Raw genomic sequence first — 211408 nt, 5'->3', positions numbered from 1 at the left:
ACGTGGCCCCCGCCGGGGGGGGCGGGTTTCGTGGGGGCCCGGGGCCTCCCCCCCCCCCCCCCGCCCGGGGGCGGGCCCCGGGGGGGGGGGGGCCCCCCCCCCGGGGGGGGGGGGCCCCCCCCCGTCCGCGTACCCAAGGCGCTTCGGCCCCTCGCGTCACGCCTCGCGTGAGCCCGCGTACATCTCGTCGATCAGCCCCTGGTACTCCCGCTCGACGACCGGCCGCTTCAGCTTGAGGCTCGGGGTCAGCTCACCGTGCTCGACGTCCAGGTCGCGCGGCAGGAGGCGGAACTTCTTGATGGTCTGCCAGCGCTGGAGGCCCTCGTTGAGGCGCTGTACGTACCCGTCGATGAGCTCGACGGTCTGCGGGGCGGCGACGACGTCCGCGTACTCCTTGCCCTCCAGGCCGTTCTCGGCGGCCCAGTTCAGGATGGTCGGGCCGTCGAGGGCGATGAGCGCGGTGCAGAAGTTACGGTCCGCGCCGTGCACCAGGATGTTGGAGACGAACGGGCAGACCGCCTTGAACTGGCCCTCGACCTCGGCCGGGGCGACGTACTTGCCGCCCGACGTCTTGATCAGGTCCTTCTTGCGGTCGGTGATGCGCAGGTAGCCGTCGGCCGACAGCTCGCCGATGTCACCGGTGTGGAACCAGCCGTCCGACTCCAGGACCTCTTCGGTCTTCTCGGGCAGGTTGTGGTAGCCCTGCATGATGCCGGGGCCGCGCAGCAGGATCTCGCCGTCGTCCGCGATGCGGACCTCGGTGCCGGGGAGCGGCTTGCCGACGGTGCCGGTGCGGTAGGCCTCGCCCGGGTTGACGAAGGAGGCGGCGCTGCTCTCGGTGAGGCCGTAGCCCTCCAGGATGTGGACGCCGGCGCCCGCGAAGAAGAAGCCGATGTCGGGGGCGAGGGCGGCGGAGCCGGAGATGCAGGCGCGCAGCCGGCCGCCGAAGGCGTCGCGGATCTTGGAGAAGACCAGCGTGTCGGCGACCTTGTGCTTGGCGCCGAGCGCGAAGGGGACGGAGGCCTTGCCGGTGCGGCGGTAGTTGTCCTGGGAGACCTTGGCGTACTCGCGGCCGACCCCGGCCGCCCACTGGAAGATCTTGTACTTGGCGCCGCCGCCCGCACGGGCCTTGGAGGCGACCCCGTTGTAGACCTTCTCGAAGATCCGGGGCACGGCCGCCATGTAGGTCGGCTGGACGACCGGCAGGTTCTCGATGATCTTGTCGATGCGGCCGTCGATCGCGGTGACGTGGCCGACCTCGATCTGGCCCGAGGTGAGGACCTTGCCGAAGACGTGGGCGAGCGGCAGCCAGAGGTACTGCACGTCCTCGGCGGTGATCAGGCCGGTCGCCACGGTGGCCTTGGCCATGTACGACCAGTTGTCGTGCGGCAGCCGTACGCCCTTGGGGCGGCCGGTGGTGCCGGAGGTGTAGATGAGGGTGGCGAGCTGGTCGGCGGTGATGGCGGCGACCCGCTCGGTGACCGCGTCCGGGGTCTTGGCGAGCAGCTCGTTGCCCCGGGCCTCCAGATCGTCGAGGGTGATGATCCAGCCATCGGGGTCGCCCTCGGCGGGCTCGACGCCGGCCGGGTCGATGACGACGACATGGGCGAGGTCGGGCAGCTCGGTGCGGCGCTCCCGGGCCTTGGCGAGCTGCTCGGCGTCCTCGGCGATGAGGATGCGGCTCTCGGAGTCGGCCAGGATGAAGGCGGACTCCTCGGCGTTCGTCGAGGGGTAGACCGTGGTGGTCGCGGCGCCCGCGCACATCACGCCGAGGTCGATGAGGACCCACTCGACCCGGGTGGCGGAGGAGAGGGCGACCCGCTGCTCGGGCCGCACGCCGAGCGCGATCAGCCCGGCGGCGATCGCGTAGACCCGCTTCGCGGCCTGTCCCCAGCTCAGCGACTTCCAGTCGTCGGGACCCTCGCCCGAGGCCGACGGCACCGGATAGCGGTAGGCCTCCCCGTCCGGGGTCGCCGCCACGCGGTCGATGAAGAGGGCCGCCACGGAGGGCGGCCGGTTATCGATCAAGGTCTGTGTGTCGCTCACGACGTCCTCCGGGCCTGCGGCATTGCTACGACCGGCTTCTTTGATACGGCGACTTGCTCTGTACGTCCTGCTGCGCAACCTGCTTGTTCGGCTTGTTTAACTGGCGAGTAACCAACGATGCGTGATCAGAGTAGAGGCCACTCGTCCGCCACGTAAGAGGCAACGAGCCGCCGCTTTCATAACGAAAGGGCCCTCGCTCCGCACGTTACTGCGGGGTGAGGGCCCTTCGGCCGACCGTCGGCGGGCGTCGGCCCGGTCGTCGTCAGACGTCGGCCTCGTCGTCGTCAGGCGTCGGCCCGGTCGTCGTCAGACAACGGCCTGGTCGTCGTCAGGCGTCGGCGCGGGAACTACTTCTTGCCCTTGCTCTCCCCGGCGGACTCGTCGGTCGACAGCACCGAGATGAAGGCGTCCTGCGGAACCTCCACGTTGCCGACCATCTTCATCCGCTTCTTGCCCTCCTTCTGCTTCTCCAGCAGCTTCCGCTTACGGGAGATGTCACCGCCGTAGCACTTGGCGAGGACGTCCTTGCGGATGGCGCGGACCGTCTCACGGGCGATGACCCGGGCGCCGATGGCGGCCTGGATCGGCACCTCGAAGTTCTGCCGCGGGATGAGCTTCTGCAGCTTGGCGACGAGCCGTACGCCGTACGCGTACGCCTTGTCCTTGTGCGTGACCGCGGAGAACGCGTCCACCTTGTCACCGTGGAGCAGGATGTCGACCTTGACGAGGTGGGCCGACTGCTCGCCGGTGGGCTCGTAGTCGAGGGAGGCGTAACCGCGGGTCTTGGACTTGAGCTGGTCGAAGAAGTCGAAGACGATCTCGGCGAGCGGCAGGGTGTAGCGGATCTCGACCCGGTCCTCGGAGAGGTAGTCCATGCCGAGCAGGGTGCCGCGCCGGCCCTGGCAGAGCTCCATGATCGCGCCGATGAACTCGCTGGGGGCCAGCACCGTGGCGCGGACGACCGGCTCGTGCACCTTGTCGATCTTGCCCTCGGGGAACTCGCTCGGGTTGGTGACGACGTGCTCGGTGCCGTCCTCCATCTCGACCCGGTAGACCACGTTGGGCGCGGTGGCGATGAGGTCGAGGCCGAACTCGCGCTCCAGCCGCTCGCGGACCACGTCCAGGTGGAGCAGGCCGAGGAAGCCGACGCGGAAGCCGAAGCCGAGCGCGGCGGAGGTCTCCGGCTCGTAGACCAGGGCGGCGTCGTTGAGCTGGAGCTTGTCCAGCGCCTCGCGCAGGTCCGGGTAGTCCGATCCGTCGAGCGGATACAGCCCCGAGAAGACCATCGGCTTCGGGTCCTTGTAACCGCCGAGCGCCTCGGTCGCCCCGTTGTTGAGGGAGGTGATCGTGTCACCGACCTTGGACTGCCGGACGTCCTTCACACCGGTGATGATGTAGCCGACCTCGCCCACGCCGATGCCGTCGGCCGGGGTCATCTCCGGGGAGGACACCCCGATCTCCAGCAGCTCGTGAGTGGCGCCGGTCGACATCATCCTGATGCGCTCGCGCTTGTTGAGCTGTCCGTCGACGACACGGACGTAGGTGACGACACCCCGGTACGAGTCGTAGACCGAGTCGAAGATCATCGCGCGGGCGGGGGCGTCCGCGACGCCGACCGGGGCGGGAACGTCCCGCACGACCCGGTCGAGCAGCGCGTCCACGCCGACACCGGTCTTGGCGGAGACCTTCAGCACGTCCTCCGGCTGGCAACCGATGAGGTTGGCCAGCTCCTCGGAGAACTTCTCCGGCTGCGCGGCGGGCAGGTCGATCTTGTTGAGCACCGGGACGATGGTGAGGTCGTTCTCCATCGCCAGGTAGAGGTTGGCCAGCGTCTGGGCCTCGATGCCCTGCGCGGCGTCGACCAGCAGGACCGTGCCCTCGCAGGCCGCGAGCGAACGCGAGACCTCGTAGGTGAAGTCCACGTGGCCCGGGGTGTCGATCATGTTGAGGATGTGGGTGGTCCCCGTGTCCTCGCCCGTGTTGGGCGCCCAGGGAAGTCGGACCGCCTGGGACTTGATGGTGATGCCGCGCTCGCGCTCGATGTCCATCCGGTCGAGGTACTGAGCACGCATCTGCCGCTGGTCGACCACACCGGTCAGCTGGAGCATCCGGTCGGCAAGGGTCGACTTGCCGTGGTCGATGTGCGCGATGATGCAGAAATTGCGGATCAGCGCCGGGTCGGTACGGCTCGGCTCGGGCACGTTGGAAGGAGTCGCGGGCACGCAGGGTCCTGATTCTTGAGACGCCGAACGCCGTGTCTCGGGTCGATGTCGGGTCGGTCGGATCGTCGGTCGGATCGATACGTAGGCTCCATCGTCCCACGCCTGCGGGACAGTGACCGGTTTGGGCTGGTCGGAGGGTGACTGCTACCGTGGACAGCTGTGCCTCGTGGCTCTCGCGAGCGGCGTGGCTCACCTGGTAGATCCAATCGAACCTGAAAAGGCTCTTTCGTGGCGAACATCAAGTCCCAGATCAAGCGGAACAAGACCAACGAGAAGGCGCGCCTGCGCAACAAGGCCGTCAAGTCGTCGCTCAAGACCGCGATCCGCAAGGCCCGCGAGGCCGTCGTTGCCGGTGACGCCGAGAAGGCCACCACGGCCGTCCGCGACGCTTCCCGTCAGCTCGACAAGGCTGTCTCGAAGGGTGTCATCCACAAGAACGCCGCCGCCAACAAGAAGTCGGCGCTGGCGTCCAAGGTCGCCTCCCTGCAGGCCTGAGCTTCTTCCCGAAGCTCACTGATGTGACCGCCGGAACGGACTCGACGGGCCCTCTCTCCCGTCCCTGACCGGCACCCCGCGCCGCACACCGAACCTGCGTTCGCCACGCGGGTGCGGCGCACCAAGAGCGTGACCCGGAAGCCCCGGACGCCGATCTCCCCAGATCAGCGCTCCGGGGCTTTCGCATGTCAGCCCGTCCGGGGCATTTACGGCGTGCTGTATCCAGCCCGTCCGGGGCATTCCCTCCCAGCCCGTCCGGCGTTTGAGGACGGAACCGGTCACGACAGGGCCCCGCACCCAGCGGTGAACCGTGAGGGAACGGCTACCGCCCAGACCTGGCGGCCCGCGCCACCGCGACAACGGCCTTCTCCAGGGCGTACTCCGGGTCGTCCCCCCCACCCTTCACCCCCGCGTCCGCCGCAGCCACGGCCCGCAGGGCCGAGGCCACCCCGTCCGGCGTCCACCCCCGCATCTGCTGCCGCACCCGGTCGATCTTCCACGGCGGCATCCCCAGCTCCCGGGCGAGGTCCGCCGGCCGCCCGCCCCGCGCGGAGGACAGCTTCCCGATCGCCCGCACCCCCTGCGCCAGCGCACTGGTGATCAGCACGGGCGCGACCCCGGTCGACAGCGACCACCGCAGCGCCTCAAGCGCCTCCGCCGCCCGCCCCTCGACCGCCCGGTCGGCGACCGTGAACGACGACGCCTCCGCCCGCCCCGTGTAGTAGCGCCCGACGACCGCCTCGTCGATCGTCCCCTCGACATCCGCGATCAGCTGCGACACCGCACTGGCCAGCTCCCGCAGATCGCTGCCGATGGAGTCGACCAGCGCCTGGCACGCCTCCGGCGTCGCGGACCGCCCATGGGTCCGGAACTCCGACCGTACGAAGGAGAGCCGCTCGGCCGGCTTGGTGGTCTTCGGGCAGGCGACCTCCCGGGCCCCGGCCTTGCGCGCCGCGTCCAGGAGCCCCTTGCCCTTGGCTCCGCCCGCGTGCAGCAGGACGAGCGTGATCTCCTCGACCGGCGCCCCGAGATACGCCTTGACGTCCTTGACCGTGTCGGCCGCGAGGTCCTGCGCGTTGCGCACGATCACGACCTTGCGCTCGGCGAAGAGCGAGGGGCTGGTGAGCTCGGCGAGCGTGCCGGGCTGCACCTGGTCGGACGTCAGATCACGGACATCCGTATCGGCGTCGGCAGCGCGGGCCGCCGCCACCACCTGCTGCACCGCACGGTCCAGGAGGAGGTCCTCCTGGCCCACGGCGAGGGTGAGGGGGGCGAGCGGATCGTCGGTGGAATTCTTCCTGGTGGCCATCGCGATCCAGCATCCCATGGCCCACTGACAGCCCGGATCCCCCGCCGTCCCAGGGTGCGGGGCACGGCTGCCCGTACCGGAGAATGTCCGGGTGAGCGATGAGAGACATGTACTGGTGCTGCCCGACCGCGACGCCGCGGAGGAGGTGGCCGGGGAGCTGGCGGACCGTTTCGGGGTCGCCGAGGAACCCCAGCTCGTACGGGACGCCCTGGCCGGCGAGGACGACGCCGAGGACGCCCAGTGGCTGGTGGTCGTGGAGGACCCGGCCGGTCGCCTGGACCCGGCCGCGCTGGACGAGTTCGCGGCGGAGTACGAGGGGTGGCTGGAGAAGCCGTAGCACCTCGGGGCGCCTCGGGCCCGAACGGGGCGAAAGACCTAGGTCCGGCGGCCGACGCGCACCGTCCCGGACGGCGGTTAGCGTGACGGCCATGACCACCACCCCACACCCTCCGCGCAGCCGCGAACAGCGCCTACGGGACACGCTCGACCGCCTCCGTGACGACGTGGACGCGTGGGTGGCGACCGCTTCCCCGGACGGCACCCCCTGCCTGGTGCCGCTGTCGTTCGTCTGGCACGGGGACACCTTGCTGATGGCGACGCGGAGGACCAACCCGACGGCGGTCAACGTGACCCCCACCGGCCCGATCAGGCTCACCCTCGGCCCCACCCGCGACGTGGTGCTCATCGAGGGAGAGGCCGAGATCATTGAGGGAACGGCCCTCCCCACCGCCTCCGGGGACGCGTTCGCGGCGAAGCTCACGTGGGACCCGCGGAAGAACGCGCCGTGGGTGTACCTGCGCGTCACTCCGCACACCGTCCGGGCCTGGCGGGAGGTGAACGAGCTGGCCGACCGCGACCTGATGCTCGCCGGTGCCTGGCTGGTCCCGCCTTCCTCCCTCGACCGGTCACCCCTCCCCTCCTGAACGGGCCACCGCCCGCAGCTCCTTGCCCGCCCCCGTCACCGCGATGGCGCCGTCGGTGTCGGTCCGCAGGACCCGCGCCCCGGCGGCCCTGAGCGCGTCGAGGGTACGGGGTGCCGGGTGGCCGTACGGGTTGTCCGCACCGCAGGAGATGAGCGCCAGCCTCGGCCGCGTACGGTCGAGCAGCCCCGCGTCCTGGAAGCCCGAGCCGTGGTGGGCCACCTTGAGGACGTCCACCCGGGGCAGTCCCGCCGGGCTGTGCAGCAACCCCCGCTGGGCCGGTGGTTCGAGGTCGCCGAGGAGCAGCAGCGTCAGTCCGCCCGCGGCCCGTACGTGCAGGGTCACGCTGGAGTCGTTCGGCCCGCCCGCCCCCTTCACCGCTCCGGCTCGCCCGGCTCCCCCGGGCCCGTCGCGCGGCCAGAGGACCCGCCAGTCCAGCGGCCCCGCCCGGCGTCGCTCGCCGGGTACCGCCCGCACCGTCGCGACCCGGGCCGTCGCCGCCGTACGCCGGACGAACGCGGCCTGCTCGGGCGGCTCGTCGAGGCTCGTCGTCTGGACCGCGCCCACCGCCCTGCCCCGCAGCACGCCGGGCAGCCCCCTCACATGGTCGGCGTGGAAGTGGGTGAGGATCACGAGCGGGACGCGGGTGACCCCGAGATCGCGCAGGCAGCGGTCGACCGAGCGGGGGTCGGGTCCGGCGTCGACGACCACCCCCGTCCCCTCCCCGGCCGCGAGCACCATCGCATCGCCCTGCCCGACGTCGCACAGCGCGAACGCCCAGCCGGGCGGCGGCCACCCGGTGACGATCCGGGTCAGCGGGGCCGGGCGGAGCACCACCAGGACCAGGAGCAGCGCGGCGGCGAGGCAGAGCCAGGGATGGCGAATCAGCCGAGGGGCGAGCAGCACGGCCAGGACCGTGAGGAGCGCGAGGAGCGCGGCGCCGGCCCACCCCCCGGGCCACGGGGCCTCCGCCCCGGGAAGGCCCGCCCCCGTGCGGGCCACCGAGGCGATCCACCCGGCCGGCCAGCCCGCGACCCACGCCAGCAGTTCGGCCACCGATGGGGCGACCGGGGCGACGGCCAGCGCCGCGAACCCGAACACCGTCGCGGGCGCCACCGCGAACTCCGCCAGCAGGTTGCACGGAATCGCCACCAGGCTCACCCGCGAGGCCAGGACCACCACCACGGGCGCACACACCGCCTGCGCCGCTGCCGCCGCCGCCAGCACCTCGGCGAACCGGACCGGCATCCCCCGCCGCTGGAGCGCCGCGCTCCACCGCGGCGCGAGCGTCAGCAGGGCCCCGGTGGCCAGGACCGACAGCAGGAACCCGTAACTCCGGGCCAGCCAGGGGTCGTACAGCACCAGGAGCACCACGGCCGCCGCCAGGGCGGGGATCAGTGACCTGCGGCGGCCGGTCCCGATGGCGAGCAGGGTGATCAGACCGCAGGCCGCCGCGCGCAGGACGCTCGGCTCGGGACGGCAGACGACGATGAAGACGAGCGTCAGCGCGCCGCCGATCAGCGCGGTCCCCCGCAGGGAGATGCCCAACTTCGGCGCCAGACCTCGCCTTTCACTGTTCAGCGCCGATCCGGGCGGGCCGATGAGGAGGAAGAGCAAGATCGACAGGTTTGCCCCGGACACCGCTAACAGGTGCGTCAGGTCGGTGGCCTTGAAGGCGTCGTGGAGCTCCGGCGGGACCCTGGAGGTGTCTCCCACCACCAGCCCCGGCAGCAGCGCCCGCGCGTCGGCATCGAGACCGTCCGTCGCCTCCCGCAGTCCGGAGCGCAGTTTCCCGGCCACGCGCTGGACGGCCGTCGGGGGCCCGGTGATCCGGGGTGGCCCTTCGGCATCCACCCGCAGGACGGCGGCCAGGCGTTCACCCTGGTGGGCGGGGGGTGAGAGGCGGCCGCCGACGCGCAGCCGGGTGGACGGCAGGAGCTCCTGCCACCGCGCCCGGTCGTCCCCGGGCGAGACCATGAGGAGCACGGGTGTCCGGACCCGGGTGCGGTGGCCGTCGGGGGCGGTCACCTCGGTGATGTCCGCGTCGAGCAGGAGCATGGCGGGGGTGCTGTGGCTGCCCCGCACGCCGGGGCGGGTCGGCCGGGGGTCCGAGGTGATCCGCACCTCGGCGTCGACCCGCGCATGCTCCTGCGCCAGCCCGGGGACGGGGCCTCGCCGCACGTCGGCGCCGTGCAGTCCCGCCGTGGCCCCGCCCGCCGCCGCGCAGAGCAGCACGGCTCCCGCCGCGACGGCCCGTTTGCGCCCCGTAGGTGCGGCAGCCCGCTTGCGCCCAGTAGATGCGGCGCCCCGCCTTCCGCCGGCCGGTGCGACGGCGGGTCCGCCCCCGGCCGGGGCTGCGGCCCGCCTGTCTCCGGAGGGCATGGCGGCACGCCTGCTTCCGGCGGCGGACGCGGCCGCCAGGAGCACGAGCGCCACGCCGGCACAGACCGCCACCCCCGCGGCCACCCAGCGCCCCGGCAGCCCCAGCGCGAGCGCCGCGGCCGCCCAGACCGCCAGCGCCGGCGGGACGAGCCGCAGATCCGTCGGACCCTCCTCCCGGGCCCCGGCTGTCCCCGGCACACCGCTCGGGGTGGCGGTCGCGTCCCGGTCGGCCACACCCGCCTCGGGGCCGTTCACGGCTGCACGAGCGGTCGGAGGTCGGCGAACCGGCGGTCACCGATGCCGTTGACCTGCCGGAGCTCGTCGACGGACCGGAATCCGCCGTTCTCCGTGCGATGGTCGATGATGTGCTGCGCCAGCACGGGCCCGACCCCCGGCAGGGTTTCGAGCTGCTCCTTGGTCGCCCCGCTCAAGCTCAGCGGTGCCGCCGGACCGGGCGAACCCGGGGCGCCGGTCACGCCGCCCGCCGCCCCGCCGGTCGCGCCGGTCGCGCCGAGGGCAGCCGGGGCCTGGGGCACCCCCACCGCCACCTGCTCGCCGTCCATGAGCACGCGGGCCCGGTTGAGCCCCGTCACATCGGTCCCGGCGCGCACTCCGCCCGCCGCCCGGAGCGCGTCCGCCACCCTGGAACCGGCCGGCAGGCGCTGGACGCCTGGGCGGTGCACCTTGCCGCTGACATCCACGACGATCTCCCGGGCCGGTTCGGGAGGAGGGGAAGGCGGCGCGCCCGCAACCGGCCGGGGCACCGGGTCCGCGCCGGTGGCCCGTAACGGATCGTCGGCCACCGCCGCGGCCCCCGCCTCCACCGTCTCGGGCGCACGCACCCCTTGCGGACGCACGGACCAGAAGTGGAAGGCGGCGAGGCCGACGGCCGCCACCAGCACCAGGGCCAGCGCCGCGAGCGTCCGAGGTGCCAGCCCCCACCTGATTCGCACCCACAAGGGCACCCGGTCCCAGAGCCCCGACACCACACGCCCCACCTGTGAGGGTCCAACTGTCCGGGGGTGGGCGCACTCCCCCGCGCGCTCCCCCACGCCGTCGTCAAGCAGCGGGTACGTGCTGGAACCGGGCTCAGGAACCACACCCGGACCGGGATCAGGAACCACACCGAGGCCCGGCTCAGCACCCACACCCGAGCTCGACTCAGCAGCCGCACCCGGCCCCGGCCCACCCGCCATCAGCGCGTCCGCCCGGCGCCTCGCGGCCGCCGCCGCCAGGGCGGCACGGCCGCGCGCGGACCCGGGCCTGCCAGGGCGGGCGCCGGGCCGGGCACCGGGACGGACCCCCGCCCGGCCGCTCGGGCGGCTACCGGGACCGCGCCGCACCCGGCGCCCGCCCGCCGGAGCACGTTCGGTGGCGGCCGCCACTCCGGCAGCCGGACCACCGGGAGCCGGTACCGAAGCCGGGATCGGAGACGGGATCGGAGACGGGACGGGAGACGAGAGGGGAGACGGCGCCCGAGACGGCGAGACCGGGGGCGGGGCGGCGGCAGACGCGTAGTCAGCGGCAGCGGACAGGGCGTCGGGGATCGACATCCGAGAAGTTCGAAGGGCCATGCCTCACGACGTTAGGCACACCCGCCCGAACCCGCTGAGCAGCCCCGATTCCTGTGGACAACCGGCCAGTTGTGGATATCCCGGTCACCCGTCCGAGGGTTGCACCACCTCGCCAGGCACCCCGTCACCGCCAGGACATCACCGGCACCCGCCATCACGGAGAGATCACCACGGAGAGATCACCGCCGATAGATCACCGCGGCGAGATCACCGCGCCGAGCAGCCCCGGCCCCGTGTGCGCCCCGATCACCGCACCCACCTCGCTGACATGGAGGTCGGCCAGCCCCGGCACCCGTTCCCGCAGCCGATCGGCCAGGCGCTCCGCGCGCTCCGGCGCCGCGAGGTGGTGGACGGCGATGTCCACCGCGGCCTGACCGGCCCGCTCGGCGACGATCTCCTCCAGGCGGGCGATGGCCTTGGACGCCGTCCGTACCTTCTCCAGCATCTCGATCCGGCCGCCGTCGAGCTGGAGGATCGGCTTCACCGCGAGCGCGGATCCCAGCAGCGCCTGGGCCGTGCCGATACGGCCGCCCCTGCGGAGGTAGTCCAGGGTGTCGACATAGAAATACGCGGATGTCGCGGCGGCCCGCTTCTCCGCCGCCACCACGACCTCGTCCGGACTGCCGCCCGCCTCCGCGCTCTCCGCGGCCGCGAGCGCGCAGAAGCCCAGGGCCATGGCGACCATGCCGGTGTCCACCACGCGTACCGGGATCGGGGCGTCCTTGGCCGCGAGCAGCGCGGCATCGTACGTGCCCGAGAACTCCGCCGACAGGTGCAGGGAGACGACGGCGTCGGCCCCGCCGTCGGCGGCCGCCCGGTAGGTCGCGGCGAAGACCTCGGGGCTGGGGCGCGAGGTGGTCACGGAGTGGCGTTTCTGCAGGGCCAGGGCGAGCGAGCGGGCCGAGATCTCCGTGCCCTCCTCCAGCGCCTGATCGCCCAGGACGACGGTCAGCGGCACCGCGGTGATGCCGTGCCGTTCCATCGTCCGGCGCGGCAGGTAGGCCGTTGAATCAGTGACGATAGCGACATGGCGGGACATGAGCCGGAGGTTACCTGCCGAGGTGGGAGTGCGGGAGCCCGGCCCCGGCCCCGCGATCATTCGCGGTCACTTCGGAACGCGTCCTGTCACCGCGCAACCGTCAGTTGGTCGTCTCCGGCCTGGGCGCCTTCTGCCACGGGTACTTCGTCCGCAGGTGCGGGTCCGGCGCGGTGATCGCCTGCGGGGCCTCCTCGCGGGCCGGTCCGCCCCAGGACTCCTCCGCCGTACTGCTGTTGCCGCCCCCGGTGGCCGGCTCGGGCCAGTCCACCCCCGCGTCGCGCCCCCGCGTCGCCCCGGCCTCCGGCCCTTGCGAGGTCCCAGGCCGCTCCTCCACGGTCCAGTGCCGCAGGGCCCCCGCCTCGATGTCGATCTGCGCGTTCAGCGCGTCCAGGTCGTCGTCGGCGAACTGCCGCGCGCGGTCCCGGGCCGCCCAGCGCAGCGAGTCCGCCGAGTGGGTGATCCGCTCGGTGCGCTCCCTCAGCTGCGGCAGCAGGCCGGCGACCGTCGCCCGGTCCGGCTCGCGCTCCAGCCGCTTCAGCTCCTCGTCCAGCTCCAGGCCGTGGGCGCTCAGCCGCCGGAAGAGGCCGACCGACTCCGCGAGTGAGGAGTCCTCCGCCACCCCGGCGTGCAGGGCGTCCTGGGTGGCGCGCATCGAGGTGCGCAGGGCGAGCCGGAGCTGGGCCAGCTCCCCCGCGACACCGGTCTGGCCGAAGCTCTTGGCCCGGAGCGTGGTGTCCTCCACCGTGCGGCGGGCCTGGGTGATCGTGCGGTCCACGCCTCGCTTGGCCACGCCGACAGCCTTCACGGTCGCATAGACGCCCAGCGCGATGAACGCGACCAAGAGCAGCGCCAGGATCGTGATCGCGGCTTCCATGAATGCCCCTCGGTGTCTCGATGCGGCTGCCGGTAGCGGTCGCTCCCCTCCACCGTAAACGGAGCGGGCAGGCCGAGGGTTCCTTCGGAACCCCCAACCTGCCCGTAGGGGATGGCCCTAACAACGTACGAAAAGGGTCACGCGGGGACGATGTTCACCAGCTTCGGCGCGCGCACGATCACCTTGCGGATCCCGGCGCCGCCCAGCGCCGCGACGACCGCCGCGTCCGCCAGGGCCAGTGCCTCCAGCTCCTCGTCCGTGATGGCGGGCGAGATCTCCAGGCGGGCCCGGACCTTGCCCTTGATCTGGACGACACAGGTGACGGTCTCGTCCACGACGTACGCCGGGTCGGCCACCGGGAAGTCCTGGTGGACGACGGACTCGGTGTGGCCCAGCCGGCGCCACAGCTCCTCCGCGATGTGCGGGGCCAGCGGGGCGATCAGCAGGACCAGCCGGTCGGCCACGGACCGCGACAGCGGGCCGCCCGCCTTCGTCAGGTGGTTGTTCAGCTCGGTGATCTTGGCGATGGCGGTGTTGAACCGCATCCCCTCCAGGTCCTGGCCGACCCCGTCGATGGCCTTGTGCAGGGCCCGCAGGGTCTCCTCACCGGGCTCGGTGTCGACGACGGTGACCTCGCCGGTCTCCTCGTCGACCACGTTGCGCCACAGCCGCTGCAGCAGCCGGTACTGGCCGACCACGGCCCGCGTGTCCCAGGGGCGCGACACGTCCAGCGGGCCCATCGCCATCTCGTACAGGCGCAGTGTGTCCGCGCCGTACTCGGCGCAGATCTCGTCCGGCGTGACCGCGTTCTTCAGGGACTTGCCCATCTTCCCCAGGACGCGGCTGACCTTTTCGCCCTCGTAGTAGAAGGCGCCGTCGCGCTCCTCCACCTCGGCGGCGGGGACGGCGATGCCCCGGGCGTCGCGGTAGACGAAGGCCTGGATCATGCCCTGGTTGTACAGCTTGTGGAACGGCTCGGCGGACGAGATGTGGCCCAGGTCGTGCAGCACCTTGGACCAGAAGCGCGCGTACAGCAGGTGCAGTACGGCGTGCTCGGCGCCGCCGACGTACAGGTCGACGCCGCCGGTCGGCTGCCCCTCGCGCGGGCCCATCCAGTACTGCTCGATCGACGGGTCGACCAGCTGCCGGTCGTTGGTCGGGTCCAGGTAGCGCAGCTCGTACCAGCAGGAACCGGCCCAGTTGGGCATGGTGTTGGTCTCACGGCGGTACTTCCGCGGACCGGCGCCGTCGCCCAGGTCCAGCGTGACGTTGACCCAGTCCGCGTTGCGCGACAGCGGGGTCTCCGGCTGGGTGTCGGCGTCCTCCGGGTCGAAGGTGCGCGGCGAGTAGTCCTCGACCTCCGGCAGCTCCAGCGGCAGCATCGACTCGGGCAGCGGGTGGGCGATGCCTTCCTCGTCGTACACGATCGGGAAGGGCTCGCCCCAGTACCGCTGGCGGCTGAACAGCCAGTCGCGCAGCCGGAAGTTGACGGTGCCTTCACCGACGCCGTGCTCCTGCAGCCACTCGGTGATCCTCGCCTTGGCCTCGACGACGCCCAGGCCGTCCAGCGAGATCTCGTCGTTGGCGGAGTTGACCAGCTTCGCGTCGTACGAGCCGAAGGCGTCGTCCCACGTGGAGGGGTCGGTGCCGCGGTCGTCGGACGGCTGGACGACACAGCGCATCGGCAGCTCGAAGGCGCGCGCGAAGGCGAAGTCGCGCGCGTCGTGCGCCGGTACGGCCATGATCGCGCCGGTGCCGTACCCCATCAGGACGTAGTCCGCGATGAAGACGGGGACCTTCTCGCCGCTGACCGGGTTGGTCGCGTACGCGCCGGTGAAGACACCGGTCTTGTCCTTGGCCTCGGCCTGCCGCTCGACGTCGGACTTGGCGGCGGCCTGCTTGCGGTACGCGGTGACGGCCTCGGCCGGGCTCGCGTGCCCGCCGGTCCACACCGGGTGGGTGCCCTCGGGCCAGGCGGCCGGGATGATCCGCTCGACCAGCTCGTGCTCGGGCGCCAGCACCATGTAGGTGGCGCCGAACAGGGTGTCCTGACGGGTGGTGAAGACGGTGATGCCGCCGGCGGTGTCGACCGGGAACTCGACGCGGGCGCCCTCGGACCGCCCGATCCAGTTGCGCTGCTGCAGCTTGATGGCCTCGGGCCAGTCCAGCCCGTCCAGGTCGTCCAGCAGCCGGTCGGCGTAGGCGGTGATGCGCATGTTCCACTGGCGCAGCTTGGCCTTGAAGACGGGGAAGTTGCCGCGCTCGGAGCGGCCGTCGGCGGTGACCTCCTCGTTGGCCAGGACGGTGCCCAGGCCGGGCGACCAGTTGACGGGTGCGTCGGAGGCGTACGCCAGGCGGTACCGGCCCAGCAGGTCGGCGCGCTCGGCGGCGGTCAGCGCGCTCCACTCACGGCCGTCGGGGGTCGCCCGGGTGCCGTTCTCGAACTGCTCGACCAGCTCGGCGATCGGGCGGGCCCGGTCGGCCTCGGTGTCGTACCAGGAGTTGAAGATCTGCAGGAAGATCCACTGCGTCCACTTGTAGTACTCGGCCTCGATCGTCGCGAACGAGCGACGGTTGTCGTGGCCCAGACCCAGCCGGCGCAGTTGGACCTTCATGTTCTCCATGTTGGCCTCGGTGGAGGCCCGGGGGTGCGTGCCCGTCTGGACGGCGTACTGCTCGGCGGGCAGGCCGAACGCGTCGAAGCCCAGGGTGTGCAGCACGTTGTGGCCGGTCATCCGCTGGTGGCGGGCGTAGACATCGGTGGCGATGTAGCCCAGCGGGTGTCCGACGTGCAGCCCGGCGCCCGAGGGGTACGGGAACATGTCCATGATGAACTTCTTCGGCTTGGCGGCCAGCTCCGGGTCGCCCGCCAGATCACCGGTGGGGTTCGGTGCCTCGTACGTCCCCTCCGCGTCCCAGAAGTCCTGCCAGCGTGCCTCGATGTCGGCGGCCATCGCCGCCGTGTAGCGGTGCGGCGCGGCCGTCTCGGCTGCGGAATTCGTCTCGCTCATGATCCTCAAAGCTCCATCGATCGTCATCTGCCGGGAAACGAAAAATCCCCTCGCACAGGAGGGGACGCCGCGCTGACTCCGACCAGGCGTTCTCACCGGTCGGGACTCTTCAGCGCGGCTCGCTAAGCAGAAGGCGTACGGCACGCATGGCGTCAGGGTACCGCACGGGCCCGGAGGGGAGCGGGCGGCGGCCGGTGGGTGGACACCGCCCGTGTACGCCCGGAAAACGGGCCGGAGAAACAGCCCCGGAGAACGTGGATCGAAGAGGTTACTCGGCGTACCGACCTCTATCGGGGCAACCGAGCAAAGCCCGTACTGGTTGGTATGGGGCGCCCTAGCATGCGGCAACGGGACCGCTTTGCCGAACTATTCGGAGTCGCCCCCATGAACCCTCTGCACTCTCTGAACTCTCATCGCAAGATCCGCGTATCCCCCAGCATGAGCCCCGGAATGAGTCGGCCTGTACAGGGCGGCCTGACTGTCACCGCCCTGGTTTTCGTCCCTCTGCTCGCCGTCGCGGGGAGCGACGGCTTCCGCGCCACCCTCGATTTCACCACCGGCGTGCTGTCGCTGGTGTCGCTCAGCGCGGCCGTCGCCTGGGGCCTGCTGGCCACCGACCGGCTGTTCCTCTCCACCCGGCAGCGGATCATCTGCCAGGGCATCCACCGGGCCACGGCCATCGCCGCGCTCGGCTTCCTGCTGCTGCACGGCACCGTGAAAATCACCCTCGGCCATGTGTCCTTGATCGGCGCCCTCATACCCTTCGGCCTCGGTGTCACGGGTACGGCGGGGCTGATCGGCTTCGGCTCGCTGGCCGGACTGCTCATGGTCGTCACGGCCGCGACCGGCGCCCTGCGCAGCGCGTTCGCCCACCCCTCCCCCGCGGCCACCCGGCTGGGACAGTCACTGGGCTCCCCCAGGGAGGCGGGCGGCATCGCGGGCCGGTGGCGCGCGCTGCACGCCCTGGCCTACCCGGCCTGGTGCGCCGCGCTGGTCCACGGCCTGTACGCGGGGCGGGCGCCCGCCACCTGGGTCGTCGTGATGTACGGCCTCTGCCTCACCGCCGTAGCCGGCGCCCTGTGCCTGCGGCTGCTGCCCCGTCCGACGAAGCGCCGGATCACCGACCGGATCACCGCGCTCATGAGCCCGGACGCGGACTTCGACATGCCGGACCCGGTACTGCGCGGGTCCTCGCGGCCGGGCGCGGAGCGGGGGCCCGGCCGGGACCGCGAGCCGCCTGCCGCGGACCCCGAGGGGTGGAGTGCCCCGGACCGGGAGGTCCGGGGCACTCCGGTGCGCCCGCGCACCCTGTCGGCGCCGCTCCCCCCGCCGATGCCCCCACCCGTACCACTGTCCGGTTCGCTGCACTCGCCGCAGGAGACGCACTCCCTGCACGAGGCGCCGACGGAGCTGCTGTACGGGGTCCAGCCCCCGGCGTACGAACCCCCTCCGTACGAACCGCCGCCCCGTAGCTCCGACCGGCTGGCCGACGGCCCCATGGGCGGGCCGGGGATCGGGACGACGGGTGGGCCGGGGATGGGGCCGGGGATCGGAGCGTCGGGCGGGCCGGGGATATCGGCCGGGTACCGCGCCGTCTCCCAGGCCGGTGGCGCCGCCCGCCCGCCGGGCGCCAGGTGGCCCGCTCCGTCCCCCGCCCCGCCCGCGCAGGCCCAGCACGGCCCGCAGGGAGGCGAGCACACCTACGCGCCCCCGCAGGAACCACCTCTGTACGCGTCGCCGCTCTCCACGACGTCCCCTTACGGCACCCCGGCGTACGGCACAGCTGACGCGACGCCTTCCTTCGACAGCGCTCCGACCGGCAGCGTCCCGATGCCCAGCGCCCCGGCCCCCTCCTACGAAACCTCCTACGAGACCTCCTACGAAGCGTCCTGGGAAACCCCGTACCGGGCGGCGCCGGCGCCCGAGCCCTCCGCCACAGCCGTCCCCACCCCAGCCGTCCCCATCACACCCACCCCCCGCACCGGCGCCGAACCGCCGGCCGGACCGTTCTCCGCGCCCCCGGCCGGCGAACCGTGGCACGCACCCGCAGGAGACCGACCGTGAACGCCCCCCTCCCCGATGTTCCCGAGGTCCGCGTCGTCGGCCTGCCGCAACTGACCATCGGCTTCGACCTGGTGGAGCGGCTCGACCTCGCCATGCACCTGAAGGTGCACGGGCCCCTCGAACCGATGACCGGCGAGCGGCTGGCCGAGCTGGCCGAAGCGATCTCCCTGCGCGGGCGGGGCGGCGCCGGGTTCCCCTTCGGGAAGAAGATGCGGGCCGTGGCGAAGGCGTCCATCCGGCGCGGGGTGCGGCCCGTCGTCGTGATCAACGGGAGCGAGGGCGAGCCCGCCTGCCGCAAGGACACCGTCCTGCTCAACCGCGCCCCGCACCTGATCCTGGACGGCGCCCTGCTGGCCGCCGAGGCGCTCGGCGCGCGCACGCTGGTCGTCGCCGTCACCCGTAACTCCACCGAGGTCTCCGTCCGCGCGGCACTGGCCGAGCGCGGTCTCTCCGACCGGCGCGGCCAGCAGTTGCGCGCCCGCGTGGTGCGCACCCCGGAACGCATGGTCTCCGGCGAGGCGTCCTCGGTGATCCGGGCGGCCAACGGCGGCCCCGCCATGCCTCCGGGCCGGCGTGAGCGGGTGGCCGAGACCGGGGTCGGCGGCTCCCCGACCCTGCTGTCGAACGCGGAGACGTACGCCCAGCTCGCCGTCGCCGCCCGGATCGGCCCCCGCCGCTACGGGCACACCGGGCTGCCGAACGAACCCGGCACCGTCCTGCTCACCGTCTCCGGCGCCGTGGCGCGGCCCATGGTCGTCGAGGTGCCGACCGGGGTGCCGCTGCGGTACGTCCTCCAGCTCGCCGGAGCGCCGCCGCTGCCCCAAGGGGTCCTGACCGGCGGCTACCACGGCAACTGGATCGACGCGGTCGCCTCCCACAACGCGGTGGTATCCCGCGAGTCCCTGGCCACCGTCGGCGGCGCGCTCGGGGCGGGCGCGATCCTGCCGATCGGGCCGGAGACCTGCCCGCTCGGCGAATCACTCCGGATCGCGAACTGGCTGGCCGCCGAGACCGCCGGACAGTGCGGCCCGTGCAAGCTGGGGCTCCCGGCGGCAGCGGGCGGACTGTCCGACGTGCTGAACGGCGGCGGGCCCGCCGCGCTGGAGGCCCTGCGCGAGGTGACCCAGGCCGTGAAGGGCCGGGGCGCGTGCAAGCACCCGGACGGTTCGGCGCGGTTCCTGATGTCGACGCTGTCGGCGTTCACCGACGACCTCGCCGCACATGTCCTGGACGGCGGCTGCGGGCGCGAGACGCTCGGCGTGCTGCCGCTGCCCGCCTCCGGCTACCAGGACCTGGAGGAGTCGATCCCCAGCGGCGAGAAGCTGGCGGTGGACTGGACGCTCTGCCAGGGCCACGGTCTCTGCGCGGACATCGTCCCCGAGCTCATCAGGCTGGGCCCTGACGGCTATCCGGCGGTGGCGGACGCCTCGGTCCCGATGCACCTGCGCGGACGGGCCCAGCGGGCCGTACGGCGCTGCCCCGCGCTGGCGCTGCGGATCGAGCAGCCGGCCCCCGAGCAGCGCCCCGCGCTGCCCGCCGTCAACCGGCGGGCCCTGGGCAGCGGACGCGACTGACCGGGCGTCACGACCAAAAGAAGCGGGCCACCCGGATCGGGTGGCCCCGCTTCTTGATGGGGAACTTGTGGAGCTAAGGAGAATTGAACTCCTGACCTCCTGCATGCCATGCAGGCGCTCTACCAACTGAGCTATAGCCCCGTGCTGTCCGCCGCCCGGTTTCCCTTGGCGACATCGAGAACATTACACGGTCCCCCCGGTGCTTCACCAAATCGTTTCCGGTGCGCACGCATATGCCCGAATTATCCTGTGGGTTGAACCGGCAACCGCAGGTCAGAGGCCTGGACGATCACGCCGTGGCGAAGGAGTAGAAGCGCTTGAGGGTGCAGTGCTCCTCCAGGAGCCGCCCGTAGATCGGCTCCCCCTCCAGCTCCCGGTAGGTCTCGATGGGGTCGCCTTTTATGATCAGCGCCCGGGCGCATTCCTCGCACCAGTACTGGTATTCCGCGTTGATCGGGTCCATGTCCCTGACAATGGGCGTACCGCTGCCGCACCAGTCGCACTTACGCCTGTGTGCACCCATCAGTCAGCTCCAGCTGTGGCCGCAGGCCGTACACACGTAGGAGACCCCTCCGTTGTCGCCCAGGACTTGGGCCACGTGGGACGAACCGCAGGACGGACAGCCGAGCCGGGATCGATCTTCGGACGTTACGGGGCCGGGGGACGAGGCGGCGACAAGGGGCAGGTCGGGGACGTGTTCGCGACTCGCAGGCATCGCACTCCCTCCCGATCGGTCCGTCGCCCCCTCCGGCGCTCCGATTCTGCCATGGCCCCGCAAGGGGGTCAGCCCGCTCGCCGTCTCCCGAGGAAGGTTCGGGCCCGGGAGAACGAGGAAAGCCGGGCGGTTCGTGATCCCTCATCGAGGAAGATCATGAACTGCCCGGCTTCACCTGTTGCGAGTGGAGCTAAGGAGAATTGAACTCCTGACCTCCTGCATGCCATGCAGGCGCTCTACCAACTGAGCTATAGCCCCGCTGTCCGCTGTGTTTCCCTGCGTTTCCGCGCTGCGAACAAGAAGAACTTTAGCGTGTGACCTGCCGGAAAGTGAAATCCGGCCGCGGCCGCCCGGGGACGGCCCTGCGACGGCCTGCGAACAGGGTCCGGGGGTGGCCCTAGTCGTCGTCGCCGAGCACCGGTTCCGGCAGCGTGCCGGCGTTGTGCTCCAGCAGGCGCCAGCCGCGCGCGCCCTCGCCCAGGACGGACCAGCAGCAGTTGCTCAGCCCGCCGAGCCCTTCCCAGTGGTGCGCCTCCAGGCCGAGGAGACGGCCGATCGTCGTCCTGATCGTGCCGCCGTGGCTGACCACGACGAGCGTGCCGTCGACGGGCAGCTTCTCGGCGTGCTCCAGGACGACGGGTGCGGCCCGGTCGGCGACCTCGGTCTCCAGCTCACCGCCGCCCCTGCGCACCGGCTCGCCGCGCTTCCAGGCGGCGTACTGCTCGCCGTACCGCTCGACGATCTCCACGTGCGTCAGGCCCTGCCACTCACCCGCGTACGTCTCACGGAGTGCGGCGTCGTGGGCCACGGTGAGACCGGTGACGGCGGCGAGCTCGGCGGCCGTGGCCGCCGCCCGCCGGAGGTCGGAGGCGACGACGGCGTCGGGCTTCAGCGAGGCGAGCAGCCGGGCGGCCCTGCGGGCCTGCCCGACGCCCTCCTCGGTGAGCTCGATGTCCGTGGAGCCCTGGAAGCGCCGCTCCAGGTTCCACGCGGTCTGGCCGTGACGCCAGAGGACGATTCTGCGGCCCCTGCCGCTGCGGCTGCCGTTCAGCTCTGGTCACCTTCCGTGCTGCCGTTGAGCTGTGCGTGCTCCTCGGCCTTGCCGCGGGTCTTGATCGCGTCCTCGGGGAGGGCGATCTCCGGGCAGTCCTTCCACAGGCGCTCCAGCGCGTAGAAGACGCGCTCCTCGCTGTGCTGGACGTGGATGACGATGTCGACGTAGTCGAGGAGGATCCAGCGGGCGTCGCGGTCGCCCTCACGGCGCACCGGCTTGGCGCCGAGCTGCTTCTGGAGCTGCTCCTCGATCTCGTCGACGATCGACTTGACCTGGCGGTCGTTGGGAGCCGAGGCCAGCAGGAAGGCGTCGGTGATCGACAGCACATCGCTGACGTCGTAGGCGATGATGTCGTGCGCGAGCCGGTCGGCGGCCGCCTGAGCGGCGGCGTTGATGAGCTCGATGGAGCGGTCCGTGGCGGTCACATGCAGGCTTTCGTCGGCGGTCGGATGCAACCTCTAGGGTCTCACGGACCGCCGACAACCCCTCCCGCCGACGATGGGACGATTACTTGCTCTTGTAGTCCTGCCCCAGCACGGCGGACACGTCCGCGTTGGCGGCCGGCTCGCCCTTCTTCACCGCACCGGCGGGCAGCCCCAGGGTCTTGGCGACCTCGGTGGCCTTCTCCTTGTCCCCGGCGCCGCGGTACAGCACCACGGACGCGGCCTCGGTCTCGGCCTTGCCGCTGTCCACGAAGGCGTAACCGCCGTTGACCAGCGTGATCCGGGCGGATTCGCCGGCGTCGGCGTTCCCGGTGGCGTTGCGGACGGCGACCCGCAGGGGCGCGCCCTCCTCGGGAGCCTTCACCGTGCCGCCGAGGATGTCCTTGACGACGCTGCGGGTGGCCGCGTCGGTGAGGGTGCCGTCGTCCTGGACCGGCAGCATCGCCGTCTTGTAGTCGCCGACCTTGGCCCGCGAGGCCAGCTTGGCCAGCGAGGCCCCGAGGTCCTTCTCGGGCAGCGACGGGTCCAGGACCTGCGCCAGCGTCTCCACGGTCACGGTCGCGGCCTTGGGATCCTCCGAGATCTTGCGCAGCACCGCGCGCATGACCTCCCCGAACCGCGTCAACTGCTTGGCCTCGGCCTCCCCGGGCGCGAGGTAGGTGGCGTACGCGACGGCCATCGGGCCGCTGAGCGTCTGCGCCTCCCCCTTCCTCACCAGGGGCGCTGCACCCTTCTTGGCGTCGGGAACATCGATGTCGGTGTCCATCTCGATGTTGCCGACCTGCTCGACGAGGATCTCCAGGTACGGGGTGTCCAGCCGCCAGGTGCCGCTGATCTTGGTACCGAGGAGGGTCTCGACCGACTCCCTGGTGCCGGTCCTGCCGTCGTCGTCGACGGACTTGCCCAGCGTGGTGGTGGCTCCGTCGTCACCGGCGACGGCGAGGGTGTTCGGCAGGAGGACGGTGGTGCCCTGCTTGGTGGTGGCGTTGTCGACGAGGAGAGCTGTCGACGTGCCGCCCTTCTTGGTGTTGTGCAGGTGCACCACGATCACGTCGCGCTGCTGCGCGCCCACGGCGACCGACTTCTTCTCCTCCGTGCCGGAGAGGCCGGGGAGCAGGTCGGCGGACCAGAGGTAGCCGACGCCGCCGACGACCACGAGCACGGCGACGACGATCAGGGCGATCATCCGGTTGCGGCCCTTGCGCCGCGCTTCCTCGCGCCGTTCGCTGCGGCTCTCGGTGAACTTCAGCCAGTCGATGACGTCTTCGGAGTCCTCGTCGGGCTCCTCGATGAACGAGAACTGTTCGGTGCGGTAGTCAGGCGCGGGGGCGCGCTGCCCGGGGACGGCGGGGTCCTGCTCGGCCGCCGACTCCGGCGCGGGGGCCTGCTCAGGCGTGGGCCGCGCGGCCGGCTGCGGGGCGTGCTGCTGCGGTGCCTGCTCCGGTGCGGGGGCGGCGGCCTGCTGCGGGATGTTCCACTGGTCGGTGTCGACGGCCGCGGGCTGCTGCCCGGAGGTGTAGCCGTAGTCGGTGTAGGCCCCGTACCCGTAGCCCTGCCCCTGGTTTTGCGCCTGGCCCTGACTTTGGCCGTATCCCTGGCCGCCCTGGTCCTGCTGGGGGTGCTGCTGGCCCGCGTAGGGGTCGTAGGGCTGACCCTGGGGCTGCTGGGAGTGGCCGTACGGGTCGTATCCGTACCCCGACCCCGCGTCGGGGACCTGCCCCTGGCGCTGTTCCTGCCCCTGGCCCTGCTGGGCGGTGTAGGGGTCGTACTGCTGTCCGCCCTGCTGCCCCTGCTGCTGGTACACCGGCTGCCCGTACTCGTCGTAGCCGATGATCTGCGGCTGCTGGTAGTACGGGTCGTGGCCGTACGGGTTCTGTCGGTCGTTCACCGGTGCCCCTCTCCGTGGCTCAGTCGCCGCGGTACAGCTGGCGCTTGTCGATGTAGCGGACCACGCCGTCCGGCACCAGGTACCAGACCGGCTCCCCCTGCGCGACCCTCTCACGGCAGTCCGTGGACGAGATCGCCAGCGCGGGCACCTCCACGAGGGAGACACCGCCCTCGGGGAGCCCGTCGTCCGTGAGCACGTGACCCGGCCGGGTCACACCGATGAAGTGCGAGAGCGAGAACAGCTCCTCCGCGTCGCGCCAGGTGAGGATCTGGGAGAGCGCGTCGGCGCCGGTGATGAAGAAGAGGTCCGCGTCGCCGTGGACCTCGCGCAGGTCCCGCAGCGTATCGATGGTGTACGTCGGTCCGCCACGGTCGATGTCACTGCGGCTGACCGAGAACTGCGGGTTGGACGCGGTGGCGATGACCGTCATCAGGTAGCGGTCCTCGGCCGGGGAGACCGTCTTGTGGCTCTTCTGCCACGGCTGCCCGGTCGGGACGAACATGACCTCGTCGAGATGGAACTGGGCGGCCACTTCACTGGCCGCCACCAGGTGTCCATGATGAATCGGGTCGAATGTCCCGCCCATGACGCCGATCCGGCGCTTCTCGGGGCCGGTAGGCACTTCCTGCTCTCCCATGCGTGCAGAGCCTACTGGCACAGCTGTACGCCTCTGACTCAGCGGTCGCGGTTGAAGCGGGTGGTGATCCACAGCAGGAACATCAGCGCGAGGAAGGCCAGGCCACCGACGAGGTAGGGGTTGAGGCTCTCGTGGTTGCCGCCGCCCTCACCTCCGGAGGCGAGGGTGACCAGCTCGTGTGCGGTGCTCGTGAGGCTCATCTTCGGCAGGACCTATCGATCGTGAGACGGAAGAACGACGTCGGGCACATCGTATGCGGGGCCTTCGGGCACGCTCACGCCGACTCAGTCGTTGTCGTCGGTGTTGCGGTATCCGCGCAGCAGAATCCAGGCCAGCAGCACCGCTCCGACGATCGAGACCAGCAGCACGATCCGGAGCGTGGCCCCCGGCCCCTGTTCTGCGGAGGCGGCGGCAAGGGTGACGGCGATGTGCGGCATTTCGGGCGCTCCTCAAAGTTATCCACAGCCCCCCGCACACCGTAGCGCCACCGCATACGCTGGGTTTTGTCCGGGGGACGAGCAACGTCTCGTACGAACAGGGGGCCATCCATGACCGACACCAGTCACGAGAACGTGCCGAGCAGGGCGCGCAGGCGATTCCCCGGGATCTCCTCCCGGGCCTACGAGCACCCGGCGGACCGCTCGGCCCTGGTGGCCCTGCGCCGGCTCACCGGTTTCGACACCGTGTTCAAGGCGCTCAGCGGGCTGCTCCCGGAGCGGAGCCTGCGGCTGCTCTTCCTCTCCGACTCCGTCCGGGTGAGCGACGCGCAGTTCGCCCACCTCAACGACAGGCTGCGCGACGCGTGTTACATCCTGGACCTGGAGAAGGTCCCGCCGATGTACGTGAAGCAGGACCCGCAGCCCAACGCCATGTGCATCGGTCTGGACGAGCCGATCATCGTGGTCACCACCGGCCTGGTCGAGCTGCTCGACGAGGAGGAGATGCGGGCGGTGGTGGGCCACGAGGTGGGCCACGCGCTCTCCGGTCACTCGGTGTACCGGACGATACTGCTCTTCCTGACCAACCTGGCCGTGAAGGTCGCCTGGATCCCGCTGGGGAACGTGGCGATCATGGCGATAGTGACGGCGCTGCGCGAGTGGTTCCGCAAGTCGGAGCTCTCCGCCGACCGGGCCGGGCTGCTGGTGGGCCAGGACATCCAGGCCTCGATGCGCGGGCTGATGAAGATCGCCGGTGGCAACCACCTCCACGAGATGAACGTGGACGCCTTCCTCGCCCAGGCCGACGAGTACGAGAAGGGCGGGGACCTGCGGGACTCGGTCCTCAAGATCCTCAATGTGCTGCCCCGGACGCACCCCTTCACCACGGTGCGGGCCGCCGAGCTGAAGAAGTGGTCGGAAACCCGCGACTTCCAGCGGATCATGGACGGCCACTACCCCCGGCGCGACGAGGACAAGGACGCCTCCGTGTCGGACTCCTTCCGGGAGTCGGCCTCGCACTACGCCGACACGGTGCGCACCAGCAAGGACCCGCTGATGAAGCTGGTCGGTGACATCGCCGGGGGCGCCGGGGACCTGGGCGGCAAGCTGCGCGACAAGTTCACCGGAGGTGCCGGTGCCGCCAAGGGCGAGGCGGGCTCGACCGCTACGGACGGGGGCGGAACTCCCGGAGGGACTGCGGGCCCTGAGAGGGCTGGGGGACCTGAGGGTCCTGAGGAGGGGCCCCGGAAGGCGTAGGGGCCGCGGGGGCGGCAGCAGGGGGGCCCAGCGGAGCCAGGGTCCCGCAGAGTGCCGCCGCGGGGCGGCCCGGGGCGTACGGGTCGGTGGCCGCGGGGCCCCGGTCGTCCGCCCGTTCCCCCGCCAGGAGCGGGCGCAGCGTCCCCGTCGCGCCGGTCGAGCAGGACTGCGGCCCGGCCTGTACGTGGGCGGTGCGCAGCTCCAGCCGGTGCAGCCGCAGGTCCTCCCGGTCGAAGCGGAAGGTCAGGTCCCGGCGGACGGTGAAGAGGGAGGCGCCGTCCTCCTTCCGGGGGCCCGCGGAAGGGCGCAGGGCGTAGGTGAAGGTGTGGTCCGCGGCGACCTCCAGGGTGCCCGCGCCGTCCTCCGCGTACGTGAGGGTGCCCTGGACCCGGGCCTGCGTGTCCGCGAGCTCCACCTGGGCCGGGTCGAAGCGCACCAGCCAGCCGGTGGCGGCGTGGAGCCCGTCGTCGGCGGGGCTGCTCATGGACCGTTCGAACTGGCCCCGCTGGTCGGGGTCCAGGAGCTGCTCGACGGGCCGGCGGACCTGGCCGGTGAGGACGTCCGGGTTGAGCGATGACTCCACCAGGTAGTCCTTGACGATGGCGAGGGCTGTGGTGATCTGGCTGTCCGAGAAGTTCTGCGTGCGCCGTACGGAGGGGAAGTTGATGCCCGCCGCGCCGATCCGGAAGCCGGAGACCGGGGCGGACCGGTAGAGCCGCTCGGGTGATCCGGCGGGGACGGAGCCGCGCGGGGCGAGCGGCACCACGGTGGTCCGCAGCTGTTCGGCCCGCCGGGTGACGGGCTGCGGGTAGGGGTTGCGGAAGCCGATGTAGACGGCCGTGGCGAAGGCCAGGGCGATGAGGACGACCAGCACGATGGCGGCCCGGGAGCCGTGGCCGGCCGGGGGCACCGGCTCGGGCAGCGTCCGCACGGCGCGGGCGGGCTCGCCCATCCGCTCCCGGGCCGAGAACTCCTGCATGCGGGCACTGCGGATGAACGATTCGTCGAAGACGAGAGAGCGGTACTCGTCCTCGCCGCCCTCGGGGTTCTCGGGCGGGCCGTTCGGCGGTTCTGAGCGGCCTGTCATGACGTCTCTCCCGCATCTCCGCACCACCGGTCCGTTCGGTGCGCAACGGTCTGCTTCGGCCACCGGGCGTCCGGCAGCGAGAAGCCCCCCGGGAAGCGAGGGGTCACATCTTCAGACTAGGTCGATCGGCGGTGACGTAAACGCGGAGAGCGGCGGGAAAGTGGGGGCCGGCACCACCGCCGTACGGGTGATGACCCGGCCGGTGACCGGTGCGGGGACGCTCAGGGAACGGAGGGTGTGGCGGAGACCGTCGGGCGGGAGTGCTCCACGACGGCCGGCGGGATCGCCCCGGGCTGGTCCACGCCGCTGGTCACGGGCGGCGGCGCCGGGTCCTGGCGGTTGGCCGAGGCGCCCCGGTAGACGGCGGAGAAGGCGAGGGCGACCATCCCGACGCCCATCACCAGGGCCAGCAGCCAGGCGACCGGGCGGTGCCAGCGGGCGGCGCCCCGGTAGCCGCCCGGCCCGTAGGCGCCCGGTTCGGCAGCGTCGTCACCGTCGGGGTCGTAGTCGAGGTCCTGCGGGTCGTGGTGGGCCCTGGAGCGGCCGTAGGAGCCGTATTCGCCGTCCGTGGGGCGGCGGCTGCGGCGGGCCCGGGCGGCCTCCGCCTGCGCGCGGGCCTCGGCGGCGGCCAGGAGCCGCTCCACGGCGGTGGGCTCATGGACGACGGCGGCCCGGACGAAGTCCTCGTCGAACACCACGGAGGCGAAGTCCTTGTCCGCGCCCCCGCGGTCGTCGTCGGGCTCCCAGCCGTCCGGGAACGGCTTGCCCCCCACGTCGTCCGGCACGGATTCAGCGTAGCCGGGCCCAGGCCTTTTGGGCAGGTGCTCCGGAAAGTCGTCCGGTGGGCGAGATGGGGAACATACGGCCGGTCCATGACCCGTGCGCGTATGCCGGGCCCGGCATACGCGCACGGGGCGCCGCTACCGGATGTGGCCGTCGCCCGTGACGATGTACTTCGTCGAGGTCAGCTCCGGCAGCCCCATCGGGCCGCGCGCGTGCAGCTTCTGGGTGGAGATGCCGATCTCGGCGCCGAAGCCGAACTGCCCGCCGTCGGTGAAGCGGGTGGAGGCGTTGACGGCGACCGTGGTCGAGTCGACCAACCGGGTGAACCGGCGGGCGGCCGCCTGCGAGGTGGTCACGATGGCCTCGGTGTGGCCGGAGGACCAGAGGCGGATGTGGGCGACCGCCGCGTCCAGGGAGTCCACGACCGCGGCGGCGATGTCGTACGACAGGTACTCGGTCTCCCAGTCCTCCGTGGTCGCCGCGACCACGGTGGCCTTGGTCCCCTCGGCGTGGGCGAGGACCTGCTCGTCGCCGTGGACGGTCACCCCGGCCTCGGCCAGGGCGTCCAGGGCGAGCGGCAGGAAGGCGTCGGCGACGTCCTTGTGGACGAGGAGGGTCTCGGCGGAGTTGCAGACGCTGGGGCGCTGGGCCTTGGAGTTGATCAGGATGTCGACGGCCATGGACAGGTCCGTCTCCGCGTCGACGTACACATGGCAGTTGCCGGTGCCGGTCTCGATGACGGGGACCGTGGACTCCTCGACGACCGTACGGATCAGGGAGGCGCCCCCGCGCGGGATGAGGACGTCGACCAGGCCGCGGGCCCGCATCAGCTCCCGTACGGAGTCGCGGCTCTCGCCGGGGACGAGCTGCACCGCGTCGGCGGGGAGGCCCGAGCCGCCGACCGCGTCGCGCAGGACGCGGACCAGGGCGGTGTTGGAGGCGTACGCGGAGGAGGAGCCGCGCAGCAGGACCGCGTTGCCGGACTTCAGGCAGAGGGCGGCGGCGTCCACGGTGACGTTGGGGCGGGCCTCGTAGATGATGCCGACCACGCCGAGGGGGACGCGGACCTGGCGGAGGTCGATGCCGTTGGGCAGGGTCGAGCCGCGCACCACCTCGCCGACCGGGTCGGGCAGCGCCGCCACGTCCCGTACGTCGGCGGCGATGGCGCGGATGCGCTCCGGGGTGAGGGTGAGCCGGTCGATGATGCCCTCGCTCGTACCGGCCTCGCGGGCCCGCTCCACGTCCTGCGCGTTGGCCTCGACGATCTCGGCGGTCCGCACTTCGAGGGCGTCGGCGATGGCCAGCAGCGCGTCGTCCTTGGCAGCACGCGGAAGTGGCGCGATATCTGCGGCGGCGGCGCGGGCCCGGTAGGCGGTCTGCGCGACCGGGGAGAGGTTGTCGTAGGGCGAGAGCGTGGTCATGCCCGCAGAGTAATGCGCGCTCTGCGGGCATACGGCACGTATCCCGTGATGCGAGACGGCGGACCCGAGGGGCGGACACCTCGCCCGGGGCCGGTTCCGTACGCGCCCGGGGCCGGTTCGTTCAGTAGGGGTGGACGCCGACCGGAGCGGCGGGCGGCGGGCCGTACCCCTCGGCGATGCGCTGGTGGTAGGTCTCGCGGTCGATGACTTCGAGGCCGACGATCTTCCACGGGGGCAGTTGGGCGCTGGAGCGGTGCTCGCCCCACAGCCGCAGGGCGACCGCGGCCGCGTCGTGGAGGTCGCGGGCCTCTTCCCAGTAGCGGATCTCGGCGTGGTCGCCCGCATAACGGCTGGTCAGCAGGAAGGGGTGGTCGTGTGCGAGCTGTTCCAGGCCGCGTCTGACCTCCGCCAGCGGAATCTCGGTGCCCGAGACGCTGAGGGTGATGTGCCACAGCTTCGACTGCGGGGGGTCCTCCTGTTTCGCCGTCACCGGCTCCTGGTCGGCGGTGCCTCCCAGGGGCGGGGTCCGGTCGACATCAGCCCCCGCTCCGACACTCGTCAGGGCGCGGCTGCCCGTGGATCGGGGCGACGCCCCCGGGCGCGCTCGTCTCACCGGCGGCCTCCTGTGATGTGTTGCTGTGCGGACCCCTGTTTCCCCGCTACAAAGTGGACCAGTCCATGGCCTGGTGTGGGGCGGTTTTGGTAAAGGTCCCTGCCCGATGGCGGGACTTTCAGCCGATTCAGGGGGTGCGGTGTGGCGTGAGGACGACGAGATCGTCCCTGTGTACGACCTCACGTTCGTAAGCGGGTCCGAGTTCACGGGCGAGGTCGCGGGTGGAGCGGCCGAGGAGCTGGGGGATCTCCTTCGCGTCGAAGTTGACGAGTCCGCGGGCGACCGGGGTGCCGCGCAGGTCGCGCAGCTCCACCGGGTCGCCGGCGCTGAACTCGCCCTCGACGGCGGAGATCCCGGCGGGCAGGAGGGAGGTGCGGCGCTCGACGACGGCCCGTACGGCGCCGTCGTCCAGGGTGAGGGCGCCCTGCGGGGTGGAGGCGTGGGCGAGCCAGAGGAGCCGGTCGGCGGAGCGGCGGCCGGTGCGGTGGAAGTACGTACCGGTGTCGCGGCCCGCGAGGGCGTCGGCGGCCCGGCTGGCGGAGGTGAGGACGACGGGGACGCCGGCGGCGGTGGCGATGCGGGCGGCCTCGACCTTGGTGACCATGCCGCCGGTGCCGACGCCCGCCTTGCCGGCGCTGCCGATGGTGACGCCCGCCAGGTCGTCGGGGCCGGTGACCTTGGCGATGCGGGAGGCGCCGGGGGTGCCGGGCGGGCCGTCGTAGAGGCCGTCGACGTCGGAGAGGAGGACGAGGAGGTCGGCGTGGACGAGGTGGGCGACGAGGGCGGCGAGCCGGTCGTTGTCGCCGAAGCGGATCTCGTCGGTGGCGACGGTGTCGTTCTCGTTGACGACGGGGACGGCGCCCATCTCCAGGAGCTGGTCCAGGGTGCTGTAGGCGTTGCGGTAGTGGGCGCGACGGCTGGTGTCGTCGGCGGTGAGGAGCACCTGGCCGACGCGGACGCCGTACCGCGCGAAGGAGGCGGTGTAGCGGGCCACCAGAAGGCCCTGGCCGACGCTGGCGGCGGCCTGCTGGCGGGCCAGGTCCTTGGGCCGGCGGACCAGGCCGAGCGGGGCGAGCCCGGCGGCGATGGCGCCGCTGGAGACGAGGACGACCTCGCGTTCGCCGCCGTCCCTGACCTTGGCCAGGACGTCGACGAGGGCGTCGACCCGGTCGGCGTCGAGGCCGCCGGAGGCGGTGGTGAGCGAGGAGGAGCCGACCTTGACGACGATCCTGCGGGCGCCGGTCACGGCCGCCGCCCGGCCGGACGGCCCGCGCCCCGGCACCGTACGGTCCGAGAGTCCGTGTCCCGACGCCGTGCCGTCCGCCGCCGTACGGTCCGACGGCCTCTGCTCTGCCACGTGCTTCCTCGCTCTGGATCGCCCCGGTGTCCGGTGAGGGGCGTGCGTGCCGCCCCCGGCACGCACAGTACGCGAGCGGCCGCCTCCGCTGCCTGCCGGTTTCGGCCGGTGGACACGGCCTAAGGCGCGTCCCCGATGGCGAGCATCCGGTCCACCACGCGGGCGGCGGCGCGCCCGTCGGAGGGTTCGCAGAAGTCGGCCCGGAACCGGGCGTACTTCTCCTGGTACTCCTCGCTCACCGCGTCGATGTTCGAGATCGCGTCGACCAGGTCCTCGGAGGTCTTGATCAGCGGTCCGGGGGCGCGGGAGGTGAAGTCGAAGTAGAAGCCGCGCAGGGTGTCGCGGTAGTGCTCCAGGTCGTACGTGAAGAAGAGCATCGGCCGCCCGGAGTGCGCGAAGTCGAACAGCACCGAGGAGTAGTCGGTGATCAGCACGTCGGCGATCAGATAGAGGTCGGCGATGTCCGGGTAGTACGTGACGTCGTGGACGAAGCCCTGTCCGGCGCCGGGGATGGAGTCGAGGACCTTGTGGTGCTTGCGGTAGAGCAGCACGTGGTCCTCGCCGAGCTCGCGGCGCGCGGCCTCGACGTCGATCCGGTTGTCCAGCTTGAAGCGGCGGCCGCCGTAGCGCTGGTCGTCGCGCCAGGTGGGCGCGTACAGGACGACCTTCTTGTCGGCGGGGATGCCCAGCTTCTTCCGTACGGCCCCGGCGCGCTCGGCGCGGTCGGGGGCGTGGAAGACGTCGTTGCGCGGGTAGCCCGCCTCCAGCACCTCGCACCGGAGGCGGAAGGCCTCGGTCATGATCGGGGTGGTGAAGGCGTTCGGTGTGATGAACAGGCTGTACTGGCGGGAGCGCTGCGGGAGGCTCGCGATGTAGGCCAGGTTCGCCTTCGGGGTGCCGAGGAGGTCGGCGCCGATGCGCTTGAGCGGGGTGCCGTGCCAGGTCTGGACGACGACCTGGCCCTCGCGGCGGACGAACCACTCGCGGATGCCGCCGTTGGTGACGACGTACCGGCTGCGGGCCAGCGCCTCGTACCACTCCTGGCTGCCCCACTCCACGCCCCGTACGCCGGGCGGCAGGACGACCTGCTGGTCCTGGACCATCGCGATGTGCTCGACCTCGGTGCCGCGGCGCTTGATCTCCTCGTACACCGCGCGGGGCGAGTCGGAGAACTGCTTGCCGCCGAAGCTGTTGTAGAGCACGGCCTCGCGCAGTGGCAGCTTGCGCTGCGCGGGGGTGTGGACGTCGCGCATGAGGCGCTGGCGGTAGCCGCCGCGCAGTTCGGGGCCGAGGACGGGGCCCGACTCGACGAAGATCCGGTCGAAGTCGACGCGCTCCACGGTGTACGTGCGGTGCTCGCCCCGGTGGGAGAGCGGCAGCAGGGAGACGAGGTCGGGGCGGAGCGTGACCGGGAGGTCGCGGGTGTGGTCCCACTCGGTGCGCAGGCGCAGGCGCGGCATCCAGCGTCCGGCGCGCAGCGGCAGGGTGCCGTCGTACGTGGGCATGGTGTCGGGGCGCAGGCGGGCGGTGAAGCGACCGTCGGCGAAGGTGACGGGCAGCGGGCGGTCCTCGTTGCGGCCGGTGTGGCGCAGGACCATCGTCATCCGCTCGGCGGGGCCGGTGTAGGTGCCGGAGAGCAGCAGTTCGCCGTCGGCGCTCCACTCGACGGTGTCGACGACCGGCTGGACGGTGCGTAGGTGGGGGGTGAAGTTCCCGGCGCCGTCGGTGAGGATCGCCAGCTCGCGCCCGTCGGGGAGCGGGTGGACGCCGGTGCGCAGGTTTTCTCCGTTGGTGGCGCGGCGGGTGGTGCCGTCGGCGAAGACGATGAGCGTGCGGTACTTGCGGGAGGTGCCGGGGGCGATGCCGTCGGTGGGGAGGGCGGTGAGGGGCAGTTCGGCGGTGTGGCGGAACCAGCCGTCGTCGCCGGTGCCGGTCCGCTCCAGCGGCAGGTCGGTGGCGAAGCCGCTGGGCTCGTGGTCGATGCGCAGTGCGGTGGGGACCTTGGCGGCGGGGGCGGTCACCCGGGAGCGGAGGGTGACGGTGAGGGTGTCGCCGTGGCACTCCTGGGCGTCGATCTCGGCGGGGACGACGTCCACGGTGAGCTTGAGGCGGTTGCGGTCGAAGCCGGCGACGAGCCGGACGCCGTCGTCCAGGACGCGGGTGAGGCTGTGTCCGGCGGCGCCCGCGCTGTTCTTGGTGATGCTGCCGACGGACATGCCGCCGGGGCGCGGGATGCCGATGCCCAGGCGCCAGGTGCCGGGCTGCCACCGGCCGCGGACCCGGAGCCGGCCCGGGTCGATGCCGAGTTCGAAGCCCGACCAGTCGTAATGGTGGAGCGCGCCCTTGGCCTCGGCCGTGGCGCGGGGCTCCTCGACCGTGCGCAGGCGCAGCGGGAGGGTGGAGCGGCTGCCCTGGCGGCGCAGCACGGCGACGCGCAGGGAGCGTCTGCCGGTGGCGGAGGGGACGTTGGGGATGTAGGCGTAGCCCTTGACGAGGAGCTTGCCGTCCTGCCAGGCGAGGTCGAGGAGTTTGCCGCGTACGGGGAGTTCGCTGCGGTTGAAGTTGCGCACCGAGGACGGCAGCGAGGAGCTCGCGATGCCGGGCAGTTCGATCCGGGCCCGCCGCAGGCCCTTCACGGAGAAGGCACCGGGGTTCTCCCGCTCGTAGTGGAGGAGTTCGGCCAGCTCCTCGCCGCGTCCGCTGGCCGCCAGGTGCCACTTGACCCGGGCCATCGGCGAGAACTGCCGGACGATCTTGGGGGCCACCCGGTCCAGGAAGTCCTTGGCCGCGCTGTGGAAAGCGGGGCGCTCCTCGGCCGGGGTCTCCGGGAAGTACTTCATGAGCCGGCTGAGCTCTTCGGGGATCGCTTCGAGGGACGCCACGCGCGGAGAACCTTTCCGAGGGGGGTCGTACAGAGGGTGAACCCCGGGAAAACGGGGTGCAATTGAGTCACCAACAGCGACCTCATGCTTACACCCGGGCACGGTGTGATGCCAATCACAGAAGCACCCGTACGGGCCCCGCGCGGACGGCCCGGGACCCTCGGAATCCCCGTCCGGTCAGACGCGGTGCGCGCGGGGCGCACGCCGGGCGCCGAGCGCCGTACGGCGGGCCCTGCGGACCACGCGCCGAGCGAGGGACACGCGTGGCTTCGGCTGCGGCGGCTCGATCCGCCGGCCGCCGACCCACTCGGTGACGGTCACCTCGTAGGCGCGCCTGGGGAGCACGGATCGCTTGCCCGCCTTGGCGAAGTGCGGGTAGGCGAGCAGGATCCGGTCACCCTCGCGGACCACCTCGGGCTCCTTCTTGTCGCGCAGGAAGGCCGCGATGTCGAGCAGCAGGTCGAGCCGGCCCCGGGCGAGGGCGGTGAGCCGCAGCCGCTCGTGGACCTTGAGCCGACGGCCGATCTCCGGTGTCCAGTAGGCGTCCATCAGGGGGGCGGCGAGCGCCGCCTTCTCCCGGCGTAGGGCGTCGGACTGATTCACCAGTCCGGGTCCGAACTGGGGCAGCAGCGTGATGACGAACGGACGCACCATCAGTGAATCCCGGCGCGGACCGGGGGGCACCAGGCCGGCGATGAGCCCCATGAGGGCGCGGGCCGAGTCGAAGCGCCGCCGGTGGTCGCCCTTCTTGGTCAACTGGTTGCCGTCCTCGCGGCCCACGAGGTAGTAGCAGGTGTAGTCGGCGACGACGGAGACGCCGTTGCCGCGGAGATACGCCTCCATGGTGAACAGGGCGTCCTCGCCCGTCTTCAGCTTCTCGTCGAAGCGCATGCCGAGCCGTACGAGGAGGTCGCGCCGGAACAGTTTCTGCGCGCTCAGCGTGAACTTGATGTTGGATTCATAGAGGTCGGCGTGGTCGAGCGACTCTTTCCACATCGACTTCGCGGCACCACGGTTGACGCCGACGATCTTTCCGAGCACCACGTCCGTGCCCGCCCGGTCCCCCATGGCGACCATGCGCTCCAGGGCTTCCGCACCGAAGTAGTCGTCGGCGTCGAGGAAGAAGACGTACCGGCCGCGGGCGAGCTTCAGGCCGAGGTTGCGCGGGCCGCTGGGGCCTCCGGAGTTGGGCTGGCGGACGACCCGCATGGGAATCGCGGTCCGGGCGGCGAACTCCTCCAGGCAGGCGCCCGTGCCGTCCGTGGAGCCGTCGTCGACCGCGACGATCTCCATCCGCCCGGCGCCGATCGTCTGCGCCTCCACGGACTCCAGACAGCGGACCAGGTAGGGCATCGCGTCATACGCTCCGATGATCACACTGACATCGGGCTCATGGTTCGTCCTGGGCATGTCGGCCATATGCACCCGTCGATTTCATCATGAAAAAGGACGAATTGCCCGGCTATGCGCCTCCTCTGTGCCGACACGCTGTACCGGCACGCCGAACGACCCGTACATCTCCTCCCCTGGGAGACGTACGGGCCGCTGTCGGGGTTGCACCTTTTTCGGACAGTCCGATCGGATGCGCGGTTCAGCGCGCCGGTGAGGCCCCTTCCGCGACGGCGCTCTCCGCTGCCGCCTCCACCGCTGCCTCCGGCGCCACCGCCGAGACGCCCACCGCGTCCGCGTCCGCCCCCGCCACGGCGGACGCCTCGGCCGGCGCCTCCGGCTCGCCCGTGACGGCGCCGTCGCCGGCGGCCGCCTCCCGGTCCGGGACGGCGATGGCCTGGTCACCGAGCCGCTGGGCGACACCGGCGTTGCGGGCCTCGGCCTTGGCGGCGAGCGCCCGTACGGCGGCGTTGAACTGCTCCATGGAGGTCGGCTCGTCCGGGCCCAGGAGGTACGACTTCAGCTCGCGGCGCGCCCCGGCCAGCGCGTCGGCCGCCGGGTCCGCGACCGCCGCCAGCAGCTCGTCGAGCTCCTCGGCGCCGTTGGAGAGGATGACCGCGGCCCGTACGGCGGTGTTCTGCCGCTTGAACTCCTCGGCCCCGAGCGCCGCCGAGTCGGTGACCGCGTACGGCTTGCCGCTCGCGATGAAGTCGGAGACCACGCTGGAGATGTCCGAGACCATGGCGTCGGACTCGTTGAAGCAGTCGTACAGCTTGGGCTCCGAGCCCACCACCGTACGGTGCTCCCACCAGCCGAAGGAGCGCCAGTAGGCCGCGTTCCAGGCGGCCCGCAACTGCGCCGTCTCCGCCTCGCGGGCCGGGTCGGCGAGCGAGACCCGCGACTCCTCCGCCTCGTCCCCGCCGGCCCGGCCGACGACGGCCAGCTCCGCGAGGCGGGCGTTGATCCGGACCAGCTCGGCCTGGGCGGCGCTCCGCTCGGCGGCCGTCCGCTCGGCCTCCGCCGTCCAACGGGGCTCGGCGGCGCGCTCGGCGGCCGCCTTCTCCAGCGTCGCCCGGATCCTGGCGTCGACGGCCTTGGCCTGGCGGCTGCGGATGCCGGTGAAGGGGTGCGGCTTGTAGATGATCCGGACCGGGTCGTCGGCGGCGAGGAGCCGGCGCACGATGTTCTCGCCCGCCAGCAGCAGGGAGGTGTTGCCGGGGTTGTCGTCCCAGCCCTCCCAGGTGGGGGCGTACAGCACGGTCGGGATGGGGTTGCCGAGCTCGCCCGTCCAGCTCTTGATGGGCTCCAGTTGCGGGCGGCCCACCTCGACGATGTCCTCGTCCCGGACGCCCACGTCGGCCAGCGCGTAGCGGTCGCGGCCGGCCCGGCCGGCCGTCCAGACCTCGTCGTACACCTTGGAGAACGGGTTGACGCTGGCGAGCTTGTCGCTGTCGCCGTGGCCGATGAAGACGTGCTTCATGGTGGGCACGCGCAGGATGTGGATGTTCTTGCCGACGTTGGCCGGATACAGACAGACCCGGGCGGAGGAGAGGTCCAGGTTCATCAGGTGCGTACCCGCCGGGACGCAGAGCACCGGGACGGAGGTCTCGGTCAACTGCGGGACCAGGTTGCGCTCGCGCATGACGATCAGCGGGCGGCCCTCGACGCGGGCCATCGTCTCCAGCCACATGTTGCCCTGGTAGGCGGACTCGTTGGAGCCGGAGAAGTAGAGCACCACGGTCGGCTGGTACTCCCGCAGCCAGGTGTCGACGGCCTTGAGCACGGTGGCGGCCGGCGGCACCAGCCGGCTGCGCCGCACGTACGGGATGAGCGCCACGACGTAGACGAAGCCGAGCAGCAGGGTGATCGCGGCACCGACGAAGCCGACCCGGTCCTCGCCGATCCCGGCGGCGATCAGTATGCCCGCCATCGCCGCGATGTCGAGGTGCAGCATCTTCTCGCCCGCGCGGTGCAGCAGGGCGCTCGGCGGGGCGTCCGGGATGCGTACGGAGTGGAGGTCCACGTTGCGGGTGACGACCGGCATCGTGCGGCGCAGCCGGATCAGGGTCGCCACCGCGCCCTGCGGGGCCTGGAGACCGTAGAAGATCAGGAAGCAGGCGACCGCCGTGTAGAAGAGCGGCTCCTCGGCGAGGCCCATCCGGGCCAGCAGCAGGACGAGCATGAGCTGGCGCAGCAGGAAGCGGATCGACAGTCCGGCCCGCACCTTGCCGAGCCGGTTGATCAGATAGCTCCCCCGCTGGTGCAGATACCAGTCCGCGGCGTACGTGAGCGCCGCGGCCGCCGTGAAGAACCAGATGTTCGGAAGGAGCGCGGCGAGCATGACGCAGGGGTATCCCAGCCCCATCAGCAACGCTGCCGCGAGTTCTGACCTGCTGCCCACACGGGCCAGGCGAATAGCTGTCGAAATCACGAGGAACCTGCTCCAGGGGGGTGCCGGTCGGATTCACGCATGGGGGAAATATGAAGAGAAGACTTCACGAACACGGGCCTCTGTCGTCGCGCTAAGCGAGGACAGAGGCCCGTATACACACAATGGTCAAGAATTATTACACATCCCCTTGACGGTCCAGCGCGTAGGCCAGAGCCTGCTCGAACCCGGAGGACGCCGAGGCCTCGGCGGTCGGGTCCTGCTGCCGTACGTCCACGACGTGACCGGTCATCTCGGAGAGCAGCACGTCCAGCGAGGTGTGCGCCACGGCCTCCGAGGAGAGCAGCGAGCCCTCCGGCTCCTGACCGAACGCCTTGGTGCGCATCGGCGTCGCGGTCCGCTCCGGGTTGACGCAGTTGACCCGGATCCCCTCGCCGGCCCACTCGTCGGCGAGAGCCTGGGTCAGGTTGACCATCGCGGCCTTGGTGGAGGAGTAGAGGCTGTACTCGGCGCGGCCGCGGGTGTAGCTGCTGGAGGTGTAGAGGAGCAGTTGGCCCCGGGTCTCGACGAGGTACTTGTAGGAGGCGCGGGCGATCTGGACGGGGGCCAGGTAGTTGACGTTCAGGGCTTCCTGGATCGTCGCGTTGTCCGTCTCGGCCAGCTTGCCGATGCGCAGGACGCCCGCGGTGTTGATGACGTAGTCGACACGGCCGGTCTCGGCGTGCGCCTTGGCCAGCGCCTCTTCGACGTGGTCCGGGTTCTCCACGTGCGTGCCGGTGGTGGAGCGGCCCAGCGCGTAGACGCTCGCGCCGTGGCGCTCGGCCAGCGCCGCGATGTCGGCACCGATCCCGTACGACCCCCCGAAGACGACGAGGGTCTTCCCGGAGAGCAGCTCACGGTAGGCGGCCTCGCCGGCCTGGCGCGGGGCGGCGGTGGAGGCGAGCTGGAAGAGCTTGTCGGTGATGAAGACGTCGACCGGCTGGGTGACCTTCATGTTGTACTCGTCGCCCGCGACCACGTAGATCGGCACGTCGGGGAGGTACTTGAGGACCACCGAACAGTCGTCGGTCGCCTGGAAGTTGGGGTCCCCCGCCGCGATCTTGTACGCCTTGCGGATCGTGGAGAGCTTGAACGCCTGCGGGGTCTGGCCGCGCCGCAGCCGGGAGCGGTCGGGGACCTCGGTGATGAACTCCCCGTCCCCGCCGTGGGTGCGGGTCACGATGATCGTGTCCGCGGAGGGGATGGCGACGTCGACGGCCTGGTAGCGGTCGAGGGCCTCGACACAGTCCCTGATCACACGCTGTGACAGCAGCGGGCGCACCGCGTCGTGGAAGAGGACGTTGCGGTCCTCGCTCTCGGCCAGGCCCTCACCGAGGGCCGCGATGGCACGCTCGGTCGTCTCGTTGCGGGTGTTGCCGCCCTCGATGATCCGCGTGACCTTGGTGAGCTGGGCCCTGGCGACGATCTTCTCGACGTCGGGTACGAAGCCGGGTGCCATGAGCACGATGACGTCGTCGATGTCCTCGGCGTTCTCGAAGATGGTCAGCGTGTGCTCGATGACCGCCTTGCCGGCGATCTTCAGCAGTTGCTTGGGGATCGACAGTCCCACGCGCTGCCCGGTGCCACCGGCGAGTACGACCGCGGTGGTCCGGGGCTTGGCTTCGTGCGGCTCAGACACAGACGACCTACCTTGCTATGACGAGGGAACAGCGCGATGCTCGCACTCTCCGTGACCGTCTCGCAAGGTGGACGCCCTCCGCCGCACCCCCCGCGGAAACCGGCAGTTCACCCTCTGGCCAGGGAGGTTGGACGGCACGGGTCCGGTACGCGCGTGATCCGATCCACAGAGATGTTGCACAATCTGCACATCTGCGGCCCTTGCGCCACCTCTGAGCGAGTCGCCGGAACGGCCGGACCACCGCATATCGGCCCCGACGCCACCGGACGGCCGGACTCCCTGCGGAGTCGAGCCGTCCGGTCATGGAACAGATGTGCCCGGGGCGGGTCCGGGGCCCCTCCTAGAAGGGGTCGAACTCGTCGTACTCCTTCTCCGCGTCGTCACGCTCGGCGTCGCGGTCCCGGCGGCGCTGCGCGGCCGGGCGCGGCTCCTCCAGGCGGTGGTCCTCGCCGCGGCGGCCGAGCATCTCGGCGCCGGCGCTCACGGTCGGCTCCCAGTCGAAGACGACCGCGTTGTCCTCGGGTCCGATCGCCACCCCGTCGCCGGCCCGGGCGCCCGCCTTCATCAGGGCGTCCTCGACGCCGAGGCGGTTGAGCCGGTCCGCGAGGTAGCCGACGGCCTCGTCGTTGTTGAAGTCGGTCTGGCGCACCCAGCGCTCGGGCTTCTCGCCGCGCACCCGGTAGATGCCCTCGTCGTCCAGGGTGACGGTGAAGCCCGCGTCGTCGACGGCCTTGGGACGGATGACGATACGGGTCGCCTCCTCCTTCGGCTTGGCGGCACGCGCCTCGGCGATGATCCCGGCGAGCGCGAAGCTCAGCTCCTTGAGGCCCTTGTGCGCGATGGCGGAGACCTCGAAGACCTGGTAGCCGCGGGCCTCCAGGTCGGGGCGGATCATGTCGGCGAGGTCCTGGCCGTCGGGGATGTCGACCTTGTTGAGGGCGACGATGCGGGGCCGGTTCTCCAGACCGCCGTACTGGCGCAGCTCCTCCTCGATGATGTCGAGGTCGGAGACGGGGTCGCGGTCGGACTCCAGCGTCGCGGTGTCCAGGACGTGGACGAGGACCGAGCAGCGCTCGACGTGGCGGAGGAACTCCAGGCCGAGGCCCTTGCCCTGGCTGGCGCCGGGGATGAGGCCCGGGACGTCCGCGATGGTGTAGACGGTCGAACCGGCGGTGACGACACCGAGGTTCGGGACGAGCGTGGTGAAGGGGTAGTCCGCGATCTTCGGCTTGGCGGCGGAGAGCACCGAGATCAGCGAGGACTTCCCGGCGCTCGGGTAGCCGACGAGGGCCACGTCGGCGACGGTCTTGAGCTCCAGGACGATGTCCCGGCTCTCCCCCGGCTCGCCGAGCAGCGCGAAGCCGGGCGCCTTGCGGCGGGCGGAGGCGAGCGCCGCGTTGCCGAGGCCGCCGCGGCCGCCCTGGCCGGCGACGAAGGTGGTGCCCTGGCCGACGAGGTCGGCGAGCACGTTCCCGGCCTTGTCGAGGACGACGGTGCCGTCGGGCACGGGCAGGACCAGGTCCTGGCCGTCCTTGCCGGACCGGTTGTCACCGGCCCCGGGTTGGCCGTTGGTGGCCTTGCGGTGCGGGCTGTGGTGGTAGTCCAGCAGCGTGGTCACGGACTGCTCGACGACGAGGATCACATCGCCGCCGCGTCCGCCGTTGCCCCCGTCGGGGCCGCCCAGCGGCTTGAACTTCTCCCGGTGTACGGAGGCGCAGCCGTGGCCTCCGTTACCCGCGGCGGCATGCAGCTCGACGCGGTCCACGAAGGTGGTCATGGTTGGTGCCTCCAGGTACAGCAGGTAAATACGGAATTGTCTCTGTCGTAACACGCCGAGGGCGGACCCGCTTCCCCGGTTGCCGGGAAAGCTGAGATCCGCCCTCGGAAGGTGCTGTGTGCCGTTACGCGCGCGTCGAAAAGATCAGACGGCGAGCGGAACGATGTTCACGACCTTGCGGCCACGGTGCGTACCGAACTCCACCGCACCGGCGGTCAGCGCGAACAGCGTGTCGTCGCCGCCACGGCCGACGCCCGTGCCCGGGTGGAAGTGGGTGCCACGCTGGCGGACCAGGATCTCACCGGCGTTGACGGCCTGACCGCCGAAGCGCTTCACGCCGAGCCGCTGAGCATTGGAATCGCGCCCGTTCCGAGTGGACGATGCGCCCTTCTTGTGTGCCATGTGTTCTCAGTCCCTTACTTCGCAGCCGCGGGGATACCGGTGACCTTGATCGCCGTGTACTGCTGGCGGTGACCCTGGCGACGGCGGTAGCCGGTCTTGTTCTTGTAGCGAAGGATGTCGATCTTCGCGCCCTTGTGGTGGTCCACGATCTCAGCCGTGACCTTGATGCCGTCGAGCACCCACGGGTCGCTGGTGACCGCGTCACCGTCGACAACGAGCAGGGTCGAGAGCTCGACCGTGTCGCCAACCTTGGCAGTGGAAATCTTGTCAACCTCAACGATGTCGCCGACAGCTACCTTGTGCTGGCGACCACCGCTGCGCACGATGGCGTACACGCGGATCTCTCTCTCGCTCGGAACGGATCCCCTGATGCCAGCCGCTCGCACGGGCCGGGGCCCGGGGCGATCCGGAAGGATGAGCGGCCTCTCCTGGCGGACGGCGCGAACACCGACCGTTACCGGGAGGGATGTGCTCAGGGGTAGGCGCGTCAAGTAAACACACCGAGGGTCAAGGTTACGGGGCGGGGGTGTGGGGGTCAAACCGGGTCGGCGGCCCCGTCGCGGCTCCCCCGGAGCCGTGGGCGCCCCTATGCTTTCCGGGCCAGTCAGCTCTCCGGAAGGCACACACCGTGAACTACAGGGTCCAGCCCACCGCCCAGGTCGACGAGAGCGCCGAGGTCGGCGCCGGGAGCAGCATCTGGGAGCTGGCGCAGATCCGTGAGGGCGCGAAACTCGGCGAGGGCTGCGTCGTCGGACGCGGTGCCTACGTCGGCAGCGGCGTACGCATCGGCGACAACGTCAAGCTCCAGAACTTCGCCCTCGTCTACGAGCCCGCCGAGCTCGGCGACGGTGTCTTCGTCGGCCCGGCGGCGGTCCTCACCAACGACCAGTACCCGCGCTCGGTGGACCCCGACGGCAAGCAGAAGCGCGGCGGCGACTGGGAAGCCGTGGGCGTCCAGGTCGCCGAGGGCGCGTCGCTCGGTGCGCGGTCCGTCTGTGTCGCGCCGGTACGGATCGGCCGGTGGGCGATGGTCGCGGCGGGCGCCGTGGTGACCAAGGACGTCCCGGACTTCGCCCTGGTCGTGGGCGTACCGGCCCGGCGGATCGGCTGGGTGGGCCGCAGCGGGGTGCGCCTGGTGGCCCGCGAGGGTGAGCCGGGGGTGTGGGAGTGCCCGGCGCGCGGGGCGGTGTACGAGGAGGAGGACGGGGTCCTCAGGGAGCGCGTCGCGTAACCCCCTCGGGGGGTGCGGGCGGCTCCCTGAGGCCTGCCGCTCAGTCCTCCAGCAGCAGCCGGTCGAAGCCGGGGCTGATCACCGGCCAGTCCCAGGTCGTCAGCGCGTGCTCCGCCGCCTCGGCGCTCGCCTTGCGCCAGGTCTCCTCCGTCGCGGTCAGCGCGAGGATGCGGTCGGCGGCCTCCTTCGGTGAGCCGACCACCCAGTCGGCGGGGAAGAGCGTCCGGGCGCCGTGCTCCTTGCCCGCGAAGAACGGCCAGTCGCGGACCACCGGCAGCGCGCCGCTGGCAGCACCCTCGACCAGGCCGCAGTGGAAGCTCTCGCGCACCGAGCTGCTGAGGATCACCCCGATCCCGGTGAGCGCGCCCGGTACGTCCTCGGTGCGCCCCAGCAGCCGGACCGCCCCGATGGGCTCCAGCTCGGCCAGGTCGCGCCGGAGCAGGTCGTCGTAGGCGCGGGCCGCGGCGCTGGCCTTGCGGTCCAGGCCGTCGCCGATGACGACCAGGCGGTAGCGCTCGTCCCGCTCCCGCAGCAGCCGCACGACCTCGACGGCCCAGCGCGGGTCCTTGGCGACGACGCCCGCCCCGATCAGGCCGACGGTGAAGCGGACGTCGCCGTCGCTCTTCTCCTGCCGGAACCGCTCCAGGTCCATGGCGTTGGCGATGACGTGCAGCGCCGGTGCGCCCGGCTCCCGCAGGCGCGGCAGGCAGTCGGCGACCAGGTCGCGCAGGTGGTCCCCGACGAAGACCAGATCGTCGACCCGGTCCAGGTCCATCAGGTGCGGCCAGAGGGTGAACGCCTCGTAGCTGTGCAGCCGTACGACGATCCGGGTGGTGCCCGGGTCCACCAGCGTGAACAGGGCGGCGGCGTTGGTGCACCAGTCGACGAACACCGTGTCCGCCCAGTCCAGATGAGGGCGGAGCGCCTTCTCCGCCCGTTCGCCGAGGGTGTCCGCGCCGCCGAGCGCGTACTCCATCATCCGCTGGGCGCCACGCGCCAGCGGTCGCAGCGTGTCGTCCTCCTTCACCTCCAGGAAGCGGATCTCGACGCCCGGATGATCGGCGTACCGGTCGCGGATCGGCTGGAGGAAGTTGGCGTTGGAGTACGTCGTGACCAGCAGCCGCAGCGGCCGACCGGCGGGCGGGGCGGCGGCGGGCACCGCACGGCCGCGGGGTGCGGTCATGGCCCGGAAGGCGGTGCTCGCGCGGAACGGTGCCAGATAGCCGGCCGGGTCCTTCGCCAGCGGCGAGGCGAGCGAGTCGAAGTGGACGGCCCGGGGGAAGGCGAGGGTGAGCGCCGAGGAGAGCGAGGCCGCGGCCTTCTTCGCGTCGCCCTTGGCGTACCACCGGTCGGCGGTCGTGAGCGCCGCCTCGTACGCGGAGCGGCGCAGCGCCACGTCGTCGTGGCCGCGCTCCAGGTCCGCCCTGGCCGCCTCGGCGAGCAGGTCCGCGCGCAGGGCCCGGTCGGCGGTGAGCCGTGCGGCGTCCTTCAGGACCAGGGTGGCGCCGGCCTTGCGGCCGCCTTCGGACATGCTCAGGCTGACGCGCCGGGCCAGCTTGGCCCGCAGCCGGTCCGGCACCTTGGGCGCGACCACCGCGCCGCGCCACGACTTGGCGCCGAGAGAGGTGCGCAGGACGGCCGGGGAGGAGGCGCGGCGCAGCGCCCCGCCGGCCACGCGCCGGGCGGCCCGCCGGGTGGTGTGGGCGGCGGTGGCCGGGGTCGGCACGGACCGGGTGACGGCCCGCACCGCGTAGTGCAGCGGCCGCTCGCGGCGGTCCTCGACCGCCTTGAGGGCGGGCACGATACCGAAGACGGCGTGGGCCCTCCGGTTCAGCTGGGCCAGCCGCCACACCGTGTAGACGGCGGTGGCGTCCAGGGCGACCAGGACCTGGGCCCGGCGGCCGGAGCCGCGCACCTGCCGGTCGCGTTCGGCCGAGGCCCAGACTCGGCGCGGGGCGGAGAGCTTGGCGACGCGCTTCTCGAACATCCGGCCGCGTTCGGCGGCGGCCTCCGTCAGGGAGCGCAGCCGGGTCAGTTCGAGGCCGGGGTCGATGTCGTCCGGGGCGAAGAGGCCCGCCAGTTCGACGGTGGCGCCCGCCGCGCGGAACTTCTCCAGCGACGCCTTGAGGACCGCGGGCTGCGGCCGGGTTCCGGCGATCAGCAGTACGTGCGTCATACGGAGAGGTCCTCCACCTCGTGGGTGCCCGGGGTCGCGGACGGCTTCGGGGAGCTGCCGTCTCCGTCGGGGGCCGGGACGGCCTGGCGGATGAGACGGCGGACGGCGGGGCCCAGTTGGGCCGCTCGCGCGTACTGCGCCGCGTGGGCCCGGGCCGCCGCCCGGTCCGTCTCGCTCGCCTCGACCGCGAGCTTCGCGGCGCCGGAGTAGGCGGCGGCCAGCGCTTCCTCGTCGAAGCCGAAGGCTCCCGTCCACAGCGGGTGTCCGGTCATCACGGTGGACGCGTCGTGCTCCACCGCGTGCGCGGACATGACCGGCAGGCCGGTCGCGGCGTACTCGTAGACCTTGCCGGACGTCATGTACTTCCCGCCCATGATCATGAGGAGCAGGACGTCCCAGCTCGCGAAGATGTCCGCCAGCTCGGCCTTGGGGGCGGGCCCCCCGAAGCTCACCGCTTCTCCGCGGGCCTGCGCCTGCCGGATCAGCTCTATGTGGGCGTTGGCCTCGCGGGTGGCGCCGGAGCCGATCTGGCCGCGGATCTCCAGCCGTGAGCGGGCGACGAGCGGGTCCCGCTCGCGGGCGATGCGCCAGCCGTCGAGCACGGCCTTGAGGATGCGGGGCGGTGAGGTGACCACGCCGAGGTGTCCGAACGTCAGCCCCGCCTCGGGGTCGGGGACACGCGTCCGGGCCGGGACGCTGTCCTCGTCGTAGCCGTTGCGCACGACGTGGACGCGGTCGGCCAGATCGGGGTGCCGCTCCCGGTACCACTGGGCGATCGGGTCGTTCACCAGCCACAGGGAGAGCGCCTGGCCGAGCACCTTGCGCTCCCACACACCGGACGGCGAGTCGGCGGTGAACGCCTCGCCGCCGTCGATGACGTCGACGGACCAGCCGTCCCGGAAGTCGATCGCGTACGGAACCTGGTGGGTCTCCCACAGGTGCAGGGCGGCGGCCATGTTCACGTACGGCACGCAGGTCGCCAGGGTCAGGTCGGCGGGCCGCTCCCGGTGGATCCGCTCGACGGCCTTCTCCAGGTCGGCTTTCCAGCCGCCGTAGATCGGCTCGGGGAATTCCTTCATCCCCTTTTTGCGGTACGCGGTCGTCCACTGCGTCGGCCGCAGCGCGCGGTCCTCGGAGAACTTCCGGATGTCGGTTTCCAGGTCCTCGCGCACCAGCGGCAGCTTCACGATGCGAACGCGCGGATCGACCCGCTCGGAGAGCGTGTGGTCGAGGCCGAAGTCCCGCTCCCAGGACTCGTCGGCAATGGTCACCACCGTGACGTCCCAGCCTTGTGAGACGAATTGGTTGGCTGTTTCACGCATCCGGTAGGCGCAGCTCTTCGCAGCGGGGGGAAACCCGATCGCCAGGTAGATCACATGGTGGGGAGCAGGGGTGTTAGACACGTCAAAAACGCTAGCACGGCAGGCCTTCACCCCTGCCCCCGTCGTCTACGGAAGGTCAGCCGCCGATCACCACGCGTCGTACGCCGGCCCACTTCGCCGGGTCCGTCGTGCGGCGGCCGTCCACCAGGACGCGGACGTCCGGCAGGTCGGCGGCGGCGAGCTCGCGGTACTCGGCGTGGTCGGCCTGGAGGATCGCCGCGGTGACGGCCTGGTGGTTGTCGTGCGGGACGAGACCGAGCGCGGTCAGCTCCTCCGGGGTGTACAGCGGGTCCGAGACGAACGGCACCGCGCCCCGCGCCTTGAGGGCCTCCACGACCCCGAAGACACCGGAGAACGCGGTCTCCTTGACGCCGCCCCGGTAGGCGGCGCCCAGCACCAGGACCCCGACGCCGTCCAGGTCGCCGTAGGCGGCGGCCAGCAGGTCGACGGCGTACGAGGGCATGGCGACGTTCGCCTCGCGGGCGGCGCGGACGACGGTGGCGTCCGGGTCGTTCCAGAGGTACATCCGCGGGTAGATCGGGATGCAGTGGCCGCCGACGGCGATGCCGGGCTGGTGGATGTGGCTGTAGGGCTGGCTGTTGCAGGCCTCGATGACCTTCTTGACGTCGATGTCGTTCCGGTCGGCGAACCGCGCGAACTGGTTGGCCAGGCCGATGTTGACGTCCCGGTAGGTGGTCTCGGCGAGCTTCGCCAGCTCGGAGGCCTCCGCCGTGCCGAGGTCCCAGACGCCGTTGGGGCGGGGCAGGTCCGCGCGCTCGTCGAAGTCAAGCACCGCCTCGTAGAAGGCGACGCCCGCGGCTGCCGACGCCTCGTCGATGCCGCCGACGAGCTTGGGGTAGCGGCGCAGGTCGGCGAAGACCCGGCCGGTCAGCACCCGCTCCGGGGAGAAGACCAGGTGGAAGTCCTCGCCCGGGGTGAGGCCGGAGCCCTCGGCCAGCATCGGCGCCCAGCGCGTACGGGTCGTGCCGACGGGCAGCGTGGTCTCGTAGCTGACCAGGGTGCCGGGCTTCAGGCCCGCCGCGATGGCCTTGGTGGCGGCGTCCATCCAGCCGAAGTCCGGGGTGCCCTCGGCGTCCACGAAGAGCGGGACGACGACCACGACGGCGTCGGACGCGGCGACGGCGGCCGTGGTGTCCGTCGTGGCGGAGAGCAGGCCCGCGCCGACGGTCTCCTTGAGCAGGCGGTCGAGGTCGTGCTCGCCGGGGAACGGCTCGGTGGCCGCGTTGACCAGCTCGACGACCTTCTCGTTGACGTCCGCGCCGATGACCCGGTGGCCCTTGGCGGCGAACTGCACGGCGAGCGGAAGCCCGATCTTGCCGAGCGCGACTACACAGATGTTCATCGGGACACTTTCCTCTTCAGCCGGGACAGCTTCCGCTTCAGCCCGGACAGTTTCCTCCTGACCCCGGACCGCGCTCGGCGCATCCGCGTGGCCAGATCGGGCTTCGGTTCCCACAGCAGGGCCGTCGTGATCACGAGCCGGCCCTTGGCGTTCGGGGTCGCCGAGACCCGGTAGGGGGTGGTCCTCCCCCACCGGCGGGCCAGCGGCATCGGCAGGCCCCCGGTGCGGACCGGGATCTCGTACGTGGTGCCCGCGATGTCGACGTAGACGCGTACGCCCCGTTTGGCGCGGATCCGGTCGACCGGGATGCGGGCGCTCAGCAGGGTGCCGGTGCCGTCGGCGGCGGGCTCCCGGGTCAGCTCGCCGACCGCCTCCGGGCGCTCGGCGTCCTTGGGCAGCTTGCGGGCGCCGGGCTTGTCGGCGCTCTTCGGCAGAGCGCCCTGGGCGAGCGCGACGACGGCCGAGGACGTGTCGCCGGTGATACCGACGCGCACCTTCAGGGCGAGGGTGAGCTCCTCCCCGTCCTGCTCCCAGGCGGCCGACTCCAGCTTCGTACCGTCCGCGAGCCTGCCCGAGACCGTCTCGCGTGCCTCGTACCAATGGTCGTCGAGACCGATCGCGGCGTCCCGGAAGCCCGGGTAGGGCGCGAAGGCACGGTCCCCTTCCAGCAGGAAGGGCGGAGCGCCGTGCTCCGCCTCGTCCGCGATGGCGCGGGTGAGCTCCGCCACGGCGCCGCGCTGGGCGAGGCCGAGGCGGACCCGTCTCTTCACGCCGGTCGCGTCGCGCAGGGTGTCGGTGAAGTAGGTGTCCTGGAGGGCGGCCAGCCCGTCGCAGATCTCCTGCCGGGTCTCCAGGGGGAGCCCGGGGAAGTCGTCGAGCATGAGCTTGGACAGCTCCCACTCGAAGTGCCGCTTGAGCACGGCGTCCCGCTCGGGCCCGGCCGGGATGAGTCCGGCGGTGTGGTCCATGATGCGCGCCGTGCACCGGAGCCGGGCCAGGTGGTCCGCCCGGTAGGTGATGTTGCTCGCGTCACCGCGCTTGACGGCGTAGTAGTACGTGTAGTCCGCGAGGACGGAGATCCTGCGGGCCCGGACGCACGCCTCGATGGTGAACGGCTGGTCGCTGCCGACGGGCAGGTCCTCGGGGAAGCGGAGTTTGTGCTTCTCCACCAGCTCACGGCGGAAGAGCTTGGTGTTGGCGAGCGTGAAGGGCAGCGCCGAGTCGTAGAGGCTGACGTCGGGCTGGTTGCCCGAGTACAGCTTCTGGTGGACGTAGCGCCCGTTGGTGCCGACCATCTTGCCGACGACCACATCGGACTCGTTGGCGTCGGCGCAGGCGACCATGCGCGCCAGCGCCTCCTCCCCGAGGTGGTCGTCGGACCCTATGAAGTAGACGTACCGGCCGGTGGCCAGCTCCAGGGCCCGGTTGCTCGGGGCGGCGGGCCCGCCCGAGTTGGGCTGGTGGACCACGGTGAAGACGTCCGGGTACTTCTCCGCGAAGCGGTCCAGTTCGCGGCCGCTGTCGTCGGTCGATCCGTCGTCCACCGCGATGACCTGCAGCCGGTCCTCGCCGATGGTCTGCGCCACGAGGGAGTTCAGGCATTCGGTGAGGTACGGCATGGTGTTGTAGACGGCGACGATGACGCTGACGTCGGGTGTTGCGGTCATCTCGCCGTACCTCGCATCAATCGGGTGTAGACCCCGTCGAGAACCTCGGCCTGGGCTTCCCAGGTCCATTCGTCCAGCCTGCCCTCGACCTCGTAGGCGGCGGTGTAGCGCTTGGGCGCGTCGAGCACGGCCCGGACGGCCCGGACGTAGTCGGTGACGTTCTCGGCCTCGAAGACCTCGCCCTGACCGGTCCGGCGGGTCATTTCGGCCATGGTCTTCACATCGCTGACCACCAGCGGCAGCCGGGCGTGCGAGTACTCGAAGAACTTGGTGATCAGGGCGATCTCGTGGTTCGGCCAGTGGTGGATCGGGATGACGCCGACATCGGCGGTGGACAGGAACGAGACGACCTGCCAGTGCGGGACGTACGGCACGGCGTGCACGCGGTCCTGGACACCGAGCTCCTCGGCCCGCCTCATCAGCGTACGGATGTACGGCAGCTCGGGGTGGCTGGCAACGAACGCGACATGGACGCCGGGCAGCTCGGGAAGGCCGTCCACCATGATGTCCAGGCCGCGCTGGCGGGCGGCGAGACCGCTGTAGACCAGCAGCGGCACATCCGGGCCGATGCCGCACAGGGCGCGCAGGTCGGGGACCGGCAGAGCGGTGAAGCGGGAGGCCTCGGCGGCCTCCGGTGCGTTGAGCACCACGTCCGGGCGCTCGCGCAGCTTGTGGGTCGTCCGCAGCAGGTCGGCCAGGCCTCCGGAGACGGTGACCACCGCGTCGGCGTACTTGGCGTGCTCCCGTTCGTACGCCACCATCGCCGGCAGCTTCCGCTGGTTCACCCAGGAGCGCACGCCGGGCAGGTACTCGTGGGCGTCCCAGACCAGGGAGACCGGCCGGCCGGCCGCGCGGGCGCGGAGCTTGGCGCGGGAGCCGACGCCCAGCATCCGGAAGTCGTTGGCGTGGATGATGTCCGGTTCCAGCGCGTCGATGACGGGCCCGTAACTCAGCTCGAAGTCCCAGACGCTGGGGTCGAGCCGCCGCCACGCGCGGTCACCCATCGTTTTCAGCCAGAAGGCGGTGGCCGCCTTGTCCACGGCGGCGGAGCGGGTCCTGCGGAGGCCGCGCAGCTTCCTGGTGTGGCGCGAGCGCAGCCTCACCCAGCGGCTGGTGGCCTTGGCCGCGCCCCTGCGGGCCGCGAGCCACACCTTGCCGCCGGTGGAGCCGAGCGGGGAGCGGTCCTCGCCGGTCCTGAGCGCGGCGCCACGGACCCGGAGGTCGGCCCGCCAGGCCTTGACCTGCTGCGTACGGAATTCGGCCACGCGCTCGGAGGGGTAGGCCAGGGGCCGGCGGATCGGCGCGCCGCGCAGGTCCTGGGGACGGGTCGACATCTTGGCCTTGACCCCGAGGAGGCGGACCTCGGCGTCACCGAGCTGCCAGGCCCGCACCTCCTCCTTGCCGGAGAACTTGCCCAGCAGGACGACGTCCCAGCCGGCCGCGGCCGCCGAGCTCGCCTGCTTCTGCACGCGGGAGTCGCCGTGCACGCTGTTGTCGACGAGCATGACGACACGACCGCGTGAACCCTTGCGGGGGATCGCGGTGAAGTCGGTGAAATCAGGAATGTCAGGTGCCATGTTCCGTCCGGTCCGGAGCCGTGAGAGTAACGGTGGTGCGGGTGGAGGCGGACTCCAGTACGGCTTCGGCCACCTCGACGGTGAGGAGCCCCTGCCGCAGGGTGCAGACATCCGCCGCCTCCCCGCGCACAGCGTCGCGGAAGAGCTCGTGTTCGACAAGCAGGGGCTCGCGCTTGGGGATCGCGTAGCGGATCATGTCGCCCTCGGACACCCCGCGGAAGGCGCGCAACGCCTCCCACTCGGTGGCGACCGCCGCGTTGGAGTGGAAGGTGAGGTCGGCGGTGAGGGTGTCGGCGATGAAGCAGCCGCGCTCCCCGGTGACCGAGGTGAACCGCTCCTTGAGCGGGCTCAGCCAGTTGACCAGGTGGTTGGCCATCGTGCCGTCGGAGAGCCGGCCGACGGCGGAGACCATGTCCTCGTGCGGGCGGCCCGACTTGGAGACGGTGTGGGCGGCGATCGAGGTGTACGCCTGGCCGGTGACCCAGCCCGTCAGGTCGATGTCGTGCGTGGCGAGGTCCTTGACCACGCCGACGTCGGCGATCCGGTGCGGGAAGGGGCCCTGGCGGCGGGTGACGACCTGGTAGACGTCGCCCAGCTCTCCGGCCTCCAGGCGGGCGCGGAGCGAGAGCAGGGCCGGGTTGCAGCGCTCGATGTGGCCGACGGCCGCGACCAGGTCGCGGGACTCGAACGCCTCGACCAGGCGGCGGGCGCCCTCGACCGTGTCCGCGAGCGGCTTCTCGATCAGGGCGCAGACACCGGCGGCGGCGAGCTGGAGGCCGACCTTCTCGTGCAGGCCGGTGGGGCAGGCCACGACGGCGTAGTCCACACCGCGGGCGAGGAGCTCGTCGACGGTGGACAGGACGGGGGCGCCCTGCGCCCAGCCGTTCCGGTCGCCGGCCGGCTCGACGACCCCGGCCAGCTCGACGCCCTCCAGGCCGGCGAGGATCCGGGCGTGGTTGCGGCCCATGGAGCCCAGGCCGATGAGCCCGGCCTTCAGTACGGCGGTCACAGGTTCTCCCCCAGCGAGTTCACGGCGGTCACGATGCGCTCCAGGTCGTTCCGGGTGAGCGAGGGGTGCACGGGCAGCGAGACGACCTCGGCCGCGGCCTTCTCGGTCTGCGGCAGCTCCCAGATCCGGCCCGCCTTCTGGTCCGGCTCCCAGTAGGGCCTGAGGCGGTGGATCGGCGTCGGGTAGTAGACCGCGTTGCCGACGCCCGCCTCGGTGAGCCGGGCCATCGCGGCGTCCCGGTCGCCCCGGATCCGCACGGTGTACTGGTGGTAGACGTGCCGGGCGCCCTTGGCCACCGGCGGCGTGGTGACGGCCGGGGCGGTGATGTGGGCGTCGAGGTACGCGGCGTTGGCGCGGCGCTGCTCGGTCCACTCCTCGACCTTGCCGAGCTGGACGCGGCCGATCGCGGCGGAGACGTCGGTCATCCGCATGTTGGCGCCGACGATCTCGTTGGCGTACCGCTGCTCCATGCCCTGGTTGCGCAGGAGGCGCAGCGTACGGGCCAGTGCGGCGTCGGCCGTGGTGACCATGCCGCCTTCGAGCGCATGCATGTTCTTGGTGGGGTAGAAGCTGAAGGTGCCGCCCGCGCCGAACGCGCCGACCGGGGTGCCGTTCAGCGCCGCCGCGTGGGCCTGGCAGGCGTCCTCGACCACGGCGATCTTGTGCTTCTCGGCGATCGGCACGATCCGGTCCATCGCCGCCGGGTGGCCGTAGAGGTGGACCGGCATGACCGCGGCGGTGCGCGGGGTGATCGCGGCCTCGACGGCCGCCGGGTCGAGGCCGAAGCCGCCCGGCTCGATGTCGGCGAAGACCACGTCGGCGCCGGTGAGGCGGACCGCGTTGGCGGAGGCCGCGAAGGAGAACGAGGGGACGATCACCTCGTCACCGGGGCCGATCCCCAGGGCCAGGAGCAGCAGCTGGAGGGCCGAGGTGCCCGAGTTGACCGCGATGCAGTGCCGCCCGTCGACGAGGCGCGAGAAGCCCTCCTCGAACGCCGCGACCTCGGGCCCCTGCACGACGCGGCCGCTGCGCAGTACGCGTACGGCGGCCTCGATCTCGTCTTCCCCGATGACGGGACGGGCAGCGGGAATCGGCTGCTCGTTGATGCTCGTCATGGACGTCCTCCTCGACACCGCAAGAGCTCGTTACCGGGCAGAATTCTGGAAGGCGGACACCGGTCACCAAATGTAGTTTCTGCGAAGAACTCTGACAGTCCAACAGCCGCCATCACATTATCAGGGATTTCACAACCCATTTCGGGAACGTTAACTCCCTTTGCGTCAGTTCTGGTACAAAGCCCGTGACCCGCCCCCGAAAGTAACGGGACGGGCCACGGATAATGAACAACCGATTGCGGGGAAACGTCAGCCGGCTGACGCCTCACCGTCGGTGGACGACGCCGAAGCGGTCACGGAAGGCGACGACTGCTCGGCGGCGACGGCCTTCTTCGTCGTCTTCTTCGCGGTCGTCTTCGCCGTCGTCTTCTTCGCGGCGGTCTTCTTGGCGGCCGTCTTCTTGGCCACCGCCTTCTTCGCCGGAGCCTTCTTGGCGGCGGCCTTGCGGGCCGTCTTCTTCGCCACGGGCGCCTCATCCGGCTCACCGGACGCGGGGGCCTCCGCCGCCTCGGCCTCCGGGGCCTCGGCTCCCTTCGGCTCGGGCGCCGACTCGACGACGAGGGCCGCCGCCTCGTCCGCGCCTGTCGGCGAACCCGCCGGGGCGGTGACCTTACGGGTGACCCGGCGACGGGCCCGCGGCGGTGCGGCCTCCTGGGGAGCCTCGGCCACGGGGGCCTGCTCCCGGACGGGGGCCGGGGCCTCGGCGGGCGCCTCGACGATCGGGTCCTCGACGGCGACCGGGTCCGTGGAGGGCTCGGCCGGCTGCACGGACTCCGCCGGCTCGGCCTGCTTCGGCGAACCCGCCGGGGCGGACGCCTTGCGGGTCGCCCGACGGCGCGTACGGCCCTGGGGCGCGGCCTCGGCCACCTCGGGGGCCTCCTGGGCGGCCGGGGCTTCCGGAGCCTTCACCGGCTCGGGCGTGTCGCGGACCGGCTCGGCGACCTGCTCCGCGACCGGCTCCGCCTCGATGACGGGGGCCGGAGCGGGCGCCTCGGTCCTCGGGGCACCGGCCGGGGCCGACGCCTTGCGGGACGCCCGACGGCGGCCACGGCCGCGCGAGGCTGCCGCCTCGGCCTCGGCCGGGCTGCCGTAGAACTCCTCGTCGGCGGCCGGCTCCAGGTCCGCCAGGGACACCGGGGCGGCGACCTCGGCGGCCAGCTCGGCCTCGGACTCGGTCTCCACGGGCTCGGCCGCGTGGTCGTCGTGGCCGTGGTCCTGCTCGTGACCGTGCTCGTGGTCCTGGCCCGCGCCGCCACGGCGCTTCTTGGACTTCTTGGAACCGCCGCCGCCACCGACGGACGTCGGCTGCTCCATGTGGACGATCACACCGCGCCCGTTGCAGTGGACGCAGGTCTCGGAGAAGGACTCCAGCAGACCCTGGCCCACCCGCTTACGGGTCATCTGGACCAGGCCGAGCGAGGTGACCTCGGCGACCTGGTGCTTGGTGCGGTCGCGGCCCAGGCACTCCAGCAGCCGCCGCAGGACGAGGTCCCGGTTGGACTCCAGCACCATGTCGATGAAGTCGACGACGACGATGCCGCCGAGGTCGCGCAGCCGGAGCTGACGCACGATCTCCTCGGCCGCCTCCAGGTTGTTCCTGGTGACGGTCTCCTCCAGGTTGCCGCCCTGGCCGGTGAACTTGCCGGTGTTGACGTCGACGACGATCATCGCCTCGGTCTTGTCGATCACCAGCGAACCACCGCTGGGCAGGTAGACCTTGCGGTCCAGCGCCTTCATCAGCTGCTCGTCGATACGGTACGTCGCGAAGACGTCGACCTCGGAGGTCCAGCGGGAGAGCCGCTCGGTGAGGTCGGGCGCGACGTGCGAGACGTACCCGTGGATGGTCTCCCACGCGTCGTCACCGCTGACGATGACCTTGGAGAAGTCCTCGTTGAAGATGTCGCGGACGACCCGGACGGTCATGTCCGGCTCGCCGTAGAGCAGCGTCGGCGCGTTGGAGCCGCTGGTGCCCTTCGCCTTCTTCTGGATCTCCTCCCACTGCTGCTGGAGCCGCTCGACGTCACGGCGCAGCTCGTCCTCGCTGGCGCCCTCGGCGGCGGTGCGCACGATGACGCCCGCGTCCTCGGGGACGATCTTCTTGAGGATCGTCTTGAGGCGGGAGCGCTCGGTGTCGGGCAGCTTGCGGCTGATCCCGGTCATCGAGCCCTCGGGCACGTAGACCAGGTAGCGGCCGGGCAGCGAGACCTGGCTGGTGAGGCGGGCGCCCTTGTGGCCGATCGGGTCCTTGGTCACCTGGACCAGGACCGACTGGCCGGACTTGAGCGCGGTCTCGATGCGGCGCGGCCCGTGGGCCATGCCGAGCGCCTCGAAGTTGACCTCACCGGCGTACAGGACGGCGTTGCGGCCCTTGCCGATGTCGACGAAGGCGGCCTCCATGGAGGGCAGGACGTTCTGCACCTTGCCCAGGTAGACGTTGCCGACGTAGCTGGTGGCCTGCTCCTTGTTGACGTAGTGCTCGACGAGCACGTTGTCCTCAAGGACACCGATCTGGGTGCGCTCGCCGCTCTGGCGGACGACCATCACGCGCTCGACGGCCTCGCGGCGGGCGAGGAACTCCGCCTCGGTGATGATCGGGACGCGGCGGCGGCCCTGCTCGCGGCCCTCGCGGCGGCGCTGCTTCTTCGCCTCCATCCGGGTCGAGCCCTTGATGGACTGGACCTCGTCGAAGCCGGTGCCCGGCTCGCGCTCCTCCTTCTTGCGGGGCTCGCGGACCTTGACGACCGTACGCTCCGGGTCGTCGGTGCCGTTGTCGGCCTCGGCACCGGCGTCACCGCTGCGGCGACGGCGGCGGCGACGGCGCCGGCTGCTGCTCGAACCGGAGGCGGCGGAGTCGTTGTCGTCCTCCTCCTCGTCGTCGTCGGCTTCCTGGGCCGGGGCCTGGACCTGGTCGCTCTCGGCGCGGGACGACGCGGGCGCCTCGTCGGCGTGCTGCTCGGCCTCGTCCGTGTCGCCGGCCTCACCACGGCGGCGACGGCGGCCACCGCGACGGCGGCGGCGCGAGGGGCGGTCGCCGTACTCGTCGGTGTCCTCGGCGTCGTGCTCGTCCGCCTCGGCCTCGGCCTCGGGGGTCTCCTCGGCGGGCGCCTCCACCGGGGCGGCGGACTGCTCGGGCTGCTCGGCGGCCTCGCCACGGCGGCGGCGACGGCGGCGCGAGCCGCCCTGCGGCGCGGCCTCGGCGGGTGCGGGAGTCTGCTCGACCTCGGCGGTCTGCTGCTCCTCGACCTCGTCGGCCTCGTCGTAGGCGGAGGAGGAACCGGCCGCGGCAGCGGCGGCGGCCGTCTCGGGCGTCTGGAACATCGGCTCGGCGAAGACCGGGGCCTGGAACACGGCGACGGCGGGGCGCGTGGCGCGGCGGCCCTTGCGGGTCGGCTCCTCGGCCTTCGTGGTGAACTCGGGGCGGCCCGCGGCGGCGGTGGCCCGACGGCGCTGGCGTCCGCGCGGGGCGGCCTCCTCGACCTCCTCCACCTCGGCGGCGAGCTCCTCTGCGACGGCGGCGGGCAGGCTCTCGGCGGCCTCGACGGCCTCCACCGGCTCCTCGGCGGCGACGACCGGCTCGGCCGTCCCGGTGACCTGCGGGGCTCCGGCGGGGGAGGTGGCCTTACGGGAGGCACGGCGGCGGCCGCGCGGCGCCGGGGTCTCCTCGGCGGGCGCGGCGGCCTGGGCCGGGGTCGCGGGCTCGTTCGCCACGTCGGCGACGGGTTCGGTGGCGGCGGCCTGCGGGGCACCGGCCGGGGCGGAGGCACGGCGGCGGGTGCGGCCACGCGGGGCCTCGACGGCGGGCGCGGCGGCCTCGGCGGCCGGCTCGGCCACGGGCGCGGCGGGCGCGGCCGGCTCGACCACGACAGCGGCCTCGGCGGCCTGCGGGGCACCGGCGGGCGAGGTGGCCTTACGGGAGGCACGGCGGCGACGCGGGGCGACGGGCTCCGGGGCGGCCTCGGGCGCGACCGCCTCGGCCACCAGCTCCTCGTCCTCCTCCGTCTCCTCCGAGAGCGGCGCGACCGGCTCAACCGGGCTCTCGACGACCTCGACGGCCTCGGCGGCCTGCGGGGCACCGGCCGGAGCCGTCGCCTTGCGGACCGCGCGGCGCCGGGTACGCGGCGCCGGGGCCTCCTCGGCGGGTTCGGCCACCGGGGCCGGGGTCTCGGCCACCGGGGCCGGGGTCTCGACGACCTCGGCGACCACCTCGGCGGTCTCCGGAGCGCCCGCGGGTGCGGTCGCCTTGCGCACGGCGCGACGGCGCGTACGGGCGGGGGGCGCGATCTCATCGGGCGCGGCGGCCGGGGCTTCCACGACGGCGGCTTCGGCGGCCGGTGCGGTCTCCTCGGCGGCGGGCGCCTGGGCCGCGCCGGGCGGTCCTGCCGGGCGGGAAGCGGCGCGGCGCCTGCGGCGCGGCGGCAGCTTGTCCCCGGGGGTGTTCTCTTCGTTGTTCCCGTTGGTCGCGGGTTCGTTCGGCTGAGGCATGCGGGCGGTTCTCCCGTCGCGCTCCCGGGCGCCGCGTCTGATTCCGGTCCGGCACGGTCCGCAGTGGTGCGATACCGCTCGTCCGGGGCGCGGGCGCCGCACGGGAGCTGATGTCTGGCTCGCCGGTTCCGTCCGCGGTGTTGCGGACGGCCTGGCGAAAGTCTTGTTGGGTGGGTCAGTGCGCGGCCCGACCCAGGTGGCTCCCGAGTCGGAGGGCTGCGCTACAACGACCGCCTTACGCGGTACCTGCACCTTCCGGCGCCGTCGCGACGGCTGCTGCGACCGCGGGATGTGCGGTCGGGGCGGCCTCGCGGTCGGGCGCGAGCGGGTCGGTCACCGTGCCGGACTCCTCGTCGAAGAGCCCCTGCGCCAGCCTCGTCACCGCGGCGGGGACGGGCGGCGCCAGGTCGGCCACAGCGCGGAGACCGGACAGGACGTCGTCGGGTCGCACGGCAGGTGTCACGTGCCGAACAACCAGCCGCAGTATCGCACAGGGCCCGTCCCCCGGCCTATCAGCCGGTGGATCAAGAGCCTGCAGGTCGGCGACGGCTGCGCGGGCGTCGAAGGTGCGGATGCCGTTCTTCGCCTTGCGCTGGACCTCGACACTCTCGGCGGCGTTGAACGCGGCGACGGCTCCGCGGGCCTCGTCGGGGTCGACGCCGTCCAGGCGCATCTCCCAGACGGAGGCGGTCAGCCGCTCGGCGAGGCCGGAGGTGCGGGCCTCCACCGCGTCGGTGATGTCGAGACCGTCCGGCAGCGAGCTGTCGAGCAGCTCGCGCAGGAGGTCGGGGTCGCGCGCCTCGGTGAGGGCGATCTCCAGGAACTCGGCCTCGCTGCCCGTGCCGGTGGGGGCGGCATTGGCGTAGGAGACCTTGGGGTGCGGGGTGAAGCCCGCCGAATACGCCATCGGCACCTCGGAGCGGCGCAGTGCCCGCTCGAAGGCCCGCTGGAAGTCGCGGTGACTGGTGAACCGGAGGCGGCCGCGCTTGGTGTAGCGCAAACGGATGCGCTGCACTGCCGGTGCGGGCGGCGGGCCTTCGGGCTGTCGCTTGCCCAGTGGTTCTTCTCCTCGGTGCGGGGCGGGCGCCGTGGAGCGCCGCCCACGAAATACGGGGTGGTCCCCGGGGTGCCGCTCCGGCTCACGCCTGCTTGACGAGTTTTTCGCTCAGCAGGGAGGTCTCGGACGCCTGCGCCGCGCTGGGGACAGTCGTTGTACTACCCAGAGTACGCGCAGGCACCCCTTGCGGTTCCCCGGACCGGGTCCCGGCCGCCCCGCCGACCAGGGCGCGCCAGGCGTCGCGGCGGGCCTGCCGCATGGTTTCGCGGGCGGTGGCCAGCGCGGATCGGGCGGCGCGGCCCGCTTCGAGGGCGGCGCGCCGGGCCGGGGCCCAGAGGGCGTCCCGGACGAAGTGGCCGAGCGGAACGCCCACCGTGCGGTGGGCCCAGGCGACCGGTACGCCGATCAGGTGCCGGAAGAGCCAGGCGATCGACCGGCCCACCGCCCGGGAGAGGTACCCGGCGATCCGCCAGGCGACCTCGGCGGCCTCCGCGATCTCCCGGCCGACCGGGGCGAGGACGCGGCGGTAGAGCCAGGAGGCGGGGGCAACCAGCAGCGTCATGACCAGCCAGGCGACCGCGATCCCCAGCCCGCGCCCGGTGGCGGCGATCCCCTTCCCGACCTCGCCGAGCACCCAGACGATCCCCTGCCACAGCAGCCCCAGCACCCACGCCGTCCCCTGCCACACCGCGTCCAGCACCCACGCCGCGCCCCGGCCGACCGGGGTGAGGACGGCCCCGTACAGCCACACCAGCGGCACCACCACCCCGTACCGCGCCGCCGGGACCAGCACGTACCGCCAGAGGCCGGCGGCAGGGGCGACGAGCAGCGTGGTGAGCAGCCAGGCCACGCCCTGGCCGGCCTTGCCGAGCAGCCAGGCCGTGCCGTGGCCGAGCGGGGTGAGGACGGACCCGTACAGCCACACCAGCGGCACCGCGACCCCATACTTCGCCACCGGCACGACCACGTACCGCCACAGGCCGATCCAGGGCCAGATGAAGAGGGCGGTGGCCAGCCAGGTGACGGCCAGGGCCAGCGGGGTGCGGACGTGGGTGAACAGCCAGGCCAGCGGGGTCAGGACCAAGGTGTCGAGCAGCCAGGCCAGGCCTCGGCCCAGCGGGCGGAGCAGGGTGCGGTCGGCGGCGTGCCAGCCGGCGGCCAGGAGGTCCCAGACCATGCGGACGGGCAGCACCAGGACCAGCACCACGATGCGCACGGGAATCCTGATCAGCCTGGTCAGGGCGGTGTCGGGCGCGTACCGGTCCAGGGCCTGGTGCCTGCTGTCGTCCATGCCCCCGAAGACGCGCAGGCCCGGTCCGGGGTTGCCGGACCGGGCCTGCGGTGTGTCAAGGCCCTGCTACTTGTTCACCACGCTCAACGGGAGCAGCTTCTTGCCCGTCGGGCCGATCTGGATGTCCAGGTCGAGCTGCGGGCAGACGCCGCAGTCGAAGCAGGGGGTCCAGCGGCAGTCCTCGACCTCCGTCTCGTCGAGCGCGTCCTGCCAGTCCTCCCAGAGCCAGTCCTTGTCCAGGCCGGAGTCGAGGTGGTCCCAGGGCAGGACCTCCTCGTAGGTGCGCTCGCGGGTGGTGTACCAGGCGACGTCGACGCCGAAGTCGGGCAGCGTCTTCTCGGCGCAGTTCATCCAGAGGTCGTAGCTGAAGTGCTCGCGCCAGCCGTCGAAGCGGCCGCCCGACTCGTAGACCGCGCGGATGACGGAGCCGACGCGCCGGTCGCCCCGCGAGAGCAGGCCCTCGACGATGCCGGGCTTGCCGTCGTGGTAGCGGAAGCCGATGGAGCGGCCGTACTTCTTGTCGCCGCGGATCTTGTCCCGGAGCTTCTTCAGCCGGGCGTCGGTGTCCTCGGCGGAGAGCTGCGGGGCCCACTGGAAGGGGGTGTGCGGCTTGGGCACGAAGCCGCCGATGGAGACCGTGGCGCGGATGTCGTTCTGGCCGGAGACCTCGCGGCCCTTGGCGATGACGTTGACCGCCATGTCGCCGATCTGGAGGACGTCCTCGTCGGTCTCGGTGGGCAGGCCGCACATGAAGTACAGCTTCACCTGGCGCCAGCCGTTGCCGTACGCGGTGGCCACCGTCCGGATCAGGTCCTCCTCGGAGACCATCTTGTTGATGACCTTGCGCATCCGCTCGGAGCCGCCTTCGGGGGCGAAGGTGAGACCGGAGCGGCGGCCGTTGCGGGTCAGCTCGTTGGCCAGGTCCACGTTGAACGCGTCGACGCGGGTGGAGGGCAGCGAGAGGCCGACCTTGTCCTCGGTGTAGCGGTCGGCGAGGCCCTTGGCGATGTCACCGATCTCGCTGTGGTCCGCGGAGGAGAGGGAGAGCAGGCCGACCTCCTCGAAGCCGGTCGCCTTGAGGCCCTTCTCCACCATTTCGCCGATGCCGGTGATGCTTCGCTCCCGCACGGGGCGCGTGATCATGCCGGCCTGGCAGAAACGGCAGCCGCGGGTGCAGCCGCGGAAGATCTCCACGGACATCCGCTCGTGCACGGTCTCCGCGAGCGGGACGAGGGGCTGCTTGGGGTAGGGCCACTCGTCGAGGTCCATGACGGTGTGCTTGGAGACGCGCCACGGCACGCCGGACCGGTTGGGCACGACACGCCCGATGCGGCCGTCGGGGAGGTACTCGACGTCGTAGAAGCGCGGGACGTAGACGCCGCCGGTCTTCGAGAGCCGGAACAGCACCTCGTCGCGGCCGCCGGGGCGGCCCTCGGCCTTCCAGGCGCGGATGATCTCGGTGATCTCCAGGACGGCCTGCTCGCCGTCGCCGATGACCGCGCAGTCGATGAACTCCGCGATCGGCTCGGGGTTGAACGCGGCGTGGCCGCCCGCGAGGACGATCGGGTGGTCCACCGTGCGGTCCTTGGACTCCAGCGGGATGCCCGCCAGGTCCAGGGCGGTGAGCATGTTGGTGTAGCCGAGCTCGGTGGAGAAGCTCAGCCCGAAGACGTCGAACGCCCCGACGGGACGGTGGCTGTCCACGGTGAACTGCGGCACGTTGTGCTCGCGCATCAGCTCTTCGAGGTCGGGCCAGACGCTGTACGTGCGCTCGGCGAGGACGCCCTCGCGCTCGTTCAGTACCTCGTAGAGGATCATGACGCCCTGGTTGGGCAGCCCGACCTCGTAGGCGTCGGGATACATCAGGGTCCAGCGGACGTCACAGCTGTCCCAGTCCTTGACGGTGGAGTTCAGCTCACCGCCGACGTACTGGATGGGCTTCTGCACATGCGGGAGCAGAGCTTCGAGCTGTGGGAAGACCGATGCGGCAGACATCTCGCGAACCTTCGTGAGCCGGCTGGGGTGACCATCCAGCGTACCCCGCGGCTCAGTGCTTCAGATCCGCCCGCAGTACGGGATCGGAGGCACGGGCCCACACCTCGGGCAGTTCGCGCTCCCGTGCGTCGGCGGTCGCCTCCTCGTGCCCGTACAGAAGTCCCCAGGTGAAGGTGGTCTCGCCGGCCGCGTGCGCCTCGATCGCGAGGGCGCGCAGGGCGTCGCGGGCCACCACGCTGTCCTGGTGGTCGCCGAGGACGGTCTGCACCGCCTTCACCCGCTTGGCGAACCGCCGGGCGGGCTTTCCGAGGGCGGGCCCGGCCGCGTCACCCGCGTACCGGGCACGCTTGGCGGCCTTGCGGGCCTCGTGCATCGCGGCGTCCCGCTCGGGGCCCGGCGGGTGCTCCAGGGCGTGGTCCATGCGGCGCGCGAGCTTCTCGTAGTCCTTGAGCACCGCGCGGGGCAGCTCCTTGGCGGGGGCGCGGGAGGCGGCGGGGCGCAGGGGCGGGTCGGCGCTGAGCGCGTCCAGGGTGTCGAGGAGGGCCAGATACCGCTCCCCGTCCAGTACGTCGGTGATCCTGCGGCGCGATCCGGTGCGGCGGGCGGCCGACCAGACCTTCAGCCGGCTGCCCACCGGGCCGAGGACCAGGGTGGCGGGGAGGGCCTCGGTGCGGTCCCCCAGGCGCTCGTCCAGGACCTCCTGGTCGCGGTCGACGCCCAGCTCACCGGCGAGCCACTTGAGCTCGGCGCCGACGGGGTCGGTGGTCTCGCGGTCCAGGATCCTGCGGTAGGTCTTGAAGGCGCTGCGCAGCCGGCGGGTCGCCACGCGCATCTTGTGCACGGAGTCGGGCAGGTCGCGGCGGACGGCGGGGTCGAGGTCGACGATGGCGCGGATCTGCTCGCCTACGTAGCTGAGGACGTGGTCGCCGGCGGTCTGCGGGTCTTCCGCCTTCCGCTTCTTCTCCTTGCGTACGGGTGCCGTCTCGGCCAGCGCCCTGGTCAGCTTCGACGGCGACGCCGAGGGGCGCACCCCGGCCTTGCGGAGCCGCTTCTCGACCGCGTCCAGGAAGGCGGGGTCGCCGTCGTCGGCCAGCTCGACCTCGATCTCGGTCCAGGTGGCGGTGGTGCCGCCCCCCTCCCCCGCGAGCCGTTCCGCGAGCACCGTGTCGACGCTGACCTCGGCGAGGAGGGTGCCGTCGTCGTCGTTCAGGTGCTGGACGTCACGGGAGGAGAGCAGGCGGACGACGGGGGCCGGTTCGGTGTGGCGGAGGCGGGAGCGGAGCAGGGCGGCGAAGGAGGGCGGCAGGGTGTCGGCGAGCGGCTCGTGGAGCTCGTCCCGGATGCCGGTGGCGACGGGGAACTTGAGGTGCCAGCCCGCGTCGGCTCCGCCGGTCCTGCGGCGCAGGGTGAGGGAGTGGGAGGCGAGGCGGAGGTCGGCGGTGTCGTAGTAGACGGCGTCCAGCTCCGTGACGCCCCGCTTCTCGACCCGGGCGACCCCGGCCACCCGGCTCAGGTCGGGCAGCCGGGTGGCGTCGGTGGCTTCGTACTTCCGCTCGATCTCGCGCTTGGTGTCCGCCATATACGGACACCTACCCCCGTGAGCCGGATTCAGGCGGACATCGGGCGCTGCACCCTGATCGACTGGAGCAGCCCGATCGCCACCCAGACGGCGAACATCGAGGACCCTCCGTAGGAGACGAAGGGCAGCGGCAGACCGGCCACCGGCATGATGCCGAGCGTCATGCCGATGTTCTCGAAGGCCTGGAAGGCGAACCAGGCGATGATGCCGGCGGCGACGATCGTGCCGTACAGCTCGGTCGTCTCGCGGGCGATCCGGCAGGCGCGCCACAGGACGACACCGAGGAGGACGATGATCAGCCCGGCACCGAGGAAGCCCAGCTCCTCACCGGCGACGGTGAAGACGAAGTCGGTCTGCTGCTCGGGGACGAACTGGCCGGTGGTCTGGGTGCCTTCGAAGAGCCCGGTGCCGGTGAGGCCGCCGGAGCCGATCGCGATGCGGGCCTGGTTGGTGTTGTAGCCGACGCCGGCCGGGTCGAGCGCCGGGTTGGCGAAGGCGGCGAACCGGGCGATCTGGTAGTCGTCGAGCAGGCCGAGCTGCCAGACCGACACGGCTCCGGCGGCGCCCGCGCCGAGCAGGCCGAAGACCCAGCGGTTGGAGGCGCCGGAGGCCAGCAGGACGCCGAGGACGATCACGGCCATCACCATCACCGAGCCGAGGTCCGGCATCAGCATGACGATGGCCATCGGGATGACCGCGAGACCCAGCGCCTTGGCGACGGTCCGGTGGTCGGGGTGGGGCTGGTCGCCCGCGTCGACGCGGGCCGCCAGCAGCATCGCCATCACCAGGATGATGGTGATCTTGGTGAACTCGGAGGGCTGGATGGAGAACCCGGCCGGCAGTTTGATCCAGGCGTGGGCGCCGTTGATCGTGGTGCCGAGCGGGGTGAGGACGGCCAGGACCAGCAGCACCGAGATGCCGTAGAGGACCGGGACGGCTCCGCGCAGGGTGCGGTGGCCGAGCCAGATCGTGCCGATCATCAGGGCGACGCCGATGCCGGTGTTCATGGCGTGCCGGAAGAGGAAGAAGTACGGGTCGCCCTGGGTGAGGTGGTCGCGGTTGCGGGTCGCGGACCAGACGAGCACCGCGCCGAGCACGGAGAGCGCGAGCGAGGCCCCGAGCAGCGGCCAGTCCAGCCGCCGGGCCAGGGAGTCGCGGGCGGTCAGCTTGGCCCAGGAACCGCGCTCGGGGCCGTATCCGCCTACGGAGAAGCTTCCAGCCATCAGGGCCGCCTCCCGGTCATCGCGGGTGATCCGGTGAGTCCCGGCTGGCCCGGGGGCTGCGGCACCAGGTTCTCCGGGTCCGCCTCCTGGCCTTCGGGCTGGGTCGGGACGGGGTTGTACGGCTTGATCTTCGGGGCGTAGATCGATCCGTCGGGCTGGACCTTCGGCAGCGCCGTCTGGGGCTTGGGCAGCAGGGCCTTCTTCACATCCTGGTTGCCCTCGGCGTCGAGGCCGTAGAGCGCGTCGTAGATCTTGCGGACGGCGGGCCCGGAGGCGCCGGAGCCGGTGCCGCCCTGGGAGATCGTCATGACGATCGTGAAGTCGTCGGTGTAGGTCGCGAACCACGAGGTGGTCTGCTTGCCGTACACCTGCGCCGTACCGGTCTTGGCGCGCATCGGGATCTTGTCCTGCGGCCAGCCGCCGAACCGCCAGGCCGCCGTGCCGCCGGGCTCGACCACCGAACGCAGGCCCTTGTCGAGGTCCTTGATGGTCTGGGCGTTCACGGGCAGCTTGCCGGTGGACTTGGGCTTGATCTCCTGGACCGACTTGCCGTCGGGGCTGATCACGGCCTTGCCGACGGTCGGGGCGTGGAGGGTGCCGCCGTTGCTGATGGCGGCGTACGCGGTGGCCATCTGGATCGGGGTGACGAGGACGTCACCCTGGCCGATGGCGTAGTTGATGCTGTCGTAGGCCTTGAGCTGGTTGCCTTCGAGGCAGCTCTCGTACGCGATCTGCTGCACGTAGGTGCCGCCCTTCTTGCCTTCCTTGCACCAGGCGGCCTTGTTCGCCTTCCAGAAGTCCTGCTTCCACTGGCGGTCCGGGATGCGGCCCTTGACCTCGTTGGGCAGGTCGATGCCGGTCTCGCCGCCGAGACCGAAGTCGCGGGCGGTGGTGTAGAACCAGTTCTTGGCGTCCTTCTTGGGCTTTATGCCGCCGTCCTTGACCCACTCTTCGTGGCCGAGGCGGTAGAAGACGGTGTTGCAGGAGTACTTGAGCGCGTCCCCGAGGGTGATGGGGCCGTGGCCCTGCGACTCGAAGTTGGCGAAGGTCTGGCTGCCGAGGCTGTAGGAGCTGCTGCAGTTGTAGCGGTCGTTGAAGGCGTGGCCGCCCCGGACTGCGGCGCTCGCGGAGACCACCTTGAAGATGGAGCCGGCCGGCGCCTGGCCCTGGATGCCCCGGTTGAGCAGCGGGTAGTTGGACTTCTTGCTGGTGAGCTTGGCGTACTGCTTGCCGGAGATGCCGCCGACCCAGTCGTTGGGGTCGTAGTCGGGCTGGGAGGCCATGGAGACGATGCGCCCGGTCTTGGACTCCATGACGACGACGGCGCCGGAGTCGGCCTCGTACTTGCGGCCGGTGATCTTGTCGGTCTCCTGGCGGACGGTCTTCATCGCCTGGGCGAGCTCGTACTCGGCGACCGCCTGGACGCGGGCGTCGAGGCTGGTGACGAGGCTGGAGCCGGCCACCGCCGGGTCGTTCTCGGCCTCGCCCATGACGCGGCCGAGGTTGTCGACCTCGTAGCGGGTGACACCGGCCTTGCCGCGCAGCTCCTTGTCGTACGTCCGCTCAAGTCCCGACCGGCCGACCTGGTCCGAGCGCAGGTACGGCGACGGGCCGTCCTGCGCCTTCTGGATCTCCTCGTCGGTGACCGGCGACAGATAGCCGAGCACCTGCGCGGTCCTCGCCTTGCCGGGGGCGGCGTAGCGGCGTACGGCGGTGGGTTCGGCGGTGATGCCGGGGAAGTCCTCGGCGCGCTCGCGGATCTGGAGGGCCTGCTGGGTGGTGGCCTCGTCGGTGACCGGGATCGGCTGGTAGGGCGAGCCGTTCCAGCAGGGCTGGGGGGTCTTGGAGTCGCAGAGGCGGACCTTGTCCCGGACGTCCTGGGCCTTCATGTCCAGGACGTCGGCGAGGCGGGTGAGGACGCCGACGCCGTCGTCCTTCATCTTCAGCAGCTCGGTGCGGCTGGCGGAGACGACGAGGCGGGTCTCGTTGTCGGCGAGCGGGACGCCGCGCGCGTCGAGGATGGAGCCGCGCACGGCGGGCTGGACGACCTGCTGGACGCCGTTGCCCGCGGCTTCGGCGGTGTACTCGTCGCCGTTGCGGATCTGGAGGTACCAGAGGCGGCCGCCGAGGGTGAGGAGCAGCGAGAAGACGAGGACCTGGATGACGATGAGCCGGATCTGGACCCGCTGGGTCCGCCCGGTCTCGGGAATGTTGCTCACTGGGTGCCCCCGGTGGTGGTTCGGCTGGGGGTACGGGGGTCGTCCCCCGGGAGATACAGCCTCACGCGGTGCCCCCGGTGCCCTTCGTCGCGTACGGCTTCACAGTCGCTTGACCCCCTTGATGCGTCCCGCGCGGGCGGCCCGGTTGCGGGCGGCCTTCGCGCGCAGGCCGCCGCGCTGGTTGCCGATGCGCAGCCCGGTGCCGGAGGCGAGCCAGCCCGCGGCGACGTCGTTGCTGCCGCCGGCCGCCTCGGAGAGCGGATCGTTCTCGGTGCGTCTGGCCAGGGCCATGATCAGCGGCACGACGAAGGGTGCCAGCAGCAGGTCGTAGAGCGCGGCGGTGAACAGCAGGCTGCCCAGGCCCACATGGCGGGCGGCCGTGTCACCGACCAGGGCGCCGACGCCCGCGTACATCAGGGTCGAGCCGAGCGCGGCGCCGACCACTGCCGCCATCGGCGCGAAGGCCGACTTGAGCTGGCCGTTCTCCGGCCGGACCAGGCCCGCGAGGTAGCCGATGACGCAGAGCACCAGAGCGTAGCGCCCGGCGGCGTGGTCGGCGGGGGGCGCGAGGTCCGCGAGGAGGCCGGCGCCGAAGCCGATGAACGCGCCGCTGACGGGCCCGTACACGAAGGCGAGTCCGAGGACGGTGAGGAGCAGCAGGTCGGGGACGGCGCCGGGGAGCTGGAGGCGGGCGAGGACGGTCACCTGGACGACGAGGGCGACGACGACCAGGGCGATGGAGAGCAGAGTCCGGTTGATGCGCATGGGGATCAGCCCTGCTCCTGGTCGTTGGCCGTGTTGTCGGGTTGCTGGTTGTCCGGTTGCTGGGCGTTGCCCTGCTGGTTGCCCGCGGCGTCGCCGGCTGCCGCGCCGTCGCCCGCGTTCTCGTTGACGTTGCCGACGACCTTGCCCGAGCCGTCGACGAGGTCGCCGTTGGGCTGGACGGTGACGGTGACCGTGGGGGTCGGCTTGGGCTTCGTCTTCACGGGCTGCTGGGGCAGGACCGTGTCGCGCGGGTCCGAGCGCGGGGCCTGGACGACGACGCCGACGATGTCGAGCTTGGTGAACCCGACGTACGGCTTCACGTAGACGGTCCGGGTCAGCGCGCCGCCCGAGGGGTCGACGCGGACGACCTCGCCGACGGGGACGCCGGGCACGAAGGGCTTGTCCTTGCTGGAGCCGAAGGTGACGAGCCGGTCGCCCGCCTTCACCTTGGCCTTGCCGTTGAGGAACTGGACCGAGAGCGGGCGGGAGCCCTGGCCGGTGGCGAAGCCGAGCTCGTCGGTCTTCTCCATCCGGGTGCCGACGGTGAAGTCGGGGTCGTTGGCGAGCAGGACCGTCGCGGTGCTCGGGCCGACGGTGGTGACCCGCCCGACCAGCCCCTCACCGTTGAGCACGGTCATGTCGCGGCGGATGCCGTCGTCCGACCCGGCGTCGATGGTGATCGTCCAGGAGAAGCCCTGGGCCGCTCCTATGGCGATGACCTCGGCGCCCTTGATGCCGTACTGTCCGGCGCCCGCGTTCTTCAGCATGGCGTCGAGCTGGCGGACGCGGCTGTTGGTGCGGTCGTCGCTGCCGAGCTTCGCCTTCAGCGCGGCGTTCTCCTGCTCCAGGGCGGAGATCCGGTCGTGTCGCTTGCCGGAGTCCCGTACCGCCCCTATGGCGTTGCCCACCGGGTCGACCGCCGTCGCGACGCCGTTCTCGATCGGCCCGAAGACGGAGGCCGCGGCCTGCCGTGCGCCGTCGACCGGTGATCCCTCGCCGCCCCGGATGTCGACCGTGATCAGGGCGAATGCGATGGCGATCAGCAGCACCAGGAGCAGCCGGCTCTCTCGTGTGTCCCTCACGTGCGGCGGCCGTGCCTTCCTCGTCGGAATGTTCGTGCCTGTGTGTACGTGTCCGTACGCGTATCCACGTCAGTGTCTGTCTCTGCGTCAGTACGTGTACAGCAACGATCTATATCAACGATCCGGCGGGCGGAGCCGCAGCGTCCGCGCGCCGGATCGGGTGATGTCTGCGCGGTCCTACCGGCGGGGCTGGGCGTCCAGCACCTGCTGGAGCGCCTCGAACTCCTCGACGCACTTGCCGGAGCCGAGGGCCACGGAGTCCAGCGGGTCCTCGGCGATGTGGATCGGCATGCCCGTCTCGTGGCGCAGCCGCTCGTCCAGACCGCGCAGCAGCGCGCCGCCGCCGGTGAGGACGATGCCGCGGTCCATGATGTCGCCGGAGAGCTCGGGCGGGCACTTGTCGAGCGTCGTCTTCACGGCGTCGACGATCGCGTTGACCGGCTCCTCGATGGCCTTGCGGACCTCGGCGGCCGAGATGACGACCGTCTTGGGCAGCCCGGAGACCAGGTCCCGGCCACGGATCTCGGTGTGCTCGTCCTTCTCCAGGTCGAACGCGGAACCGATCGTGATCTTGATCTGTTCGGCGGTCCGCTCACCGAGGAGGAGCGAGTACTCCTTCTTGATGTGCTGGATGATCGCGTTGTCCAGCTCGTCACCGGCGGTCCGGATCGACTGGGCAGTGACGATTCCGCCGAGCGAGATCACCGCGACCTCGGTGGTGCCGCCACCGATGTCGACGACCATGTTGCCGGTGGCCTCGTGGACCGGCAGGCCGGAGCCGATGGCGGCAGCCATGGGCTCCTCGATGATGTGCACCTGGCGCGCCCCGGCCTGCGTCGACGCCTCGATGACGGCGCGGCGCTCGACCCCGGTGATACCCGAGGGCACGCAGACGACGACCCGGGGGCGGGCCAGGTAGCGGCGCTTGTGGATCTTGAGGATGAAGTAGCGGAGCATCCGCTCCGTGATCTCGAAGTCGGCGATCACGCCGTCCTTCAGGGGCCGCACGGCAACGATGTTGCCCGGCGTGCGCCCGATCATCTTCTTGGCCTCGGAGCCGACCGCCAGGATCCCGCCGGTGTTGGTGTTGATGGCCACGACGGACGGCTCGTTCAGGACGATGCCGCGCCCCCTGACGTACACCAGCGTGTTGGCAGTCCCGAGGTCGATAGCCATGTCACGGCCGATGAACGACATTGAGTTCCCCTTGTTCCCCATGAGGATGCGTCGGGCCTTCCCAGGTAGCGAAGATGGCTTGTTCTGGTAGGCGAGGTTGGCGCTGCGGGCGTGGAAGCTTCCATCGTAGTGCCGTATGCACGGACACAGCGCGAGGGTCCTTCGCCGGTGTGGGCGGAACGGGTGCCCGTTCTACCCATGGTGACGTTACGTCGGAGGGATGCGTTCCCGCGATCCCAAACCCTATGCCGAAGGGCGACCGAATTACTTCGGTCGCCCCAGGCAGGCAGCGCTGTTTGGCCGATCGGGTCAGGAAAGTCCCGGAAAGAAAAGCTTCAGTTCTCGCTCTGCGGACTCCGGCGAGTCCGAGGCGTGGATGAGGTTCTCCCGGGTGATCGTGCCGAAGTCACCACGGATGGAGCCGGGCGCGGCGGCGATCGGGTCGGTGGGACCGGCGAGCACACGGACGCCTTCGATCACCCGCTCACCTTCGGCCACCAGGGCGACGACCGGGCCGGAGGCCATGAACTCCATGAGCGGCTCGTAGAACGGGCGGCCCTTGTGCTCCCCGTAGTGCTGCTCCAGCGTGTCGTGGTCCAGGGTGCGCAGCTCCAGCGCGGTGATCCGCCACTCCGCCTTGCGCTCGATCCGGCCGACGATCTCGCCGATCAGGCCGCGGCGGACCGCGTCGGGCTTGAGGAGGACGAGGGTGCGCTGAGTCATGTGCGGCTCCTTGCAGACACTACGGGTGCGGTGAGGCGAGATTACAGGGATACGGGGAGGGGTCTGCGCCCGGGTTCACTCAGGGTCACCCCCGGACCCGGGCGCCTGGGGTCACCTTCGGACCCCGGGCGCCTGCCGGTCAGGTCAGGCCGTGGCCCCGCCGGCCTCCTGCTGGGCCTGCGCCTCCTGCCGGCCCTGCTGCTCCTGCTGGGCGGCCCGGCGGGCCTTGGCCTCGTCGATCTTGCGGCCGTAGTGGATGGAGGCCCACCACAGTCCGCCGAAGACCAGACCGAGGATGAACATCATCGGGACCACGAAGCCGCTGAGGACCAGCGCGACCTGGAGCGCCCAGCCGAGCTGGACACCGCCGGGCCGGCTGAGCATCCCGCAGAGCAGCAGGGACAGCACCATGCCGGCCCCGCAGACCGTCCAGACCGTGGCCTGGGAGACGTCGTCCAGCTTCATCGCGACGAGTCCGGCGAAGCCGATCACGAAGAACTCACCGAGCAGCGTCGAGGCGCAGAGCGTACGCATCCGGCACTCAGCCCCTTCCCAGAAGCAGCCGGGCCTCGCCGACCGTGATCACCGATCCGGTCACCAGGACCCCGGCGCCCGCGTACTCGTCGTCCTCCTCGGCCAGCGTGATCGCCGCCTCCAGCGCGTCGTCGAGACGCGGTTCGACCTGGACCCGGTCGTCGCCGAAGACCTCGACGGCGATGGCGGCCAACTCGTCCGCGTCCATCGCGCGGTCGGTGGAGTTCTGCGTGACGACGACCTCGGCGAAGATCGGCTCGAAGGCCTCCAGGAGACCGCGCACGTCCTTGTCTCCGCTGGTGCCGACCACGCCGATCAGCCGGGAGAAGCTGAACGCCTCGGAGATCCCGTCCGCCGCGGCCTTGGCGCCCGCCGGGTTGTGCGCGGCGTCCAGGACGACGGTCGGGCTGGAGCGCACGACCTCCAGCCGGCCGGGCGAGATGACCGCCGCGAACGCCTTGCGGATCGCGTCGATGTCGAGCGAGCGGGCCTGCTCGGCGCCGATACCGAAGAACGCCTCGACGGCGGCGAGCGCGACGGCCGCGTTGTGCGCCTGGTGGGCCCCGTAGAGGGGGAGGAAGATCTCCTCGTACTCGCCGCCCAGTCCGCGCAGGGTGACGAGCTGACCGCCGACCGCGACCTCGCGGGAGGTGACACCGAACTCCATGCCCTCGCGGGCCACGGTGGCGTCCGCCTCGACGGCCTTCTTCAGCATCACCTGCGCGGCGTCCACCGGCTGCTGCGCCAGGATGACCGTGGCGCCCTGCTTGATGACACCGGACTTCTCCCCCGCGATCTCGGCGGGCGTGGTGCCGAGGCGGTCGGTGTGGTCCAGCGAGATCGGGGTGACGACGGCGACGGTGGAGTCGATGACGTTGGTGGCGTCCCAGGTGCCGCCCATGCCGACCTCGACGACCGCCACGTCGACGGGGGCGTCGGCGAAGGCCGCGTAGGCCATGCCGGTGAGCACCTCGAAGAAGGAGAGCCGGTAGGGCTGCTGGACGTCGACCATCTCGACGTACGGCTTGATGTCCTCGTACGTCTCGATGAACCGCTCGGGCGCGATCGGGGAGCCGTCGAGGCTGATGCGCTCGGTGATCGACTGGACGTGCGGCGAGGTGTACCGGCCGGTGCGCAGCTCGAACGCGTTGAGCAGGGCCTCGATCATGCGGGCCGTGCTCGTCTTGCCGTTGGTCCCCGTGATGTGGATCGAGGGGTAGGCGCGCTGCGGCTCGCCGAGCACGTCCATCAGGGCGGCGATCCGCGTGACGGAGGGCTCCAGCTTGGTCTCGCCCCAGCGTCCGGCGAGCTCCTGCTCCACCGCGCGGAGCGCCTGGTCGGTCTCGGGGTCGGCGGGCCGGGCGGGGACCGCGTCGGCCTGCGGCGCGCCCCCGTAGGTGCGCAGGGTGCGGCTCCCGGCTTCGATCACCGCCAGGTCGGGGTCGCGCTGGGTCTCTTCGCCGACGATCTCCTCGAAGGTGTCGTCGGGCTGGGACGCGTCGTGCCGGTCTGAAGGGCGGGGCTCACTCACGGGGCCCAGTCTACGGATGGGCACCGACATCGCGCGCAGCGCCCGGCTCACTGCCCGGGCGGTGGTGCGGCGAAGCCCCCGCATCCCCGGGTCGGTCGGGGGTGCGGGGGCTTCGCCGGTCAGCACATCAGCTCTGCGGGAGGGCCGCGAGCTGGGCGGAGATCCGCTCGATGTCGGCCTCGGCCTTGGAGAGGCGGCCGCGGATCTTGTCGACCACGTTGTCCGGGGCCTTGGCGAGGAACGCCTCGTTGCCGAGCTTGCCCTCCGCCTGCGCCTTCTCCTTCCGCGCCGCCTCCAGGTCCTTGGTGAGCCGCTTGCGCTCGGCCGGGACGTCGATCGTGCCGGAGAGGTCCAGGGCGACGGTGACCCCGGCGACCGGGAGGGAGGCGGTGGCGTGGAAGCCGTCGCCGGCGGGCTGGAGGCGGGTGAGCTGGCGCATGGCCGCCTCGTGCGGGGCGAGCGCCGTGCCGGTCAGGGTCAGCTCGGCCGGGACCTTCTGGCCGGGCTGGAGGCCCTGGTCGTTACGGAAGCGGCGGACCTCGGTGACGACCTGCTGGACGAGCTCGATCTCCTTCTCGGCCGCATCGTCGCGGAAGCCGGAGTCGCCCGGCCACTCGGCGATGACGATCGACTCGCGCCCGGTGAGCGCGGTCCACAGCGCCTCCGTGACGAACGGGACGATCGGGTGGAGGAGGCGCAGCATCACGTCGAGGACCTCGCCGAGGACCCGGCCCGAGACCTCGGCCGGACGGCCGCCCGCGAAGAACGTGGTCTTGGAGAGCTCGACGTACCAGTCGAAGACCTCGTCCCACGCGAAGTGGCGCAGCGCCTCGCTGATCTTCGCGAACTGGTAGTCGTCGTAGAACGCGTCGACGTCCGCGACCGTCTGGTTGAGCCGCGACAGGATCCAGCGGTCGGTGACCGACATCTCCTCGACCGGGGGCAGGTCGCCCTCGATCGTGGCGCCGTTCATCAGGGCGAAGCGGGTGGCGTTCCAGATCTTGTTGGAGAACTTCGCCGAACCCTGGACCCAGTCCTCGCCGATGGGCACGTCGGTGCCGGGGTTGGCGCCGCGCGCGAGGGTGAAGCGCAGGGCGTCGGAGCCGTACTTGTCCATCCAGTCCAGCGGGTTGACCACGTTGCCGAAGGACTTCGACATCTTCTTGCCGTGCTCGTCGCGGACCATGCCGTGCAGGACGATGGTGGAGAACGGCGGGACGCCGTCGTTGACGTACAGGCCGAACATCATCATCCGGGCGACCCAGAAGAAGAGGATGTCGTAGCCGGTGACCAGGACGGAGTTCGGGTAGAACTTCGCGAGGCTGTCGGTCCGTTCGGGCCAGCCGAGGGTGGAGAAGGGCCACAGGCCCGAGGAGAACCAGGTGTCCAGGACGTCGCTGTCCTGGGTCCAGCCCTCGCCGGTGGGCGGCTCGTCGTCGGGTCCGACGCAGACCATCTCGCCGTCCGGGCCGTGCCAGACGGGGATGCGGTGGCCCCACCAGAGCTGGCGCGAGATGCACCAGTCGTGGAGGTTGTCGACCCAGTCGAAGTACCGCTTCTCCATCTCCTGCGGGTGGATCTTGACCTTGCCGTCGCGGACCGCGTCACCGGCGGCCTCGGCGAGCGGGGCGACCTTGACCCACCACTGGAGGGAGAGGCGCGGCTCGATGGTGGTCTTGCAGCGCGAGCAGTGGCCGACGGAGTGGACGTACGGCCGCTTCTCGGCGACGATCCGGCCTTCGGCGCGCAGGGCGGCGACGATGGCGGAGCGGGCCTCCAGGCGGTCCAGGCCCTCGAAGGGGCCGGGGACGGTGATGACCGCGCGCTCGTCCAGGACGGTGATGAACGGCAGGTCGTGGCGGTTGCCGATCTCGAAGTCGTTCGGGTCGTGCGAGGGGGTCACCTTGACCGCGCCGGTGCCGAACGCCGGGTCGACGTGGTGGTCGGCGACGACGGGGATCGTGCGGTCGGTCAGCGGCAGCTTGATCTGCTTGCCGATGAGGTGCCGGTAGCGCTCGTCGTCGGGGTGGACGGCGACGGCGGTGTCACCGAGCATCGTCTCGGCGCGGGTGGTGGCGACGACGATGGTCTCGTCGCCCTCGCCGTACGTCATGGAGACGAGCTCGCCGTCGTCCTCCTGGTACTCGACCTCGATGTCGGAGATGGCCGTGAGGCACCGCGGGCACCAGTTGACGATGCGTTCCTTGCGGTAGATCAGCTCGTCGTCGTACATCTGCTTGAAGACGGTCTGGACGGCCTTGGAGAGGCCCTCGTCCATGGTGAAGCGCTCGCGGGACCAGGCGACGCCCTCGCCGAGGCGGCGCATCTGGCCGGAGATCTGGCCGCCGGACTCGTCCTTCCACTGCCAGACGCGCTCGACGAACGCCTCGCGGCCCAGGTCGTGGCGGGACTTGCCCTCCTTGCCGAGTTCGCGCTCGACGACGTTCTGGGTGGCGATGCCGGCGTGGTCCATGCCCGGCTGGTAGAGCGCCTCGAACCCCTGCATCCGCTTCCGGCGGACGAGGGCGTCGATCAGGGTGTGCTCGAAGGCGTGGCCCAGGTGGAGGGAGCCGGTGACGTTCGGCGGCGGGATGACGATGCTGTAGGGCGGCTTGTCGCTGTGCTCGTCGGCTTCGAAGTAACCACGCTCTACCCAGCGCTCGTACAGCTTCCCCTCTACATCGGCCGGCGCGTACGAGGTCGGCAGTTCGGGGTTGCTGGCTGGCTGCTGCGATGAGTTCTCGGTCACGGGGGACAGTTTAGGGCCGTCACAGGTCTGCACTGAAACGGATTGGTTCAGTAACGGTGTCCGGGCCGATGGCCCATGTCAGGGCGGCTTCCGTCAGGATGTTCGCAACGCATAAGGAATTCTGGAGGGGACACCGCATGAGCTACAACCAGCCGGGCCCGTACGGTGGGCAGCCGCCACAGGGCCAGCCCGGACCGTACGGCCAGCAGCCCGGGCCGTACGGCGGTCCGCCGCCGCAGGGCCCCCCGCAGGGCCGGCCCGGCTACGGCTACCCCCAGCAGGCCCCCCAGGGCGTCCCGCCGCAGCAGCCCGGCCCCTACGGCGCGCCGCCCCAGGGCCAGCCCGGCTACGGCACCCCTCCTCAGGGCCAGCCCGGCTACGGCTACCCGCAGCCCCAGCAGCCCGGCCCGTACGGGCAGCAGCCGCCCACTCCGCCGTACGGCGGCCAGCCGGTGTACGGGGGCCAGCCGCCGTTCCCGCCGCAGCAGCCGCCGAAGAGGAAGACCGGGCTGATCGTGGGAGCGTCCGTGCTGGCGCTTGCGGTCATCGGGGCCGGGGTCTGGTTCTTCACCTCGGGCAGCGCGAGCAACAGTGATGTGGCCGACTCCACCAAGGGCTACAAGCTGACGCCTGCCGCCTCCGTGGACGACTACGCGAAGGACCCGGCCAAGCCGGACCGTTCCGGTCCGCTGACGGGGAAGTCCAAGACCGATGCCGAGGCCGCGGGCGTCAAGGACCCGCAGCAGGCCGGCGCCGAGTACCAGAGCGGTTCGAAGGACAACCCGCTCACACAGAAGCTGCTCCTGCTCCAGGGCTACTGGGGCGAGGTCCAGGACCCGGCCAAGGTCATCAACAACTCCTTCAGTGATGCCGAGAAGAAGATGAGCGAGAGCAGCAACGGCGCCAAGGTCTCGCTCGTCGGCAGCCCCAAGGACGTCAAGCCGGCCGGGTTCGACGGCGCTCTGATGCGGTGCCAGGACCTCAAGACGATCAACGACAAGGCCGACGGCACCCTAGCGAAGGGGCCGAAGGAGGTCATCACCCCGGTCTGCATCTGGGCCGACTACAGCACCGTCGGGATGGTCGTCGCCGTGGACGTCGGCGGCGCCCTGACCGGCAAGGGCATCGCGCAGGACGATGTGGCCGCCCTCGCCGCCAAGCTCTACAACACCTCGCGCACCAAGATCTGACGCACCGCGTTCGCGCTCGACGCCGAAGGGGCGCCCGCCGGTTGACCGGTCGGGCGCCCCTTCGGCGTATGTGACTTCCGTGCCGCTACGCGGACTTCTCGTGGCGGCCGCCGTCGTTCTTGCCGATCGTGCGCGGCTCGCGCGGGACCAGCGTCGGGTTGACGTGGTCGCGGACGACGTCCGGGGTGATGACGACGCGGGCGACGTCCTTGCGGGACGGGACCTCGTACATCACGGACTGGAGGACTTCCTCCATGATGGCGCGCAGGCCGCGCGCTCCGGTCTGGCGCAGGATCGCCTGGTCGGCGATGGCCTCCAGTGCCTCGCGCTCGAACTCCAGCTCCACGCCGTCGAGTTCGAAGAGGCGCTGGTACTGCTTGACCAGGGCGTTGCGCGGCTCGATGAGGATCTGGAGCAGCGCCTCGCGGTCCAGGTTGTGGACCGAGGTCAGCACGGGGAGGCGGCCGATGAACTCGGGGATCATCCCGAACTTCACCAGGTCCTCCGGCATGACCTCCTGGAACTGGTCGCTCGCCTGGATCTCCCGCTTGGAGCGGATCGTGGCGCCGAACCCGATGCCCTTGGCGCCGGCCCGGGACTCGATGATCTTCTCCAGTCCGGAGAAGGCGCCGCCCACGATGAACAGCACGTTCGTCGTGTCGATCTGGATGAACTCCTGGTGCGGGTGCTTGCGTCCGCCCTGCGGCGGCACGGAGGCGGTGGTGCCCTCCAGAATCTTCAGCAGGGCCTGCTGGACGCCCTCGCCGGAGACATCGCGGGTGATCGACGGGTTCTCGCTCTTACGGGCGACCTTGTCGATCTCGTCGATGTAGATGATCCCGGTCTCGGCCTTCTTGACGTCGTAGTCGGCGGCCTGGATCAGCTTCAGCAGAATGTTCTCGACGTCCTCGCCGACATAGCCGGCCTCCGTCAGCGCGGTGGCGTCCGCGATGGCGAACGGGACGTTGAGCATGCGGGCCAGGGTCTGCGCGAGGAGCGTCTTGCCGGAGCCGGTGGGGCCCAGCAGCAGGATGTTCGACTTGGCGAGCTCGATCGCGTCGTCGCGGTTCGCACCGCCGCCGTTCTCGCCCGCCTGGACCCGCTTGTAGTGGTTGTACACCGCGACCGAGAGGGCCTTCTTCGCGGGCTCCTGCCCGACGACGTACCCCTCCAGGAACTCGTAGATCTCGCGGGGCTTGGGAAGCTCTTCCCAGCGGACCTCGCTCGTCTCCGCGAGCTCCTCCTCGATGATCTCGTTGCAGAGATCAATGCACTCGTCGCAGATGTACACACCGGGTCCCGCGATGAGCTTCTTCACCTGCTTCTGGCTCTTGCCGCAGAACGAGCACTTGAGCAGGTCGCCGCCATCACCGATGCGTGCCACGAGGTTGCTTCCCCTTCGCCTGGGAGGCCGCCTGGTTCAGCGGCTCCTGGTGCCTCTATCCGACGGTACCTTGCCTGGGCCCCCGTTCGGGCCCCCCTTGGCACGGTTCACACGGCCGAGACCGTGCGAACGGAATGTGCCAAGGGGAAAGACCTACGTCAGACCGATGCGCCCGCGGTCGTCTTGCGGGTGGACACGATCTGGTCGACGAGCCCGTATGCCAGGGCGTCCTCGGCCGTGAGGATCTTGTCACGCTCGATGTCCTCGCTGATCTTCTCCAGCGGGGTCGTCGAGTGGCGGGCCAGCATCTGCTCCAGCTGCGTACGCATCCGGAGGATCTCGTTGGCCGCGATCTCCAGGTCGGAGAGCTGCTCGCGGCCCGTCTGCGAGGACGGCTGGTGGATCAGGACGCGGGCGTGCGGGAGCGCCATGCGCTTGCCCGGGGTGCCGGCGGCGAGCAGGACGGCGGCGGCGGAGGCGGCCTGGCCCATGCAGACCGTCTGGATGTCCGGCTTCACGAACTGCATCGTGTCGTAGATCGCGGTGAGCGCGGTGAACGAGCCGCCGGGGCTGTTGATGTAGATCGAGATGTCGCGGTCCGGGTCCATCGACTCCAGGCACAGGAGCTGCGCCATGACGTCGTTGGCCGAGGCGTCGTCGATCTGGACGCCGAGGAAGATCACGCGCTCCTCGAAGAGCTTCGCGTACGGGTCGTACTCACGCACACCCTGCGAGGTGCGCTCCACGAAGCGCGGGACGACGTAGCGGTTGTCCACCTGCGGGCCGGTGTAGAGGCCGCTCGCGGAGGCGCCGGGGAAGTTGTTCATGTGGGTGTTCACCATCCTGGTGGCGTTCTGGGGCTGGAGGTCTCGGCGTACGAGAAGGGGGTGCGGGTGTGGTGCCGACGGTCCGGTGGGGACCGGATCAGGCACCCGTGCCGCCGCCGCCCGGGATGCCCGACGCGACCGTGATGATCTCGTCGATGAGGCCGTAGTCCTTGGCCTCCTCCGCCGTGTACCAGCGGTCGCGGTCGCCGTCGCGGATGATCGTCTCGACGGACTGGCCGGAGTGGCGGGCCGTGATCTCGGCCATGCGCGTCTTGGTGCGGAGCAGGTACTGGGCCTGGATCTTGATGTCCGAGGCCGTTCCGCCGATACCGGCCGAACCCTGGTGCATCAGGATGTCGGTGTTGGGGAGCGCGAAGCGCTTGCCCGCGGCGCCGCCGGTGAGCAGGAACTGGCCCATCGAGGCCGCCATGCCCATCCCGATGGTGACCACGTCGTTCGGGATGTACTGCATGGTGTCGTAGACCGCCATGCCGGCCGTCACCGAACCACCGGGGCTGTTGATGTAGAGGTAGATGTCCTTGTCCGGCTCGGCGGCAAGGAGCAGGAGCTGTGCGGTGATCCTGTTGGCGATGTCATCGTCGACCTGCTGACCGAGGAAGATGATGCGCTCGCCGAGCAGTCGGCTGTAGACCTGGTCACCGAGGCCTCCACCGAGGGACGGCTCTCCGGCGGCGTAGGGCATCAGATTCGTCACGTATCCACCTGCTCGTCTCTGACGGCTCCGGCCGTCTCAGCGTCTTCGTACCGGGCGGGTGAGGGACTCCCCCACCCTTCCTCTTCATGGACCCTAACGCGCAGGTGGGACAACGCCATCCCGGTTCCGCAACTGTTCGCTGGGAGCGCAAGCTCCCAAGGGGGCACAGGGGTTCCGGGCCCGCACGGCCTTACGGACGGGGATACGGCGACGGGCCCCGGACGCGTGTGGTGCGTCCGGGGCCCGTCGTGCCGACCGGCGCGTGGCCGGCGTCGGATCGGGGCGAGGCTCAGGCCTCGTTCTTCTCCTCGGCCTTGTCCTCGGTGGTGGCCTCGGCGGCCGCCTCCGTGGTCTCGTCCTCGTCGTCCTCCAGGTCGACGACCTCACCGTTGGTGTCGACGACCTTGGCGGCCTCGACGACGACGGCGAGCGCCTTGCCGCGGGCGACCTCGCCGACGAGCATCGGCACCTGGCCACCCTCGACGACGGCCTGGGCGAACTGGTCCGGGCTCATGCCGGAGGAGGCGGCACGCCGCATGAGGTGCTCGGTGAGCTCCTCCTGGTTGACGTTCAGCTTCTCCTTGTTGACGAGCTCGTCCAGGATGAACTGGGTCTTGATGCCCTTGATGGCCTGCTCGGAGGTCTCGTTCTCGAACTCCTCCAGGGTCTTGCCCTGGATCTCGAGGTACTTCTCCAGGTCGAGGCCCATCTGACCGAGCTGGTGGTGCTCCAGGTTGTGCTTGCGGGTCTGGACCTCGTCCGCGAGCAGCTTCTCCGGGATCGGGACCTCGGCGAGCTTCAGCAGCTCCTCCAGGACCCGCTCCTGGGCCTGCGTGGCCTGGTCGTACTGCTTGGTGGTCTCCAGGCGCTTACGGCTGTCGGCCTTCAGCTCCTCCAGCGTGTCGAACTCGCTGGCCATCTGGGCGAAGTCGTCGTCCAGCTCGGGGAGCTCACGGGCGGCGACGGCGGTGACCTTGACGGTGACCTCCGCGGCCTTGCCCTCGGCGGAGCCGCCCTTCAGCTCGGAGGTGAAGGTGGCCTCGCCACCGGCCTCCAGGCCGGTCACGGCCTCGTCGATGCCGTCGAGGAGCTCGCCGGAACCGATGGTGTACGAGACACCGGCGGCCACGCCGTCCTCCAGGACCTCACCGTCGACCTTGGCCTCCAGGTCGATCGTGACGACGTCGCCGTCGGCGGCGGCGCGCTCGACCGGGTTGGTGGAGGCGAAGCGCTCGCGGAGCTGCTCCACGGCCTTCTCGACCTCTTCGTCGGTGACCTCAAGGGCGTCGACGGTGACCTCGATGCCGGAGTAGTCCGGGATCTCGATCTCGGGGCGTACGTCAACCTCGGCGGTGAAGGCCAGCAGCTCGCCGTCCTTCAGCTCGGTGATGTCGACCTCGGGCTGGCCGAGGACGTTCAGCTCACCCTCGTTGACCGCCTCGGTGTAGAACTTCGGGAGGGCGTCGTTGACGGCCTCCTCCAGCACAGCACCGCGGCCGAACCGCTGGTCGATGACCCGGGCGGGGATCTTGCCCTTGCGGAAGCCCTTCACCGTGACCTGCTGGTTGATCTTCTTGTACGCCGCGTCGAGGCTGTCCTTGAGCTCCTCGAAGGGCACCTCGATGCTGAGCCGAACCCGGGTCGGGTTCAGGGTCTCCACGGCGCTCTTCACGGTTCGGTCTCCTTGGTGGCTGACTTCTTGGGGTTCTGCTGGGCCGCCGATTGGCGGCTTCGCGGACCGAGCCCGGTACATCAGACACACGGGCACGCAATTTGCATAGTAACGGCAAGGGGGAGGACTCCCACAATGCGATCTTGCTGGTGGTCGGGGTGGCCGGATTCGAACCGACGACCTTCCGCTCCCAAAGCGGACGCGCTACCAAGCTGCGCCACACCCCGTCGGTGCGACACGTAGGGTACATGCACCGGAGCCGTGCGTCGGCCTCTTTGCGGGGCGGCCGAGGGGCGGCGGTCCGGCGGCCGGCGTCAACGGGTGTGCGGAGGGCGCCGCCGACCCGCTACGATGCTGTCCGTGCCGCGGTCCGGTGGACCTGCGGTGCACCGCTCGCGGGCGTAGCTCAATGGTAGAGCCCTAGTCTTCCAAACTAGCTACGCGGGTTCGATTCCCGTCGCCCGCTCCACGCCTGGGCCCGGTCCGACCTCATCGTCGGACCGGGCCTCTCGCGTATCAGGCTTCTCCCGCACGGAGTTGTCCCGTGCGGGCTTCTCCCGTGCGGGAAAAGCCCGTACGGGAGCGGGACCGGCTCAGAAGCTGATCTGGTTGATCGTGTCCGCTATCGAGTTCATGAACCTGTTGATCGACGGGGCCATGCCGGTCGACGCCAGGAAGAACCCGAAGAGCACGGCGACGAGCGCGGGGCCGGGCTTGATGGAGCCCCCACGGATCAGCACCACCAGGATGACCGCGAACAGCAGCACCATAGACAGTGAAATAGCCACGTCTGATCACACCTTCGGTCGGTCCGCCTTGCCGGCCCGGAAACGTGCACCACTGCGCGCCCCGTCGCGTCCATCGTGCCACCAACTCCCGGGTGTCTGCTGCCGGGTGACGGATCGCACTGACCGGATCCCGCCATCCTGCCCAGCTCACCCGGGCTCCACGCCGGGCATCCACGCTTCCGCCGCGAAATCCGTGCGGCCGGATATTCGCCGACTCCGGCCACGGCGTCGTCTCCTTATCCCCACAGGTCGTTCACAGGTAATTCGAGCCGCCGGGTGCGACGTAATTCACTCGCCCAACACCCCGCCGATATGCCCCCTTTAAGCGGGATCAAGCGTGTCATAGCGGGCAGTGTTCGACTGTTTCACCTGCGAATAGGAGGGAACACGTGATATCTCATCGCGGTTTTACGCGTGGCAATCGAGAGGTCTAAGGTGCCTCAGATGTTCCAAGCTCCGAGCGTATTCACGAGGGCCCCGCTCCCCCCGGCGACCCGGGAGCCGGAGCCCAGACGCGCGCAGACGCCCACCCCCACGACCGCCGCCCCGGCCCGCACCAATCCCCCGCAGAAGGCGGCGAAGCGGCGTGATCCCTACTTCGACAACGTGAAGTACCTGGCCATCGTCCTGGTCGCGGTGGCACACGCCTGGGAACCGGTGATGGACGGCAGCCGGGCCACTCGGGCGCTCTACATGGTCGTGTACACGTTCCACATGCCGGCCTTCATCCTCATCTCCGGCTACTTCTCCCGTACGTTCGACATGTCCGCCCCCAAGGTGAAGCGCCTGATCACCGGGGTCGTCGTGCCGTACGTGCTGTTCGAGACGGCCTATTCGCTCTTCAAGCGGTACGTGGACGACGCGCCCGACACCTCGATCAGCCTGGTCGATCCGCTGTTCCTGACGTGGTTCCTGATCGCCCTGTTCATCTGGCGGGTCACCACGCCGATCTGGCTGAAGCTGCGCCATCCGCTGCCGGTGGCGCTCGCCATCGCGATGCTGGCCTCGGTCTCCCCCGACATCGGCGACGACCTCGATCTCCAGCGGGTCTTCCAGTTCCTGCCGTTCTTCGTCCTCGGCCTGCTGATGAAGCCCGAGCACTTCCAACTGGTCCGGCGCCGCGAGGTGCGGCTGCTCGCGCTGCCGCTCTTCGCGGGCGCGCTGCTGTTCGCGTACTGGATCGCCCCGCACATGCAGCTCGGCTGGCTCTACCGCGCCAACAGCGCCCAGGAGATGGACGCCCCGTGGTGGTCGGGTGCGGTGATGTCCCTGGCCCTGTTCGGCTGCGCCCTGGCGCTGACCATCGGCTTCCTGGCCTGGGTGCCGCGCCGGACCATGTGGTTCACCGTGCTGGGAGCCGGGACGATCTGCGGCTATCTGCTCCACGGCTTCCTGATCAAGGGCGCTGTGTACACGGGCCTGTTCGACCGGCACACCTGGCTCTCCGGCCCCGTCGGCCTGGTGCTCGTCTCGGTCGTGGCCGCGGGCGCGGTGACGCTCATGTGCTCGCCGCCGGTGGCCCGGGCCCTGAAGTTCGCCACCGAACCGGACATGAAGTGGGCGTTCCGGAAGAATCCCGCGAAGCGCTGAACCCGTTCTTCCCGTCTCCTCCGATCCACTCGTGGCCCCGGCCGCGGGTGGATCAGTGCGTTTCCGGGTTGGCTGAATCTTTTCGGTCGGAGGGTGGTTCTCCGCCGGTCAGGCCCAACAGCCAGCGCACCTGAGCGTACTTCGCCGTCAGCCGGGTACGGGTCGGCTCCTCCAGGACGGCGAGGCGGGCCGGATCCGCGTTGTGGGCCAGATCCGCCTCCTTCACGAGCAGCGCGCCTGGGGTGGCGAGGATCCGGGCCGTGTACGCGGTCAGCTCCTCCTCCGGCCGCTTGGTGACGGCCAGGACCATGTCCTTGACCTCCTGCGGCAGCGCGGCCTGTGCCAGCCACCGCGCGGAGAGCGCACCGTCCTCGATCGCGTCGTGCAGCCAGGCCGCGGCGATCTGCCGGTCGCTGCCGCCGCGCACCCGTACCCCCTCGGCCACCGCCGCCAGGTGTTCCGTGTAGGGGCGGCCCGCCTTGTCGGTCTGCGTCGCATGGGCCGCGCGGGCGAGAGCCTCGACCTGGGCCAGGTTCAGATGGGTGCCGGACATGGCCCGACTCTACGGCGACGCGTCACCGCCCTCTCCGGCCTGCGGTGTTGCCGGGAAGGACCGCCATCCACCAAACAGACAAAAGCTGACAATCCGACGACTCCACAGTTGCAGAGTCAATCGTTCGGTAAACTAATTACTGATGGTTTATTGACGCCCTCTTGACCTACTCCCGAAGGAACGAGCTCATCGGACACGCAGACACCCTCCTCGCCATGGGCGGCGCCTTCCTGGCCGCTGCCGTCCTCGCCCGCCTCGGCGGCCGCATCGGGCTGCCTACGATCCCCCTGTTCATCCTGGCCGGCATCCTCCTCGGCCCCCACACCCCCGGTTACACCCTGCTCTCCAACCCGCACGACCTGGAGATGCTCTCCGCGCTGGGACTCGTCCTCCTGCTCTTCTACCTGGGGCTCGAGTTCCATATGGACGACCTCAGGACGGGTGGCCGCAAGATGGCCATCGCGGGCGGGACCTATCTGGTCCTGAACGTGGGCGCCGGTCTGGGCTTCGGTTTCGCGCTCGGCTGGGGCACGTCGGAGGCGCTGGTCCTCGCCGGTGTGCTCGGCATATCCTCGTCCGCCATCGTGACCAAGATCCTGGTGGACCTCGGCCGGATCGGTAACCCGGAGACCCGGCCGATCCTCGGCATCATCGTCGTCGAGGACGTCTTCCTCGCTCTCTACCTCGCCGCTCTCCAGCCGATCCTGTCCGGTGCGGACAGCCTCTCGGCGATGCTCGTCGACGCCGGCAAGGCGTTCGGCTTCCTACTGCTGCTCGCCTTGGCGGCCCGGTTCGGGACGAAGGTCATCGGCAAGCTGATGAACACCAGGGACGACGAGCTCCTCGTCATCTCCTTCCTCGGGGTCGCGGTCTTCGTCGCCGGTGTCTCCGAGATGTTCGGCGTCGCCGACGCGATCGGCGCCTTCATGGTCGGTCTGATGCTGGGCTCCACCACCTCCGGCGAGCGCATCCTCAAGCTGGTCCACCCGCTGCGCGACGCGTTCGGCGCGATCTTCTTCTTCGCCTTCGGTCTCTCCATCGACCCCGGCGTCCTCCCGAGCGTCCTCTGGCCGGTGCTGGCGGCCGTCGTCCTGACGCTCGCGATGAACGTGGCCGCGGGTCTCGCCGCGGCCCGGATCTACGACTTCGGTGCGCAGGGCACGGCCAACATCGCCACCACCCTGGTGGCCCGCGGCGAGTTCGCGCTCATCCTCGCGACGATGGCGGCCGCCGCCGGACTCGACAGCCGGCTCTCGCCGTTCATCGCCGGCTACGTGCTCCTGCTCGCCGTCCTCGCCCCGCTGGCGGCCGGACGCTCGCACTGGCTGGCCCGTGTCCTGCCCGGCGCACGCGGTGGAGGCAAGGGCGGCGGCAAGGATCAGGAACAGATCCCGGTGTCGGTCTGAACGGCAGCGTCGGCCCGAACGGAGGCATCGGCCCGAACGGAGGCGGAGAGGTGTCCTCGTGCCGCACCCGTGAGTGACGAGCACCACACGATCACTCGCGAGTGACGGGCGCCTCTCCGTTGACGCGGCTCTTTCAGTGCCTGCGCGAGAGCAGCAGCAGCGCCCGGTCGTCGTTGACGTCCTTGGCGCAGGCCTCGATCAGATGCCAGGCCGCGCCCTCGAAGCCGGCGGAGACATAACGGTCGGCCTCTCCGGTCAGCCGGTCGATCCCCTCGGCGATGTCCCGGTCGGACGCCTCCACCAGTCCGTCCGTGAAGAGCATCAGCACGTCGCCCGGGGCGAGCGAGCCCTTGACCGCGTCGAACTCGGCCCCGTCGTAGACGCCGAGCAGCGGCCCCTCCCCCGACTTCTCCTCCCACTGCCCGCTGCCCGCGTGCAGTTGGAGCGCGGGCGGATGACCGGCCGAGAAGATCTCGTAGTCGCCGGACTCCAGGTCCAGCACCAGGTGGATCGAGGTCGCGAACCCCTCGTCCCAGTCCTGCCGCAGCAGATAGCCGTTGGCGGCGGCGAGGAAGCCGTGCGGCGGCAGCGAGCCGAGCAACCCGCCGAAGGCGCCGGAGAGCAGCAGGGCCCGGGAGCCCGCGTCCATGCCCTTGCCGGAGACGTCGGTGAGGACGACCTCCAGGGTCCGGCCGCCATGGGTGCGGGCCGCGACGACGAAGTCCCCGGAGAAGGACTGGCCGCCGGCCGGGCGCAGGGCCATCTCGCGGTGCCAGCCGTGGGGCAGCCGGGGCAGGGCGCTCTGGACCCGGATGCGTTCGCGCAGGTCGAAGAGCATGGTGCCGCCGCGCCGCCAGGGCACCCCGACCCGGGCCCGGAACTGGGCGAGGACCAGCCCGAAGAACCCGCAGGCGGCGACCACGAGGACGGTGCCCGGGGTGACCCTGGCCGGGCCGTCCAGGTACGGGCCGAGGGTGAGCGCCTCCACGATCAGGGCGCCGGCGGCCGTGGCGTACAGGCCGAGCAGGCTGGCGGGGCGCAGCAGGAGGCCGCCCGCGACGATGGGGAGGGCGAGGGCGGCCGGGTCGATCCAGACCGGGCTGGCGATGGTGGCGACGGTGATGGCGGGAATCGTCAGCAGCAGACCGGCCATCGCGATCCAGTCGGAGCCGTCGCCCCGGAAGTAGTCCACCCCGGATCTGCGCAGCCCTATGCGGGCCCGGTGCGCCGATCTGCGCCACCGGGCCCAGAAGTCGTCCACTCCTCCGCGACGGGCCATTGCCGGGACCCTATCCACCCGGACGCCTCCGGTGCAGGGGGACCCCGGTGACGATCCGCGCGAAATCGGGTCGTCCGCTTCCGCTCACCCTGGTAGGGATGGCATATGACTTCAGAACTCCGTGTGCTGCGACCTGCTGAATGGGACCCCTGGTTCGCCTGTCTGGAGCGTGCGTTCGGGGGCGTGGCGAGTGCCCCGGAGTCGCGTGCGCTCTGGCAGGACCTGACCGAGCACGACCGGTCCGTCGGCCTGTGGGACGGGGAGGTGTGCGTCGGTACGGCGGGGGCGTACAGCTTCCGGCTGACCGTGCCCGGCGGGGCGGCCGTGCCGACGGCGGGCGTCACGATGGTGAGCGTGGCGGGGACGCACCGGCGGCGCGGGCTGCTGCGGACGATGATGCGGCGCCAGTTGGACGACGTACGTTCCTGGGGTGAGCCGCTCGCCGTGCTGACGGCGTCGGAGCCGGCCATCTACGGGCGCTTCGGGTACGGGGCCGCGACCCGCGCCCTGAGTGTGAACGTCGACACCTCCCGCGTACAGCTCGATTCTCCGCCGGGTACGGAGGACGTACGGGTGCGGTACACCGATCCGGTGGCGGCCCTGCCCGCGTGCGAGGAGGTGTACGGGCGGCTCGCCGCGGAGCGTCCGGGTACGCCGGTGCGGCAGCCGAAGTGGGAGCAGGCCGCGGTGATCGACACGGCGCAGGACCGGTCGGGCGCCTCGCCGTTGCAGTGCGTGCTGGCCGAGCGGGACGGCGAGGTGACCGGGTACGCCACGTTCCGGGTGCGGCCGGACTGGGACCGGGCGGGGCCGAAGGGAACGGTGGCGCTGCGGGATCTGGGGGCGCTGGATCCGGCGTCGTACGCGGCGCTGTGGCGGTTCCTGTTCGGCGTCGACCTGACGTCGTCCGTGGAGGCGGGCTCGCGGCCGGTGGACGAGCCGCTGATGCATCTGGTGTCGGACGTCCGGCGGTGCGAGGCGCGGGTGCAGGACGCGCTCTACGTACGGCTGGTGGAGGTGGGTGCGGCACTGGAGGCGCGTGCGTACCGGACGCCGGTCGATGTGGTGCTGGAGGTGGACGACGCCTTCTGCCCGTGGAACGCGGGGCGCTGGCACCTGGTGGCGGACGCGAAGGGCGGTGCCTCGTGCCGGCGTGCGCCGGATCGCGCGCCGGATCTGGAGCTGTCGGTACGGGAGCTGGGCGCCGCCTATCTGGGCGGGGTGTCGTTCACGTCGCTGGCAGCGGCGGGGCGGGTGCGGGAGGTGCGGCCGGGAGCCGTGGAGGAGGCCTCGGCGGCGTTCTCGTGGCATGTGGAGCCGTGGCTGCCGCACGGGTTCTGAGCCGCAGCCGTGGCTGCCGAGCGGGTTCTGAGCCGGCGTTGTCGGGGGGGGTGCGGGTCAGGCTTCGGACGACGCGCCCGGGTCCTGGCAGCGCGGGCACCAGAAGAGGTTGCGGGCGGCGAGGTCCGCCGTCCGGATCTCGCTCGCGCAGATGTGGCAGGGCAGGTTGGCCCGGCGGTAGACGTAGACCTCGCCGCCGTGGTCGTCCTTGCGGGGCGGGCGGCCCATCGCCTCCGGGAGGTGCTCGGGGCGGACGGTGTCGATCCGGTTGTTCCGTACGCCCTCGTGCATCAGCTCCACCAGGTCCGCCCAGATCGCGTCCCACTCGGCGCGGGTGAGGTCCTTGCCCGTGCGGTACGGGTCGATGCCGTGGCGGAAGAGGACCTCGGCCCGGTAGACGTTGCCGACGCCCGCGATGACCTTCTGGTCCATCAGGAGGGCGGCGACCGTGGTCCGGCTGCGGGTGATCCGCTGCCAGGCGCGCTCCCCGTCCTCGTCGCCCCGGAGCGGGTCCGGGCCCAGGCGCTCGTGTATCGCGCGCTTCTCGGGTTCGGTGATCAGGGCGCAGGTGGTGGGGCCGCGCAGGTCGGCGTGGTGGGCCGCGTTGACCAGGCGGAGGCGGACGGTGTCGGTGGGCGGCGGGGGCGGGGCCGTGCCGAAGCCGAGCTTGCCGAAGAGGCCGAGGTGGATGTGGACCCAGCCGGTCTCGCCGAAGCCCAGGAAGAGGTGCTTGCCGTGGGCGTCGGTGGTGGTGAGGGTGTGCCCGTCGAGGAGGGCCGCGCTGTCGGAGAACTTGCCCTGGGGGCTGCTCACCCGGACCGGTCCGCCCACGAACCGCTCGGCGTGGTCCTGGGCGAGGCGGTGGATCGTGTGTCCCTCGGGCACGGCGGGCTGCTCCCTGGTTCCTGTGCAAGGGCGGGCGGGTGGCATGGCCGTGCCGCCGGGTGCGGGACCCGGCGGCACAGGTGGTGTGGGGCGGGCGGGTCAGCCCTGCTGGGGGTGGTGGGCCGGGATCGGGGGGAGCTCGCCGGTGGCCTCGTACGCCGAGAGCATCTCGATGCGGCGCGTGTGGCGCTCCTCGTTCGAGTACGGCGTGGAGAGGAAGATCTCGACGAACTTCGTCGACTCCTCCACCGTGTGCATCCGGCCGCCGATCGCGACGACGTTGGCGTTGTTGTGCTCGCGGCCGAGGGCGGCGGTCTGCTCGCTCCAGGCCAGTGCGGCGCGGACGCCCTTGACCTTGTTGGCGGCGATCTGCTCGCCGTTGCCCGAGCCGCCGATCACGATGCCGAGGCTGTCCGGGTCCGCGGCCGTCTTCTCGGCGGCACGCAGGCAGAACGGCGGGTAGTCGTCCTGGGCGTCGTAGATGTGGGGGCCGCAGTCGACGGCCTCGTGCCCGTGGGCACCGAGCCACTCGACGAGGTGGTTCTTGAGTTCGTAACCGGCATGGTCGGATCCGAGGTACACGCGCATGGTGCGAAGTGTGGCACGAACGTGGCGGGGTAGCCGTCAGCGGGGTCACCACCCTCATTCGATGTTTCGCAGGTTCGGCGCTGGTTTTGTGTGGCGAACACCACTCGGGCAACGATCCGGCAAACGATCCGAAAGAAGGGGTTCCCCTTTCGCCTTGTATCGGGCTTGAATGCGTGGCCTTGTCTTCGCACACCCCACGGGCACGATCCGACGGCGGAGCAGGGCACACCCTCATGCTCGAAAAGGTAAGGAATCCCCCCATGACGTCGCAGACGACGCTGGCGAAGCCGGGCCAGGAGCCCGGCGAGCCGGACCGGCCGGACTCGTCGGGCGGGCTTCAGGCAGGCCTGAAGAACCGCCACCTCTCGATGATCGCGATCGGCGGCGTGATCGGCGCCGGGCTCTTCGTGGGATCGAGCGCGGGCATCGCGGCCGCCGGTCCGGCGATCCTGGTCTCGTACGCGATGGTCGGCCTGATGGTCGTCCTCGTGATGCGGATGCTCGGCGAGATGGCCGCCGCCCGCCCGAGCTCCGGCTCCTTCTCCGCCTACGCCGACCAGGCGCTGGGCCGGTGGGCCGGTTTCTCCATCGGCTGGCTCTACTGGTTCTTCTGGGTCGTGGTGCTCGCCGTCGAGGCGACGGCCGGCGCCAAGATCCTGGAGAGCTGGGTCCCGGGTGTCCCGCAGTGGGCCTGGGCGCTGATCGTGATGGTCGTGCTGACCGCCACCAACCTGGTCTCGGTGGGCAGTTACGGCGAGTTCGAGTTCTGGTTCGCCGGGATCAAGGTCGTGGCGATCGCCGCGTTCGTGGTCGTCGGCTTCCTCGCGGTCTTCGGGTTCCTGCCCGGTTCGGACAACCCGGGGTCGGGTCTCGCGCATCTGACGGACTCCGGCGGGTTCTTCCCCGAAGGGCCGGGAGCCATCCTGACCGGTGTGCTGATGGTCGTCTTCTCGTTCATGGGCAGTGAGATCGTGACGCTGGCCGCCGGGGAGTCCTCGGACCCGCAGCGGGCCGTGTCGAAGGCCACCAACAGCGTGATCTGGCGTATCGCCGTCTTCTACCTGGGCTCGATCTTCGTCGTGCTGACGCTGCTGCCGTGGAACGACCCGTCGATCCAGGAGAAGGGCAGCTATGTCGCCGCCCTCGACTCGATCGGGATCCCGCAGGCCGGCAACGTCATGGACTTCATCGTGCTGACGGCCGTGCTGTCCTGTCTCAACTCCGGCCTGTACACGGCCTCCCGGATGGCGTTCTCGCTCGGCGAGCGGGGCGACGCGCCGAAGTCCTTCGCCAAGGTCAACAAGCGCGGCGTGCCGCAGGCGGCGATCCTGTCCTCGGTCGTCTTCGGCTTCGTGGCGGTGTTCTTCAATTACCAGTGGCCCGACACGGTGTTCGCGTTCCTGCTGAACTCCTCCGGCGCGGTCGCGCTCTTCGTGTGGCTGGTCATCTGCTTCACCCAGCTGCGGATGCGCGGGATCATCCTGCGCGAGAACCCGGACAAGCTGGTCGTACGGATGTGGCTCTTCCCGTACCTCACCTGGGCGACGATCGCGGCGATCTCCTTCGTCCTGGTCTACATGCTGACCGACGACACCGCCCGCGAGCAGGTCGTGCTGTCGCTGCTGGTCGCGGCGCTGGTGGTGGGCATCTCGCTCGTGCGCGAGGCGCGCAGCCGTAAGGCGGTCACGCCCGCCGAGTGACACCCATGTGCGCCCATGTGAGCCCATGTGAGTGAGTGAGTGATACGTGACGGAAGGTGTCAGGTATCCCAGGGAGGCTTTCCTTCGTACCGCCGAAAGCGCGAGCGAAGGAGAGCCTCCCTCATGGTTTCCGCATCCGAAGGGCGCGCAGAGCCCCTTCCCACCTTCCAGACCGGCTTCCCGATCCGGCCCGACCGGCTGGTGGAGGCCGCCACGCCCGAGGACGTACGGGAGGCCGTGGCGTACGCCGGCGGGCGCGGGCTGCACGTCGCCGCGCACGCCTCCGGTCACGGACTCCCCGGACCCGTCGAGGGCGGGGTCCTCATCGCCACCCGCGCCCTGGACTCCGTCACCGTCGACCCGGTCCGCCGCACCGCCCGGATCGGCGCGGGCGCGAACTGGGGGCAGGTGATCGAGGCGGCGGCCCCGCACGGGCTTGCCCCGCTCAACGGCTCCTCCCCCTCCGTGGGCGCCGTCTCCTACACGCTGGGCGGCGGGCTCGGGATCCTGGCCCGGGAGTTCGGGTACGCGGCCGACCATGTGCGCTCGCTGGACGTGGTGACCGCCGACGGCACCGCGCGCCGGGTCACGCCGGAGTGCGAGCCGGAGCTCTTCTGGGGGCTGCGCGGGGGCGGGCACCGGCTGGGGGTGGTGACCGGCCTGGAGATCGCTCTGGTCGCGGTGGAGCGGCTGTACGGCGGCTCGATCGCCTTCGACGGGGCGCGGGCGGCGGGCGAGGTGGTGCGCGGCTATCTGGAGTGGACGCGGACCGTGCCGGACGCGGTGACGTCCTCGCTGGCCGCGCTCGTCTATCCCGATCTGCCCCGGCTGCCCGAGGAGTTGCGGGGCCGGTACGTCATCTCCGTGCGGGTGGCCTTCACAGGGGGCGTGGCGGAGGGCGAGCGGCTGGTGGCGCCGTTGCGGGCGATCGGGAGGGCCGCGGCGGACGGTCCCGACAGGGCGGCGGACTCCCCGGTCCTGTCGGACTCGCTGCGGGAGATGCCGTACACCGAGAGCCACACCATCCACAGCGACCCGCCGTTCCCGCACGCGTACTACGGGGACAGTGCGGTGCTCGGCGAGTTGGACGCGGAGCGGACCGTACAGGCGTTTGACATGGCCGGGCCCCGGGCGCCGATGATGACGGTGGTGCAGCTCAACCACCTGGGCGGGGCGCTGGCCGCGCGGCCGGAGGTGCCGAGCGCTGTGCCGTACCGCGATGCCCGGTTCCTGCTGCGGCTGCTGTCGCCGTTGGACGGTACGGAGGTGGGCGCGGTGCGCGCGCTGTACGGGGAGGTGGGGCGGGTGCTGGAGCCGGCCGTCCTGGGGCGGTCGCTGAACTTCTCCTTCGGCGGCGGGGACCGTACCGCCGGTTTCCATGAGGCGGAAACGGCGAAGAGGCTCGCCGGGCTGGTCTCCCAGTACGATCCGGCGGGCCTCTTCGGTGGCCCGTACGGGGCCTGAGTCTTCGGGCGGACGGGATCAGCCTCGGCGGCCGAGCAGCTTCCAGGAGGCGGGCAGGGCGCCCATCGCCAGGGCCGCCTTGAGCGCGTCGCCGATCAGGAACGGGATGAGCCCGGCCGCGACGGCGGCACTCAGGGACATGCCGGTGGCGAGCGCCAGGTAGGGCACACCGACGGCGTAGATGATCGCGGAGCCGATCACCATCGTGCCCGCCGTGCGCAGCACCGAGCGGTCGCCGCCGCGACGGGCGAGGGCGCCGACGACGGTGGCGGCGAGCAGCATCCCGAGGATGTAGCCGAGGGACGGCATCGCGTAGCCCGAGGTGCCCTCGGCGAACCACGGCATCCCGGCCATGCCGACGACCGCGTACAGCGCCAGGGCGAGGAAGCCGCGGCGGGCGCCGAGCGCGGTGCCGATGAGGAGCGCGGCGAAGGTCTGGCCGGTAACGGGGACCGGGGAGCCGGGGACCGGGACGGAGATCTGCGCCGCGATGCCGGTGAGGGCGGCGCCGCCCAGCACGAGGGCCGCGTCGACGGCGTAGCGGTGCCGGGCTGCGGGCAGCAGGTCGGCGAGGACCGCTCCGGGACGGACGGGGGCGGCAGCAGTGCTCATCGGGACTCCGCGGGTGAGGGCAGGCAGGGCAGGCTGGGACGGCTCCGCCAGGCAGGTGGGGTGGGGCAGGTGCGGTGGGGCAGGTGCGGTGGCGCTGCTGCCGACGTTAGCCCAGCAGTGAACGACCGATCACCATCAGCCGCCCACAAAGCGGTGGTTGACGGGTTGGTGGGATTCGCACAAAGGTCCCTGCGCAATCGCCGCTGGGCGTGATGCTCGTCACGGAGGTGGGGCTGTGGGTGACCCGTTTTGCCGGGAGGGGCCTCAGAGGCTCAGACTGTAGGTTCCCCATAAATGATCCGAGAGTGACCCGCACACCATGCACGAGGCTCCCCCCACCCCGTCCGGGGCTCCCACGCCCCCGTCCGGGACCCCCATGACTCGCGCCGAGCCCCTGGAACACGGGCTGAAACAGCGTCACCTCACGATGCTCGGGCTCGGCGGGGTGATCGGGGCCGGGCTCTTCGTCGGCTCGGGAGCCGGGATCGCGGTGGCGGGGCCCGCCATCGTCGTCTCGTATCTGATCGCGGGGGCGCTCGCGATGCTGGTCATGCGGATGCTCGGCGAGATGTCCGCCGCGATGCCCGCCTCCGGCTCCTTCTCCGTGCACGCGGAACGGGCGCTCGGGCGGTGGGCCGGGTTCAGCGTCGGCTGGCTGTACTGGTTTCTGCTGGTCGTGGTCCTCGCCGTGGAGGCGACGGCCGCCGCGCAGATCGCCCACGGGTGGGTTCCGGCGGTCGAACCGTGGGCGTGGGTGCTGCTGTTCATGGTCGTGTTCACCGCGGCCAACCTGACGGCGGTGAAGAACTTCGGCGAGTTCGAGTTCTGGTTCGCCTCCCTGAAGGTCGGCGCGATCGTCGTCTTCCTGGGGCTCGGGGTGCTGGCGGTCTTCGGCTGGCTGCCGGACACCGACCCGGTCGGGATGACCAACCTGACGGGGCAGGGGGGCTTCCTGCCGAACGGCTGGAGCGGGGTCGTCTCCGGCGTCCTGACGGTGGTCTTCGCCTTCGGCGGTCTGGAGGTCGTCACCATCGCCGCCGCCGAGACGGACGACCCTGCGCGTGCGGTGGGCCGGGCAGTGCGCAGCGCCGTCGTGCGCATCCTCTTCTTCTACGTCGGCTCGATGCTGGTCATCGTGACCGTGCTGCCGTGGACCGCCCAGCAGGCCGGGCTGAGCCCGTATGTGAAGGTGCTCGACTCGATCGGGGTGCCGTCGGCCGGACAGATCATGAACATCGTGGTGTTCGTGGCACTGCTCTCGGCGCTCAACGCCAATCTGTACGGGTCCTCGCGGATGGTGTTCTCGCTGGCCGAGCGCGGGGAGGCGCCGCGTGGGCTGCTGAAGGTTTCCCGTAAGCCCGGAGCGGAGGGTGGGGTGCCCCGGCGGGCGGTGCTGGCCTCGGTGGCCTTCGGTTTCGTCTCCGTGCTGCTCAACCTGCTCTGGCCGGACACCGTGTTCCTCTACATGCTCAACTCGGTCGGCGCGGTGCTCCTGTTCGTCTGGGCGCTGATCGCCGCCTCCCAACTGCGGCTGCGCGCCCGGCTGGAGCGGGAGGCGCCGGGAGCGCTCACGCTCCGGATGTGGTGCTTCCCGTATCTGACCTGGCTGACGCTGGCCGGGCTGCTGGGGGTGCTGCTGCTGATGCTGACCGACGCCGACGCACGGCCGCAGGTGCTGTGGTCGGCGGGGGCGACGGCGCTGGTGCTGCTGGTGGCGGTGGGACGTCAGTGGCGCGAGCAGCGGGAACGCAAGGGGTCGGAACGCATGGGGTCGGCTCCTACCGGCCGGTAGGCGCGTGTGCACCTTGTGTGAGCCTGGTGCCCGTATAGCGGACACCCGTTCCGTGTGAGCGGTGCGGATGCTCAGACTGTGGGTTCGTCCCCCGTCTCAGCTAGCGAACAGAGCTCGTCCATGTCTCGGACCTCCGTGTCTCCCCCCACCGCAGACTCCGCGGCCCCCACCGGAGCCTCGGCGGACTCCGCGCTCACCCACGGTCTCAAGCAGCGCCACCTCTCGATGATCGCCCTCGGCGGGGTCATCGGCGCCGGGCTCTTCGTCGGCTCCGGGGCCGGGATCGCCGCCGCCGGACCGTCCATCGTCATCGCGTACGCGCTCTCCGGGCTGCTCGTCATGATGGTGATGCGCATGCTCGGCGAGATGTCCGCCGCCAACCCGGCCTCCGGCTCCTTCTCCGTGCACGCCGAACGGGCGATCGGCCCCTGGGCCGGGTTCACCGCGGGCTGGTCGTTCTGGTTCCTGCTCTGCGTCGCCGTCGGCCTGGAGGGCATCGGCGCCGCCCAGATCGTCAGCGGCTGGCTGCCCGGGACGCCCGAGTGGGCCTGGGTCGCCCTGTTCATGGTGGTCTTCCTGGGGACGAACCTGGCGGCCGTGAAGAACTTCGGCGAGTTCGAGTTCTGGTTCGCCGCCCTGAAGGTCATCGCGATCACCCTGTTCCTGGTGCTCGGCCTACTGGCGATCTTCGGCGTCCTGCCGGACACGGAGGCGCCCGGCCTCTCCAACCTCACCGGCGACGGGGGCTTCCTGCCCAAGGGCATGGACGGCTTCATCATCGGGCTCCTCGCCTCCGTCTTCGCGTACGGCGGTCTGGAGACGGTCACCATCGCCGCCGCCGAGTCGGAGAACCCGGTGCAGGGCGTCGCGAAGGCGGTCCGTACGGCGATGTGGCGCATCGCGGTCTTCTACATCGGCTCGATGGCCGTCATCGTCACCCTGGTCCCCTGGGACAACCCGAAGGTCGCCGAGGTCGGCCCCTTCTACGCGATGCTCGACCACCTCGGCATCGGCGGCGCCGCGCAGATCATGAACGTGGTCATCCTCATCGCCCTGCTCTCCGCGATGAACGCCAACATCTACGGCGCCTCGCGGATGGCCCGGTCCCTGGTCGCCCGGGGCCAGGGACCGGCCGTACTCGGCAGGATCTCCTCCGGGGTGCCGCGCAACGCGGTGCTGTTCTCCTCGGTGTTCGGCTTCCTGTGCGTGCTGCTCAGCTACTGGCGGCCGGACGACGTCTTCCCCTGGCTGCTGAACATGATCGGCGCGGTGATCCTGGTCGTCTGGATCTTCATCGCCGTCTCGCAGCTGATCCTGCGCCGCCGCACCGAGCGTGAGTCGCCCGAGAAGCTCGTCGTACGGATGTGGCTCTTCCCGGTCCTCACGATCGTGGCGCTCGCGGGCATGGCGGGCATCTTCCTGCTGATGCTGCGCCAGCCGGACACCCGCGACCAACTGCTGGCCACGGGGGCGCTGACGGCGGTGCTGATCGGTATCGGTGTCGTACGCCAGCGGCGGCGTCGGGGCGACGGCGCGGCGGCGGAGATCCCGGCACAGCGGAAGTAGCCGCCCGCTGCCGTGACCGGGGCGGGGCCGGGGGCGGGGGGCCGGTGCTCGTGTTGCCGCCCCGACCCCCCGCCCCCGGTCACAGCAGAAGCAGCACCGCCGCGCCCCACAGCACCGAGAGGGCCACCAGCGGCGGCCCGGCCGGCATGCCCTGCCGTGCCGCCGGCGCCTCCTCGGCCGGCCGCAGCTCCGGGGCGAGGTGCAGGGCCCGCACCTCGTCGGCGGCGCGCACCGCATACGGCTCGCGGCCCAGGCGGCGCTCCAGCCACGCCCAGCCGGTGGGGGCCAGGTCGACATCGGGGTGGCCCTTGCCCGTGCCGATGCGGATGCCGTCCTCGTGGTGGCGTACGGAGGTGATCGCGTCCCACTCGACCCGCCGCACGCGCCACGCCCCGGTCACCCACAGCCCGTCGCGGTCGGCGGTGATCCGCCAGGTGAGCGTCGTCGCCACGGTCGAGATCAACCACGACAGGGCCACGGGCAGCCACAGCCAGGACCACGACGGCCCGTCGTCGAGCATGGCCCAGATGCCGCCGCCCTGCACCGCCAGCAGGGAGAGTCCCACGCCGCGCGAGAGGCCGTGCGCCTTCCACACCCGCAGGCCCGGGCCGGGCGTCATGGTGGCGGCGATCTCCTCGACGGACCGCCGCTCGTTCTTCCGCCGACCGCTCTTCGGTCCGCGCGCCGGCAGCGCCGGGACGGCCGGCTTCACGGCGGTGACGCTGCACTCGACCAGCACCTCGGGCTCGTCCGCGTCGGCGCGTGCGGCGAGGGCGACTTCGGCGCCGGCGTAGGGGGCGCCGTACAGGACGGCCTCCCGCAGCGGCGGGGGCGGGTCGTCGCCGGTGAGGATCTGCCGGATCTTGGTGAGGGCGACGGCGTCCGCTTCGCCGTCGTCGCTCTCGTTCCCCTCGTTCCCCTTCTCGTCCTCCTCGTCGGTGGCGAGCAGCGAATGGAAGTGCAGGATCGGCCGGAGGGCCCCCGGGTCGTCGGCCGCGAACACCCAGGTGCGGCCGTCCTCGTGGCCCTCGCGCACCAGCACGCGCAGCACCGGCAGCGCCCGGCGCCGCAGCCGCGCCATGCGCGTCCGCCCGTCCACGCCGTTCGCGAAGAACCCCAGCGCGACGGCCATGCCGCCCACCACCAGCGACTCCCAGCCGAAGGCGTCGTACGGTTCCGCGACCAGCGCCGCCCAGTCGCCGTCCACCACGATGTCGACCTGGCGGCCCACGGGGAAGTCCTCGGGGAAGGCCGTCTCGAAGCGATGGGTCCGCTCGTCGGCCTCCACCTTCAGGAGGTCGATGCCGTCGTCGTCCTGCTCCTGGGCCACCACCAGGCCGGTCAGGTGCGCGGCGCCCGCGGCCCGCTCCTCGTACGCGTCGGCGACCTGCTGGGCCTGCCAGGAGCCGAACCCGGCGACGGCCAGCATCAGGGCGGCCAGGCCGAAGGAGAACCGGCCCCGGCGGAACGTCCGCGCGGCGGCGGGCAGCGGCTGTTCGACCGGCCCGGCCGCCTCCAGGGCCAGCGCCCGCTGCCGCCCGGCGAGGGTGAGCCGGTGGACGATCCCGGCGGTGGTGAACGCGGCGGCCAGGGGGTAGGCCAGCGCGTACGGTTCGCCGAACGACTCGGTGAAGCCGCCGTCCCCGGCGTACCCGACGAGCCCGGCCGCCAGCCCCACCAAGGCGAGCCGGGGCTGCCGCCACACCCAGTACGGGGTCACCACCAGCACCACCATCATCCCGATGCCCGGCCAGTCGGTGCCGCACGGCTCGGCGGACGTACAGGGGGCGAGGGGAGACGCCGCCATGTACCAGACCATCGAGGCGAGCAACGCTGGCACCGCCCAGAGCGGGTGCGCCCACCGGGCGGGCACGGCGGCGAGCCAGCGCTCGGCGTCGGGGGTCCGCCAGTCGGCGGTGCCGGGGGGTATGTGTTCGGCGGGCAGAGGCACGGGGGGACTGTTCACCAGCGAATTATGGCCAGGGGTGGTGTACGGGCCCGGGCCGGGGGCTGGGCCGACGCCCGGCGTTCGCGGTGCCGGGACACGTACGCGCTCCTGCGGGAAACACGTGGGCCACCGGACACGGCAGGGTCGACCGCCGTACGCCGGGAGGTCATCCGCCCTCGCTTCCGTGGTGGCTCCGCCACCCGAGGAGCTGTCATGTCCTGTGCACCGAGGCGCCGTTCGGTCCTCCTGGCCACCGCGGCCACAGCGGCCACCGTCACCGTCCCGGCTGTCGCGTCGGCCCCCCGCCGGCCGTCCGGCCCCCTCGTGATCGGCCACCGTGGGGCGGCGGGCTGGCGCCCCGAGCACACCGCCGACGCGTACACCTACGCCGTACGGGCCGGAGCCGACTGGATCGAGCCGGATCTCGTACCGACCAAGGACCATGTCCTGGTCGTGCGGCACGAGAACGAGATCGGCGGGACCACGGATGTCGCCGGACGCCCGGAGTTCGCGGACCGCCGGACCACGAAGACGGTGGACGGCAGGGCGGTGACCGGCTGGTTCACCGAGGATTTCACGCTGCGCGAGCTGAGGACGCTGCGCACGGTGGAGCGGCTGCCGCTGGTCCGCAACCGGAACACGGTCTTCGACGGGCGGGGGCGGGTGATGACCTTCCAGGAGGTGATCGACCTGGCCCGGGAGCTTTCGCGGGAGTCCGGCCGGCGGATCGTCGTCTTCCCGGAGACCAAGCACCCGACGTACTTCCGCTCGGTCGGGCTGCCGCTGGAGGAGGAGCTGATCCGGGTGGCCCGCCGCAACCGGCTGACCGCCCGGGAGTGCGTCGTCCAGTCCTTCGAGCCGTCGAGTCTTCACCGGATCGCCGCCGCCCGTCTCGGCCTCCCCCTCTGGCAGGCGCTGGGGACGAGCGGCTCCCCTTATGGTCACGCGGTGACCTATAAGGACATGATGAGCCCGGCCGGGCTGCGCGAGATCGCCTCGTACGCGCAGTGGATCGGCCCGGACAAGTCCTCCCTCGTCCCGCCGCACACGCTTCTCGCGGACGCGCATGCGGCGGGCCTGAAGGTCGGCGCGTACACCTTCCGCGCCGAGAACCAGTACCTTCCGGCCGCCCACCGCCGGGGCACCGCGCCGAACGACTTCGGCGACGCGTTCGCCGAGTACGCCTTCCACTACGGGCAGGGCGTGGACGCGGTGGTGACGGACTTCCCGGACCTCGCGGTGCGGGCGCGGGAGGGGCTGCGCGGTTAGGCGCCGGTTCTCGGCGGGTCAGCGGCCGCCGGTTCTCAGGTTCTCAGGCTTTCAGGTTCTCAGCGGGTGGTGCGCTTGTTGGCCGTCTTCTTGGCGGTCTTCTTGGCCGCCGCCGATGTCTTGGCGGGGGCGGGCAGCGCCGTCTTCTTCGCCGGGGTGCGCTTGGCGGCCGTGCGCTTCGGTGACGCGGCCGCGGCCGCCGCCTCCTCGGTGTCGGCGCCCGCGTTCGACAGCGTGCCGGTGCTGCTCTCCAGGTGGGCCCGGACGAACCACTGGAACTGCTCCAGGCCGCGCAGGTGCTCGATGAGCAGGTCCTCGGTGACGGGGTCGATCTCGCCGGCCTTCTCGACCGCCGCGCGGTGGTCCTCGATGATCCCCGTGTAGACCAGGTCCAGGGCGCCGAGGTGGGCGATGGCGTCGGCGCGGCCGACGCTGTAGTCGTCCCAGGTGCGCTCCTTGACCAGGGCGCCCGGCGTGCCCAGCGGCTCGCCGCCGAGGGCGGAGATGCGCTCGGCGGCCGCGTCGGCCATGTCCCGTACGGCGGCGGTCTGCGGGTCGAGCATCTCGTGGACGGCGATGAAGTGCGGCCCGACCACGTTCCAGTGGATGTGCTTGAGGGTCAGGGCGAGGTCGTTGAGGGCGTGCAGGCGCAGCGTCAGGAGGTCGATGACCTGGCGACCCTCGTCGACGCCGAGGCCGGGGACGGTGTAGCGGGGGGTGCGTGCGGGGGACATGGGGCTCCTGTTCCTGGTGATGTGCCGGTGAGTGGGGTGAGTGGGTGGTGGGCTGACGTGGGCTAGCCGGCGTCGCCGCTGCCGCCTTCGGTCGGGGTGGCACCGGGGCGCTCGCCGCCGGGCCGAACCGGGCCCGCCGCCGCGCGGATGCTCGCGAGGGCGGCGTCGGCCACGGCGCGCGGGGTGATGCCGAACTCCTCGTACAGGCGCTCGTAGGCGGCCGAGGCGCCGAAGTGCTCCAGGCTGACCATGCGGCCCGCGTCGCCGACGATGTCCCGCCAGCCCTGGGCGACGGCCGCCTCGACGCTGACCCGGGCCCGTACGGCGGGCGGCAGGACCTCGTCCTGGTACGCGTACGGCTGGTCGGCGAACCACTCGCGGCAGGGCAGCGAGACCACCCGGGCGTCGTGGCCCTCGGCGGCCAGCAACTCCCGCGCCTCCAGGGCGATGTGGACCTCGGAGCCGGTGCCGATGAGGATGACGTCGGGCGTCTCCTTGCGGCTGTCGGCGAGGACGTAGCCGCCGCGCGCGGCTCCGGAGGCGGGGGCGTAGGCGCCTTCGCCCTCGCCCCGATCCAGGACGGGCAGCGGCTGCCGGGTGAGGGCGAGGCCGGCGGGGCGGTCGTGGTGCTCCAGGACGGTGCGCCAGCAGACGGAGGTCTCGTTCGCGTCGGCGGGCCGGACGACGTCGAGGCCGGGGATCGCGCGGAGGGCGGCCAGTTGCTCGACGGGCTGGTGGGTGGGGCCGTCCTCGCCGAGGCCGATGGAGTCGTGGGTCCAGACGTAGGTGACCGGGAGCTTCATCAGGGCGGCGAGGCGGACGGCCGGGCGCATGTAGTCGCTGAAGATCAGGAACGTACCGCCGTAGGGGCGGGTGAGGCTCTGGAGCGCGATGCCGTTGAGGACGGCGCCCATGGCGTGCTCGCGGATGCCGAAGTGGAGCGTACGGCCGTAGGGGTTGCCCGGGAACTCGCCCGTCTGCTTCCCCTCCGGTACGAAGGACGGCTCGCCGTCCATGGTGGTGTTGTTGCTGCCCGCGAGGTCGGCCGAGCCGCCCCACAGCTCGGGGAGCACGGGCGCCAGCGCGCTCAGCACGTCGCCGGAGGCCTTGCGGGTGGCGATGCCCTTGGGGTCGGCGTCGAAGACGGGGAGGCTGTCGGTCCAGCCGTCGGGGAACTTCTGCTCCAGCAGCCGGTCAAGGAGCGCGGCGCGCTCGGGGTGGGCGGTGCGCCACTCCTGGTAGCGGGGCTCCCAGGCGCGGTGGGCCTCGGCGCCCCGTTCCCGTACCGCACGGGCGTGGGTCAGGACATCGTCCTCGACGGTGAAGTCGGCGTCCGGGTCGAAGCCGAGCAGCTTCTTGGTAGCGGCGACCTCGTCGTCGCCGAGGGCGGAGCCGTGGGCCTTGCCGGTGTTCTGCTTGGTGGGCGCGGGCCAGCCGATGATCGTGCGCAGCAGGATCAGGGAGGGGCGGCCGGTCTCGTTCTTCGCGGCCTCGACGGCGGCGAGGAGGGCGTCGACGTCCTCCACGTAGTCGCCGGTGCGGGTGAAGTCCACCGTCTGGACGTGCCAGCCGTACGCGGCGTAGCGGGCGGTCGCGTCCTCGCTGAAGGCGATGTCGGTGTCGTCCTCGATGGAGATGTGGTTGGAGTCGTAGAAGACGACGAGGTTCCCGAGCTCCTGGTGCCCGGCCAGCGAACTGGCCTCGCTCGTCACGCCTTCCATCAGGTCGCCGTCGGAGGCGACGACGTACACGTGGTGGTCGAAGGGGCTGGTGCCGGCCGGCGCGTCGGGGTCGAGCAGCCCGCGCTCCCGGCGGGCCGCCATGGCCATGCCGACGGCGGAGGCCAGCCCCTGGCCGAGCGGCCCGGTGGTGATCTCGACGCCCCGGGTGTGGCGGTACTCCGGGTGGCCGGGGGTGCTGGAGCCCCAGGTGCGCAGCGCCTTCAGGTCGTCCAGCTCCATGCCGTACCCGCTCAGGTACAGCTGGATGTAGAGGGTGAGGCTGGAGTGGCCGCAGGAGAGCACGAAGCGGTCGCGGCCGAGCCACTGGTCGTCGGCCGGGTCGTGGCGCATGACCTGCTGGAAAAGCAGGTACGCCAGCGGCGCCAGGCTCATCGCGGTGCCGGGGTGGCCGTGGCCCGCCTTCTGCACGGCGTCGGCGGCCAGCGCACGGACGGTGTCGACGGCACGGACGTCGAGCGGGCCCCAGCCCGCCGCGTCCGCGACCGGCAGGGCGAGCTTCGGGTCGCGGCCGCGGTCCGGGCGCTCCGGCGCTTCGGGGGCGTTGGGGGGTGCCATCAAGTCCTCCTGGTCGGTGGGGCGGGCGGCGAGCGGCGCACCTGCGGTCCCCGGCCCCGAGCCGCCCGACTGCTTGGCCGGGTCCCCCCGGAAGCGGCGTCCAAACATGGGCACTCGCGTGCGAAAGGTGAGGGCAGGCAAGAAGACGGAACGCCTTTATAACAAGAAAAGGGAGGATAATAGGACACCCGACGAGAACGAGAGGCCCACCATGTCGAAGAAACCGCCCCGGCACGGCGAGGGGCCGAGCAGGTTCAAGGGCGAGGGGCAGCACGGCTGGGCCCCCGACGTGGACGAGACGTCGCAGCAGTCCAACCCCAGCGCGCACCGCTCCTTCAACCCCGACACGTACGCCCCCGAGCCGGACAGGCCACGCAAGAAGCCGTCCGAGGAGGAGAAGCGCGCCTCCCTGGAAGGCACCACGACGGAGAGCTCGACGCGCCGCGGGGAGGACCGCGGCGGGGACTCCGACATGCACGGGACCGGCCGCCGCGGCAGGTCCCGGCGCCCGAGCGGCGAGAAGGACGCGTCCGCCCATACGGGTGTCGACCCGGAGGAGCGGAAGGGCAGCGATCCCACGCACTGAGCCGTCAGGTGTGCGTGAGCGGGTCCGTCCGGTCGAGCCGGACGGACCCGCTCACGCACGCCCCGCCGCCTGCCCCGCTCCCTCGCCACAACCCTGCGCCGCAGGTCCTAGGCCGAAGGGCTGATCACTTCGGGCCCCTTCCTGCTGTTAGCCTGCTCCTGCATATAGGTTGCAATAACAACTGGACGGCATTCCCAGCAGTCGGAGGGCTCCCATCATGGCCACGTACACGCTCCCGGAACTCCCGTACGACTACGCGGCGCTCGAACCGGTCATCAATCCGCAGATCATCGAGCTGCACCACGACAAGCACCACGCCGCCTACGTCAAGGGTGCGAACGACACCCTGGAGCAGCTCGAAGAGGCCCGCGACAAGGAGGCCTGGGGCGCGATCAACGGCCTCCAGAAGAACCTCGCGTTCCACCTCTCCGGCCACATCCTGCACTCGATCTACTGGCACAACATGACCGGCGACGGCGGCGGCGAGCCCCTCGCGGCGGACGGCGTGGGCGACCTCGCCGACGCGATCACGGAGTCCTTCGGCACGTTCGCGGGCTTCAAGTCCCAGCTGACGAAGGCCTCGGCCACCACCCAGGGCTCCGGCTGGGGCGTGCTCGCGTACGAGCCCCTCAGCGGCAAGCTCATCGTCGAGCAGGTCTACGACCACCAGGGCAACGTGGGCCAGGGCTCGGTCCCGATCCTGGTCTTCGACGCCTGGGAGCACGCCTTCTACCTTCAGTACAAGAACCAGAAGGTGGACTTCATCGAGGCGATGTGGCGGGTCGTCAACTGGCAGGACGTGGCGAAGCGTTACGCCGCCGCCAAGGAGCGGGCGGACGTCCTGCTGCTCGCCCCCTGACGTGACGCCGACGCCCCACAGACGTCCTGCCTCGTGATCGTCTTCTCAACCTTCACTTCGGCAGGCGGATGAACGGAGAGCCCTCGCGAGGACGTGACTCGCGGGGGCTTTCCCATGCCCTCCCCTGCCCTGGGCCGGGTGAGCACGGCCGGGTGGACTTCACGGTGCGGGAGGAGGCCGACGCCGTACGGGTGGCCTTCGCGACCCGGGACGGTGAGGTGGAGGTCGACGCGACGGTGGAGCCGGCCGGGGAGCTGCACGGGAGCGGGCCGTTCACGGACCTGGCGGAGGCGTCGGAGTTCTTCCGCCCCGGCCACCGGGGCCTCTCCCCCAACGCCCAGGGCACCCACCTGGACGTCCTCGAACTGTCCACGGACGCCTACCCGCTGGTCGCAGGGGGAGCCGTTGCAGGTGGGGCGCGGGGCGGCGGTGGCGTAGAAAATCCGCGCGCCTCACCCGGGCCGGGCTGCCACGATGACCTTCGCACGCCTGCCCGCCGCCCCCTCCCCGGAAGCGACCCCATGAGTTCTGCCCCCGTCCCGGCCGACCCCACCGTCCTGCACCCGATGCCCGGCCAGCCGCGCGTGGTGCAGTTGAAACCGCTGGTCACCTCGGAGCTGATCGAGGTGGGGACGTACTCGTACTACGACGACCCCGAGCACGCCACGGAGTTCGAGACCCGGAACGTGCTCTACCACTACGGCCCGGAGCGCCTGGTCATCGGCAAGTTCTGCGCGCTGGGCACGGGGGTACGGTTCCTCATGAACGGCTCCAACCACCGCATGGACGGCCCGTCCACCTTCCCCTTCCCGACGCTGGGCGGCTCCTGGGCCGACCATTTCGACCTGCTGACGGGGCTGCCCAACCGGGGCGACACGGTGATCGGCAACGACGTGTGGATCGGCTACGAGGCGGTCATCATGCCGGGCGTCCGCATCGGGCACGGCGCGATCATCAGCTCGCGGTCCGTGGTCGTCTCGGACGTCCCGGACTACGGCATCGTCGGCGGCAACCCGGCCCGGCTGATCCGTACCCGCTACGAGGAGGCGGACATCGCGCGCCTGCTGGCAGTGGCGTGGTGGGACTGGCCGGCGGAGCACCTGACGCGCCATATCCGTACGGTGATGTCGGGCACGGTGGCGGAGCTGGAGGCGGCGGCTCCGGGGGCGGCGCGGTAGGGCCGGAGTCGGATCACGACCTCGTGCGGGCCCCCCGGTGCCGCCGGTGGTACGACCAGGTCACCGCCGCCAGGAGCGGCCCCCACAGCAGGAGCGGGGCGTAGGCGGCGAGGAAGACGACTTCACCGGCTGAGGCACCGGGGTCCGGGCTGGGGGCGGTCAGCAGTCCGCCGAAGAAGAGGACCCACCACAGGACGGTGACCGCGAGGGCCCCCGGCGAGGCGGCGAGGACCACGAGCCGGTGGTTGACCGGACGCCCTCCGGCGAGCGGGATCCAGCGCGGCACCACCTCTCCCCAGGGCCGCACGAGGCCGAACGTGAGGTACGAGGCGGCTTCGGCGACCGCGCCGATCAGCAGCACGTAAGCCAGGGCGATCAGCGGGGAGTCGTCGGGGAACGCGGCGAGGAACTCCTCGCGCTCCATCACCCCCACCGGCACCCCGAGCACGAGCGCGACGCGCCACACCCCGGAGGGAAGGGTCGACCAGGCGACGACATGGGCGGCCCGGACCGCCCAGCGCGGAGGCGGCGGGACGCGGGATTCCGGGCGGGATCCCTGGCGGGGTTCCGGCGGGGCGGGGTCCGTCGTCGTCATGACCCGAATCTCGCGCACCGCCCGGCCCGGCACGTCGGACCGCATGATGATCCGCCTCCGCCGCACGGGGGGCGGCACGCGCCGCCTCCGCTCCGAACGTCCAGACCCCCGAGGAACTCGCCCACGGGCCGGGCTGAGCCGTCAGCTTCCGAAGGTGCCGGCCTTCACGCCGTCGATGAACGCGGCCCAGTGACCGGGGCCGAAGAACTGGAGCCCGCCCCCCGGATTCTTACTGTCCCGCACGGCCCGGCCGCCGTTGGCGGTGTGGGCGACCTCCAAGCACTCGCTCCCCTGCCCTCCAGAGGAGTACGACGACTTCCGGAAGGCGGTCACGATGCTTTGGCGATTCACGGTTCCTCGTTCCCTGCGGTGACGCTGTCCATCGTCTGGCGAATGAAGGCTTCGCTCTCCCTCGGGGTGAGGGAAGCGGACCTGAGTGTGTCAAACGCATGGACGTAGCTGGCCATGACGTCCTGGTCCTCGAGAATGACGCAGTTCGCAACCGTGTCCAGGACGATCACCTCCGGCGACGTCTCGCGAGCGTATGAGAGTCCGACGAACGCGGGCGAGACTCGCGCAGCGGCCCACTCCGCGTGCGGCAGCACCTGGATCGTCATGGTGGGCTGCTTGGCCATCTTGTTGAGGTGGGCGAGCTGAGCCCGGTGAACAGCGGGTGACGGCATCGGGCCGGTGATCGCCGGCTCCCAGATCACGGCAGCGAACCGTGCGCCCGTCTCCTCGAAGACACGACGCCTCTCCTGCCTGACCTTGACGACCATGTCGGCCACTTCTTCGCTGATCACGTCCGGACTGGCGTCGGTCAGCGCCCGGGTGTACCCAGGAGTTTGCAGCAGACCCGGAATGAGAACCGGCTGCCAGGTACGGATGTATGTGGCGTCGGACTCCAGCGAGAGAAAGTCACCCAGGATCTCGCCCGACTCCTACCAGTGGCTGATGCCCGAACTGATCAAGCCTGCCGACGACGAGACGTCCGGCCGGGGCCTGCTCATCGTCGACGCGCTCGCCGAGCGGTGGGGCGTACGCCCTCGTAACCCCGGAAAGACCGTCTGGGCTCAACTGTGCACCGGGGCACACCCCCTGTGAGGAAGCTCCACCGCCGGCCGCACGGACCTCCCCCTCCCCCGCCCTTCGCCGAGCTGGTGCGTATCGAGGGCGACCCCGCGTACCGGGACCGGCACTTCCCCGGGCTCAGCGCGGCGATCGCTCAACGCGGCCACTGGCGCTCGGCCGAGGTGGACGCGCTGGTAAGGCGGTTGAGGTCGACGCCGGGAGAGCTGAGCGGCAACAGAGCAAGCAGTCCACCACCAGCACGGAGGAAGACCGTGAACCCGTGACGGGGCCTGGTACCGGTGTGACCTCCGGCCACACCCTCTGAAGGACCGCGAGCCCCGCCCTCGCCCCATCGACACATGCCGTGGGCGGGGCTTCGTGCTGCCCCGGCGCCGTAAGGAAGAGAACCCGAGACCGTGTTGCAGTGCACCGCCGTGACAGCCGTTCCGTACGCCGAGGCGCTCCTCGCGCTCGCCACCATGGCGGGCGGGCCCGAGCACCCACCCGATGTTCTCGCCCCGGACGAGTTCCTGCTCTGCGAGCTGGGCGAGCACGGCGAGTCCACCGAGCACGCCGCGTACCTCTGGGCGGCCCGGACCCCGGGCGTGGACCAGGACCTGTGGCTGCTCTGGACCGGCATCGGCGCCCACCGCGTCTACCGACTCGACGTCCTGCCCCTGTGCCCCGCCCGCCTCCGCGACCTGGCCACCCGCACCGTCGCCCTGTGCGCGTACTTCGACCACCACCCCGGCCCGCACTCCTTCTTCGTGACCGACCCCCTCGGGGACCTGATCGGGTCGCCCAACGGCATCGACGAGCCCTGATCACGGCGTGCGCCGCTGGAACACCGACCCCACGAACTCCGTCAGCAGCCGTTCCTTCAGCCGGACCGGCAGCGCGTCCAGCAGGAACAGGACCGGGGCCATTCGCTCCGGAAGCCCGCCCGGCCCTCCCGCCGACCCCTCCCCCAGGCCCGCGAAGGCCAGGATGCCCGCCACGTCCTCCGGGGTGAGCGTGTCGGGGTCCAGCGTCGCCGCCAGGTCCGTCAGAGCCGGGTCGGCGGTGATCGGGGGCAGGGCCCGGGCCGAGGCCAGGGCTTCCGGCAGGTCGGTGAGGAGGGCGTCCACGCGGTCCACCGTGGCGGGGGTCAGGGTGAGGTGGAGGTTGGGCGGGAGGTCGTCGAAGGAGGGTTGGGGCTGGAGGTACCAGCCGCGTACGCGCATCTCGTCGGCCAGGTGCAGGAGGAGGCTCAGGTCGGGCGTGGAGGAGGGACGGTCCGGGGGGGCGGCGGTGAGGACCGTGAACGCGATCAGGCCCGCCTCCGGTTCGCCGAGGATATGGACGTCGGGGGTGGTGCGCAGGGCCTCGATGAGGTGGTCGGAGGCTTCCGCCACCCTTGCTGCCAGGGACGTGTAGCCGTCCTCGCCTATGTGCTGGAGCACCGCCCACGCCTGGGCCGGCAGGCCCGCCGACTTGGTTCCCTGGACCGTCGGGTTGACCACCGGGTAGCCGGGCCAGCCCGCGTGGGCGAAGTACTGGTGGCGGCGGAGTTCGGCGTCCCGGTAGAGGACCACGGAGGCGCCCTTGTCCGCGTAGCCGTACTTGTGCAGGTCCACCGAGAGCGAGGTGACGCCGGGGACCGAGAGGTCGAAGGGTTCCACCGTGCGGCCCGCCTTGCGCAGGTACGGCAGCAGCCAGCCGCCGATGCACGCGTCCACATGGCACAGCACCTCGTGCTCGGCCGCCGCCTCCGCGATCCTCGCCACCGGGTCGATGACTCCGTGCGCGTACGAGGGGGCCGAGGCGACCACCAGGGCGGTACGGGGCGTGATCGCGGCGGCCATGGCGGTGGGGTTCGCCTTGTACGTCACCGGGTCCACCGGGACCACCACCGGTTCCAGGCCCAGGTAGGCGGCGGCCTTGTGGAACGCGGCGTGCGCGGTGGAGGGCAGTACCAGTTGCGGGTCGCTCACGCCTCGGGTCGAACGGGCGTGGTCCCGCGCCGTCTTGACCGCCAGCAGGATCGATTCGGTGCCGCCGCTGGTGAAGGTGCCCTGGGCCCCGGGCGGCGCCCCGAGGAGGGCCGCCGCCGCTCCCACCAGGTCGTTCTCCAGGCGTGCCACGCTCGGGAAGACCGTGGGGTCGAGGCCGTTGACCGTGGCGTACGCGGCGTAGGCCTCGGCGGCCAGTTCGTCCAGGCCCTCGCGCCCGGCGTCGTAGACGTAGGCGAAGGTCCGGCCGCCCCGGGTGGGGGCGTCGGCGGTGCGCAGTTCCCTGAGTTCGGTGAGGATCTCGGCGGCCGGGCGGCCGGTGGGGAGGGCGGGGGCGTTGTCCTGGTCATGGGGCACGGGCGGGTTCCTCCGGGGCGTCGGCGGGGTCCTCGCGGTAGTGGTGGAGCAGCCACAGGCTCGCGGCGGCGAGGAGTGCGGGCAGCAGGCTCATACCCGCCGTGATGCCGGTCAGCGCGGCGGCCGGCTGGGCGACCTCGTGGTCGGCGTCCGAGGAGCGGAATCCGGTCAGCGCCAGCACCAGCGCGAAGACGCCCGCGCCCAGTGCGAACGCCAGCGTCTCGGCCGCCGTCCACAGACCGGTGAACGTGGCCGCGCGGCGCTTGCCCGTACGAGCGGTGTCGGCGGCCAGGGTGTCCGCGAGCAGGGTGAGCGGGAGGAGTTGGAGGCCCGCGTAGCCGATGCCGATGACCGCGACGGCCGCGTATCCGAGCGCGCTGCCGACCTGGCCGGTGAGGGCGAGGGCGGCGGCCCCGGCGACGTACAGCAGCGTTGCGCAGCCCTGCGCGTACTTCGCGCCGCGCAGCCGGGCGAGCCTCGTCCACACCGGCATGACCAGGACCAGCGGGCCGATCAGGCAGGCGAAGAGCGGGGTGACCGCGCCCGGTGAGCCGAGGGTGTACGTGGCGAAGTACTGGACCCCCGCCAGCATCACGCCGACCGCCAGCGCCTGGAGGAACCACATGCCGGCCAGGAAGAGGAACGGCCGGTTCGTGCGGGCGACGGCCAGTTGGGCGCGGAGGGAGGGTTCGGCGGTGGAGCGGGCCACGGCGGGAGCCCACCGGGTGGTGAACCAGGCGCCGAACATGCCGGCCGCGAGGAGGACGGCGACGGCGATGCCCATCAGCCGGTAGCTCGCCGGAGTGCCGCCGTCCGCGTGGGCGATCGCCGGGGCGAGGGCGCCGGAGAGGAGGATCGCGGCGCCGAGGAAGCCGACCCGCCAGCTCAGCACCCGGCGGCGTTCGGCCGGGTCGTCGGTGATCTCGGCGGGCATCGTGACGTACGGCACCTGGAAGATCGCGTACGCGGTCGCGGCGAGCAGGAAGAGGGCGGCGACGTACGCGGCGGCGGCCATGCCGCGCAGCGGGGGCGCGGCGAAGATCAGCGCGAAGAGCGGTGGCAGGGTGCAGGCGCCGATGAGGAGGAACGGGCGGCGTGGGCCGCCGCGCAGCCGGCTGCGGTCGGAGAGCGCGCCGACGAGCGGGTTGATCAGGACGTCCCAGGCCTTGGGCAGGAAGACCGCCGCCCCGGCGAGGCCCGGGGAGACGGCGAGCACGTTGGTCAGGTAGTACAGCAGGATCAGGCCGGGCACGGTGGCGAAGGTGCCCGTGCAGAGCGAGCCGAGGCCGTAGCCGATCCGCACCCGGCGCGGGAGGGGCGGGCCCGGGCTGCCCGGATTCCGCTCCGTACCGCTGTCGTGGCGGCTCTCGGTCGGCATGGGGCAGATCATGAACGAGAGTTCGACCGCGCGGCAAGGGGTGGGCCCGGTGACCCTCCTGCCGCCGGGGGCCTGAGGGTCGCCGGGGACAGGAGGGTCACCGGGGGCCTGAAGAGTCGCCGAAGACCCCTCAGGTCGCCGGAGACCCCTCAGGTCAGTGCGTCCCCTCGTCGGCCACGCAGAATTCGTTGCCCTGCGGGTCCTGGAGGACGTTCCAGCTCAGCCCGTGCGTGGAGTGCTCGCCGATCACCGTCGCCCCCAGCCCCACCAGGCGCGCCACCTCTGCCGGACGGTCGGGGGACGCGAAGTCGACGTGCACCCGGTTCTTGACGGACTTGGGCTCGGGCACCCGCTGGAAGCCGAGGACCAGCGGCGTGGCGGGGACGATGACGAACTCGCCGTAGTCCCGCGTGCCCTCCACCCCCAGCGCCGTGGCCCACCAGGCGGCGAGCGTCTGGGGGTCGGGACAGTCGATCGTGATCATCTCCGGTGAGAAGCGCATGGTCCTCACCGTACGGTCCGCCACTGACAACGGGCCGGGAGCACGCCCGTGCTCCCGGCCCGGCCAGGCGGAAGGACCGGTCTCAGTCGAAGACCCGGCCCGGTCTCAGTCGAAAATCGGGGCCGGTCTCAGTCGAAGATCGGGCCCTGCGTGCGGGTCCGCTTGATCTCGTAGAAGCCCGGGATGGAGGCGACCAGCAGCGTGCCGTCCCAGAGCTTCGCCGCGTCCTCCCCCTTGGGGGCGGGGGTGACGACGGGGCCGAAGAAGGCGACCTGCTCGCCGTCGGCGCCGGGCACGGCGATGACCGGGGTGCCGACCTCCTGGCCGACCTTGTCGATGCCCTCCTGGTGGGAGGCGCGCAGCTCGGTGTCGTAGGTCTCCTTGTCGGCGTACTCCGCCAGGTCCTCGGGCAAGCCGACGTCCTTCAGGGCGCCGGCGACGGCCTCGCGGGTGGGGCCTTCGCCGTTGTTGTGGAAGCGGGTGCCGAGGGCCGTGTAGAGGGGGCCGACGACCTCGTCGCCGTGGAGCTGCTGGGCGGCGATGACGACCCGGACCGGGCCCCACGCCTTGTTCTCCAGCATGTCGCGGTACTCCTCCGGCAGCTCGTCCAGCTTGTCCTCGTTCAGGACGGCGAGGCTCATCACATGCCAGCGGATCTCGATGTCGCGGACCTTCTCGACCTCGAGGATCCAGCGGGAGGTCATCCACGCCCACGGGCAGAGCGGGTCGAACCAGAAGTCGGCCGGGGTCTTGCCGTTCGCGGGGGTGTTCTGGGACATCTCTCTCCTCGGATAAGGCCTGTTGCTGCTGTGGTCGGAACGCCGTCGAGGGACCTCCCATTCCCGTAGCGGCGCCCGGACTGACCCCGTACCGGCGCCCGTACCGGCCCCGTACCGGCCACTGCGGCCCGACCGGATACCGGCCGGATACCGGCCGCCGGAGACGCATGCAAGGATCAATGGGTTCGAACACGACACATGACGCGCGTCACGAAGGAGTGCCCGTGCCCGGTGAAAACCTGTCCCGCGACGAGGCCCAGAAGAGGGCCGAGCTGCTGACCGTCGACGGTTACGAGGTCGAGCTCGACCTGCGTTCCGCCGTCGACGGGCCCGAGGGGGCCGGCGGGGGCCAGGACGGGGGCGACGGGGACACCGGTCCGCGGACGTTCCGGTCGCTGACCACGATCCGGTTCCGCTCCGCCCTGGCGGGCGCCTCGACCTTCGCCGACCTGGTGGCGCCGGGTGTGGACGCCGTGACGCTGAACGGGAAGGCCCTCGACCCCGCTGTCGTCTTCGACGGGGTCCGGGTGGCCCTGGACGGGCTCCTGGAGGGCGAGAACGTCCTCGTGGTCGACGCCCGGTGCGCGTACAGCAGGACCGGCGAGGGCATGCACCGCTTCGTCGACCCGGAGGACGGCGAGGTCTACCTCTACACGCAGTACGAGCCGGCCGACGCCCGCCGCGTCTTCGCCAACTTCGAACAGCCGGACCTGAAGGCGCCCTACCGCTTCCAGGTGACCGCGCCCGAGGGCTGGCGGGTCTGGTCCAACGGGGCCGAGGAGTCGCACGAGGGCGGGGTGTGGCGGTTCGCGGAGACCAAGCCGATCTCCACGTACATCACGGCCGTCGTCGCCGGTCCCTACCACTACGTGACCGACCACTACAGCCGTACGTTCGACGACGGCACCACCCTGGAGATCCCGCTCGGCGCGATGTGCCGCAAGGGGCTCGCCAGGCACTTCGACGCGGACGATGTCTTCCTGGTCACCAAGCAGGGCCTGGACTTCTTCCACGACCACTTCGACTACCCGTACCCCTTCGGGAAGTACGACCAGGCGTTCGTGCCGGAGTACAACCTCGGGGCGATGGAGAACCCGGGCATGGTCACCTTCCGCGAGGAGTACATCTTCCGCGGCAAGGTCACCTCGGCGGCCTACGAGCGGCGCGCCAACGTCATCCTGCACGAGATGGCGCACATGTGGTTCGGCGACCTCGTCACCATGGAGTGGTGGGACGACCTGTGGCTGAAGGAGTCCTTCGCGGACTTCATGGGCTCCTTCTCGATGGTGGAGGCGACCCGCTTCACCAACGGCTGGATCACCTTCGCCAACAACCGCAAGGCGTGGGCCTACCGCGCCGACCAACTGCCCTCCACACACCCGATCACGGCCGACATCCGTGACCTGGAGGACGCCAAGCTGAACTTCGACGGCATCACGTACGCCAAGGGCGCCTCCGTACTGAAGCAGCTCGTCGCGTACGTGGGACGCGACGCCTTCCTTGAGGGCGCGCGGCGCTACTTCAAGAGCCACGCCTACGGCAACACGCGTCTGGGTGACCTTCTTTCGGTGCTGGCGGAGACCTCGGGCCGTGACATGACGGCCTGGTCGCGCTCCTGGCTGCAGACGGCCGGTGTCAACGTGCTGACCCCCGTCGCGACGTACGACGAGGGCGGGAAGCTGACGGAACTCGTCGTCGTACAGGAGGCCGCGGCCTCCCATCCGGAGCTGCGCCCGCACCGGGTCGCCGTCGGCCTGTACCGGCGTACGCCTCAGGGTGAGCTGACGCGGTACGCCCGGGCCGAGGTGGACGTGGCCGGGGAGCGCACGGTGGTGAAGGAGCTGGCCGGTGCCGAGCGGCCCGATCTGATCCTGGTCAACGACGACGACCTCACGTACTGCAAGGTCCGCTTCGACGAGGGTTCGCTCGCCACCCTCCGCGACCACCTGGGCTCCATCACCGACCCGCTGGCCCGCGCGCTGTGCTGGTCGGCGCTGTGGAACCTGACCCGGGACGCCCTGCTGCCCGCCCGCGACTTCGTCGCGCTGGTGCTGGCGCACGCCGGGCGCGAGAGCGACATCGGCGTCCTCCAGATGCTGCACGCCTGGGCGCGGTCGGCGCTGGTGAACTACGCCACCCCCGCCTGGCGCGAGGAGGGCGGCCGGGCGCTGGCCGAGGGCGCGCTGCGCGAACTGCGGGGAGCCGAGCCGGGCAGCCAGCACCAACTGACGTGGGCCCGCTTCTTCGCGGCCGTCGCGGGCTCCGAGGCGGACTTCCAGCTCCTGGGCGGGCTGCTGGAGGGCACGGCCCTGGTCGACGGGCTGGAGGTCGACCAGGAGCTGCGCTGGGCCTTCCTCTCCCCGCTCGCCTCGCACGGGGTGGCGAACGAGGCGGCGATCGACGCCGAACTGGCCCGCGACGACACGGCGTCCGGCAAGCGCCACCACGTACGGTGCCTGGCCTCGCGGCCCTCGGAGGCGGTCAAGGCGCAGGCGTGGGCGGCGGTCGTGGAGTCGGACAAGCTGTCCAACGCGCTGGTGGAGGCGACGATCGCGGGCTTCGAGCAGTCCTCGCAGCGGGAGCTGCTGGCCCCGTACGCGAGCCGCTACTTCGAGGTGATCGAGCGGGTCTGGGCGGAGCGGTCCATCCAGATCGGCATGCACGTGGTGAAGGGGCTCTTCCCGGCGCTCCAGGACAGCCCGGAGACCCTCGCGGCGACCGACGCCTGGCTCAGCGGTCACGAGGACGCCGCTCCGGCGCTGCGCCGGCTGGTCCTGGAGGCCCGCGACGACCTGGCGCGGGTGCTGCGCGGCCAGGAGTGCGACGCGCGAGCATAAAGGGGGCGATTCAGGGGGCGCGGGTCAGGGGGCGCGTGGGTCGGGAGTGCGCGCGGCGCGAAAGTGGCGCTCGCACACCCGACCGGACGCGCCCCCTGGCCAATTCCGGCGCGACAGCCCTTTTCGGTTGTCGAACATCCTTACTTTAGGGCGGCGTTGTCCGGAATTGTCGACGGATCTGTAACAGGGGTTAAGGGGCCCTGAGCTGGCGGGAAATCATCGGCCATGACCCAGAACACCCCGCTCTCCCCCCGGTCCGCGCGCTTCCCCCGCCCCCTGCACCACCTCCCGGACGTGACGCACCGCGTCCTCTCCGCCGCCCAGCTCCGCGCGCGGGGCGTCTCCGCCGCGCAGACGTCCGCACAGTGCCTGCCCGGCGGCCCCTGGCAGCACCTGCTGCCCGGGGTCCACCTGCTGCACCCCGGCCCGCCCAGCGGCCAGGAGCGGCTGCACGGCGCCCTGTTGTACGCGGGCCGCCCGCCGGCCTCCTCCCGGCGTACGGTCCCGGCGCCCGCGGACGCGGGGTTCGGCGAGGCGATGGTGACCGGGCTCGCGGCGCTCGCGCTGTACGGCTTCGCCGCGGCGCCGGACCTCGGGGCGCTGCACCGCATCGACGTCCTGGTGCCGAGGACCCGGCGGCTGCGCTCGACCCGGTTCGTGGAGGTGGTGCGGGCGGCCGCCGCGCTGCCGGTGCCGGTGCGGCTGGCCGGGGTGCCCGTCGCCCCGGTGGAGCGGGCGCTGGCCGACGCGGTGGCGGGGCTGGGGGATGCGGAGGACGTGCGCCGGCTGCTGACCGAGGCCGTGCGGGCCGGGCACAGCGAACCGGCCGCCGTGGTGCGGGAGCTGAGCGCGGCCAAGGTGCTGGGGCGACCGGCGGTGGCGGGTGCGGTGGAGGCGCTGCTGGCGGCGGGGCGGGCGGTGGCGGAGGAGCGGCTGTACGCGATGGTGCGCGAGCACGGGCTGCCGGAGCCGCTGTGGAACGTGGACCTGCGGCTGCCGGACGGGCCGGAGCTGGGCGGGGTCGACGCGTACTGGCCGGATCTCGCCGTCGCCGTCGAGCTGGACACCCGGGCGCCCCGGTTGGCCGCGCCGGAAGAGGGGCGGCGGGGCGGGAACCGGGGCGCGGGACGTATGGAGGACCCGCAGTGGTCCGCGTACGCCGCCCGGCGGGACCGGCTGGAGCGGCTGGGGGTCACGGTCGTCCACCTCACCCCGAGGAAGCTGCGCGAGGCGATGGACCAGCAGGCCACGGTGGTGCGGACGGCACTGATGGCGGCGGACGACCGGGAGCCGGCGGCGTATCTGGTGGTGCTGCCGCGATGAGCCGGGAGCGCGGTGTTCCCGGCGCCACCGGTCCGGACCACCAGACCTGTGGTCCGGACCGCAGACCCGGAATAAGCAATTCCGACAGCCACTTTCACCTCATTCATCCCGTGTGACGCATCGCGCCCCGTGGCGGATCTATGCCATGTACCTGTCTCGTCTCCGTCAACTCTCCACAAAGCCCTGTCATTTACGACAGGCTGAGCGGTCATCCGGTACCGAATTCCGGACTCTCTCTTTCAATTACAGGGATGCTGATGACCAAGGAATCCCCCAGCTCCATATCCGGGACGAGACGCGCCGCGCGTGCGGCGGCCGCTGCCGGCCTGGCTGCCGCCCTCGCGGCCGCCGGCGCCGCGCCGGTGTTCGCCGTCGACGACCCGGCACCGGCACCCGTCAAACCGGCCGCCACGAGCGACCGGGGCGACAAGCTCGGCACGGCCGACGCCGAAGTTCTGGCGAAGGCCGAGGCCAAGGGCGAGAAGAACGTCACGATGATGATCGCCACCGCCCCGGGGGCGACCGAGCAGGTCACCGAGCAGTTGGACGCCGTCAAGGGCTCCGTGCTCGGCCAGACCTACGACAAGCTCGGCTACGTCCGGGCGACGGTGCCGACCAGCACCGCCGAGGCCACCATCGCGGCGGCCTCCAAGCTGAAGTCCGTCCTCGGCATCGATCTCAAGCAGGAGATCAAGCTGGACGACCCGACGCCCTCGGGCGACCGGGCCGCGGGGGCCAAGCAGCCCAAGGCCACAGGCAGTTACGCGGCGCCGGGCAAGAACACCCCGGCCGTCAACCCGTACAACCCCTCCTTCGAGACGGGTGCGGTCGAGTTCGTCGAGAAGAACCCGACGGCCGACGGCCGCGGGATCACCATCGGCGTCCTGGACTCCGGTGTCGACCTCGGCCACCCGGCGCTGAAGAAGACCACCACCGGCGAGCGCAAGATCGTCGACTGGGTCACCGCCACCGACCCGGTGAGCGACGGCGACGGCACCTGGCTGCAGATGTCCGCGACCGTCACCGGCCCGACGTTCACGGTCGACGGGAAGACCTACGCGGCTCCGGCGGGCAGCTACAAGTTCGCCACGTTCGCCGAGGCGGCCACCACCGGCGGCGACATGGCGGGCGACCTCAACCGCGACGGTGACACCACCGACGTCTGGGGCGTGCTGTACGACGCGGTCCAGGGCACCATCCGCGTGGACCTGAACGCGAACGCGGACTTCTCCGACGACACGGCCCTCAAGCCGTACAAGGACAAGTTCCAGGTCGCGTACTTCGGTGAGGACGACCCGGCCACCAAGGTCGTCGAGCGCATCCCGTTCGTCGTCGAGACCCGGAAGAACGTGGTCTACAACGCCGCGGGCGCCAAGGCCGACTACGTCAACATCGGCGTGATCGAGGGCTCGCACGGCACGCACGTCGCGGGCATCACCGCGGCCAACGGCCTGTTCGGCGGCAAGATGAACGGCGCGGCGCCCGGCGCCAAGGTCGTCTCCTCGCGCGCCTGCACCTGGTCCGGCGGCTGCACCAACATCGCGCTGACCGAGGGCATGATCGACCTCGTCGTCAACCGCGGCGTCGACATCGTCAACATGTCGATCGGCGGCCTGCCGCCGCTGAACGACGGCAACAACGCCCGCGCCGAGCTCTACAAGCGCCTCGTCGACATCTACGGCGTCCAGCTCGTCATCTCGGCCGGCAACAGCGGCCCGGGCCTCAACACCATCGGTGACCCGGCCCTGGCCGACCACGTCATCTCGGTGGGCGCGTCGATCTCCAAGGAGACGTGGGCCGCGAACTACGGCTCCAGCGTCACCAAGAAGTACGACATGCTCCCCTTCTCCTCGCGCGGTCCGCGTGAGGACGGCGGCTTCACGCCGACCATCGCGGCCCCGGGTGCGGCGATCAACACCACCCAGACCTGGTCCGAGGGCGGGCCGGTCAAGGAGGCGGGCTACGCCCTGCCGCCCGGCTACTCGATGCTCCAGGGCACCTCGATGGCCTCGCCGCAGGCCGCCGGCGCTGCCGCCCTGCTGCTCTCCGCCGCGAAGCAGAAGGACCTGGAGCTGCCCCCGGCCGACCTCCGCGTCGCCCTGACCAGCTCCGCGTCGCACATCAAGGACGTGCCCGCGCACGTCCAGGGTTCCGGTCTGATCGACATCGTCGGCGCCTGGAAGCTCATCACCAAGAAGGGCAACCCGGCGCACGAGTACAAGGTGAAGGCCCCGGTCGACACCGCGATCGACTTCGCGCTCAAGGACCCGGGCTTCGGCACCGGTCTCTACGACCGTGAGGGCGGCCTGAAGGCCGGCGAGACGAAGGTCTACGAGATCACCGTCACGCGTACCACGGGTCCGGACCGCAACGTCCAGCACAAGCTGTCGTGGAAGAACAACGACGGCACCTTCAAGCTGAGCAGCCCCGAGTACGTCTCGCTGCCGCTCGACACCCCGGTGAAGCTGAAGGTCACGGCGAACGCCAAGAAGGCCGGCGTGCACAGCGCCATCCTGGAGCTGGACGACAAGAAGACCGTCGGCATCGACCACCAGGTCCTCTCCACGGTCGTCGTCGCGCACGAGCTGAACGCGCCCGGCTACGCCTTCAAGTCGTCGGGGTCGGTGCAGCGCAACGGCACCACCTCGTACTTCGTCAACGTGCCGCAGGGCGCCAAGACCCTCGAGGTCGCCCTCAGCGCGCTGCGCTCGGGCAGCCAGACCCGGTTCATCGCCCTGCACCCGTACGGGACGCCGGTCGACCCGACCTCCACGGTCAACTGCTACCCGAACTACGAGAACCCGGCCAACACCTGCCGTCCGGACGTGCGGTCCTACAAGGACCCGCAGCCCGGCGTGTGGGAGATCGAGGTCGAGTCGCGCCGTACGTCGCCGCTGCTGGACAACCCGTTCAAGCTGGACGTCTCGCTGCTCGGCGCCACCTTCGACCCGGCGGTGCAGACCATCGCCGAGGCGAAGATCGGCGCTCCGGCCGCGGTGAACTGGAAGGTCACCAACACCGCGGCGGCTCTTGCGGGCAAGCTCAAGGGCGGCTCGCTCGGCTCGGCCAAGGTGGCCAAGCCGTCGATCTCCACGGGCCAGCTCCAGCGGACCACGGTCACCATCGGTGCGGGCGTCGAGAAGCTCGACGTCGCCATCGGCGGTACGTCGGACGCCAACGCCGACCTCGACCTGTACGTCCTGCGGGGCACCACCCAGGTCGGCAGCGGCACCACCGCCGGCTCGGACGAGAAGGTCAGCCTGACCAACCCGGCCGCCGGCACGTACACGGTCGTCGTCGAGGGCTACTCGGTCCCGTCCGGGTCGACCACGTACGACTACCGCGACGTGTACTACGCGGCCTCGCTCGGCACCCTGAAGGTCGACGCGTCGAAGACCTACAACCTGGCGAACGGCGCCTCGGCGCAGGTCGGCGCCGAGGTCGTGGTCGCCGGTGCGGCTCCCGAGGGGCGCCAGTTCTTCGGTGAGGTCCAGCTCGTCAACGCGCGCGGCACCGCCGCGGGCACCGGCAGCGTCGTGATCGAGAAGGTCACGCCGTAACGGACACCGTACGAACAGCAGCGGGGCGGGCGCTCTTCTATGAGCACCCGCCCCGCTGTGCGTGTTCCTCGTCACAGGCGGCGGCCCGGGCCGCAGATGTTCCCCTTGGCACACACGGCCGATGCAGATTCTGCGGTCCTCGCGCGGAGAGTCCGCAGGTCGGACAATGGATTGGACAAGCCGGGCCCGGTCATACGCATGATGGAGCGGCACTACGCGTCATGGAGCGGCAAACGGACCGCGCGCACGTACAGCCCACGTGCTCACGTGCTCACGTACAGAGGAGTCCCAGTGAAGGTCGGAATCGTCGGCGCCACCGGTCAGGTCGGCACAGTCATGCTCAGGATCCTGGCCGAGCGGGACTTCCCCGTCGACGAGCTGCGGCTCTTCGCCTCCGCCCGCTCCGCCGGCTCCACGATCGACTTCCAGGGCTCCGGCGTCACCGTCGAGGACGCCTCCACGGCCGACTACACCGGCCTGGACATCGTGCTCTTCTCCGCCGGCGGCGCGACCTCCAAGGCGCTGGCCGAGAAGGTCGCCGCCCAGGGCGCCGTGGTGATCGACAACTCCTCCGCCTGGCGCAAGGACCCCGAGGTCCCGCTGGTCGTCTCCGAGGTCAACCCGCACGCGGCCCGCGTCCGGCCCAAGGGGATCATCGCCAACCCGAACTGCACCACGATGGCCGCCATGCCCGTGCTGCGCCCGCTGCACGCCGAGGCCGGCCTCGAAGCGCTGACCGTCGCCACCTACCAGGCCGTCTCCGGCTCCGGCGTGGCCGGCGTCGCCGAGCTGCACGGCCAGGCGTCCAAGGTCGTCGCCGACGCCGAGAAGCTGGCCCACGACGGCGAGGCCGTGGACTTCCCCGAGCCGGCCGTCTACAAGCGCCCGATCGCCTTCAACGTGCTGCCGCTGGCGGGCTCGATCGTGGACGACGGCTCGTTCGAGACGGACGAGGAGCAGAAGCTCCGCAACGAGTCCCGCAAGATCCTGGAGATCCCGGAGCTGAAGGTCTCCGGCACCTGCGTCCGGGTCCCGGTCTTCTCCGGCCACTCGCTCCAGATCAACGCCCGCTTCGCCCGCCCGATCGGCGTCGAGCGCGCCGTGGAGCTGCTGAAGGACGCCGAGGGCGTCGAGCTCTCGGAGATTCCGACCCCGCTCCAGGCGGCGGGCAAGGACGCCTCCTTCGTGGGCCGCATCCGGGTCGACGAGACCGTGGACCACGGCCTCGCGCTCTTCGTCTCCAACGACAACCTCCGCAAGGGCGCCGCGTTGAACGCCGTCCAGATCGCGGAGCTGGTGGCGGCCGAGCTGAAGGGCTGACGCGCGACCCTTTATGCGGACGCGTAACCCTGTACGCGCACGCGCACACGAAGGGGCGGCCACCGGAGTGCACCGGTGGCCGCCCCTTCGTGTGCGCTGAGGGTTCAGAGGGCGAGGTGCCGGCGGAGAGCCCTGTCGATCTCCGCCATGCGCTGGCGGGGCACCTCGCCGATGCGTTTCAGGACCCGGTCGGGGGCGACCGCCCGGATCTGTTCGCACTGGACCTTGGAGTCCTGCGGGAGGTGGCTCTCCTCCGCCGCGAGAAGCACCTGGAAGCTGAGGATCCGCGAGGTGTTCGAGGTCAGGGGCACCACCGCGACGACGCCCCTGCCGGACAGCTCGACCGATCGGTTGGCGGCGTTGTTGGAAACGATCACGGCTGGACGCACCTTGTTGGCTTCGCTCCCCCGCGCGAGCTCCAGGTCCACGAGGTGGATGTCGCCCCTACGCATCCGTGAGCCCGTCGGCCACCGTACGGTCCCACAGCGCGGCATCCTCGCTCGCGTCCCATTCCTGGAACGCCTCGGTGTACTCGGCCTCCAGGCCTGCGGTACGCAGCAGCTCGATAGCGGCGTGTATGACAGCGGACCGGGAATCCGCGTCGGTCTTCGCCGCGTACTCGTCGACGAAGGCGACATCCTCCTGTGGCAGACTCACACTGATCTTCATACCTTCAATGCTACCCCGGTAGGAAAGCATGCGCTACTCCTCGTGGGATGGGGCCGGACGTGGAAGGATGATCCGAAACGTCACCATCGAAGGAGATGACCGCGTGCCTGGCACGAATCTGACCCGCGAAGAGGCACAGGAGCGGGCGCGCCTGCTGACCGTGGACGCGTACGAGATCGATCTCGACCTCTCCGGAGCGCAGGAGGGCGGCACCTACCGGTCCGTGACCACCGTGCGGTTCGACTCCGCGGAGGCCGGTGCGGAGACCTTCGTCGACCTGGTCGCCCCGGCCGTCCACGAGGTCGTGCTCAACGGCGAGGCGCTGGACGTCGCCGCCGTGTTCCGCGACTCCCGGATCGCCCTGGCCGGGCTGCGCGAAGGCGCCAACGAGCTGAAGGTCGCCGCCGACTGCGCGTACACCAACACCGGTGAGGGCCTGCACCGGTTCGTCGACCCGGTCGACGAGCAGGCCTACCTCTACACCCAGTTCGAGGTGCCGGACGCTCGCCGCGTCTTCGCCTCCTTCGAGCAGCCGGACCTGAAGGCGACCTTCCAGTTCACCGTGAAGGCCCCCGCCGGCTGGACGGTCATCTCGAACTCGCCGACGCCCGAGCCGAAGGACGACGTCTGGACGTTCGAGCCGACGCCGCGCATCTCCACGTACATCACGGCGCTCATCGTCGGCCCGTACCACTCGGTGCACAGCAGCTACGAGAAGGACGGCCAGACCGTCCCGCTCGGCATCTACTGCCGCCCCTCGCTCGCGGAGTACCTGGACGCGGAGGACATCTTCGCCGTGACCCGGCAGGGCTTCGCGTGGTTCCAGGAGAAGTTCGACTACGCGTACCCGTTCGCCAAGTACGACCAGCTCTTCGTCCCGGAGTTCAACGCGGGCGCGATGGAGAACGCGGGCGCGGTCACCATCCGCGACCAGTACGTCTTCCGCTCCAAGGTGACGGACGCGGCGTACGAGGTGCGCGCCGAGACGATCCTGCACGAGCTGGCCCACATGTGGTTCGGCGACCTCGTGACGATGGAGTGGTGGAACGACCTCTGGCTCAACGAGTCGTTCGCCACCTACACCTCGATCGCCTGCCAGGCGGACGCCGAGGGCTCGAAGTGGCCGCACTCCTGGACGACGTTCGCCAACTCCATGAAGACCTGGGCGTACCGGCAGGACCAGTTGCCCTCCACGCACCCGATCATGGCCGACATCAGCGACCTGGACGACGTCCTCGTCAACTTCGACGGCATCACGTACGCCAAGGGCGCCTCCGTCCTCAAGCAGCTCGTGGCGTACGTCGGCAAGGACGCGTTCTTCCAGGGCGTGCAGGCGTACTTCAAGGCGCACGCCTTCGGCAACACGCGTCTGAGCGACCTGCTGGGCGCGCTGGAGAAGACCTCCGGCCGCGACCTGAAGACCTGGTCGAAGGCGTGGCTGGAGACGGCCGGCATCAACATCCTGCGCCCGGAGATCGAGACCGACGCGGACGGTCGCGTCACCTCCTTCACCGTCCTCCAGGAGGCCCCGGCGCTGCCCGCCGGCGCCAAGGGCGAGCCGACGCTGCGCCCGCACCGGATCGCCATCGGCGCGTACGACCTGGACGAGAGCGGCAAGCTCGTCCGGACGGACCGGATCGAGCTGGACGTCGACGGCGAGCGCACCGCCGTGCCGGACCTGGTGGGCAAGGCCCGCCCGGCGGTCGTCCTGCTCAACGACGACGACCTCTCGTACGCGAAGGTCCGCCTCGACGAGGAGTCGCTGCGGGTCGTCACCGAGCACCTGGGCGACTTCACCGAGTCCCTGCCGCGCGCCCTGTGTTGGGCCTCCGCCTGGGACATGACGCGCGACGGCGAGCTGGCGACCCGCGACTACCTCGCGCTGGTGCTCTCCGGCATCGGCAAGGAGTCGGACATCGGCGTCGTCCAGTCGCTGCACCGTCAGCTCAAGCTGGCCCTGGACCTGTACGCGGCGCCGGAGACCCGTCAGGCCGCGCTCAACCAGTGGACGGAGGCGACGCTGGCGCACCTGCGGGCGGCGGAGCCGGGCAGCGACCACCAGCTCGCGTGGGCCCGTGCCTTCGCGGCGACGGCCCGCAACCCGCAGCAGTTGGACCTGCTCCAGTCGCTGCTGGACGGTACGGAGTCGGTCGAGGGCCTGACCGTCGACACCGAGCTGCGCTGGGCGTTCGTGCAGCGGCTGGGGGCCGTGGGCCTGCTCGACGAGGAGGAGATCGCCGCCGAGTACGAGCGCGACCGGACGGCGGCGGGCGAGCGCCACGCGGCCACCGCCCGGGCCTCGCAGCCCTCGGAGGAGGCCAAGGCGCAGGCGTGGGCCTCGGTCGTGGAGTCGGGCGAGCTGCCCAACTCGCTCCAGGAGGCGGTCATCACCGGCTTCGTCCAGGCGGACCAGCGCGAGCTGCTGGCCCCGTACACGGAGAAGTACTTCGCCTCGGTGAAGGAGGTCTCGGACTCGCGCAGCCACGAGATGGCCCAGCAGATCATCGTGGGCCTCTACCCGGCCCTCCAGGTCTCCCAGGAGACATTGGACGCCACGGACGCGTGGCTGGCCTCGGCCGAGCCGAGCGCGGCCCTGCGCCGGATGATGTCGGAGTCGCGGTCGGGCGTGGAGCGCGCGCTGAAGGCCCAGGCGGCGGACGCGGCGGCGGCCACCGCGTAGTCGTTGTCCGTAGTCAGTCGTTGTCCGTAGTCAGTCATTGTCCGTACGGCCCTGGGGGCGTCCTCTTCGCTGCGGCGGAGGGGGCGCCCCCTCGGCGTACGCCCGCGTCTCTTCGGCGTACGCCCGCGCGCGGGGTGGTCTCCCGTGGCCTACGGTCCGAAGGGTCGTCGCAAGAGCTTCGGTCGCAGGCCACGGGAGGGTTCGGATGCCCGGCTTCGCCGCGGTGCCGGTCGCGCTGGCCCTGTGCGCGGGTCTGCTGACGGGCCCGGCCGTCGCGGAGCCCCGTAACGACTGCCGTACGAGCCCGGCCGGCTGCTACGGCCTCTACACGTACGGGTACAGCCTCGGGCTGCATCCGTTCACCGAGGCGCACGACGTCCGCGAGCAGCTCACCCACCACTTCTGGCTCTTCCCGGTCAGCGGCGGCTGCCCGAGCCGGATCCGGGCGGGCGCCCGCTGCGAGCTGCTGGGCGGCAACCCGGTGGAGGTCGAGTACATCGGGAACACCTTCTTCCAGATCAACACGCTGCCGGGCCACCAGCTCGGCCGGGGCATGCACATCCGCTTCGTGTTCTCGCGGACGCTCGGCTTCCACACCTTGACCGTCCGCGCCTGGCAGGACCGGCCCACCGACTGCACGGGCGAGGCCTTCTGCAACACGGTGAACCGGGTGTTCGCCTGGGGCACCTGGCGGGTGCTGGCCCAGACGCTGCGGTTCTCCGCGTACGCCGCCTGAGCCGCGGGCCGGGGAAACCGCCCGACGGAAACGGGCCGTTGGAATCCGCCCGGCGGGCGGGCGCAGGAGCGCAGCCGTCCGCCGGGCGGGAACTGGGGGTGACCTACGCGCCGGACTCCTCGTAGCGGCGGGTCAGCTCGGCCGTGCCGGACTCCGTGAAGCCGCCGTGCAGCCGCATCCGGGCCACCCCTCCGTCGGGGAAGGCGTCGAGGCGGACGTGGGTGACGACGGCCTGGGCTCGGAGCACGAAGCGGTGCGGGGTGTCGGGCTGGAGGCGGGTGCGCGGGATGATCTCGAACCACTCGCCGGTGTCGCCGTTGCGGCCCTGGAGGGCGATCCAGCCGGCGGAGTTGCCCTTGAGGTAGGCGGTGTCGATCTCGACCGCGCGGACCGCGCCCTGGGCCGGGAGGCGGAAGCGGACCCAGTCGTTGGTGTCGCGGACCCGGCGGCGGCGGTTCTCCCAGCCGTCGTCCATCTTGCGGGAGGTGCCCGGCAGGATGATCTGGGTGGGCGAGGAGTAGAAGCGGTCGGAGGCGTCCTCGTAGGTGCCGCCGTTGAGCACCGAGATCAGGTCGACCGTGCCGAGCGCGGCGATCCAGGCCGGGTCCGGGACGACCTCGCCGTGCACACGGAGGCGGGCTATGCCGCCGTCGGGGTGCTGGCAAAGGCGCAGGTGCGTGTAGCGGCGGCCGCCGGTGATCTCGAAGGCGTTGGCCGCGTGGCCGCGTACGGGGGTGGGCGGAAGGATCTCCTCCCACTTCACGTCGTCGGCGAGCAGCTCCTCGGGGCTCGGGGCGCCCTGGACGGCGGTGGCCTGCACCGATACGCGCTGGGGGTAGTTGCCGCGGAAGTGGGCGGTGTCCACGATCAGGCCGCGCACGATGCCGGGCGCGCCGAGGCGGACGATCGCCCAGTCGTGGTCCTCTGGGGCCGGGAAGGGGTTCTCCGCGTCGGCGCCACGGCGGCGGCGGGTCTCCCAGCCGTCCATGATCTTGCCCTTGTGGCCGAAGTGCTCGGGGTCGAAGACGGCCCGCTCACGCAGGAGGAGGTTCTCGCGCTCGGCGAAGAACTCGTCGTTGGCGGCGATCACACCGGCGCCGAGGCGGCGGTCGGCGAGGTCGACCAGTTCGGTGAAGGGGAGGTCGCCCGCCTCGCGGTAGTCGGCGTACGGGTCGCCGCCTCCGTAGGGCGCGGCGTCATTGGCGTGGGGGTCGGTGTCGGAGTTCTGGAATGTGGTCTCGCTCGCGTCGAAGGTCATGTCCCTACCTTCACGCCGACAGACCTGTCAGGTCCATCGAAAGTTTTCGCAGATACCATTCAGTTCATCTGAACGATTCCGCAACCTCCGTGAGCGCCGCGAGCACCCGGGCCACCGCCGGGCCGCTCTCCGCCCCGTGCCGGACCGCCGCCACCACATGGCGGCGCGGCTGGTCCGCCTCCAGGACCCGCATCACCACCCCCTCCGGCCGCTGCTCGCGGGAGGCCATCCGGGGGACGAGGGCGATGCCCATGCCCGCCTCGACCAGAGCCAGGATCGCGGTCCAGCCGGCGGCGCTGTGGGCCTGCTCGGGGACGAAGCCGGCCGCCTCGCAGGCGGCCGTGGTGATCTCGGACCAGGGGCCCGAGCCGCCGAAGATCCAGCGGTCGGCGGCCAGGTCGGCGAGGCGCAGCGCGGGCGCGTCGGCCAGCGGGTGGCCGGCCGGGAGCGCCACGTCCAGCGGGTCGGCCAGCAGCGGGAAGCGGGAGAAGCGGGGGTCGCGGGCGGTCGGGGCGTGGGCGGCCAGCGAGAGGGCCAGATCCACCTCGCCCGCGGTGAGCAGCTCGTACGCCTGGGCCGCCTCGGCCTCCCGTACGCGTACGTCGGGTCCCGGACGGGCCTCGGCGCGCAGCAGCCGCACGGCGGGGACGACGAGGGCGGGTACGGCGGTGGAGAAGGCGCCGACCCGCACCTCACCGGCCTCGCCGCGCAGATAGCCGGTGAGTTCGGCGTCCGCCCGCTCCAGTTGGGCGAAGACCGCCTCGGCGTGGCGCAGGACGAGGTGGGCGGCGTCCGTGAGGCGGACGCGGCGGCCCTGGGGCTCCAGGAGCTCCACGCCGAGCTGTCTGGCCAGGTTGGTGAGCTGCTGGGAGACGGCGGAGGGGGTCATCAGGAGCGCCTCGGCGGTCGCGGTGACCGTGCCCCGGTCGCGCAGGGTGCGCAGGATGCGGAGCTTCTTGACGTCCCACTCGGTCATGCCCGCAACCTACCGGTGGGCCCGCCGGTGCCGGACGCGCCGATGCGCCGCGCGGTAGCTCCTACCGGCGGCGCATCCTTCGTGCGGGTGCGGGTCAGACCTGCTTCTTGGACTTGTCCAGGACCATGACCAGGGCCGTGATCACCAGGAACAGGCCGATGGGCGCGATGACGTAGAGGCCGATGGTCTCCATCGCGCTGAGGCCCGGGCCCGGGTCGTCACCGTCGTCGCGCGTGTACGCCAGGGCCGGGGCCGACATGAGCAGCATCATCAGCGTCGTCCCGGCCGCAACGACGCCGGCGCGCATTCCGTTCTTCTTGTCCACGGTGCCAACGTAGCGAATGGCTAGGCGGGCCGCTCGCCCGGGGGTGCCGTACGGGCCTTCGGCGGCCGCAGGACCTCCATCAGGGCGTGCAGCCGGGGCGAGGCGGCGATCTCCTCCAGGGTGACCGGATGGCCCTCCGGGTCGGCGATGGGCAGCCGCCAGTTGGGGTACTGGTCCCAGGTGCCGGGGAGGTTCTGCGGGCGGCGGTCGCCCACGGTGTCGGGGAGCCAGACGCCGGTCATCCGGGCGGGGGTGGCGCGCAGGAAGCGGTGGACGGCGCGGACGGCCGCCTCCTCGTTGCCGTCGCCCTCGGGGAGCATCCGCAGCCGGGCGAGGAGGGCCAGCCACTCGGCGGTGGAGGTGACGTCCTCGGTGAGCTCCTCCTCCAGGGGGCGGGTGAGCAGGCCGAGGCGGTGGCGGAGCGTCACATGGTCGCCGGTCAGCCGGGCGGCGGTGGAGGGCAGGTCGTGGGTGGTGGCGGTGGCGAGGCAGTCCCGCCGCCACTTCTCGGGGGCCAGGGGGCGGCCGTCGCCGTCCCAGTCGCGCTCGAACCAGAGCACGGAGGTGCCGAGCACCCCGCGCCGGGCGAGCGCCTCGCGGACGCCGGGCTCGACGGTGCCGAGGTCCTCGCCGACGACGGCGGAACCGGCGCGGTGGGCCTCCAGGACGAGGACGGCGAGCATCGCCTCGGCGTCGTACGTGACGTACGTACCGTCGGTGGGCGGTCTGCCCTCCGGCACCCACCAGAGCCGGAAGAGGCCCATGACGTGGTCGATGCGCAGGGCGCCCGCGTGGGCCAGGAGGCCGCGCAGCAGGCCCCGGAAGGCGGCGTAACCGGTGGCGGCGAGGTCGTCGGGGCGCCAGGGCGGCAGGCCCCAGTCCTGGCCGCGCGCGTTGAAGGCGTCCGGGGGCGCGCCGACGGACATGCCGTGGGCGAAGGCGTCCTGCTGGGACCAGGTGTCGGCGCCCGCCGGGTGCACGCCGACGGCCAGGTCGTGGACGATCCCGACCTCCATCCCGGCGTCCTCGGCGGCCCGCTGGGCGTCGGCGAGCTGGGTGGCGGTGAGCCAGGCGAGGCGGCAGTGGAGGTCGACCCGCTCCAGCAGCCCGGAGCGGGCGCGGGCGGTCGCCGGGGAGCGGGGGTCGCGCAGGGGCTCGGGCCAGGCGTGCCAGTCGGGCCCGTGCACCTCGGCGAGCGCGCACCACAGGGCGTGGTCCTCCAGCGCCTGGCCCTGCTCGGCCAGGAAGTCGCAGTAGGCGGCGCGGCGGCCGGGGGTGAGGGGCACCTGGGCGATCAGCTCCAGGGCCTGCCGCTTCAGCTCCCAGACGGCGTCCCGGTCGATCAGGGCGCCCTTGTTGAGGACGGCCTCGCTGAGCGCGGCGGCCTCCTGGTGGAGGTCCTCCAGGGTGGTGCGGTCGTGGACGTGCCCGTACTCCGGGATGGACTCGACGTGCAGGTGCACCGGGTCGGGGAAGCGGCGCGAGGAGGGGCGGTAGGGGGACGGGTCGGTGGGCTTGCCGGGAACGGCCGCGTGCAACGGGTTGACCTGGACGAAGCCGGAGCCGAGGGTGCGCCCGGACCAGGCGGCGAGGTCGGCCAGGTCGCCGAGGTCGCCCATGCCCCAGGAGCGGGCGGAGAGCAGGGAGTAGAGCTGGACCAGGAAGCCATGGGTGCGCTCGGGCGGCTGCGGGACCCGGGCCGGGGCGACGACCAGGGTGGCGGTGGCCTCGTGGTGGTCGGGTGCGCGGACGTGGAGGCGGTGGACGCCGTACGGGGGGTCGGTCCACCCGGCGGGCCGGGGGCCGGCAGCCTCCATGACCGCCCCCGAGGCCTGCGGCACCTTCCAGGAGGTGGCGGGCGCGGGGGGCCCGCCGGCCGGCTCCGGCTCGACCGTGACGGTCGAGCCGGGCGGCAGCGCGGTCAGCGCGGGCGGCAGCGGCTCACCGGCCCAGACCACCACGGTCGGCGGCAGCAGGCGCGAGCGGGACTCCGCGGCGACGAGTGACCTCCGTACGTCCTCCGGGGTGCCGGCGTCCACGCCCAGCGCGGCGAGCACGGCGATGACCGTGACGTCGGGGACGGACACCGTGACATCCGGGGACGGGGAGTAGGAGGTGGCGACACCGTGCAGTGCGGCGAGCCGGGACAAGCCCATTCAGACTCCTGGGAACTCCATGCCCCCTGCGGTGCCGGGTGCGGTCGGCTCGCTGGTCAGAGGGGCGACGGCGGCGAGCGGAGGCTCGCTCGTGAGCGGGGTGGCATCGGCGAGCGGGGGCTCGCTGGTCAGCGGTGCGGCATCGGCGAACGAGGACTCACCGAGCAGGAGGGAGACATCGGCGAGCGGCGGCCCGCTGATCAGGTGGGCGACATCGGCGAGGGGAAGTCCGCTGGTGAGCGGTGCGGGATCGGCTTGGGCGGGTACCTGTTTGGAGAGGGCGGAGAGCAGAAGCTGCGCGGATGCGGGCATGGTGGCCTCCTGGCCGTGGAGAACAGGACACAGCAGGCCTACCCAGGCCTCGCGTGCGCAGACCTGGACGTGACGTACACGTCATGTCCAGGCAGCTACCACGTACGCATCAGAACAACGAGCCAACGTGCCGTGGGTCACATTCCGTTCCCTCGTGCGGCAGGTATGAGCCGTTTTCAGCCATCCCCGTCAGCCACACCCGTCCCACCAGGCACGAAGCTGTCACTATTCCCGGCAAATCCGGCAGAACAGCCACCTGCATTGACACCCTCGCGCCCGGGTGGTGGGCTCGGACCCCACTCAGGCCTTTCGAGGGAGCGCGACGTGCGGTTCGGGCGCAGGAAGCAGGCCACGGCCGTGGCCGTCGCCGTGATCGGTGGGCTGCTGAGCCCCTTCGCACCGGCCGCGACCGCCGCCCCCGCCGACCCCGGCAAACCCCCCGCCACCTCGCCCGACCGTGCCGCTTCGCCCGACCGCGCCGCCGCGGCGCAGCCGCCCGCCGTCTGGCCCCGGCCGCAGAGCATCCGGACCACCGGCCCGGCCGTCCCGCTCGGCCGTGAGGCCACCGTCGTCGCCGCGCCGGACGCCGATCCGTACGCCGTGGAGGAGCTCCGCTCCCTGCTCCGCGCGGCCGGGGTCACGACCCTGCACGAGAGCCTGCCCGGGCGCGGGCCCCTGATCCGGATCGGCGGCCCGGGCGCCGGGGAGGCCCTGCGGGCACTGCGCGCGCCGGACCGCGCCGACCTGCCCACCGGCGGCTACCGGATCGCCTCCGGCAAGGTCGCCGGGCGCGCCACCGTGGCCCTGGACGGGCTCGGCGAGGACGGCCTGTTCCATGCGGTCCAGACCCTGCGGCAGCTCGTGAGCGGCGGCGCCGTGGCCGGGGTCGTGGTGCGGGACTGGCCGGGCACGGCCGTACGGGGCATGGCCGAGGGGTTCTACGGACAGCCCTGGACCCAGGAGGAGCGGCTCGCGCAGCTCGACTTCATGGGCCGCACCAAGCAGAACCGGTACCTCTACGCGGCGGGCGACGACCCCTACCGGCTGGCCCGGTGGCGTGAGCCGTACCCGGCCATCGAGCGCGCCGAATTCCGGGAGCTGGCGCGGAAGGCCGAGGCCGGGCATGTGACGCTCGGCTGGGCGGTCTCCCCGGGACAGGCCATGTGCATGGCGTCCGACAGGGACGTCCGCGCGCTGACCAGGAAGATCGACGCGATGTGGGCGCTGGGGGTGCGGGTCTTCCAGCTCCAGTTCCAGGACGTCAGCTACAGCGAGTGGCACTGCGACCTGGACGCCGAGACGTTCGGCAGCGGCCCCAAGGCGGCGGCCCGCGCGCAGGCGCGGGTGGCCGGGGCCGTCGCCCGGCATCTGGAGGAGCGCCATCCGGACGCGGCGCCGCTGTCGGTGCTGCCGACGGAGTTCTACCAGGACGGGGCGACCGACTACCGCACGGCGCTCGCCGCCGAGCTGGACGGCCGGGTGCAGGTGGCCTGGACCGGCGTCGGGGTCGTACCGAAGAGGATCACCGGCCGTGAGCTGTCCGGGGCGCGGGCCGCGTTCCGCCACCCGCTGGTGACGATGGACAACTACCCGGTCAACGACTACGCCCAGGACCGGATCTTCCTGGGGCCGTACACCGGCCGGGACCCGGCGGTGGCGAGCGGTTCGGCGGCGCTGCTGGCCAACGCGATGGAGCAGGCGGCCGCCTCCCGCATCCCGCTGTTCACCGCCGCCGACTTCGCCTGGAACCCGAAGGGGTACCGCGCCGACGAGTCCTGGCAGGCGGCGATCGACGATCTGGCGGGCGGCGACGCCGGCGCCCGGGAGGCGCTGCGGGCGCTCGCGGGCAACAGCGCGGACTCCGTGCTCGGCTCGGCGGAGTCCGCCTACCTCCAGCCCCTGTTCGCCGCGTTCTGGCAGTCCCGGGCGGCCGCCGCGCCGGTACGCGACCGGGCGGCGCGCGAGCTGCGGGCGGCCTTCACCGTGATGCGGCAGACCCCCGACCGGCTCGCCACCCCCGCCGAGGGGCGCCTCGCCGACGAGGTGCGCCCCTGGACCGAGCAACTGGCCCGCTACGGCCACGCCGGTGAGCTCGTCGTGGACCTGCTCCAGGCCCAGGCGGCCGGCGACGGGGTGGCCGCCTGGCGGGCGCAGCTCGCGCTGGAGCCGCTGCGCCAGGAGATCGCGGCGGCCAGGGCCACGGTCGGCAAGGGGGTGCTCGACCCCTTCCTGGACCGGGCCGAGAAGACCGCCGACGGCTTCAACGGCGTGGACCGGTCCAGCGGCCGGGTCACCAAGGACACCCACAGCTATACGGTCCGCCTGGACCGGGCCCGCCCGGTGGAGGCCGTGACGGCGCTCGCCGAGCCCGGACCCGACCTGGCCGACGCGGTCGTGGAGGCCCACGTTCCGGGCGAGGGCTGGCGGGCGCTGGGGCGGCTCTCCCCGACCGGCTGGACCCAGACCGCCGCGAAGGGGCTGCGCGCGGACGCCGTACGGGTCACGGTGCCCGAGGCGGTCCGGACCACGCCCCCGTCGTACCTGAGCCCCAGCCTGCCGCCGGCCCCCGCGATCCCGGCGGGAACCCCGAAGCTGCGCGCCCTGGTGCCGTGGTTCGGGGACGAGCCGGACGCGGTGCTCGACCTGACGCACGGCGAGACGGACGCGGAGATCGGCGGTGAGCCGCAGCGGGTGGCGGCACGGCTGGCCGGGCGGCGTCCGGCCGAGGTGAAGGGCAAGCTCACCGCGAGGGCGCCCAAGGGCATCGAGGTGCGGGTCCCGAAGCAGACGACGGTGCCGCGCGGCTCCCGTACCGAGGTGCCGGTGGACATCACCGTTCCGGCGGACACCCCGGCGGGCGAGTACGAGGTGCCGCTGACCTTCGGCGGCCAGGAGTCCACGCTGACCGTACGGGCCTTCCCACGCACCGGCGGCCCGGATCTGGTGCGTACGGCCACGGCCTCCTCCTCCGCCGACGAGACCCCGGACTTCCCGGCCTCCGCCGCCTCGGACGGCGATCCGGAGACCCGGTGGTCCTCGCCGGTGGAGGACGGCGCGTGGTGGCAGGCCGAACTCCCGCAGCCGGTGCGGCTGGGGCAGGTGGTGCTGTCGTGGCAGGACGCGTACGCCTCTGCCTACCGCATACAGACCTCCGCCGACGGCCGCACCTGGCGCACCGCCGCGACCGTCCAGGAGGGCCGGGGCGGGCGCGAGTCGGTGCGGATGGACGCGAAGGACACCCGCTTCATCCGGGTGCAGGGCGACGCGCGGGCGACGCGGTACGGCTACTCGCTGTGGTCGGTGGAGGCCTACGCCGTCGTGGAGCATGCCCCCTGACAAAGGGACGACGAAGGCCCGGTCTCAGGCGGAAACGCCGTCGATCCGGGCCATCACGTCGTCCGCGCCGAACGGTTGCAAATACGGCAGCCAGCGCGGGTCGCGGTGCCCGGTCCCGATGATCCGCCAGGCCAGACCGGTCGGCGGGGCGGGCTGGTGCCGCAGCCGCCAGCCGAGCTCGGGGAGGTGGCGGTCGGCCTTGACGTGGTTGCAGCGGCGGCAGGCCGCCACCACGTTGTCCCACGCGTGCTGTCCACCGCGGCTGCGCGGGATGACGTGGTCGACGCTGGTCGCGGCGGCCCCGCAGTACATGCAGCGCCCCCCGTCCCGGGCGAACAGCGCCCGGCGCGTCAGGGGAACGGGCCCCCGGTAGGGGACCCGGACGAAACGCTTGAGCCGGACCACGCTGGGCGCGGGCACGGCAGCGGTGGCACTGTGCAGGAAGGCGCCGGTCTCCTCAAGGCAGATCGCCTTGTTTTCGAGGACGAGGACGAGCGCGCGGCGGAGCGGTACGACGCCGAGCGGCTCGTACGACGCGTTGAGAACCAGGACGTGCGGCACGGTGGATGCCTCCTTGTACGCCGGCGGCGCGTGGCTCGCGCCGGGACGATCCGATCTCAGTCTCTCCTCATGCCTGGTCAAAGCGCCACCACGTAGGGGTAACGGGCCGGGAGGATTTTTCTCACCCTCCGGCCCGGCGGGCGCCCGCCGGACTCCCCCGAGGTGTCTCACCAGGGCGGCGTCCCGCGCTGTGCGATCGGCCACAGCACACATATCCCTGGTGAGACCTGTCTCTCCCCCGAGAACGGCAACGATCCACTCCCCCGGCTTCGTTAGTGTTATCGGTCAACCCGTCGTCCCTCTGGAGGTCCGCACCGTGCACCTGTCCGTCCTCATGGCCGCAACCCCGTCACCCGGGCCTGGCGGCTCGCTGGAGGAAGCCGCCGAGCAGGCCGGGAACGCCGCGGGGTGGGTCGAGGAGAACTGGTCCACCTGGCTGAGCACCGGTCTGCGGATCCTGCTGATCGTGGCCGTCGCGGTCACGCTGCGCTATCTGATCCGGCGCGCCCTGACCAACCTGATCGACCGGATGAACCGCAGCGCCCAGGCGGTGGAGGGCACGGCGCTGGGCGGTCTGCTGGTGAACGCGGAGCGCAGACGCCAGCGGTCGGAGGCGATCGGCTCGGTCCTGCGGTCGGTGGCCTCCTTCATGATCATGGGAACGGCCGTCCTGATGGTGCTGGGCGCCTTCAAGATCAACCTGGCGCCGCTGCTCGCCTCGGCCGGTGTCGCCGGTGTGGCGCTCGGTTTCGGCGCGCGCAACCTGGTCACGGACTTCCTCTCCGGTGTCTTCATGATCCTGGAGGACCAGTACGGGGTCGGGGACACGGTCGACGCGGGGGTGGCCTCCGGTGAGGTCATCGAGGTGGGCCTGCGGGTCACCAAGCTGCGCGGCGACAACGGCGAGATCTGGTACGTCCGCAACGGCGAGGTGAAGCGGATCGGCAACCTCAGCCAGGGCTGGTCCACCGCCGGGGTCGATGTCACGGTGCGCCCGACGGAGAACCTGGAGCACGTCCGTGAGGCGATCACCACGGCCGCCGAGACCATGTCCAAGGAAGAGCCCTGGTCGGAGCGGTTGTGGGGCCCGGTGGAGGTGCTCGGCCTGGACGCGGTCCTGCTGGACTCCATGACGGTCCGGGTCACCGCGAAGACGATGCCGGGCAAGTCGGTGGGCGTGGAGCGCGAGCTGCGCTGGCGCATCAAGCAGGCGCTGGACGACGCGGGCATCCGCATGATCGGCGCGGTGCCGCTCCAGGCGGAGGGCGAGTCCACGGCGGACCCGACGGCGGCGATGGCGGCCCCCTCGGCGTACGCGTCGGCGACCTCCCCGCAGTCGATGGCGGCGACCCCGATACCGCCGCCGGCGACGAACCTGAACAAGTAGCCCTCGCTGACGACAAGCCCCCGGCCGCCCCTGGACCCCAGGAAGGCGGCCGGGGGCTTCCGCGTGCGAGGTAACACTTTGATTGCCGGACTGGCGGTCACCATTGACGCCCCGGTGACCCGCGTCTTACGGTCCTCCCGGAATAGGAAAGTTTCCTAACAGAGTCGACGAGGGTGGGGCATCCACGATGACGGGAACCACACCGGGCACCCCCCGGGTGCTGCGGGCCATGAACGACCGGGCCGCCCTCGATCTGCTGCTGGAGCACGGACCGCTCTCCCGGACCCGGATCGGCAAGCTGACCGGGCTCTCCAAGCCCACCGCGTCCCAGCTCCTGGCCCGGCTGGAGGCGGCGGGGCTCGTCGTCGCCACCGGGACCAGTGAGGGGCGGCCGGGGCCCAACGCGCAGCTCTACACCGTGAACGCGCGCGCCGCCCATGTCGCCGGGCTCGATGTGAACGAGCGGCGCATCATCGCCGCCGTCGCGGATGTGACCGGGGCGAGCGTCGGGGAGTTCGAGCTCGCGACACCGGGGCGGCGCGCCGACAGCGTGGTGCGCCAGGTCGCCGACGCGCTGGACGGGGCGGTGAAGGAGGCCGGGCTGACCCGCGCCGACATCCACCGGATCGTCATCGGCACGCCGGGCGCCTTCGACCCGGGCACCGGGCGGCTGCGGTACGCCTCGCACCTGCCCGGCTGGCACTCCCCCACCCTCCTGGACGAGCTGGCAGCCTTCCTGCCGATGCCGGTGGAGTACGAGAACGACGTCAACCTGGTCGCCGTGGCCGAGCAGCGCCTCGGTGCGGCCCGCGGCCACGAGGACTTCGTGCTGCTCTGGAACGAGGAGGGGCTCGGCGCCGCCCTCGTCATCAACGGGCGCCTGCACCGCGGCTTCACCGGCGGCGCGGGCGAGGTCGGCTTCCTGCCGGTGCCCGGCACCCCCCTCGTACGCCAGGTCGTCAAGGCCAACAGCGGCGGCTTCCAGGAGCTGGCGGGCGCCCAGGCGGTGCCCCGGATCGCCAAGGCGCTCGGCATCGACCCCCCGCAGCAGCCGCACGCCAAGGCCGCCGCCACCCTGCTGGAGCGGGCGGCCGCCGCGTACGAGCGGGACGAGGCGCTCACCGAGCTGCTCGGCCAGTACGCGCACCGGCTCGCCACCGGCCTCGCCTCCGTCACCGCCGTCCTGGACCCGGGGCTCATCGTGCTCGCCGGCGGCGCGGTCGCGTCGGGCGGCGAGGTCCTGCGCTCCCTGATCCAGTCCGAGCTGGCCGAACTCGCCGCCTCCCGGCCCCGCCTGGTCGTCGGCGAGATCGACCGCACCCCCGTCCTGCGCGGCGCCCTGGAGAGGGCGCTCGCCGACACCCGCGACGAAGTGTTCGACACCTCGCGCTGAGCCCGTCCATCTCCCGTCCCGCCGCTGCTTCTCTTCCCCCGTCCTGCCGTCTGCTTCTCTTCCCCCCCGTCCTGCCGTCCGCTTCTCTTCCCCCGTCTTCTCTTCCCCCGTCCCTGGGAGCTTTGTCATGCGCACAAGCCGTCTCACCACCACCGCTGTCGCCGTCGCCGCGATATCGGTGCTCGCCACCGCGTGTACCGGCCAGTCCGAGACCGGAGCCACCGACGACCCGAAGGCGAAGACCACGATCAACTTCTGGCACGGCTGGAGCTCGCCCGCCGAGGTCAAGGCCGTCCAGGACAACATCGACCGGTTCGAGAAGGCCCACCCGAACATCACGGTGAAGGTCTCCGGCAACATCAACGACGACAAGCTCAACCAGGCGCTGCGTGCGGGCGGTTCGAACGGGCCCGATGTGGTCTCCTCCTTCACCACCGCCAACGTCGGCAAGTTCTGCTCGTCGGGCGCCTTCACCGACCTCAAGCCGTTCATCGAGAAGTCGAAGCTCGACCTGGAGAAGACGTTCCCGAAGGTCCTCCTCGACTACACCCAGTTCGAGGGCAAGCGGTGCGCCCTGCCGCTGCTCACGGACGCCTACGGCCTCTACTACAACAAGGACGCCTTCAAGAAGGCCGGGATCGCCGCCCCGCCGAAGACGATGTCCGAACTGGCGAGCGTCGCGAAGAAGCTGACGGTGGAGAAGGGCGACAGCTACCAGCAGCTCGGGTTCATGCCGAACTTCCACGGTTACGAGACCGTCGCCGACCACTACCTGTCCTCGTGGGACCACACGTACTTCGACGAGAACGGCAAGTCCAGCATCGCCAAGGACCCGGCGTTCGCGGAGATGTTCACGTACCAGAAGAAGCTCGTGGAGACCCTCGGCGGCTACGCGAAGCTGGAGAAGTACCGCGGCACCTTCGGTGACGAGTGGGGCGCCAAACACCCCTTCCACACCGGCCAGGTGGCCATGCAGCTGGACGGCGAGTGGCGGCTCGGGATGGCCGAGGACGCCGGAGCCGGCTTCGAGATCGGGGTCGCGCCGATGCCCGTCGCCGACGACGAGGTCGACAGCTACGGCAAGGGGTTCCTCTCCGGCACCATCGTCGGCATCGCGCCGGCCAGCAAGAAGCAGAACGCCGCCTGGGAGCTGGTGAAGTACATGACCAGCGACACCGAGGCGGTCGTCAACTTCGCCAACGGCATCCGGAACGTGCCCTCCACCTTCGCGGCGCTGAAGTCGCCGGACCTGAAGTTCGACCCGCGCTTCAAGACCTTCCTGGACATCGCCCAGCACCCCAAGTCCAGCACCCCCGACGGGGCCGTCAACGGCTCCACGTACCAGCAGACCCTCCAGGACTTCGGCTACCAGTACGAGAAGGGCGCGGTGAAGGACCTCCAGGCCGGTCTGGGGAAGACCGCGAAGCAGATCGACACCGACATCGCCAAGGCCAAGTAGCCCGATGATGACGACGCACACACTCCGCTCCAAGCGCCGCAGGTCGGCGTTGCGGAACGCGGCCTTCATGTCGCCGTGGCTGATCGGGTTCTCGGTCTTCTTCGCGTACCCGATGGTCTCGACGGTCTACTTCTCCTTCACGTCGTACGACGGGTTCGGGGCGCCGGTCTTCAACGGGCTGACGAACTGGACGTACGTCTTCCAGGACTATCCGATGTTCTGGCCGTCCCTGTGGAACACGCTCTGGCTGGTCGTCGTGATGGTCACCTGCCGGGTCCTCTTCGGGCTCGGGATCGGGCTGCTGATCACCAAGATCAAGACGGGGACGGGCGTCTTCCGGACGCTGTTCTACCTGCCGTACCTGGCCCCGCCCGTCGCCGCGACCCTCGCCTTCGTCTTTCTCCTCAACCCCGGCACCGGGCCCGTCAACGCGATCCTGGGCGACCTGGGCCTGCCGACACCCGGCTGGTTCAACGACGCCACCTGGTCCAAGCCGGCCCTCACCATGCTCGCGGTCTGGGGCATCGGGGACCTGATGGTCATCTTCATGGCCTCGCTGCTGGACGTGCCGACCGAGCAGTACGAGGCGGCCGAGCTGGACGGCGCCTCCGCCTGGCAGAAGTTCCGCTTCGTGACCCTGCCGAACATCGCGCCGATCGTGCTGTTCGCCGTCGTGACGGGCGTCATCCAGGCGATGCAGTACTACACCCAGCCTCTGGTCGCCGGAAAGGTCGCCTCCGGGATCATCGGCGGCTCGGGACAGTCCTTCGAACCCGGCTATCCCGACAAGTCGACACTCACCCTCCCCCAGCTCGTCTACAACCTCGGCTTCCAGCGCTTCGACTACGGCGCCGGCTGTGTCGTCGCCCTCATCCTGTTCGCCCTGGCCATGGCCTTCACCGCACTGCTCATGCGGGGCCGCAACAACCTGATCCAGGCCGGTGACTGAGCCATGACCCAGCTCCTCGACAAGCCCGGCGCACTCCTCAAGACTGATGCTCCCACGCCCGCCGCGCGCACCGCCCGCCGCAAGGCGCTGCTGCACTGGATCGCCGTCCACTCGCTCGGGATCGCCGCCGCGCTCTTCTTCGTGCTGCCGTTCGTCTTCGTGGTGCTCACCTCGCTGATGAACGACCAGCAGGCGCTGACCCGCGACCTCACCCCCAACACCTGGGAGTGGGGCAACTACGAGCGGGTCTTCAACACCCCCGGCTTCCTAACCTGGTGGCGCAACACCCTCTTGTACGCGGGACTCGGCACCGTACTCACCGTCGTGTCGTCGATCCCCGTGGCGTACGCGCTGGCGAAGTTCCACTTCCGGGGCCGCAAGCTGTCCCTGATGCTCGTCATCTCGATGATGATGCTGCCGCCGCAGGTCGTCATCATCCCCATGTACCTGTTCTGGGCGAAGCAGATGGACCTCTCCGGCACCCTGTGGCCGCTGATCATCCCGATGGCCTTCGGTGACGCGTTCTCCATCTTCCTGCTGCGGCAGTTTCTTCTGACCATCCCGAACGAGTACCTGGACGCGGCCAAGGTGGACGGCTGCGGTGAGTTCCGTACGCTGATGAAGGTCGTCCTGCCGATGGCCAGACCCGGCATCGCGGCCATCGCCCTCTTCCAGTTCTTCGCCGCCTGGAACGACTACTTCGGACCACAGATCTACGCCTCCGAGAACCCGGCCGCCTGGACGCTCAGTTACGGCCTGGAATCCTTCAAGGGCGCACACCACACCGACTGGAACCTGACCATGGCCGCGACCGTTCTGGTCATGGCCCCCGTGATCGCCGTCTTCTTCTTCGCTCAGAAGGCATTCGTCGAGGGCGTCACACTCACCGGAGTAAAGGGCTGACAATGAAGCTCGCAGTAGTTGGTGGCGGGTCCACCTACACCCCTGAACTGATCGACGGCTTCGCCCGGTTGCGGGACACCCTGCCGGTCGAGGAGCTGGTGCTCGTCGACCCGGCGGCCGACCGGCTGGAGCTGGTCGGCGGCCTGGCGCGGCGGATCTTCGCCAAGCAGGACCACGCCGGGAAGATCACCACGACCACCGACCTGGACGCGGGCGTCGCCGGCGCCGACGCGGTCCTCCTCCAGTTGCGCGTCGGCGGACAGGCCGCGCGCAACCAGGACGAGACGTGGCCGCTGGAGTGCGGCTGCATCGGCCAGGAGACCACCGGCGCCGGCGGCCTCGCCAAGGCGCTGCGGACCGTGCCGGTCGTCCTGGACATCGCCGAGCGGGTGCGCCGCACCAACCCGGACGCCTGGATCATCGACTTCACCAACCCGGTCGGCATCGTCACCCGCGCCCTGCTCCAGGCCGGGCACAAGGCGGTCGGCCTGTGCAACGTGGCGATCGGCTTCCAGCGCAAGTTCGCCCGGCTGCTGGACGTGAACCCCTCCGAGGTCCACCTCGACCACGTGGGGCTCAACCACCTCACCTGGGAGCTGGGCGTGCGCCTGGGCGGCCCGGACGGCGAGAACGTGCTGCCGAAGCTGCTCGCCGAGCACGGTGACGCCATCGCGGACGACCTCCACATGCCGCGTCAGATCGTGGACCGGCTCGGTGTGGTCCCCTCGTACTACCTGCGCTACTTCTACGCCCACGACGAGGTCGTCCGGGAGCTCGGCACCAAGCCGTCCCGGGCCGCCGAGGTCGCGGCGATGGAGAAGGAGCTGCTGGCGATGTACGGCGACCCGGCGCTGGACACGAAGCCCGAGCTGCTCGCCAAGCGGGGCGGCGCGTTCTACTCGGAGGCGGCGGTGGACCTCGCGGCCTCGCTGCTGGGCGGCGGCGGTTCGCCGGTCCAGGTGGTGAACACGTACAACAACGGGACGCTGCCGTTCCTCCCGGACGACGCGGTCATCGAGGTGCAGGCCCGGGTGGACCACAGCGGTGCGACCCCGCTGGCCGTGCCCGCGCTGGACCCGCTGTACGCCGGTCTGATCGCCAACGTGACGGCGTACGAGGACCTCGCCCTGGAAGCCGCGCTGCGCGGGGGCCGGGACCGGGTATTCAAGGCGCTGCTCTCCCATCCGCTGATCGGCCAGTACGACTACGCCGAGCAGCTCACCGACCGGCTGATCGCGCACAACCGGGAGCACCTCGCGTGGGCGTGAACGTCTCGGTCGTCGCCGTCGACGCGGGCAACAGCAAGACCGATGTGGCGTTGATCGGTGAGGACGGAACGGTTCTTTCGACGGCCCGGGGCGGGGGGTTCCAGCCGCCCTACGTGGGGGTGGAGGCGGCGCTCGACGTGCTGGCCGGGGCACTGGACGAGGCCTTCGCGGCGTTGCCCGGGCCTGTCGGCTCCGTCGGCTCCGTCGGCCACATCTCAGCGTGCCTGGCCAACGCCGACCTGCCGGTCGAGGAGGCGGAGCTGGCCGAGGCGCTGGAGGCCCGGGGCTGGGGGACGTCGGTCCAGGTGCGCAACGACACCTTCGCGATCCTGCGCGCGGGGGTGGACGAGCCCCGGGGCGTCGCGGTGGTCTGCGGGGCCGGGATCAACTGCGTGGGCATGGTGCCGGACGGGCGGACGGCCCGCTTCCCCGCGATCGGCCGGATATCCGGCGACTGGGGCGGCGGTGCGGGGCTCGCGGAGGAGGCGCTGTGGTTCGCCGCGCGCGCCGAGGACGGACGGGGCGAGCCGACCGAGCTGGCCCGGGTACTGCCGGGCCACTTCGGGCTCGACTCGATGTACGCCCTGATCGAGGCGCTGCACCGGGGCACGATCCCGCTGACCCGGCGCCACGAGCTGACGCCCGTGCTGTTCGCCACCGCCGTCGTCGGCGACCCGGTGGCGGCCGCGCTGGTGGAGCGGTTGGCGCAGGAGGTGGTGGCGATGGCGTCGGTGGCGCTGACCCGGCTCGGGCTGCTGGAGGAGGAGGCTCCGGTGCTGCTGGGCGGCAGCGTGCTGGCCGCGCGCCATCCGCAGCTGAACGACCGGATCGCCGAACTGCTCGCGGTACGCGCCCCGAAGGCCGTGGTGCGGGTGGTGTCCGAGCCGCCGGTGCTGGGGGCTGCGCTGCTGGGGCTGGACGTCACGGGGGCGGCGCCGGAGGTCCACCGGCGGCTGCGGGCGCAGTACGCCTGATCTCCTGGGAGGACCGGATCGGGGGGCGGCCTGTCGCGTTCGGCGCGGTGGGGCGCCCCTCCCCCGTTCGGGGGAACGCGGGAGGGGCGGGGAACCGATCGGGCGCCCCACTCGTGTACCTGATGGGGAGTCCGCAACGCACGGGGATGGCTGGGCGGTCGGGGAGGCTCGGGGCGGATCCGGAGCGGTGCGAAGGGGCCGGCGAGGCTGCCGGTTCGCTTATGGGGATGTTTCGGGGCACGTTGCGCCGATCGCCTTGATCGACCGCGTCCGCCCTGATCGAATGCGTTGTCCGGTGCGGGATCCAGGCGTTCCCGATGTGCGGGTCCGTCCCCGCGGCCATACTTCTGGCCGGGTGCCGGCACGCGATCGGCCAGGGTCCGGGGGACTGTCGGTGACCGAGGGGGAGGTCGAGTGACACAGCTGCCACAGGGCGGCCCGCAGACGCAGCGCGCGCCGGAGCAGACGCCCGCGCCCACCGGTCTGCCCGCTCAACGCCCGGGCTCCTGGGCCGTGCAGAGCCGTCGGCTGCGTGCTGCGGCGACGACCGAGCCCGGCCGCCTCCAGATCATCGGGGCCGTGCTGGCGCTGCTGGTCGTGGCGTTCGGGGCGGTGACCGCCCTGGAGATCTCGCACCGGACCTCCGCCGCCGACGACGTGGTGGGGCGCAGCCAGCCGCTCAGCGCGGACGCGGCGAACATCTACCGCTCGCTCGCCGACGCGGACACGATGGCGGCCAGTGGCTTCCTCGCGGGGGCGCAGGAGCCGAAGGCCGTACAGGAGCAGTATCGGAAGGACATCGAGGAAGCGGCCCGGCTGCTGGTGAAGGCGTCGGCCAGCACCGACTCCTCGACCAGCTCCTCACAGGAGATCACCACCCTCAACGAGCTGCTGCCCGTCTACACCGGTCTGATCGAACGGGCCCGCGCCAACAACCGGCAGGGGCTGCCGCTCGGCGGCGCCTATCTCCGGTACGCCAACCAGAGGATGACCAACGAGCTGCTGCCGGCGGCCGAGCGGCTGTACGCGGCGGAGACGGGCCGGCTCGACCGGGACTCCGCCGACGCCCGCCGGTGGCCCTTCCTCTCGCTCGCCGCCGGACTCGTCGTGCTGGGCGCACTGGTGTGGATGCAGCGCCGCAACTACCGCCGCACCAACCGGGTGTTCAACCACGGCCTGCTGGTGGCGACGGCCGCCGCCACGGTGGTGCTGCTCTGGCTGGCGGTCGGGCACACGGTGGCCCGCACCGAGCTGCGGTCCGCGATGACACAGGGCCAGGAGTCGCTCGACGTGCTCAACAACGCACGCATCAACTCCCTGAAGGCGCGCGCCAACGAGAACCTGACGCTGGTGGCACGCGGCGCCGTACTGACCGCCGACGGTTCGGCCGACCAGTACGAGACGGACTACACCACGGGCATGAAGGCCCTCCGGGCGCAGCTCGACGAGGCCGAGCGGCTCGCGGACGACGAGAGCGGCAGCGCCCCGGTGGCCAAGGCCGCCAGGAGCGTCACCGAGTGGCAGGACCGCCACCGCACGGCGCGTGCCACGGACGACAAGGGCGACTACGACGGCGCTCTGCGGCAGATCATCGGGGCGGAGGACTCCACGGGGCAGTCCTTCCAGCAGGTGGACACCGCACTGCGGACGGCGCTCGCCCATGAGCAGGGCGAGTTCGCCGCGGCCGCCGAGGACGGGCGCGGGGCCCTGCGCGGCCTGCCGACCGGAGCCGCCGCGCTGGCGGTGCTGGGGGCGGTCGCCGCGATCCTCGGGATCAACCGCAGGCTCTCGGAGTACCGGTGAGAGGGGCAGCGATGGCCAGGGCGAGGACGTGGACGCGGCGCCGCACCCCACGGGGCGGGCTGCGCGGCTGGGGCGGAGTGACGGCGATGGCGGTGGCGTGCGTGATCACCGCCGCGCTCACCCTGCTGCCGCTCTCCCGGCACGGCGGGCGGACTGCCGGGGCGGACTCGGTGGGCAGCGGAGCGGCGGCGGCCGTCCCGGTGCGGGCCGAGGCGTGCACCGATCCCGAGGCGAGCCTGCCGCCCTCGTCGGCGGACGGGCCGGGCATCGCGAAGATCAAGGCGCGCGGCAAGCTGGTCGCGGGCGTCGACCAGAACAGCTACCGCTGGGGCTACCGCAATCCGTACAGCGGCGAGCTCGAAGGGTTCGACATCGACCTCGTGCGGGCGCTGGCCAAGGACATCCTCGGCGACCCGGACGCGGTGATCTTCCGGGCCATCCCCACCAACCAGCGCATCGCCGCCCTGGAGAGGGACCGGGTCGACGTCATCGTGCGGACGATGACCATCAACTGCAAGCGGCTGGAGCAGGTCTCCTTCTCCACCGCCTACTTCCGGACCGGGCAGCAGATCCTGGCCCCCAAGGACTCCCCCATCACGGGGTACGACGACTCGCTGAAGGGCAAGCGGGTCTGCTCCGGCGAGAGCACCACCGCGTTCGAGGCGCTGGAGAAGGAGTCTTTCGGGGCGATATTCAGGGACGAGTTCGACGGCACCGAGCGGGACCCGGACCGGCTGACCGTCCCCAACCAGTTGGACTGCCTGGTCCGGCTCCAGCTCGGCGAGGTCGACGCCGTCCTCACGGACAACGCCCTCGGCGCCGGGCAGGCGGCGCAGGACCCGGCGGTGGCCCTCAAGGGCGCGGGGCCGTTCACCACCGAGTTCTACGGCGTGGCGGCGAAGAAGGGTGCCGACGATCTGGTGGCCCGGGTCAACAAGGTCCTGGTGGACTATCGCGCGGGCGGGAAGGACAGCGCCTGGATGGTGTCGTACCGCAAGTGGCTGGCCGCCGGACTGCCCGGCATCACGGCGCCGCCGGCCCCGAAGTACCGGAGCGAGTGAACCGGGCGCCGGAACACGTACGTACCGAAGCGGACGCGTACCGGATCCGGAGTGGACACGTACGAACCGGAGCAACTGACCCCGTCCGGGCCCACCGGCCCGGCGGCGAGAGCGGAGAGGTGATCGATGGGCGTCGCGGGATCCTTCCCCAGCTTCGCGGGGAGGCCCCCCGGCCCGGTCATGGACCGGGAAGAGGCGGACCGTGCGCTGGCCCGGCTCGGCGCGGAGCACGAGGCCATCGAGACCTCGCTCCTCGCCCTGCAGGACCATGCGGGCCGCCGCCTCCTGGAGGGCGCCGAGCTGACCGGTCTCACCCGGGAGCGCTGGGCCACGACCGAGCAGTCGATCACGGTGCTGTGGGGGTATTTCGACGCCTACGCGGGTGCGTTGGAGGAGGCCCGGGACATACGGGCCCGCCGCCGCCACCCCAACCGGGAGGACCTGGCCGCCCTGACCGAGCTGCTGCGCGGCGAGGCGGTCACGGTCGCCAACTCCGGTGCGGTGCCGCCCTCCTCGGTGACGGGACCGGCCCGGCTCTCGGAGCGGTTCTCGCTCCAGGAGCTGGTCGCCCGGATGAACGAGCTGTACGCCAGGTCGCTGGACATGGTCGTCACCTCGGACTCCGTCTGGTCGGCGCTGCCCGCCCGGATCGACCTGCTCGCCGCCGAGCTGCACCGCACCCGTTCGCTGGCCCACTCGGTCGGCGTGCGGCCCGGTGAGCATCCGGCCGGGGACGACCTGGAGGAGATCACCGAGGAGCTGACCATGCTGCGCGTGCAGGTGATCTCCGACCCGCTGGCGTTCTGGCTGCCGGGCCCCGGCAGCGCCGCGCCCGGCGGCGGACGCCCGGACACCTCACGGTACGACCGGGCGGCCCGCGCCCTGGAGGACGTACGGCGGGAGATCGAGGCGGTGCTCGCGGTGCGGCAGGACGCCGAGGCGCGGCTGATGCGGCTGCGGGACGTGCTCTCGCGGGCCGACCGCACGCTGACCGAGGCGCGGGCGGCGCGCGGCGAGGTGCTGGCCAAGATCGCCGCGTCCGAGGTGCCCGCCGTCAGTGGACCGGCGACCGCCCTCCAGGAGCGGCTGGACATCGCCGCCGAGTACCGCAGGCGCGCCCAGTGGAACCGGCTCTCCCCGCTCCTGGAGTCGCTGGAGCAGGAGGCCGAGGAGGAGTTGCTGCGCGCCCGGGAGTCGCTGACCTCGGTGACGGCCCCGCTGGCGGTCCGCGCCGAGCTGCGCGGCCGGCTCGACGCGTACAAGGCGAAGGTGGCCCGGCACGGTCTGGCGGAGGACCCGATGCTGATCGAGCGGTACGACGCGGCGCGCCGGATGCTGTGGAGCGCCCCGTGCGATCTGCGGGTCGCCGAGCAGAACGTGCTGCGCTACCAGCAGGCGGCGGCCGAGCTGCTGACACCGCAGCGGCCCGAAGGACCGGACGGGTCCCAGGGGCCCGAGGACCGGCGGCGCGACCAGGGGGAGACACGATGAGTACGCAGTGCCAGCGCCCGGCGTGCGAGGGCTCCTACGAGGACATGGGCGGCGGCGAGCTGTACTGCGACACCTGCGGTCTGGCCCCGGTCGTCTCGCCGACGGGCATGGTCTCCTCACCGCCCACCGGAATCGCGGGCGGCGGCCGGGCGAGCGGCCGGGCGAGCAACCGCAACAGCTCGTCGCAGCGCTCCTCCTCCCGGGCCTCCGCACGCTCCTCGTCGCGTTCGTCGACCTCGCGGCGGTCGGTGTCGGGGCGGCTGTCGCGCTCGCTCTCCGGCTCCTCCACCTCCCGTTCGGTCTCGGTGCGCTCCTCGGGCTCGTCGGCCGCCTCCTCCACCCGGGGCCGGCTCGGCGTCGGCCTGGTGCAGGTCCCGGACGTGCCCCGCCCCGATCCGCGTACGGCGGTGATGGAGAACCCGGAGGTGCCCGAGCGCAAGCGGTTCTGCTCCCGCTCGGACTGCGGTGCCCCGGTGGGGCGTTCGCGCGGGGAGCGGCCGGGCCGGACCGAGGGGTTCTGCACGAAGTGCGGCCACCCGTACTCCTTCGTGCCGAAGCTGACCGGCGGCGACATCGTGCACGGCCAGTACGAGGTCGTGGGCTGCCTGGCGCACGGCGGGCTCGGCTGGGTCTACCTCGCGGTGGACCGGGCCGTCTCGGACCGCTGGGTGGTCCTCAAGGGCCTGCTGGACACCGGCGACCAGGACGCGATGGCGGCGGCGATCTCCGAGCGCCGCTTCCTCGCCGAGATCGAGCACGCCAACATCGTGCGGATCTACAACTTCGTGGAGCACCTGGACCAGCGGACCGGTTCGCTCGACGGGTACATCGTCATGGAGTACGTCGGCGGCAAGGCGCTCAAGGAGATCGCCAACCAGCGCCGCACCCCGTCCGGGAAGCGAGACCCGCTCCCGGTCGAGCAGGCCTGCGCGTACGGGATCGAGGCGCTGGAGGCGCTCGGCCATCTGCACAGCCGCAACCTGCTCTACTGCGACTTCAAGGTCGACAACGCGATCCAGACCGAGGACCAGCTCAAGCTGATCGACATGGGCGCGGTGCGCCGGATGGACGACGACGAGTCCGCCATCTACGGCACCGTCGGCTACCAGGCCCCCGAGGTCGCGGAGGTCGGCCCGTCGGTCGCCTCCGACCTGTACACGGTGGCGCGGACGCTGGCGGTCCTCACCTTCGACTTCCAGGGGTACACGAACGTCTTCGTGGACTCGCTGCCGGACCCGGACAACATCGAGGTGTTCCGTACCTACGAGTCCTTCTACCGGCTGCTGGTCCGGGCCACCGACCCGGACCCGGGCCGGCGGTTCGCCTCCGCCTCGGAGATGGCCGAGCAGTTGACGGGGGTGCTGCGCGAGGTCGTGGCGCTCCAGAGCGGGCGGCCGAGGCCGGCGCTGTCGACGCTGTTCGGTACGGAACTGCGGGTGACGGACACGGAGTTGTTCGCCGGGCAGGTGGACGATGTGTCGCGGCTGGGCGCCCGGGCGACGGCCTCGGGACGCGGGGGCCGCTTCGGCCGCCGCAAGGGCGGTACGGGTCCGCTGCCGGCCATTCCGGCGCAGGGCGGCGGCGTACCGGGCCAGGGCGGTGCGGTGCCGGTGGCTCCGGGGGCCGTGACGTCGGCGGTGGCGGGCGCGCTGCCGGTGGGGGCGCAGCCCGCCGGTCTTGGCCCCGGAGCCGCGTGGCCCGCCGCGGGGGCGGCTCCGCTGACGGCGGCGGCGACCCATGTGCGGGGCGGCCCGCAGGGCGGTACGGGCTCAGGTCCGCAGGGTGGTTCGTACGCCGGTCCGCAGGGTGGCGGCCCGGCGGCGGCGTACGCGCCCGCGGCCCCTGCCCCCACGCCTGTCCCCGCACCGGCGCACCCCCCTACGCGCGCGCACGCCCCCGTGCCGGCGCCCCGGGAGGCCTCGCCCGCCGTCGCCGGGCAGCCCGGTCCGGTCGGCCCGACCGGACCGTACGGCCCCCTCGGGGCGACCGCCGGGGGTGTCCGGCTCGCCCTGTTCGACGCGCGGGCCACCTCGCTGGCGCTGCCGGTCCCCCGGGTCGACGCGAACGACCCGAACGCCGGTTTCCTGGCCGGACTGATGGCCTCCGCCCCCGCCGAGCTGATCGCGGCCCTCCAGGCGGTGCCCGCGGCCTCGCCGGAGACCCGGCTGCGGGAGCTGCGGGCCCGGCTGGAGATGCGCGAACCGGACGCCGCGGCCGCCGCCCTGACCGCCCTGGAGGCCAGGCACCCGGACGACTGGCGGGTCGTCTGGTACCGGGGCATCACCTCGTTGGTGACCGGTGACCACGAGGTCGCGGCGCTCTCCTTCGACGCGGTGTACGACGCGTTCCCCGGGGAGCCCGCGCCCAAGCTGGCGCTGGGGATCTGCGCGGAGGTGCTGGGCCAGTTGGACAACGCCGCCGAGTACTACCGCCTGGTGTGGGCGACCGATCCGAGCTTCGTGAGCGCCGCGTTCGGTCTGGCCAGGGTGCAGATCGCCGCCGGGGAGCGGGCTGAGGCGGCGCGCACCCTGGAGTCGGTGCCGGAGGCGTCGATCCACTACACCGCGGCCCGGGTCGCCGCCGTCCGCGCCCGGCTGCGTGAGCGGGACCCCGTCGAGCCCCTCCTGACCGACCTGACGGCCGCCGCCGTCCAGGTGGCGGCGCTGACCGGGTTCGGCCTGGACCCGGTGCGGCGCGAGCAGTTGACGACCGAGGTACTGGGCAAGGCGCTGGACTGGGTACTCTCCGGTAGTCCCGGCGCCCCGCCGCCGGGCGGATCGGCGGCCGCCGGGGCGCCGGGCTCCCGAAAGCTGCTCGACGCCGAACTGGACGAGCGGGGACTGCGGTTGGGTCTGGAACGCTCGTACCGCATGCTCGCCCGGCTCGCGCAGCGGGGCGACGAGAGGATCGAACTGGTGGAGCGGGCCAACCGTTTCCGCCCCCGGACGTGGGTGTGAAGATGTCAGAGAGCCACCAGCAGCCCGCCCTGGCGAGGTGCCCCGGCTGCGCGGAACCGCCGGCGGCCGGCGACCTGTTCTGCGGGGCGTGCGGCTACGACCTCTCGGCCGTGCCGGCCCGCCCGGACGACCGCCCGACGCTGGCCATCACCGTGCCCCCGGCGGCTCCGCCCGCCCCTCCTGCCCCTGCCACTGCCCCTGCCCCTGCACCCGCCTCCGCCGTCCCGCCGACGGCCCCGCCCGCGTCCGACGCGCCCACGCCGCCCGCGCCCGCCGTGCAGTGGCCCGCCGCCTCGGAGACGGACAGCTCCGACGTGCCCGTACCCGTGCACCGGGCGACGGACCTGCCCGGCACGGACTCCGGCGGCAGGCCGCTGTCGGCATCGCCTCCGGTACGCCACGACGACCGGGCGGTGGTGGAGAGCCCGGCCGCCGCCGAGCCCGCCGCATCCGTCGAACCCCCCGACAGCTCCGGTGACTTCGCGCTCGCCGCCCCCGATCCCCGTACGGCGGAGCCCACCCCGACGCCCGCCGGCGGGACGAAGGTCTGTGTGGCGTGCCGTTCCGGCCGGGTCGACCCCGACGGGTACTGCGAGAACTGCGGGCACGCCCAGCCCCGCGAGCGCGACCACATGGAGCAGGAGCTCGGCTCGGTGGCCGCCGTCAGCGACCGGGGCCTGCGCCACCACCGTAACGAGGACTCCTTCGCGGTCTCCTCGACCGCGCTGCCGGACGGTTCGCCCGCCGTCGTCGCGATCGTCTGCGACGGCGTCTCCTCGGCGAGCCGGCCCGACGAGGCGTCGGCCGCCGCCGCGAGCGCCGCCAACGAGGCCCTCCTGGAGTCGCTGCCGCGCGGCACGCACCCGCAGCAGGCGATGCACGAGGCGATCGTCGCCGCGTCCGAGGCGGTCAACGCGCTGGCCCAGGACCCGCCCGGTTCGGCCGAGCACGAGGCCCACCGCCATCAGAACGCCCCGGCCTGCACCCTGGTCGGCGCGATCATGGCGGGCGGCCTGCTGGTCGTCGGCTGGGTCGGCGACAGCCGGGTCTACTGGGTGCCGGACGACCGCACGGGCCCGCCCGCCCGGCTCACCGAGGACGACTCGTGGGCCGCGCAGATGGTGGCGGCGGGGCTGATGAACGAGGCCGAGGCGTACGCGGACGAGCGCGCCCACGCCATCACCGGCTGGCTCGGCGCCGACTCCTACGAACTGGAGCCGCACACAGCCTCGTTCAAGCCGGACCGCCCCGGCCTCGTCGTCGTCTGCACGGACGGCCTGTGGAACTACGCGGAGTCCGCCGAGGAGATGGCCGCCGCCGTGCCTCCGCAGGCCCACCGGCATCCGCTGCACGGCGCCCAGGTGCTGGTGGGGCACGCGCTCGACGGCGGGGGCCACGACAACGTAACAGTGGCTCTGCTGCCGTTCGCCGTGGAGCCGCAAGGGGCAGGATCGGCCTGCACCACCGTTTGAGTCTCAGGGAGCAGACCGGATGGCCAACTTCTCGAAGTCGAACGTGCCGCAGTTCTCCGTCGAGGTGTACCAGAACGCGTTCCTGCCCGAGGGCGGCCGCGAGGTCAACGCGATCGTCACCGTCACCTCCACCGGCGGCGGCACGACCGGCGGCATCCCGCTGCCGCGCGCGGCGGCCTCCCCCGGACACGTACCCGGATACGGGCCGGGGCCCGGGCAGGCACAGGCGCCGGGGCAGACGCCGAGCTCCGCGGTGGTGCTGATGGTCGACTGTTCCGGTTCTATGGACTACCCGCCCACGAAGATGCGCAACGCGCGCGACGCCACGGCGGCGGCGATCGACACCCTGCGCGAGGGCACGCGGTTCGCGGTGGTCGCCGGTACGCATGTGGCCAAGGACGTCTACCCCGGCAACGGGCAGCTCGCGGTCGCCGACGCGCGGACGAAGGCGCAGGCCAAGGAGGCGCTGCGGAGGCTGAGCGCGGGCGGCGGCACCGCGATCGGCACCTGGCTGCGGCTGACCGACCGGCTGCTGGGCGCCGCCGACGTCGACATCCGGCACGGCATCCTGCTGACCGACGGCCGCAACGAGCACGAGGCACCGGAGGATCTGCGGGCCGCGCTGGACTCCTGCGCGGGCCGGTTCACCTGTGACGCCCGGGGCGTCGGCACCGACTGGGAGGTGAAGGAGGTCACCTCCATCGCCTCCGCGCTCCTCGGCACCGCCGACATCGTCGCCGACCCGGCCGGTCTCGCCGCCGACTTCACGCAGATGATGGAGAACGCGATGGGCAAGGAGGTCGCGGATGTGGCGCTGCGGCTCTGGACGCCCGTCGGGGTGGAGATCCGGTTCGTGAAGCAGGTGGCGCCGACGGTCGAGGACCTGACCGGCCGGCGCACCGAGGCGGGCCCGCGCGCCGGGGACTACCCGACCGGCTCCTGGGGCGACGAGTCCCGCGACTACCACGTCTGCGTGCTGGTCCCCGAGGCCGGGATCGGCCAGGAGATGCTGGCGGCCCGGGTCTCGCTGATCCTGCCCGACCCCTCGGGCGCGGGGGCTCCGCAGGTGCTCTCGCAGGGGCTCGTACGGGCGGTGTGGACGGACGACATGGTGGTGTCGACCTCGATCAATCCGCAGGTCGCGCACTACACGGGCCAGGCGGAACTGGCACAGGTCATCCAGCAGGGGCTGGATGCCCGGAAATCGGGCGACTTCGACGGTGCGACGGCGAAACTGGGCCGTGCGGTGCAATTGGCGGCGGCGTCCGGGAACCAGGACACTGCGAAACTGCTTTCGAAGGTGGTCGACGTCGTCGATGCGGCGACAGGTACTGTGCGACTGAAAGCGAAGGTCGCGGAAGCGGACGAGATGACCCTCGAAACGCGCTCGACCAAGACTGTTCGCGTCAAGAAGTAGCAGAAACCGGTGGCCGAACGGTCACGACCGATCGACAGCATGACGGCCCCCGGGGCCGGACGAGGAGAGGGGGAAGCGCCGACATGCCGACCTGCCCGAACGGACACCAGTCGGGTTCCGAGGACTGGTGCGAGGTCTGCGGACACCGCATGACCGGAACGGGCGCCCCCGCCGGCGCCGTCCCCCCACCGCCTCCGCCGCCCCCCGCGCCCGGTTACGGCTACCCGCCGCCCGCTTCCCACGACGGCGGCCCGGCGACGATGCAGGCCGAGCTCTGCCCGCAGTGCCGCACGCCGCGCGAGGCGATGGCGCCGTACTGCGAGGAGTGCCGCTGGAACTTCCTCACCAACACGGCGACCTCGTACACGCCGCTGGCCCCGCAGCCCGGCGCGCCGAGCGGCCCGCCGCCCGGTCTCAACCTGCCGCCCGGCTTCCTGGCCCAGCAGGGGCCCGGAGGGCAGGGCGGCGGCCAGGGTGGCCCCGGGGGACCAGGCGGTCCCGGGGGCGCGCCCCCGCCCCAGCAGCACGACCCGTTCGAGTTCCAGGCCTCGCGGCCCTCGCAGGTGAACCGTCCCGCCGAACCTCTCGCTCCGGAGCAGACGGGGCACAGCGGCCAAGGCGGTCACGGCGGTCCCGGCAGCCGGGAGGAGCGCGGTGGCCAGAACGGTCCCGGTGGTCAGGGCGGCCCTCCGCCGAGCGCGTTCCAGCAGGGCCCACCGCCTCCGCCGGTCTTCCAGCAGCAGGGCCCGCCGCCCCCACACCAGCAGCAGCAGCAGCAGTCGGCGCCCTCGCCGTTCGAGCCGCAGCAGTCCTCGCCCTTCGCGCCGCCGCAGCAGCACCAGTCGGCGCCGCCCCAGCACCAGTCCCCGCACGGTGGCGGAGGCGACGACTGGGTCCTGCCGCCGCCTTCCCAGGCACAGGCTCAGGCACCGCAGCAGTCACACCAACAGCCGCCCCAGGCGTTCCAGCAGCAGGCCCCCTACCAGAGCCAAAGCCTGGGCCAGGGCCAGCAGCAGGGCGGACACCCCGACCAGCACCAGGGGAATCAGGGCTACGGCCAGGACCAGGGCTACGGCCAGGTCCCCGGCCAGGGGCAGCCGCAGCAGGCCACCACCTGGACCGCCGTCATCGCGCCGGACCGTGCGTACTTCCTGGCGATGATGCAGCGCAGCGGCCCCGAGGCGACCGGACTGAACCTGCCCGCGTACTCCCCCGAGCAGCGCCTGCCGCTCGCCGGGAGCCAGGTCACCATCGGCCGCCGCCGGCACAGCACCGGCGAGTCCCCGGACATCGACCTGTCCGTGCCGCCGGAGGACCCGGGCGTCTCCCATCAGCACGCGGTGCTCGTGCAGCAGCCCGACGGTGGCTGGTCCGTGGTCGACCAGAAGTCCACGAACGGGACCACGCTCAACGGCGCCGACGAGCCGATCCAGCCGTATGTCCCCGTCCCCCTCCAGGACGGCGACAAGGTACACGTCGGGGCCTGGACGACGATCACGATCCGCCGGGACTGAAGGCACTCATCCGGGCAGGGACCAGGTGTACGGCCCCTCCGGGTCGTCCAGCCAGGCCCACTGGCGGCCGTCCGCCACCGTGACGCCGTACCTCTCCCGCTGCGGGCGCTCCTCGCGCTCCCAGAGGGAGAGGGCGTCGCGCGGGTCGAGGCTCCCCGCCGTCAGGGTCAGCAGGAACCGGAAGAGCTCGTCCCCTATCGCGCGCCGCGGCACTCCGCCGGGGCGCGCGAGCGGTTCGGACAGCGGTGAGGCCCCGCGCAGGGGCACGAAGTACGCCGGGGTGTGCAGGAAGTGCCCCTCGGCGCGTGGACCGTGCGCCGTCGCGCGTACGTTCAGCGAGATGAGCCCGGTCGCGACCGGGGCCAGAATCCGCGCCCCCGGAGCACACTGTTCCGGCCAGGCGGACGGTACGGCGGGCAGCGTGCAGGTCGCGATGATCCGGTCGTACGGGGCTCGCTGCGGGCAGCCCCGGGCCCCGTCGCCGGTGATGACCGTCGGGCGGTACCCGGCGGCGGAGAGATGGCCGCGGGCCGCGTCCGTGATCTCCGGGTCGAGATCGACGCTGGTCACCGCCGCGTCGCCGAGCCGGTGGGAGAGCAGCGCCGCGTTGTAGCCGGGGCCGGTGCCGATCTCCAGGACGGTGTGCCCGTCCCGTACGTCCAGCGCCTCCAGCATCAGGGCCATCAGCGAGGGCTGGCTGGAGGACGAGATGAGCTCGCCGTCCCGCATCCGGGTGGCCAGCGCCTCGTCCCCGTACACCCCGCGGACCCAGCGCCGACGACGTACGGGATCGGGGTCCTCGCCCCAGAGCCGCTCGTAGCCCCGGCTGCCGTGCACGTAGTAGTACGGCACGAACAGGTGGCGCCCCACCCTCTCGAAGGCCGCACGCCAGGCCGGGTCGGTGAGCCCGCCCTGCGCGACGATGTTCCGTATGAGGGTGTGACGCGCCTCGTCGGCTTCGGAGTCGATGCCGGCCTCGGTCCCGGCCTCGGAGCCGGTCTCGGATCCGGTCTCGGATCCGGTCTCGGTGCCGGCCTCGGACGGGACTTCACGGTGTGCGCCCATGCCTCCACTGTCCTGCGGCAGGACGGCGGAGGCGACCGCACACCGGGCGGGGCGGCGGTCCCGGCCATTGGTCCTAGGACCCCTGACCCCGGCCGGTGCGTCTGCGACCATGGACGGGTGACAGAGATTCCGCGCGACACGCTTCAGGAGCAGACCTTTTACGAGCAGGTCGGCGGCGAGCAGACCTTCCGGCGCCTGGTCCACCGCTTCTACGAGGGGGTCGCGGGCGACGAGCTACTGCGGCCGATGTACCCGGAGGAGGACCTGGGCCCGGCCGAGGAGCGCTTCGCCCTGTTCCTGATGCAGTACTGGGGCGGCCCGCGCACCTACAGCGACCACCGCGGCCACCCGAGGCTGCGGATGCGGCACGCCCCGTTCCGGGTGGACCGGGCGGCGCATGACGCGTGGCTGGCCCATATGCGGGTGGCGCTGGACGAGCTGGGGCTCGCGCCGGAGCACGAGAAGCAGCTGTGGGACTACCTGACGTACGCGGCGGCCTCGATGGTCAACACCGCTGACTGACGGCTGGGACGGGCGGCCGAGCGGGCGAGCGGTCCGCCCGAACCGGGCTCAGCGGTGCCCGACGGTCAGGTCCAGCGAGCCCAGCCCGCCCACCGGGTCGCGGCGCAGGGCGACTGAACCGAACGGGGTCCGCAGCCGCAGCCAGCCGCCCGCGGCGAGGAGCGAGACGGGGAAGCCGGGGTCGGCGCGGAGGAAGCCGAGGGACTGGGCGGCGTGGACCGCGCGCAGCGGCAGTTCGGTGGCGCCGACGGGCCGGGACCAGATCTCCCGGCCGATCCGGTCGCGTTCGGCGCGGGTGCGCAGCTCCTCGGGCAGCGCCTCGTCCCGCGTACGGAATTCGGCGACGGCCGCGTCCAGGGCGGCGCGCAGGGCGTCGGGGCCGGGCAGCCCGGCCTGTTCCCGCCAGGGCCCCCGGGGCGGCAGGACACCGGTCCACGGCGGCCCGGTCACGGGAGCGGGCAGCGCACCGCCCCGCTCCCCCGGACCTTCTCCGGAGACGTCGAGGGACTCCAGCAGCTCCCCGGCCGACACCGTGACGTCCAGCGTCTCGGGGCGGGCCAGGCGGGCCGCACGGATCGCGAGCACCTCGAAGGAGGGCGGGCGGCCGAACACGGCCAGTGCGTCGCCGCCGCCCGCCTGCAACCGGACGGCCGCGGCCCGGTCGTAGTGGAGCAGCCGGCCGAGGAAGGCGGCGAGATCCGCCGCCTCCCTCGGGTCGGCGAACAGCAGCGACTGCACAGGCACCGTCATGCCGCGGCGGGCTCCTCTGCCAGGTACTTCTGGAGGAAGAGCTTCTCCTCGGCGGAGATCCGCCGGGGCCGCTCGGCCTCCAGGTTGTACGGGACGACGACGGTCGAGGCCCGTACGTACACCTGGTCGGGGTCCTTGATCTCGTAGGCGATCGTCAGTGACGCGGCGCCTATCTTCGTGACCCACGACTCGACGGTGACCGGCTCGTGCCGGTGCACCAGCGGCCGTACGTAGTCGATCTCGTGCCGGGCCACGACGGACCCGCCCGAGAACGACGGCGAGCCGTCCCCCGGCGCCAGCCGGAACATGAAGTCGATGCGCGCCTCCTCCAGGTAGCGGAGGAAGACCACGTTGTTGACGTGGCCGAAGGCATCCATGTCCGACCAGCGCAGGGGGCAGCTGTAGAGGTGACGGGCCAAGTCGATCAGCCTCGCGTGAGCTTCTTATATGTGGCGCGGTGCGGGCGGGCCGCGTCCGCACCGAGACGCTCGACCTTGTTCTTCTCGTACGACTCGAAGTTGCCCTCGAACCAGTACCACTTGGAGTCACCCTCGTAGGCGAGGATGTGCGTGGCGACGCGGTCCAGGAACCAGCGGTCGTGGGAGATGACCACTGCGGCGCCCGGGAACTCCAGCAGCGCGTTCTCGAGCGAGGAGAGCGTCTCGACGTCGAGGTCGTTGGTGGGCTCGTCGAGGAGCAGCAGGTTGCCGCCCTCCTTGAGCGTCAGCGCCAGGTTGAGGCGGTTGCGCTCACCACCGGAGAGGACACCGGCCGGCTTCTGCTGGTCCGGGCCCTTGAAGCCGAACGCGGAGACGTAGGCGCGGGACGGCATCTCGACCTGGCCGACGTTGATGTAGTCCAGCTCGTCCGAGACGACGGCCCAGAGGGTCTTCTTCGGGTCGATGTTGGCGCGGGACTGGTCGACGTAGGAGATCTTGACCGTGTCGCCGACCTTGATGGCGCCGCTGTCCGGCGTCTCCAGGCCCTGGATCATCTTGAACAGCGTCGTCTTGCCGGCGCCGTTGGGACCGATGATGCCGACGATGCCGTTACGGGGCAGGGTGAAGGACAGGTCGTCGATGAGGACCTTGTCGCCGAAGGCCTTCGAGAGGTTCTCGACCTCGACGACGATGGAACCGAGGCGCGGGCCCGGCGGGATCTGGATCTCCTCGAAGTCCAGCTTCCGCATCTTGTCGGCCTCGGCCGCCATCTCCTCGTACCGGGCGAGACGGGCCTTGGACTTGGTCTGGCGCCCCTTGGCGTTCGACCGCACCCACTCCAGCTCTTCCTTGAGCCGCTTCTGGCGCTTCTCGTCCTTGCGGCCCTCGACCTTGAGGCGGGTGGCCTTGCGCTCCAGGTACGTGGAGTAGTTGCCCTCGTAGGGGATCGCGCGGCCGCGGTCGAGCTCGAGGATCCACTCGGCGACGTTGTTCAGGAAGTACCGGTCGTGGGTGACGGCGACGACCGCACCCGGGTACTTCGAGAGGTGCTGCTCCAGCCAGTTCACCGACTCGGCGTCGAGGTGGTTGGTGGGCTCGTCGAGGAGGAGGAGGTCCGGGGCCTCGATGAGGAGCTTGCAGAGCGCCACGCGGCGCTTCTCGCCACCGGAGAGGGTGGTGACCGGCCAGTCGCCGGGCGGGCAGCCCAGGGCGTCCATGGCCTGCTCCAGCTGGGCGTCCAGGTCCCATGCGTTCGCGTGGTCCAGGTCCTCCTGGAGCTTGCCCATCTCCTCCATCAGCGCGTCGGAGTAGTCGGTCGCCATGAGCTCGGCGACCTCGTTGAAGCGGTTGAGCTTGCCCATGATCTCGGCGGCGCCGTCCTGGACGTTCTCCAGGACGGTCTTGCTCTCGTCGAGCTTCGGCTCCTGCATGAGGATGCCGACGCTGAACCCGGGCGACAGGAACGCGTCACCGTTGGACGGCTGCTCCAGGCCCGCCATGATCTTCAGCACCGTGGACTTACCGGCGCCGTTGGGTCCGACGACACCGATCTTCGCGCCGGGCAGGAAGTTCAAGGTGACGTCGTCAAGGATCACCTTGTCGCCGTGCGCCTTGCGCGTCTTGCGCATGGTGTAGATGAACTCAGCCAAGAGAAACCGTCCGGCAGCAATAGAAGTGTGGGCAGATACACCCCATCTTGCCTGACGTCCACCCGCCGGGGGAAACCAGCATGCGCCCGTGCCCCTGACCTCGGGCGGAAGCCCTGGGTGACGGGTTCGAAACGGTCGTTGCAAGTTGTCGTTGGGCGTCGCTGGTCAGCCTCTGACGGCCCACAGGCGGCCCCGCTACCGGGCAGGCTACGCAGGTCAGGCATGCGGTACTCAACCTCTGCCCCTGCCTGTGCACCCGCAAGGCGAGGAGACAGGCTCTGCCCAAAATCATCCGAAGAGTCCGCAATACTGCGAGCGAGCGGCACCCACTCACGTCCGTCCGTCCGTCCGTCCACCGAGGCACAACGCATGGAAGAGAGGATCGGATGGCTGACTCGCCAGTTCTACTCCCCCGATACGCTGTGCATCCGCAGCCGACGACCCGGGAGAGTGCGCGGAGGATGGGACCGAAGACGCAGAGGGTCTACGAGACAATTCGATCCTGGATCGAATCGGAGCGATTCAGCGCTGGCGAGAAGCTGCCGTCCGAGCGGGCGCTGAGCGCTGAGCTTGAGATTGGCCGCACCGCGCTGCGCCAAGTGCTCGCCCGCCTTGTTAGCGAGCGCTTCATCAGGGCCTATGACCGCAGCTCCTACCGGGTCCTCGGAGGTGGGAGTGTCCCAGCGCCCACAGAAGGGGAACCTTGGAAAATCCATGGGTCCCGTCCCGTCTACGAAAATCGCTGGGTGCACCTTGACCTCGTCGATGTCGAGCCGCCCGGTGTGCCGCGCTTCGAGCACCACGTCGTCCGGCTTTTTCACGTAGCAATCACGGTGGTGGTCGACGAGCAGGACCGCGTGCTCATGATGTTCCGGTACCGGTTCGTGCCGAAACAGTGGGGGTGGGAACTTCCCGGAGGAATCGTGGACCCAGGCGAGGACCCAGCGGCTACAGCAGTACGCGAAACAGAGGAAGAGACTGGTTGGCGGCCGGGGCCGGTTGAGCACGTAGTGAGCTACCAACCGATGATCGGCATGGTCGACTCGCCACACGACATCTTCTTGGCACGTTCAGCCGAGAAGGTTGGTGAACCCACAGACGCGGAAGAAGCCGGGGAGATCGCTTGGGTGCCTCTTGATGACATCCCGGAGTTGATGGCCCAGGGCAAGCTCATGGGGTCGGGCACGCTAGTAGCGCTACTCCATGTCCTAGCCTCCCGCGCCAGGCCCTGATTTATGGCCCTTGAGTGACGAATTGCAATGCTTGGTGAAGCAAGGAGTCCTCAAGCCGACAACCAAAGAACATACGGGATCGTGGCCCCATCCGGCCTTGCCAGGTCGGCTGCGGTAGCGACAAAGCGCAGTGGCTCAGATAGGTTCTTGCAGGTGCCCACGCACCGGATATTACGGAAGCGGGGGCACCTGCAAGAATCCTCCATGTGACAGCTACACCGCAGGCAGTCGTTCCTACGCCCTGCCGGGGGATGCCACAAGTGTCATTACATGCTTTTGGGCCGCCGCATCCTTATGTACACCCGCAGCGATGGCAGCCGGCAACCATGCGGCCCCTTTAGCTACACCTAGAGCAGGGGCAAAACCCTCAAGCTCCCCCACACGGACTGTCACAACCCCGATCGAGTCGAGATTCCCGAGAAGCCGATGAGCCGCCTGGGCAGACTGCCCTTTAAAGGCAAGTTCGCCATAGTCCTTAAGAGCAGACCAAGGGCTCTCCTTTGCTCGAATTTGGGCAGCAAAGTCCCTCCGAATCTCGGCAGTGAAAGCCTCTTCATGTCGACCAGCAAAGACGCCATTAAGGGCTGCGAGAACCTGCCCAATCGTAGCCTGCTCTCGCGGCTGCCTAAACTGCTCCGTCGCTAGACGATAGTCCTTTTCAAGACTCTCCCAATCGCCGCCAACTGATTCCACCACGGCTTTAATCACCTCCCGACTGTTCAATACGTCCAAGTCTGGAGTAGCCACCACGGGCACATTGACCGCCCTCAGGACTCTCGCCAGCCTGGGCATTCCTGCTTTTCCGCCGCTTGGGACGAACAGGACATCACCGGGAGGGAAAAGGAATTGGGATTCCGAGTCAGCAGATTCTAGAGCAGCCGCATAGAACCGACAATCCCTGTCACCTTCCGCAAGAACTACTAGTCGATGAAACAATCCATCAAGAACGTTAGAGTATCGGAGAACAGGATCGTTCCAGATAGACCTAAGTGCAGCAACATCGAGCTGATGGGCACTCGTAACGTTTTCTACAGACCTGCTCAAGCGAACGATTGACGTGTCTGCTTCCGACTCAAGCAGCCCTGCGAGCAAGTTTTTGTCATGCGTCGCGAGAATTACCTGAATTCCTCTCATCCTCGCCTGCTCGCCCAGGATTCGACCCAACGCGGTCGCTTGAGGTGGGTGCAAGAACGCTTCGGGCTCGTCAATAATCACAACGGGGTGGGTTGACGTAACCAGTGGCGCCAGAATCCCGATGAGACTCCTCACCCCATCGCCCTGATCTGAAACTTTCGGCAACGAAGCAAGAGAATCAAGGTAATCGGCTGTTAGGCGGTCCACGGGAGGAGCAGGGATACTTGAATCCCCCACCCTCAAGTTCACCTGCCTACTAAGCCGATCCAGCGTGAGAGTCTGCCCAAATACCCGCAAATTGATTCGCTTAAGCTCATCAAAGAGTAGTTGATTGTCTTGAAGTACATGCAGTGGCGACATAGGGGAATCCGAAAAGTAATCGCGCTGTTCCACCGGCTGCGCGCCCTGAATTCTCCCCCACGCATCACCATAGGAAATAAGAACATGTTCCAGCTCAGAGATTCCCGCAGAGAAATTTTCTTGAATCTTTTGAACTAGGCGTGAATGATGAAACTCGACACCATCCCGAACCCTATAAACTAGACCGTGAGGCATCTGTCGCGCGGACGCATGTTTAGTGAACCAGGCAAAAGCATCGACGTCAGTTCCAGATGTCTCTATTTGTACTCGCCGAACCAGACGAAAGCCCGATGTCTCCGTACTGTACGACTCCCCGTCTATGATGCTGGACCTGATCTGGCGAAGCAGGGTAGATTTTCCTGAATTATTTGGCCCAACAATTGCGGTCACGCCAGATCCAGGCAGTTCGAGCGTCTGACCAGAATCCAGCACAACACTCCGAACAGAAAATAGAAAATCGTTCGGATTCCCACCATTTTCAGCAGCAATGCTCACAGTATCCTCGCTTACGGTTAATGCTTAATGCCAGTTCAATCATTGCGTCGCCAATAAGGGGCTCTCAGTCGCTTGGATCCATATAGCCTGGTGGCGGACCCTCATCACCATCCAGAATTTTCCACCAAGGACTCCACGCGGCGGCGATACCGCACGGAACCCGTCCGGTTCGCCAGCAACCTGGCTCGCTGAAGGTGTAGCCGTGCGTCTTCTACTTCCCCCCGCGCTAGATGCGCCTGCGTGAGGTCACAATGCAGTCCCGCACCGGCCCGCACAAACGACGCATCTACACCACCCAGAGAGGCGTACAGCTCCTCAATGGCTGAACCGTCTCCAAGCTTGACGAGGACGTTTCCGCGCCACCTGGCCAAATGGTCAGCGTTGAGAAAGATACTCAGCATCTCAGCATCGCGCACTTCCCCATCGTCGGGAAGTAATGATGTCGCCCGCTCAAGCGCCTTTCTCGCTTCCAGCTCCTGGCCGGCCGCTGCGCATAACTCAGCTTCCGTGGACGCCAGCCACGCCCGTAGCCGCAGAGACTGACGCTCGCGTTGTGTGCGCTGCGCCTCTCTCACCAGCTCAATTGCGAGCTGAGGACGACCTGCTTCCGCCAATACGTATGCCTGCTCACCCATGGCGTGCGCCAAGTAGAGCGGAGACTCGGCATCCTGTGCGGCCTTTTTGGCGACCTCGTAACTACGCCAAGCCCTATCCACGGCGCCTGCATCCAGCGCTTGCCATGCTGCGAGAGTGGAAGCGCCCGCAAGGGCTGCCGCAATGGGTTTCCTCGTTCCTTCCAGAACGGCGAAAGTGAGCGCATCTTCCATGGCCGCGACATGGCCCGCCATCTGGTCAACCAACCCTGCCGCACCCATCTGTCGGTCCATAGTGCGTAGTAGTTCCGTCTGAGCCAAGAAGGATGGCACCAATGACTCGCCGAGATTGCCTGCGGCATCAATCCGGTTAAGCAGCTCCGCGTAGCCATCCGTTTGCATTTCCTGCGGCACAGCCGTGCCTCGCAATTCGGCGTCGGTGACACCAAGAAGTGGTCGCAGGATCGAGGCGTATCGGTCCGTGATGGTCCGCCGACCGTTTTCCCACTCCGAAACGTAGGTCTTGAGGCTTGCGACAGAAGCGATGTCGATCAGTCGCTGTTCCGCAAGCCGACGCATCTCGTAGACCAACCGGTCCTGCGACCACCCTCGCCCCGCCCTAGCACCCTTCAATCCGTTGGTCATGCCGCCTCCGGAAAGCCGCAGGTGAGAGTTGGTTAACCCTCCTGAGGTTAACCCCAGTTGGCTACCGCAGCACCCCCCTTTGACTTTTCTCTGGAGACACGCACCAACACACGACCCGCCGCAGGGGGTTGCATCTGGTGCGCACCAGATGCAATCCTTCTGGTGCGCACCAGAAGGGGCTCCGGCTCCACGGTTTGGTGCGCCTCAATTCAACAGCGTGATCCACCGCAGTACGGCGGCCGTGACCGTTCCGGCCGAGGCGAGTGGAGACCAGTCGGCCGAGAAAGGGCCCCCGTCACACCGGGGCCCAACACCCAGATGGGGGACACGCCACCGACTCGAAAGAACCGCTACGGCACACCTTGAAGCTGCCACCTCAAACGTCCGGGACTTCGGATCTCCCCGGACCGAGCAGCGCCGAGCGAAGACGAGAACCGAAGCCCCGGGCCCGCCACGCGGGAGCCGCGACGACGCCGGATCGAATCCGGCCCGGGGCACGCACACCCGCCGCACCTGCGGCGGGCACAGCCGACGAGAGGAATCCCTCCATGTGGGGAAGCGTGATCGCGGTACTGGGAACCCTGCTGGGTTCGGTGACCGCTTACCTGCTCCAGCAGCGCACCGCCCGCGCCGACCGTGCGGATGTCCGCCGGCATGAGGAGCGGCGGGAGCGGATCGCGGCCGTCACCGCCTTGGTGGCGGCGCTGGCCGATCACCGCCGATCGATGTGGGTCCGCGAGGACTTACGGCTGTCCGACGCGGCGGATGCCGACTACCAGGCGGCTCGCGCGGCCAGTCACAACACCCGCTCCGCCCTGACCGCCCCGCTGACGACGCTGGCGATCTTGGCCCCCGACCTGGCCGTGGCTGCCCATGCTGCGGCCGATGCGACGTACGCGCTGCGGGGTGCGGAGAACCGGGAGCTTCTCGACTTCTACCGCCGGTCCGCGATCGAGGCCGCCGACGACCTCGTCCGCGCCGCCGCCACCGCCTGACACCCCAACCACTTCACGACACAGCGCGGCCCCGGTGCACGAACACCGGGGCCGCTGTTCGAGCCGCACATCCTGCTAGGGAGAACACGACTCATGAAGAGCATCGCAGCACTTCAGGCCATCGTCACGGCCACCCCGTTCGACGGTGAGCCGTCGAACGCCGAGCTGGACGCGATCGAGACGGAGATGCCGCTGATCCTGGCGGACGTCGTCCTGCTGGACGCGCAGATCATGACCATCGACCGCACCCCGACCGAGCTGGACCAGCAGCGCATCCGCCGGGCACGGCGCCGGGTGCTGGCCGCCCGCCGGGATCTCGCCAACCGCGCCGCCACCCTCACGGTCTCCGGCGGTGCGGCGTGAGTGCCCCGGCCGCGAGGACGGTTCTGCCGGCCGTCGCGATGACGGCGGTGTCCATGGTTCTCACGCTGGCCGTGGTCGTGATGTGGCTCGGCACGGCGATGCCCTGGCCGATCGCCCTGGTCGTGGGTCTCGGGATCGACGGCGGGTGGCTCGCCACCCTCGCCTACGAACGCCGCCTCGCCGCCCAGGGCGACCACTCCACCCCGGTCACGGTCGTGGGCTGGTTCTTCGGCCTGGTCGCCACCGGCGTCCTGGTAGCCCACGCCGCAACCGCCGACGGGAGCGCCGGCGCATGGCTCGCGGTCGCCTGGCTGCCCTTGGCCGCGAAGGCCTTGTGGTTGGTGCACGGGTTGTGGGAGCGGACCGCGCTGACCGGGTCCGCGCTGGAGGCGATCCAGGGCATCCAGCAGGAAGCCCGCGACGAAGCCGCCGTCGCCCGCGCCCGACTGCGGGCCGAAGCGGGCACCGAGGAGACGCGTCTCGCCGCTGTGACGCAGGCCGGGGCGCGCGTCGCACGCGTCCAGGCACACACCGCCACCACCCTCGCCAAGGCGTGGTCGACGCTGGAGAGCACCCGGTCCGGGAAGGACACCGGCAGGGCGCTGACCAGCGTGACGACCCGCGTCACACCCGGCGTCACACCCACCTGGGAACTCCCCGTCTGGGGCCCCACCAACCCCCTCCCCGCGCTGGAGAGTGCGCCCGCGCTCACGGATGCGGAGCTGGACCGGTTGGTGGATGAGATCCGGCACAGCCAGACCCCAGCCCTCTCCTACCGGGAGATGTCCACCCGCTTCCGGGCCGCCGGCCACTCCGCATCCGAGGTCCGTCTGCGGGGGGCGTGGAAGCGCGTCGTGGCCGCCTGATGGCCACCGTCTACCGGTGGCGCCTCGCCCCCGATGGTCTGGCCACCCGCCGTCAGCTCCGCGCGCTGGGGCTGCGCCCGGGTGGTCAGGACGTCGTGGCCGAGGTCCACCGGCCCCGCCGCCGTAAGGCCCCGCTGGTCGCCTACCTCTACCGCATCGAGCACGCCAAGCCCGTACGCCCCATGACCCCGGGCCGCACGGCTGCTCTGGCGGCGGCGATGCTCGCCCGCCGGACCTGCCCCAACTGCCGTACGGACGTGGGGTATTGCATTCCGCGTTCGCTCGGCATGTGCGTCCCCTGCCACGACACCCCCGCCCCCTGCGAAGGGAACCGCCGTGTCCTTGCGTGAACGCCTCACCCGCCGAATCCACGCCGCCGGGCTCCGCATCGCCAAAGAGCCCGGCGGCCGTGCCGCGAACACCGTGACCGGCCTGCTCGGGCTCGGCCGGATCGAGCTGTGCACCAACCCGTCCTGCACCGACTGCGCGCCCGCCCCGACCACCCGCTGAACGGAAGGACCCCGTCTGATGAACGCCGCCGAGTATCGCGCCGCCGCTGAACGCCTCCTCGCCAAGGACCGAGACCGCTACCAGGCCATCACCCCCTACGACTTCCGCAAGGCCGAGATCCTCGCCCAGCTCGCCGTCTCCGCCGCGACCTCCGAGGCCGCCGAGGCCCGTACCTCGCAGCCGACGAACGCCTGACCCAGTACCGCCCCGGCCACCCGACGAACGCGGGGGTGGTCAGCCGGTTCGACTCCGGCCCGGGGCACTCCCGCACCACCCCGCATCCAGGGAAGGAACCCGCGTGGACCACCTGCCCGCACCCCGACCCCCGTCCGTCGGCCACCTCCCGGACGGCACCCCCGCCTACACCGACCACCTCCCCACCACCTACCAGCCCACCAACGCGGTGCCGCAGGTCGTCCACGTCCACCAGGCACCCCCGGACCGCACCGTGCAGCGCCTCGCGCTCGGCTCCGGCATGGGCGCCGGGATGGTGGCCGCCGGCGTCTACTTCGGCCCCCTCCTGGTCGGGGTGCTCACCGCGATCGCCGCAAACCTCGCCCTGCTCGCCCTGATCGCTGCCGTCTGCGCCTGGGGCGTCGTCACCGTCGTGAAGTCGGTCGGCGGCAAGACCACCCCGACCGGCCGCAAACGCCGCTGACCTGGAAGGAGAAACCCGTGTTCCAGGCAGGCCAAGAGGTACTGATCGTCGCGTGCGAGGACGACCCACGCACGGCCGGACGCACCGGCCGGATCGTTGACGAGGTTCCCCCGGGGCCGCTGACGAACGGCCGGTGGACCGTGCACCGGGTCGGGCTGCTGATCGGCCCCGTCCTGTGCCACACCCGCGAACTGCGGCTCGCCTGACGGCTGCCCGCCACCCCCGAACCCAGCACGGTTCGGGGGTGGTTGGGGAGCCGGACAGTCCGGCCCCACCACGGGAGGTCACCGTGCACAGCTACACCCGAGCCGAGTCCCGCGAGCGCGGCAAGCTGTTCCGCAAGGGCTTCAAGCAGTCCCTCGCGGACTGCCTGGACCCGAACATCCGCCGCCGGATCGAGCGCATCGACCAGGCCGCCGCAGAACGAGGCGCCCTGGAGCTGGCCGCGCTGCACAAGGTCCAGGCCGACGCCCGCCAGGACCTCGCCGCCGCCAAGGCCGCCGAGCGCACCGCCCCCCGCGCCGACAAGCCCGCCGCCCGCGAGGCCCGCAAGCAGGCCGAGCAGCGCGTCCGCCTCGCCGAGCGCGCCGTCCACAAGGCCGAGCGGGGCTGAGCGGGGGCGGCCGGACCCGGCCAAGGAAACCGGCCGCCCCCTTCACCTCAACCCGTTTCACTGAGCAGGAGAGGCACGTTCATCATGACCGAACCCGCCATCGCGGACCCCGGAATGGGGACCGTGCACCACCTGGACGACCACCGCCCCACCCCGCCGGCCGAACCGGTGGTGGACCTGACCAAGCCCGACACCGAGCCGACCAGCCCGCCGCCTCCGGCTGTGCCGCAGGGGTCGCGGATCGTCCGCACCGGCCGTGCCGTGCGCCGCATCGCCATGCACGACCGCACCCGGGCCACCACCCGGTTCACCGTCCGCCACGGCATGTACGTGGTCGGCGGGGGCCGGATCGTGGCCCGGCGCGCGTGGGAGGGCCGCACCGCCTCCCGCTACCTGCGGATGCTGCGGGCGGCGGAAGCCGCGGGGAACACCGAACTGGCCGAGCAGTGGGAAGAGCGACTGCACCGCTTCCGTGCCGAGCGGCACAAGCGGCGTATGGACCTGCTGACGGCACCGCAGCAGGCGGTCAAGGCCGCCGGGTTCGGGGCGGCCGGCGGGCTCGGGTTACTCCTCGCGGTCGGCATCGCGCTGGCCATCGCGACGAAGGACCCTGCCGATGTGATCACGCCGCTGATGGCGTTGGTGGAGCTGATCCGGTTGCTGGTGGTCATCGTGACCGTGGTGTGGGGCCCGCTCCTCGCCGTCGGCCCGTGGCTCGCCCTGGCCGCCGTGTGGGCGGTGGGGCGCAACCAGCAGGCCGCCCCGGCGTGGGCGATGCCCGCCGCCGCTGCCGGTGAGGGCCGGGACGTGGTGCCTGATGAGGGGGCGATCCTGGACGCGTTGCGGCACCTGGGCATCGCGAAGCTGAACCAGGCGTTCAAGGCCGGGTGGCAGCCCCGATGGGTCGCCCCGACGACCCGGCTCGGCAACGGGTGGCACTCGCGGTTGCAGTTGCCGATGGGTGTCACGGTCGAGATGGTCAACGACAAGAAGGCCATCCTGGCCCATAACCTGATGCGCAAGCCGGTGGAGGTCTGGCCGACCGAACCCGAAGCGAGCGTCCTTGACCTGTGGGTGGCCGATCAGGGGTCGCTGTCGGGGAAGGTGCCGGACTGGCCGCTGCTGGCCGGCGGGGAGGCCGACTACTTCAAGGGCGTGCCCATCGGGGTGTCCCAGCGCGGCGACCTGATCACGGCCAAGCTCATGGCCACGAACTGGATCGTCGGCGGGATCATGGGCTCGGGCAAGTCGTCCCTGGTCATCGCCCTCCTGCTGGGGGCCATGCTCGATCCGCTGGTGGACATCGAGGCCTACGTCATGGCCTACAACGTCGACTACGACCCCATGCGCGAGCGCCTGCGGGCCCTGGTCAAGGGCGACGAGGACGAGCAGATCGAAGCGGCCGTCAAGGCGCTGCGGGGCCTGCGGCAGGAAGTCACCGACCGGGGCAAGCTCCTGGAACAGCTCGGCGGCGACGAAGTGCGCCTCACCCGCGCCCTGGCCCAACGGGACCCGAGGATGCGGCCGAAGGTCGTGGTGTTCGACGAGTGCCACGAGCTGTTCATGCACAAGAAGTACGGGGAAGAGGCCGCCGAGCTGGCGGTGAAGGTGATGAAGAAGGCCCGCAAGGTCGGCATCACCCTCATCTTCGTCACCGTGTCCCCGACAGCGGACAGCATCCCGAGGGACGTCACCCGCAACACCTCCCACAACGTCGCATTCGCCGTCGGCGACCACATCGCCAACGACGGACTCCTCGGCACCGGCAAGCACAAGGCGGGCATCACCGCGACCACCCTCAACCCGGCCGAGAACGTCGGCACCGCCGTCACCGTCGGCTTCACGAAGAACCCCTTCGAGCTGATCCGCTCCTACTACATCCGCAAGGACTCCACCACCGACCAGATCACCCCCGTCGTCAAACGCGCCCTCGCCCTGCGCGAAGGGATGACCCCGACCCCGGACGCGCCGGCCGACGGGCCCGCCGACCACCCGGCCAACGTCCTGACCGTCCTCGGGGACCGGGAGACCATGCGGTCCACCGAAGTCCTGGCCGCCCTCATGGCCACGTGGCCGAACGAGTACAGCGAGTGGACGTTCGCAGACCTGAAAGCCGCCCTCACCGCCATCGGGGCCGAGCCGCGCAAGCTCGGCGGGATCATGACCGTCCGCCGCTCCCGCGTCCTCGAAGGCATCGAGGACCGCGACGACAACACCCCCGAAAGTGACGCTTCGTAAGGGGCGCCGCCCGGGGAGGTGGGGAGTTCTCCCCAACCACCTCCCCCAACCCGCCTCCCCACGCCTGATCAGCACAGATCAACACCAGGGGAGGCAGGGGAGGCACCCAGCCACACCCCCGAAAATCCCGGAGAGCACCCCTTCCCGGGAGAACTCCTGCCTCCCTCCCCATCACACACCGCAACCACCGCAGGGAGAGTCACCCATGCCCGACACACAACCCGCCAGGACCGAGACCGGCAGCAGGTGGCCGACACCGGAAGCGGCGTACGCCCTCGCCCCGGGCATCGGCCACGAGATCGAATGGACGATGCGGACCGCCGTCCACACGCCCTTCGGTGTCCCGCTCGGCCGGGAGTTCTGGCTCCGCAAGGCCGCCCTCCTGGACCGCATCGCCCTCCAAGAGGAAGCGTCCGGCTTCAGCGGCGAGACGGTGCACGCCGCGACCGAAGCGGCCCGCTGCCTGCTCGGCATCGACCACGCCGCCGGGCTCGGACCCGGCGGCTACGCCAACAGCCCCTACCCGCCCGACCACCCCGACAGCACCCACAACCCGCGCGGCTACGTCCGCCAGGAATACGCCCTGTGGGTCAGCAACCAGTAGCTACGCCAAGGGCGGCCCCCGCATCTCGCCAAAGAACCGGGGCCGCCCTTGTCCAAACAGCTCCCTCAACGAGAACTGGAGATACCCAGCATGACTCAACACGCCCTCATGCGGCGAGTGCCCGGCCACCGGCCGCTGTTACTCGACCTGTTCTGCTGCGCCGGCGGCGCGGCCACCGGCTACCAGCGTGCCGGGTTCGACGTCGTCGGCGTCGACATCGTGGACCGCCCGAACTACCCGTTCACGTTCGTCCGGGCCGATGCGCTCGAATACCTCGCCGCCCTGATCGCGTCCGGGGAGATCGGCCAGTTCGCCGCCGTGCATACCTCGCCGCCGTGCCAGGCCGGATGCGCGCTGACCATCGGCACCAACAAGTCGCGCGGCTGGGGCCGGGCCCACGTCCAGCTCATCCCCGAACTGCGCACCCTGCTGGACGCCACCGGCCTGCCCTACGTCATCGAGCAGCCCAACGGGAAAGCGCCCGTACGGCGGGACGTGTGGCTGTGCGGGGAGATGTTCGGGCTCGGTGTCCTGCGCCACCGCAACTTCGAGCTGGGCCGCTGGACCATGCCTCAACCGGCGCACCTCAAGCACCGGGGCTACGTGCGTGGCTACCGCCACGGCGTCTACCGCGACGGGCCCTACGTCGCCCCGTACGGCGCCGGCGGCGGCAAAGCCACCGTCCCCGAGATGCAGGAGGCCATGGGCATCACGTGGACCGACGTCCGCGAGGAACTGACCGAGGCCATCCCCCCGGCATTCTCCGAGCACATCGGCTCCGCACTGCTCACCGCCGTTCGTCCGGTGGGGGTGGCCGCGTGAACAGCCACCTGCGCACCGCTCTGCATCTGGCCGGCCGGGGCGTTCCCGTCCATCCGTTGAGGGCGGGGAAGGTCCCGTTCGGGAACTGCCCCCTCTGCCGGTACAACGCGTGCGGCGGCCGGCCGAACATGAAGACCCCCGGCCCGTGCGCGTGCTCGCGTCCCTGCCACGCGTGGGCCGCAGCCACCACCGACCCCGACGTCATCGCCGGGCCCGCATGGGCGCAGGTCTGGAGGCAGGCTGCGGCCGTGGCCTACCACCCCGGCGGTATCGACCTGACTGTCGTAGACCTGGACCACGCCGACGCGGTCGCTTGGGCCCGCCGGACGCTCCCCACCACGCGGACCGTGGCGACGACGCGGGGCGAGCACTGGATCTACCGGGGCGCGATGCAGTCCGCGAACGCCGTGCGGCCCGGCGTCGACATCAAGTCGACCATGGTCTACGCCCGGTGGCTCGGCCCCGGCACCGGCACCATGACCACCCTGCCCGACACGGTGCGGGCCCTGATCGTCAAGGAACCATCGCCGGTCCAACCCGCATCGCGCTCTGGCACGGTGCCCGTACCGGTCGGGGGCGGGGAGTGCCCCCACCGGAAGCCCGCCTACCTGGAACGCGGCATCGCCATGGCGGAGCAGCGCATCACCCAGGCCACCAACGGCGTGCACGCGGCCGTCTACCGCGTCTTTCTCGCGGTGCTGTCCGCGCACGGCCGGTGCGGATGCCTCACCGACACCCATATGACGCGGTTGTTCGCCGCCGCGCAGGCCAAGGGCGAGAGCCTGCGGCACTGCACGGACGCGTGGACCAATGCCCTCACCCGGTTGGGACTGTGATCATGGCTGACGACGAGAAGAATCCCGCCCGCGAGATCATCACCGACTACGCGCAGTCCCACTTCCGGTACTTCCGCACCGCCGACGGAACCGTCTACGCCCAGCGCAACGGCCACCCCGTCGCCCGTCCGATCCGCTCACAGGGCACGACGGGCAGCCACCGGCAGGAACTCATGGTCGGCATGTTCAAGGACGGGGTCGGCGTCTTCAACGGCACCGCGCTGAAAGAGGCGCTGGACCTGATCGAGGCGCTGGCGTTGACCGAGGACACCCAGGCCGTGAACATCCGCGTCGCCCCCGGGTTCGACGGGGCCACGTGGCTGGACCTGGGCCGCGACGATGGGCAGTCCGTTCGCATCCACCCCGCCGGGTGGGACATCGCCGTTCCCGATCCACGTGAGGTGTGCTGGCGGCGCACCCAGCTCACCGGGGAACTGCCCTTGCCGGCCAAGGACACCGACGGCAAGGGCATCGACCTGCTGATGCGGCTGTGCAACTTCGCCAACGCGGAAACCGAGTGCCTGGCCATCGCGTGGCTGATCGGCTGCCTGGGCCCGTCGGTGCCCGTCCCCGCGCCGTTCCTCACCGGGCCGCAGGGCGCGGGGAAGTCCACGGGTGGGCGGATGTTGGTGCGGATCATCGAGGGGATGAGCGGGGACCTGCGGCGGGCGCCGAAGGATGAGGAGAACCTGATCGCGGCCGTGGCCGCCGGGTGGGTCACCGCCCTGGACAACCTGTCCCACATGAGCCCGGAGCTGTCCGACGCCATGTGCTGCATCGTCACCGGAGCCGAGTCCGTGAAGCGCGCCCTGTTCACCGACGGGGACGTCTTCCGCGTCGGCTACCGCCGCCCCCTCCTCCTCACCGGCATCGACGTCGGAATCATCCGCCCCGACTTCGCGGAACGTCTCCTTCCCCTGCGGCTGGAACGGCCCACCGTCCGGCGCACCGAAGCCGAACTCTGGGCGGAGTACGCGGAAGTGCTGCCCGTCGTCCTCGGCTCGCTCCTGGACCTCACGGTCAAGGTGCGCGCGGCCCAGGCGGAGACGCCCACCGATCTGCGGATGGCGGACTTCGCCCACCTGTGCGCACAGCTCGATGCGGCAACCGGTCTCGGGGCGCTGCCCGCGTACCGGGCGAGCCTGGACGACCTGAACGACGACGTCATCGAGGGCGATCTCCTCGCGCAGACGGTCCTCAGGCACGCCGACACCATCGACCCCGGCGCGGCGCAGCGGATGACGTCGACCGAGTGGCTGCACTGCCTCAGCCGCCTCTACAGCGGCGACGAACTGCGCCCCCTGCCCAAGGGGTGGCCGACCACGGGCAAGGTCCTCTCCGACCGCCTCAAGCGCCTCCAGCCCACCCTGGCCGCCCGGGGGGTACTTATCGACAGCGGCCGTACCAGCGAGGGCCGTTACCTCGAAATGGTCCGCAAGAGCGCCCCGAACCCGCATCAGCAGATGGGAGCGTTCTGACCCATCCCTGCGCTCACCCGGACAAGCAAGAAGAGCACCCGGCGCCGCGTGCTCTTCTTGCTGTTCGGCGGAACGCCGGCCGGAGGTCGCGCCGCGCAGCGGCTCCCTCTTCTCGCTGAGGCGCACCGGACTACAAGAGACACCCCCTCTTTTGTCCTAAGAGGGAAGACGCTGCGTCATCTGCGTCATGCAGGCCAAAATCCAGCACTTGACCTGCGGATTCATGCATGACGCAGACGGCAGTCTCTGCGTCATCCTGCGTCATCTGCGTCATGGCATGACGCAGCCCATGACGCGGCGATGACGCAGCCCTGAACCTCTGCGTCACACAGATCCGCAGGTCAGAGGCCCGAATGACGCTGATGACGCAATGACGCAGAAATCCACACCTCGGACAAGCGCGACCACCTCACAAGACAACGACGAAGGCCACAGAGCGCCGGGCCCCCTCCCACATCCAAGGAGATGCAGTGGCTGCGACGGCTACCAGAGACCCCCGGACCACGCTCCGGGGCGGACTCCCCGACCGCTACCTCACCCCCGAAGACCTCACCGCCCTCCTCTCCGTACCCCTCGAAACCGTCTACGCCTGGCGCAAGAAGCGCACCGGCCCGCCCGGCTTCCGCATCGGCAAGCACCTCCGCTACGACCCCGCCGCCGTCCACGCATGGATCAACACGCTCACCAAAGCCGAGCACGACGCCGCCTGACCCACTGACAACCACCCACAGGGGCGCGACCATCACCGGTCGCGCCCCTGACGCATCCCCGACAGGAGCACCGAGTGGCCGGCCACATCCAAGACCGCTGGTACAAAACCGAAACCGGACCCGACGGCAAGCCCCGCCGCGTCAAGAGCGACCGATACGGCTCCGGACTCCGCTACCGCGCCCGCTACATCGGCCCCGACGGCACCGAGAAGTCCAAGAGCTTCCCCGACCGGCAGAAGCGAAAGGCGGAGGAGTGGCTGACCCGCATCGAAGCCGACATGGATGCGGGGCAGTACATCGACCCGAAGGCCGGGCAGATCGTCTTCCGGGACTACGGCGAGAAGTGGCTAGGCGGCCTGACGACCGAACTGGGCAGTCAGGAAGTCGTGGGCAGGCGTATCCGGTTGCACGCTTTCCCCTACCTCGGGACACGTCCCATGGGGTCATTCAAGCCTGAACACATGCGCACCTGGCTGAACGCCCTGCAATCGGCCGTGCCCAATGGCACCTACCGCCGCGCGATCTACGACTCGGTGTCGTCCCTGTTCAACGCTGCGGTAGACGACGGCGTCATCAAGTCGAACCCCTGCCACGCCCAGTCGGTCAAGCCTCCGACCCCGGAACAGCGGCTGATCGTTCCCTGGACCGAGAACCGCGTGCTGTCTGTTCGTTCAGGGATGCCTGACCGGTACGCGGCCACCGTGGACGCCGGCGGGGGTTGTGGTCTGCGGCAGGGGGAAGTGCTGGGTCTCGCGGAAGACAACCTGGACTTCAAGACGGGCTGGGTGCACGTCCGTCAGCAGGTCAAGCGCGTAGGCGGCACCCTCGTCTTCGCCCCGCCCAAGCGCGGCAGGCTGCGGGATGCCCCGCTCAGTGACGCGGTGGGAACCGGCTTGCAGGAGCACATGGACCTGTTCCCGCCCGTCGCTGTCACTCTGCCGTGGAAGACCCCGAGCGGCCCCCTGGTGACGCTGAAACTGGTCTTCACCAGCGCTGTCGGCAAGGCCATCTGGCGAAGCTACTTCGATGACTACGTCTGGAAACCCGCCCTGGCCCACGCTGGCGTCATCCCGGTGAGGGAACCGGGGAAGCGCTACGCCGCCGCTCCGGACGACGGAATGCACGCGCTGCGGCACTTCTACGCGTCGGTGGTCCTGGAGGCCGGAGGGAGCATTAAGGCTCTGAGCACCTACCTGGGGCACTCCGACCCCGGGTTCACGCTCCGGATCTACACTCACCTTCTGCCCAGCAGCGATGAGAAGGCCCGAGCCGCTATGTCGTCCGTGTTCCAGCGAGTCCGCTCGCTGGATGACCTCGCGGCGGCGGCCTGACGGCCCACAGACGGCCCACAGCCCCGATTCGGCCTCTGCCTGGCAGTTCCGTCCCAGGTCAGGGGCCGAATTGCGTTCTCGGGCCGCCAGAAACACCCCATCTTGCCTGACGGCCGTCCCCGGAAGGAAACCCGTCCGGGGATCGGCCACCCGTCCCTGCTCAGGGATGGGCACCCGCACCTACTCAGCGTGCTGCTGCGTTTCCTTCCGGCGCAGGACGAACAGGGCGCCGCCGCCGATCACGAGGAAGCCGACGGCCAGGGCGGCGATCATCGGGGTGGTGCTGGAGCCGCCGGTCGCGGCAAGGTCGCCCTCCAGGCCGGAGGTGCCGGAGGTGGTGGTGCCGGTCGAGGCGGGCACCGACTGGCGGGCGCTCTGCGTGCCGACCCCGAGGTCCTCGTCGCCCTGCTGGTCCTTCTCGGCGGCGATGACGCTGCCGCTGGTGGCGCAGTCCAGCACGCCGGTGAAGTTCTTCCGGAAACCGGCGGGGCCGGTGATGGTGAAGTCGTACGCCTGGTCCTCGGCGACCGGGATCGTCACCGTCTCGGTGGCTCCGGCGGCAACGGTGTGCTCGGCGCCGCCCAGCTCGAAGGTGAAGGGCTCGTCGCCCTGGTTGACCGCGGTGATGTCCACGCCGCCGGCCGGGCAGTTCTTCCGGGCGGTCAGGGCCGGGGCGGCGCCCGTCTCGGCCCAGGTGGCGGTGGCCCGTGCGGAGACGGTGGACTCGCTGGATCCGGCCAGGATCTGGGTCTGGGTGCGGGTGGTCCCCGCGAAGGCGCGGCCGACCGGTACCGAGGTGGTGGTCTGGACGGACAGTGCGGCGGAGCCGTCGGCGCTGCCTTCCGGTACGTCGAAGTAGAGGCGGGCACCGTCGGCGGCGGAGGTGACGGGCTTGCCCTTCTTGTCGGTCACCGTGATGCCGCTCGCCGCCGCGTCCACCGGGGGTGACACGGAGACCTGCTCCGCGCCCGTACGGACGGTCACCGGGCCCAGCCGCTCCCCCGCCCGGCCGGAGACCGCCGCGGGCTCCAGCGTCAGGGACGCCCGAGGTTCGGTGACGTTGCGGGCGCGCCGGTGCAGCCAGTCGGCGAGCTTCTCGGCCTGCTTGTCCACCGCGGTGACGTCGGCACCGTCCGAGTAGCGCCAGATGGCGACCTGGGTGCCCGCCGCGGCGGTCCGCTCGGTGAGCGGCCCGGTGCCCGCCGCCTCGGCCAGCGCGGCGAGGTCGTCGACCTGGGGGTAGGAGTGCTGGAGGATCCACCGGATCTTCCCGGCGTTCCGGTTGGCGCCGAGGGAGGTCTCGGCCCACGGGGTCTCCAGGTACTTCGCCTGGTTCTGGGTGGGGTTGTGGAGGTCGACGCAGTAGGTCTTGAGCTTGCCGCCACCGTCCACGGTCATCTCGAAGAGCCCGGCGGGCAGCTCCTGCGCGACGTCGGGGGCGCCGTTCTCGCCCGGGGTGCGGAGCACGGCGCTGTCGAAGGTCTTCAGCCCGTCGAGCACCGCGGCCGCGCCGCCCTGGTACCGGCCCGGGTCGTCGGCGGCCGCCGTGCCCGTCCCCGCGAGGGTGGCCGCCGTGACGAGACCGGAGAGCAGCAGCGCGGTCACCGGCCGGAGAAAGGCCCGGCCGCGTCGTAGCCGCCCGGTCCTTGTGGCCTTCCCGGCCCGCGACGCTCTGTCGCGGGCGGCGTGCACCGCCTTCGCGTCGGACGGCGAAGCGGACACTGAAGGCGCAGAAGACACAGAATTCCCCTCCGGGCGGGACCCTCGCGCGTGGTGCGCGTGTGGGGAATGCCCCGCCAGCAGACTCAAGTGATCCATGAGCTCTGGGAATCCTAAGGACCGGGCGAACCACATTCCCCCGTACCGCCCCCGGCCAACCATTCCGAATCGGAATCGTTATCGCCGGGCCGCCCCTGCGACCAGCCCTTTCAGGACACGGCCACCTTTTCGGCGGCTCGTTCCGACAGGGCCCGTGACGCGCCGGAACCGCCGTCCGACTCTCCGTCAGCTCTGCTGTGCGAGGCCGCCGTCAGCGCCGGCTCGATCCTGACGACCCGGCGGAAGGCGGCGGTGCCACGGCTCAGATCGTGGCCGACCGCGACCGCCTCGACGTCCACGAACGTCCGCCGCCCGCCCTCCCGTTCCTCCTCGCGCACCTTCAACCGGCCGTGCACCACCAGAGGTTCCCCGATCGCCACCGAGGCGGCCAGGTTGGCGGCGAGCGTCCGCCACGCCCACACCGTGTAGAAGCTGGTGGGTCCGTCCGCCCAGAGCTGCGTCTCGCGGTCCCTGCGCCTCGGGGTCACGGCGAAGCGAAAGCGCGCCATTCCCCCCGTGGCCGTCTCGCGGAACTCCACCGCCGTGGCGGCGTTTCCCACCAGCGTCACCATCGTCTCGTTCATTTCCCGCCCCCGTTTTCCGTCGTTGTCGATGTCGGGTCCGTTGTCGATGTCCGGCCCGTTGTCGGTGTCCGGCACCGGCTTCCGGCACTGACTTCATGGTGGGGGCAGGACGCAATGCGCGCCCAAGCCTGTGGACTACTGACCGGTTGTGGAAAACTCCGTCACCGCCACGTACCGTTCGCGCACCTCCCGGTACCGCACCAGCTCCGCCGAGACCGGGTCCAGGACCCTGGCCCGGCCGCACCCGGCCGCCGCCTCGCGCAGCCGGCGTTCGGCGTCCTGCCCGTAGCGCCGGGCGGGGCCCCGGATCGCCGCCGCGCAGGACCACTCCACCAGCGGGCCGCCGACGACTCCGGCCAGCATGATCAGCGCGGGGAGCACGAGCCCCGGCTCCAGGACCCCGACGATCTGGCCGAGCAGCCACAGACCGCCGAAGACCTGGAGCAGCGTCATGGACACCTGGGCCAGTACGGCGGCGGGCCACCACTTCGGCCGGGGCGGTCTGGCCGGCCGGCCGCCGAGCGCCACGCCCGTGGCCGGACCCCGGCCCGCCGCCGTACCGAACCGACCGGAGCCGCCCGGCCTCTTGGCGGAACCGCCCCCCGCAGCCGCCTTCGCCGCCAGCTCGTCCAGCGCCTCCGGCAGCCCCTTCGCCCCGGAGAACGCCGCCTCGCGCACCGCCTGCGCCCAGGGGGCGGGGAGTCCGGCGGAGGCCTCGTCCGCGACGGTCCGGACCGCCTGCTCCACACGCTGCCGGGCGGTCGGCTCCTCCTCGGGCGGGGCCAGCGCCTGGCCCATCCGGTCCAGGCTGCCCGGCAGCCCCCGGGACTCGTACCAGCGCCACAGCCGCAGCCACGGCGTCCCGCAGGCCCGCCCCGCGTTCCTGCGCCACTCCCGCTCGGCGGCCTGCCCGGCGGCGGCCGCTCCCACAGCCTCGGCCAGCCGGTCGGTGAACTCCTCCCGGGCCCGCTCCCCCAGCCCCGGCCGCCCCTCCGCCACGTACACGGGGCGCAGCCGCGCCGCCGCCGCGTCCACGTCGGCGGAGAGCCGCCGGGTGGCGGCCGTGCGGTCCTGGACGAACCGGCCGACCATCTCCCGCAGTTCGGGCACCCCGTCGCCGGTCAGCGCGGAGAGGGACATGACGGTGGCGCCGGGTTCGCCGTGCTCGCCGAGCGCCATGCCGTCCTCGTCCAGGAGCCGGCGGAGGTCGTCGAGGACCAGGTCGGCGGCCTCGCCGGGGAGCCGGTCGATCTGGTTGAGGACGACGAAGGTGACCTCGGCGTGCCCGGCGAGGGGGCGCAGGTAGCGCTCGTGCAGGGCGGCGTCGGCGTACTTCTCCGGGTCGACCACCCAGATCACCGCGTCGACCAGCGCCAGCACCCGGTCCACCTGGTCGCGGTGGGCGGTCGCGGCGGAGTCGTGGTCGGGCAGGTCGACCAGGACGAGCCCCTGGAGCGCCTCGTCGAAGGCGGCGGGTCCGGGGTGGGGCCTGCGGCGGAGGCGGCCGGGGATGGCGAGGCGGTCGAGGAGCCCCGCGGCCCCGTCGGTCCAACTGCACGCGATGGGCTGGGAGGTGGTGGGGCGGCGCAGCCCGGTGTCGGAGATCTGGGCGCCGGAGAGGGCGTTGAACAGGGTGGACTTGCCGCTCCCGGTGGCCCCGGCGATGGCGACGACCGTGTGCCGCGAGGAGAGCCGTTGCCGCGCGGCCGCTTCGTCCAGTACGCGTCCGGCCTCGGCGAGGGTGTCCCGGTCGAGGCGGGCGCGGGAGAGGCCGATGAGTTCGCGCAGGGCGTCGAGGCGGGTGGGGAGGGGGCCGCCGGAGGGCCCGTACGCCTCGACCTGCGGCCGTACGTCGTCGTCCTCGTCCCCAGGGGCTGGCCCTGCGGAGTCGGCGGCGCCATCGCCCGTAAGGGAATCACCGCTTCCGGCTCCACTGCCGGTCCCGGGATCACCGGTTCCGGAATCACCGTTCCGGACATCGACCGCCGCCGCACGCCGCGCGATGAGCCCGTCGTCCCAGCGCCCGGCCTCCTTGCCCGGAGCCTGCCCCTCCGTCGACGCCGTCCCCTCCCCCGTCCCCGCCGTGCCGTTGCCCTGGTCCTCGTCCGTGACGGCAGTCATCGCTGCCACCTCTCCTTCTGCAGTACGGAAAGCGCGGCGATCAGTGCGGCCTGCGGCTCGGGGGCGACGTCGAGGGCGTCGAGCGGGGCGAGTCTGCGTTCGCGTTCGCCGCCGAGCGCCTGGTCCAGATAGGTCGTCAGCAGCTCCCCACCCTTGTCGCGCAGGCGCAGCGCGCCCTGGGCCCCGATGCGTTCGGCGAGCTGCTCCCCCGCCGTACGGGCCCGCCGCCCGCCCAGCAGGGCCGCCGCGAGCAGGGCGGCGACGGCCTCGGGGTCGGGCGCCACGCTGCGTTCGAGCTGGCGCACCTCCTCCTCGGCGAGCTCCTCCAGGACCCGCCGCCACCGCCGTACGGCCACGGCGATCCGGCCCTCGATGTCCTCGACGGGCCCCCACCCCCCGGCTTCCCGGCCCGCGCCCTCGAACCGGAAGACCCCCGCGGCGGGCTCGCGGCTCCACTGCGTACGGATCTGGTCGTCGGCGGCGGAGACGGCGCACTGGAGGAGCGCGATCAGGCTGTCCACCAGGGCTTCGAGGAGTTCGCCGGGGGCGCTGTAGAGGGGGTAGCCGCGCCACCGGGTCCGCGCGTCCCCGGAGAGGACCGCCCCGCTCTGGAGCCTGCGCCGGATCCGGTCTGCCTCCTTGCCGTACGCGTCCTGGACCACGCCGGTGAGCCGTACGGACGCCGCGTACTGCGCGGCGACGGCCGACGCGAGCTCGGGCATCCGTACGTTCAGCGATTCGATGAGCCCGGAGGCCGTACGCCCCACCGCCTGCTGCCGGGCGGCGGGGTCCTGGGCCCGGTGGGTGAGCCAGGCGCGCAGCGGGGCGACGGCGGTGGTGGGGAGCAGCCCGCTGCCACCGCCCGCCGACTCGGGGAGCTCGGGGATGGTGAAGCGGGGTACGTCCCCGAGTCCGGCGCGGGTCAGGAGCGCCGCGTACTGCCGGGAGACCTCGGCGATCACCTGGTGGGGCACCCGGTCGAGGACGGTGACGAGGGCGGCGTCGTACTCCTTCGCGGTACGCAGCAGGTACCAGGGCACCGCGTCGGCATAACGGGACGCCGTGGTGACCATCACCCAGACGTCGGCGGCGCAGATGAGTTCGGCGGCCAGGACCCGGTTGCGTACGACGAGGGAGTCGATGTCGGGGGCGTCGAGGATGGCGAGACCGCGGGGCAGGCTGAGAGCGGTCTCCACCCGCAGCACGTTCCCCTCGTCGTCGGCGCCCGCCCCGAGGTCGTCGAGCCCGTCGGGGTCCGGGGTCTGACCCGGCGGCAGCCAGATCCGGGTGAGCTGCGGCAGCACCCGTACGCCGGCGAACCAGTGGTGGTCGTCGGGGTGACAGACCAGCACCGGGGTACGGGTGGTGGGCCGCAGCACCCCGGCCTCGCTGACCCGGCACCCCACGATCGAGTTGACCAGCGTGGACTTCCCGGCCCCGGTGGAACCGCCGATCACGGCGAGCAGCGGGGCCTCGGGGTCCTTGAGCCGGGGCAGGAGGTAGTCGTCGAGCTGTGCGAGGAGTTCGACCCTCGTCTGCCGGGCGCGTTCGGCCCCCGGCAGCGGGAGTGGAAGACGCACGGCGGCGACACGGTCGCGCAGGGCGGAAAGTGCGTCGATGAGCTGAGGCCGTACGTCCATGGTCACCACATGCGAAGAATGCCCAATTTTGGAGCCCTTTTGAAGCTTATAGACCCCTCTGCGCGGCGGTTCCACCCTCTGGACAGCGTCCAGGCGGGGTCGGGACGGAGTCCGGACAAGAGGGACGAGTGGGGCGCAGGCATAACGAGTGCACAACACCCGAGCCGCATGGCGCGAAAAGCTATGCACGATCCGCACTCACCTGCGATTATCGGTTCGCTTCACCGAACCTCCACATCGTGCCACGCAGGTGAAGCAACCGGGTCCAGGCGATCGGAGCCCTATCCTTGTCCCGGCACGGCCACGGAACCACCCGATCAGGGCTCCCGGCCCCCGTAGCTCAGTGGATAGAGCAGGCGCCTTCTAAGCGCTTGGCCGCAGGTTCGAGTCCTGCCGGGGGCGCACCGACCGCACAACCGTGAGGCCCTCCGCATCGGAGGGCCTTTTCGCTGTTCGGGGGCACGCTACCGAGCGCCGCGTAGCGAGAAGGTAAGCGCTGGACCGACCCTACGCGGCCACAAGGAAGGTACCGCGCTGTCCGGCTGTCACGGGCTTGGTGCGGCGGCTACGGAGAATCCACGGTGAAGGTCTCCGCGCTGCTCATGGCCCCGCGTGAGGCAGCTTGGGCAGGGCTTCCCCGGCTTCCATCCGCTTCCTGAGCTCCGAAAGCTGACCGGGTACACAGCGGGCGTAGATGGCCAGCAGGACCGGCACTGAGCCTTCCAATCTCATGGCGAGGCGTGGTGGAGGACGAGGACTGCCTTCACGATGTCGGTGATCCGGTTGGTGCTGCAGCGGAGCTTCCGCAGGAGGCGCCATCCCTTCAGCACGGCCATGGCCTGCTCGCCGACGCAGCGGATCTTGGCGTGACTGCTGTTGTGCCGTTGCTTCCAGCGCTTGAGCCTTCGGCCCCGGAAGGGGACTCGGATGTGCCGGCCGGCGCCTTGGCAGGCCTTGTCCGCCCAGCACTTCAGGCCCGCGGTGGCGAGCGCGTCGACGATGCCATGGCTTCGGGCCGCGGTCAGGTCGTGAGTGGCTCCGGGCAGGGCTGGTGACGCCCGGAGCAGTCGGCCGAACGCGTATGTACCGGTAGACGGTCGCGATGCCGATTCCGAACCCGGCGGCGAGCTGGGCGTAGGTGTCGCCGCACCGCAGGTGGGCCAAGCCGAGCAGGGCCTGACGGCCGGCGGGCAGTCGTCGCCACCGCGTACCGATCTCCCGTCGCCGGACTGCAAGCTGCTCGGCCAGGTGCTGCAGGGTTCTGCTGGACAGGTCGATCGAGGAGGGGCAGACAAGCACGCGAAGCTCCCGGTGGACATGGGTGATCTTGGTCGAGAACCCGTCCACCAGGAGCTTCGTCGTTCCGTACAGCCCACACCGACCAACACCACAGCCCCACCGTCAGGCTGAAAAGGACTCAGTGCTGTCGATCACAATTAGGCGTGTTACTGACTTTCTCTTCTGTGTCTTGGAAAATAAGCTGATTACCCTCTTCGAGCAGATCGGCGTGCGCCCAGTCTTTATCTTCCCGTGCGTTATGCGGTTCGATGGAGCCAGACCCCGGCCGCGCGTTTTTCTGGCGCGCAGGCCTCAGTTCCGGAGTCACGTTTTCATCCGTGAAGAATGTCCCGGTATCACGCCACCACATTACTCCATCGGCGTCATAGAATTGAGCCACGACGCCCAGCTGATTGAATGAGCTGACTGCATCGCTTTCGTTCACGCCAATTCCGTAGTACCTGCTTGCCCCTTTGGCGACATTCACGACCTTTTTTTGGCAGGGACCGAGGTCGCCGACGATGGCGTCCGCCATATAACGTAGATCTGACGAATCGACCCTTAGCGCGAAAGCGATTTCTACTTTGTAGATCGCTCGATTCGACGAATTTGAAATCTCGACAGAGTCGCCACCGTTCTCATACAGCACGTTAAGGCTGGCCGCCTGCGCTTTTGCGTCTTGGTCATCCTCGTTCTGCGCTTGCTGCGCCTCTTGTTGCGCTTGCCGTGTCTGGGCCTCGGTGGCTCGCGCCGTGTAAATCGTGGAGGCGCCGGTGAAGATGAGTGCGGCGATCGCAGCGAGCCCGGCGATCAACGACCCATATGCGGCCATTCGTGCCGCCGCATCACCGGGAGACAGAGTGCGTCGGGGGGACTGCGGAAAGCGTCCACACCCTCCTGTCGGCGTTTCGGAGGTTGATGGTTGCGCGTTTGGCTGCAGATCATTTTGACTTCGTGGTGGCGGAATCAAACATTGCGAGCAAAACGTTGTCGGCCGGGAAGAGGGTGGGCAGGCGATTGCGTTTTGAAAGGGCCCACTCGACGCGTCAGTCGTGGACGGTGACACGCGACCGTCGTCTGCGGGTTCCCTCGCGTTATCGGACAAGAATTCTCTCCTGATTTTCAGAATCGGAGGCGAGGCGGCAGCCCGCTCAAGCGAGGGGACCCCGTCTAACCACAGAAAGCCGAGAAGGCGATTTTCGACCAGCAGTGCATCGGTGACACCCATCGCAAGAATGACATTATTGTCATATTTAGCGAAAGATGGATATTCCGAATTACTTATTCAGGGCGCCGGCGTGAGGTTCGGGTGGGCCGTTCCCGCGGGTGATAGCTATCAGTTCCGCAGGCTCCGACGCGACGGAGGCGGACCTTCGCGGATATCCCCAGCGCCTCCCACGTGAATGATCTTGTCAGTCGAGAAGCCGGCCTGGGTGACCGGACGTTCCGTCGATCAGATTGGCCGATGGACACGAACAACCCTGCCGTGGGCGGGACTCGGCCGCATCCCCCACCGGGTAGTCCTTTTGATCAGTCGGGGCGATAGCATCAGGTTCGTGTCCATGCCTCGGAGTTTGACGGCGCAACAGTTCGGCGGGCCGCTGATAGGTCGCACAGCGGAGTTGGCGGCACTCTCGGAATTCGTCTCGTCCGTCCAGGTTGAACAGACCAGCCGGGTGCTGGTGGTGCACGGTGAGCCGGGTGTCGGGAAGACCGCTTTGCTGGAGCACCTGGCGAGGTCGGCCACCGGGAGCCGGGTGATCCGGTGTGTCGGCGTCCAATCCGAGATGGAGCTGGCGTTCTCGGGGCTGCACTACCTCTGCGCGCCGCTGCTGGACCATCTGGGCAACCTGCCGCCGTCTCAACGTGACTCCCTACGGGCGGTGTTCGACGGCAGGGGATGCGCGCCCGATCCGATGATGATCGGCATGGCGGTGCTTGGTCTGCTCGCTCACATCGCAGAGCGCCAGTCCCTCATCTGCCTCGTGGATGATCACCAGTGGCTCGATTCGGAGTCCGCCCGCATTCTCGGGTTCGTTGCCCGACGCCTTGGCGCGGAATCGGTGGGTCTGGTGTTCGCCACCCGCCTTCCTGGGGCCGACCTGAGCGCTCTGCCTCATCTGGAGGTTGGCAACTTGTCACCGTCCGATGCCGGCGCAGTTCTGGATTCCATGTTGACCGGACCGCTGGACCGGGAGGTACGCACGCAGGTCATCGCCGAGGCTCGCGGTAACCCCTTGGCCCTTCTCGAACTACCGCGTGGGATGTCCGCAGCGGAGATGGCCGGAGGGTTCGGGGTGCCATCGTCCTCAACGCCTACAGGCAGAGTCGAAGAGAGCTTCAGGCGTCGCATCGACGCGCTGCCGGACGATGCTCGCATGCTGATTCTGTTGGCGGCCGCTGATCCCACGGGAAACTCAGCTCTGGTGTGGAAGGCCGCTGCCAAACTCCGCATCGGAGTCGAGATGGCGGCGGCACTTTCAGACGCAGGCATAGCCGAGTTCGGCACCCGTGTGTCGTTCCGGCACCCGCTGTCGCGTTCGGTGGCCTACCAGGCCGCCTCGCCGGCCAACCGACGGTCGGCGCATGAGGCCCTGGCCGAAAGCACGGAAGAGCACGTCGATCCGGATCGACGTGCCTGGCACAGGGCGCAGGCGGCGATCGGGCCTGACGAGGAGGTCGCGTCAGCACTCGTCCGGTCGGCGGAACGGGCCGGCCGCCGCGGGGGCCTGGCCGCCGCAGCCGCCTTCCAGAGACGTGCAGTGATCCTCACCCCCAACAGTGCGAGGCGCGCCGAGAGGGCTTTGAACGCTGCTGAGGTGCACATCCGGATCGGCGCAGTAGATCTGGCACGCGACCTTCTTGAGATGATCGACCCAGTGGCTGTAGGCGGCCGACGGCGTGCGGACATCGACGTGCTCCACGCCCAGATCGCCTTCATCACCGAGCGGGGAGGCCAAGCCGCCCTCCTCCTTCTGGGAGCGGCGAGAAAGCTGCGGCCGGTGGACGCGGCGCTGTGCCGAACCGCCTACCTCGACGCGTTGTCCGCGGCCATCTTCGCCGGGCGCCTGTCGGTGGACGGAAGCTGTCTGCGACACGTCGTGCGGGAGGCCGCAAGCGCACCCCCCTCCCCGGCCCCCTGCGCCCCAGACCTCCTCCTCGACGGTTTGATCGTCTATTTCGAACACGGTTGCTCATGTGCGCAGAACGCACTTCGCGAGGCACTGACAAGATTCGAAGACGTTTCTTCGATGCGCGAGAACCTACGCTGGTTCTGGCTCGCATCGGTGGGTGCCGCCCTTCGCATCTGGAGCTATCAGCGCTGGGACACCCTGTCCGTCATACATGTGAGTGCGGCGAGAGAGATAGGAGCCTTGAGCGAGTTGCCGCTCGCACTGACCTCTCGCGCCTGCGCCCTTCTCTTCGCCGGGGAATTGGCCTCTGCTGCTTCGCTGGTCGACGAGATCGAAACGATCACTGCGGAGATCGGAGGCCGCGCAACACCATACGCTTCGTTCATCCTGGCCGCCTTCAGGGGGGACGAACCCACGACGACAAGGCTCACGCGCGCGGCCATCGAGGAGGCCACCCGCCATGGTGAAGGCACAGGTGTCACGTTCGCCCACTGGGCCAGCGCAGTTCTCTATAATTCTGTTGGCCGCTATGACATGGCCTTTTCAGCCGCTCAGCAGGCATGTCGGACTGCGGGCGAGCAGATCGAGACGATCTGGGCATTCTCCGAGATGGCCGAGGCGGCATCGCGTCTGGGCGACCGTTCATCCGTCATGTGGTGCTACCAGCGTTTGGCAGAACTGACCGGCGATGAGGACTGGGGGGCAGGAATTTTGGCTCGGGTCCACGCACTGCTAAGTGCGGGGGACGAAGCGGCAAGCTCCTATGAGAAGTCCACTGCTCTGCTCGGAAGAACACATGTGCACGTTGAAACCGCCCGTGCCCACCTGCTTTACGGCGAGTGGCTTAGAAGAGAGGGCCGTAAAAGCGAGGCGAAGGAAAGGCTACGTGAGGCGTACTCACTGTTCAACGAGATGGGTCTCATCGGCTTCGCTACAAGGGCGAGGGGGGAGCTGAAGGCGGCGGGTGCGAAAGTCAACAGCCGTCCAAAGATGGCCCCGCACGAACCTCTCACAGCTCAAGAGGCGCGGATCGCGCGCCTGGCTCGCGACGGACTCACCAACCCGGAGATCGGCATGCGTCTTTTCCTGAGCACGCATACCGTTCAATACCACTTGCGGAAGGTTTTCGCGAAGCTCGGCGTCACATCGCGGAGCCAGCTCGATCGTGTTCTCCCCGGCAGCCCCTTACTTCCCCGAGTCTCACCCCCGAACGACGGAGCCCCGACCATGAACTGAGCCTCTTCCAAGCTGGTGGTGCTGACCGCGAGTCGGACAGGCACGGGCAACGACGAAGCTCCCGGTGGACGCGTTCTCCACCAAGATCACTCGTGTTCGTCAGGTGCATCGCGTGCGTGTTCACCCGTCGTCGATTGATCTGTCCAGCCGCACCCTGAAACTCCCGACGGAACAACTGGCCGCGGGGCGACAGGAGCTCAGGACACGCTGGCGCCGCCCTCCCTCGCCGCGTGACAGGCCGGGCAGGCCTGGCGGTTTCGCGCGGTCGGCCAGGGGCACGACCACGGGCCGGTCCGCCTGAGCCGCGGCTACGGCGTCGACATCGGCGACCGAGCGAGCGAGCGAGCGGTGTGGTGCTACCGCACCGGAGGCCCTTCCCCCGGCAGCAGCGGTACGAGCGGCCACACCACCTCCAGGACCGGCAACTCCTGCGAGGGTTGACACACGTCCCGGCCCGCGATCAGGGCCACCACCCCCTGGACGGTCGCCGCGACCAGGCCGGTCCACAGAGTGCGGCGGCGGTCACCGGAAACGACCACTGTGTACAGCGCCACGATGACCGTGAGGTTCAGCAGCTCGCCGGTGTGGCCGTGGAGCGCCCGTCCGGCGCACGCCGCCCCGCCTGCGCGCCCTGCCCGCCGCACCGCGCACCGCATCCCGGCGCCGGAAATCCCGCCCCATCCACCTCTCGCATCCCTCTAAGCGGAATCCGCAGCACAAGGGTGGCGGGCCGACGAAACGTTCGGTACGGGAGGACGTTCAGGGCGGCGCAAGAACGGGCAAATCGATCCTGTACGGCCCGTAGGCGGAATCCCGTCACTGGGCGCCCCCACCTCTCCGCAAACCCGTTCGGGCGAGCGCAACTTCGTTGTGCCGTCCGGCATCCGAGCCTGCCCACCACCCCTCGAACAACTCTGCGAACCCCCGCACCACCGGGAAAGGAGCGCCACGATGGCGACGCCGCTGTCCGCCGACAAGCTGCTCAAAGCCCTCCGCGACGAAGGCCTCCACGTCGTCGAACACCGGAGCTGGCGTACGAACAACCGGAATCACAAGGGGCCCTGGGGCCCGACGCACGGCGTCATGATCCACCACACCGTCACCTCGGGCACCGCCTCCTCCGTCGAGCTCTGCTACGACGGCCACTCCGCCCTCCCCGGCCCCCTCTGCCACGGGGTGATCGCCAAGGACGGGACCGTCCACCTCGTCGGGAACGGGCGCGCCAACCACGCCGGGCTCGGCGACGACGACGTCCTGCGCGCCGTCGTCGCGGAGAAGGCCCTGCCGCCGGACAACGAGGCCAACACCGACGGCAACCGGTACTTCTACGGCTTCGAGTGCGTCAACCTCGGGGATGGGAAGGATCCCTGGCCGGCCGCCCAGTTGCTGGCGATCGAGCGGGCCGCCGCCGCCGTCTGCCGTGCGCACGGCTGGGGTGAGCGGTCGGTGATCGGGCACCTGGAGTGGCAGCCGGGCAAGGTCGACCCGCGCGGCTTCACCATGGGCTCGATGCGCACCCGGATCGGCAAGCGGCTGGACGGTGCGCCGGACGGGCCCTCGCAGCCGCCTCCGAAACCGACGTACGAGCCGTTTCCCGGGGCAGCCTTCTTCACGGCCGGCCGCAAGAGCCCGATCGTCACGGCGATGGGCAAGCGCCTGGTGGCCGAGGGGTGCGGCCGCTACACGGTGGGGCCCGGCCCGGCCTGGTCCACGGCGGACCGGAACTCGTACGCCGCCTGGCAGCGCAAGCTCGGCTACACGGGCACCGCCGCGGACGGCATCCCGGGGAAGTCGAGCTGGGACCGGCTCAAGGTGCCCAACGTGTGAGAGGTCGCGGCGGTCGTGGCGGTCGTGGCGGTCGTGGCGGTCGTGGCGGTCATCATGGCCGGGGACAGCCGTTCGCACAGCCGCATTCGCCTGACTGTGCGAACAGTGTGACCGCCGCCCCGTTCGTTCCCGCTGCCGAGCGGCTCAGCCGATCTCTCCCTCGCCCTCGTCGCCCCCGCCCTCCGGCTCGGTCCCGTTCCTGAGCGCCTCCGCCTGACCGATCGCCGTCGCCAGCTTCCGTACGGAATCGTCCTCGGTCTCGGTCGCCAGCTTCCTGGCGCGTGAGGCCAGTTCGCTCAGTGCGGGCGTGCCGGGCAGGTCGCCGCCGCGCAGGGTGTCCGCGAAGTACGCCGCCACGGCCGCCACTTGGAGCCGCTGCGCGTCACCGCCCCACAGCGCGCCGTCGATCGTGCCGGTGCGGGCCGAGCCGCTCTCCTCGTACGCCTTGCGGGTCTTGGGGTCGAGCCAGCGCACCGTCGCCTTGGCCACCTCGCCGGAGGCGCCCTCGCGCAGCCGTACGGCGTAGAGCGCGGTCACCGTGTGGCCGGGGCCGACCTCGCCGCCGTCGACGCTGTCGTCGCGGAAGTCATCGTCGGCGACCTTGCGGTTCTCGTAGCCGATCAGGCGGAACTGCTTCACGTTCCTGCGGTCGAAGGCGACCTGGGCCTTGGCGTCGCGCGCCCGGAGTTCGATGTGGGCGGGCAGTTGGTCGACGAAGACCTTGCGGGCCTGCTCTTCGTCGCCGACGTACGTGGTGTGGCCGTCGCCCCGGTTGGTGAGCCGCTCCATGAACGCGTCGCCGTAGTCGCTGCCCACGCCGACCCCGAAGAGGGTGATGCCGTACTCGCGGCGGGCGGAGTCGATCCGCTCCAGGATGTTGTCGGCGTTGGTGTCGCCGGTGTTGGCGAGGGCGTCGGAGAGCAGCACCACCCGGTTGTTCACGCCCTTGCGGTGGCCCTTGACGGACTCCTCGTAGCCGCGCATGATCCCCGCCTCCACGTTGGTGGACTGGGCGGGCTCCATGGCTTCGACCGCGTCCCGGATCTTGTTCCGGTTGCCCTGGAGGCGGGTCATCGGCAGCCGGGTATCGGCCTCGTCGCTGAAGGTGACGAGGGAGACGGAGTCGTCGTCGCGCAGCTCGTCGGTCAGGATGTTCAGCGACTGCTGGACCAGTCCCAGGCGGCCCGGGCCGGCCATGGAACCGGAGATGTCGACGACGAACGTGAGCGAGGCGGGCGGGCGTTCGCTGCTCGGCGGTGCCGCCTTGGTGGCCAGTCCGACGCGGAGCAGCGACCAGTCGGAGGGGCCGGAGCCGTCAGGGATACGGGCTCCGTCGACGGTGACGGAGAAACCGTTGCCCTTCGGACGCTCGTACCCCTGCTTGAAGCTGTTGACGAACTCCTCGGGCCGTACGTTCACCGGGTCGGGCAGCGTGCCGTTACCGAGGGTGGAGCGTGCGTAGCCGTAGCTGGCGGTGTCGACGTCCAGGGCGAAGGTGGAGAGGTAATCCGGGGCGGCGAACTCGGGCTCGGCTGTCTCACCGCTCGCCTCGGACGGCCGGCCCTGGTCCGGTGCCACCGCGTCGGGGGCGCCCTTTCCGTCGCCGGTCGTGCCCTGCGGGGGGCGTGCGCCGGAGCGCTTGTCGGCGGCGGAGCCGTCCGACGACCCACCCGCACCACACGCCGTGAGCACCATCCCGCCCGCGAGCAGAAGCGCCACCGCCCCCGCCCGGATCCTTGTCGTCCGCTTGCCGTTTCGCTGGTCCATCCGTAACCCCCCACGTCATCACGGTGTCGCGTTCCTGTCTCCGACACCTGTGAATGTGACGTACGAGGCCGCCGACCGGAGTCGACGAAAGCGTTGCGGAACCATCTCGATGCGGCAACAGAGGCCGGGCGGGGGTCATATGGGGCCGGGCGGGGCGCCTTCGCGGCCGCCGAAACCGCGGAACATCAGGTTCAGGACACGATGTCCTTACGACTGAACCCGCGGAACGCCAGAGCGAACAGGATCAGGGCGTACGTCACCGAGATCGCCGCCCCCTTGATCATGCCGCCCCACTCCAGCTCCGGCTGGAGCGCGTCGGCCCACGCGAACTGCCAGTGCGCGGGCAGGAAGTCGCGCCAGGAGCCGAGCGCGGTGACCGCGTCGAGCACGTTGCCGACGATGGTGAGGCCGACCGCGCCGCCGACCGCTCCGAGCGGGGCGTCCGTCTTCGTGGAGAGCCAGAACGCCAGCCCCGCCGTGACGAGTTGCGAGACGAAGATGAACGCGACGACGAGCGCGAGACGCGGCACGGTGTCCCCGGCCGCCAGCGCTCCCCCGGTCGGCAGTTTCAACGGCCCCCACCCGTAGGCCGCCGTGCCCGCCGCCAGTGCGACGACCGGCAGCAGCACCATCGCGGCGAGGCTGAAGCCGAGCGCGACGACGAGCTTGGACCACAGCAGCCGTACGCGTGGCACGGGCGCGGCGAGCAGGTAGCGCAGCGAGGACCAGCTCGCCTCGGAGGCGACGGTGTCCCCGCAGAACAGGGCCACCGGCACCACCAGCAGGAAGCCGGCCGAGACGAAGAGGGAGGTGGCGGCGAAGTTCGCGGCGGACTCCGTCGCCACGTCCATCAGGTTGATCCGGCCGCCGCCCCGGCCTCCCCCGCCGCCGTCCTCGCCGTCCGGCGTGCCGCCGATGGCGAAGGCGACGATCAGGATGAAGGGGAGGGCGGCGAGGATCCCGCCCATGAGCAGGGTGCGGCGGCGCCGCAACTGGCGCATGGCCTCGACGCGGAGGGGGAGCGTGCGCCCGGCGCGGTAGCCGGCGGCTTCCGGGTGCTCGGCCTCCACCCGGGCCTCGGGCGGCTGTACGGGGGCGCTCATGCTGCTCCTCCGGAGATCAGGGTGAGGAAGGCGTCCTCCAGGCGGCGGTGCGGGCCGACGCCGGTGACCGGGACGTCGAGCCGGACCAGGTCGGCGACGAGCCGCGAGGTGGTGGCGCCGTCGAGGCGGACGAGGAGCCCGCGCCCGTCGTCGGTGCGGACGGCGGAGCCGATGCCGGGCAGGGCGGCGACCTTCTCGGCGAGCGGCTCGGACACCTCCTCGGCCGTGGTCACCAGGATCATGTCGCCGGAGCCGGTGATCTCGGCGACCGGTCCGGCCTGCACGAGGCGGCCCCGGTCCATGACGACCAGGTGGGTGCAGGACTGCTCGACCTCGGAGAGGAGGTGGCTGGAGACGATGACGGTCCGGCCGCCGGCCGCGTAACGGATCATCACGTCCCGCATCTCGCGGATCTGCGGCGGGTCCAGCCCGTTGGTCGGCTCATCCAGGATGAGCAGGTCCGGCATCCCGAGCATGGCCTGCGCGATGGCGAGCCGCTGCCGCATGCCCTGGGAGTACGTCCGTACGGCTCGGGCGAGCGCGTCGCCGAGGCCGGCGATCTCCAAGGCCTCCTCGATGTGGGCGTCCTCGGCGGGGCGGCCGGTGGCCTGCCAGTACAGGTCCAGGTTGGCGCGCCCGGAGAGGTGCGGCAGGAAGCCCGCGCCCTCGACGAAGGCGCCCACCCGGGAGAGGACCGGGGCACCGGGGCGGATGGCCTGGCCGAAGACGCGGATCTCGCCCTCGTCGGGGGCGATGAGCCCCATGAGCATGCGCAGGGTGGTGGTCTTGCCCGCGCCGTTGGGGCCCAGCAGCCCGAGGACCTGGCCCTTCTCGACGCGGAAGGAGAGCTCGCGCACGGCGTACCGGTCGACGGACTTCGCGTACTTCTTGGAGAGCCCGGTGATCTGGAGCGGTACGTCGGTGAGTTCGGGGTCGGGTGCCGGGGTCGCGGTGCGGCGGCGGGCGGTGAGCAGGAGGGCGGCCGCGATGACGAGGGCGGCGGCCGGGAGGCCCCAGGTCCACCAGGGCAGGGCGGCCGCCGCGGTGGTGACGGCGGGTGCGGTGGGGACGGTCAGCGGTCCGTCGGCGGTCACGGTGTAGGTGGCGGGCTCGGCGGGGGACGCGTACCCGAGGTCGGTCGCGGAGAAGACGAGCCGCATCCGGTGCCCGGCGTCGAACTCGTGGTCCACGGCGGGCAGCGCCAGCTCGATCGGCTTGCCCTGCTGGTCGGGGGTGATCCGGTAGGGGGCGACGAGCTGGGAGGGCAGCACCTGCTGCCTGCCGTCCGGCGACACGTCGTACACCTTGCCGAAGAGCACCGCGTCGCGGCCCTCGGTCGCCTTGACGGTCACGCGGGCGGTCGGGGTGCCGGTGACGTGTACGGAGGTGGCCAGCGGGGCCGACTCGAAGCGGCCGAACTGCCCGGGGAAGTCGAGCGAGAGGCCGACGCCGAGCGAGGAGAGCTGGGAGAGGCCGCCGCCGATGCCGGGTACGGCGGAGATGGCGGGCGGGGCGGAGCCGGCGGGGTTGCGGAACGTTTCGGTGGAGACGGCCTTGCTGTTGGCGTCGGCGGGGGTGCCGGTGCTGCCGGTTCCGGTGCTGCCAGTTCCTCCGGTTCCGGCGTCGGTGCCGGCGTCGGTGCCGGTGCCGGTGCCGGTTTCGTCCGGCCTGTCGGTGGTGCCGATGCCGCCGCCGGGTGCGCCGCCCGCGGCGCGCAGCGGGATCTCCCGGCCGCCGCTGCGCAGCCCCGGGTAGGTGTCGCTGCTCGCGCCGCGCTTGAGGGCGGCGCCGTCGGTGGAGTCGATGCCTCCGGTACGGGTGACGCGGAAGGCGGGTCCGGTGTCGGTACCGGTCTCCTCCTTCAGGTAGCGGTCGAACCAGGAGCCGACGCGTCCTTCGACGCGCGCGGTCTCGTTGTCGCCGCCGTCGTGGCCGCCGGAGATCCAGTCCACGGAGACGGGTGCGCCGTTGGCGCTGATCGCCTTCTGCATCGCGTCGGCCTGGCCGAGCGGGAAGAGGGAGTCGGACTGTCCCTGGAGGAGGAGCGAGGGCACCTTGATGCGGTCGGCGACGGCGGAGGGCGATCGCTCGGTGAGCAGCTTCGTCGCGGCCGCGTCGGGCTTGCCGCTGACGGCGACCCGCTCGTACATCTCGCAGAGTTTCTTCTCGAACTTCTCGCAGCCACCGCCGGTGGTGATGAAGATCCCGGCCCAGAGCTTCTTGAAGACCCCTTCGGGGAAGAGGGCGTCGGCCAGGTTCCAGTACGTGATCACGGGCGCGATGGCGTCGACCCGCTGGTCGTGCCCGGCGGCGAGCAGCGAGACGGCACCGCCGTAGGAGGCGCCGGTGAGGCCGACCCGGGGGTCGCCCTTCTTGTCCAGCTCGACCTCGGGCCGCTTCGCCAGCCAGTCGATGAGCCCGGAGACGTCCTTGACCTCGCCGTCGGGGTCGTTGAGCGAGATCGCCCCGCCGGACTTGCCGAACCCGCGCGCCGACCAGGTCAGCACCGCGTACCCGTCGGCGGCCAGCTTCTCGGCCTGCGCCCGTACGTCGTTCTTGCTGCCGCCGAAGCCGTGGCCGATGAGCACGGCGGGCCGCTTACCGGAACCTCCGGCGGTGAAGTACGAGGTGTCGATCTCCACCCCGCCCGGCCGCAGCATCCGGTCCTCGCGCTGCACGGCGGGCGGGCCGTCGTCGGCGACGGCGGTCCAGGTGCCGCCGCCCACGAGCACGGCGAGCGCGGCCACGGCCGCGGCCCACCGGCCAGGGGTACGGGGCAACAGGCGCCGCCATCGAACAGTAGGGGTCTCCATCCCTCGACCCTAAACGGAGGACGCAACCCGGTCGGGTGCCGCCAGGGGGAGGTGGGCGGCCTCCCTGAGAGGTACGGTGCGCCGTTCCCGTACTCCGGATGCGGTACGGGGCTTATGCCAAGCGGATGCCATTGCGGACATCAGCTGCTTATCGGGCGGGTGTCATGGGGGGCCGGGCGTCGTGGGCAGGCCAGGCCTCGCGGGGGCCAGGCGTCGTGGGCAGGCGCGGAGGACGCCGATCACCTCGCCGAGGCGTTCCACCGCGGCGGCGCCCCTGCCCCGGATGTCCTGGGCGGCCCGCCGGTGCCGCTCGTCGAGACCGGGCGCCAGTTTCAAGGCGCCCGCCGACAGGGCGATGAGGCTGAGGTCGTGGCCGAGGACGTCGTGCATGTCCCGGGCGATGCGGGCCCGGACCCGGACCCCGGCCGGATCCATCAGAAGTCCCGTTCACGGGAGAGAGGCTCTTCACAGGAAGAGGCTACGAAGGCCGGCAGCCTTGCGGCACTGCCGAAAGTCACATCCCGGGCGCCGGGAGCGCGCCCCGCTCCGGTCGCGGCGCGGGAAGGTCCAGCGGCGTCTCCACCGGCAGCAGGGCGGCGGCCTTCTCCCGCTCCCCCGCACGCACCGCCGCGTGCACCTCGCGGGCGAGCGGGGTGACATCGCGTACGGAGACGGTCCACTCGTCCGCGTACCGCCGGGACGCCTCCCCGCTCAGCCCCAGTTGGAGGGAGCGGTACGGGAGCGGGTTCAGGTCCAGGTCGCGCTCGGGGTCCCACTGCACCCGGGCGGGGGCGGTGCGCAGGCTCTGCTTCCAGGACGCCTCGTCGGGGTGCACATCGCGTACGTAATGGGAGAGTTCGGCGTGCGCGAGGGCCCATTCCAGGCCGCTCCGGTCGATTTCGACGGCGAGCACGATCTCCTGGCCCTCCTTGGTGCCCCAGCCGCAGCGGTACATCATCCACAGGAAGCTGGGCTTGATCCAGGTCATCCGGTCCCGCTTCCACGCGGCGGGGAACCGCCCGTCGCGCGCGGCGGGGAGCCCGATGGCGGGCCGGTACGCCTGGTAGACGGTGACCGTGGTGGCGGTGTGCAGCGCGCGGATCTCGTAACGGGGCGGGAGGGGCTGGGTGTTCATGCGCCCCAGGGTGCGGGACGCGGGTGTGGGGCCGCACCCCGATTATTCCGGGCCGTCCGCTGCCACGGTGCGGCATGATCGACCAGGGCCGTGGCGGCGGAGGCCATCGGCCATCGGCCATACATTGAGTCGCACACCTACCGAGCCGCACACCTGGGGAGCGCGCCACCACCATGCAGGTCGAGCACGACCACGAGAACGACGTCGCGTACGTCTCCCTCGTCTCCCACATCGCCGATGCCGCCTCCGTACGGCAGATCACCGTCGCGACCCCCGAGGGGAACGCCGAGTTGCACCTCGACTTCGACGCCACGGGGCGGCTGCTCGGCATCGAGGCCGTCGGCGCCCGTGCCGCCCTTCCGGCGGAGGTCCTCCGCCGGGCGCCGGGCCGTCCGGCGGAGTAGCGGCCGACGCGCCTCCGCCCGCCCCGGTGTAGCCGGGGCGGGCGGAAGAGACCTGTGTCCGAGATGTCAGTGGTTGCGCGGGAAGCCGAGGTCGACGCCCGCCGGGGCGTCCGCCGGGTCCGGCCAGCGGGTGGTGACGACCTTGCCGCGGGTGTAGAAGTGCACGCCGTCGTTGCCGTAGATGTGGTGGTCCCCGAAGAGGGAGTCCTTCCAGCCGCCGAAGGAGTGGTAGCCCACCGGGACCGGGATCGGCACGTTGACGCCGACCATGCCGGCCTCGACCTCAAGCTGGAAGCGGCGGGCCGCGCCGCCGTCGCGGGTGAAGATCGCGGTGCCGTTGCCGAACGGCGAGGCGTTCATGAGGGCGACGCCGTCCTCGTACGTGTCCACGCGGAGCACGCACAGCACCGGGCCGAAGATCTCGTCCTTGTACGCGTCGGAGTCGGTGGAGACCTTGTCCAGGAGGGAGAGGCCGATCCAGTGGCCGTCCTCGAAGCCCTCCACCGTGTGGCCCGTGCCGTCGAGGACGACCTCCGCGCCCTGGGCGGCGGCGCCCGTGACGTACGAGACGACCTTGTCGCGGTGGGCGGCGGTGATCAGGGGGCCCATCTCGGAGGCGGGGTCGTTGCCGGGGCCGATCGTGATCTTCTCGGCGCGCTCGCGGATCTTGGCGACCAGCTCGTCGCCGATCGCGCCGACCGCGACGACCGCCGAGATCGCCATGCAGCGCTCACCGGCGGAGCCGTACGCCGCCGAGACCGCCGCGTCGGCCGCCGCGTCCAGGTCGGCGTCCGGGAGGACCAGCATGTGGTTCTTCGCGCCACCGAGGGCCTGGACGCGCTTGCCGTTGGCGGAGGCCGTGGCGTGGATGTAGCGGGCGATGGGGGTGGAGCCGACGAAGGAGACCGCCGCCACGTCGGGGTGGTTCAGCAGGCCGTCCACCGCGACCTTGTCACCGTGCAGGACGTTCAGGACGCCGTCCGGAAGGCCCGCCTCCGCCGCCAGTTCGGCCAGCAGGTTGGCGGCCGACGGGTCCTTCTCGCTCGGCTTCAGCACGAACGTGTTGCCGCACGCGATGGCGAGGGGGAACATCCACATCGGCACCATGGCCGGGAAGTTGAACGGAGTGATGCCCGCGACCACGCCGAGCGACTGGCGGATGGAGGAGACGTCGACCCGGTTGGAGACCTGGGTGGAGAGCTCGCCCTTGAGCTGCGTGGTGATCCCGCACGCCAGCTCGACGATCTCCAGACCGCGGGCGACCTCGCCCAGCGCGTCCGAGTGCACCTTGCCGTGCTCGGCGGTGATCAGCGCGGCGATGTCGTCGCGGTGGGAGTCCAGCAGCGCGCGGTAGCGGAAGAGGACCGTGGTGCGCTGGGCCAGGGAGGAGGTGCCCCAGGTCGCGTACGCCGCCTTCGCGGCCGCCACCGCCGCGTCGACCTCCTCCACCGAGGCCAGCGCCACCTGCGTGGTGACCTGGCCGGTGGCCGGGTCCGTGACCGGACCGTACTGGCCCGACGTGCCCTCCACTGTCTTGCCGCCGATCCAGTGGTTGACGGTCTTCGTCATGACGTACTCCTTCAGGCTTCAGGCAGGCGTGGGGGCCGGTCTCAGAGGTGGTGGCGTCGGGCGGCGACCCGCCGGTCGTACTCTTCCCGGGCCGTGACCGCCGCCGGACGGCTCGCGGTCTCGGCCACGGGAACATCCCACCACGCCTGTGCCGGAGGGGGGCCCGACACTGTGTCGGGCGTTTCGGTCTCGACGTAGACACAAGTGGGGCCCTCCGCGCTACGGGCCTCCGCGAGGGCTTTGCGCAGGTCGTCGACGGTGGTGGCGCGCAGGACGCGCATCCCGAGGGAGGCCGCGTTGGCGGCGAGATCGACGGGGAGCGGCGGGCCGGTGAAGCCGCCGTCGGGGTCCCGGTGGCGGTAGGCCGTGCCGAAGCGCTCGCCGCCGACCGCCTCGGAGAGGCCGCCGATGGAGGCGTACCCGTGGTTCTGGAGGATCAGCAGTTTGAGGGGGAGGTTCTCCTGGACGGCGGTGACGATCTCGGTGGGGTTCATCAGGTACGTGCCGTCGCCGACGAGCGCCCAGACGGGGCGGGGCCGCTCCTGGGCTGCGGTGGCGAGGAGGACGCCGATCGCGGCCGGGATCTCGTAGCCCATGCAGGAGTAGCCGTACTCGACGTGGTACTGGTCGCGGGAGCGGGTGCGCCAGAGTTTGTGCAGGTCGCCGGGGAGCGAACCGGCGGCGTTGATGAGGATGTCGTCCTCGGTGACCAGGGTGTCGAGGAGGCCGAGCACCTGGGTCTGGGTGGGGCGCGCGGTGGGGTCGGGGGTGGTGAAGGATGCCTCGACCTGTTCCTCCCACGCTTCCTTCGCGCCGGTGTACTCCGTCTCGTACGCCGGGTCGACCCGGTATCCCCGTCCGGCGAGGGCGCTGGTGAGCGCCTCCAGGCCGGTGCGGGCGTCGGCGACCAGCGGGAGGGCGGCCAGCTTGTGGGCGTCGAAGCCGGCGATGTTGAGGTTGAGGAAGCGGACGGCCGGGTTCTCGAAGAGGGTGCCGGACGCGGTGGTGAAGTCCGTGTACCGGGTGCCGACGCCGATCACCAGGTCGGCGGTGCGGGCCAGCTCGTCGGCGGTGGCGGTGCCGGTGTGGCCGACGCCGCCCACGTCCGCCGGGTGGTCGTGGCGCAGGGCCCCCTTGCCCGCCTGGGTGGAGGCGACCGGGATGCGGGTGGCGGCGGTGAGGGCGGCGAGGGTCTCCTCGGCTCCGCTGTGGCGGACCCCGCCGCCCGCGACGATCAGGGGACGGCGGGCGGAGCGCACCGCCCGTACCGCCGCTTCCAGTTCGGCCGCGTCGGGCGCCGGCCTGCGGACCCGCCAGACCCGCTCGGCGAAGAACTCCTCCGGCCAGTCGTACGCCTCCGCCTGCACGTCCTGCGGCAGCGCCAGCGTGACCGCGCCCGTCTCGGCGGGATCGGCCAGGACCCGCATCGCCTGGAGGGCCGCCGGGATGAGCGCCTCGGGGCGGGTGACCCGGTCGAAGTAGCGCGAGACGGGGCGCAGGCAGTCGTTGACCGACACGTCACCGGCGTAAGGGACTTCGAGCTGTTGCAGTACGGGGTCGGCGGGCCGGGTCGCGAAGGTGTCGCCGGGGAGGAGGAGGACGGGCAGGTGGTTGATGGTGGCGAGCGCGGCGCCGGTGACGAGGTTGGTGGCGCCCGGGCCGATGGAGGTGGTCACGGCGTGCGCGGAGAGCCGGCCGGACTGGCGGGCGTATCCCACGGCCGCGTGCACCATGGCCTGTTCGTTGCGGCCCTGGAGGTACGGCATGCGGGGCCGCCCGGTCCGGTTCCCGTGACCGTCGCCGTCGTCGTCGCCGTTCCGGGACCCGCTGTTGCCCGTCCCGTTGCCCGCCGCGTTGCCCGTCCCGTTGCCCGCCTCCACGAGCGCCTGGCCGATCCCGGCGACGTTGCCGTGGCCGAAGATGCCCCAGGTGGCGCTGATCAGGCGGTGGCGGCGGCCGTCGCGCTCGGTGTACTGGCGGGCGAGGAAGGCGACCAGGGCCTGAGCGGTGGTCAGACGGCGGGTGCGGGCGGGCCGTGCGGTCGCGGGACTCGGGGGGCTGCCCGGACTCGGGTGACTGCCAAGACTCGGGGGACTGCCAAGACTCGGAGGGCTGCCGGGGCTCGGGTGACTGTCCGGACTCGTCGGGCTCAACCTGTTACCTCCGGGCCGGGCGACGGCTGCGCCGTGTCCGGGCGGGCCGTCTGCGGATGCGCCGTGTACAGCGGCAGTCTGGCGTCGACCGGCTCGTCCCGCCAGGTGTCACGGATCCATCGGTGGTCCGGATGGTCGCGGATCAGCCAGGCCCGCTCCTCCCCCGGCCCCGCCATGACGTTCAGGTAGTACAGCGTGCGCGCGGGCGGGGCGATGGACGGGCCGTGCCAGCCGTCGGGGATGAGGACCGCGTCGCCGCTGCCGACCTCGGCGAGGACCTCCGTACCGCCTGCGCGCGACGGCGAGACCCGGTGGTAGCCGAGGCCGCCGTCCTCCACCTCGAAGTAGTAGATCTCCTCCAGCTCGCACTCCTCGCCCGGCACGTGCTCGTCGTGCTTGTGGGGTGGGTAGGAGGACCAGTTGCCACCGGGGGTGAGGACCTCGACGGCGATCAGGCGGTCGCAGTCGAAGGTGTCGGCGGCGGCGAAGTTGTTGACCTGGCGCGAGCAGGTGCCGGAGCCGCGCAGTTCGACGGGTACCTCCGGCGCGGGGCCGTAGCGAGCGGGGAGTCGTCGCTCGCACTTCGCTCCTGCCAGGGCGAAGCGGCCTCCTGCGCCGGAGGCGATCTGCGCTCGGTCGTCGCGCGGCACGTAGGCGAAATCGCTCACCCCGCTGAACACGCTTTCCCGGCCCAGCAGTTCAAAGGTGCCACCTGCCGTACGCACCGTACAGCCACCGGCCAACGGGAGGACGATCCATTCGCACTCCCCGGTGACGAGCGTATGAACTCCGCCCGGCTCCAGCTCCAGAACGCGGAGATAGGACCGGTCCCATCCGGCCGTTTCGGGGTCGATGTCCAGGACATAGGGGCCGCGCCCGGCGCTGCCGGAGGGCAGGTGGTGGCGCACGGCGGGCGAGGCGGCCCCGGTACGGTGCTCGTGGTGCGTTTCCATGGCCACTCCCTACCCGTCCCTCCTCCGGCTACAGCAGCGATACGGCCGTGTCGACGGCGCCCGCCACGTCCCCGTCGACCGGGTAGAGCAACGAACGCCCCACGACCAGCCCCCGTACGGTCGGCAGCCGCAGCGCCTCGCGCCACTTCCCGTACGCCCCGTCCAGGTCGTCGCCCACCTCGCCGCCGAGCAGCACGGCGGGGAGCGTGGAGGTCTCCATGACCTGCGCCATGTCGTCCGGGTCCTCGGTGACGGGGACTTTGAGCCAGGTGTACGCGGAGGTCCCGGCCAGGCCCGACGCGATGGCGATGGACGTGGCGACGGCGGCGGCGCCCAGGTCGTTGCGGAGGCGGCCGTCGACGCGTCGGCAGAGGAACGGTTCGACGAAGACCGGCAGCCGGTGCGCGGCCATCGCGTCGATGGTGCGGGCGGCGGTGTGCAGGGTGTCGAGGGAGCCGGGGTCGTCGTGGTCGATGCGGAGCAGCAGCTTCCCCGCGTCGAACCCGTGGCGGACCAGGTCCTCGGGGCGGTGCCCGGTGAACCGGTCGTCGAGCTCGAAGGCGGCGCCCGCGAGCCCGCCCCGGTTCATGGAGCCCATGGCCACCTTGTCCTCCAGGGCGCCGAGGAGGAGCAGGTCGTCCAGGACGTCGGCTGAGGCGAGCACGCCGTCGACGCCGGGGCGGGAGAGGGCGAGGCGGAGCCGCTCCAGCAGCTCGAACCGGTTGGCCATGGCGAGCGCCCGGTCCCCGACGGCGAGGGCGCCGCGGGCGGGATGGTCGGCGGCGATGATCATCAGCCGGCCGGGGTGGGGCGGGCGCGCACGTTCCGAAGTGATGCCGTCGGTACGGAGCAGAGGCCGCCGCTTCCGTCGCGCGGCGGCCTCGGCCACCGCCTCGGGGCGCTCGGCGCGGAGCCGGACCAGATCGCGGAGGGAGGCCGCGGCGGGGGTCATGAGGCCGCTCCGGAGGGCCCGGCGGCGATGTCCGCGGTCACCGCCCCCTCCGCAAGGGCCCGCTCCACCTCGTCCGGGAACGGCATCGCGGAGGAACAGGCGATGCGGGAGGCGACGATGGCCCCGGCGGCGTTCGCGTACCGCATGATTCGGGCGATGTCCCAGCCGGCCAGCAGCCCGTGGCAGAGCGCCCCGCCGAACGCGTCCCCGGCGCCGAGCCCGTTGACCACCTCCACCGGCAGCGGCTCCACATCGGCGGTGGAGCCGTCGCGGTGGACGGCGAGGACCCCCTTGGGCCCCTGCTTGACGACGGCGAGCTCCACACCGGCCGCGAGCAGGGCGCGAGCTGCTGCGTGTGGTTCGCGCTCGCCGGTCGCGATCGCGCACTCGTCGATGTTGCCGACGGCGACGGTGGCGTGGGCGAGCGCTTCCCGGTAGCGGGCGCGCGCCACCGAGCCGTGGTCTCCCGCCGAGCCGTGGCCCCCGCCGTCCCAGAACATGGGCCGCCAGTCGAGGTCGAACACGGTCGCGGTACGAGACTCCCGGGCCGGGCTCTCGCTACGGGCCCGGAGCGCCGCCAGCGTCGCCGCCCGGCTGGGCTCGGCGCTGAGCCCCGTACCGGTCATCCAGAAGATCCGCGCGTCGCGCACCGCGTCCAGGTCGAGTTCCGACGGGTGGATCTCCAGATCGGGCGCCTTGGGCTGCCGGTAGAAGTGGAGCGGGAAGTCGTCCGGCGGGAAGATCTCGCAGAAGGTCACCGGGGTCGGATAATCCTCGACCTCCGTCACCCACCGGTCGTCCACCCCGAAGCCCCGCAGCTCCTGGTGGAGGTAGTCCCCGAAGGCGTCCCGGCCGGTCCGGGTGATCAGCGCCGTACGCCGCCCCAGCCGCGCCGCCGCCACCGCCACGTTCGTAGGGGAGCCGCCGAGGAACTTGCCGAACGTCTCGACGCGGGCGAGCGGCACCCCGATCTCCAGGGGGTAGAGGTCCACCCCGATCCGCCCCATGGTGATCACGTCGTACGGCTCAGGCATACGCATCCCTTCGACCCACCGGCGCGGGCCCCCCGGCGCGCCTCACCGGCGCGCCTCACCGGCGCGCCTCACCGGTGCGAACCACCGGTGCGAACCACCGGTGCGAACCATCGGTGGCCGGCTGGTCCCAGGTCAGGTCTAGTCCCCTCCCGGGAACCCTGTCAATATTTTGTCCGGACATTCGGACGAACTCTTGACACTCCTCCGCACCGGCCGCGACGCTGGGCGATATGACCCCCTCCGCACCCTCTTCGGCCCGCATCCGCATCGGCTCGGCACCCGACTCGTGGGGGGTGTGGTTCCCCGACGACCCGCAGCAGGTGCCCTGGCGGCGCTTCCTTGACGAGGTAGCCGAGGCCGGGTACGCGTGGATCGAGCTCGGTCCGTACGGCTATCTGCCCACCGACCCGGCCCGGTTGACGGACGAGACCCGCAGCCGTGGGCTGACCGTCTCCGCCGGCACCGTCTTCACCGGATTGCACCACGGGCCCGACGTCTGGGACCGGACCTGGGCGCATGTCGCGGACATCGCCGAACTGACCCGGGCCATGGGCGCCGAACACCTGGTCGTCATCCCCTCCTTCTGGCGCGACGACAAGACGGGCGCGGTTCTGGAGGACCGCACGCTCACGCCGGCGCAGTGGCGTGACCTGACCACGCAGACGGAGCGGCTGGGGCGGGAGGTCCGGGAGCGCTACGGGCTCCGCATCGTCGTCCACCCGCACGCGGACACCCACATCGACAGCGAGGAGAACGTCAACCGCTTCCTCGACGCCACCGACCCCGCCCTGGTCTCGCTCTGTCTGGACACCGGGCACTACGCCTACTGCGGCGGCGACAGCGTCAAGCTCATCGAGACCTATGGGGAGCGCATCGGCTACCTCCACCTCAAGCAGGTCGACCCCGAGATCCTGGCGGCGGTGGTGGCGGACGAGGTCCCGTTCGGCCCGGCCGTGGCCCGGGGCGTGATGTGCGAACCGCCCGGTGGGGTGCCCGCCCTGGAGCCGGTCCTGGACGCGGCGCGCGCCCTGGATGTCGACCTGTTCGCGATCGTGGAGCAGGACATGTACCCGTGCGACCCGGACAAGCCGCTCCCGATCGCGCGCCGCACCCGTGAGTTCCTCCGCTCCTGCGGACGGGCCTGACGGCCGGTCACACCCCCGTACGCCCGTCGATGCGCTCGCGGATCAGGTCGGCGTGGCCGCAGTGGCGCGCGTACTCGCCGATCATGTGCGTGTAGATCCAGCGCAGCGTCACCTCACCGCCCACGAACGGGCTGGTGTCGTCGAGCCCCCGACCCGCGCAGTTCTCCTGGCCGCGCCGCACCTCCTCTTCCCACACCGCCACCGCGCTCCCGTACGTGGCGTCCTCGGCGAGCTCGAACCCACCGTCATGGCCTCCGCCACCGCCACCGCTCCCGTCTCCGCCCCCACTCTCGTCGGCCGGGGCGTACAGACGCGGAACGTCCTCCTGCGCCAGGACCCGCCGGAACCAGGTCCGCTCGACGGCCGCCGCGTGCTGGACCAGCCCGAGCAAGGTGACCGGCGAGGGCGCCACGGCCGCCTCACGGAGCCGCTCCTCGGGCAGCTCCGCGCACTTCTCGACGAGGGTGGCGCGGTAGAAGTCGAGCCAGCTCTCCAGGGTGGTCCGCTCGTCGGCGACCAGCGGGGGCATCGAACGCTCGGAAGTACTCATGGTCATCATCGTGACATCCGGGTCTGACATCGCCCGGCCTCCGCACCACAGCCAGCTTTTTGCACCTTCTGTCACACCAGTAACTGTTTCGCCACACATATCTCCGTTACGCGGGTTTTCCGTCACAAGCGCACCACAGCCCCACCCTGCCTGCCGCCCACGGTCGTTCAACCGAGCGCAGGCTGCGTGATCACGGGGCAGAACCGGCCCTCAGAACAGAGCAGCGCAGAGAGGCGTCACGGATGACGGACAGAACACTCTGGTCCTACAAGGACATTGCCGCGCACATCCAGGTCCAGCCGGACACCGTCCGCTCCTACCGCAAACACGGCCTCCTTCCCCCGCCCGACCAGGTGACGAACGGAAAGCCGTACTGGTACGGCGACACCATCCGCGCCTGGGTCGCCTCCCGCCCACGCAACCGGGGCCGTTGACCCCGCCCCGACCGGCCCTACTGGCCACCGGCCCTACTGCCGGGCCTCCCTCCTGAACAGCGCCGTCCAGAGAAAGGACTCACCGAAGACCGGGGACCCGGGCTCCTCGTCGCGCATGCGGCGCAGCTCGATCTCCGTCAGGCCCGGGACCGCGAAGATGTCGCGCAACTCCTCGGCGGTGTAGGCGAGTCCGCCGCCCAGGCTCCCCTGCCGGTAGAGCTCCGCGTCCGGCAGCTCGGAACCCATGCCGCCCTCCCCCGCCGCGAAGCAGGTGAGCGCGAAATGGCCGCCGGGGGCGAGGCAGCGGTCGAGGAGTGCGAGGTAGCTGATACGCCGGTGGGGCGGCAGGTGGTGGAAGCACCCGGAGTCGTAGATCAGGTCGTACGGGCCCGCCAACTCCGCCCCACCGGCCCGGCCGGCCCCCTCCGCCACCTCCGTCTCGTCCGCCACCTCCGTCTCGTCCGACGTCAGGACGAAGGCGTCACCGCAGTGGAACCGGGCCCCGGAGCCCGGCACTTCGGCGCGCTCCTCGGCCCAGGCGATCGCCGCCGGGGAGAGGTCGATCGCGTCGACGTCGAAGCCGAGCGAGGCCAGCGCGTGCGCGTCGGGCCGCAGCCGAGTTCGAGCGCGCGGCCCGGGGTGACCAGCCCCCGGTCGGCGTACGAGACGAGGCTCTCGTCAGGCTTCTCCGCGAAGAACGGCACCGGCTTCGCGCGGTCCCCGTAGAAGTCGTCCCACCACGAGGCGGCGTTGGCGGTCCAGCGGTGCGCTTCGGGTGCGAACAGGCCGTCCAGGAGCGTCATCACGTCGTCCGTCGTGCGCATGTTCCGGTGCATCCGGTCGCCTTTCCCCATGCGTCGATTTTAGGGATCGCGTGGGAGAAATCCCAGGTCACGACCGGTCCATCGATCGCGCTGGGGGCTCCCGAAAGGGCTGCGGGCGGGTCGGTGACCACCTCCCCTCCCACTCGTGCCGCCAGGCCCTCCGCGTGGCTGCCACACCCCGTCAGAAGGCCTTGCGGGGCCGCCCCGAGAGCCGTTTCCGAACGGATCCCGGGCCGGCCGACCGCGCACGAGGGCTCCCCCTACGCCCCTGCGGTGACCTTCTCCCCGTCACGGGTCCCGGCCTCGGGTATCTCTCCCTCGGTCGTGGGCTCATCCGGGCCGCCCGGCGCACCCTTCGTAAGAGAGGCCTTCGTCACGGAGGAGCCGGCGGGGGCCGACTCCCCTTCGCTGAGGCCGAACCTCTGGTGGAAGGCGCGCAGCGGCTTGGGCGCCCACCAGGTGGCGTGGCCCGTCAGCTTCATCACGGCGGGGACCAGCAGGCTGCGGACCACCATGGCGTCCATCAGGACGGCGAGGGCGATCCCGAGCCCCAGCATCTTGGTGTTGGTGACCCGTGAGGTGCCGATGGCGACCATCACGACCGCGAGGATCACGGCGGCCGCGGTGATCAGGCCGCCGGTGCGGGACAGGCCGAAGGTGACCGAGCGTTCGTGGTCGCCGGTCCGGTCGTACTCCTCCTTGATGCGGGAGAGCAGGAAGACCCCGTAGTCCATGGAGAGGCCGAAGGCCACGCAGAACATCAGGACGGGCAGCGTCGTCTCGATGTCCCCCGTACTGGTGAAGGCGAGGATCCCGGAGAGGTTTCCGTCCTGGAAGACCCAGACCACCGCACCGAACATCGCCGTCAGGCTGAGGGCGTTGAGCACGACCGCCTGGATCGGGATGAGCACGCTGCCGGTGAGCAGGAAGACCAGGAGCAGCGTCACCACGACGACGATGCCGATCGCCCACGGCAGCCGGTCCGCGATGGCGTCCTTGGAGTCGACCAGGACCGCCGCCGTGCCCGTCACCGAGGTGTCGAAGGAGTCGGCGGGCATCGCGCGCAGGTCCCGTACGAGCTGCTGGGTCTCCTGCCCGACCGCCTCGCCCTCCGACTGCACGCCGAAGTACGCGGCCGAGTCCGCCGTGACCGGGCCCTCGACGCGCTCCACGCCCGGGACCTTCTCGATCCGGTCCTTCAGGGCCGCGTACGCGGCGGGCGTCCCCTCCCCCTCGACCAGCATCTCCAGGCCGCCGCTCGGGCTGCCGGGGAAGCCGTCCCGTATGTGCTCCTGGACCACCCGGGACTCGGCGCCGGCGGGCAACTGACGGTCGTCCGCCGTACCGAACTTGACGCCGAGGAAGGGCAGTCCGAGGAGGACGAGGCCCACCGTGGTGACGATGGCGAAGACCGGCGCCCGGCGCATCACCAGCCCGGCGAAGCGCGCCCATCCCCTGCCGGTCCCGCCGACAGCGGCTTCCTTACCCTTTCGGCGGCGCAGCAGGCGGCGCAGGTCCAGCGCGTTGACCCGGTGGCCCAGCAGCATGAACGCGGCGGGCAGCAGGATCAGCGCGGCGGCCGCGGCCAGCAGGACCACGGCGATCCCGGCGTAAGCGAAGGACCGCAGGAAGTACTGCGGGAAGACAAGCATCGCCGACAGGGACACGGCAACCGTCAGCGCGGAGAAGAGCACCGTGCGTCCGGCCGTGCGCAGTGTGGTGCCGACCGCCGTCCGGGTGTCGGCTCCGGCGTCCAGCTCCTCACGGAAGCGGCGGACGATGAACAGGGCGTAGTCGATGGCCAGTCCGAGACCGAGGGCCGTGGTGAGGTTCATGGCGAAGACCGAGACGTCGGTGAACTCGGTCAGTCCGCGCAGCACGGCGTTGGTGCCGAGGATCGCGACGATGCCGACGAGGAGCGGCAGCATGGCGGCGATCGCGCTGCCGAAGACCATGACCAGCAGGATCAGCGTCACCGGCAGGGCGATGAGCTCGGCCCGCAGCAGGTCCTCCTGGATAATCGTCTGCATCTCGTGCTGGACGGCGACGGGCCCGCCGACCGAGACCTTCACCGGGCCGCTCTCCCCGGCGAACGCGGGAGCGATCCGTTCGAGCGTCTCCCCCGCCTCCGTCTCGTCGCCCCCTATCCGGGCCGCGATGAGCGCTTCCCGGCCGTCCTCGGCGCGCAGGGCGGGCGCCTTGGTCTGCCAGTACGAGGTAACGCCCGATATGCCCTGCTCGGCGGCGAGCCGCTCGGTGAGCCGTGCGGCCTCGGCGGCCACCGCCGGGTCGTCGACGGAAGCGGTGCCGCTGTCCACCAGCAGGAGCAGGTTGGGCTGCGAGGCGGGGAACTCCCGCTCCAGCGCCTCGGTGGCGTAGGACGACTCGGCGTCGGGGGCCTGCCAGCCACCGCTGCCCATCCGGTCGGCCACGCCGCTCCCGGCGAACACGGCCAGAGCAGTGATCACCAGGGCGGCCAGCAAGGCGATCCGTGGCCTGGCGGTGACGAACCGGGTCCAGCCTCCGAGACGCTGCGGACCGGGCCCGCCGGACTGCGAGCTGGACTGCGGGCCGGACTTCGGGCCGGGCTCGACACGCTGCGGACCGGCGGACCCGGGTGGACCGTTGACCTCGGACATGGTGCGGTGTCCCCTTCACCGAGACCCGGGCGGCACAGGGCAGCATGGGTCAGTCGTTGCCACTTACACTGGCAAACACGAGTCGTCGCTCGCGTTTCTTAAGAATGCGAGCGAGCACTCGCGTTTGTCAAACGCATCACGAAAGCTGGGGATTGCCGTGCCGGAGGCCAGAGCCAAGAAGGGCGCCGCAGGGGACGGCGCAGCCGAGAAAGCCGCAGCGGCCGAGAGGGCGGGAGGCGCCACGGAGACGGGAGACGCCACCGGGGCGACCCGGCCGCGCCGCCGCCAGGCCCGAGGCGAGGCGCGTATCGCCCAGCTTCTCCAGGCCGCGGCCAGCGTCTTCTGCACCAGCGGCTACACCGCGTCCAGCACCAACGCCATCGCCCGCGAGGCCGGCGTCTCACCGGGCACGCTGTACCAGTTCTTCCCGAACAAGGAGGCCATCGCCGTCGAGCTCGGCGACCAGCTCCTCCACCGCTGGCGCGACACGTACGGCGCCGCCTTCGACCAGAGCCACCTCGAGCTGCCGCTCGACCGGATGCTGGACGCCGTCCTCGACCCGCTGATCGCGTTCAACTGCGAGAACCCGGCGTTCTTCGTGCTGATGCACGGTTCGGAGATCCCCGGCCGGATCACCGAGGAGCACGACATCGTGCACACCACCATGCTGAGCCGGGTCGAGGGGATCCTCACCGACTACCTCGCGGACATCCCCGCCGCCCAGCTCCACCGGGTCGCCGAGATGGCCTTCATGGTGTTCAAGGCCGGACTCGACCTGGTCATGGCCCACGAGGGCGAGGAGCGCGAGGCCTACATCCGGGAGATGAAGGCGGTCATGTACCGCTACCTGGACCCCCTGATCGGCGACGACTCGCCCCACCTCGCCCCGCACGCCCGCCCGGGCCGTACCCCGTAGAACGGGATACCCCGTAGAACCGGATACCCCCTGGAGCCGGACACCCTCCGGAGCCGGTCACCTCCTGGAGCCGGAGGGCCGATCGGCGGCGCCGGGCGCACCCACACCTCATCCATACCCCCTAGGGGTATAGTATGGAGTGAGCGAGGCGCCCCGGGCACCCCTGTGGCCCCCCGCGCCACACTCGTACGCTGAAGAGGAGAACGTCATGACCGCCGAGACCGCGCCCACCACCCAGTCCACCGGCTCCTGCTGCTCGCCCACCGGTTCCTGCCACGGTGGCGGCGCCGCCGACGTGCAGATCGAGCCGACGGACTCGGTCACCACGGTGTACGAGGTGAAGGGCATGACCTGCGGCCACTGCGAAGGCGCCGTGTCGGAGGAGATCTCCGCGCTCGGCGGCGTGACGTCCGTCGAGGCGGTCGCCGCCACCGGCCGCGTCACCGTCTCCTCCAAGGCCCCGCTGGCCGAGGACGCCGTCCGCGCCGCCGTCGACGAGGCCGGTTACGAGCTCGTCGGCCGGGCCGCCTGAGCGCCCGCCGCACCACCTTCTTCCCGTCGGGCCGGCCCGCCAGCAGATACTGGTGGGGTACGGCCCGACCTGCGTTACCCAGGAGTTCGGACATGGCCAGCACAGCAGCAGCCGGGACCCCGGCCGCGGACGTCTCCGAGGCCGAGCTCATGATCGGCGGGATGACGTGCGCCTCGTGCGCCGCCCGCGTCGAGAAGAAGCTCAACCGGATGGACGGCGTCACCGCCACGGTGAACTACACGACCGAGAAGGCCCGCGTCACGTTCGCGGAGGGCCTGGAACTGTCGGACCTCGTCGCCACGGTCGAGCGGACCGGCTACACGGCCCGCCCCCTGTCACCCCCGAAGCCGAAGCCGGAACCGGAACCTGAACCGGACCGCAAGCGGGAGCCTGAGCCCCGACCCGCGCCCGAGCAGGAAACCGCACCGACCCCGGCCGACGCATCAGCCGCCGCATCGACCGACGCCGCCGAAGCGGAACAGGCCGCCTCCCTCGCCGCCCTCCGGCAGCGGGTCATCGTCTCCGCCGTCCTCAGCGTCCCCGTCGTCCTGCTCGCCATGGTCCCGGCGCTCCAGTTCGACTCCTGGCAGTGGCTCTCCCTGACCCTCGCCGCCCCCGTCGTCATATGGGGCGGCCTGCCCTTCCACCGCGCCTCCTGGACCAACCTCCGGCACGGCGCGGCCACCATGGACACCCTCGTCTCGATGGGCACCCTCGCCGCGTTCGGCTGGTCGCTGTGGGCCCTGTTCCTCGGCGACGCCGGGATGCCGGGCATGCGGCACGGGTTCGACCTCACCGTCTCGCGCGCCGACGCGAGCTCCACGATCTACCTGGAGGTCGCGGCCGGGGTCATCACCTTCATCCTCCTGGGCCGCTACCTGGAGGCCCGCGCGAAGCGGAAGTCCGGCGCCGCGCTGCGGGCGCTGATGCACCTCGGCGCCAAGGACGTCGCCGTCCTCAGAGAAGGTACGGAGGTACGCGTCCCGGCCGACCGGCTCGCCATCGGGGACCGCTTCGTGGTCCGGCCCGGGGAGAAGATCGCCACGGACGGCAGGGTCGTCGAGGGCAGCTCGGCCGTCGACGCGTCGATGCTGACCGGCGAGTCCGTCCCCGTGGAGGTCGCCGCCGGCGACTCCGTCACCGGAGCCACCATCAACGCCGGCGGCCGCCTCGTCGTCGAAGCCACCCGCATCGGCTCCGACACCCAACTCGCCCGCATGGCCCGCCTCGTCGAAGACGCCCAGAACGGCAAGGCAGCAGCCCAACGCCTCGCCGACCGCATCTCCGCCGTCTTCGTCCC

At 71.2% G+C, this 211408-nt stretch carries 168 protein-coding genes, 5 tRNA genes and 3 pseudogenes; 70 read left to right on the top strand and 106 right to left on the bottom strand.

Features of this window, described 5'->3' with window-relative positions:
- Positions 1-156 precede the first annotated feature (156 nt).
- Together ACFWRT_RS19385 and lepA are read right to left on the bottom strand one after the other, a co-directional pair.
- Entirely contained in the window at positions 157-2046 is a 1890-nt protein-coding gene (locus tag ACFWRT_RS19385; RefSeq protein WP_380954745.1) for an AMP-dependent synthetase/ligase, read from the bottom strand.
- 347 nt (positions 2047-2393) lie between these two features.
- Positions 2394-4268: a translation elongation factor 4 gene (gene lepA / locus ACFWRT_RS19380; protein ID WP_380954744.1), complete on the bottom strand. Its 1875-nt coding sequence runs from the start codon at positions 4266-4268 to the stop codon at positions 2394-2396.
- A gap of 228 nt (positions 4269-4496) precedes the next feature.
- On the opposite strand from lepA, the gene rpsT reads away from it, so the two are divergent.
- Positions 4497-4763: a 30S ribosomal protein S20 gene (rpsT, locus tag ACFWRT_RS19375; RefSeq protein ID WP_326705921.1), complete on the top strand. Its 267-nt coding sequence runs from the start codon at positions 4497-4499 to the stop codon at positions 4761-4763.
- A gap of 322 nt (positions 4764-5085) precedes the next feature.
- On the opposite strand, the gene holA is transcribed toward rpsT, so the two are convergent.
- Complete coding sequence (gene holA / locus ACFWRT_RS19370) at positions 5086-6072, bottom strand: DNA polymerase III subunit delta (RefSeq protein ID WP_380954742.1); 987 nt, start codon at positions 6070-6072, stop codon at positions 5086-5088.
- A gap of 91 nt (positions 6073-6163) precedes the next feature.
- On the opposite strand from holA, the gene ACFWRT_RS19365 reads away from it, so the two are divergent.
- Together ACFWRT_RS19365 and ACFWRT_RS19360 are read left to right on the top strand one after the other, a co-directional pair.
- The gene (locus tag ACFWRT_RS19365) at positions 6164-6409 is read left to right on the top strand and encodes a hypothetical protein (protein ID WP_380954740.1); all 246 of its coding nucleotides are present in this window, start codon (positions 6164-6166) and stop codon (positions 6407-6409) included.
- 91 nt (positions 6410-6500) lie between these two features.
- Complete coding sequence (locus ACFWRT_RS19360; RefSeq protein ID WP_380954739.1) at positions 6501-6995, top strand: pyridoxamine 5'-phosphate oxidase family protein; 495 nt, start codon at positions 6501-6503, stop codon at positions 6993-6995.
- Here the strand turns inward: ACFWRT_RS19360 and ACFWRT_RS19355 are convergent.
- The 5 genes from ACFWRT_RS19355 to leuS all read right to left on the bottom strand — a co-directional run bounded on the left by ACFWRT_RS19355 (position 6978) and on the right by leuS (position 15872).
- Complete coding sequence (locus ACFWRT_RS19355) at positions 6978-9608, bottom strand: ComEC/Rec2 family competence protein (protein WP_380954753.1); 2631 nt, start codon at positions 9606-9608, stop codon at positions 6978-6980. The genes ACFWRT_RS19360 and ACFWRT_RS19355 overlap by 18 nt on opposite strands.
- A gap of 17 nt (positions 9609-9625) precedes the next feature.
- Positions 9626-10327, bottom strand: coding sequence for a ComEA family DNA-binding protein (locus tag ACFWRT_RS19350; RefSeq protein WP_380954737.1), 702 nt, complete (start codon positions 10325-10327; stop codon positions 9626-9628).
- A gap of 814 nt (positions 10328-11141) precedes the next feature.
- Positions 11142-11987: a DegV family protein gene (locus ACFWRT_RS19345; protein ID WP_380954735.1), complete on the bottom strand. Its 846-nt coding sequence runs from the start codon at positions 11985-11987 to the stop codon at positions 11142-11144.
- 100 nt (positions 11988-12087) lie between these two features.
- Positions 12088-12861, bottom strand: coding sequence for a hypothetical protein (locus ACFWRT_RS19340; RefSeq protein ID WP_380954733.1), 774 nt, complete (start codon positions 12859-12861; stop codon positions 12088-12090).
- A gap of 137 nt (positions 12862-12998) precedes the next feature.
- Entirely contained in the window at positions 12999-15872 is a 2874-nt protein-coding gene (gene leuS / locus ACFWRT_RS19335) for a leucine--tRNA ligase (protein ID WP_380954731.1), read from the bottom strand.
- Positions 15873-16322: 450 nt separating this feature from the next.
- Between leuS and ACFWRT_RS19330 the strand changes: the two genes are divergently transcribed.
- Entirely contained in the window at positions 16323-17936 is a 1614-nt protein-coding gene (locus ACFWRT_RS19330) for a hypothetical protein (RefSeq protein ID WP_380954730.1), read from the top strand.
- A complete protein-coding gene (locus tag ACFWRT_RS19325; protein ID WP_381121323.1) occupies positions 17933-19510 on the top strand; it encodes a ferredoxin in 1578 nt (525 codons plus the stop codon). The genes ACFWRT_RS19330 and ACFWRT_RS19325 overlap by 4 nt, the downstream gene beginning before the upstream one ends.
- Positions 19511-19578: 68 nt before the next feature.
- Here the strand turns inward: ACFWRT_RS19325 and ACFWRT_RS19320 are convergent.
- The 10 genes from ACFWRT_RS19320 to ACFWRT_RS19275 all read right to left on the bottom strand — a co-directional run bounded on the left by ACFWRT_RS19320 (position 19579) and on the right by ACFWRT_RS19275 (position 24684).
- Positions 19579-19651 (bottom strand) — tRNA-Ala (locus ACFWRT_RS19320).
- Positions 19652-19799: 148 nt separating this feature from the next.
- A complete protein-coding gene (locus tag ACFWRT_RS19315; protein ID WP_018487125.1) occupies positions 19800-20033 on the bottom strand; it encodes a hypothetical protein in 234 nt (77 codons plus the stop codon).
- A 3-nt stretch (positions 20034-20036) separates the two neighbouring features.
- On the bottom strand, positions 20037-20225 hold the full coding sequence (locus tag ACFWRT_RS19310; RefSeq protein ID WP_078533114.1) for a hypothetical protein: 189 nt from the start codon (positions 20223-20225) through the stop codon (positions 20037-20039).
- A 185-nt stretch (positions 20226-20410) separates the two neighbouring features.
- Positions 20411-20483 (bottom strand) — tRNA-Ala (locus ACFWRT_RS19305).
- 139 nt (positions 20484-20622) lie between these two features.
- Entirely contained in the window at positions 20623-21276 is a 654-nt protein-coding gene (locus ACFWRT_RS19300; protein ID WP_380954752.1) for a histidine phosphatase family protein, read from the bottom strand.
- Positions 21273-21704, bottom strand: coding sequence for a ribosome silencing factor (rsfS, locus tag ACFWRT_RS19295; RefSeq protein WP_030563602.1), 432 nt, complete (start codon positions 21702-21704; stop codon positions 21273-21275). Before rsfS ends, ACFWRT_RS19300 begins: the two co-directional genes overlap by 4 nt.
- 82 nt (positions 21705-21786) lie before the next feature.
- Positions 21787-23610 (bottom strand): LCP family protein, encoded by a 1824-nt coding sequence (locus ACFWRT_RS19290; protein ID WP_380954729.1) that lies wholly within the window; start codon positions 23608-23610, stop codon positions 21787-21789.
- A 19-nt stretch (positions 23611-23629) separates the two neighbouring features.
- The gene (gene nadD / locus ACFWRT_RS19285; RefSeq protein WP_380954728.1) at positions 23630-24247 is read right to left on the bottom strand and encodes a nicotinate-nucleotide adenylyltransferase; all 618 of its coding nucleotides are present in this window, start codon (positions 24245-24247) and stop codon (positions 23630-23632) included.
- A gap of 38 nt (positions 24248-24285) precedes the next feature.
- Positions 24286-24447 carry a hypothetical protein gene (locus ACFWRT_RS19280; protein WP_018511513.1) on the bottom strand — a complete coding sequence of 54 codons (162 nt, stop codon included), beginning with the start codon at positions 24445-24447 and terminating at the stop codon, positions 24286-24288.
- A gap of 84 nt (positions 24448-24531) precedes the next feature.
- Positions 24532-24684, bottom strand: a complete 153-nt coding sequence (locus ACFWRT_RS19275; protein ID WP_380954727.1) for a hypothetical protein — start codon at positions 24682-24684, stop codon at positions 24532-24534.
- Positions 24685-24795: 111 nt separating this feature from the next.
- On the opposite strand from ACFWRT_RS19275, the gene ACFWRT_RS19270 reads away from it, so the two are divergent.
- Positions 24796-25941: a M48 family metallopeptidase gene (locus ACFWRT_RS19270; protein WP_380954725.1), complete on the top strand. Its 1146-nt coding sequence runs from the start codon at positions 24796-24798 to the stop codon at positions 25939-25941.
- Here ACFWRT_RS19270 and ACFWRT_RS19265 read toward each other — a convergent pair.
- The 12 genes from ACFWRT_RS19265 to rplU all read right to left on the bottom strand — a co-directional run bounded on the left by ACFWRT_RS19265 (position 25850) and on the right by rplU (position 42054).
- Entirely contained in the window at positions 25850-27028 is a 1179-nt protein-coding gene (locus ACFWRT_RS19265) for an SCO2583 family membrane protein (protein ID WP_380954723.1), read from the bottom strand. The two genes, ACFWRT_RS19270 and ACFWRT_RS19265, sit on opposite strands and share 92 nt — an antisense overlap.
- 221 nt (positions 27029-27249) lie before the next feature.
- Complete coding sequence (locus ACFWRT_RS19260; RefSeq protein ID WP_380954721.1) at positions 27250-27813, bottom strand: SCO2584 family spore wall biosynthesis protein; 564 nt, start codon at positions 27811-27813, stop codon at positions 27250-27252.
- A 135-nt stretch (positions 27814-27948) separates the two neighbouring features.
- Complete coding sequence (locus ACFWRT_RS19255) at positions 27949-29232, bottom strand: glutamate-5-semialdehyde dehydrogenase (RefSeq protein ID WP_380954719.1); 1284 nt, start codon at positions 29230-29232, stop codon at positions 27949-27951.
- Positions 29233-29353: 121 nt separating this feature from the next.
- Positions 29354-29845 (bottom strand): hypothetical protein, encoded by a 492-nt coding sequence (locus tag ACFWRT_RS19250; protein WP_380954718.1) that lies wholly within the window; start codon positions 29843-29845, stop codon positions 29354-29356.
- 127 nt (positions 29846-29972) lie between these two features.
- Positions 29973-31091, bottom strand: coding sequence for a glutamate 5-kinase (gene proB, locus ACFWRT_RS19245; protein ID WP_380954751.1), 1119 nt, complete (start codon positions 31089-31091; stop codon positions 29973-29975).
- A gap of 230 nt (positions 31092-31321) precedes the next feature.
- Positions 31322-34084 carry a CDP-glycerol glycerophosphotransferase family protein gene (locus tag ACFWRT_RS19240; RefSeq protein ID WP_380954716.1) on the bottom strand — a complete coding sequence of 921 codons (2763 nt, stop codon included), beginning with the start codon at positions 34082-34084 and terminating at the stop codon, positions 31322-31324.
- 177 nt (positions 34085-34261) lie between these two features.
- Positions 34262-35503 carry a glycosyltransferase family 2 protein gene (locus ACFWRT_RS19235; RefSeq protein ID WP_380954714.1) on the bottom strand — a complete coding sequence of 414 codons (1242 nt, stop codon included), beginning with the start codon at positions 35501-35503 and terminating at the stop codon, positions 34262-34264.
- A 172-nt stretch (positions 35504-35675) separates the two neighbouring features.
- Complete coding sequence (locus ACFWRT_RS19230) at positions 35676-37814, bottom strand: hypothetical protein (RefSeq protein ID WP_380954749.1); 2139 nt, start codon at positions 37812-37814, stop codon at positions 35676-35678.
- 226 nt (positions 37815-38040) lie between these two features.
- Entirely contained in the window at positions 38041-39540 is a 1500-nt protein-coding gene (locus ACFWRT_RS19225) for an SDR family NAD(P)-dependent oxidoreductase (RefSeq protein WP_380954713.1), read from the bottom strand.
- Between the two features lie 340 nt (positions 39541-39880).
- Positions 39881-41317: a GTPase ObgE gene (gene obgE, locus ACFWRT_RS19220; RefSeq protein ID WP_380954712.1), complete on the bottom strand. Its 1437-nt coding sequence runs from the start codon at positions 41315-41317 to the stop codon at positions 39881-39883.
- 144 nt (positions 41318-41461) lie between these two features.
- Positions 41462-41719 carry a 50S ribosomal protein L27 gene (rpmA, locus tag ACFWRT_RS19215; RefSeq protein WP_015608479.1) on the bottom strand — a complete coding sequence of 86 codons (258 nt, stop codon included), beginning with the start codon at positions 41717-41719 and terminating at the stop codon, positions 41462-41464.
- A gap of 14 nt (positions 41720-41733) precedes the next feature.
- On the bottom strand, positions 41734-42054 hold the full coding sequence (gene rplU / locus ACFWRT_RS19210) for a 50S ribosomal protein L21 (RefSeq protein ID WP_003969204.1): 321 nt from the start codon (positions 42052-42054) through the stop codon (positions 41734-41736).
- Positions 42055-42347: 293 nt separating this feature from the next.
- On the opposite strand from rplU, the gene ACFWRT_RS19205 reads away from it, so the two are divergent.
- Positions 42348-42950 carry an acyltransferase gene (locus ACFWRT_RS19205; protein WP_380954711.1) on the top strand — a complete coding sequence of 201 codons (603 nt, stop codon included), beginning with the start codon at positions 42348-42350 and terminating at the stop codon, positions 42948-42950.
- A 40-nt stretch (positions 42951-42990) separates the two neighbouring features.
- Here ACFWRT_RS19205 and ACFWRT_RS19200 read toward each other — a convergent pair whose 3' ends face one another.
- From ACFWRT_RS19200 to ACFWRT_RS19100, 21 genes are all read right to left on the bottom strand, one after another.
- Positions 42991-45126 (bottom strand): glycosyltransferase, encoded by a 2136-nt coding sequence (locus tag ACFWRT_RS19200; RefSeq protein WP_380954709.1) that lies wholly within the window; start codon positions 45124-45126, stop codon positions 42991-42993.
- Entirely contained in the window at positions 45123-46448 is a 1326-nt protein-coding gene (locus ACFWRT_RS19195; protein ID WP_380954747.1) for a glycosyltransferase family protein, read from the bottom strand. The genes ACFWRT_RS19200 and ACFWRT_RS19195 overlap by 4 nt, the downstream gene beginning before the upstream one ends.
- Before the next feature lie 136 nt (positions 46449-46584).
- Positions 46585-47871, bottom strand: a complete 1287-nt coding sequence (locus ACFWRT_RS19190; protein ID WP_380954708.1) for a nucleotide sugar dehydrogenase — start codon at positions 47869-47871, stop codon at positions 46585-46587.
- The gene (locus tag ACFWRT_RS19185; protein ID WP_380954707.1) at positions 47868-49538 is read right to left on the bottom strand and encodes a glycosyltransferase family 2 protein; all 1671 of its coding nucleotides are present in this window, start codon (positions 49536-49538) and stop codon (positions 47868-47870) included. The genes ACFWRT_RS19190 and ACFWRT_RS19185 overlap by 4 nt, the downstream gene beginning before the upstream one ends.
- Entirely contained in the window at positions 49535-51115 is a 1581-nt protein-coding gene (locus ACFWRT_RS19180; RefSeq protein ID WP_380954706.1) for a glycosyltransferase, read from the bottom strand. Before ACFWRT_RS19180 ends, ACFWRT_RS19185 begins: the two co-directional genes overlap by 4 nt.
- On the bottom strand, positions 51105-52124 hold the full coding sequence (locus tag ACFWRT_RS19175; protein ID WP_380954705.1) for a Gfo/Idh/MocA family protein: 1020 nt from the start codon (positions 52122-52124) through the stop codon (positions 51105-51107). Before ACFWRT_RS19175 ends, ACFWRT_RS19180 begins: the two co-directional genes overlap by 11 nt.
- Positions 52121-53239 carry a DegT/DnrJ/EryC1/StrS family aminotransferase gene (locus tag ACFWRT_RS19170; protein WP_380954703.1) on the bottom strand — a complete coding sequence of 373 codons (1119 nt, stop codon included), beginning with the start codon at positions 53237-53239 and terminating at the stop codon, positions 52121-52123. The genes ACFWRT_RS19175 and ACFWRT_RS19170 overlap by 4 nt, the downstream gene beginning before the upstream one ends.
- 249 nt (positions 53240-53488) lie before the next feature.
- The gene (locus tag ACFWRT_RS19165; RefSeq protein ID WP_381121321.1) at positions 53489-57721 is read right to left on the bottom strand and encodes an Rne/Rng family ribonuclease; all 4233 of its coding nucleotides are present in this window, start codon (positions 57719-57721) and stop codon (positions 53489-53491) included.
- A gap of 235 nt (positions 57722-57956) precedes the next feature.
- Positions 57957-58736, bottom strand: coding sequence for a TIGR03936 family radical SAM-associated protein (locus ACFWRT_RS19160; protein WP_380955073.1), 780 nt, complete (start codon positions 58734-58736; stop codon positions 57957-57959).
- A 124-nt stretch (positions 58737-58860) separates the two neighbouring features.
- Positions 58861-60069, bottom strand: coding sequence for a hypothetical protein (locus ACFWRT_RS19155; protein WP_380955074.1), 1209 nt, complete (start codon positions 60067-60069; stop codon positions 58861-58863).
- A 66-nt stretch (positions 60070-60135) separates the two neighbouring features.
- Positions 60136-62064, bottom strand: coding sequence for a TIGR03960 family B12-binding radical SAM protein (locus ACFWRT_RS19150; protein ID WP_380955075.1), 1929 nt, complete (start codon positions 62062-62064; stop codon positions 60136-60138).
- A gap of 52 nt (positions 62065-62116) precedes the next feature.
- Entirely contained in the window at positions 62117-63643 is a 1527-nt protein-coding gene (locus ACFWRT_RS19145) for a CYTH and CHAD domain-containing protein (RefSeq protein WP_380955077.1), read from the bottom strand.
- A gap of 29 nt (positions 63644-63672) precedes the next feature.
- The gene (gene rodA / locus ACFWRT_RS19140) at positions 63673-64866 is read right to left on the bottom strand and encodes a rod shape-determining protein RodA (RefSeq protein ID WP_380955078.1); all 1194 of its coding nucleotides are present in this window, start codon (positions 64864-64866) and stop codon (positions 63673-63675) included.
- Positions 64866-67085, bottom strand: coding sequence for a penicillin-binding protein 2 (mrdA, locus tag ACFWRT_RS19135; RefSeq protein WP_380955080.1), 2220 nt, complete (start codon positions 67083-67085; stop codon positions 64866-64868). The genes rodA and mrdA overlap by 1 nt, the downstream gene beginning before the upstream one ends.
- Before the next feature lie 99 nt (positions 67086-67184).
- Positions 67185-67850, bottom strand: coding sequence for a rod shape-determining protein MreD (gene mreD, locus ACFWRT_RS19130; RefSeq protein WP_380955081.1), 666 nt, complete (start codon positions 67848-67850; stop codon positions 67185-67187).
- 5 nt (positions 67851-67855) lie between these two features.
- A complete protein-coding gene (gene mreC, locus ACFWRT_RS19125) occupies positions 67856-68932 on the bottom strand; it encodes a rod shape-determining protein MreC (RefSeq protein ID WP_380955083.1) in 1077 nt (358 codons plus the stop codon).
- Positions 68933-69109: 177 nt separating this feature from the next.
- Positions 69110-70129, bottom strand: coding sequence for a rod shape-determining protein (locus ACFWRT_RS19120; protein WP_015608503.1), 1020 nt, complete (start codon positions 70127-70129; stop codon positions 69110-69112).
- 288 nt (positions 70130-70417) lie between these two features.
- A complete protein-coding gene (gene ndk, locus ACFWRT_RS19115; RefSeq protein ID WP_380955085.1) occupies positions 70418-70831 on the bottom strand; it encodes a nucleoside-diphosphate kinase in 414 nt (137 codons plus the stop codon).
- A 144-nt stretch (positions 70832-70975) separates the two neighbouring features.
- Positions 70976-71365, bottom strand: coding sequence for a DUF4233 domain-containing protein (locus ACFWRT_RS19110; protein ID WP_380955086.1), 390 nt, complete (start codon positions 71363-71365; stop codon positions 70976-70978).
- Between the two features lie 7 nt (positions 71366-71372).
- A complete protein-coding gene (gene folC, locus ACFWRT_RS19105) occupies positions 71373-72896 on the bottom strand; it encodes a bifunctional tetrahydrofolate synthase/dihydrofolate synthase (protein WP_380955088.1) in 1524 nt (507 codons plus the stop codon).
- Between the two features lie 127 nt (positions 72897-73023).
- Positions 73024-75645: a valine--tRNA ligase gene (locus ACFWRT_RS19100; RefSeq protein WP_380955089.1), complete on the bottom strand. Its 2622-nt coding sequence runs from the start codon at positions 75643-75645 to the stop codon at positions 73024-73026.
- A gap of 137 nt (positions 75646-75782) precedes the next feature.
- Here ACFWRT_RS19100 and ACFWRT_RS19095 point away from each other — a divergent pair, with 137 nt between their 5' ends.
- Positions 75783-76835, top strand: coding sequence for a hypothetical protein (locus ACFWRT_RS19095; protein ID WP_380955091.1), 1053 nt, complete (start codon positions 75783-75785; stop codon positions 76833-76835).
- Between the two features lie 85 nt (positions 76836-76920).
- Here the strand turns inward: ACFWRT_RS19095 and clpX are convergent, their stop codons facing one another.
- From clpX to ACFWRT_RS19070, 5 genes are all read right to left on the bottom strand, one after another.
- Positions 76921-78219, bottom strand: a complete 1299-nt coding sequence (gene clpX, locus ACFWRT_RS19090; protein WP_380955093.1) for an ATP-dependent Clp protease ATP-binding subunit ClpX — start codon at positions 78217-78219, stop codon at positions 76921-76923.
- A 158-nt stretch (positions 78220-78377) separates the two neighbouring features.
- Positions 78378-79061, bottom strand: a complete 684-nt coding sequence (locus ACFWRT_RS19085) for an ATP-dependent Clp protease proteolytic subunit (protein ID WP_030563669.1) — start codon at positions 79059-79061, stop codon at positions 78378-78380.
- Between the two features lie 82 nt (positions 79062-79143).
- On the bottom strand, positions 79144-79749 hold the full coding sequence (locus ACFWRT_RS19080; protein ID WP_380955117.1) for an ATP-dependent Clp protease proteolytic subunit: 606 nt from the start codon (positions 79747-79749) through the stop codon (positions 79144-79146).
- Positions 79750-80050: 301 nt separating this feature from the next.
- On the bottom strand, positions 80051-81433 hold the full coding sequence (gene tig / locus ACFWRT_RS19075) for a trigger factor (RefSeq protein WP_161263656.1): 1383 nt from the start codon (positions 81431-81433) through the stop codon (positions 80051-80053).
- 150 nt (positions 81434-81583) lie between these two features.
- Positions 81584-81660 (bottom strand) — tRNA-Pro (locus tag ACFWRT_RS19070).
- Between the two features lie 168 nt (positions 81661-81828).
- Between ACFWRT_RS19070 and ACFWRT_RS19065 the strand changes: the two genes are divergently transcribed.
- Positions 81829-81902 (top strand) — tRNA-Gly (locus tag ACFWRT_RS19065).
- A 124-nt stretch (positions 81903-82026) separates the two neighbouring features.
- Here ACFWRT_RS19065 and ACFWRT_RS19060 read toward each other — a convergent pair.
- Positions 82027-82221 carry a hypothetical protein gene (locus tag ACFWRT_RS19060; RefSeq protein ID WP_026241379.1) on the bottom strand — a complete coding sequence of 65 codons (195 nt, stop codon included), beginning with the start codon at positions 82219-82221 and terminating at the stop codon, positions 82027-82029.
- Positions 82222-82665: 444 nt separating this feature from the next.
- Between ACFWRT_RS19060 and ACFWRT_RS19055 the strand changes: the two genes are divergently transcribed.
- Complete coding sequence (locus tag ACFWRT_RS19055; protein ID WP_380955094.1) at positions 82666-83811, top strand: acyltransferase family protein; 1146 nt, start codon at positions 82666-82668, stop codon at positions 83809-83811.
- A gap of 52 nt (positions 83812-83863) precedes the next feature.
- Here ACFWRT_RS19055 and ACFWRT_RS19050 read toward each other — a convergent pair whose 3' ends face one another.
- Positions 83864-84364 (bottom strand): HD domain-containing protein, encoded by a 501-nt coding sequence (locus tag ACFWRT_RS19050; RefSeq protein WP_380955096.1) that lies wholly within the window; start codon positions 84362-84364, stop codon positions 83864-83866.
- A gap of 215 nt (positions 84365-84579) precedes the next feature.
- Between ACFWRT_RS19050 and ACFWRT_RS19045 the strand changes: the two genes are divergently transcribed.
- Positions 84580-85770, top strand: a complete 1191-nt coding sequence (locus tag ACFWRT_RS19045) for a cation:proton antiporter (protein WP_380955119.1) — start codon at positions 84580-84582, stop codon at positions 85768-85770.
- A gap of 133 nt (positions 85771-85903) precedes the next feature.
- Here the strand turns inward: ACFWRT_RS19045 and ACFWRT_RS19040 are convergent, their stop codons facing one another.
- Positions 85904-87049, bottom strand: coding sequence for a PP2C family protein-serine/threonine phosphatase (locus ACFWRT_RS19040; RefSeq protein WP_380955097.1), 1146 nt, complete (start codon positions 87047-87049; stop codon positions 85904-85906).
- Positions 87050-87154: 105 nt separating this feature from the next.
- Here ACFWRT_RS19040 and ACFWRT_RS19035 point away from each other — a divergent pair, with 105 nt between their 5' ends.
- Entirely contained in the window at positions 87155-88390 is a 1236-nt protein-coding gene (locus ACFWRT_RS19035) for a GNAT family N-acetyltransferase (RefSeq protein ID WP_380955098.1), read from the top strand.
- 57 nt (positions 88391-88447) lie between these two features.
- Here the strand turns inward: ACFWRT_RS19035 and ACFWRT_RS19030 are convergent, their stop codons facing one another.
- Both ACFWRT_RS19030 and ACFWRT_RS19025 read right to left on the bottom strand, forming a co-directional pair.
- Positions 88448-89275, bottom strand: coding sequence for an Fpg/Nei family DNA glycosylase (locus ACFWRT_RS19030; RefSeq protein WP_380955100.1), 828 nt, complete (start codon positions 89273-89275; stop codon positions 88448-88450).
- Positions 89276-89374: 99 nt separating this feature from the next.
- Positions 89375-89863, bottom strand: coding sequence for a ribose-5-phosphate isomerase (locus tag ACFWRT_RS19025; RefSeq protein WP_093687230.1), 489 nt, complete (start codon positions 89861-89863; stop codon positions 89375-89377).
- Between the two features lie 260 nt (positions 89864-90123).
- Between ACFWRT_RS19025 and ACFWRT_RS19020 the strand changes: the two genes are divergently transcribed.
- Together ACFWRT_RS19020 and ACFWRT_RS19015 are read left to right on the top strand one after the other, a co-directional pair.
- A complete protein-coding gene (locus ACFWRT_RS19020) occupies positions 90124-91563 on the top strand; it encodes an amino acid permease (RefSeq protein ID WP_380955102.1) in 1440 nt (479 codons plus the stop codon).
- A gap of 123 nt (positions 91564-91686) precedes the next feature.
- The gene (locus ACFWRT_RS19015) at positions 91687-93027 is read left to right on the top strand and encodes an FAD-binding oxidoreductase (protein ID WP_380955104.1); all 1341 of its coding nucleotides are present in this window, start codon (positions 91687-91689) and stop codon (positions 93025-93027) included.
- Positions 93028-93045: 18 nt separating this feature from the next.
- Here ACFWRT_RS19015 and ACFWRT_RS19010 read toward each other — a convergent pair whose 3' ends face one another.
- A complete protein-coding gene (locus ACFWRT_RS19010; protein WP_380955105.1) occupies positions 93046-93639 on the bottom strand; it encodes a biotin transporter BioY in 594 nt (197 codons plus the stop codon).
- Positions 93640-93958: 319 nt separating this feature from the next.
- Here ACFWRT_RS19010 and ACFWRT_RS19005 point away from each other — a divergent pair, with 319 nt between their 5' ends.
- Positions 93959-95431 (top strand): amino acid permease, encoded by a 1473-nt coding sequence (locus ACFWRT_RS19005; RefSeq protein ID WP_380955106.1) that lies wholly within the window; start codon positions 93959-93961, stop codon positions 95429-95431.
- Positions 95432-95551: 120 nt separating this feature from the next.
- Positions 95552-96997, top strand: coding sequence for an amino acid permease (locus ACFWRT_RS19000; RefSeq protein ID WP_380955108.1), 1446 nt, complete (start codon positions 95552-95554; stop codon positions 96995-96997).
- A gap of 79 nt (positions 96998-97076) precedes the next feature.
- On the opposite strand, the gene ACFWRT_RS18995 is transcribed toward ACFWRT_RS19000, so the two are convergent.
- The gene (locus tag ACFWRT_RS18995; protein WP_380955109.1) at positions 97077-98963 is read right to left on the bottom strand and encodes a hypothetical protein; all 1887 of its coding nucleotides are present in this window, start codon (positions 98961-98963) and stop codon (positions 97077-97079) included.
- Positions 98964-99158: 195 nt separating this feature from the next.
- On the opposite strand from ACFWRT_RS18995, the gene ACFWRT_RS18990 reads away from it, so the two are divergent.
- Positions 99159-100214: a glycerophosphodiester phosphodiesterase family protein gene (locus ACFWRT_RS18990; protein WP_380955110.1), complete on the top strand. Its 1056-nt coding sequence runs from the start codon at positions 99159-99161 to the stop codon at positions 100212-100214.
- A 59-nt stretch (positions 100215-100273) separates the two neighbouring features.
- Here the strand turns inward: ACFWRT_RS18990 and ACFWRT_RS18985 are convergent, their stop codons facing one another.
- Together ACFWRT_RS18985 and tkt are read right to left on the bottom strand one after the other, a co-directional pair.
- The gene (locus tag ACFWRT_RS18985) at positions 100274-100948 is read right to left on the bottom strand and encodes a Dps family protein (protein ID WP_380955112.1); all 675 of its coding nucleotides are present in this window, start codon (positions 100946-100948) and stop codon (positions 100274-100276) included.
- A gap of 62 nt (positions 100949-101010) precedes the next feature.
- Entirely contained in the window at positions 101011-103245 is a 2235-nt protein-coding gene (gene tkt / locus ACFWRT_RS18980; RefSeq protein WP_380955114.1) for a transketolase, read from the bottom strand.
- A 211-nt stretch (positions 103246-103456) separates the two neighbouring features.
- Between tkt and ACFWRT_RS18975 the strand changes: the two genes are divergently transcribed.
- From ACFWRT_RS18975 to ACFWRT_RS18965, 3 genes are all read left to right on the top strand, one after another.
- A complete protein-coding gene (locus tag ACFWRT_RS18975) occupies positions 103457-103831 on the top strand; it encodes a hypothetical protein (protein WP_380955116.1) in 375 nt (124 codons plus the stop codon).
- Positions 103832-104048: 217 nt separating this feature from the next.
- On the top strand, positions 104049-104690 hold the full coding sequence (locus ACFWRT_RS18970) for a superoxide dismutase (protein WP_128848451.1): 642 nt from the start codon (positions 104049-104051) through the stop codon (positions 104688-104690).
- A gap of 521 nt (positions 104691-105211) precedes the next feature.
- Entirely contained in the window at positions 105212-105868 is a 657-nt protein-coding gene (locus tag ACFWRT_RS18965; protein WP_380955942.1) for a CatB-related O-acetyltransferase, read from the top strand.
- Between the two features lie 13 nt (positions 105869-105881).
- Here ACFWRT_RS18965 and ACFWRT_RS18960 read toward each other — a convergent pair whose 3' ends face one another.
- The 3 genes from ACFWRT_RS18960 to ACFWRT_RS18950 all read right to left on the bottom strand — a co-directional run bounded on the left by ACFWRT_RS18960 (position 105882) and on the right by ACFWRT_RS18950 (position 107389).
- A complete protein-coding gene (locus tag ACFWRT_RS18960) occupies positions 105882-106463 on the bottom strand; it encodes a hypothetical protein (protein WP_380955923.1) in 582 nt (193 codons plus the stop codon).
- A gap of 141 nt (positions 106464-106604) precedes the next feature.
- On the bottom strand, positions 106605-106796 hold the full coding sequence (locus ACFWRT_RS18955; RefSeq protein WP_381121326.1) for a DUF397 domain-containing protein: 192 nt from the start codon (positions 106794-106796) through the stop codon (positions 106605-106607).
- A 14-nt stretch (positions 106797-106810) separates the two neighbouring features.
- Complete coding sequence (locus tag ACFWRT_RS18950) at positions 106811-107389, bottom strand: DUF5753 domain-containing protein (protein WP_381121325.1); 579 nt, start codon at positions 107387-107389, stop codon at positions 106811-106813.
- Positions 107390-107417: 28 nt separating this feature from the next.
- Between ACFWRT_RS18950 and ACFWRT_RS18945 the strand changes: the two genes are divergently transcribed.
- Both ACFWRT_RS18945 and ACFWRT_RS18940 read left to right on the top strand, forming a co-directional pair.
- On the top strand, positions 107418-107567 hold the full coding sequence (locus tag ACFWRT_RS18945; RefSeq protein ID WP_380955926.1) for an ATP-binding protein: 150 nt from the start codon (positions 107418-107420) through the stop codon (positions 107565-107567).
- A 383-nt stretch (positions 107568-107950) separates the two neighbouring features.
- Positions 107951-108358, top strand: coding sequence for a hypothetical protein (locus ACFWRT_RS18940; protein ID WP_380955928.1), 408 nt, complete (start codon positions 107951-107953; stop codon positions 108356-108358).
- On the opposite strand, the gene ACFWRT_RS18935 is transcribed toward ACFWRT_RS18940, so the two are convergent.
- From ACFWRT_RS18935 to ACFWRT_RS18920, 4 genes are all read right to left on the bottom strand, one after another.
- Positions 108359-109882: a pyridoxal phosphate-dependent decarboxylase family protein gene (locus tag ACFWRT_RS18935; RefSeq protein ID WP_380955930.1), complete on the bottom strand. Its 1524-nt coding sequence runs from the start codon at positions 109880-109882 to the stop codon at positions 108359-108361.
- The gene (locus ACFWRT_RS18930) at positions 109872-111260 is read right to left on the bottom strand and encodes an MFS transporter (protein ID WP_380955931.1); all 1389 of its coding nucleotides are present in this window, start codon (positions 111258-111260) and stop codon (positions 109872-109874) included. The genes ACFWRT_RS18935 and ACFWRT_RS18930 overlap by 11 nt, the downstream gene beginning before the upstream one ends.
- Before the next feature lie 154 nt (positions 111261-111414).
- Entirely contained in the window at positions 111415-111762 is a 348-nt protein-coding gene (locus ACFWRT_RS18925; RefSeq protein WP_380955933.1) for a VOC family protein, read from the bottom strand.
- Between the two features lie 128 nt (positions 111763-111890).
- Entirely contained in the window at positions 111891-112541 is a 651-nt protein-coding gene (locus tag ACFWRT_RS18920) for a mycothiol-dependent nitroreductase Rv2466c family protein (RefSeq protein WP_380955934.1), read from the bottom strand.
- A gap of 224 nt (positions 112542-112765) precedes the next feature.
- On the opposite strand from ACFWRT_RS18920, the gene pepN (ACFWRT_RS18915) reads away from it, so the two are divergent.
- From pepN (ACFWRT_RS18915) to ACFWRT_RS18900, 4 genes are all read left to right on the top strand, one after another.
- Positions 112766-115378, top strand: a complete 2613-nt coding sequence (gene pepN, locus ACFWRT_RS18915; RefSeq protein ID WP_380955935.1) for an aminopeptidase N — start codon at positions 112766-112768, stop codon at positions 115376-115378.
- 225 nt (positions 115379-115603) lie between these two features.
- A complete protein-coding gene (locus ACFWRT_RS18910; RefSeq protein ID WP_380955937.1) occupies positions 115604-116701 on the top strand; it encodes a hypothetical protein in 1098 nt (365 codons plus the stop codon).
- 251 nt (positions 116702-116952) lie between these two features.
- On the top strand, positions 116953-120261 hold the full coding sequence (locus ACFWRT_RS18905; protein WP_380955939.1) for a S8 family serine peptidase: 3309 nt from the start codon (positions 116953-116955) through the stop codon (positions 120259-120261).
- Positions 120262-120552: 291 nt separating this feature from the next.
- On the top strand, positions 120553-121581 hold the full coding sequence (locus ACFWRT_RS18900; RefSeq protein ID WP_380955940.1) for an aspartate-semialdehyde dehydrogenase: 1029 nt from the start codon (positions 120553-120555) through the stop codon (positions 121579-121581).
- A gap of 104 nt (positions 121582-121685) precedes the next feature.
- On the opposite strand, the gene ACFWRT_RS18895 is transcribed toward ACFWRT_RS18900, so the two are convergent.
- Both ACFWRT_RS18895 and ACFWRT_RS18890 read right to left on the bottom strand, forming a co-directional pair.
- Entirely contained in the window at positions 121686-122033 is a 348-nt protein-coding gene (locus tag ACFWRT_RS18895) for a type II toxin-antitoxin system PemK/MazF family toxin (RefSeq protein ID WP_380953423.1), read from the bottom strand.
- Complete coding sequence (locus tag ACFWRT_RS18890; RefSeq protein ID WP_015608544.1) at positions 122026-122250, bottom strand: ribbon-helix-helix domain-containing protein; 225 nt, start codon at positions 122248-122250, stop codon at positions 122026-122028. The genes ACFWRT_RS18895 and ACFWRT_RS18890 overlap by 8 nt, the downstream gene beginning before the upstream one ends.
- Before the next feature lie 103 nt (positions 122251-122353).
- Between ACFWRT_RS18890 and pepN (ACFWRT_RS18885) the strand changes: the two genes are divergently transcribed.
- Both pepN (ACFWRT_RS18885) and ACFWRT_RS18880 read left to right on the top strand, forming a co-directional pair.
- Entirely contained in the window at positions 122354-124930 is a 2577-nt protein-coding gene (gene pepN, locus ACFWRT_RS18885; protein ID WP_380953422.1) for an aminopeptidase N, read from the top strand.
- Between the two features lie 205 nt (positions 124931-125135).
- Positions 125136-125666, top strand: coding sequence for a hypothetical protein (locus ACFWRT_RS18880; protein ID WP_380953421.1), 531 nt, complete (start codon positions 125136-125138; stop codon positions 125664-125666).
- Positions 125667-125769: 103 nt separating this feature from the next.
- Here ACFWRT_RS18880 and alc read toward each other — a convergent pair whose 3' ends face one another.
- The 5 genes from alc to ACFWRT_RS18855 all read right to left on the bottom strand — a co-directional run bounded on the left by alc (position 125770) and on the right by ACFWRT_RS18855 (position 130693).
- Positions 125770-126924: an allantoicase gene (alc, locus tag ACFWRT_RS18875; RefSeq protein WP_380953420.1), complete on the bottom strand. Its 1155-nt coding sequence runs from the start codon at positions 126922-126924 to the stop codon at positions 125770-125772.
- A gap of 64 nt (positions 126925-126988) precedes the next feature.
- Positions 126989-127900, bottom strand: coding sequence for a LysR family transcriptional regulator (locus tag ACFWRT_RS18870; RefSeq protein ID WP_380953419.1), 912 nt, complete (start codon positions 127898-127900; stop codon positions 126989-126991).
- Between the two features lie 94 nt (positions 127901-127994).
- The gene (locus tag ACFWRT_RS18865) at positions 127995-128207 is read right to left on the bottom strand and encodes a hypothetical protein (RefSeq protein WP_030563756.1); all 213 of its coding nucleotides are present in this window, start codon (positions 128205-128207) and stop codon (positions 127995-127997) included.
- A gap of 38 nt (positions 128208-128245) precedes the next feature.
- Entirely contained in the window at positions 128246-130381 is a 2136-nt protein-coding gene (gene malQ / locus ACFWRT_RS18860) for a 4-alpha-glucanotransferase (protein WP_380953418.1), read from the bottom strand.
- The gene (locus ACFWRT_RS18855) at positions 130382-130693 is read right to left on the bottom strand and encodes a hypothetical protein (RefSeq protein WP_356750159.1); all 312 of its coding nucleotides are present in this window, start codon (positions 130691-130693) and stop codon (positions 130382-130384) included.
- 324 nt (positions 130694-131017) lie between these two features.
- Between ACFWRT_RS18855 and ACFWRT_RS18850 the strand changes: the two genes are divergently transcribed.
- Positions 131018-134029, top strand: a complete 3012-nt coding sequence (locus tag ACFWRT_RS18850) for a beta-N-acetylglucosaminidase domain-containing protein (RefSeq protein WP_380953417.1) — start codon at positions 131018-131020, stop codon at positions 134027-134029.
- Positions 134030-134053: 24 nt separating this feature from the next.
- On the opposite strand, the gene ACFWRT_RS18845 is transcribed toward ACFWRT_RS18850, so the two are convergent.
- Positions 134054-134590 (bottom strand): HNH endonuclease, encoded by a 537-nt coding sequence (locus ACFWRT_RS18845; protein WP_018511439.1) that lies wholly within the window; start codon positions 134588-134590, stop codon positions 134054-134056.
- A gap of 316 nt (positions 134591-134906) precedes the next feature.
- Between ACFWRT_RS18845 and ACFWRT_RS18840 the strand changes: the two genes are divergently transcribed.
- The 14 genes from ACFWRT_RS18840 to ACFWRT_RS18775 all read left to right on the top strand — a co-directional run bounded on the left by ACFWRT_RS18840 (position 134907) and on the right by ACFWRT_RS18775 (position 154638).
- Entirely contained in the window at positions 134907-135977 is a 1071-nt protein-coding gene (locus ACFWRT_RS18840; RefSeq protein WP_380953416.1) for a mechanosensitive ion channel family protein, read from the top strand.
- 187 nt (positions 135978-136164) lie between these two features.
- Positions 136165-137370, top strand: coding sequence for an ROK family transcriptional regulator (locus ACFWRT_RS18835; RefSeq protein ID WP_380953415.1), 1206 nt, complete (start codon positions 136165-136167; stop codon positions 137368-137370).
- Positions 137371-137497: 127 nt separating this feature from the next.
- On the top strand, positions 137498-138829 hold the full coding sequence (locus ACFWRT_RS18830) for an ABC transporter substrate-binding protein (protein WP_380953414.1): 1332 nt from the start codon (positions 137498-137500) through the stop codon (positions 138827-138829).
- A 7-nt stretch (positions 138830-138836) separates the two neighbouring features.
- On the top strand, positions 138837-139778 hold the full coding sequence (locus ACFWRT_RS18825) for a carbohydrate ABC transporter permease (protein ID WP_380953413.1): 942 nt from the start codon (positions 138837-138839) through the stop codon (positions 139776-139778).
- A 3-nt stretch (positions 139779-139781) separates the two neighbouring features.
- Complete coding sequence (locus ACFWRT_RS18820; protein ID WP_380953412.1) at positions 139782-140681, top strand: carbohydrate ABC transporter permease; 900 nt, start codon at positions 139782-139784, stop codon at positions 140679-140681.
- A 2-nt stretch (positions 140682-140683) separates the two neighbouring features.
- Positions 140684-141949 carry a 6-phospho-beta-glucosidase gene (locus ACFWRT_RS18815; protein WP_380953411.1) on the top strand — a complete coding sequence of 422 codons (1266 nt, stop codon included), beginning with the start codon at positions 140684-140686 and terminating at the stop codon, positions 141947-141949.
- A complete protein-coding gene (locus ACFWRT_RS18810) occupies positions 141940-142923 on the top strand; it encodes an N-acetylglucosamine kinase (protein WP_380953410.1) in 984 nt (327 codons plus the stop codon). The genes ACFWRT_RS18815 and ACFWRT_RS18810 overlap by 10 nt, the downstream gene beginning before the upstream one ends.
- 414 nt (positions 142924-143337) lie before the next feature.
- On the top strand, positions 143338-144726 hold the full coding sequence (locus tag ACFWRT_RS18805) for a hypothetical protein (protein WP_380953409.1): 1389 nt from the start codon (positions 143338-143340) through the stop codon (positions 144724-144726).
- Between the two features lie 11 nt (positions 144727-144737).
- A complete protein-coding gene (locus tag ACFWRT_RS18800; protein ID WP_380953408.1) occupies positions 144738-145787 on the top strand; it encodes a glutamate ABC transporter substrate-binding protein in 1050 nt (349 codons plus the stop codon).
- Between the two features lie 126 nt (positions 145788-145913).
- The gene (locus ACFWRT_RS18795; RefSeq protein WP_380953407.1) at positions 145914-147278 is read left to right on the top strand and encodes a hypothetical protein; all 1365 of its coding nucleotides are present in this window, start codon (positions 145914-145916) and stop codon (positions 147276-147278) included.
- Entirely contained in the window at positions 147275-150235 is a 2961-nt protein-coding gene (locus tag ACFWRT_RS18790) for a serine/threonine-protein kinase (protein ID WP_380953406.1), read from the top strand. Before ACFWRT_RS18795 ends, ACFWRT_RS18790 begins: the two co-directional genes overlap by 4 nt.
- 2 nt (positions 150236-150237) lie before the next feature.
- Positions 150238-151707 (top strand): PP2C family serine/threonine-protein phosphatase, encoded by a 1470-nt coding sequence (locus ACFWRT_RS18785; RefSeq protein WP_380953405.1) that lies wholly within the window; start codon positions 150238-150240, stop codon positions 151705-151707.
- Between the two features lie 19 nt (positions 151708-151726).
- Positions 151727-153124 carry a vWA domain-containing protein gene (locus tag ACFWRT_RS18780; protein ID WP_380953404.1) on the top strand — a complete coding sequence of 466 codons (1398 nt, stop codon included), beginning with the start codon at positions 151727-151729 and terminating at the stop codon, positions 153122-153124.
- Between the two features lie 83 nt (positions 153125-153207).
- A complete protein-coding gene (locus tag ACFWRT_RS18775) occupies positions 153208-154638 on the top strand; it encodes an FHA domain-containing protein (protein ID WP_380953403.1) in 1431 nt (476 codons plus the stop codon).
- 6 nt (positions 154639-154644) lie between these two features.
- Here ACFWRT_RS18775 and ACFWRT_RS18770 read toward each other — a convergent pair whose 3' ends face one another.
- Positions 154645-155703, bottom strand: a complete 1059-nt coding sequence (locus ACFWRT_RS18770; protein WP_380953402.1) for a methyltransferase domain-containing protein — start codon at positions 155701-155703, stop codon at positions 154645-154647.
- A 117-nt stretch (positions 155704-155820) separates the two neighbouring features.
- On the opposite strand from ACFWRT_RS18770, the gene ACFWRT_RS18765 reads away from it, so the two are divergent.
- Entirely contained in the window at positions 155821-156225 is a 405-nt protein-coding gene (locus tag ACFWRT_RS18765) for a globin (RefSeq protein WP_380953401.1), read from the top strand.
- 48 nt (positions 156226-156273) lie between these two features.
- On the opposite strand, the gene ACFWRT_RS18760 is transcribed toward ACFWRT_RS18765, so the two are convergent.
- Genes ACFWRT_RS18760 through ettA form a run of 3 tightly spaced genes read right to left on the bottom strand, consistent with a single transcriptional unit; the run spans position 156274 to position 159064 of the window.
- Complete coding sequence (locus tag ACFWRT_RS18760; protein WP_380953400.1) at positions 156274-156975, bottom strand: hypothetical protein; 702 nt, start codon at positions 156973-156975, stop codon at positions 156274-156276.
- A complete protein-coding gene (locus ACFWRT_RS18755; RefSeq protein ID WP_031122708.1) occupies positions 156972-157394 on the bottom strand; it encodes an acyl-CoA thioesterase in 423 nt (140 codons plus the stop codon). Before ACFWRT_RS18755 ends, ACFWRT_RS18760 begins: the two co-directional genes overlap by 4 nt.
- Before the next feature lie 5 nt (positions 157395-157399).
- Positions 157400-159064: an energy-dependent translational throttle protein EttA gene (ettA, locus tag ACFWRT_RS18750; RefSeq protein WP_380953399.1), complete on the bottom strand. Its 1665-nt coding sequence runs from the start codon at positions 159062-159064 to the stop codon at positions 157400-157402.
- Positions 159065-159525: 461 nt separating this feature from the next.
- Here ettA and ACFWRT_RS18745 point away from each other — a divergent pair, with 461 nt between their 5' ends.
- Positions 159526-160296, top strand: a complete 771-nt coding sequence (locus tag ACFWRT_RS18745) for an NUDIX domain-containing protein (protein WP_380953398.1) — start codon at positions 159526-159528, stop codon at positions 160294-160296.
- A gap of 234 nt (positions 160297-160530) precedes the next feature.
- On the opposite strand, the gene ACFWRT_RS18740 is transcribed toward ACFWRT_RS18745, so the two are convergent.
- Both ACFWRT_RS18740 and ACFWRT_RS18735 read right to left on the bottom strand, forming a co-directional pair.
- Entirely contained in the window at positions 160531-162285 is a 1755-nt protein-coding gene (locus ACFWRT_RS18740) for an ATP-dependent nuclease (RefSeq protein WP_380953397.1), read from the bottom strand.
- Positions 162286-162389: 104 nt separating this feature from the next.
- A complete protein-coding gene (locus tag ACFWRT_RS18735) occupies positions 162390-163523 on the bottom strand; it encodes a tetratricopeptide repeat protein (protein WP_380953396.1) in 1134 nt (377 codons plus the stop codon).
- A 548-nt stretch (positions 163524-164071) separates the two neighbouring features.
- Here ACFWRT_RS18735 and ACFWRT_RS18730 point away from each other — a divergent pair.
- The 16 genes from ACFWRT_RS18730 to ACFWRT_RS18655 all read left to right on the top strand — a co-directional run bounded on the left by ACFWRT_RS18730 (position 164072) and on the right by ACFWRT_RS18655 (position 175547).
- The gene (locus tag ACFWRT_RS18730; RefSeq protein ID WP_380953395.1) at positions 164072-164518 is read left to right on the top strand and encodes a protein kilB; all 447 of its coding nucleotides are present in this window, start codon (positions 164072-164074) and stop codon (positions 164516-164518) included.
- Between the two features lie 93 nt (positions 164519-164611).
- Positions 164612-164881, top strand: a complete 270-nt coding sequence (locus tag ACFWRT_RS18725) for a DUF6284 family protein (protein WP_380953394.1) — start codon at positions 164612-164614, stop codon at positions 164879-164881.
- Between the two features lie 38 nt (positions 164882-164919).
- Positions 164920-165747, top strand: coding sequence for a protein spdB (locus tag ACFWRT_RS18720; RefSeq protein ID WP_380953429.1), 828 nt, complete (start codon positions 164920-164922; stop codon positions 165745-165747).
- Positions 165747-166097 (top strand): RRQRL motif-containing zinc-binding protein, encoded by a 351-nt coding sequence (locus tag ACFWRT_RS18715; protein ID WP_380953428.1) that lies wholly within the window; start codon positions 165747-165749, stop codon positions 166095-166097. Before ACFWRT_RS18720 ends, ACFWRT_RS18715 begins: the two co-directional genes overlap by 1 nt.
- On the top strand, positions 166084-166257 hold the full coding sequence (locus tag ACFWRT_RS18710) for a hypothetical protein (protein WP_380953393.1): 174 nt from the start codon (positions 166084-166086) through the stop codon (positions 166255-166257). The genes ACFWRT_RS18715 and ACFWRT_RS18710 overlap by 14 nt, the downstream gene beginning before the upstream one ends.
- Before the next feature lie 18 nt (positions 166258-166275).
- Positions 166276-166452 carry a hypothetical protein gene (locus ACFWRT_RS18705; RefSeq protein WP_380953392.1) on the top strand — a complete coding sequence of 59 codons (177 nt, stop codon included), beginning with the start codon at positions 166276-166278 and terminating at the stop codon, positions 166450-166452.
- Positions 166453-166555: 103 nt separating this feature from the next.
- A complete protein-coding gene (locus tag ACFWRT_RS18700; protein ID WP_380953390.1) occupies positions 166556-166915 on the top strand; it encodes a DUF6251 family protein in 360 nt (119 codons plus the stop codon).
- 17 nt (positions 166916-166932) lie between these two features.
- Positions 166933-167121, top strand: a complete 189-nt coding sequence (locus ACFWRT_RS18695) for a hypothetical protein (RefSeq protein WP_380953389.1) — start codon at positions 166933-166935, stop codon at positions 167119-167121.
- An 83-nt stretch (positions 167122-167204) separates the two neighbouring features.
- Positions 167205-167528 (top strand): hypothetical protein, encoded by a 324-nt coding sequence (locus tag ACFWRT_RS18690; RefSeq protein ID WP_380953388.1) that lies wholly within the window; start codon positions 167205-167207, stop codon positions 167526-167528.
- Between the two features lie 84 nt (positions 167529-167612).
- The gene (locus ACFWRT_RS18685) at positions 167613-169766 is read left to right on the top strand and encodes a cell division protein FtsK (protein WP_380953387.1); all 2154 of its coding nucleotides are present in this window, start codon (positions 167613-167615) and stop codon (positions 169764-169766) included.
- A gap of 205 nt (positions 169767-169971) precedes the next feature.
- The gene (locus ACFWRT_RS18680; RefSeq protein ID WP_380953386.1) at positions 169972-170370 is read left to right on the top strand and encodes a hypothetical protein; all 399 of its coding nucleotides are present in this window, start codon (positions 169972-169974) and stop codon (positions 170368-170370) included.
- A gap of 90 nt (positions 170371-170460) precedes the next feature.
- Complete coding sequence (locus tag ACFWRT_RS18675; protein WP_380953385.1) at positions 170461-171192, top strand: DNA cytosine methyltransferase; 732 nt, start codon at positions 170461-170463, stop codon at positions 171190-171192.
- On the top strand, positions 171189-172028 hold the full coding sequence (locus ACFWRT_RS18670; RefSeq protein WP_380953384.1) for a bifunctional DNA primase/polymerase: 840 nt from the start codon (positions 171189-171191) through the stop codon (positions 172026-172028). Before ACFWRT_RS18675 ends, ACFWRT_RS18670 begins: the two co-directional genes overlap by 4 nt.
- Before the next feature lie 2 nt (positions 172029-172030).
- Complete coding sequence (locus ACFWRT_RS18665) at positions 172031-173506, top strand: ATP-binding protein (RefSeq protein ID WP_380953383.1); 1476 nt, start codon at positions 172031-172033, stop codon at positions 173504-173506.
- Between the two features lie 470 nt (positions 173507-173976).
- The gene (locus ACFWRT_RS18660) at positions 173977-174216 is read left to right on the top strand and encodes a helix-turn-helix transcriptional regulator (protein ID WP_380953382.1); all 240 of its coding nucleotides are present in this window, start codon (positions 173977-173979) and stop codon (positions 174214-174216) included.
- A gap of 74 nt (positions 174217-174290) precedes the next feature.
- The gene (locus tag ACFWRT_RS18655) at positions 174291-175547 is read left to right on the top strand and encodes a tyrosine-type recombinase/integrase (protein WP_380953381.1); all 1257 of its coding nucleotides are present in this window, start codon (positions 174291-174293) and stop codon (positions 175545-175547) included.
- Between the two features lie 180 nt (positions 175548-175727).
- Here the strand turns inward: ACFWRT_RS18655 and ACFWRT_RS18650 are convergent, their stop codons facing one another.
- The 4 genes from ACFWRT_RS18650 to ACFWRT_RS18635 all read right to left on the bottom strand — a co-directional run bounded on the left by ACFWRT_RS18650 (position 175728) and on the right by ACFWRT_RS18635 (position 181710).
- Positions 175728-177143 (bottom strand): Cys-Gln thioester bond-forming surface protein, encoded by a 1416-nt coding sequence (locus tag ACFWRT_RS18650; protein WP_380953427.1) that lies wholly within the window; start codon positions 177141-177143, stop codon positions 175728-175730.
- A 332-nt stretch (positions 177144-177475) separates the two neighbouring features.
- Positions 177476-177949 carry a single-stranded DNA-binding protein gene (locus tag ACFWRT_RS18645; protein ID WP_380953426.1) on the bottom strand — a complete coding sequence of 158 codons (474 nt, stop codon included), beginning with the start codon at positions 177947-177949 and terminating at the stop codon, positions 177476-177478.
- Between the two features lie 135 nt (positions 177950-178084).
- Complete coding sequence (locus ACFWRT_RS18640) at positions 178085-180070, bottom strand: GTPase (RefSeq protein ID WP_380953380.1); 1986 nt, start codon at positions 180068-180070, stop codon at positions 178085-178087.
- The gene (locus tag ACFWRT_RS18635) at positions 180067-181710 is read right to left on the bottom strand and encodes an ATP-binding protein (protein ID WP_380953379.1); all 1644 of its coding nucleotides are present in this window, start codon (positions 181708-181710) and stop codon (positions 180067-180069) included. The genes ACFWRT_RS18640 and ACFWRT_RS18635 overlap by 4 nt, the downstream gene beginning before the upstream one ends.
- Positions 181711-182039: 329 nt before the next feature.
- Here ACFWRT_RS18635 and ACFWRT_RS18630 point away from each other — a divergent pair.
- Positions 182040-182112 (top strand) — tRNA-Arg (locus tag ACFWRT_RS18630).
- Between the two features lie 326 nt (positions 182113-182438).
- Here ACFWRT_RS18630 and ACFWRT_RS18625 read toward each other — a convergent pair.
- Both ACFWRT_RS18625 and ACFWRT_RS18620 read right to left on the bottom strand, forming a co-directional pair.
- Positions 182439-183009, bottom strand: a pseudogene (locus ACFWRT_RS18625) (transposase).
- 118 nt (positions 183010-183127) lie between these two features.
- Positions 183128-183802 carry a hypothetical protein gene (locus tag ACFWRT_RS18620; protein ID WP_381121319.1) on the bottom strand — a complete coding sequence of 225 codons (675 nt, stop codon included), beginning with the start codon at positions 183800-183802 and terminating at the stop codon, positions 183128-183130.
- Positions 183803-184550: 748 nt separating this feature from the next.
- Between ACFWRT_RS18620 and ACFWRT_RS18615 the strand changes: the two genes are divergently transcribed.
- Positions 184551-187358, top strand: a complete 2808-nt coding sequence (locus ACFWRT_RS18615; protein WP_380953425.1) for a helix-turn-helix transcriptional regulator — start codon at positions 184551-184553, stop codon at positions 187356-187358.
- Between the two features lie 356 nt (positions 187359-187714).
- Here ACFWRT_RS18615 and ACFWRT_RS18610 read toward each other — a convergent pair whose 3' ends face one another.
- Positions 187715-188002 carry a hypothetical protein gene (locus tag ACFWRT_RS18610; protein ID WP_380953377.1) on the bottom strand — a complete coding sequence of 96 codons (288 nt, stop codon included), beginning with the start codon at positions 188000-188002 and terminating at the stop codon, positions 187715-187717.
- A 307-nt stretch (positions 188003-188309) separates the two neighbouring features.
- On the opposite strand from ACFWRT_RS18610, the gene ACFWRT_RS18605 reads away from it, so the two are divergent.
- On the top strand, positions 188310-189185 hold the full coding sequence (locus tag ACFWRT_RS18605; RefSeq protein ID WP_380953376.1) for a peptidoglycan-binding protein: 876 nt from the start codon (positions 188310-188312) through the stop codon (positions 189183-189185).
- Positions 189186-189329: 144 nt separating this feature from the next.
- On the opposite strand, the gene ACFWRT_RS18600 is transcribed toward ACFWRT_RS18605, so the two are convergent.
- The 5 genes and pseudogenes from ACFWRT_RS18600 to ACFWRT_RS18580 all read right to left on the bottom strand — a co-directional run bounded on the left by ACFWRT_RS18600 (position 189330) and on the right by ACFWRT_RS18580 (position 196003).
- On the bottom strand, positions 189330-190952 hold the full coding sequence (locus ACFWRT_RS18600) for a vWA domain-containing protein (protein ID WP_380953375.1): 1623 nt from the start codon (positions 190950-190952) through the stop codon (positions 189330-189332).
- 191 nt (positions 190953-191143) lie between these two features.
- Positions 191144-192055, bottom strand: a complete 912-nt coding sequence (locus ACFWRT_RS18595) for an ABC transporter permease (RefSeq protein ID WP_380953374.1) — start codon at positions 192053-192055, stop codon at positions 191144-191146.
- Complete coding sequence (locus ACFWRT_RS18590) at positions 192052-194868, bottom strand: alpha/beta fold hydrolase (protein WP_380953373.1); 2817 nt, start codon at positions 194866-194868, stop codon at positions 192052-192054. Before ACFWRT_RS18590 ends, ACFWRT_RS18595 begins: the two co-directional genes overlap by 4 nt.
- Positions 194869-195057: 189 nt before the next feature.
- Positions 195058-195309: pseudogene (locus ACFWRT_RS18585) on the bottom strand (histidine kinase dimerization/phosphoacceptor domain-containing protein); the annotation flags it as partial.
- A 73-nt stretch (positions 195310-195382) separates the two neighbouring features.
- Positions 195383-196003, bottom strand: a complete 621-nt coding sequence (locus ACFWRT_RS18580) for a DUF4291 domain-containing protein (RefSeq protein WP_380953372.1) — start codon at positions 196001-196003, stop codon at positions 195383-195385.
- Positions 196004-196176: 173 nt separating this feature from the next.
- Here ACFWRT_RS18580 and ACFWRT_RS18575 point away from each other — a divergent pair, with 173 nt between their 5' ends.
- Positions 196177-196407 (top strand): DUF2283 domain-containing protein, encoded by a 231-nt coding sequence (locus tag ACFWRT_RS18575; protein ID WP_380953371.1) that lies wholly within the window; start codon positions 196177-196179, stop codon positions 196405-196407.
- Positions 196408-196473: 66 nt separating this feature from the next.
- Here the strand turns inward: ACFWRT_RS18575 and mmsA are convergent, their stop codons facing one another.
- From mmsA to iolC, 5 genes are all read right to left on the bottom strand, one after another.
- Positions 196474-197976, bottom strand: a complete 1503-nt coding sequence (gene mmsA, locus ACFWRT_RS18570; protein WP_380953370.1) for a CoA-acylating methylmalonate-semialdehyde dehydrogenase — start codon at positions 197974-197976, stop codon at positions 196474-196476.
- 41 nt (positions 197977-198017) lie between these two features.
- On the bottom strand, positions 198018-199991 hold the full coding sequence (gene iolD, locus ACFWRT_RS18565; RefSeq protein ID WP_380953424.1) for a 3D-(3,5/4)-trihydroxycyclohexane-1,2-dione acylhydrolase (decyclizing): 1974 nt from the start codon (positions 199989-199991) through the stop codon (positions 198018-198020).
- A gap of 134 nt (positions 199992-200125) precedes the next feature.
- Positions 200126-201082 carry a 5-deoxy-glucuronate isomerase gene (gene iolB, locus ACFWRT_RS18560; RefSeq protein WP_380953369.1) on the bottom strand — a complete coding sequence of 319 codons (957 nt, stop codon included), beginning with the start codon at positions 201080-201082 and terminating at the stop codon, positions 200126-200128.
- 28 nt (positions 201083-201110) lie between these two features.
- Positions 201111-202034 (bottom strand): Cgl0159 family (beta/alpha)8-fold protein, encoded by a 924-nt coding sequence (locus ACFWRT_RS18555; RefSeq protein WP_380953368.1) that lies wholly within the window; start codon positions 202032-202034, stop codon positions 201111-201113.
- Entirely contained in the window at positions 202031-203068 is a 1038-nt protein-coding gene (gene iolC, locus ACFWRT_RS18550) for a 5-dehydro-2-deoxygluconokinase (protein ID WP_380953367.1), read from the bottom strand. Before iolC ends, ACFWRT_RS18555 begins: the two co-directional genes overlap by 4 nt.
- 230 nt (positions 203069-203298) lie before the next feature.
- Between iolC and ACFWRT_RS18545 the strand changes: the two genes are divergently transcribed.
- Positions 203299-204213, top strand: coding sequence for a sugar phosphate isomerase/epimerase family protein (locus tag ACFWRT_RS18545; protein WP_380953366.1), 915 nt, complete (start codon positions 203299-203301; stop codon positions 204211-204213).
- Positions 204214-204220: 7 nt separating this feature from the next.
- Here the strand turns inward: ACFWRT_RS18545 and ACFWRT_RS18540 are convergent, their stop codons facing one another.
- A complete protein-coding gene (locus ACFWRT_RS18540; protein ID WP_380953365.1) occupies positions 204221-204763 on the bottom strand; it encodes a DinB family protein in 543 nt (180 codons plus the stop codon).
- Between the two features lie 242 nt (positions 204764-205005).
- On the opposite strand from ACFWRT_RS18540, the gene ACFWRT_RS18535 reads away from it, so the two are divergent.
- A complete protein-coding gene (locus ACFWRT_RS18535) occupies positions 205006-205197 on the top strand; it encodes a helix-turn-helix transcriptional regulator (protein ID WP_380953364.1) in 192 nt (63 codons plus the stop codon).
- A gap of 33 nt (positions 205198-205230) precedes the next feature.
- On the opposite strand, the pseudogene ACFWRT_RS18530 reads toward ACFWRT_RS18535, so the two are convergent.
- Together ACFWRT_RS18530 and ACFWRT_RS18525 are read right to left on the bottom strand one after the other, a co-directional pair.
- Positions 205231-206033: pseudogene (locus ACFWRT_RS18530) on the bottom strand (class I SAM-dependent methyltransferase).
- 248 nt (positions 206034-206281) lie between these two features.
- Positions 206282-208660, bottom strand: a complete 2379-nt coding sequence (locus ACFWRT_RS18525; RefSeq protein ID WP_380953363.1) for an MMPL family transporter — start codon at positions 208658-208660, stop codon at positions 206282-206284.
- A gap of 157 nt (positions 208661-208817) precedes the next feature.
- On the opposite strand from ACFWRT_RS18525, the gene ACFWRT_RS18520 reads away from it, so the two are divergent.
- The 3 genes from ACFWRT_RS18520 to ACFWRT_RS18510 all read left to right on the top strand — a co-directional run.
- Positions 208818-209576: a TetR family transcriptional regulator gene (locus tag ACFWRT_RS18520; protein ID WP_380953362.1), complete on the top strand. Its 759-nt coding sequence runs from the start codon at positions 208818-208820 to the stop codon at positions 209574-209576.
- Between the two features lie 208 nt (positions 209577-209784).
- Positions 209785-210108 carry a heavy-metal-associated domain-containing protein gene (locus tag ACFWRT_RS18515; RefSeq protein WP_380953361.1) on the top strand — a complete coding sequence of 108 codons (324 nt, stop codon included), beginning with the start codon at positions 209785-209787 and terminating at the stop codon, positions 210106-210108.
- Positions 210109-210200: 92 nt separating this feature from the next.
- Positions 210201-211408: heavy metal translocating P-type ATPase (locus ACFWRT_RS18510; RefSeq protein ID WP_380953360.1), on the top strand; the 1208-nt coding region annotated here is incomplete at its 3' end.

This window comes from Streptomyces cyaneofuscatus, assembly GCF_042718795.1.
Classification (GTDB): domain Bacteria; phylum Actinomycetota; class Actinomycetes; order Streptomycetales; family Streptomycetaceae; genus Streptomyces; species Streptomyces cyaneofuscatus_A.
Note: the sequence above shows the minus strand (reverse complement) of the source record. Positions and strands in the feature narration are given on the sequence as shown.

Excerpts from the sequence above, each read along its gene's own strand:
- holA (WP_380954742.1), bottom strand. The coding sequence starts at position 6,072 with ATGGCCACCAGGAAGAATTCCACCGACGATCCGCTCGCCCCCCTCACC.
- ACFWRT_RS19360 (WP_380954739.1), top strand. The coding sequence starts at position 6,501 with ATGACCACCACCCCACACCCTCCGCGCAGCCGCGAACAGCGCCTACGG.
- ACFWRT_RS19345 (WP_380954735.1), bottom strand. The coding sequence starts at position 11,987 with ATGTCCCGCCATGTCGCTATCGTCACTGATTCAACGGCCTACCTGCCG.
- ACFWRT_RS19340 (WP_380954733.1), bottom strand. The coding sequence starts at position 12,861 with ATGGAAGCCGCGATCACGATCCTGGCGCTGCTCTTGGTCGCGTTCATC.
- leuS (WP_380954731.1), bottom strand. The coding sequence starts at position 15,872 with ATGAGCGAGACGAATTCCGCAGCCGAGACGGCCGCGCCGCACCGCTAC.
- ACFWRT_RS19330 (WP_380954730.1), top strand. The coding sequence starts at position 16,323 with ATGAGTCGGCCTGTACAGGGCGGCCTGACTGTCACCGCCCTGGTTTTC.
- ACFWRT_RS19315 (WP_018487125.1), bottom strand. The coding sequence starts at position 20,033 with ATGGGTGCACACAGGCGTAAGTGCGACTGGTGCGGCAGCGGTACGCCC.
- ACFWRT_RS19310 (WP_078533114.1), bottom strand. The coding sequence starts at position 20,225 with ATGCCTGCGAGTCGCGAACACGTCCCCGACCTGCCCCTTGTCGCCGCC.
- nadD (WP_380954728.1), bottom strand. The coding sequence starts at position 24,247 with ATGGGAGAGCAGGAAGTGCCTACCGGCCCCGAGAAGCGCCGGATCGGC.
- ACFWRT_RS19280 (WP_018511513.1), bottom strand. The coding sequence starts at position 24,447 with ATGAGCCTCACGAGCACCGCACACGAGCTGGTCACCCTCGCCTCCGGA.
- ACFWRT_RS19275 (WP_380954727.1), bottom strand. The coding sequence starts at position 24,684 with ATGCCGCACATCGCCGTCACCCTTGCCGCCGCCTCCGCAGAACAGGGG.
- ACFWRT_RS19270 (WP_380954725.1), top strand. The coding sequence starts at position 24,796 with ATGACCGACACCAGTCACGAGAACGTGCCGAGCAGGGCGCGCAGGCGA.
- ACFWRT_RS19265 (WP_380954723.1), bottom strand. The coding sequence starts at position 27,028 with ATGACAGGCCGCTCAGAACCGCCGAACGGCCCGCCCGAGAACCCCGAG.
- ACFWRT_RS19255 (WP_380954719.1), bottom strand. The coding sequence starts at position 29,232 with ATGACCACGCTCTCGCCCTACGACAACCTCTCCCCGGTCGCGCAGACC.
- ACFWRT_RS19235 (WP_380954714.1), bottom strand. The coding sequence starts at position 35,503 with ATGGCCGACATGCCCAGGACGAACCATGAGCCCGATGTCAGTGTGATC.
- ACFWRT_RS19230 (WP_380954749.1), bottom strand. The coding sequence starts at position 37,814 with ATGCTCGCCGCGCTCCTTCCGAACATCTGGTTCTTCACGGCGGCCGCG.
- obgE (WP_380954712.1), bottom strand. The coding sequence starts at position 41,317 with ATGACCACCTTCGTGGACCGCGTCGAGCTGCATGCCGCCGCGGGTAAC.
- rpmA (WP_015608479.1), bottom strand. The coding sequence starts at position 41,719 with ATGGCACACAAGAAGGGCGCATCGTCCACTCGGAACGGGCGCGATTCC.
- ACFWRT_RS19200 (WP_380954709.1), bottom strand. The coding sequence starts at position 45,126 with ATGACGCACGTACTGCTGATCGCCGGAACCCGGCCGCAGCCCGCGGTC.
- ACFWRT_RS19195 (WP_380954747.1), bottom strand. The coding sequence starts at position 46,448 with ATGCGTGAAACAGCCAACCAATTCGTCTCACAAGGCTGGGACGTCACG.
- ACFWRT_RS19190 (WP_380954708.1), bottom strand. The coding sequence starts at position 47,871 with ATGAACATCTGTGTAGTCGCGCTCGGCAAGATCGGGCTTCCGCTCGCC.
- ACFWRT_RS19185 (WP_380954707.1), bottom strand. The coding sequence starts at position 49,538 with ATGACCGCAACACCCGACGTCAGCGTCATCGTCGCCGTCTACAACACC.
- ACFWRT_RS19180 (WP_380954706.1), bottom strand. The coding sequence starts at position 51,115 with ATGGCACCTGACATTCCTGATTTCACCGACTTCACCGCGATCCCCCGC.
- ACFWRT_RS19170 (WP_380954703.1), bottom strand. The coding sequence starts at position 53,239 with ATGACGAGCATCAACGAGCAGCCGATTCCCGCTGCCCGTCCCGTCATC.
- ACFWRT_RS19165 (WP_381121321.1), bottom strand. The coding sequence starts at position 57,721 with ATGCCTCAGCCGAACGAACCCGCGACCAACGGGAACAACGAAGAGAAC.
- ACFWRT_RS19155 (WP_380955074.1), bottom strand. The coding sequence starts at position 60,069 with ATGGACGACAGCAGGCACCAGGCCCTGGACCGGTACGCGCCCGACACC.
- ACFWRT_RS19150 (WP_380955075.1), bottom strand. The coding sequence starts at position 62,064 with ATGTCTGCCGCATCGGTCTTCCCACAGCTCGAAGCTCTGCTCCCGCAT.
- ACFWRT_RS19145 (WP_380955077.1), bottom strand. The coding sequence starts at position 63,643 with ATGGCGGACACCAAGCGCGAGATCGAGCGGAAGTACGAAGCCACCGAC.
- rodA (WP_380955078.1), bottom strand. The coding sequence starts at position 64,866 with ATGGCTGGAAGCTTCTCCGTAGGCGGATACGGCCCCGAGCGCGGTTCC.
- mreD (WP_380955081.1), bottom strand. The coding sequence starts at position 67,850 with ATGCGCATCAACCGGACTCTGCTCTCCATCGCCCTGGTCGTCGTCGCC.
- ACFWRT_RS19120 (WP_015608503.1), bottom strand. The coding sequence starts at position 70,129 with ATGTCGTTCATCGGCCGTGACATGGCTATCGACCTCGGGACTGCCAAC.
- ndk (WP_380955085.1), bottom strand. The coding sequence starts at position 70,831 with ATGACTCAGCGCACCCTCGTCCTCCTCAAGCCCGACGCGGTCCGCCGC.
- ACFWRT_RS19110 (WP_380955086.1), bottom strand. The coding sequence starts at position 71,365 with ATGCGTACGCTCTGCGCCTCGACGCTGCTCGGTGAGTTCTTCGTGATC.
- ACFWRT_RS19095 (WP_380955091.1), top strand. The coding sequence starts at position 75,783 with ATGAGCTACAACCAGCCGGGCCCGTACGGTGGGCAGCCGCCACAGGGC.
- ACFWRT_RS19085 (WP_030563669.1), bottom strand. The coding sequence starts at position 79,061 with ATGGTGAACACCCACATGAACAACTTCCCCGGCGCCTCCGCGAGCGGC.
- ACFWRT_RS19080 (WP_380955117.1), bottom strand. The coding sequence starts at position 79,749 with ATGCCCTACGCCGCCGGAGAGCCGTCCCTCGGTGGAGGCCTCGGTGAC.
- ACFWRT_RS19055 (WP_380955094.1), top strand. The coding sequence starts at position 82,666 with ATGTTCCAAGCTCCGAGCGTATTCACGAGGGCCCCGCTCCCCCCGGCG.
- ACFWRT_RS19050 (WP_380955096.1), bottom strand. The coding sequence starts at position 84,364 with ATGTCCGGCACCCATCTGAACCTGGCCCAGGTCGAGGCTCTCGCCCGC.
- ACFWRT_RS19045 (WP_380955119.1), top strand. The coding sequence starts at position 84,580 with ATGGGCGGCGCCTTCCTGGCCGCTGCCGTCCTCGCCCGCCTCGGCGGC.
- ACFWRT_RS19040 (WP_380955097.1), bottom strand. The coding sequence starts at position 87,049 with ATGGCCCGTCGCGGAGGAGTGGACGACTTCTGGGCCCGGTGGCGCAGA.
- ACFWRT_RS19035 (WP_380955098.1), top strand. The coding sequence starts at position 87,155 with ATGACTTCAGAACTCCGTGTGCTGCGACCTGCTGAATGGGACCCCTGG.
- ACFWRT_RS19025 (WP_093687230.1), bottom strand. The coding sequence starts at position 89,863 with ATGCGCGTGTACCTCGGATCCGACCATGCCGGTTACGAACTCAAGAAC.
- ACFWRT_RS19020 (WP_380955102.1), top strand. The coding sequence starts at position 90,124 with ATGACGTCGCAGACGACGCTGGCGAAGCCGGGCCAGGAGCCCGGCGAG.
- ACFWRT_RS19015 (WP_380955104.1), top strand. The coding sequence starts at position 91,687 with ATGGTTTCCGCATCCGAAGGGCGCGCAGAGCCCCTTCCCACCTTCCAG.
- ACFWRT_RS19010 (WP_380955105.1), bottom strand. The coding sequence starts at position 93,639 with ATGAGCACTGCTGCCGCCCCCGTCCGTCCCGGAGCGGTCCTCGCCGAC.
- ACFWRT_RS19005 (WP_380955106.1), top strand. The coding sequence starts at position 93,959 with ATGCACGAGGCTCCCCCCACCCCGTCCGGGGCTCCCACGCCCCCGTCC.
- ACFWRT_RS19000 (WP_380955108.1), top strand. The coding sequence starts at position 95,552 with ATGTCTCGGACCTCCGTGTCTCCCCCCACCGCAGACTCCGCGGCCCCC.
- ACFWRT_RS18990 (WP_380955110.1), top strand. The coding sequence starts at position 99,159 with ATGTCCTGTGCACCGAGGCGCCGTTCGGTCCTCCTGGCCACCGCGGCC.
- ACFWRT_RS18985 (WP_380955112.1), bottom strand. The coding sequence starts at position 100,948 with ATGTCCCCCGCACGCACCCCCCGCTACACCGTCCCCGGCCTCGGCGTC.
- tkt (WP_380955114.1), bottom strand. The coding sequence starts at position 103,245 with ATGGCACCCCCCAACGCCCCCGAAGCGCCGGAGCGCCCGGACCGCGGC.
- ACFWRT_RS18975 (WP_380955116.1), top strand. The coding sequence starts at position 103,457 with ATGTCGAAGAAACCGCCCCGGCACGGCGAGGGGCCGAGCAGGTTCAAG.
- ACFWRT_RS18970 (WP_128848451.1), top strand. The coding sequence starts at position 104,049 with ATGGCCACGTACACGCTCCCGGAACTCCCGTACGACTACGCGGCGCTC.
- ACFWRT_RS18965 (WP_380955942.1), top strand. The coding sequence starts at position 105,212 with ATGAGTTCTGCCCCCGTCCCGGCCGACCCCACCGTCCTGCACCCGATG.
- ACFWRT_RS18960 (WP_380955923.1), bottom strand. The coding sequence starts at position 106,463 with ATGACGACGACGGACCCCGCCCCGCCGGAACCCCGCCAGGGATCCCGC.
- ACFWRT_RS18945 (WP_380955926.1), top strand. The coding sequence starts at position 107,418 with ATGCCCGAACTGATCAAGCCTGCCGACGACGAGACGTCCGGCCGGGGC.
- ACFWRT_RS18930 (WP_380955931.1), bottom strand. The coding sequence starts at position 111,260 with ATGCCGACCGAGAGCCGCCACGACAGCGGTACGGAGCGGAATCCGGGC.
- ACFWRT_RS18925 (WP_380955933.1), bottom strand. The coding sequence starts at position 111,762 with ATGCGCTTCTCACCGGAGATGATCACGATCGACTGTCCCGACCCCCAG.
- ACFWRT_RS18920 (WP_380955934.1), bottom strand. The coding sequence starts at position 112,541 with ATGTCCCAGAACACCCCCGCGAACGGCAAGACCCCGGCCGACTTCTGG.
- ACFWRT_RS18910 (WP_380955937.1), top strand. The coding sequence starts at position 115,604 with ATGACCCAGAACACCCCGCTCTCCCCCCGGTCCGCGCGCTTCCCCCGC.
- ACFWRT_RS18905 (WP_380955939.1), top strand. The coding sequence starts at position 116,953 with ATGCTGATGACCAAGGAATCCCCCAGCTCCATATCCGGGACGAGACGC.
- ACFWRT_RS18895 (WP_380953423.1), bottom strand. The coding sequence starts at position 122,033 with ATGCGTAGGGGCGACATCCACCTCGTGGACCTGGAGCTCGCGCGGGGG.
- ACFWRT_RS18890 (WP_015608544.1), bottom strand. The coding sequence starts at position 122,250 with ATGAAGATCAGTGTGAGTCTGCCACAGGAGGATGTCGCCTTCGTCGAC.
- ACFWRT_RS18880 (WP_380953421.1), top strand. The coding sequence starts at position 125,136 with ATGCCCGGCTTCGCCGCGGTGCCGGTCGCGCTGGCCCTGTGCGCGGGT.
- alc (WP_380953420.1), bottom strand. The coding sequence starts at position 126,924 with ATGACCTTCGACGCGAGCGAGACCACATTCCAGAACTCCGACACCGAC.
- ACFWRT_RS18870 (WP_380953419.1), bottom strand. The coding sequence starts at position 127,900 with ATGACCGAGTGGGACGTCAAGAAGCTCCGCATCCTGCGCACCCTGCGC.
- ACFWRT_RS18865 (WP_030563756.1), bottom strand. The coding sequence starts at position 128,207 with ATGCGCGCCGGCGTCGTTGCGGCCGGGACGACGCTGATGATGCTGCTC.
- malQ (WP_380953418.1), bottom strand. The coding sequence starts at position 130,381 with ATGGGCTTGTCCCGGCTCGCCGCACTGCACGGTGTCGCCACCTCCTAC.
- ACFWRT_RS18855 (WP_356750159.1), bottom strand. The coding sequence starts at position 130,693 with ATGCCCGCATCCGCGCAGCTTCTGCTCTCCGCCCTCTCCAAACAGGTA.
- ACFWRT_RS18835 (WP_380953415.1), top strand. The coding sequence starts at position 136,165 with ATGACGGGAACCACACCGGGCACCCCCCGGGTGCTGCGGGCCATGAAC.
- ACFWRT_RS18830 (WP_380953414.1), top strand. The coding sequence starts at position 137,498 with ATGCGCACAAGCCGTCTCACCACCACCGCTGTCGCCGTCGCCGCGATA.
- ACFWRT_RS18825 (WP_380953413.1), top strand. The coding sequence starts at position 138,837 with ATGACGACGCACACACTCCGCTCCAAGCGCCGCAGGTCGGCGTTGCGG.
- ACFWRT_RS18820 (WP_380953412.1), top strand. The coding sequence starts at position 139,782 with ATGACCCAGCTCCTCGACAAGCCCGGCGCACTCCTCAAGACTGATGCT.
- ACFWRT_RS18815 (WP_380953411.1), top strand. The coding sequence starts at position 140,684 with ATGAAGCTCGCAGTAGTTGGTGGCGGGTCCACCTACACCCCTGAACTG.
- ACFWRT_RS18800 (WP_380953408.1), top strand. The coding sequence starts at position 144,738 with ATGGCCAGGGCGAGGACGTGGACGCGGCGCCGCACCCCACGGGGCGGG.
- ACFWRT_RS18795 (WP_380953407.1), top strand. The coding sequence starts at position 145,914 with ATGGGCGTCGCGGGATCCTTCCCCAGCTTCGCGGGGAGGCCCCCCGGC.
- ACFWRT_RS18790 (WP_380953406.1), top strand. The coding sequence starts at position 147,275 with ATGAGTACGCAGTGCCAGCGCCCGGCGTGCGAGGGCTCCTACGAGGAC.
- ACFWRT_RS18785 (WP_380953405.1), top strand. The coding sequence starts at position 150,238 with ATGTCAGAGAGCCACCAGCAGCCCGCCCTGGCGAGGTGCCCCGGCTGC.
- ACFWRT_RS18780 (WP_380953404.1), top strand. The coding sequence starts at position 151,727 with ATGGCCAACTTCTCGAAGTCGAACGTGCCGCAGTTCTCCGTCGAGGTG.
- ACFWRT_RS18775 (WP_380953403.1), top strand. The coding sequence starts at position 153,208 with ATGCCGACCTGCCCGAACGGACACCAGTCGGGTTCCGAGGACTGGTGC.
- ACFWRT_RS18770 (WP_380953402.1), bottom strand. The coding sequence starts at position 155,703 with ATGGGCGCACACCGTGAAGTCCCGTCCGAGGCCGGCACCGAGACCGGA.
- ACFWRT_RS18760 (WP_380953400.1), bottom strand. The coding sequence starts at position 156,975 with ATGACGGTGCCTGTGCAGTCGCTGCTGTTCGCCGACCCGAGGGAGGCG.
- ACFWRT_RS18745 (WP_380953398.1), top strand. The coding sequence starts at position 159,526 with ATGGGACCGAAGACGCAGAGGGTCTACGAGACAATTCGATCCTGGATC.
- ACFWRT_RS18735 (WP_380953396.1), bottom strand. The coding sequence starts at position 163,523 with ATGACCAACGGATTGAAGGGTGCTAGGGCGGGGCGAGGGTGGTCGCAG.
- ACFWRT_RS18730 (WP_380953395.1), top strand. The coding sequence starts at position 164,072 with ATGTGGGGAAGCGTGATCGCGGTACTGGGAACCCTGCTGGGTTCGGTG.
- ACFWRT_RS18725 (WP_380953394.1), top strand. The coding sequence starts at position 164,612 with ATGAAGAGCATCGCAGCACTTCAGGCCATCGTCACGGCCACCCCGTTC.
- ACFWRT_RS18720 (WP_380953429.1), top strand. The coding sequence starts at position 164,920 with ATGACGGCGGTGTCCATGGTTCTCACGCTGGCCGTGGTCGTGATGTGG.
- ACFWRT_RS18715 (WP_380953428.1), top strand. The coding sequence starts at position 165,747 with ATGGCCACCGTCTACCGGTGGCGCCTCGCCCCCGATGGTCTGGCCACC.
- ACFWRT_RS18705 (WP_380953392.1), top strand. The coding sequence starts at position 166,276 with ATGAACGCCGCCGAGTATCGCGCCGCCGCTGAACGCCTCCTCGCCAAG.
- ACFWRT_RS18685 (WP_380953387.1), top strand. The coding sequence starts at position 167,613 with ATGACCGAACCCGCCATCGCGGACCCCGGAATGGGGACCGTGCACCAC.
- ACFWRT_RS18680 (WP_380953386.1), top strand. The coding sequence starts at position 169,972 with ATGCCCGACACACAACCCGCCAGGACCGAGACCGGCAGCAGGTGGCCG.
- ACFWRT_RS18675 (WP_380953385.1), top strand. The coding sequence starts at position 170,461 with ATGACTCAACACGCCCTCATGCGGCGAGTGCCCGGCCACCGGCCGCTG.
- ACFWRT_RS18665 (WP_380953383.1), top strand. The coding sequence starts at position 172,031 with ATGGCTGACGACGAGAAGAATCCCGCCCGCGAGATCATCACCGACTAC.
- ACFWRT_RS18645 (WP_380953426.1), bottom strand. The coding sequence starts at position 177,949 with ATGAACGAGACGATGGTGACGCTGGTGGGAAACGCCGCCACGGCGGTG.
- ACFWRT_RS18640 (WP_380953380.1), bottom strand. The coding sequence starts at position 180,070 with ATGACTGCCGTCACGGACGAGGACCAGGGCAACGGCACGGCGGGGACG.
- ACFWRT_RS18635 (WP_380953379.1), bottom strand. The coding sequence starts at position 181,710 with ATGGACGTACGGCCTCAGCTCATCGACGCACTTTCCGCCCTGCGCGAC.
- ACFWRT_RS18615 (WP_380953425.1), top strand. The coding sequence starts at position 184,551 with ATGCCTCGGAGTTTGACGGCGCAACAGTTCGGCGGGCCGCTGATAGGT.
- ACFWRT_RS18605 (WP_380953376.1), top strand. The coding sequence starts at position 188,310 with ATGGCGACGCCGCTGTCCGCCGACAAGCTGCTCAAAGCCCTCCGCGAC.
- ACFWRT_RS18600 (WP_380953375.1), bottom strand. The coding sequence starts at position 190,952 with ATGGACCAGCGAAACGGCAAGCGGACGACAAGGATCCGGGCGGGGGCG.
- ACFWRT_RS18595 (WP_380953374.1), bottom strand. The coding sequence starts at position 192,055 with ATGAGCGCCCCCGTACAGCCGCCCGAGGCCCGGGTGGAGGCCGAGCAC.
- ACFWRT_RS18590 (WP_380953373.1), bottom strand. The coding sequence starts at position 194,868 with ATGGAGACCCCTACTGTTCGATGGCGGCGCCTGTTGCCCCGTACCCCT.
- ACFWRT_RS18580 (WP_380953372.1), bottom strand. The coding sequence starts at position 196,003 with ATGAACACCCAGCCCCTCCCGCCCCGTTACGAGATCCGCGCGCTGCAC.
- ACFWRT_RS18575 (WP_380953371.1), top strand. The coding sequence starts at position 196,177 with ATGCAGGTCGAGCACGACCACGAGAACGACGTCGCGTACGTCTCCCTC.
- mmsA (WP_380953370.1), bottom strand. The coding sequence starts at position 197,976 with ATGACGAAGACCGTCAACCACTGGATCGGCGGCAAGACAGTGGAGGGC.
- iolB (WP_380953369.1), bottom strand. The coding sequence starts at position 201,082 with ATGGAAACGCACCACGAGCACCGTACCGGGGCCGCCTCGCCCGCCGTG.
- ACFWRT_RS18555 (WP_380953368.1), bottom strand. The coding sequence starts at position 202,034 with ATGACCCCCGCCGCGGCCTCCCTCCGCGATCTGGTCCGGCTCCGCGCC.
- iolC (WP_380953367.1), bottom strand. The coding sequence starts at position 203,068 with ATGCCTGAGCCGTACGACGTGATCACCATGGGGCGGATCGGGGTGGAC.
- ACFWRT_RS18545 (WP_380953366.1), top strand. The coding sequence starts at position 203,299 with ATGACCCCCTCCGCACCCTCTTCGGCCCGCATCCGCATCGGCTCGGCA.
- ACFWRT_RS18540 (WP_380953365.1), bottom strand. The coding sequence starts at position 204,763 with ATGAGTACTTCCGAGCGTTCGATGCCCCCGCTGGTCGCCGACGAGCGG.
- ACFWRT_RS18535 (WP_380953364.1), top strand. The coding sequence starts at position 205,006 with ATGACGGACAGAACACTCTGGTCCTACAAGGACATTGCCGCGCACATC.
- ACFWRT_RS18525 (WP_380953363.1), bottom strand. The coding sequence starts at position 208,660 with ATGTCCGAGGTCAACGGTCCACCCGGGTCCGCCGGTCCGCAGCGTGTC.
- ACFWRT_RS18515 (WP_380953361.1), top strand. The coding sequence starts at position 209,785 with ATGACCGCCGAGACCGCGCCCACCACCCAGTCCACCGGCTCCTGCTGC.